The following is a 184590-nucleotide window of genomic DNA, read 5'->3' as shown; positions in this document are numbered from 1 at the left end:
GGGGCGGTTGTCGGGTGCGGGTCGGTTGTGGCTGGCCGCGCAGTTCCCCGCGCCCCTGAAAAGCTGCGCAGTTCCCCGCGCCCCCTGAAAGCCAAAAGACTGCGCCGTTCCCCGCGCCCCTAAAGACGAAAGACTGCGCCGTTCCCCGCGCCCCTGAGGGGGTGGGGCCTCGGGTTGTTCCTCGGGTGCGGGGGCGTTGTGGTTGGCCGCGCCGTTCCTCGCGCCCCTGAGGGCGGAAGGCTGGGGCGCAGCCCTGCCTTTTAGGGGCGCGGGGAACGGCGCGACCGGCCACAGCGGGCCCGCACCCGGCGGGCGGGCCGGCCCGGCCCCAAGACCGCGCCCGAGGGCGCACACCCCCGCTTTCGCCGGGGGTGTGCGCCCCGTAGGGCGTGCGAAGTCTTGACAGTGCCCCCGTGCCCGTCAACTCTGATGCGCAGAGCCGATCGCCCCAGGGAGGCGATGATGCCTGCAGCGCGGGAATCCCTACTGGACGCCGCCTACACGGCACTCGGACGCCGTCCGTGGTCCGCCGTGCGGATGGTCGATGTCGCCGCCGTCGCCGGGGTGTCCCGGCAGACCCTCTACAACGAGTTCGGGAGCAAGGAAGGCCTCGCCCGCGCGCTCGTGAGGCGGGAGGCGGACGCCTATCTCGCCGGGGTGGAGCGGGCCCTGGTGAGCCGCCCCGAGCCCCGGGAACGGCTGGCCGCCGCGGCGGAGTGGACTGCCTCCGCGGCCCGGGGGAACGTGCTGGTGCGCGCGATGCTCACCGGATGCTGGGGGGAGCGGCTGCCCTCACCCACCCTGTCCGCCGTGCCGTCGTCCTCGGCCGTGCCCGCCCAGCGCAGGGCCGACGGGCCGCTGCCCTCGCCCGGCGACTTCGTGGCGCTGGTACGGGACCGGGCCGTCGCCTCGCTCGCCGCGCACGGCGGGTCGAAGACGGAGGCGGCGGAGCTGGCCCGGGCCTGTGAACTCGCCGTGCGGCTGGGGGTGTCGTGCGTGCTCGCCCCGGCGGGCGAGGGGGGCACGGCGGGGCTGGTCCGCAACGCGCTCGCCACCGTGCGCTCCGTGGTCTGAGGTGCCCTCGCACCCGGAACCCGGAGTACTCGGAACCCGGACCACTCGGAACCCGGGCCCGCCGGAAGGGGCCAGGCTCAGTGGGACGAGCCCGACAGCTGCAGGCCGATGACTCCTATGATCACGAGCGAGATCGAGACGATCTTCAGCGTGGACACCAGGTCGTCGAGGAAGATCATGCCGTAGATGGCGGTACCGGCCGCGCCGATGCCCGTCCACACCGCGTAGGCGGGGCCCACGTCGAGCTTCTTCAGGGACAGGGTGAGGAGGCCGAAACTGCCCAGTGCGAAGACGCAGAAGGCGATCGTCGGCCAGAGTCTCGTGAAGCCGTGGGAGAGCTTGAGGCAGACCGCGAAGCCCGTCTCCAGGAAACCCGCCACGACCACCAGCAGCCACGCCATGTGATGCCCTCCCACGCTTCGTGACCGCTTCGTCGCACCTGGATCCAGCTTGGTGCGATTATGCCTTTACCGTCGCGCCAAGGACGCAAACAACACAGAGGTCACGCACACGGGGATCAGTCGCCCTCGCGGCGCTCCCGGGTCGAGAGCAGCCGGCGCAGCGAGTAGAGGCGGGCCGGGTCCGCGTGCCCCTCGGCGACCCACGCGTCCAGCGCGCAGTCCGGCTCGTCGTGGCTGCACGCGCGCGGGCAGCCCTCCGTGCCGGGCTCCAGGTCGGGGAACGCCTTGATGACCTGCGAGGGGTCCACGTGGTGCAGCCCGAAGGACCGCACGCCCGGCGTGTCGACGAGCCAGCCCTCGTCGCCGGGCAGCGGGACCGCGCGCGCCGAGGTCGTGGTGTGCCTGCCGCGTCCCGTGACCGCGTTGACGACGCCCGTGGTGCGCCGCCGTTCCGTCGACACGAGCGCGTTGACCAGTGTCGTCTTGCCCACCCCCGAGTGCCCGACGAACGCCGTGATCTTGCCGTCCAGCTGCTTGCGTACGCGGTCGACGGCCTCGCCGCTCTCCAGTTCCTCCCGGCTCGTGACGACGTACGGGACGCCCAGTGCCCCGTACAGCTCCAGGAGTTCGTCGGGGGGCGCCAGGTCCGACTTGGTGAGGACGAGGAGCGGGTCGAGGCCGCCCGCGTACGCCGCGACCAGGCAGCGGTCGATCAGCCGGGGGCGCGGCTCCGGGTCGGCGAGGGCCGTGACGATGGCCAGCTGGTCGGCGTTGGCGACGACCACGCGCTCGTACGGATCGTCGTCGTCGGCGGTGCGGCGCAGGACCGAGGTCCGCGGCTCGATGCGGACGATCCGGGCGAGGGTGTCCTTCTTGCCGGTCAGGTCGCCGACGATGGCCACCCGGTCGCCGACGACGGCCGCCTTGCGGCCCAGTTCGCGTGCCTTCATGGCGAAGACCACGCGGTCGTCCACGAGGCAGGTCAGCCGGCCGCGGTCGACGGTGAGGACCATGCCCTCGGCCGCGTCCTCGTGCTTGGGCCGGATGTTCGTCCGGGGGCGGTTGCCCTTGCGGTTCGGACGCGAGGGGATGTCGTCCTCGTCGGTGTGCTTGCCGTAGCGGCGCATGATCCCGGTCCGCCCGTCAGTTCCCGAGCATTCCGGTCCACAGCGCGGGAAAGTCCGGCAGGGTCTTCGCCGTCGTCGCCACGTTCTCGATCTGTACGCCCTCCACGGCGAGGCCGATGATCGCGCCCGCGGTCGCCATGCGGTGGTCGTCGTACGTGTGGAAGACGCCGCCGTGCAGCGGGCGCGGGCGGATGTGGAGGCCGTCGGCGGTCTCGGTGACGTCGCCGCCGAGTTCGTTGATCTCCTTGGTGAGCGCGGCCAGCCGGTCCGTCTCGTGCAGCCGCAGGTGGGCCACGCCGGTGAGGGTCGAGGGGGAGTCGGCCAGCGCGGCGACCGCCGCGATGCCCGGGGTCAGTTCGCCGACCTCGCCCAGGTCCACGTCGATGCCGTGGATCGAGCCGGAGCCGGTGAACTCAAGGCCCCGTTCGGTCAGTTCGCAGGAACCGCCCATCTCGGTGAAGATCTCGCGCAGCCTGTCACCCGGCTGGGTGGTGCGGGCGGGCCAGTCGGGGATGACGACCGTGCCGCCGGTGACCAGCGCGGCGGCCAGGAACGGCTGGGCGTTCGACAGGTCCGGCTCGACCGTCAGATCGCGGCCCAGCAGCGCGCCCGGGGTGACCCGCCAGACGTTCGGCTCGCCGCCCGACTCGGGGGTGTCCACCTGGGCGCCGATCGAGCGCAGCATGTCGACGGTCATCCGGATGTGCGGCATGGACGGCAGCGTCGAGCCCGTGTGCCGTACCTCCACGCCCTGGTTGAAACGCGGTCCTGACAGCAGCAGCGCCGACACGAACTGCGAGGACGAGGACGCGTCGATCTCCACGGGGCCGCCCTCCAGCGCCCCGCCGCCCTGCACGGTCAGCGGCAGCGCGCCCCGGCTGTCGTCGTCGATACGGGCCCCGAGGGCGCGCAGCCCGTCGATCACGCCGTGCAGCGGTCGCTCGTACGAACGGGGGTCGCCGTCGAAGCGGACGGGGCCGTCGGCGAGTGCGGCGACCGGCGGCAGGAAGCGCATCACGGTGCCGGCGTTGCCCACGTCGACCGTGGTCGGGCCCTGCAGACCCGAGGGGATGACTCGCCATGCCTCGCCGGAGCCGTCGGGGCCCACGCCCTCCTCGATCCCGACGCCCATCGCCCGCAGGGCGCCGGCCATCAGGAGAGTGTCGCGGGAACGCAGCGGGCGGCGGAGCCAGCCGGGCTCGGCCGCGAGTGCCGCGAGGACGAGCGCGCGGTTGGTGACCGACTTGGACCCGGGCACGTGGACCGTCGCGTCGACGGCTCCGCTCGCGTGCGGGGCGGGCCAGAGGGCGGTGAGTGCGGGGTTAACGGGCATGCCCTCACTTTAGTGGGGGTTGGCTGCCCTGGGTTTGGCAGGGAAAGGGGGTTGTACGTTGACGGCGGGCGCGTTGTAGCTGGTCGCGCAGTTCCCCGCGCCCCTGAGAGGGGCTGCGCCCCGTCCAGGGATTGCGCGCCTCACAGATTCAGGAGCCAGTTCGCGCCTGCCAGCAGTGAGCAGAGGGAGACCGCGTGGAAGAGGAACAGCCACAGGCCCGCCGGTATGTGCGTCAGGCGTGACAGCTGGTCCGCGTCCGAGTCGCCCGCTCCGCCGCGTGAGCGCTTGGCCTGGAGTTCGAAGGCCGGGCGGACCCCGCCGAGCAGCAGGAACCAGACGACGGCGTACGCGAACGCCGCCTGGACCTGGGGACCGGCCAGCCAGGACACCGCCACGAACGTGCCGCCGGTGACGAGGACCGTGAGGGCGCCGTACGCGTTGCGGATCATCACCAGCATCACCACGAGCAGCAGGGTGGCCAGCCAGAGCAGGGCGGTGATGTGACCGGCCGCCAGCAGCGCGGCGCCGCCCAGGCCGAGCAGCGGGGGAGCCGTGTAGCCCGAGGCCGCGGTGAGGATCATGCCGAGGCCCGTCGGCTTGCCCCGGCTGACGGTGAGACCGCTGGTGTCGGAGTGCAGCCGGATGCCGCTGAGGCTGCGGCCCGTGAGCAGCGCGACCAGACCGTGGCCGCCCTCGTGGGCGATGGTGATGGCGTTGCGGGAGAGCCGCCACACCGGGTGCGGCACGATCACGGCCAGCGCGGCCACCATCGTGGCGACGACGACCCAGGTGTCGGGGTCGGGCTGGCTCCCGAAGACCTCGTCCCAGACGGTCGCCAGCGAGGTGGCTGCGGTGCTGTCCATGGGTGGCTCGGGCTCCCTCGGGGCGCTGTCGGCAGGGGTTTGCGCGTGGGCGACGCAGTCTGACATGTATGAGCGGACGGTATGTGAGACGCGGGAGAAGCGGGGATCGTTCCTGACGGCCAAGACGCAGGTCACAGCGGTCGAGTCCCGGAATGGTCCGGGACGCCTGCTCTACCCTTGTCTGCTGTGCGCAGGACGATGACTGCGACGGTGCAGGTACACGAATGCGTCAGGTCGGAGGGGTGGTTCCAGATGTGCGGACGGTACGCGGCCAGCCGGGGGCCCGAAGATCTCGCGGGGGTCTTCGAGATCGAGAAGTGGGAGCAGGAGGACGCTCCGGACCCCGATTTCAACGTCGCTCCGACCAAAGAGGTCTACGTGGTCCTGGACCGCCCCCTCAAGGGCGCCGACGACCCCGCGCCGGTCCGCCAGTTGCGCCGCCTCAAGTGGGGCCTGATCCCCTCCTGGTCGAAGACGCCCGAGGGCGGGGCCCGGATGATCAACGCGCGTGCCGAGACCGTCCACGAGAAGCCCTCGTTCCGGCGCGCCTTCACCTCCCGCCGCTGCGTCATACCGGCCGACGGCTACTACGAGTGGGTCACCGGCACCGGCGAGCGCGACCTGGAGGTGGAGGGCAAGAAGAAGCGGCCCCGCAAGCAGCCGTACTTCGTGCTCCCCGCCGACGGCTCCGTCTTCGCGATGGCCGGGCTGTACGAGTTCTGGCGGGACAAGACCCTGCCCGACGACCATCCCCGCGCCTGGTGGGCGACCTGCTCCGTCATCACCACGGAGGCGGAGACCTCCCCGCTCGCGGTCGGTCCCGAGGAGGGTCCGCGTTCGCTCGCCGACATCCACCCGCGGATGCCGCTGATGCTCACCCCGGACCGCTGGGACGCCTGGCTCGACCCCTCCCGCACGGACGTCGAGGACCTGCGCTCCCTGCTCGCGCCGCCGCCGGAGGGACTGATGCGGGCGTATCCCGTCTCCACGGCGGTGAGCAACGTCCGCAACAACGGCCCGGAGCTGCTGAAGGAGCTGGAGGGGCCCGAGGAGGGCACACTCTTCTGACGTGACACATGTGACGGAGACGGTCGAGACGGTCGAGACGGACGCGGGCACGGCCCGGATCACCTGGCACCACGCCGGGAAGGCCGGGAAGGCCAGGAAGGCCGAGCGGGCCGAGCGGGCCGGGAAGGCCGGCGAAGCCGGGACGGCGGCGCGGCTGGTGCTGGCCGTCAGCCATGGCGCCGGTGGCGGGATCGAGGCGCGCGACCTCCGCGCGCTCGCCGCCGTACTGCCCGCCCACGGCGTGACCGTGGCCCTCGTCGAACAGCCCTGGCGGGTCGCGGGCAAGAAGCTCGCGCCCGCGCCGAAGACGCTAAACGTGGGCTGGCGGGGCCTGTGGCCGGCGCTCGCCGCGCCGGGGCTCCCCGTCGTCGCGGGCGGCCGCAGCGCCGGAGCCCGTGTCGCCTGCCGCACGGCCACCGAGCTGGGTGCCCACGCCGTGCTCGCCCTCAGCTTCCCCCTGCACCCGCCGGGCCGGCCGGAGAAGTCCCGCGCGGACGAACTGCTCGGCGCCGGGGTGCCCACGCTCGTCGTCCAGGGCGGCAACGACCCGTTCGGACGCCCCGAGGAGTTCCCGCAACAGATCCCGCCGGGCTCGTACGAACTCGTCGAGGTGCCGTACGGCGATCATGGCTTCGCGGTCCCGAAGCGCGCCCCGGTCGACCAGGAGCAGGCGCTGACGGTCATCACGGACGGCGTTCTGAAGTGGGTTTCGTCACTCCCGTAGCCCCGGGAATGTTGCGCCCCGGACCACTGTTGTGCGGATCAGACAGCACGGAAGGTGTGCTGGGAGACGTCGTACGAGAGGGAGTCCGCCGCATGGGTTCGACCATCTGCCCGAGCCGTGGCAGCCGCACAGACCTGGAGTGGTCGGTGCTGCACGCGGCGAAGACCGCCCCTGTTCGGGTGCCGGGCGGACCGGATCGGCAAGCCGCCGCGACCGCCGGTCGTCTATTCTCCGATTCAGGTGGGACCGGTTTCGGCCCCGCCCAGACTCTGGAGGAGGTGGGTCCGGTCACAGGGACCGACGCAGGGACCGAAAACGGCCAGGCGGAGCAGCCCGAGGACACGGGCAGCAGCGAGTCCACCGCCGAGCGCAATGTGCGCTTCGAGCGGGACGCGCTGGAGTTCCTCGACCAGATGTACTCGGCCGCGCTGCGCATGACGCGGAACCCGGCCGACGCCGAGGACCTGGTGCAGGAGACGTACGCGAAGGCGTACGCGTCCTTCCACCAGTTCCGTGAGGGCACCAACCTCAAGGCGTGGCTGTACAGGATCCTCACCAACACCTTCATCAACTCGTACCGCAAGAAGCAGCGCGAGCCCCAGCGGTCCGCCGCCGAGGAGATCGAGGACTGGCAGCTGGCGCGTGCCGAGTCGCACATGTCGACCGGTCTGCGTTCCGCCGAGTCGCAGGCGCTCGACCACCTGCCCGACTCGGACGTGAAGTCGGCGCTGCAGGCGATCCCCGAGGAGTTCCGCATCGCCGTCTATCTCGCGGACGTCGAGGGCTTTGCGTACAAGGAGATCGCGGACATCATGGGGACACCCATCGGTACGGTGATGTCCCGCCTGCACAGGGGCCGCCGTCAGTTGCGCGGCATGCTGGAGGACTACGCCAAGGACCGCGGCCTGGTCCCGGCGGGCGCCGGAGAGTCGGACGGAACGAAAGGCTCGGGCTCATGAGCTGCGGAGAGCCGCACGAGACGGACTGCAGTGAAGTACTCGATCATCTCTACGAGTTTCTCGACCACGAGATGCCCGATGCCGACTGCACCAAGTTCGAGGTGCACTTCGAGGAGTGCTCACCGTGCCTTGAGAAGTACGGACTTGAGCAGGCCGTGAAGAAGCTCGTCAAGCGGTGCTGCGGTCAGGACGACGTGCCGACCGATCTGCGGGCGAAGGTCATGGGCCGTATCGAGCTGATCCGCTCCGGGGAGACGGTGCCCGAGCACGAGGTGACGACCGCGGACGCCCGCGGCGCCGCCGCCGAGGGCTGAGCGACTTCCGAGCCCCCTGTAGACACACCCGACGCCGGACCGGTTCAGCCGGTCCGGCTTCTGGGCTTCACGGGTGAGACGGGCGTCGCGGCTGTGACGGGCGTGGCGGGCCCGGCGTCAGACCTCCAGTGCCGTCTCGATCCGCTTCAGGCTGTGCCGGGCCAGCGCCAGGTTGCTGCGGCCGCGGTCGAGGGCGAGATACAGGAAGAGCGTGCCGCCGCTGGCGGTGAGCGGGCGTATCAGGTGGTACTGCTTGCCCAGCGTGATCAGGATGTCCTCGATGGTGTCGTCCATGGCCAGCGAGGACAGCGTCCGCAGCTTCGAGCGCATCACCTCGGTGTTGCCCGCCGACGCGAGTTCCAGGTCGAGCGTCGGTCCGCCGCCGAGCGTGCCGAGCGCCATGCCGCTCTCGTAGTCCACGAGGGAGACGCCGATGGCACCCTCCACGGACATGGCTTCCTTGAGCGCGGTCTCGATGTTCATGCTGCTGCCCCAATTCCTCGGTGACGCTGTCCGGTCGTTGCCTGTACAACTACGATCGAACACAAGCGACTAGTGCGCCACAAAATACAAAATATGACGTCTGTTGCGTAAGTTGAAGCTCAAAGTAGTGTGCGACGTCAAGACGTGAAGGGGGAACGGGGTAATGACGACGGCCGTTGATGCCTCCCTGGTCCGGCTTCTCGACTCCCCCGGGGTCACCGGCGTCGCCCTGGTCGACGCGGTCACCGGCCTCACCTACGGGGTGGCCGGGAACGCGGAAGAGGCGGGGGACGGCGCCGAGTGCGCCGAACTCGCGGCCCTCATCGCCGAACGACTGGGGCGGGCGGGCGCCGAGGGGGAGTTGGAGAGTGTGATCATGACCAGCACGCGGCGCCATCAGGTGCTGCTCGCCGTCGCGCGACCGGTCGGCGACCCGCTGCTGCTGACCGCGGGGATGGACCGGGAACGGGCCAACCTGGCGCTCGCCACGCGGAGTCTGGCCGACCGGGCCGCCGAGGTGCTCGCATGACGACAGCCGAGGCGCGCAATCTGCCCGCGCTGTTGCAGGGATTGCACGAAGAGGGTCACAGCGGGACCGTACGGGTCTCCGGTTCACCAGGCGGAACGATTCACCTCAGGGGCGGGCTGATCGTCGCGGTCGAGACGCCGGGTGCGCCGGCCGCCACCTCGGTGCTGCTCACACCGGGCCGTATCGACGACGAGACCTGGCTGGCCGCCTGTGCGGCGGAGCCCGACACGGACCGGTTGGGCGGGTACCTGGTGTCCGCCGGGCTGATCGGCGCCGCCGAACTGGAGGTCGTGTGCACCGCGTCGGTGTTCGACGCGGCCTTCGCCATGGCGATCGGGCCGCCCGGCGGCTGGACGCTGGACGATCCGGAACCCGTCCTGCACGCCGGGGCCGGTGTGGAGCCGCGGCGGCTGACCGAGGAGACCACCCGGCGCATCGTGCGGCTCTCCGGGGCGTGGGGGGCGCCGGGCGAACTCGCCCGGATACGGCCCGCGGCGGTACCGGACGCCGGCCTGCGCCGTGGCCTCCCGGACCGGCACCGGTCCGTACTGAGCACGGTCAACGGCCGCCGCACCGCACGGGACATGGCCTTCACGCTCGGGCGCGGGCTGTACGCGATCATGCTGGACCTGACCCGTCTTGAGGCGCAGGACCTGATCCGCTGGGAGACGGGCGGCCCGGCCGAGGGCCGGCCCAGCACCGCACCGCGTGTGCTGCCCGGACGCGGCGCCCCGGACGCGCCGGCGTCGAGCGCCCCGCAGGCCGAGCCGGCCACGAAGGCCGCGCCGCTGCCGAGGCGTACGCGGGGTGGCGGCTCGTGGCCGGGGGGATCCCGGACGCGCGAGAACCAGTCCCGCGAAGGCCAGTCACCTGCGGCCCAGGTCGGTGCGGGCCAGATCGGTGCGGGCCGGCCGCACGACGCCCTCGTACGGGACGGGCAGGGGCGCGAGGACCACATGCGTGCGGCCCAGGTGCCGGACGGGCAGGCGCGGGAAGGCCCGCCGGGGGAGGCGTCCGCCGAGGAAAGCGACGCTCTGCCCGCGGGGACGACCGGGGGGCACGGGGGCTAGTGAGTTTCAGCAGACGTCGGGCGGCGAAGCGTCTTCGACGGGGGACGGGCGCGGAAGCCCGGCGCACCGCGCACCGCTGGACCCGGGGCCCGGACATCGCGCCGGGCCCGGACGGCACGGGGGCACGCGACACCACGACGGCACGGGACGACGTAACCGGGCCGGACACCCGACCTGCGCCGGACGGCGTACCGGGGGCGGGCGCCGCGCCGGTGCCGGTCGGCGGATCGGGGTCGGACGCGGACGCGGACCTGGGACCGGACACCCGACCGGGATCGGAGGGCGCGTCAGGGCCGGGCGCCTCGCCCGCACGGGACGGCGTGCCGGGACCGGACGGCGGTTCAGGGCCGGACGCTTCGTCGGTGCCGGACGGTGTGCCGGGATCGGACGCCGCGCCGGTGCCGGTCGGCGGATCGGGGTCGGACGCAGGCCCGGGACCGGACACCCGACCGGGAGCGGACGCCGGGCCGGGATCGGGCGGTGCGTCAGGGGCGGGCGTTGCGCCGGTGCCGGATGCCCGGCCGGGAGCCGGCGGCGGGGTTCCGGACGGGGTGGCGGTGGCTCGGCCGGAGGACGCCCGTGGAGCGGGCCCGGGGGCGGGCAGCCCGTCGTCGGCGGACGGGGACAGGCCGCCGCCGTTGCCGGTGCGGGGGGCCGCCTCGGCGGGCTCGGCGCCGCCGTTCGCGCTGCCCCCGCTGTCGCCCGAGCAACTGGCCGCCGATCAGCCCTCTCTCGACATGCTCCGCCGGGTCCGCCGGGGCCTGGGCGCACTTCCGGAAGCCGACTGACACCGCTCCGACCGCACCACGACCAGACATGCACGCAGCTAGGAGCGCCATGAGCGACACATCGCAGCCCAATCCCCTCACCGAGATCCTGACCTCTCTGCGCGACCGGGTGATGGGGGTCTCCGAAAGTGTCCTGTCCACGGCGGACGGACTCCTCGTGGTCGCCGACACGGACTCGTCCCACGCCGAGTCCGTCGCCGCGCTCGCCGCCGCGACCCTGGGTGTGGCCCGCCGGATGGCCGACCAGACGGGCGTCGGCGCCCTGCGCGAGGTCGTGGCGCGGTGCGGCTCGGGACACGTCATCGTGATGGCCGTGGGCGACCGGGCCCTGCTGACCGTGATGGGCGACGACGGCCTCGACCTCGCCGCGCTCCAGCGGGAGTCGCCCGCCACGGTGGAGCAGTTGACCCAGGCGCTCGCGGCCGACGTGGCGCGCTGAACCGCCCGCCCGGAGAGCGATCCGGGCGCCTGCGGACCCGGGCGTCCACGGACCCGGGCGCCGACGGACTCGTACAGATGTCCGGTCGTGGCCGGGTGTGAGCCCTCGTACGAACGCGCGGCTCACTCGAACGGGCGAATCTGCTCCTGTCGGCCCGTGAATCGGCCCATGCCTCCCCCGCGCCCCACCCGACCGCCCTATCGTCCATGTCCCGTAGGCCTGTACGCGGCCTGGCCTGTGCGAGGTGGTTCGAGCGGGAGCGGGAGGGGGGCTGCGCCATGCGGTCGGTCCCGCCCTGGGCACGTGTCTACGTCGTCTGCACCGCGCTCGCCGCGGCCTTCTGCGCCGTGCCGGTTCCGGACACCCGCGCCCCCTGGCCGGCGGTGGCGCTGTTCGCGGTGCTCTGCGCGGCCTGCGAACTGCTCGCCGCGAGCCGCTTCGCGGGCGACGGCGGCCCCGAGGGCGCGGGCGCGTCCGGCGAGCCCGGGGCCTCCCTCAGATGGCACACGCCGGTCATGCTCGCCGCCGCCTTCCTGCTGCCACCGCCCGCCGCCGCGCTCGTACCGCTGCCGGGGGCGCTGCTGGCCCGGGTCGAGCAGCGGCCGCGCCGGCTGCGGCGGGTGTGGCGGGCCGCGCAGCTCGCGCTCAGCACCTGGGCGGCGTCGAAGGTCCACTGGTCGCTGGGCGGCCGGGACGCCGTCGTCACGTCCGACTTCCCCTACGCCCTGGTGGCCGCCGGCGCGGCGGTGGTGGCGTTCTGCCTGGTACTGACCGTGCTCGACGGCGGGATCCTGGCGCTCGCCGAGCGGGTGCCGGTACGGGCCGCCTGGCGCGGACTCTTCCTGCGCTCGCTCGCGCCCGTCGCCGTGCACGGGCTGGCCGGGCTGATGATGGCGGTGCTCTGGCGCAGCCCGTACGGGCCGGCCGCCGCGCTGCTCGTGCTGCTGCCGATGTACGTGTCGTGGTGGGTGTTCGCCCAGTACCACCGGGAGCGGGCCGCCCACCGGGCCACCATCCGGGCGCTGGTGCAGGCCGTCGACATCAAGGACGGCTACACCCGCGGGCACAGCGAACGGGTGGGGCAGGCGTCGATGATGATCGCCCGTGAACTGGGCATGGACGACGAACGGGCCGAGGTCCTCAGGTTCGCCGGCATCCTGCACGACGTCGGCAAACTCGGGGTCCCCACCCGGCTGCTGCGCAAGGACGGGCCGCTGACGCCCGAGGAACGCCGGGTGATCGAACTGCATCCCGAGTACGGGCACGAGATGGTCCGCGGGATCGGGTTCCTCGGCGAGGCCAGGTCGGCGATCCTGCACCACCACGAACGGCTCGACGGGAGCGGCTACCCGTACGGGCTGAAGGGGGGCCAGATCCCCGAGTTCGCCCGGGTGGTGGCGGTGGCGGACGCGTTCGACGCGATGACGTCGACCCGCTCCTACCGGCGGGCGCGGCCGGTCCCGGTGGCTCTGGAGGAACTGGAGCGGTGCGCCGGGGCCCAGTTCGACCCGCGGATGGTGGAGGCCTTCGTACGGGCGCTCGTGAGGCAGGGATGGCATCCCGCGGTGACGGCGGACGAGACGCCGCCGCACGCCGAGCCCCACCACCCACCGGCTCCGCGCGTGCCCACCGACCCGGACTCCGGTCGCAGGACCGACCGGGCGGCCGGCCCGGACCCCCGCCGCGGAACCGTCGGCGGGAGCGGGTCCGGCCCATGAGCACGCTCAGCAGGGAACCGCTCCCGCCCGCCGCGGGCCCCACCGGACCGCTCCCGCCGGCCGGCGCGGACCCTCCGCGCGTCCCGCTCGCCCTCACGGCCGTGCGGGCCGTCGCCGCGCTCGTCGCCGTGGCCGCTCTCGCCGTCACCCTCTGGGGCGGGATCGACGAGCGGGGGGCCGCACTCGCCTTCGCCGTGCTCATCGGGGTGGGGGAGCTGGCCCGGTGGAGCGGTGCCGAGGAACGTGAGTCGGCGCCGCTGGCCGCCGCCGGGGCCCTCGCCTACGCGCTGCTCGGCGAGAACGCCGGCCACCCCACCCACGACGGGGTCCCGCAGATCGTCGCCGTGGTCACGGCCGCCTCCCTGCTGGGCTGCGTGCCGCACGTGGCGAAGGGCCGCGGGCCCACCGCCGACCATCTCACCCGGCGCGTCCTGACCGTCGCCTTCGCCGCGGTGTGCTTCCAGCCCCTCTACAACGAGGGCAGGCTGACGGAGTGGGCCGGGACCGGACCCGCGTACGCGGCGCTCGTCGTCGCGCTGCTCCTGCTCACCGCGCTGTGGGACGCCGTGCTGGCCGCGGCCATGGCGCACGCACGGACCCGCTGGCCCTTCGGACCGCTGCTGCGGGACGAACTGCGCGGCACCCTCGGCATCGGGTCGGCGGTCTGCGCGACCGGGGCCGTGATGGCGCTCGCGGTCGCCGTCGCCGGCCTGTGGGCGCTGCCCGTCCTATGTCTGCCGCTGCTGCTCACCCAGCTGTCCTTCCGGCGGTACGCGGCCGTGCGGACCACCTACCGCCAGACCATCGCCTCCCTCGCCCGCGCCACCGAGATAGCCGGCTACACCCCGGCGGGGCACGCCCGGCGCGTGGCGGCGCTCAGCCGGGCCGTCGGCCGTGAGCTGGGCCTCTCGGGGCCCGAGCTGACGATCCTGGAGTACGCGGCCCTGATGCACGACATCGGCCAGCTCTCGCTCGTCGACCCCGTACCCGGCGGTGCCACGGCCGCCCTGGCCCCCGCCGAACAGCGGCGCATCGCGCTGCTCGGCGGTGCGGTGGTGCGCCAGACGGGGGTGGCCGCCGAGGTCGCCGTCGTGGTGGAGCGGCAGGCGGACCCGTACCGCGAACAACCGGTCAGCGCGTCGATCGTGCGGGCCGTGAACGCGTACGAGGAGACAGCCGGGGAAGCAGGCCCCGGTGGGCCGTTCAGGGCGCTGGAGGAGCTGCGGCTGGGCACCGCGCGCGACTACCGGCCCGAGGTCGTCGAGTCGCTGGCCAGGGTGCTGGCGAGAGACGGTCTTACCTTGCCTCTGGTTGGGTAACCCATGGGTAATGAGCGCCCCTCCGCGCGTCCGTGGTTGGATGCGAGGAAGAGGACATCAGGGGGCACAGTCCAGCCCGAGGCTGCACGCTCTTCAACGAACTGGCAGGCGGGAATCGTGAGGATCTTCGGCAAGGGACGGCACCGGCCCTCCGCCTCATGGCGGCAGGCCACCGACCGTGCGTTCACCCTCATCGGCGACGGCCGGTACGAGGACGCGGGGGCGCTGCTGACACGTGCGGCGGACCTGGAACCCTGGCTTTCCGAGTCCTGGTTCAACCTCGCGCTGCTGCACAAGTTCCGGCACGACTGGGAGCAGGCGCGCGCGGCCGGTCTGCGGGCCGTGGCCCTGCTCGACCGGGAGGCCGGGGCCCCCGATTGGTGGAACGTCGGCATCGCGGCGACCGCCCTGCAGGACTGGCCGCTGGCCCGACGGGCCTGGCAGGCGTACGGCCTGCGGGTGCCCGGTGGTGCCTCGCGGCCGAGGCCCGGCGCGGGCGCCGGCGCCTCCGGTGAGCCGGTCGGCATGGACCTCGGCAGCGCGGCCGTGCGGCTGTCGCCCGAGGGCGAGGCCGAGGTCGTGTGGGGGCGGCGGCTCGACCCCGCCCGTATCGAGGTTCTCTCCATCCCGCTGCCGTCCTCCGGGCGGCGCTGGGGCGAGGTCGTCCTGCACGACGGCGTTCCCCACGGGGAGCGGACGACCGCGGCGGGGCACGCGTATCCCGTCTTCGACGAGATCGAGCTGTGGGCGCCCTCACCGGTGCCCACCTGGGTCGTGCTCCTGGAGGCGGAGACCGAGGACGACCGGGACGCCCTTGAGCGGCTCGCGGCCGACGCGGGGTTCGCGGCGGAGGACTGGTCGTCGTCCGTGCGGCTGCTGTGCCGGATGTGTTCCGAGTCGCGGATGCCGTCCGACGAGGGGGACGGGGAGCATCTCGATCCGCACGATCACAGTGAGCCGGGGCATCCCGGGCCGCTCGGGCACCGGACCGACGGGCAGTTGTGGGTGCCCGAGCGGGAATGTGGCCTCGCGGCTCCTGCTTCGCTTGTCCGGGGGCTGCTGGACGGGTGGGTCGCCGACAGTCCCGATTCGCGGGACTGGCGTGACCTCGAAGAGGTCTGTTAGTCCCTTAGTCCCTTAGTCCCTGGGCGCGGATGCGGGGCCTGCGGCCTGCGGGGCCCGCGGGGGTCGTCCTTCGGGTGCGGGTCCGGCTGTGGCCGGTCGCGCAGTTCCCCGCGCCCCTGAGGGGCGGGGCGCCCCCGTACCCTGTATCCGCATCGCAACCCTGTTTTCCGAGGAAGGCTTACGTCGGTCATGGCGCAGCAGGACACTGAGCAGCAGCACTCCGGAGTGCTCCCCGTGGACGACGAGGGCTTCGTCATCGACACCGGGAACCCGGAGGAGCGCGAGGCGGCCTACCGCGGGCGCGGGACCTCCCGGCCCATCACGGTCGTCGGGAACCCGGTGCTTCACAAGGAGTGCAGGGACGTCACGGATTTCGGGGACGACCTCGCCCGGCTGGTGGACGACATGTTCGCCAGCCAGCACACCGCCGAGGGCGTGGGCCTGGCCGCGAACCAGGTCGGTGTCGACCTCAAGGTCTTCGTCTACGACTGCCCGGACGACGAGGGCAAGCGGCACACGGGCGTGATCTGCAACCCCGTGCTCGTCGAGCTGCCCGCCGAGCGGCGCCAGCTGGACGAGAGCAACGAGGGCTGCCTGTCGGTGCCGACCGCGTACGCGCCGCTGGCCCGTCCCGACTACGCCGAGGTCACCGGGCGGGACGAGAAGGGCAACCCGATCAAGGTGCGGGGAACGGGGTACTTCGCGCGCTGCCTGCAGCACGAGACGGACCACCTGTACGGGTACCTCTACATCGACCGGCTCTCCAAGCGCGAGCGCAAGGACGCGCTGCGGCAGATGGCCGAGAACGAACCGCGCTACCCCGTCGTCGCGAACGACTGAGAACCGGGGCGCGAGCGTCCCACAGCGGCGCCTGGTCGGATTCCCCTCCGACCAGGCGCCGTTCGTCTGTGCGTAGCACGTTCGATCCCTTGTGCGCCTGTAATGATCCATATTCAGTCACACATAGGGAGATTCTCGGCATCGTGGGGTAGTGAGCGAAGCAAATCCGTTCCCAGAACGGTCAGTTGTGGTGCTGAATGGGAAGTGCGGGGATACGCAACGGCGCACGCCCGGCACAGCGGGAGGGGCGTGTCGTCAACAGGCGGCTGAGAGGGGATTTTTCGTGCCTGCTTTCTCACAGAGCACCTCAACGACGTACACCTCGGCCCTCGTTCCACCGGCGCTCTCTCTTCCGGTGATCGAGGCCGAGTTTCCCCGTCAACTCCATCCGTATTGGCCCAGGCTGCAGGAGAACACCAGGGTCTGGCTCCTGGAAATGCGCCTCATGTCGGCGGCGAAGGTGGAGGCATATGCCGATGGGCTTTGCTACACGGACCTCATGGCGGGCTTCTACATTGGCGCGCCCGACGAGGTCCTCCAGGCGATAGCGGACTACAGCGCGTGGTTCTTCGTCTGGGACGACCGTCACGACCGTGATGTCATCCACGGCCGGCCGGTGGCCTGGCAGCTGCTCAGGACGCGGCTGCACGCGGCTCTCGACTCCCCCAAGGAGCATCTGTACCACCAGGACCCCCTGGTGGCGGGGTTCGCGGACAGCGTGGTCCGGCTGTACTCGTTCCTGGGTGAGGGGTGGAACGCGCGGTTCGCCGAGCATTTCCACACCGTCATCGAGGCGTACGACCAGGAATTCCGCAACCGCGTGTCGGGCATTGTCCCGACCGTCGAGGAATACCTCGAACTGCGCCGGAACACTTTCGCGCACTGGATCTGGCTCGACCTGCTCGAACCGAGTGCGGAGTACGAACTGCCCATCGCCGTGCGGGAGAACCCCGCGTATCGGAGGGCTGCTCTGCTGTGCCAGGATTTCGCCGCCTGGTACAACGATCTGTGTTCTCTGCCCAAAGAAATCGCGGGCGACGAGGTGCACAATCTCGGCATCAGTCTCATTCATCACGAGGGAATGCGACTTGAGGAATCGGTCAAGGAAGTCAGGCGGCGGGTCGAGGAATGCGTCACTGAATTCCTCGACGCCGAGAAGGAGGTATTGAGGTACGCGGAAAGGATAGACAACGGGTCCGCTCGCGGCGCCGAACTAGCGGCTGCCGTACGGGCGTGCCTGTTCAACATGCGGAATTGGTTCAGCTCCGTGTACTGGTTCCACCACGAGTCGGGACGGTACATGGTCGACAGCTGGGACGACCGCACCACACCCCCGTACGTCAACAACGAAGCGGCAGGTGAGAAATGACCGTCGAGTCGGTACGGTCCGCTGCACACCAAGCGGCAGAACTGTCCACCCCGCCCCTCGCCGGAGGCGGCGTCCCCGGCCTCGGACACGGCCTGAAACTGGTCCGCGACCCGCTGGGCTTCCTCGCCCGGCTGCGCGAACAGGGCGATGTCGTCCGGCTGAAGCTGGGCCCCAAGACGGTGTACGCCGTCACCACGCCGGCCCTCACCGGGGAGCTGGCGCTGAGCCCCGACTTCAAGATCGACGGCCCCCTGTGGGAGTCCCTGGAAGGCCTGCTCGGCAAGGAGGGAGTGGCGACCGCCAACGGCTCGCGGCACCGGCGTCAGCGCCGGACGATCCAGCCCGCCTTCCGGCTGGACGCCATCCCCGGCTACGGGCCGATCATGGAGGAGGAGGCGCACGCCCTCGCGGAGCGCTGGCGGCCCGGCGAGACGATCGACTGCACCGCGGAGTCGTTCCGCGTCGCCGTCCGCATCGCGGCCCGCTGCCTGTTGCGCGGCGACTTCATGGACGAGCGTGCCGAGCGGCTGAGCATCGCCCTCGCCACCGTCTTCCGCGGCATGTACCGCCGTATGGTCGTTCCCGCGGGAGTGCTCTACCGGCTTCCGCTTCCGGCCAATCGTAAATTCGACCGGGCATTGGCCGATTTACACCTCCTGGTCGACGAGATCGTGGCCGAGCGCCGAGCATCTGGTCAAAAGCCGGACGATTTGCTGACAGCATTGCTGGAAGCGAAGGACGAGAATGGCGAGCCCATCGGGGAACAGGAGATCCACGACCAGGTGGTCGCGATACTCACCCCCGGAAGCGAAACGGTCGCTTCCACGATCATGTGGCTTCTGCAGGTCCTCGCAGAACACCCGGAACACGCGGACCGCGTACGCGAAGAGGTCGAATCGGTCACTGACGGCCGTCCTGTCGCATTCGCGGACGTGCGGAAGCTGTCCCACACGAACAATGTCGTCGTCGAGGCCATGCGGTTGCGTCCCGCCGTATGGATATTGACGCGCCGGGCCGTGACCGAAACCGCCCTCGGCGGGTATCGCATTCCGGCCGGGGCCGACATCGTCTACAGCCCGTACGCGATACAGCGCGACGCGCGTTCGTACGGCGGGCATCTGGAGTTCGACCCCGATCGCTGGCTTCCGGAACGTGCCAAGGACGTGCCGAAGTACGCGATGAGCCCGTTCAGTGTGGGCAACCGGAAGTGCCCGAGCGACCACTTCTCGATGGCCCAGCTCGGGCTCGTCACGGCGGCGGTGGCCTCACGCTGGCGCCTTGAACAGGTGTCCGAGTCGAACGACACCACCCGCGTCGGCATCACCCTGCGACCGCACCGGCTGCTGCTGAGGGCCGTGCCGAGGTGAGTGCGGCTCGTGCCGAGGTGAGCGCCGTCGTACCGCGCTGACCACTCCCGCGCACGTTCAGGCGGCCTGCGGGCCCCTGAACGTGCGCCGGTACGCGTTCGGTGTCGTCCCCAGCGCGCGGACGAACTGATGGCGCAGCGCGGCCGCGGTCCCGAACCCCGTACGGTCCGCGATGAAGTCCATCGTCTCGTCCGTGGCCTCCAGCAACTCCTGCGCCAGCAGCACCCTCTGGCGCAGCAGCCAGCGGTACGGGGTGGTGCCCGTCTCCTGCTGGAAGCGCCTGGCGAAGGTGCGCGGCGACATGAGCGCGCGGGCGGCGAGCTGTTCGACGGTCACCTCTTCGCCGAGATGGGCCTCCATCCAGACGAGCACCGCACCGACGGTGTCGCACTGCGAGCGCGGCAGCGGCCGCTCGATGTACTGGGCCTGGCCGCCGTCGCGGTGCGGCGGCACCACCATGCGGCGCGCGATGCTGTTGGCGACCTCCGGGCCCTGCTCCTTGCGGACGATGTGCAGACAGGCGTCGATGCCGGAGGCGGTGCCCGCCGAGGTGATCACCGGGTCCTCGTCCACGTACAGCACGTCCGGTTCGACCTTCGCCAGGGGATGGCGGGCGGCCAGTGTGTCGGCGTGCCGCCAGTGGACCGCGCAGCGCCGGCCGTCGAGCAGTCCGGCCGCGCCGAGCACGAAGACGCCGGAGCAGACGCTGAGCACCTTGGTGCCGCGGTCGGCGGCCCGGACCAGGGCGTCGAGCAGCGCGGGCGGGTAGGTGCGCCCGATGTAGTGGCTCCCGGCGGGCACGACGATGAGGTCGGCCTCCTCCAGCCGGTCGAGCCCGTACGGGGTGGAGAGGGTGAGCCCCGGGACATGGGTGGCGAGGTTGGGCCCCTCGGCGGTGGCGACCGCGAAGTCGTACACCGGAAGTCCCTCGTCGCTGCGGTCGAGGCCGAACACCTCGCACACGACGCCGAGTTCGAAGGGATGCGCACCGTTCAGCAGGACGGCGGCCACGTTGGTCAGCATGCTGCCAGTGTGCACCCGATCTGGCAGGAAATCGAGGGTGTGCGGCAGTCCTGCCACTCACGGTAAGGAGTATTCGGCGCGACAGTGGTGTCCCTGAATACGACACAGCTGGAAGGCCTGATCGGAATGCTCTTCGTCCTCGGAATCCTCGCCCTGCTCGTCCTCCCTTCGGTGTTCGGCATCGTGCGCGACCGGCGCATCGACCGTCAGCTCAGGGAGGCCGAGCAGGGCCCCGCGAACGAGCGGGGCCCCTCGGAGAATCAGAAGTCCTCGTCGAGGTCGACCGTCCCCTCCACCGCCACCTGGTACGCCGAGGGCCGGCGCTCGAAGAAGTTGGTCAGCTCCTGAACCCCCTGCAGCTCCATGAAGGAGAAGGGGTTCTCGGAGCCGTACACCGGGGCGAGGCCCAGGCGCTGCAGCCGCTGGTCGGCGACGCACTCCAGGTACTGCCGCATCGACTCGGTGTTCATACCCGGCAGGCCCTCACCGCACAGGTCGCGCCCGAACTGCAGCTCGGCCTCGACGGCCTCGCGCATCATGTCGGTCACCTGCTGCCGGAGCTCCTCGTCGAAGAGCTCCGGCTCCTCCTTGCGGACGGTGTCCACGACCTCGAAGGCGAAGCTCATGTGCATCGTCTCGTCGCGGAACACCCAGTTGGTGCCGGTCGCCAGGCCGTGCAGCAGGCCCCGGCTGCGGAACCAGTAGACGTACGCGAAGGCCCCGTAGAAGAACAGGCCCTCGATGCACGCGGCGAAGCAGATGAGGTTCAGCAGGAAGCGGCGGCGGTCGGCCTTCGTCTCCAGCCGGTCCAGCTTCTCCACCGAGTCCATCCACTTGAAGCAGAACTCGGCCTTCTCCCGGATGGACGGGATGTTCTCGACGGCGTCGAAGGCCGCCGCCCGGTCCGCCGGATCGGGCAGATAGGTGTCGAGCAGCGTCAGATAGAACTGGACGTGCACGGCCTCCTCGAAGAGCTGACGGCTCAGATACAGCCGCGCCTCCGGGGAGTTGATGTGCTTGTACAGCGTCAGCACCAGGTTGTTCGACACGATCGAGTCGCCCGTCGCGAAGAACGCGACCAGCCGGCCGATCATGTGCTGCTCGCCCGGTGACAGCTTCGCGAGGTCGGAGACGTCCGAGTGGAGGTCGACCTCCTCGACGGTCCAGGTGTTCTTGATCGCGTCCCGGTAGCGCTCGTAGAAGTCCGGGTAGCGCATGGGGCGCAGGGTCAGCTCGAAGCCGGGGTCGAGCAGGTTCTTCTCGGCCTTCTCGGTCCTCTCGGCCTGCTGGGCCTTCTCCGGTGCGTCAGGTGCGGTGGTCATTACTGGCAGGCCTCGCAGGACTCGGGGTTCTCAAGGGAGCAGGCGACCGCGTCGGGGTCGGCGGCCTGCTGGACGGGGATGGTCTTCTCGGGCCGCGCCTCGGGCACGCTCTGCGCCTGGGCGGCGCGGGCGATGCGGGTCGCCGGGCGCGAGCGCAGGTAGTACGTCGTCTTCAGCCCCGACTTCCAGGCGTACGCGTACATCGAGGAGAGCTTGCCGATGGTCGGCGTCTCCAGGAACAGGTTCAGCGACTGGGCCTGGTCCAGGAACGGCGTCCGGGCGGCGGCCATGTCGATGAGGCCGCGCTGCGGGATCTCCCACGCCGTGCGGTACAGCTCGCGCACGTCCGCGGGGACCCAGGTGAAGCCCTGCACCGAGCCGTTGGACTCGCGCAGCGCCTCCCGGGTCTGCGCGTCCCACACGCCGAGCTTCTTCAGCTCGGCCACCAGGTAGGAGTTGACCTGGAGGAACTCGCCGGACAGCGTCTCGCGCTTGAACAGGTTGGAGACCTGCGGCTCGATGCACTCGTACACGCCCGCGATGGACGCGATGGTGGCGGTCGGCGCGATGGCCAGCAGCAGCGAGTTGCGCATGCCCACCGCGGCGATCCGCTCCCGCAGGGCCGCCCAGCGCTCCGGCCAGTTCAGCTCGACGTCGTAGTGGTCCGGGTGCAGCACACCCTGGGCCGTACGGGTCTTCTCCCAGGCGGGCAGCGGGCCGTTGCGCTCGGCGAGGTCCGCGGACGCCTCGTACGAGGCGAGCATGATCCGCTCGGCGATCCGGGTGGACAGGGCGCGCGCCTGCGGCGAGTCGAACGGCAGCCGCAGCTTGAAGAAGACGTCCTGCAGCCCCATCGCGCCGAGGCCCACCGGACGCCACTTGGCGTTGGAACGGCCCGCCTGCTCGGTCGGGTAGAAGTTGATGTCGACGACCCGGTCGAGGAAGGTGACGGCGGTACGGACGGTCTCGTCCAGCCGCTCCCAGTCGATGTCCTGCGCGTCCGCGTCCACGAAGGAACCGAGGTTGACCGAGCCGAGGTTGCAGACCGCGGTCTCCCCGTCGTCCGTGACCTCCAGGATCTCGGTGCACAGGTTGGAGGAGTGGACCGTGTGGCCGGGCAGCGCCGTCTGGTTGGCGGTGCGGTTGGCGGCGTCCTTGAAGGTCATCCAGCCGTTGCCGGTCTGCGCGAGGGTACGCATCATGCGGCCGTACAGATCACGGGCCGGAATGGTCTTCTTGGCGAGCCCGGCGGCCTCCGCCCTGCGGTACGCGGCCTCGAAGTCGGCGCCCCACAGGTCGACCAGCTCGGGCACGTCCGAGGGGGAGAACAGCGACCAGTCGCGGTCCTCGTTCACCCGGCGCATGAACTCGTCCGGGATCCAATGCGCAAGGTTCAGGTTGTGCGTACGCCGGGCGTCCTCGCCGGTGTTGTCGCGCAGCTCCAGGAACTCCTCGATGTCGGAGTGCCAGGTCTCCAGGTAGACCGCGGCGGCGCCCTTGCGCCGGCCGCCCTGGTTCACCGCGGCGACCGAGGCGTCGAGGGTCTTCAGGAACGGGACGATGCCGTTCGAGTGCCCGTTCGTGCCGCGGATCAGCGAACCGCGCGAACGGATCCGCGAGTACGAGAGCCCGATGCCGCCCGCGTGCTTCGAGAGGCGGGCCACCTGGTGGTAGCGGTCGTAGATGGAGTCCAGCTCGTCCAGCGGGGAGTCGAGGAGGTAGCAGGACGACATCTGCGGGTGGCGCGTACCGGAGTTGAAGAGCGTGGGGGAGGAGGGCAGGTAGTCGAGGCGGCTCATCAGCCGGTACAGCGAGGCGACTTCGTCGACCGACCTGGCCGTGTCGTCCTCGGCCAGCCCGCTCGCCACGCGCAGCATGAAGTGCTGCGGCGTCTCGATGACGGACCGCGTGATCGGGTGCCGCAGCAGGTACCGGCTGTGCAGCGTGCGCAGCCCGAAGTAGCCGAAGCGGTCGTCGCCCGCGAGATCGATCAGTGTGTCGAGCCGGGCCGCGTGAAGGCCTACGAACGCGGCCGTGCGGTCGGCGATCAGACCCTCGCGGTGGCCGACGGCGACCGACTCCGAGAAGGAGCGCACGCCCTGCGAGGCGGCCTCCGCGGCGATGGTGACGGTCAGCAGCCGGGCGGCCAGCTTCGAGTAGACCGGGTCCTCGGAGATGAGACCGGCGGCCGACTCCGTGGCCAGCTCACGCAGCTCCGCCGTGTCCGCGGCGGCGGACCGGCCGCGCAGCGCGGCGGCGGCGACCCGGCCGGGGTCGGCACCGGGGAGGTCGGCGGTGAAGTCGGTCAGGATCCGCAGCAACGCGGTTCCCGGTCCGTCGGCCTCGGCCCTGTCCTGCTGGTCCCGGGTCGCTGTCGCGGAGACCGGATCGGCTGGCGCGATGGTCACGTGGGGCTCTCCCTCGCTCGGCACGGGGGCCTCGGCGAGAGGGTTCGGGGCACACGGGGGTACGCGCCCTGGGCAGCGGTACGCCGCGTCCACCGGCCCACTCCACGAGGCCCGGACGTCATGCACCCGGACCGGTCGGTCTGGGCGCGCTGTCGGCAGGTCCTCGGACTGACTCCCGTACGCGACAGGCGGGCATGCGGACATCTGATGTCAGACATCAGGCATCAGACATCTGGGCATGCGGGTATATCACGTACAAGTACACCGTTGCGGGACAGTTCCGGATTCGCACCGGATTCCCCTGCGACGACAGCGAGCATGAGCATACATCTTGTGTCGGGCTCCGGAAGCACCCCCACATGTTGTGTCGTGTCGGCTCCGGACGGTGTAGCGGAGCGTGTCAGAGCGTCAACTCGTAGGTGAGGAGCACGACGTCGTCCAGGTGCGGCACGGGGTTCCAGTCGCGGACGGGGGTACGGGTGAAGCCGAGGCGCTCGTAGACGCGGTGGGCGCTGTGCATGGTGCGCTGGGTGGACAGCACAACGGTTCCGCAGCCGGCCGTGGCGCGGGCCCGGTCGACGCAGGCGCGCACGAGCAGGGTCCCCACACCCCGGCCGCGGGCCTCCTTCGCGACCGCCAGCATCCGCAGCTCGGCCTCGCCCGCCCGCGCGATGTCGGCCATGGGCCCGCCGGACGGCACGAAGGTCACCCCGCCGAGCAGTCGGCTCCGGGCCCCCGCCCCGGTGCCCTCCACGGCCACCAGCACGTCGGCGGCGGCGGCGCGCCTCGCCACGTCCCGCAGTTCACCGAGGTAGGCGTCGCTCTCCCCGAAGTCGAGCAGCCCGTCCCCGAGATAGGCCCGCGCGGTGATCTCACCCAGCGCGGTGTACTCCCCGGGCTCCGCCCGTCTGATCACGATGTCCATGCTGTGCAGTGTGCAGTGTGCCGGTGGCTCGGGGCGTCTCAGCCCACGGTCGGCCACAACTGCAGGGTCGTGACGAAGTCCTTCGTGAAGTCGCGTGGGCCCGCGCCGAGGGCTACCCGGCCGGTGAGACGGGCCCGCGCGGTCAGCGCGGGCGACTCCGGGTAGTAGATCCGCCCGGCGGCCGAGGGCACGAACACGGTCTGGCCGCGCGTGAGTTCGGCGGCCGACTCGACGATGACCGCCCCCTCCGCGAGCGTCACGAACGACTCGTCCGCGCACACGCCCACGGCGAGCGGATCGTGCAGCGGACAGGTGCCGTCCCCGCCGCTGCCGCGGTACGCCTCCATGTAGACCCGCAGCAGCCGGGCGGCGAGCGCGGTGCCCGGGCCCGCCGCCTCCAGGGCCGCGAGGTCGGCGGGCCTGAACAGCCAGCGGTGCGAGGCGTCCAGATCGACCATGGTGAACGGGATGCCGGACGACAGGACCAGCTCGGCGGCGTCCGGGTCGGCCCACATGTTGAACTCGGCGACCGGCGTGATGTTCCCGGGCACGCGGGCCGCGCCGCCCATGAACACGAACTTCTTCACGCGCCGGGCGAAGCCGGGGTCCTCCAGGAGCGCGATCGCCACATTGGTGAGGGGGCCCGTCGCGCACACCGTCAGCTCGCCCTCGTACTCCCGGGAGAGCCGCAGCAGCGTCTGCGCGGACGACTCCGCCGGGTGCGCGGCCGTCGAGTCGGGCAGCTTCTCGTCGCCCAGCCCCGCGGGGCCGTGGAAGTCGGCGGCGACACGGTACGGGAGGCGGGTGAGGGGGCGGCCCGCGCCGCGGTGGACGGGGACGTCGGTGTCGATGCGCATCGCCCGCGCGAGGGCGCGGGCGTTGAGGTAGGTCTGCTCGGCGGGGAGGTTGCCGCCCACGGAGGTGTAGGCCTTCAGGTCCCACAGGCCGGTACCGAGCAGGTACTGGAGGGCTACGGCGTCGTCGATGCCGGGGTCACTGTCGAGGACGATGGGTGCGCGCGGGGTCACGGGCCCAGATTATCCGCCCCCGCCGCCCTTACCCGTTCCCGTCCACGCAGGGGGGCTGCGCCCCCTCGCCCCCTTTGTCCTCAAACGCCGGACGGGCTGGAAATCCAGCCCGTCCGGCGTTTGAGGACCGGGGGTTCGGGGGCAGCGCCCCCGAGTCAGTGACGGGAAGGGTAGGGGCGGCGGGGGCGAAAAACCCCTAGTGCCCGGCCCCCGCCGTCGCCGGCGGCAGGTCCACCTGGACTCCCTTGTCGCCGGCGTCAGCCGTGTAGTCCTCGGCAGAGGTCTCGTCGACCCCGTCCGGCGCCTTGACCGCCCGAAGGACGAACGTGAGCACCACCGTCACCACCAGGTTCAGCACGAACGCGGTGAGCCCGATGTACCCGATCTCCCCGATCCCGGGAATCTCCTTCGAGGACCCGCCGAAGTGCTTCTGCGTCGGCGAGGCCACCCCGTACGCGGCGACCGTCCCGTACAGCATCCCGACCGCCCATCCCGCGAGCAGCGCCCACCGGTGGAACCAGCGGGTGAACAGTCCGCCGACGAGCGCCGGGAAGGTCTGCAGGATCCAGATGCCGCCGAGGAGCTGGAAGTTGATGGCGACGGTCTTGTCCATGGTCAGGACGAAGACGAGCGCGCCGACCTTCACGAGCAGCGAGACCAGCTTGGAGACCTTGGTCTCCTGGGCGGGTGTCGCGTCGGGTTTGATGAAGTCCTTGTAGATGTTGCGGGTGAAGAGGTTCGCCGCCGCGATGGACATGATGGCGGCCGGCACGAGCGCGCCGATGCCGATCGCCGCGAAGGCGACGCCCGCGAACCAGTCCGGGAACATGGTCTCGAAGAGCTGCGGGATCGCCAGCTGCCCGTTGTCGACCTTGATCCCGGCCGCGATCGCCATGAAGCCGAGCAGCGCGAGCAGGCCCAGCATCAGCGAGTACAGCGGCAGGATCGTGGTGTTGCGCCGGATCACCTCGCGGCTGCGCGAGGAGAGCGTCGCCGTGATCGAGTGCGGGTACATGAAGAGGGCCAGTGCCGAGCCGAGCGCGAGCGTCGCGTACGTCCACTGGCCCGCCTCGCCCGGTACCAGGGAGCCGCGTGGCGCGCCGGTCGCCGGGTTGGTCTGGTTGTACGCCTCGCCCGCCTTGGCGAAGATCTCGTCGAAGCCGCCCAGCTTGATCGGGATGTAGATGATCGCGACCGCGATGACGATGTAGATCAGCGTGTCCTTGACGAACGCGATCAGGGCGGGCGCGCGCAGCCCGGACGAGTACGTGTACGCGGCCAGCACGCCGAAGGCGATGAGCAGCGGCAGGTCCTTGACGAACCAGTTGGTGTCCTCGCCGCCGCCGACGCCCATCACGTCGAGGACGGCCTGGATGCCGACCAGCTGCAGCGCGATGTACGGCATCGTCGCGAGGATGCCGGTGACGGCGACCGCGAGCGACAGTCCCTTCGAGCCGAACCGTCCGCGCACGAAGTCGGACGTCGTCACGTACCCGTGTTTGTGCGAGACCGACCACAGGCGCGGCAGGAAGGTGAAGATCAGCGGATAGACGAGGATCGTGTACGGGACGGCGAAGAAGCCGGCGGCGCCCGCCGCGTAGATCGCCGCCGGGACCGCCACGAACGTATACGCCGTGTAGAGGTCGCCGCCGAGCAGGAACCAGGTCACCCAGGTGCCGAACGACCGTCCGCCCAGGCCCCATTCGTCGAGCGTCTGCTCGCCGTCGGCCCGGCGCCAGCGCGAGGCAAGGAAGCCCATGACCGTGACGGCCACGAAGAAGAAGATGAAGACGGCGAGTGCCACGCCGTTCACGCCGTCCTTCATGCGGACGCGCCCCCGTTCTGCGACTGGCGGGCGGCCTTGCGGGCGCGCTGCTCACGGTTCCACAGCGTGAACGCCGTCATCGTGAGCGCGGTCGAGATGAGCACCCACAGCATCTGGTACCAGTAGAAGAACGGGATGCCGATGAAGGTCGGGTCGACCTTCGCGTACGACCCCACCCAGAGCATCGCCACGAACGGCGCGATCAGGCAGACGGCGATCACCACACGGACCGGTGTCACCACCGGTGGTTCCCCTTCGGGCGCTCTTGGCACATCCGGTGTTTCCGACATACGGCGGCTCCGTCCCCTCACTGATCACCTGTGCAACGCGCAGGAAATCTAAGGGACGGTTCCGCTTTATGGAACCCCCGTCCGCATAACGGATGCACCGTGTCGTCCGGCGACCGCGCACCCACTCGCACCCACACCGCACGGCGTCAGCAGCAGCGGAAGCCCTGCCGCGGATCCGCCTCCTGACGGTCCGTGCGCATCCGCTCGAACTCCCGCCGCGAGGGCACGTCCGCGTCGGCCCGCTCCGCGCGCAGATGCGCCACGTACCGGTCGTACGCGGACTCGTCGGTCAGCTCCCGTACGTACCAACGCACGCCCCTGGCCGCCCTAACCGCGTGGTTCAGCGCCGACCGCATCGCGTACCTCCTCCTTCTCCTCCTTGGTCGGGATCAGCCCGGCCGGAGCGACGATCTGGGACTCGACGTAGGGCGCCTCGCTGAGTGTGGAGAGCGCGGGACGGCGTACGTGCCGGATGCACACCCTCGTCGCGTCCGCGATCACCACGACGATGAGCAGGGCGAGCACCGCGGTGAGGACACCGTCGACCGTGGAGTTCGTGACGATCGTGTGCATGTCGTCCATGCTCTTCGCGGGTGCGACGAGCTCGCCCCGGTCGATGCCGTCCTGGTAGATCGAGCGCTGCTTGAAGAAGCCGACGCGCGGATCGCTGGAGAAGACCTTCTGCCAGCTCGCGGTGAGCGTGACCGTGGCGTCCCAGACGAGCGGGATCCCGGTGATCCAGGCCCATTTGAGGCGCCCGGACTTCACCAGCAGGGTCGTGCAGACGGCCAGGGCGACCGCGGCGAGCAGCTGGTTGGAGATGCCGAAGATCGGGAAGAGCTGGTTGATCCCGCCGAGCGGTTCATGGACGCCGACCCACAGGAAGTAGCCCCACAGTCCGCAGACGATGCCGCTCGTGATGATCAGACCGGGCTTCCAGCTCACATCCTTGAAGGGTTTGTAGAGATTGCCCAGCGTGTCCTGGAGCATGAAGCGGCCCACCCGGGTGCCCGCGTCGAGCGCGGTCAGGATGAACAGCGCCTCGAACATGATCGCGAAGTGGTACCAGAACGCGCGCAGACCGTCCCCGGTGACCTTGGAGAAGATCTCCGAGACGCCGACCGCGAGGGTGGGCGCGCCACCGGTCCGCGACAGCAGGGACGCCTCCTCGACGTCCTTCGCCGCGTCGGCCAGCTCCTTGGGGGAGATCTGGTAGCCCCAACTGCCCACCACCTGGGAGGCGTTCTGGACCGTGTCGCCGATGACACCGGCCGGCGCGTTCATCGCGAAGTACAGGCCCGGGTCGATGACGGACGCCGCGATCAGCGCCATCACCGCCACGGACGACTCCATGAGCATGGAGCCGTAACCGATCATCCGGACCTGCGTCTCCTTCTGGATCATCTTCGGCGTGGTGCCGGAGGAGATCAGGGAGTGGAAGCCGGAGAGCGCCCCGCAGGCGATGGTGATGAAGACGAACGGGAAGAGAGCGCCCGCGAAGACCGGCCCGTCGCCCCGCGAGGCGAAGTCCGTCACCGGGTCCATCCTCAGCGTCGGCAGCGAGACGACGACCCCGACCGCGAGCAGCCCGATCGTGCCGATCTTCATGAACGTGGAGAGGTAGTCGCGGGGCGCGAGGAGCATCCACACGGGCAGGATCGACGCGATGAACCCGTACGCCACCAGCCAGATGACCAGGGTCGAGGGGGCGAGCGTGAACGTGTCGGCCCAGGACGACTCGGCGACCCAGCGGCCCGCGACCAGCGCGAACAGCAGCAGCGCCACACCGATCAGCGACACCTCGGCGACCCGGCCGGGCCGCAGGACCCGCAGGTAGAAGCCCATCAGCAGGGCGATCGGGACCGTCATCGCGATGGAGAAGGTGCCCCACGGGGACTGGGCGAGCGCGTTGACGACGACCAGCGCGAGCACCCCGAGCAGGATGATCATGATGGCGAAGGCGGCGATCAGGGCCGCCGCGCCGCCGAACGGGCCGATCTCCTCGCGCGCCATCTGCCCCAGCGACCTGCCGTCGCGCCGGGTGGAGAAGAACAGTACGACCATGTCCTGGACCGCGCCCGCGAAGATCACGCCGACGATGATCCAGATGGTGCCGGGCAGATACCCCATCTGCGCGGCCAGCACCGGCCCCACCAGCGGACCGGCGCCCGCGATCGCCGCGAAGTGGTGACCGAGGAGCACGCGCCGGTCGGTGGGATGGAAGTCGATGCCGTTGTTGAGCCGCTCGGCCGGGGTGGCCCGGTTCTTGTCGACCCTCAGCACCTTGTACGCGATGAACTTCGCGTAGAAGCGATAGGCGATGGCGTACGAGCCGAGGGCGGCGGCCACCATCCAGGCGGCCGAGACCTCCTCGCCCCGCGAGAGAGCGAGCACGGACCAGCCGGCCGCGGCGATCAGCGCGACGAGGGTCCAGATGACGATGTTGCGGGGACGTGCCTTGCGGGGGCTGTCGGTGCGCACGGGTCGTCCTCCCGTCCATGAGTGACGGGAGGACGGTAGAACAGGATCCCCCTCAGCGCTACACCACGTACATCACCCAACCCCCACCAGCCCAACTAACCGCTGTCCAGCGGAGCTTGGAGCAACCCCCTCAGGGGCGCGGGGAACGGCGCAGTCTTTTGTCTTTAGGCGCGCGGGGAACGGCGCAGTCCTTTGCCTTTAGGGGCGCGGGGAACTGCGCGACCAGCCACAACGCACCCGCACCCGACAACGCACCCCAGCCCACCCCGCCCCACCCCGCCCCTCTTCAGTCCGTAGGCCTCTTCAACCGCGCAACGAACTTGTACCGATCCCCCCGATAAACGGACCGCACCCACTCCACCGGCTGCTGATCCTGATCGATCGAGTGCCGCGACAGCATCAGCATCGGCAACCCCACATCCGTACCGAGCAACCCCGCCTCCCGGGGAGTGGCCAGCGACGTCTCGATCGTCTCCTCCGCCTCCGCCAGACGCACGTCGTACACCTCGGCCAACGCCGTGTACAGAGACGTGTACTTGACCAGCGACCGCCGCAACGCGGGAAACCGCTTCGCGGACAGATGCGTCGTCTCGATCGCCATCGGCTCCCCGCTGGCGAGCCGCAGCCGCTCGATCCGCAGCACCCGCCCCCCGGCACTGATGTCGAGCAGCTCGGCGAGCGTGTCGTCGGCGGTGATGTACCCGATGTCCAGCAGCTGCGAGGTCGGTTCGAGCCCCTGCGCCCGCATGTCCTCCGTATAGGAGGTGAGTTGCAGCGCCTGTGACACCTTCGGCTTCGCGACGAACGTGCCCTTGCCCTGGATGCGTTCGAGCCGCCCTTCGACGACCAGCTCCTGGAGCGCCTGACGCACGGTCGTGCGCGAGGTGTCGAACTCGGCCGCGAGCGTGCGCTCGGGAGGTACCGGCGTACCGGGCGGCAGCGTGTCCGTGATGTCGAGCAGATGCTTCTTCAGGCGGTAGTACTTGGGCACGCGCGCGGTACGGATGGGGGCGCCACCCTCGTTCTCCGCACTGCTGACGTCGGTGCTCATACTCTGCCTTCCCGGCTTCGAGTGCCGATGCGGCCGACGTACGCGCCGGCCACGGCTCACATCGTGGCACGCCCAACCGTGCGAGTGTCCTCCCGCACGCTGCGTGATCTCCTCTATATACCGTCGGGGTCCCTTTTGGTCTAGTCCATAGTGTGCGCGGGGCGGCCCGGAGGGGCTGTCGCGACCTGCGTGGGCGCCCGTCCGATCTGTCACCCGTGTAGTGAAAGGTCCCTGCATATGTAGGTCGCGTAACGGACGGTCTGGAGCGGCTTTTTCACCCTTGACACCTCTCTAGGTCTAGTCCAAGCTCCCCGTACTGGTCTAAACCATTGAGGACCAGGTCCCAGCCCCACGGGCAGTACTCGTCGTAAGTCACGCGGTGGGCAGGGGGGTTGCTGGCATCCCTGAGGAGGATGACGTGAATCGCAAGCTCATCGCGGCCGTCGGTGTCGCGGGCATGTTGATGTCGATCGCTGCCTGTGGCGGCGACGACGGTGACGACGGCGGCAAGGCGGGGGCCGACGGCTACAAGGGCCAGACCCTGACCGTCTGGGCCATGGACGGCTCCACGCCGGAGGGCTGGACCAAGGACCTCACGGCCGCCTTCGAGAAGAAGACGAAGGCCAAGCTGAAGTTCGAGACGCAGCAGTGGAACGGCATCCAGCAGAAGATCACCACCTCGCTCTCCGAGGACAACCCGCCGGACGTCCTTGAGGTCGGCAACACCCAGACGCCCGCCTACGCGGCCACCGGCGGTCTCGCCGACCTGAGTGACCTCAAGGAGGAGATCGGCGGCGACTGGACGAAGGCCCTCAACGAGTCCTCGGTCTTCGACGGCAAGCAGTACGCCGCCCCCTGGTACTTCGCCAACCGCGTCGTCATCTACAACAAGAAGGTCTGGGCCGACGCCGGCATCACGGACGCCCCCAAGACGCGCGCCGAGTTCTTCGACGCCCTGAAGACCATCGACAAGAAGACCGACGCCGAGCCGATCTACCTGCCCGGCCAGAACTGGTACTTCTTCGACGGCCTGACGATCGGCCAGGGCGCCGACCTGGTGAAGAAGGAAGGCGACAAGTACGTCTCCAACCTCGCGGACCCGAAGGTCGGCAAGGCCATGGAGATCTACAAGGAGTACCAGTCCTACTCCAAGGCCCCCAAGGACAAGGACGAGGCGACCCCGCAGCAGGCCGAGGTCTTCGCCAAGGGCAACGTCGGCGCCTTCATCGGCATGGGCTGGGAGGCCGGCACGGCCATCGCGGCCAACAAGAAGATAGAGAAGGACATCGGCTACTTCACCATCCCCGGTGAGACGGCCGACTCGCCCGAGGGTGTCTTCCTCGGCGGTTCCAACTTCGCGGTCGCCGCGGGCAGCAAGAAGCAGGAGCTCGCCAAGGAGTTCCTGAAGCTCGCCCTGTCCGACAAGTTCGAGGGCGCGCTCGCCAAGGAGAACGGCGTCATCCCGAACAAGGAGGCGCTGCAGATCCACCTCGCGGGCAACGGCGCCGCCGAGGCCGCCGCTCCGGCCGCGGCCGGCGGTGGTACCACGCCGCTGATCCCCGAGTGGGCCGCCGTGGAGAACGACCCCAACCCGATCAAGGCCTACATGACCGCGGTCCTGAAGGGGAAGTCGCCCGCCGCAGCCGCCAAGCAGGTCGAGGCGGAGATCAACAAGCGGCTCGCGCAGAGCAGCTGATCACCCCCGTGCCGGGGACGGTTCCCTCCGTCCCCGGCACGCCGGCGCATTCAACTGCGAACCCCGATGGTGGAAGAGATGGCGAGCATGTCAGTGCAGACCGACCGCACGGACACAGGCACGGCCGCCGCGCCCGGTGTCCGTAAGACCGACGTACCCCCGCCCGACGACACAGGCATACGCAAGGGCAAGGGCGGGCGCCCGGCCGGAAGCCGCGGGGGCGCGTCCGCCCCGTACGCGCTTCTGCTGCCCGCCCTGCTCGCCACGGTGATCCTGCTGGGCTGGCCGCTGATCAAGAACGGCATGCTGTCGTTCCAGAACCTCAATCCGCGCCAGCTGATCCTCCACCTCACCGAGTGGAGAGGGTTCGACAACTACACGGACGTCCTGAGCAGCGCGGACTTCTGGAAGGTCGTCCAGCGCACGGTCGTCTTCACCGCCGTGAACGTCGTCCTCACCATGGTGTTCGGCACGCTCGTCGGCCTGCTCCTCGCCCGGCTGGGCAAGCGTATGCGGCTGGTCCTGCTGCTCGGCGTGGTGCTGGCCTGGGCGATGCCGGTGATCGCCGCGACCACGGTCTACCAGTGGCTGTTCGCCCAGCGCTTCGGCGTCGTCAACTGGCTGCTGGCCAAGGCCGGCTGGACGTCGATGGCCGACTACAACTGGTTCGGCACCCAGCTCTCCACCTTCTCCGTGATCACCCTGCTGATCGTCTGGCAGTCGATCCCCTTCGTGGCGATCAACCTGTACGCCGCCACGACGACCATCCCCAAAGAGCTGTACGAGGCCGCCTCCATCGACGGCGCCGGCACCTGGAAGAGCTTCACCTCCGTGACCTTCCCGTTCATCCGGCCGTTCCTGTGGGCGACGACCTTCCTCGAAGTCATCTGGATCTTCAAGGCGTTCCCGCAGATCTTCGCGATGAACAAGGGCGGCCCGGACCGGCTCACCGAGACCCTGCCGATCTACGCGTTCGTCGAAGGGCCGGGCAACCAGCACTACGGGATGGGAGCGGCGATCTCGTTCCTGACGATCCTCATCCTGCTCGCCCTGACGGCCTACTACCTGCGTACCGTTCTCAAGCAAGAGGAGGACGAGCTGTGAAGCGCTCCCTGATGGCCCGGCTGTGGCCCAACGCGACGGCCCTCGTCCTCTTCGTGGTCTTCACGTTCCCCGTCTACTGGATGTTCGCGACGGCGCTGAAGCCGACCGGCGACATCATCGCGGACACCCCGGTCTTCGTCCCGACGGACATCACGTTCGACCACTTCCAGAAGGCGCTCGACGCCGACCACTTCTGGACGCTCGTCGGCAACTCCCTGACGGTGACCGTCCTCGCGGTGGTCTTCTCCCTCGTCATCGGGCTGCTCGCGTCCTTCGCGCTGGCCCGGATGCGGTTCAAGGGCCGCCGCCACTTCCTGCTGACCTTCATGATCGCGCAGATGGCCCCCTGGGAGGTCATGGTCATCGCGATCTACATGATCGTGCGCGACGCGGACCTCCTGAACAGCCTCATACCGCTCACGGCCTTCTACATGATCATGGTGCTGCCCTTCACGATCCTGACACTGCGGGGATACGTCGCCGCCGTGCCGAAGGAGCTGGAGGAGTCGGCCATGGTGGACGGCTGCACCCGCAGGCAGGCCTTCGTGAAGGTCATCTTCCCGCTGCTCGCCCCGGGTCTCATGGCGACCTCGCTCTTCGGCTTCATCACGGCGTGGAACGAGTTCCCGCTGGTCCTGATCCTCAACAAGGACGCCGAGAAGCAGACGCTCCCGCTGTGGCTCTCCAGCTTCGAGACGACGTTCGGCGACGACTGGGGGGCCACCATGGCCGCGGCATCGCTCTTCGCCATCCCGATCCTGCTGCTGTTCGTCTACCTCCAGCGCAAGGCCGTCAGCGGACTCACCTCCGGCGCCGTGAAGGGATAACGCCACCCGATGACCACCATTGCCTCCGGCACCGGCACGCTGACCCGTGACGCCCTCGCCGTCCTGCAGCCCGGCTTCACCGGGACCTCCGCACCCTCCTGGCTGCTCCGGCGGCTCGGCGAGGGACTCACCTCCGTCGGCCTCTTCGGCCGCAACATCGCCTCTCCCGACCAGCTCGCCGCCCTCACCGCCCAACTGCGCGCGGAACGCGACGACGTCCTGGTCGCCATCGACGAGGAAGGCGGTGACGTCACGCGCCTTGAGGTGCGTACGGGATCGTCGTTCCCCGGCAACCACGCGCTCGGCGCGGTCGACGACGTGGCACTGACCGAGGCCGTCGCCCGCGAGCTGGGCCGCCGGCTGGCCGACTGCGGGGTCAACCTCAACTGGGCCCCGTCCGCGGACATCAACTCCAACCCCGCCAACCCCGTCATCGGCGTACGCTCCTTCGGCGCCGACACCGCGCTGGTGGCCCGGCACACCGCCGCGTACGTCTCCGGGCTGCAGTCCGCCGGGGTCGCCGCCTGCACCAAGCACTTCCCCGGCCACGGCGACACGGCCGTCGACTCCCACCACGCGCTGCCGCGCATCGACGCCGACCTGTCGGTGCTCCACTCGCGCGAGCTGGCCCCCTTCCGCGCGGCGATCGCCGCCGGCTCCCGGGCCGTGATGAGCGCGCACATCCTGGTACCGGCCCTCGACCCGGACCGTCCCGCGACCCTCTCCCGCCGCGTCCTCACCGGACTGCTGCGCGAGGAACTCGGCTTCGACGGGCTGATCGTCACCGACGGCATGGAGATGCAGGCCATCTCCGCGACCTACGGCATCGAGCGGGGCAGCGTCCTCGCGATCGCCGCGGGCGCCGACGCGATCTGCGTGGGCGGCGGACTCGCCGACGAAGCGACGGTCCTGCGACTGCGGGACGCGCTGGTCACGGCGGTCCGCACGGGCGAACTCCCCGAGGAACGCCTGGCGGACGCGGCGGCCCGGGTCCGCGCCCTGGCCTCCTGGACGACGTCGGCCAAGAACACGCCCGCGCCCCTGACCACCGCAGCCCCCGACATCGGGCTGGTGGCGGCCCGCCGGGCGCTGACGGTCACCCGCGGCAGCGACTGCACACCCCTCACCGAGGCCCCGTACGTCGCCGCTCTCACCCCCGTCGCGAACATCGCCGTCGGGGACGAGACCCCCTGGGGCGTCGCCGCCGAACTGCGACGCGTGCTGCCGGACACGGAGACCGGCAGTTTCACGGGGGAGGGGGCTGGGGCGGAGGTACTCGCGGCCGCCGGGTCGCGCCGCGTGGTCGCCGTGGTCCGCGACGCCCACCGCCACGCCTGGATGGCAAAGGCCCTCGACACCCTGATCGCGTCCCGCCCGGACACGATCGTGATCGAAATGGGCGTCCCCCAGGCCCCACCCCGAGGCACCCTGCACATCGCCACACACGGAGCGGCCCGAGTCTGCGGCCTGGCAGCAGCGGAATCTCTCACAACGCCCTGAGCCGCAACGGCCGCTTGTAGGGGCGCGGGGAACGGCGCGCCCAGCCACTACGCTCCCGCACCCGGCAACGGGCCTTTTAAGGGGCGCGGGGAACTGCGCGGCCAGCCACATCGAACCCGCATCCGACAACGCACCATCGCCCGCAGGGCACAAGAAGGGTCCGGGTTCACCACGGGGGAACCCGGACCCTTCGTATCCGCCCGGCTACCGCAGGTGCGTCGTCGGCTACAGGAACGTCGAGGCTGGCCGCGCAGTTCCCCGCGCCCCTAAAAGCCCGTGGCCGGCCACACAGCACCCCGCGCCCCTTACGGGCCTAGATGCCCTGCCAAGCCGGCTTGTTGGAGTAGGTATGCCGGAAGTATTCCGCCAACTTCAGCTTGGACGCGGCACCCTCATCCACCACAACCGTCGCATGCGGATGCAGTTGGAGCGCCGAGGCCGGACACACCGCAGCCACAGGCCCCTCCACGGTCGCCGCCACCGCGTCGGCCTTGCCCTCACCCGTGGCCAGCAGCACGAGATGCCGCGCCTCCAGGATCGTCCCGATCCCCTGCGTGATCACGTGATGCGGCACCTGCTCGATGTCGCCCTCGAAGAACCGCGCGTTGTCCACCCGTGTCTGCTCGGTCAGCGTCTTGATCCGCGTACGGGAGGCGAGTGAGGAGCACGGTTCGTTGAACCCGATGTGCCCGTCGGTCCCGATCCCGAGCAGCTGGAGGTCGACCCCGCCCGCCTCGGCGAGCGCCCGGTCGTACGCCTCGCACGCGGCCCGCACATCCTCCGCGGTCCCGTCGGGCCCCATGAACGCGTCCAGGTCGAGCCCCAGCGGCTCCAGCACCTCGCGCCGCAGCACGGACCGGTACGACTCGGGGTGCTCGGCCGGCAGCCCCACGTACTCGTCGAGCTGCGCGACCCGCGCCCGCGAGACGTCCACGCCGCCGGCGTCGACCGTCGCCGCCAGCGCCTGGTAGATGGGCAGCGGCGTCGAACCGGTGGCCACCCCGAGCAGGGCGTCGGGCTTGCGCCGGAGCAGCTCCGCCATGGCTCCGGCAATGAGCTCGCCACCCGCCTTGGCGTCCGAAACGATGACAACTTCCACGTTGGGCCTGCCGTTCTGAAGGGGGAACTCACCTGCGTATGTGGTATAGACCAATCTAGCAGAGCGCTCCTCTTCAGTCGCGTCTTCGCGGACGGCTCTCTGTGCGACCGGGAATCGCCGAAGGCCGCGTAGAGGCTGGAGGCGCCGGCGCAACTCGCCATGCGCATCCGGCCCCGCCCGTGAACCGGCCGGGGTTAGGCTGCGTGGTGCAGGTAGGACGTGAGTTGTTGGATTAGTGGACAACAACAAACATCCGACAACGCATGGACAGCCGTAGTGGTCTAGTCCAGAATCATAGGCAAAGCCCACATGCGCAGCTGAATGACCAAGCCTCCGCCTTCCCCGCACAGGAAGGCGGATCGAGGAGCCGGCGCTCTCTGCCCTGACTGCACCGGGTCCTCATCCTCGGCCGATCGGGACCGCACACCCCGCGGCCGATGTTGCTCCGGGCTGCGGTGCCGGGAGGGTTGAGGGTCCCTCTCAGGCGCCGCGGCCCGCGGGTGTCTCCGGGACCCTTACGGGTGGCTGATTTCGGGTCTTGTCGTACCTGACGGGTACGCTCGCACATGTGCCCTCCATGAACGACCTCGTACGCCAGCACACCGCACTCGGTGACTCCGACCTTGAGTGGCTGCATCTGCTGGTCTCGGAGTGGCAGCTGCTCTCCGACCTCTCCTTCGCCGACCTCGTCCTGTGGGTCCCGACCCGCGACGGCACCCGCTATGTCTCGGTCGCCCAGATGAGGCCCAACACCGGCCCCACCTCGTACCAGGACGACATGGTCGGCCACCTCGTCCCGCGCGGCCGGCGTCCCATGCTGGACGCGGCCCTGGACGAGGGCCGGATCGTGCGCGAGGGCGACCCGGAATGGCGCGAGGAGGTCCCCGTACGGGTGGAGTCCATCCCCGTACGAAGGGAGGGCCGCGTCCTCGGGGTCATCGCCCGCAACACCAACCTGCTCACGGTCCGCACGCCCTCCCGGCTCGAACTGACCTATCTGCAGAGCGCGTCCGACCTCGCCCAGATGATCGCGGCGGGCTCCTTCCCGTTCCCGAACCAGCAGGTCGACATGGACGCCTCGCCGCGCGTGGGTGACGGCCTGATCCGGGTGGACGCGGACGGCGTCGTCCAGTACGCGTCACCGAACGCGCTGTCGGCGTACCACCGGCTCGGTCTCGCCGCCGACCTGGTCGGCCATCACCTCGGCCAGACCACCGCCGAACTCGCGCCATCCCGGGGGCCCGTGGACGAGGCGCTGGAGAAGGTCGCCAGCGGCTGGGCGCCCCGCGAGTTCGAGATCGAGAGCAACGACGGCGTGATCCAGTTGCGCGCGATCCCGCTGAAACCGAAGGGCACGCGCGTCGGTTCCCTGGTCCTGCTGCGCGATGTGACCGAACTGCGCCGCCGCGAGCGCGAGTTGATCACCAAGGACGCGACCATCCGGGAGATCCACCACCGGGTGAAGAACAACCTCCAGACGGTCGCGGCCCTGCTGCGCCTCCAGGCCCGCCGTATCGAGTCCGACCGGGGCCGTGAAGCCCTCGAAGAGGCGGTGCGCCGGGTCGGCTCCATCGCCATCGTGCACGAGACGCTGTCCCAGAATCTGGACGAGCGTGTGGAGTTCGACGAGATCGCCGACCGGGTGCTCGCCATGGTCGCCGAGATCTCGCCGGGCAAGGTCGTCGGCCGGCGCACGGGCCGCTTCGGCATACTCGACGCCGAGGTCGCGACCCCGCTCTCCATGGTCCTCACCGAGATCCTGCAGAACGCACTGGAGCACGGCTTCCGTGAGGGCGAGCGGGGCACGGTCGAGGTGTCCGCGGTCCGCGGCGGCACCTCGAAGGAGAACCGCCTGCTGGTCACGGTCCAAGACGACGGGGTGGGTCTGCCCGAGGGCTTCGACCCGCACCGCTCCGGCAATCTCGGCCTGCAGATCGTACGGACCCTCGTGGAGGGCGAGCTGGGCGGCACCTTCGACATGGTCCCGGCCCCGGAGCGCGGCACCCAGGTCGTCCTGGACCTTCCGGTACGAACCCCGAAGTAGCCCGAGCCTCCCGCCGACCCCTCCCGCCAGCCCCTCCCGTACCACTGGCACCTTCCGCACCACTACTTCACGAACACGCTGCGTAACCTTCACCGGAATGAGCGCGCGATGAGCAGGCGATGAGGGCGCGGTGCGGGTGCGGTGAGCACAGCGATGAGCCCCGGACCACTGAGTGGTCCGGGGCTCAAAGTGTCATTCGATTGCGCATCGGGGGTACTGCGCGCTGCGGCTCGGGGGCGGGAGATGCGTACACGCTGTACGCGCCGCCAAGCTCAGGCTGTTGCGGGGTGGGTTGTCAGGCGGAAGCCTGACGGGCCCGGTTGCGGGCGGCGCGGCGCTTCATTGCGCGGCGCTCGTCCTCGCTGAGACCACCCCAGACGCCGGAGTCCTGGCCGGACTCAAGCGCCCACTGCAGACACTGCTCCATGACGGGGCAGCGACGGCAAACGGCCTTGGCTTCCTCGATCTGCAGCAGCGCAGGACCGGTGTTGCCGATGGGGAAGAAGAGCTCGGGGTCTTCCTCGCGGCAAACGGCGTTGTGACGCCAGTCCATGGCTGCTACCTCTCCTTGGTATTACATGCACGTTGCTTGTGAATGTGAACGCTTTCACGAATCCCTCAACAAGTGAAGGGCCGACTACCAGACGGACTGGTGTGGTCCTTTGAAGTGAGGAGGGGTTCCGGCGCTCTGTGGGGGCGATGTTGCGGCCCGTCCCGAGCGCCACGTAGAGACTCGCAAACCTCAGCGGCGGATACAACCCCTACCGGAAAGTTTTTTTTGATTCCTCGGTGTCGACTAGGTCACAGCCGTACTTCCATGGGGTGGATCCTGGCCTAAACGTTCGAGTGGAAGGACTTTAGCCCGTTCCGCTCACACAATCACACGCAGTGCACGGCGAACGCCTGTGAACGCGACGCTCGTACGCAGTCCAAGGTGGTCGCCGTCCATCTGGAGGGGGAGTGGGACCTTCGAATGCAAGGTGAAGTCCGTCAGATCGTGCAGGGACACCGCGTGCTTGCCATGGGGGCCGCGCTCGGGGGACGAAGTGAGCAACTGGGTGCCATACCGGGCAACCGCGGTCGTCGACATCCGGCTGAGACCGAGTACGTCGAGCCCGGTATCGAACGAGGCCTTAGGTGACGCGTACACCGGGCGATTACCCAGATACGTCCACGGGGAGGTGTTGCAGACTATCGACAGCACCAGATCGGTCACCGGGTCGCTGCCCGGCCGCTCCAGCGTGATCGTGCCGCGGCGTCGATGGGTCTCACCGAAGAACTGGCGCATCGCCTGACGCAGATAGAGCGAGTGCGTGGAGCGTTTGCCGCGTTCGCGGTGCTGTTCGACCCGGCCGACCACGCCGGCGTCGAAGCCGAGTCCCGCGTTGAAGGTGAACCAGCGGGAGGGGACACCCTCGTCCTCGCTGCCCGGTGTGCCCGCGGCGAGGCCGAGGCCCACCGTGCGCTCCCGGCCCTCGCGCAGGGCGTCCAGCAGGGCGCCCGTCGCCTCGACGGCGTCGTTGGGCAGGCCCAGGGCGCGGGCGAAGACATTGGTGGAGCCGCCGGGGACGACGGCGAGGCCGGGCAGCCGGTCGGGGTCGGGGCCGCTGTGCAGCAGACCGTTCACGACCTCGTTGACCGTGCCGTCGCCGCCGAGGGCCACGACCAGTTCTATGTCCTTGCTCTCCGCGGCCTGCCTGCCGAGGTCTCTCGCGTGACCGCGGTACTCGGTGGTGACCGCTTCGAGTTTCATCTCGCTCGCCAGCGCGTGGATCAGGACGTCACGCGTGCGTGCGCTGGTGGTGGTAGCTGCCGGATTGACCACAAGAAGTGCACGCATGCGATGCAGCGTACCTACCGCGCGGTACTCGTCCCATACCGAGGTGAGGATCAGGTGAGAGCGGGACGGCTCGCCGGGTGCCCTGCTGGACGCGCCCCCGAACGCCCGGGGGCACACGGCGGCCGTGGGCGGCCGGCGGGCGAGGGCTACCCTGCAGGGGTGAGTCCTGAGCAGAATCCCACCCCGGAAAACGTCGGCGCCGAACCCCGCCCCGGACGGCTGACCATGGCCGCCGCGCTCGTCGCGCTGGAGGGGGTCGCCCTCGTCGCCGGGGGTGTCTACCTGCTGGTGATGGGCCTCACCGGCCATCCGGACGACCGGAGCCAGGCGGTCACCGGGGGTGTGACGCTGATCGCGCTCGCCCTGCTGCCCCTGCTGGCCGCTCGGGGGCTGCTGCTGCGACGCAGTTGGAGCCGGGGGCCCACGATCATCACGCAGATCATGGCGCTGCCCGTCGCGTACAACCTGCTCCAGGCCGACAGTCTCGCGATCCCCGGGGGGATCGCCCTGGCGGTGGTGGCGGTCGCGACGCTCGTACTGATCCTGAACCCGGAGACGACGCGGGCCCTGGGAATCACCGGGCCCGGCGCGGCGAGGGAGTAGAGCGAACGGTGGTCCGCCGCGCCCCTGACGGGGCGCGAGCCGTGTGACGTGCCGCCTACTCCTCCACCAGCAGCTTCTCGCGGAGCTGGGCCAGGGTCCGGGCCAGCAGCCGGGAGACGTGCATCTGGGAGATGCCGACCTCCTGGGCGATCTGCGACTGGGTCATGTTCGCGAAGAAACGCAGCAGCAGAATGCGCTTCTCGCGCGGGGGCAGGTCCTCCAGGAGCGGCTTGAGGGACTCCCGGTACTCGACGCCCTCCAGGGCCTCGTCCTCGGAGCCCAGCGTGTCCGCGACGGCCGGGGACTCGTCGTCCGTGTCGGGGACGTCCAGGGACAGCGTGGAGTAGGCGTTGGCCGACTCCAGGCCCTCCAGGACCTCCTCCTCCGAGATGCCCAGTTTCTCGGCCAGCTCGTGCACGGTTGGGGAGCGGCCGTGCTGCTGCGAGAGTTCCGCGGTCGCCGTGGTCAGCGCCAGCCGCAGCTCCTGCAGCCGGCGCGGAACCCGTACCGCCCAGCCCTTGTCCCTGAAGTGCCGCTTGATCTCACCGACGACCGTGGGGGTCGCGTACGTCGAGAACTCGACGCCGCGCTCCGGGTCGAACCGGTCGACCGACTTGATCAGCCCGATGGTCGCGACCTGCGTGAGGTCGTCCAGCGGCTCGCCGCGGTTGCGGAAACGGCGGGCGAGGTGCTCCACGAGCGGCAGATGCATACGGACCAGCTGATTGCGCAGCTCCGCGTACTCCGCGCTGGTGCCGTCCAGTTCACGCAGCTCGATGAACTTGGCCCGCGCCCCGCTCCTGTTGTGGGGGTCGTGGTGTGATCCCGACGCGCCGTTGTCGGCGTTCCGCTCGTGTTCGTGCTGCTCGCTCATGATCCCGCCCGTCACCCGCCGCCGCCCTTCCAAGGACGTCCCCCCAGACTCCGTCCGGGGGGACCCCCACTGCGCGGCAACGTCTGGATCCTGTCGCCCGTCACTGCCGGAAAGCGCCTCGCGCTCGTCCTGGTCGACCGGCTCTCCCCGAGCCGTCCCGGCCGCCGGGGAACTGCCGTCCTCCGGGTGCGGCCGGGCCTGCTGCTCGGGGATGCCGTCGACGCCTTCCGCCAGACGCCGGGGCCCGCCCGGGTCGCCTTCGCCCCCGGCGGACAGTTCCCGTGTGCCGCGCTCTTCGTCCCGCACCGGCCCGTCCCCGTTCCTCACGCCGGCCCGGGTCCCGCGCCGCGCTGTTTGTAGAGGCTGATCGAAACGGTTTTGTCATCGGCCACCGAGGAGGACACCTTGCCTGCGAGGGCCGACAGCACGGTCCAGGCAAAGGTGTCCCGCGCGGGGGCGTGGCCGTCGGTGGTCGGGGCCGAGACAGTCACCTCAAGCGAGTCGTCGATCAGGCGGAAGACACAGCTGAGCACGGAGCCCGGCACCGCCTGTTGCAGAAGGATCGCGCACGCCTCGTCCACGGCGATACGCAAATCCTCGATCTCGTCGAGGGTGAAGTCCAAGCGCGCCGCGAGGCCGGCCGTGGCCGTACGCAGCACCGACAGGTAGGCACCCGCAGCCGGCAGCCGGACTTCCACGAAGTCCTGGGTCGCGGGCTCGCCTGCGATCTGGGACACCCTCACCTCCAAGGTGGTACAAGCTCTTTCGGGGGCCGAGGGTCGCCCCCCGGGGTAACGCGCTACGTGTTTCAGCGGTGACGCTATCGCGCTCTCAGGTTTCCTGTCCCCGGGACCCCAACCCCTTGCTGTCACTCATAGTAAACCTATGTATACGCACAGTGGCTAGGGGTCTGCGGGCCCAATTGGGAAGAGGGCGCGCCGGATTGACGTACCCAGACGTCAGAGCATCGAACCGTCCGGAACCCACGTCACACCAGCACGTGGTCGACGAAGCACCAGCGCCAGCTCTCGCCGGGCTCGAAGGTCCGCATGATCGGATGCCCCGTCTCTTTGAAATGCTCTGTGGCGTGCCGCATCGGCGAAGAGTCGCAGCAGCCCACGTGACCGCAGTCCAGGCACAGCCGTAGCTGTACCGGGTGCGAGCCCGCCGCCAGGCATTCGAGGCAGGTGTCGCTCAGCGGCGCGGGTTCCGGCTGCGGCAGCGCGTCGGCGTGCGTGCACTGTTTCATGATTGCCAGATTACGTCGGGTGTGCGGAAATCCGCGCGGAAATGAAAGCGGGCCGATACCGATGCATGTGATGCCCCTGCTCCTGCTGATCGCGGGCAGCGCCGCGGTGGCGGGCGCCGCGCGCCGTACTCCGGTGCCCGCGCCCCTGCTCCTTGTGGCGGCGGGCCTGATCGTCTCGTACGTGCCGGGAGTGCCCGACTACACCCTCGACCCCCACATCGTCCTGCCACTGCTGCTGCCCCCGCTGCTCTACACGGCCGCCACGGACAGCTCGTACCTCGACCTGCGGGCGCAGCTCCGCCCGGTCGCGCTGCTGTCGGTCGGGTACGTGCTGTTCGCGACGTTCGCCGTCGGCTGGGCCGCGTACGTGATCGTTCCTGACCTGTCGCTCACCGCCGCGCTGGTGCTCGGCGCGGTCGTGGCGCCGCCGGACGCGGTCGCCGCCACCGCGGTCGCGCGCCGGGTCGGGCTGCCGTCCCGGGTCACCACGATCCTGCAGGGCGAGTCGCTGGTGAACGACGCGACCGCGATCACCGCCTACAAGGTGGCGCTGGCCGCCGCCGTCGGCGAGGGCGCGACCTGGGCGGGCGGCATCGGAGAGTTCCTGCTCGCGGCGCTGGGCGGCATCGGCGTCGGACTCGTCCTGATGGTGCCGATCCACTGGATGCGCACGCACCTGAAGGAAGCCCTGCTGCAGAACTCCCTGTCGCTGCTGACGCCGTTCTTCGCGTACGCCGTCGCCGAGCAGGTGCACGCCTCCGGAGTGCTCGCCGTGGTCGTCGTCGCGCTCTACCTGGGCCACCGCAACTGGGAGGTCGACTTCGCGACCAGACTCCAGGAGGAGGCCGTCTGGAAGATGGTCGCGTTCATCCTGGAGTCGGCGGTCTTCGCCCTCATCGGCCTGCAGCTCCCGGTGATCCTCAAGGGCCTCGGCGAGTACGAGGGGGCGAGCGCGGCCTGGTACGCGGTGGCCCTCTTCGTGATCGTCGTCGCGACCCGCTTCGCCTGGGTGTACCCCGCGACCTACCTGCCGCGCCTGCTGTCCGCGCGGATCAGGAAACGGGAGGAGAACCCCACCTGGAAGGGGTCCTTCGTCATCAGCTGGGCCGGCATGAGAGGCGTCGTCTCGCTCGCCATCGCCTTCTCGATCCCGCTCACCGCGGAGGGCGGCGAGGACTTCCCCGGCCGCAACATGATCCTCTTCCTGACCTTCACGACGGTGATCGGAACGCTCGTCGTGCAGGGACTGTCGCTGCCGCCGCTCATCCGCCTGCTGAAACTCCCCGGGCGCGACCAGCAGGCCGAGACCCTCGCCGAGGCGAACGCCCAGGCGCAGGCCTCCCGGGCCGCCGAGCGGCGCCTGGAGGAACTCCTCTCCGACGAGCGCAACGCCCTGCCGACACCCCTCGCGGACCGGCTGCGGACGGTCCTGGAACGCCGCCGCAACGCCGTCTGGGAACGCCTCGGCCAAGTCAACACCGTCACCGGCGAGACCGCGGACGACACGTACCGGCGGCTGTCCCGGGAGATGATCGGCGCCGAGCGCGCGGTGTTCGTGAAGCTGCGGGACGGCCGCTTCATCGACGACGAGATGCTGCGCACCCTGCTGCGCCGCCTGGACCTGGAGGAAGCCGCCGCGTTCCGCGAGGGGACCTAGGTCCCGTCCGGGCGGCCCGTGATCACGGCCGCGACCGTCGTCCCGCGCGGGAACGCGCCCTCCGCCGCGAGCGTCATGAGTCCGTACAGCGACTTGGCGACATAGAGACGTTCGACGGGCAGGCCGTGGCGCTGCTCGAAGTCGTCCGCGAACGCGTCGAGTACGGGAGTCGTACGGGCGTAGCCGCCGAAGTGGAACCGGTCGTCGAGGGACCAGTCGCCGCGCGGACCACCGAACGCCTCCTCCTGGAGGGCACGTATTCCGGCGCCCAGGAAGCCGCCCTTCAGGACCGGTATGCCCAGCGCGCGTCTGCCGGGAGGCAGGCCCCCGGCCAGGCCCGCCAGGGTGCCGCCGGTACCGCAGGCCAGCGCGACGACGTCGGCGTGACCGCCCAGCTCCTCGCCCAGCGCCGTGCAGCCGCGCACGGCGAGGGCGTTGCTGCCGCCTTCCGGGATCACGTACGCGTCCTCGCAGGCGGCCGAGCGCAGGAGCGCGGCCAGGGTCTGCGGCTCGCTCTTGCGCCGGTACGTCGATCTGTCGACGAAATGGAGCCGCATGCCGTCGGCCGCGCACCGGGCGAGGGACGCGTTCAGCGGACGGTCGGCGAGCTCCTGGCCGCGGACCACACCGACGGTGGGCAGCCCGAGGAGACGCCCGGCCGCCGCGGTGGCCAGCAGATGGTTCGAGTACGCGCCGCCGAACGTGAGCACCCTGCGGCCGGCCGCCGCCCGCAGGTTCGGGGCCAGCTTGCGCCACTTGTTGCCGATCAGCTCCGGGTGGATCAGATCGTCCCGCTTGAGCAGCAGCCGCACACCGTGGCGCGCGAAGCGCTCGTCCGCGGCCTCCCGCAGCGGTGACGGCAGCCGCGGCCGCAGGACGCCGAGGCCGAAGTCGGGATCGACTGCTTCAGGGGTGTCGGGGCCGGTCACACCCCCATTGTCGGACACCCCTCACTGCAGGAGGGCGCGGACCCGGGCCCGCATGGCGGCCATCGTGAAGCCGCGCGGATCGATCTTGCCCGGCTGCCATTCCAGGTGGCCTATCACCGAGCGTTCCGTCCAGCCGTGGTGACGGCAGATCGCCGCGGCGGCCCGCGCGGCGGCGTCCAGCTGGGCCTCGGGCCACGGATCCTCGCCGTCGCCGAGGTTCTCGCACTCGAAGCCGTAGAAGTGGCGGTTGCCGTCGGTGTTCGCCTCGTTGTCCGACGGCAGGGCCGTCTCGGCGACGACCGCGCGCAGGACGTCGTCGTCACCGAGGCCGGCGTGATTGGAGCGGCCGTGACCGACGAGGTGGACGCGGCCGTCCTTGGTGATGACACCGTGGCACAACGGGCCCGGTAACCCGCTGTAGCCGTCACGGCAGATCTCGACGGTGCGCTGACTGCCCGAGGTCACCGTGTGGTGGATCATCACCCCGTGGACCGGGCCCCACGGCCCCTTGTGGTTGCGGTTGTGATGCTCCCAGTCGCCGACCTCGACGACAGTGATCTCCTCCGCCTTGAGCCGGCTCAGAAAGCTGCCCGCGGACATGGGTGAGGCCACGGCCGCCTCCTCACGGGGCGCGACGGCCACCCGCCGTGGCCGCCTCGTACCGCTGCTTGTACCCGCAACTCCCGTGAAGCGACCACCTGTTCGCCCGGCGAGGTGCCGGAGGCCAGGTGCCGGGCGGCAGAGCCTAGGCGCGCAGGAAGCCGTCCCCGTGGGTCGCGATGTGGCTCTCCACCGCCTGGAGCGCCTGCTGCGTGGCCTCGGGAGAACCGCTGCCGCGCCGCTCCGCGAGGTAGGCCGCGCCGAGCGTCTTCAGCAGATCACCGCCGGTCCGCTGTGCCTGGACCTCGTCGATCTTCTGCTTGCCCTGTGTGAGGCCGCGCTGTGCTTGTTCTCTCGCGCGGTCCAGGAAGCCTGCCATGGCCGTCTCCTCCGTCGTCGTGCGTCGTGCCTGTTCAACGGGCCGCCCGATCTTGGAGTTCCCCGTCGAAAGGCCCGCGGACCCCTCGGTCCGGGCTGCCCGGCCTGACCGGGCGCCCGCAGTATGCCCCGCTTCGCGAAGATCCATTCCCGCTCTTTCGTGTAATAGCACCAACACGGTCCGTGATGGAAGTGTGGGCGCCGCAGCCCATTGCACGATCGGGAGGACATTTCATGTCGGTAGGCGAAGAGATCCGCGCGGACCAGGATCAGCCGCAGAAGAGTCTCGGCACATCCGCGGCGCGGAACCTGGCCACGACCACCAAGTCCGCACCGCAGATGCAGGAGATCAGCTCACGATGGCTGCTGCGCATGCTGCCGTGGGTGAACGTGCAGGGCGGCACGTACCGGGTGAACCGCAGGCTCAGCTACTCCGTGGGAGACGGCCGCGTCACCTTCGTCAAGACCGGTGACCGCGTCCAGGTCATCCCGGCGGAGCTCGGCGAACTGCCGGCGCTGCGCACCTACGACGACCAGGAGGTGCTCACCGAGCTGGCCGCGCGCTGCGAACAGCGGGAGTTCGAGCCGGGAGGCGTGCTCGCCTCCTTCGGCAGCCCGGCCGACGAGGTGTTCCTGCTGGCCCACGGCAGGGTCGAGAAGATCGGCACGGGTCCGTACGGGGACGACGCCGAGCTCGGCACGCTCGCGGACGGCGCCTACTTCGGCGACCAGGCGATCCTCGACCCCGATGCCATCTGGGAGTACACGGCCCGCGCGACCACCGCGTGCACGGTCCTCGCGCTTCCCCGCACGCACTTCGACACGATCGCGGAGCGCTCCGAGTCCCTGCGCGAGCACCTCGCGCAACTGCGGGCGATCCCGCACCAGCGCGCCAACACATACGGCGAGAAGGAGATCGACCTCGCGGCCGGCCACACGGGAGAGCCCGCCATCCCGGGGACGTTCGTCGACTACGACGCGGCGCCACGGGAGTACGAACTCAGCGTCGCCCAGACCGTGCTGCGCATCCACACCCGCGTGGCCGACCTCTACAACCAGCCGATGAACCAGACCGAGCAGCAGTTGCGGCTCACGGTGGAGGCGCTGAAGGAGCGCCAGGAGCACGAGCTCATCAACAACCGCGAGTTCGGGCTGCTCAACAACTGCGAGTACGACCAGCGGCTCCAGCCGCACGACGGCGTACCGAGCCCGGACGACCTGGACGAACTGCTCACCAGGCGGCGCGGCACGAAAATGCTGCTCGCCCACCCCCGGGCGATCGCCGCTTTCGGCCGTGAGCTCAACAAGCGGGGCCTCGTCCCGGAGACCCTTGACGTGGCGGGGAACCGCATCCCCACCTGGCGCGGAGTGCCGATCTACCCGTGCAACAAGATCCCGGTGACCGAGGCCAGGACGACGTCGATCATCGCCATGCGTACGGGCGAGGCGGAGCAGGGGGTCGTCGGACTCCAGCAGGCGGGCATCCCGGACGAGATCGAACCGAGCCTGTCCGTGCGGTTCATGGGCATCAGCGAGCAGGCGATCATGTCGTACCTGGTGACGACGTACTACTCGGCCGCGGTCCTGGTGCCGGACGCGCTCGGTGTCCTGGAGAACGTCGAGATCGGCCGTTGGCGGTGACCTCCGAGTCCTGTGGCACGCCGCATGCCGTGTCCCCGTCCGCCGGACCGGGTAGACCTCAGGGGTATGTCCGCGTGTCCCGGGAGGCGGACCCATGGGTGAGTTCATGACGGAGACGCGCACGGAAGGACGAACGGAGCGGCGGCGGAGCCCGTCGTCAGCGGCAGGAGGGACCGTCCCCGAGCAGGGGCCGGCCCCTGCCGGGCCGCACGGCTCGTCCGACGCACAGGAGGCGGCCGCCATCCTCGACAGGGCCCGGGTCTCGGTCGAACCGGAACTGCGCCGGGCCGTCGAGTCACTGCCCGGCCCGTTGCGCCGGGTCGCTCTCTACCACTTCGGATGGGAGAACGCGGACGGCACTCCGACGGCGGGGAACGCGGGCAAGGCCATCAGGCCCGCGCTCGTACTGGCCGCGACCGGAGCACTCGGCGGGCACCGGACGACAGCCGTCCGGGCGGCCGCCGCCGTGGAGCTGGTGCACAACTTCACGCTGCTGCACGACGACGTGATGGACCGGGACACCACCCGCAGACACCGGCCCACCGCCTGGGCCGTGTTCGGTGACGCCGACGCGGTCCTCGCGGGGGACTCCTTGCAGGCGCTGGCGCACCGGCTGCTCGCCGAGGACCCGCATCCGGCGTCCGCGGCGGCTGCCGCACGGCTCGCCCGCTGCGTCGTCGAACTCTGCGCGGGACAGCAGGCCGACACCGCGATGGAGCGTCGTGCTCCCGACGACATCACGCTCGACGAGGTACTGGCCATGGCCGAGGCCAAGACCGGTGCGCTCCTGGGGTGCGCGTGTGCGCTGGGGGCGCTGTACGCCGGCGCGGACGACGCGGATGTCGCGGCGCTGGACGCGTTCGGGCGCGAGGCCGGGCTCGCCTTCCAGCTCATCGACGACGTGATCGGTATCTGGGGGGACCCGGGGCGCACCGGCAAGCCGGCCGGGGCGGACCTCATGGCCCGCAAGAAGTCCCTCCCGGTGGTCGCGGCGCTCGCCTCCGGCACCCCGGCCGCGGCCGAACTCGCCGAGCTGTACCGGGCGCCCTACCGGAACGGCGATCTGGAGCGCACGGTCCTCGCCGTCGAGCGGGCGGGCGGTCGCGACTGGGCCCAGATGCAGGCGGCCGACCGGATGGCGCGGGCCCTGGGCCATCTCTCCCGTGCGGTCCCGGACCCGGAGGCGGCGGAAGGCCTGCTGTCGCTGGCGGAGTTCGTGACCCGGCGGACCTCATGAGGAGGGCCGTCTGAGACGCCGGAGTTCTCTGTCGCGTGCGGCACCTGACGGCGCGGCGGGGCGGAGAGGTTCCGGTTCCGGCGGGCCCCGCGCATCCCCACGGTGCGCGGGACCCGCCACCCCTCGCCCGGGTGATCACCTAGGCTGCAACGGCCGTATGGACACGGGCCGTTGAGGCAAAGGGGCGGGACATGGGCGTGGCGATCCGCAGAGCGGGCGAGGCCGACCGGGAGGACGTGACGCGGCTCCTGGACGAGGCCTTCCAGGACGACCCGGTGAGCAGCTGGGTCTTTCCCGACGAGGACCACCGGCGGCGTACGCATCCTCTGCTGATGGGGGCCTTCCTCGACCTCGTGCTCGACGCGGGACATGTGGACGTCACGGAGGACGGCTCGGCCTGCGCGCTGTGGCTGTCGATACCGGCGGGGGCGCACGAGGAGGACGAGGAGGGGCCGGCCCGGCTGCGTGAGGCCGTCGATCCCGGCAACGAGCGGGTCGAGCTGATCGCGCGGTTGACCGCGGAGGTGCATCCGGCGGGCGCGGCCCACGAGTATCTGTGGATGATCGCCGTCAGGCCGGGGCGGCAGGGGGAGGGGCTGGGGACGGCGCTCATCCAGCATGTGCTCGAACGGTGTGACGGGGAGGGCCGCGCCGCGTATCTGGAGGCGAGCGGGGAGCGGAGCCGGGGGTTGTACGAGCGGCTCGGGTTCGGCTTCACGGGGCGGGCGGTCGCGTTGCCTGCGGGGCCGTTGATGTGGCCGATGTGGCGCGAACCGGTGCGCCGGCCGCTGGGGGAACTGTCCGACGGGGCTTAGGGCAGGCTTAGGGGATTCTTCGGGTGCGGCGGCGTGGGGGCTGGTCGCGCAGTTCCCCGCCGCCCCTGAAAGCGTCGGCCTCGGCGCCGTTGCAGAAGGCGCCGCGGCCCCTGAGAGCGTCGGCCTCGGCGCTGTTGCGGAAGGCGTCCTCCCCGTGCCGCTAAGCGCGGGGGACGATCGTGTCGACGATGCGTTCCACCAGGTCGTCCGGGACGCTCACGCCCGGTAGGACGCCGTTCAGTACTCCCGGCAGGGTCAGGTGTTCAAGGATCAGGCCGAGCATGGCCAGGTAGAGGATCGTCACGGTTTCGGCGCCGCCCGGGAGGCCCGCGGCGCGGTGGAACTCCATGCCGTACTCAAGGTCGGCACGGACGGTCTTCGTGTACGAGGCCCGCAGTTCGGGGCGGCGCGTGGCCTCCAGACGCATCTCCATGAGGCCCAGATAGCCCGTGCGGTCGCGTTGGGCGCGGGCCATGAGGTCGTGCATGAAGGCCGTGACCAGCGCACGGTCCCGCGGAGCCGTCAGCAGCTCGGCCATCATCTCCGGGTCCGGGGCCAGCCGCTCGTGCAGCCGGGCGTCGATCTGCCGGAGCAGGTCGTCGCGGTCGGTGAAGTAGTTCGAGGCGGTGCCCACCGGCACCCCGGCCTCGGCGTCCACCGCTCGGAAGGTCAGCCCGCGGGCCCCCTCGCGCGCCAGGACCTCCACTGCGGCGTCGACCAGTGCGGCTCGGCGCCGCGGGTTGCTCACCATCCGGAATCCTTTCTCCCACTTCGGTCCCGTACGGGACGCGGTCGGTAATCGCCTTGCAACCACTACAAATGAAGCACTATGAATGGAGTGGTTACGTCACCCTACGGAAAGAGACCGGCTTGCGAAAGCTCACGTATTTCATCGCCTGCTCGATCGACGGCTTCATCGGAGATCCGGGCGGCGACGGGTCGATGATGATCCCGTTCGTGGACGAGGAGTTCTTCGAGTTCCTCAAGACCGAGTATCCGGAGACGCTGCCCACCCACGGCCGCCGCGCGCTGGGCATCGACGACCTGCCGAACCAGAAGTACGACACGGTCGTACAGGGCCGCGCCAGCTACGACCTGGCGCTGCAGATCGACGTCACCAGCCCCTACGCCCATCTGCGCGAGTACGTCGCCTCACGCACGCTGAAGGAGTCGCCCGACCCGAACGTCGAGATCGTCGCCGACGACCTTGTCGGCAAGGTCCGTGCGCTCAAGGCGGAGGACGGCGACTTCGGTGTCTACCTGTGCGGCGGCTCGCAGATCGCGGGCGAACTGCTCGACGAGATCGACGAGCTGGTCGTCAAGACGTACCCCATCGTGCTGGGCACCGGCATGCCGATGTTCGGCTCCGGCTTCGCGATCAGCGAGTTCACGCTCGGCGAGGTGCGTACGTTCAAGAACGGGGCGGTCGTGCGGACGTACCGCAGGAAGCGCTGATTCCGGGGCTGCCGCTCGGCTGTCGGCCCGACTCCTCCCGCAATATTCTGGAGGCATGGCCAGCGATGAGTCCCTCTGTCCGGTCTGCGAGCAGTCCGTCGACACGGTCGTGCGCCGGCACAAGACCCTCGGTGTCTTCGTGCCCGTCTGGGGCCCTGGCCCCTGCCGCAACCCCCGCTGCGCGAGCTACGAGGCGGGGGAGGAGCCCGCGCTCATGACCGAGCCGGGCCTGCCGCCCGAGGAGTCCCGCCCCGGCGCGGAACGGGAATCCTGACCGGCGACACCCGGCCCGACGACACCTGACACCCGACACCCGGCGCCGACGAGCGGTGGCCGGATGCGTCACTTGCGCTGCGTGAAGCGCAACAGGTTGCCCGCGGGGTCGCGGACCGCGCAGTCCCGTACCCCGTACGGCTGGTCCATCGGTTCCTGGATGATGTCGGCGTCCGCGGCCAGCAGCCGTTCGTACGTCGCGTCGCAGTTCTCCGTGGTGAAGATGACGCCGCGGAGCAGCCCCTTGGCCAGCAGTTCGGCCACGGCCTGCCGGTCCGCCGCCGGTGCGTTCGGGTCGGCCAGGGGCGGTTCCAGGACGATCTCCACGTCCGGCTGGAGCGGGGGGCCGACGGTGACCCAGCGCATGCCCTCGAAACCGACGTCGTTACGGACCTCCAGGCCCAGCACGTCGCGGTAGAAGGCGAGCGCCCGGTCGTGGTCGTCGACCGAGATGAAGCACTGCGCGATTTTGAGGTCCATGGCCTCACGCTAGGGGTTTGGCCGCCGCCCGGCGCACCGGTCGCGTGTACATCTTGGCCACGCAGGCCGGGATCGCCGCTCCCGGCTCGTGCGACCGCGCCCGGTACGCGCTCGGCGTCTGGCCGACCAGCTCCGTGAAGCGGGAGCTGAACGAGCCGAGCGACGTACATCCCACCGCGAAGCAGACCTCCGTGACGCTCAGGTCGCCGCGTCTCAGCGGCGCCTTCGCGCGCTCGATGCGGCGCGTCATGAGATAGCCGTACGGAGTCTCGCCGAAGGCGGCGCGGAAGCTGCGCTGGAAGTGGCCCGGGGACATCAGCGCGGTGCGCGCGAGCATGGGCACGTCCAGCGGCTCGGCGTACTCGCGGTCCATGCGGTCGCGTGCCTTGCGCAGCCGGACCAAGTCCTCCGTGGTCATGCCCTCAGCATCCCACGGCCCACTGACAGTGCCCCGGGATCAGTCCGCCCGGAGCAATCCGCGGAACCAGCCGCCGGAACAGTCCGCAGGAACCAGTTGCCGGAACAGTCGGCAGGGTCAGTCGGCGGAAGAGTCGGCAGGATCAGTCGCCGGATCAGTCGGCGGGCTCGGAGAGTGAGAGTTCCCCGGTGCCGTCCAGGACGTCCCGGGCCACGGCCGAGATGCGGCGCCGCCGGGAGCGGGCGTGGTCGCGCAGCAGCGCGAAGGCCTCGTCCACGGTGATCCGGCGCTGCTGGGCGAGGGCCCCCTTGGCCTGTTCGACGAGGATGCGCGACTCCAGCGCGGTCTCCAGCTGCTCGGTGAGCCGCATCTGCCGGCGCAGTTCCCGCTGCTGCAGTATCGGGATGGCGGCGAAGTCGGCGAGGGCCCGGCCCAGTCGGAGCTGCCCGGGGTCCGGTGTGCCGGGCCTGTCGAGGAAGAGGCTGAGGGCGCCGACCACCTCGTCGCGTACACGCAAGGGCGTCGCGGCGACCGAGTGGAACCCCAGCCGGCGGGCCCTGAGGGTGAAGCGGGGCCAGGCCGCGTTCGCGTCGGGGTGGTCGAGGGCGATCCCCTCGACGGGGTTCCCGGTGCGCAGACAGTCCTGGCACGGACCCTCGCCCCAGTCGACGCCGTTGCGTTCCAGGCTGCGGATGCGGGCATCGGATCCGGTGACCTCCGCCCGGCCTTCCGCCCGGCTGTTCCTGGGCGCGGCCAGGGCGACCCCCGCGGCCGCGATGTCCAGCAGATCGACGCAGCGTTCGGACAGGGTGCGCAGGAAGTGGATGTCGTCGAAGTCGCCCGCCAGGGTGGTGGCGAGCTCCACGAAAGCGGCGGCCAACCGCTCCTCGCGCGGCTGCTCGGGCATTCCGGCTCCCTCCCCTTCCCCTGCCGTGCCTCTCTCTGTCAGTACGTCCCTCCGGATCACACCGAGTCGGATCACACCGAGTCGGATCACACCGAGTCGGATCACACCGGGTCGGATCACGCCGGGTCGCATCGACTTGCTTCGGTTCGCTCCGCCGGCCCTGTTCGGCTCCGGCTCCCGGTCGGCGGGCGGCTTCAAGCCTACGACTGCGGTGGCCCGGGTTCGATGGCAATCACGCGAAGAGTCGGGCCCGTTGGAAGACTCCCGCCGCACGCCGGTCAGCCGGAGCGGGCCCGTCGCTCCGGTGACCGCGGCGGGTCCGAGGGCCGTCAGGGGGTTTGGTGCCGGCGCGGAAAAAACGAGGTGCCGGACGGGTCGCCGACGATCAGGGCGGCCAGGTCGATGAGCTTCATCCGCTGCGCGCGGGCATGGCCGCGCAGGTGCTCGAACGCCTCCTGGAGGTCGCAGTCGAGGCGCTCGGCGAGCATGCCCTTGGCCTGCTCGATGAGGACGCGGCTGTTCAGGGCGTTCTGCAGCTGATCGCCCCGCACGAGCGCGTCGCGCAGCACCTCGCGATGGGCCAGACCGACGGCCGCGGCGTCGGCGAGGAGCCGGGCCCACCGGATGGCCGACGGCCCGAGCCGGCCGTGCTGGTGGTAGAGATCGAGCGCGCCCAGGGGCCGGTCCTGATGGGCCAGCGGCAGGGCCGTGACGGCGGTGAAGCCCTCGGACAGGGCACGGCTGGTGAAGCGGGGCCAGCGGGTGCGGCTGTGCGGGTGGGACATGGGAATGTTCGCCAGGGGCCCCTTGCCGCGGGCGATGTCGAGGCAGGGGCCCACCCGCGACTCGGCCTGCAGACACTCCAGCCGGCGAGTGCGTTCGTCCGTCGCTGCCATGCGCCGGGGAGTGCCCTCCGGGCCGATCAGACTGCACGCGGCCGCCTCCACACCGGGCACCAGCGCCGTGACCCGCGCAAGCCGGCGCAGGAGATGTTCCTCGCTCTCGCCCCGGGCCGGAGCGTCGACCAGGGCGAGCAGGTTCGCGGCCAGTTCCTGCGACCGGGTGGTGTTGAGCGGTTCGATGCTCATCTCTTGGTTCCTGACGGCTGGGTGGGGCTGCCGAGCCGGAGCGGACGGCCCCCGGGTGCCCGGGCGACGCCGCCGGACAGAGGGGGTGTGGTTCGTTCCACACAACAGCCAAGCACATGGCGCCATCGCGCGACTACGGTGAGTCGGTGGCAGTGGTATCTTCCGGCCCGCGCCCCCTCGGGGGTGCAAAGCTTTACGCGCCGTTGACCCTCTCGCGCCGCCGGGGCGCACGAGTGGGTACGGAAGGGTGTCCGAGCCGGCCCGTCGGTGCCAGGACCTCGCTGTCCGGGGCCGGTTGTTCGGGTGTCCCGGGACGGATGTCCGGGCGTCGCGATAACCGGGCCCGTACGCGGACGACGTGAGGGCACGTCATGCGCCGCTGCTCATGACGGGCCGTACCGTGGACGTCTCCTCCCGAGCCGGTCGGCCCGGGTTCATGACTTCTTCGTCTTTTCGCCGCCGTCCCGCGGAGTGCGTCGGCCCTCGTTCTCCCGCTCGGGGGCGCTCCGGTCCCTGTTCCGTGGCGTGCCGTGATTCCTGGACGCGTCGGCGCGCAGCCCGCGGGACAGCTCCGCCACGAACGCCTCCCACAGCCGGCCCGTGGGCGGGAACCCCGGTTCGTCAGCCGCCAAGGGGTGCCTCCCGCCCGGCCGTCGTCCGTCCGCGCCCGGCCCGTTCGACCCGTTCGACCTGGGCCGACTCCCGGCCGGTCCGCCCGCGACGCCCCCGGTAACGGATCGGCGACCGGAGTCCGGGCCGTCGAGGTGGCTCCGCGCCGTGCCGCCGGATCCGGTGTCGAGCCGTGGGCGGCCCGCCCACGCCGAACAGCCGCTCCGGGCGCGTGCCCGGGGTGTCGCGACGACGGCCTACGAAGTCCGCCGCCCGGGGCGGCCGGGCATCGGGGCGCGGCACGCCGCCGAAAGCGGGAGTTCCGTGCTCGAACACCGTCCGTGGCGGACAGAGTTCCGCGACGGCCGCCGTGCGGCCGGCCCCGGCCGGTCCAACCGTGCGATGTTCGACGGGAGTCCGGCTCGATCCGTGCACCCTGGCGTAGCCGACCAGGATCCTCATGGGACCGGGTCACTCCTTCTTCGACGTAGGGAATGTGGTGGGGGCCGCTTCCGGCACAGACGGTTCGGTCGGTCCTCGCCGGGCTGGGACGGGAGGGGGCCCAGGGAGAGCAGGGGCTCGACCGGCACGTGGGACGGCGGACGTACGCGTCGGGCGCGGGGCGGCGGCCGGACGGCGTACGGCGGAGGGGTACGGTCCGCACCGCGGAGCCGGTCACCGCGTGCCGGTGCCCCAGGGCGCGCGACCGCCTTCGCAAGACCCTCACCTCGGCTTCCGCTCATGGGTCGCTGATGTACGCGGTGCTTCGCCGGGGTCCTGGGCTCCGATCACCCTAGGCCGGGCCGCCCGTGCGGAACAGAGGGTGATCGGCCACTCACGGACGGCGCACCGAGGGGGTGGGAGGTCGTGAGTCGGCACCTCGTGGGAGTCCCGCGGTACGGACGGAGGGGCCTCGTGGCCGAAACCGTACGATTCCCGGGCCGGTGGGCGACCGGACCGCCACGAGTCCGAACCGGTACGAGCCGTAAGCGGGCGCAAGGACGAGACTGGGGGTACGGGTGTCGTGGCGTGACAGGGCGCGACGGCGGGTGGTTGCCCTCCGGGGCCGTCGGCGTGGGCGATACTTGGCGGATCATGCTGCTGGCCGTGCGACCGGGCGGAGGTGAAGCCGATGCGGCACGAGAACCGTGGCGGCGACAACGAGATGCCCGACCGCATACAGCCCTTTGATGTGGAGGACCGTCGACGGGTCACCGAGGCCTTCACCGCCCTGGCCTCCTCCAGCGAGGTGCAGCGGGTGCCCGAGCTGCTCTGCGCGGCCTGCGTGGACCTGCTGCCCGTCACCGGCGCCTCGATCTCGATCACCGGCAGCAGGACCGCGCGGGCGCTGTGGTGCGCCAGTGACGACACGGCCGCGCGCCTCGCCGAGGCGCAGTACACGCTGGGCGACGGGCCCTGCCAGAGCGCCCTCGACCGGGCAGCCCCCGTGCTCGCGCCGGATCTCACCCAGGGGCCGGACGCCCGCCGCTGGCCGGTCTTCGCCCATCAGGCGGTCGAGCTGGGCGTCCGGGCTGTCTTCTCGCTGCCCCTCGGCGCCGGCGCGCTCGCGATCGGCACCCTCGACCTCTACCGGGACACCGCCGGCGCCCTGTCGCCGCGCGACCTGCGCATCGCGCTGCTGGCAAGGGACGCGGTCACGTTCGCAGTACTGAATCTCGAAGCAGCCTCCGACGGCTTCGTATCCGGGGACGAAGCAGGAGTAGCGTCATGGGTGGACGCCGCGGAAGCCGACCACGTCGAGGTTCATCAGGCCGTTGGCATGGTCATGGTCCAAATTGGGGTCGATCCCGAGCAGGCACTGGACCGGTTGCGGGCGCACGCCTTCTCGGAAGGGCGGACGGTCACCGAGGTGGCACAGGAGATTCTCGCCCGAACGCTGCGTTTCCAGCCGGAAGCGGACGACAATCAGCGGAAGGGCCGCGGTCGGCTCGGCGACGAAGGAGACGGTGACCGGTCATGACCCGTGAAGAGCAGCTCGCCGAGGCGTTCGTCGGGCTGGCCGACACCCTCGCCGACGGGTTCGACCCGGTGGTCCTCCTGGACCGTCTGGCCGGGCACTGCGTCGGCATCGTGGGCGCCGACACGGTCAGCGTCATGATGGCCACGGTCCGCGGCGACCTTCGAACGATGTCGGTCTCCGCCCACGCGACCTCGGCCGAACTGGTCCAGACGCAGACCAGGGAAGGCCCCGGCCGGGACTGCTACCGGACCCGGCTGCCGGTGGACGCCACCCATCTCGACGACCTCGACGGCCGGTGGCCGCGGTTCACGGCCCAGGCCCAGGAAGCCGGTTACGGCGCCGCGCACGCGCTGCCGCTGCGGGTCAACCACCAGACCATCGGGTCCGTGAGCCTCCTGCTCACCGCGCCCGCCGGCCTCCGGCCGGGCGATCTGCGCCTCGCCCAGGCGCTCGCCGACGTGGCCGCCGTCGCGCTGGTCCACTGGAGCCCGGACCCCGCCAGGCCCATGGACATCCTCACCCACGTCCAGGCGGCCGTCGCGGCCAAGGCCACCGTCGAGATGGCGCAGGGCATGCTGGCCGAGCACGGCCAGCTCGAACCCGCACGGGCCATGGAGGCCCTGCTCGCCTACAGCGGCCGCAACGGCAACCGCCTCACCTCGACCGCCCAGGCGCTGGTCCGCCGCACGCTGGAACCGTCCCAGGTGCTCGCCGCCCTGGGGTGAACCCAGGCCGTACGAGCAGTCGCGCACGCCCCCTGCGCCACGGCGTGCGCAGGGGCGCCCGATCCATGCAAGTACCACCAAGAAGCACCCCGTCCACGGCGTACGACCGCGTTTGACCGGGCACGATGGTGAGTATCACTTCGGTGCCGCCCAAGACCCTGGTGGCATCCGCCGCGCGTCCCCCCAGCCGCGCCCTCGCGTTTGCCGTCATTCCTGGAGAGAACACTGAGGTGGGCCATGGGCACCCATCACGTCACCTTCGGCCTGCGCCACCGGACGATGGGAGACACGCTGTTACTCCTGCCCCGCGGCGAGCTGGACGCCTGGGCCGACCAGGAACTGTTCCCGCGGATCGCCGACCTCCTCGACCGTCCCGGTGACCCGGCCCTGTCCGGTGTCGTCGTGGACCTCGGCGCGGTGACCTTCCTGGACGCCGGCGGTCTGCGCCTGCTGGTCCGCCTCAGGAACCGGACGTGCCTGAGCGGCACCGAACTGCGGCTCGCCCGCACCCCCGCCAAGGTCCGTCGAGTACTGCGTCTCTCCCGGCTCGAACGCACATTCACGTTCCTCGACGAACCCAGATCACCGTGCGACAAGGCCTCCGGGCGCGGTGTGCCCGCCTGACCGGACAGCGCCTTGCCCGGGCTCCTTCGCCGTACGAGAGTGGGAACGCGCTCCCGCGCCGGGTCCACCCGGTCCGGGGGCGCCGGCCCAGGACCCCGGCAGGCACCCCCACATCGGACGCGGTCCGAGTGCGCCCACGCGGGCGTGCGCGGGCGCCGGCGGAGGGCCGAAGCGTGGACGAACGTCAAGGGAGCGGGCCGGAGCACCGGGCCGGGCCGACCGAGCGGGCCCACCGGACCCGGCCGGCCGAACAGGACCACCGGACCCGGCTGACCGAGCAGGAGTGCCGGGAGGTCCTGGCCCGCACACCGGCCGCCCGGCTGGCCGTCACCCGACGTGGTCTGCCCCGTATCGAACTGGTCGGGCTGGTCCACTTCGACGGCGAACCGGTGGCGCTCCTGCCCGAGGACAGTCCCGTCGCCCGTGCGCTGTCCGAGGTGATCTCCCCGCGCAGGCTCGTCGCGCTGCAGACCGACGACCTGACCGACTCCCGGCGCGAGGTGCACAGCGTCACCGCCGTCGCGCGGCCCCGCTGGATCGTCGGCTTCGACGACGTGCGCGAGTGCCGGCGCATAGCCGAGGCCCGGGGGCTGGACGTCAGGTCCGACACCTGGTTCCTGGCCATGACCCACCCCGTGCTTGCGGGACGGCGGGTCTCTCTGCGCAGTGTGGGCCAGGTGCCGCAGGACCACGCCCGGAGGTGAGTCCGACCTGGTCCTGTCTTAAGTGCGGTCCAGGAAATCTGTAAACTGGCTTGCAGGTTTGTGCCAGGCCGGATGTCTGACAGGCCGCAACGGGGGGATGGTCGTGCCGACGCTGCCGATCGACGACGAGAACGCGGCGCTCTACACCATCGGCCAGGTCGCCGACATGCTCGGCGTGCAACTCGCCTTCCTGCGCCGGCTGGACGAGCGGAGCGTGATCGTTCCCGTGCGGTCGGCCGGCGGCCAGCGGCGCTACACCCGCAGGGAGATCGGCCTGGTGACCGAGGCGCTCGCGCTGATAGAGGAGGGCGTCACCCTGGCCGGCGTACGGCATGTCCTGACGCTCCGGCACCGGGTCGCCCAACTGGAGTCCGATCTGGCCGAGTTGCGGCAGGAGCGGCGCCTCGACAGCGGCCGCGTCGGGAGGGGCTGACAGGCGTCGCCCGTCAGGGTGCGGCGCCCTGGGGGTCGCCGGCCGCCGACAGCATCGGCGCGCTGTGCCGCTCCGGCCGGTGGCCGCCGGCGTCGGGGACCGGGCTGCGGGGCGAGCCGGGCATGCCGGGCAGCGGCACCGGGCGGCGAGCCGCGAGACGGCCCGCCCGGCGACGGCCGCAGTGGCCGCAGCAGGGCGCGCCCTCCAGGGTGTAGGGCGACGGAACACTGCGGTTGTCGCAGGAGAAGTACTCCCACTCGTGACCGCGGCCGTCCATGAAACGCTGCACGTCGTAGTCGACGGTCCAGCGGTCCTGGCACTGGCCGCAGGTGAACTCGACCCGCTCCACAGCCAGTTCGGTGATCATGCCGTCACCCCTCCCGCGTCATCGTTCTCTATACTCTGCGGACCACGGGATTGACAACGATCAGCTCAACTTCTTTTCCCTCCCATGGGGAGGTTCTCTGTACGCGCGGGGTACGGAAAACGACCGCACCCGGACCGCGACGGACGCCGGGTTCGGCGGCCTGCGGACCGGGTGCGGTCGGGAAGGCGCTGCGGTCAGGATCAACCACAGGTCGGAAAGCGTGACGCGAGGTCAGGCCTTCTTGGTCTCCCAGAAGATCTTGTCGATCTGGGCGATGTAGTCGAGAGCCTTCTGGCCCGTCGCCGGGTCGGTCGAGGCCTTCGCGGCCGAAAGGGCCTTGAGGGCGTCGTTGACCAGCTGGTGCAGCTCCGGGTACTTCTCGAAGTGCGGGGGCTTGAAGTAGTCGCTCCACAGCACCGAGACGTGATGCTTGGCGAGCTCGGCGCGCTGCTCCTTGATGACGGTGGCGCGGGCCTGGAAGTGCGGGTCGTCGTTGGCGGCCATCTTGTCCTGGACGGCCTTCACCGACTCCGCCTCGATGCGGGCCTGGGCGGGGTCGTACACACCACAGGGCAGGTCGCAGTGTGCGCTGACCTTGACCTTGGGGGCAAACAGGCGGGAAAGCATTGAGCTGTCCTTCCTCGTGATCGTCTTCTCAGGTGGGACATTACTCCGTGAGGGACGGGTTTTCGCGAGTGCCCCCATGGGCTTAGGACAAAAGTCCAGGGTCAGACTGGGACTCGTGGAGGATAGGACCGGGGAGGTGCCGGGATGCCGGAGCTGTCGCAGGAGACCGAGCGCGGGAGGGGCGTCCTGCCGTTCGGGGCCGCCGAGGTGACGGGGCCGTCCATGACGCCCACGCTGCTGCACGGGGATCAGCTCCTCGTGCAGTACGGGGCCAGGGTCAAACCCGGTGACGTCGTCGTCCTGCGCCATCCGTTCCAGCAGGACCTGCTGGTCGTCAAGCGCGCGGCCGAGCGGCGCGAGGGCGGCTGGTGGGTGCTCGGCGACAACGCGTTCGCCGGCGGGGACAGCAGGGACTACGGAACCGTGCCCGAGGATCTCGTCCTAGGGAAGGTGCGGTTCCGCTACCGGCCGCCGGAGAAGGGCCGGCGCTCGCCGCTCGCGGTCGTGCGCTGGGCCTGGTCGGCCGCCCGGCCGGTGCTCTCCGGCCGGTCCTCCGCCTCCAGGCGCTTGCGGGCGCGGTAGGCGGCGACGTTCGCCCGGGTCGCGCAGCGGTCCGAGCAGTAGCGCCGGGAGCGGTTCGTCGAGGTGTCGAGGTAGGCGTTGCGGCACGGCGGTGCCTCGCACAGGCCCAGGCGGTCCACGCCGTACTCGGTGAGGTGGAAGGCCAGGCCCATCGCGGCGATCGCGGCGTAACCGGCGGTCGCGTTCGACGGGTGGTCCGCGAGGTGCATGTGCCACAGCGGGCGGCCGTCGTCGTCCCGGAAGTCGTGGCCCGAGATCTGCGGGCTGACCGGGAACTCCAGCAGCAGCGAGTTCAGCAGGTCCACGGCGAGCGTCTCGTCACCGCCGTCGGCCGCCTCGAAGACCGCCCGGAGCCGGGCCCGTACACCGCGGAAGCGGGTCACGTCCGAGTCGTTGGCGCGGCGGGCCGCCGACGAGTTGCCCCCGAAGAGGTCACGGACGGCCTCGACCGACGTGAGCGTGTCCTTGCCCCGGGCCGGTTCCTCGCTGTTGACGAGACGGACGGCGTAATCCGAGTAATAGGCCAGTTCCACTTGTAGTCCTTACGAGGGCGCTCTATGGTCGTGGTGCGGGCACGTAATGGCTGATGGTGCTTCCAGGGTATTACATCCTGGGGTCGAAAGGGGTTTTCATGACGACCACCCTCGGGTCCGACTGGCAGGCCTGGCAGGAGAGCTGGGACCGGCAGCAGGAGTGGTACCTCCCGGACCGCGAGGAGCGCTTCCGGGTCATGCTCGACATGGTCGAGGCACTGGTGGGCCCCGAGCCACGGGTCCTGGACCTCGCGTGCGGTACGGGAAGTATCACGGCCAGGCTCCTCGAAAGGTTCCCGAAGGCGGTCAGTACCGGAGTCGATCTCGACCCCGCGCTCCTGACCATCGCCGAGGGCACGTTCGCGGGCGACGACCGGGTCGCGTTCGTCACGGCGGACCTCAAGGACCCCGAGTGGGCCTCACTGCTGCCGTACGACTCGTACGACGCGGTCCTTACCGCGACCGCGCTGCACTGGCTGCACAGTGAGCCGCTGGCGGTGCTGTACGGGCAGGTCGCCGGGGTCGTCCGGGAGGGCGGCGTGTTCATGAACGCGGACCACATGGTCGATGAGACGACTCCGCTGATCAACGCGGCGGACCGGGCGCAGCGGCATGCGCGGATGGAGACGGCCAAGGCCGCCGGTGTTCTCGACTGGGCGTCGTGGTGGGCGCTGGCCGCGGCCGATCCCGTGCTCGCCGAGCCGACGGCTCGGCGGTTCGAGATCTACGGGGAGCATGCGGACGGGGATACTCCGTCCGCCTCTTGGCATGCGGGGGCCCTGCGGGCGGCGGGGTTCGCGGAGGCGCGGGAGGTGTGGCGGTCGCCGTCCGACGCGCTGGTCCTGGCCGTCCGGTAGCCGACTTTCCCTCGCCCCCGCCGCCCTTTCCCTTTCCCGTCCACGCATGGGGGCTGCGCCCCCTCGCCCCCTTTTGTCCTCAAACGCCGGACGGGCTGAAAAGCAGCGGACGGGCTGAGGTACCTAGGGGTGCGGGGAACTGCGCAATCTTTTGGGCCCGCCCCCACCGGCCCGCAGCCGACGAACGCGTTGGGGGCGGTACGGGAAACCCGTACCGCCCCCAACGCGTATCCGCCCGACCGCCGGACGGCTAAAGCACCTTTGACAGGAACGACTGGGTCCGTTCGTGCTGCGGGTTCGTCAGGACCTCCCGCGGGTGGCCGGACTCGACCACCACGCCCTCGTCCATGAAGACCAGCGAATCGCCGACCTCCCGGGCGAAGCCCATCTCATGGGTGACGACGATCATCGTCATACCGGACTCCGCGAGGTCGCGCATGACGTCGAGGACGTCACCGACCAGCTCCGGGTCCAGGGCCGACGTCGGCTCGTCGAACAGCATCAGCTTCGGCTCCATCGCGAGCGCCCGCGCGATCGCGACCCGCTGCTGCTGCCCGCCGGAGAGCTGCGAGGGGTAGTTGCCCGCCTTGTCGGCGAGCCCCACCCGCTCCAGGAGCTGACCCGCGCGCTCCCGCGCCTGCGCCTTGCTCACGCCCCTGACCTGCACCGGCGCCTCCATGACGTTCTCCAGCGCCGTCATGTGCGGGAACAGGTTGAAGCGCTGGAACACCATGCCGATGTCCCGCCGCTTCAGCGCGACCTCGCTGTCCTTGAGCTCGTACAGCTTGTCGCCCTTCTGGCGGTAGCCGACCAGCTCCCCGTCGACGTACAGCCGCCCGGAGTTGACCTTCTCCAGATGGTTGATGCACCGCAGGAACGTCGACTTGCCGGAGCCGGACGGGCCGATCAGGCAGAAGACCTCGCTGGGCCTCACTTCGAGGTCGATGCCCTTGAGGACCTCGACCGGGCCGAAGGACTTGTGGACGCCCTCGGCCTTCACCATCGCCGTGCCGGAGCCCGCCCCGGTCGCGTCCTTGGTCACGTTCGCGTCGGCGCTCATGCCGTGGCACCTCCGCCCGAGCGGTTCGACAGGGACAGCATGTTCGCCTTGATCTTCTGGAACGGGGTGGCCGGCAGCGCACGGCTCGAACCGCGGGCGTAGTACCGCTCGATGTAGTACTGCCCGACGCTGAGCACCGAAGTCATGATCAGGTACCAGGCGGCGGCCAGGAACAGCATCTCGACCGTGGCGCCGGAGGTGGTGCCGATGTCCTGGGAGAACCGTAGGAGTTCGGGGTACTGCACCGCCGCGACCAGCGAGGTCGTCTTCAGCATGTTGATGACCTCGTTGCCCGTGGGGGGCACGATCACGCGCATCGCCTGCGGGATCACGATCCGCCGCAGGGTCTTGCCGTGGCTCATGCCCAGGGCGTGCGAGGCCTCGGACTGGCCCTCGTCGACCGAGAGCAGACCCGCGCGGCAGATCTCCGCCATGTACGCGGCCTCGTTCAGACCCAGCCCGAGCAGCGCCGTGAGGAACGGCGTCATGAAGTCGGACCACTGGTCCTTGTAGATCGGCCCGAGGTTGACGTACTCGAAGACGAAACCGAGGTTGAACCAGACGAACAGCTGGACCAGGACCGGAGTGCCGCGGAAGAACCAGATGTAGAACCAGGCGATCGACGAGGTCACCGGGTTCTTCGAGAGGCGCATCACGGCCAGCACCACGCCGCCGACGATGCCGATGAGCATCGACAGGAACGTCAGCACCAGGGTTTCGCGGACACCCTTGAGGATGCGGTCGTTGAAGAAGTAGTCGGGGATGGCACCCCAGTTGATGTCGCCGTTGGCGAAGGCCCAGACGAGCAGGCCGAAGATGCCGAGGGCGACGACGGCGGCGACGTACCGGCCCCAGTGCCGGACCGGGACGGCTCTGATCGCCTCCGGTCCGGCCGGTGGAGTGTCCGCCGACGAGTCTGTCTTCTTGAAGTCAGTCACGGGTGATGCCTTTCAGCGACGTGTCGAGGAGCGAGACACGGTCACTTTCCGCCGTTGATCGCGGCCGCTTCGACAGCGCCCGCCTCGACGCCCCACTTCTCGATGATCTTCTTGTACTCGCCGTTCGCGATGATCGCGTCCAGCGCGGCCTTGACGGCGTCGCGCACCTCGGTGTTGGACTTGGCGACCGCGATGCCGTACGGGGCGGCCTCGACCTGCTCACCGACGAGCTGGAAGTCCTTGCCGCCGCCAGAGGTCTTCACCGCGTACGCCGCGACCGGGAAGTCGGACGAGCCGGCGTCCGCGCCGCCGGAACGCAACCGGGTCTGGGCCTGCTGGTCGTTGTCGAAGGCCTCGATGGAGATGGCCTTGCCCTTGGCACACTTCTTGGCCTCGGACTTGGCCAGGTCGTGCGAGACGGTGCCGCGCTGGACGACCAGCTTCTTGCCGCACAGGTCGGACCAGGTCTTGATGCCCTGGTCCGCGCCCTTCTTGGTGTAGATCGAGACACCCGCGGTGAAGTAGTCGACGAAGTCGACGCCCTCGCCGACCTTCTTGCCGGTGTCGGCGTCGACGCCGTCCTGGCGGTTCTTCGTGTCCGTCATCGCGGACATCGCGATGTCGTACCGCTTGGAACGCAGGCCGCCGAGCAGCGTGTCGAACGTGCCGTTCTCGAACTCGAACTTCACGCCGAGCTGCTTGCCCATGGCGTCGGCGAGATCGGGGTCGATGCCCACCGTCTTGCCGGAGTCGTCCTTGAACTCGACCGGCGCGTACGCGATGTCCGAGCCGACCTTGATGACGCCCTTGTCGCGGACGGCCTGGGGCAGCTTGTCGGCCAGCGGGGCCGCGCTGGAGTCGGCGGTGTCGGAGCTGCCGCTGTCCTTGTCCTTGGTCTGGTCACCGCAGCCGGTGAGCAGCAGGGCGCCTGCGACCGCGATCGCACCGACCGCGGCTATCCGGGACTGCGCGGCGGTCGTACGACGGGTGGAGCGTGCGGTCATGGTGGGTTCCTCCGGCGGGTGGGTGGAGTTGCCGATGGGTCGGCAGTAGCCGATGGGTCGACGAGAACACACACCTTCGGGTGTCGCGACCTCGTGTGATTAGGGCATCTTGCCATTCGGACTCGCTCCTTCAGGGTGCCCGCCATGTCAAAATCGGATAACGGGTGACCCCCTAACCGGACCATGGCGGTCCGGCTCGACCGGATCTTGTGCGGAAAACCTCCGCGAGGGCCGGAGGATCTTCTGCGGATCCCGCGATACGGGCAGCCGCTTCTGCGTATTTGCGACACCTCGGCGCCTATCGGCGGATTGTTCGCGAAGTGGGCTTGTTCGATGTATTCGGTCATGAGTCATGTCACCGGTATGTGACCTTCGCGCTCCGGTATACGGGCCCGGCCTCCGCGATGCGGGGGCCCCGGCCCTCCGGTGCGCGAGCTTCGGCCGCCCGCGTGTGACCTTCGCTCCATCGACTCGTCCGCGATGCGGTCCGTCCGGTAAGAAGGTTCCTTACACCCCTCATCCGGGGCTCAGGGCGCGTGTGCGGCGCGCCCGTCGCGTATGTCCGTACTTATCAGTACTTAACAGTCATCAGCGACATGCGCGGTGCCCGCCCGCTCCTCACCCGGAGCGGCAACCCTCAACCAAGAAGACTTAAGGGGTAAAACAAAGTGGCAGCGGAGATCGTCAATCCTCGCAGCGACAGCAGTACGGATCAGGACGGCGGGGCCGAGCCCCTCGATTCCTTCGACCCGGCGTTCGCGCTGCACCGTGGCGGGAAGATGGCCGTGCAGGCCACCGTGCCCGTCCGTGACAAGGACGACCTGTCCCTCGCGTACACGCCCGGCGTCGCGAAGGTCTGCATGGCCATCGCGGAGCAGCCGGAACTCGTCCACGACTACACGTGGAAGTCGTCCGTGGTCGCCGTCGTGACGGACGGGACCGCCGTGCTCGGTCTCGGTGACATCGGGCCCGAGGCCTCGCTCCCCGTCATGGAGGGCAAGGCGATCCTGTTCAAGCAGTTCGGCGGGGTCGACGCCGTGCCGATCGCGCTGGACTGCACGGGCGTCGACGAGATCGTCGAGACCGTCGTGCGGCTCGCGCCGTCCTTCGGCGGCGTGAACCTGGAGGACATCTCGGCGCCCCGGTGCTTCGAGATCGAACGCCGGCTGCAGGAACGGCTGGACATTCCGGTCTTCCACGACGACCAGCACGGTACGGCCGTCGTCACGCTGGCCGCCCTGCGGAACGCTGCGCGGCTGACCGGGCGCTCGCTCGGGCAGCTGCGGGCCGTGATCTCGGGCGCCGGCGCGGCCGGGGTGGCCATCGCCAAGTTCCTCCTTGAGGCGGGGCTCGGGGATGTCGCCGTCGCGGACCGCAAGGGGATCGTGTCCGTCGACCGGGACGATCTGACCCCGGTCAAGCGGGACCTCGCGGTCATGACCAACAAGGCGGGTCTCTCCGGCTCCCTGGAGTCCGCGCTCGCGGGCGCCGACGTCTTCATCGGCGTCTCCGGCGGTACGGTGCCGGAGCCGGCCGTGGCCTCCATGGCCGAGGGCGCGTTCGTCTTCGCCATGGCGAACCCGAACCCCGAGGTGCACCCCGACGTCGCCCACAAGTACGCGGCGGTCGTCGCCACCGGGCGCTCGGACTACCCGAACCAGATCAACAACGTGCTGGCGTTCCCCGGAATCTTCGCGGGGGCGCTGCAGGTGCGGGCCTCCCGGATCACCGAGGGGATGAAGATCGCCGCGGCGGAGGCGCTGGCCGCGGTCGTCGGGGACGACCTTGCCGCGGACTATGTGATTCCTTCGCCGTTCGATGAGCGGGTGGCTCCGGCGGTCACCGCGGCGGTTGCCGCGGCGGCGCGGGCGGAGGGTGTGGCTCGGCGGTAGCCGCGTCTTCTTCTGGCCGCCGCCAGTCGGCTCCGGGTCCCGTCCTGATGGGCGGGGCCCGGTTGCGTTTGCCGGAAGGTTTTTCCGGGGGTTCGGCCGGGCGGCTGCCGGGGTGGTCGGGTGCGGGCCGGTGGGGGTTGCTCGCGCAGTTCCCCGCGCCCCCAAGAAGGCAAGCCGGGGCGCAGCCCCGCTTGTTCGGGGGCGCGGGGAACTGCGCGGCCAGCCACGACGGTGGGAGAGCCGAAGGCGTTTTTCAGGGGCGCGGGGAACTGCGCGAGCAGCCACGACGGCGGGAGTGTCGACGACGTTCGCAGGGGCCCGGGGAACCGCGTGGGTGTGTGGGGGCGAGGGTGCGTGGGGTCACGTCCCGTGAGGGATGTGGGTCACAGGCGGACCCCGTTCCGTCCGGCGCACCCGCCACCTAAGGTCGGCACATGTTCGCTGCCTACGCCGCCCGTATCGACCGCGACCACCCCCTGAACGGCCTTGAGCTGGGCGACCGCCCCGCTCCCGCGCCCCGCCCCGGCTGGACGACCGTGAACGTCAGGGCCGCCTCCCTGAACCATCACGACCTCTGGTCGCTGCGCGGGGTCGGCCTCGTCGAGGACAAGCTGCCGATGATCCTCGGATGCGACGCCGCGGGGATCGACGAGGACGGCAACGAAGTCGTCCTGCACTCCGTCATTGGCCAGACCGGCCACGGGGTCGGCCCGAAGGAGCCCCGCTCCATCCTCACCGAGCGCTACCAGGGAACCTTCGCCGAGCAGGTCTCGGTCCCCACCTGGAACGTCCTGCCCAAACCCGCCGAGCTCTCCTTCGAGGAGGCCGCCTGCCTGCCCACCGCCTGGCTCACGGCGTACCGCATGCTCTTCACCAACGCGGGTGTACGACCCGGTGACTCGGTTCTCGTCCAGGGAGCCGGCGGCGGTGTCGCCACGGCCGCGATCGCACTCGGCAAGGCCGCGGGGCTGCGCGTCTTCGCCACCAGCCGGGACGAGGCGAAGCGCAAGCGCGCCCTGGAACTCGGTGCCGTCGAAGCCGTGGAGTCCGGCGCCCGCCTGCCGCAGCGCGTGGACGCCGTCATCGAGACCGTCGGCGCCGCCACCTGGTCCCACTCGGTCAAGTCCCTGAAGCCGGGCGGCACCCTGGTCATCTCGGGCGCCACGAGCGGTGACCGGCCCCCGCACGCCGAACTGACCCGCATCTTCTTCCTCGAACTCAAGGTCGTCGGCTCCACGATGGGCACCAAGTACGAGCTGGAGGACCTGCTGTCCTTCTGCGCCGCCACCGGCGTACGCCCCGTCATCGACGAGGTCCTCCCGTTGGACCGCGCCCGCGAGGGTTTCGAGCGCATGGAGTCCGGCGAGCTCTTCGGCAAGGTCGTGCTGACCACCGCCTCCTGAGATCGGCTCCCGACATCTACTCCTTCCGAGTTGTCAACTGGCGTTGACATTCTCCGGCATGTCAATCTAAGTTGACACCGTGACCGAAGCAACGGATCTCGCCGAGCGCGCGGGCGACCGCGATCCGCGGATCGGGCTGCGGGCCGTCACCGCGTTGCGGCGGCTCCTGGAGCAGCTCGAAGCGGTGCAGGTGCGCAGCGCGCGCAATCAGGGCTGGTCGTGGCAGGAGATCGCCGCGGAACTGGGTGTCAGCAGGCAGGCCGTGCACAAGAAGTACGGGAGGCAGTGATGTTCGAACGGTTCACCAAGGACGCCCGCGCGGTGGTCCTCGGCGCGGTCGGCCATGCCGAACGCCTGGACGCGGAGACGGTCGAGGAACAGCACCTGCTGCTGGCACTCCTCGACCGAGAGGCCAGCCGGGCGTCGTTCGCCCTGACGTCGCTGGGACTCGGGGGGCGCAGGGAGTCCGTCCGGGCGGCTCTGGCCGAGGCACGCCGCCGCGGCGGCCTCTCCCGCGCCGACACCGACGCCCTCTCGGGGCTGGGCATCGACGTCTCGGCGATCGTCTCCCGCGTCGAGGAGGCCCATGGCGAGGGCGCCCTGGAAACCGCCCGCGGGAACGCGAAGGACGACGGCAACGACAGTGGGCGTGGCAAGGGGTGGTGGGCCGGCTTCGTCGGTCAGCGGCGCCCCTTCGCGCGAGGTGCCAAGGACGTCCTCACCGAGTCCCTGCGCGTGGCCCTCGCCCAGCAGGACCGCCACATCGGCGACGAGCACCTCCTGCTTGCCCTCGCCGCCCGCCCCGGCGTGCCCTCAGAGGTCCTGGCCGACCACGGCGTCACCTATGTGGCCCTGCGGCGCGTGCTGTACGGCGGGGGAGAGGCGAAGGCGGGCTGAGGGGAGGGCGGGCTGAGGGGAGGGTGGGTGAGGGCTGAGGGGGAGGGCGGGTGAGGGGGGTCCGCTTCCGGACCGCCTCACCGCCTTGCCCGTCGCCCATGCCCGTCGCTCAGCCCTTGGGCGTCCGCAGTACCGCGCCTATGTGCGCCGCCGCCGTCGACAGGTGCCGGCGGGCATCCCGCAGTTGTTCCTCAGTGACCCCGTGATCGCGGGCCGCGTCGCGGATGTCGTCGCGGAAGCGGTCCAGCAGGCGGTCCAGGTCCCGGGCGGGCTCGCCCGTGGAGTCCTCATGGGCCCAGGAGGGCTCGTAACCGGCGGGGAAGTCCTCCGGAGTGTCCGTGTACTCGGGGCGCTTGGGGTGATCGGGCTTCCTCGTCCCCGCCCCGGCACCCGCTCCTGTTCCCGTCCCCGGCCGGCCGAAGCCGAAGTCCTTCCCGAACTCCTTGCCGAAGTCCTTGCCAAAATCGCCGAACTCCTTGGCGAGTTCGGTGAGGCCCTCCCGGACCCCCGTCGGCCAGTCGCCCCGGGTGAAGTGGTCCTGCACCTGGTCCTGGACGCGCTTGGCGATGCGCTGGAGTTCCTCCTGCGCCTGCGCCCGGACCCGCTCCTGGGCCTCCTTGGCCTGGTGCCGGGCCCGCGTGGCCTCCTCACGGGCCCGCCGGCTCTCGTCCTTGGCGCGCCGGGCCTGCTCCTTCCACTCCTGCTTGACGCGACGCATCTCCTCCTTGGCGGCGCGCCAGGCCTCCTTGTCCCCGAGGTCCGTGAAGTCGCCGGCCGAGCCCGCGCGTTCACCGTGCGCCTTGGCACCGGCTCCCGTGGAACCCCGCCGGGCCTCGCTGGCCGCGGCCCTCATCTCGCGGCGCAGATCCCCCGCGGCGCCGCGCACGTCGGCACGGATCTCCGCGGCCAGCTCGGCGACCGACTCGCGGATCTCCAGCTCCAGGTCGGCCAGCTCGCCGCTGCGGTCGGCCAGCTCGGCACGGCCGGCGTCCGTGATCGCGTACACCTTCCGGCCGCCCTCGGTGGTGTGGGTGACCAGGCCCTCGGCCTCCAGCTTGGCCAGCCGGGGGTAGACGGTGCCCGCCGACGGCGCGTACAGCCCCTGGAAGCGCTCCTCCAGGAGGCGGATCACCTCGTAACCGTGGCGTGGTGCCTCGTCGAGCAGCTTGAGCAGGTAGAGCCGCAGGCGGCCATGGGCAAAGACGGGAGCCATGTCAGAGCCCCTTCTCGTGGGTCGGGCCGTCGGGTGATCCGTCGAGGGCGGTAGGGGCGTCGGCGTCGGAGGCGTCGGCGCTGGGGGTGGAGACGGTGGCGGGGGTGGAGGTGGTGGCTGACGCGGGCGTCTCGGAGGTGGGTCCCGTTCCGGGTGGGGCAGGAGCCGTGTCCCGTGAGTCATCCTCTCCGATGTCTGCCTTCTTCCTGAAATCCACTTCCTCGTCCCACGGTTCGTCCTCCGCCGGGGGCCTGCGCAACAGTGCGATCGAACCGGAGACCGTGGTCGCCTTCAGGCGGCCGTTCCCCGCGCCCAGCCTGCCGGTGATCTTCTTGGCGCCCCACTGGCCGTCGATCCGCAGATCCTCGAAGGCGCTGGAGACCGTGCCGCTCGCCGAGTCCACCTCGACCTCCGCGTCCGCCGGATGCGGCAGGCGGACGGCGATCTCCCCCGAGATGCTGGTCAGCCGGATGTCGCTGGACCGGCCGGCCGGGTCCAGATCGACGATCACGGAGCCGCTGATCGAGTCGACCCGCACGGAAGGGCTGGAGCCCTCGATGACGGTCAGGTCGCCGGAGACGGAGTTGAGCCGGAGGTCGCCGGTGAGGGCCTGGACCTCCACGTTCCCCGACACCGTGTCCGCGCGGACCGGGCCCGTAAGACCCACGAGTGTGGTGTCGCCCGAGATGCCCTTCACCACCGCGCGGCCGTTTATGCCGGAGACCACTGCGGTGGCGCTGATCACGCCCACCTCCACACGTGTCTGTGCGGGCACGGCCAGGGAGACCACCGCGCTGCGGCGCCAGGCCTTGCGGTCGAGCCACTTGAGGAAGCCCTTCCAGGGCAGGTCCTCGTACGCGACCGTCAAGGTGCCGTTCTCCTGCGTGACCATCAAGGGCGGGCCCTCTATCGCGGAGACTTCGAGGTGGGCGGGGCCCTCGTCGATCGCCACCACGTTCACCGTGCCGTTGGCGATGCGTACGTGGAGGGCCGTCACCGGGTCGTCGAATGTGAGCTTCCTTGGCTCTGCGACGGGCCACTCGGGCATGGGGTTGACCTCCTCGGACGGGGCGGACACAGGGACGCGCCATATCGCGTCTTCTGGTGAACACGATATATCGCGGATTCGGGAAGTCAAGGTGCTCGTTCTAGTGAACCGGGCGCTGTAATCGTGTTAAATATGGATAATTTGACCTCGCGTGGTGTGGTGGGGCGTCCCGGCATATCGCGACCGGGTGGGTTTCGCCCCCGCCGCCCCTTCCCGTTCCCGTCCACACATGGGGGCTGCGCCCCCTCGCCGCCCCGCAATCGCGCTTCGCGCTCGTCCTCAAACGCCGGACGGGCTGGCGGGGCTCCGGACAGGCTGATAGGGCGCGGGCGGGCTAGGAGGGTGCGGCCGTCCTGGGACGGTGGGGCGTTTACTCGTCCTCGTCCTCGTCGTCCAGGCGGGCCAGCCATGTTGCCAGGCGTTCTACCGGGACCTCGAAGTCCGGGTTGAGGTCCACGAATGTGCGCAGTTGCTCGGCGAGCCACTCGAAGGTGACCTCTTCCTCGCCGCGTCGCTTCTCAAGTTCCTCGATGCCGCGGTCGGTGAAGTACATGCGTGGTGCTCCGTCGTTATCGCTGAAAGGCTGTGCTTAAGGCTGTACAGCAGGATAGGGCGCCTTGCGTCGGCCCCACGGCCCCCGTGCCGTGCACCCGTTCGACGTACTTGTGCGACGACCGGCACGCCGCCGGGTGCGCAGGCACGTCGATGGCGGGGTATGTCCTACGGGACGGTGGGCCCGTACACGACCCGTGGGCCGGTGGAACGGCCGGAGCCGGTTGCGGATGCGGGGTCGGGCGGAGGGAGGGAGTCGGAGGATGGGCGCAGAGGACGATGAGCAGACGGCCGCGGAGCCGCTGCCGGATCTTCTCGCACTGGGGCTCGCGGAGTTGAGGACGATCGAGCACCCGGTGCTGGCCGAGGTCCTGGCCGAGCTCAGGGAGAGGGCGGAGCAGCCGAGCGAGATGCTGTGGGGGTTCAACAACGCGTTCTGAGCCGTACGGGCTGCCGGTTCAGGCCGGTCCGCCGGTTGAATCGGACAGCTTCGGCCGGTGGGCGTTTGCGACCGGGAAAGCGCTGGTAATGGCGCTGCGGACGGTCAGTGCACGGGGTGGGGGTCCGCCTGGAGGTGTTCCTCGACCCTGTGCGGAACTCGACGGCTGGGGGTGCCGGGTGGACGGCCTGCATGGATCCGCGTCGGCGTCGGTCGCGCCTGCACCTTTTCGCCAGTTCATCGTCAAGGTGCACGGCAGATGCAACCTGGCGTGCACGTACTGCTATCTGTACGAGGGCCCGGACCGCTCCTGGCTCGACCGCCCCGCCGGCGCTCCCTTCGAGGTGCTGGAACGTACGGCGGACCGTATCGCCGAACACGCGAGGACCCACGGGCTGGGCGCGCTGTCCCTGGTGCTGCACGGTGGCGAGCCCCTCCTGGCGGGAGCCGACACGCTGGCCCGTTTCACCGGGAGCGTGCGCGACCGGGTTCCGCGCTCCTGCGCGGTGCACGCCGTCGTGCAGACCAACGCCACCCTTCTGAACGCACGCCGCCTCATGGTCCTCGCCCGCCAGGACATCCGCGTCGGCATCAGCCTCGACGGCGGCCTGCCCTCGCACAACACGCTCCGTGTGACACGCGGGGGCCGCCCCTCCTGGCCCGCCGCGGCGCGCGGCGCCCGGCTGCTCGCCGACGGCTTCCCGGACTCGTACGCCGGGATTCTCACCGTCGTGGACCCGGTCACGCCACCGGTCGAGTTCTACGAGTCCCTGCTCGCCCTGCGCCCGCCGGCCCTCGATCTCCTGCTCCCGCACGGGAACTGGTCGGCGCCGCCGCCGCACCTCACGCCGGAACCAGAGGAGGCGGACGCCCCGCGGGACGCCCTCACGCCGTACGGGGACTGGCTCTGTGCCGTGTTCGACCGCTGGTGGCAGGGGCCGAGAAGGGAGATGCGGGTGCGTCTCTTCGAGGAGTGCATGGCTCTGCTCATGGGGCTCCCCGCCGTCACGGAGGCCCTGGGGCTCGCCCCGTTCGACGCCGTCGTCGTGGAGACCGACGGCTCCATCGAGCAGGTGGACTCCCTCAAGTCGGCGTACGCCGGAGCGGCGTGGACCGGTCTCGACGTGCACCGGCACAGTTTCGACGAGGCACTGGGCCATCCCGGTGTCATGGCCCGGCAGGCGGGGGTCGCGGCGCTGGCGGCCCGTTGCCGGGGCTGCCCCTTGCTCACCGTCTGCGGCGGTGGCCACTACGCGCACCGCTACCGCGCCGGACGCGGTTTCGCCCACCCTTCCGTCTACTGTGCCGACCTGCAGCGGTTCATCCGGCACGTATCCCTCCGGCTCGCCGCCGCGACGCCGGGACGGTCATCCGCGGGGCTCACCGCCACCGGAGGAGACATCCCTTGATCCGAGGAGACACCTCTTGATCCCGTCGCCGCTGCCGGAGCAGGCGTTGAGCGAACTGGGCCGTACCGAAGGCGGTCCGGACACCCTGGCCTTCCTCGTGAGGGATCAGCACGTACGGCGCCTGCTTCTCCTGCGTGCGGTCCTGGACGCCGTGGAGGAAGCCGACGCGGAGGTCTGCCCACCGGCGCTGCGCGAGCGGTTCCGGGCGGACTGGACGCTGCTGGAGCAGGCCGACCGGGCAGGTGTCGCGCGGGCGCCGGCCGACCGCGACGACGACGTCCGCGGTACTCCGGCCCGTGACACGCTGCTGTACCCCCTTGTAGGGCCGCTGGCCCGCAGCTGTCTGCGAGCCCTGGGCGCCGAAACGATTCCACCCACGGCGCGACAGCTGCGGTCCCGCACCCTGCGCTGCGAACTGAGCCGCTTCGGCGCGCTCGCCGTCGCGGCGGCGGTACGGGCAGGAGTGTCGTTCTCGGTGCGGCTGGACGCATACGACGGTCTGCTCGTCCTGCCCTCCCTGGGCGCGTTGCGTACGTCCCCCGACGTGAGCGTGCACGTCGTGGGCGGCGACGGCCGTATGACTTTTCGGCGGCGTGGTGAGGCTGATGTCGTGGTTTATGTGGCGGGCCGCGACATCGTCACGGGTTCCGGACTCGCGTCCAGGGGTGGTTTCGCGACCCGGTCCGACGCGGTCTCGTGGAGTCCTGTGTACATGCTGCCGGGCCTGGTTCCCGGTTCGGTTCCCGTTCCCCTCGACGACATCGATCCGCACCGCACGGTGAGCGACGGTCCGCGCCACCGTGAACTGAGCGGCCCGGCCGAGCTCGACCGGAGGCAACGGGAGCGCTGGCAGCTGTCCTGGGCGGGGGTGCGCTCGGTCCTGCAACTCGGCGGTGGACAGCGGGTGGCCGAGGTCGCCGGGCTCCTGCGCTGTCTCGTGCCCCTGGCCGCCCCTGTGGGCCCCGGCGTGCACGGCCGGGCGACGGGAAGCTGCAGCGGAACCCGGAGGGAGGCTTTCGGTGCCGTGCTCAGCAGTACGCCGCCGACCCCTGCCACCTTGGCGGCGACCCTCGTGCACGAGATGCAGCACTCGAAGCTGGCCGCTCTCAGTGATCTCGTCGTGTTGCACCGGGAGGGGCCTCAGGAGCGGTTCTTCGCACCGTGGCGACCGGATCCCAGACCCTATGACGGGCTGCTGCAGGGGGTGTACAGCCATGTGGCGCTCGCTGACTTCTATCAACGGTGTGCGCTCGACGCCGACGCCCGGCCCGGACAACGGCACGCCGCGTGGAGGGAACACGCGCGTTACCGGGCGCAGACGAAAATCACGTTGCCGGTGCTCGCGGCGTCCGAAAGTCTCACGGAAACGGGGCGCGCGCTGGTGGATCAGTTGCTTGTGGAATGTGAGCGCATGGGGGAGGCGCCTCCTCCCGCAGGCGTGCGGATCGATGCCGAGGAGCGCGTCCGTGACGCCTATGCGCGCTGGGTTCGCTGTTACGTGCCCACCGAATGAGTGAAAGATGGTGTGTCCCCACCGTAAGCAGCCCATTTCGCGGGGGAGGATCGCGAGGCAATATCCAACATATCGGCGTAAATGGGATGGTCGGCTCGTCGGCGAGTGGTGAGAAGGGCTGGATCTGTCAACTGGCCCTGGAAGGCGCTCTGTTGATTGCTCCCGTGCGCGTCTAGACTCACGCGCGGAAACGCGGGGGAGGCTGCTGCATGTCTGGACGCCGTTCGCCGGTCGGGCCGGCCGACAAGCATGGCCAAAAGCCGACCATCACGATCAGTTTTGCGGGTTACAACCGGGCCTGGGCGACCTGGATCGGTCACGTGCTGGAACGCCGCGGACAATGTGTCATGTACCGACGGTGGGAGGGCCCGTCTGAAGTTCCGCTCACGGAACAACTGCGGGAGTTGAAAAGGGCTTCGGGACGCATTCTCATCGTCGTCAGTGAGTGGTACTTCCAGCTCGGGCCCCGGACGTACGAGGAATGGAACTCGGCCCTCCGGGAGGTGGTGGCCCCGGATGCCGAGCGGTTCGCCGGCGTCCTGGTGACCAGCAGCCCGGTACCGACGGCCACCGCCGTGCTCGCGGCGACGGACCTGACGCTCCCCGGTGCCGAAGAGGCCGAGCGGCGCGTCCTCGACCGGCTGGACCTGCTCGGTGAGCCCCTGGTGGAGGCCAGCGGGAGCACGCGGCGGGCACCGCTGTTCCCGACCGCCACCCCGGAGGTCTGGGACCCGACGGTGCCCGACCGGAACCCCCGTTTCACCGGGCGGGAAGAGCTGATGAGCGACGCGTACCGACTGCTGCGGGAAGCGCAGCCGGGAGCGGGCGTGGTGACCTTCCACGGCATGCCGGGAGTGGGCAAGACACAACTGGCCGCCGAATTCGTCTACCGGTTCCGTCTTGAGTACGACGTGGTCTGGTGGGTGCGTGCGGAGAAGCGCGCCGGGTGCCGGCGGGCTCTGGCGGAACTCGCACCCAAACTGGGGCTCACCACGGGCGCCGAGTACGGCGAACGGCTTCGGGCGGTACGTGCCTCGCTGCGCCGGGGCGAGCCCTACGCGAAGTGGTTGCTCATCCTGGACGGCGCCGACGAGCCGCAGGAGATCTCGGACCTGGTGCCGACGGGCACCGGCCACGTGCTGATCACCTCCCGCAATCCGCAGTGGCGGGAGCACGGCAGCCAGTTGCTGGAGGTGCCGGTCTACGACCGGACCGAATCGGTGGCCTTCATCCGCCGTCGTGCTCCGAGGCTGACCCGGACCGAGGCCGCGCAGCTGGCGGAAGGTCTGGAGGATCTGCCTCTGGCACTCGACCAGACCGCAGGCTGGCTCGGTGACTCCGATCTGTCGGTGGCGCACTACATCGATTTGCTGGAAGGCAGTATCGAGCGGAGCGAGGTCAGGGTTTCTCCCGACTTCCCCATGTCTTTCCAGCAGTCCTGGTCGATACTGCTCGGCAAACTCCGGGAGACCGCACCGGATTCCGTCGACCTCCTGCGGTTGTGCACCTTCTTCGCGCCGGGTCCGATTCCCGTGGATCTCCTGAGAAGAACGCCGGACGTGCATGTGCCGGCCCGCATCGCCGACCTGTTGCACGATGCGCGGGCATGGCAGGACGCGGTGACGCAATTACGGCGCTATTCCGTCATCACCGAGGGCCTACAGGCCGCGGACCCCGACGAGAACATCGCCTCGGAAGAACCTTTTTACCTGCACCGGATGGTGCATCAGATCGTCCGCCAGAACATGCCGGACCAGGACCGTCAGGAATTTATCGACGTGGTGCGGCAAGCTCTTGTGGCGGCGAACCCCGGGGACCCGGGCGACATCCGCTCCTGGGCTGTGTACGCCCAGTTGGTGCCACACCTCAAATATGCGGACGTACTGGGGAGCGAGGACCGCGGAGTCCAGAACCTCATTCTCAAAAGTCTTCGTTACATGTATCTCTCCGGTGATCACGCGGCGGGCATCAAGCTCGGTGAACGAGCGCTGGAAGTCTGGCGCGCCACTCTGGGTGAGAACAACCCGCGAGTGTGGGAGGTCGCCCACCACCTCGCCAACCTGTTGCGCAAGGTGGGCGAGTACCAGCGCTCGGAGGCCATCACGCGTTCAGCCATCGAGCATCTGCGGGAAGCGCAGGGGGTCGAGTCGCTGGCGCACCTGCGTGCCGTCAACGGCCTCGCTGCCGACCTGCGCGCGCTCGCTCGATATGAGGAGTCCCGGGAACTGTGCGAATGGCTGGTCCCGACCTGCCGTGACGCCCTGAGCGCGAATTCCCGGACGACCATGCGCTCGGAGAACAATCTGGCGCTCTCCCTGCGGCTTCTGGGCCGGTACGAAGCGGCACGTGACCAGGACCGGCGCACGTTGGAGGACCGGCGAAGGATTCTGGGAGCGACGAGCCCGGAAACGCTCTCGTCGCAGCGGTCCTACTCCCTCGACCTCCGGCTGCTGGGCGAGTACAAGGTGGCGGGCTCGATCCAGCGGGAGAACGTGCGCGAAATGCGCAAGGCCGTGGGACCGGACCACGAGGACACACTGCTCGCGGAGTACTACCTCGCGCTGTGCCAGTACCGCGCCAGTGGCAGCAGCGACGAACGCGACCGCACATGGGATCTGATCGTCGAGCTGCGGACGCGCTGCGAACGCGTGCTCGACCTGACGCATCCGCACACACTGATCGTCACCTCCGCCCTCAGCTGTCTCGCCCGTCGTCGCGGGCTCGTCGACGAGGCGAACGCCGTGAGTGAATCCGTCATCGCCAGGTACGAGGTGATGCTCTCCGACGGGCACCCGTACATCGTCGGTTCCCGTGCCAACCACGCTCTGGTCCTCTATGACGCGGGGGAGCGCGAGCAGGCCCACGCACTGACCGAGCGGGCCCTGGCCGACATGACGACGGCGGTGGGCGACACGCATCCATGGACGCTGGGCTGTGCCCTGAACTCCTCCGTCATGCGCAAACTCGTGGGCGACTTCGAAGCGGCCACCGACCTCAGCAAGGACACCGTCTCCAAGGCCACCGCCACGCTGGGGAGCAGCCATCCGCTGACGCTCTTCGCCCGGGTCGCTCTCGCGGACGACCTGCGCGGGCTGAGGAGCGTACAGCAGGCGGAGAAGATCGAGCAGGAGGCGCTGTCCGACCTGGCCTCCGCGTTCGGCCCTCAGCACCTCTACACCGTCCGGGCCCGCCGTCGTGAGCGTCCCGTCTGGGACTTCGAGCCCCTGACCACGTGAGAGGAGCGACCACGCGTCCATGGGCATAACCCTTGGAAGACCGGGGAAAGACCCAGTCTTCACCTTCAACTGCCGCGTCTGAAAGCCAAGTTGACTAGGGGGACACGTGGTGATTCTGATGGGCCCCGTTCCGGCGGGCGCGGACGGGCCCATCCCCGTCCAGATCGAGGTCGACCTCGGTCCGGACGCGGAGGACGGCTCCGACGGCGGTCTCGCGGCCGTCTACGGGGACGAGGAGATCAGGGGGCGGGCCGCCCAGCGTGTCGTGGAGGTGGCGCACGACGCCTACACAGACGGGCTGGAGCTGGCCCGGAGGTGCGCCGCGCAAGCCGTCAGCCGGTTCGGCGAGCTCTCCGACGGTCTGCGGCCCGACGAGATCGAGATGCAGTTGTCGATAAAGGTCGACGCGGGAATGGCGGCGCTGGTCACCAGCAAGGCCGAAGCACAGCTGCAGGTCACGTTCCGGTGGCGGACCGCCGCCCCGACAGAGGCGTTACCGGGCAGCGGAGGGGGAACCGACTCGTGAGCCGTACGACCGGAGCCATACGCATCCTTCCCTACAGTCGTGTGGTGGGGCAGAACGACCTCAAGCTGGCGCTCGAACTGAACTACGTGGCACCGCGTATCGGCGGTGTCCTGATGGCCGGGGCGCGTGGCACCGCCAAGTCCACGATCGTGCGGGCCTTCGCACTGATGGCGCACGCGGAACTGCCCGTCACCCTCCCCATCAACGCCACCGACGACCGGGTGGTCGGCGGCTGGGAGCTGGAGGCGCTGATGAGGGGAGAGGCCCGCCCGCAGCCGGGACTGCTCGAAGAGGCGGCCGGAAAAGGACTGCTGTACATCGACGAGGTCAACCTGCTCGACGACCACCTCGTCAACGTCATCCTCGATGTCGTCTCCACGGGCGTGCTGTCCGTCCAGCGGGAGGGCCTGGCCAACGCCAAGCACGTCTCCTTCGGCCTGGTGGGCACGATGAACCCCGAAGAGGGCTGGCTGCGGCCGCAGTTGCTCGACCGGTTCGGGCTCATGGTCGCCGCACAGCAGCAGGACTCAGACACCCGGCACCGGACGATAAAGACCGTGCTGGCCTTCGAGGAGGAGCACCAGAAGGACGAGTCGCCCTGGCTGGAGGAGGCCGCGCGGGACAACGCCGTCACCCGGGAACGGCTGGAGGGTGCCAGGAGCCGGGTGGACACGATGCCGGTCCCGGACGAGGTGGTCAGGCTCTGTGCCCAGGTGGCTCAGAGAGTCGACGCCGTCGGACAGCGCGGCGAGATCGTCGCGACCAGGGCTGCCCGCGCGCTGGCCGCCCTGGAGGAGGCGGACGGAGTGGAGCCGGGCCACCTGCTCAGGGTGCTGCCCATGGCGTTCCGCCACCGCAGGCCGGAGGCCGCCCACGGCGGCACGTTCGACTGGGCTCCCGACGACGAGGCCCGTGTCAAGGACCTCTTCGACGCGGGCTGAGACCGACGATGTCCACCGAGCCGCCGCGCGACGCGGACCGACGAGCCGGCACCGGCACCCCTGTCGGCACAGGCACTGGTACTGGCACCGGCACCGAGCCGGAGCGCCGAGCACGGTACGAGCAGGAACAGCAGCCGGACGATCTCGCGCTGCGCCTGTGCCGGGCTCTTGTCTGCGCCGCCGTCGACCCCGCGCTCTGCAGCGTGCTGCTGTTCGACCTGGAACCCCGGCTGCTCGACCCGGTGGCCCGCCTCTTCCGCCGGATCCTGGCGGGCGTGGGGCAGCCGGAGGCGCCGCTGGTCATGCTCGGCACCACCAGCCGGGACGAAGACCTGTGGGCCAGGACCGTACTGCGCCAGGAGACGGGCGGCATCGCCTTCCGCCTGGAGCCCGGCCCGCTGATCCAGGCGGACGACCGCCCCGGGGCGCTGCCGCCCGTGGTCGCCGTGCCCGACCTGTGCCGCCTGAGCGTCGCCGGGATGCGCGCAGCCGTCCAACTGCTCGGTGCGGACGTGGCGGTGGTCGAGCACGTGGGTCTGAGCCGGACCGCCCGGCCCCGGGCCCGCTGGCTGGCGGCCTGCGGCTCGGCCGACGCCGGCCGGGTCAGCAGCCACCTGCTCGACCGGTTCGCCATCCGGCTGCCCGCCGCCGATCTGCGGCTTCCCGACGTCGAGCGGCTGCTGGTCTCCCTGCCGCCGGCCTGGCTGGAGCGTGCGGCCCGGGCGGCCGGCGGGAACGACGCGCCGGCCGTCACCGTGACCGACGAGGCGATCACCCGGGTCGGCCGTCTGCTCGGTCCGGACACCGGCGTGCGCAGGCAACTCGCCCTCGCCAGGCTCGCCCGGGCGCTCGCCGCCCTGGAGGGGGAACCCACGGCAGCGGTCGCGCACTGCGACGAGGCGGCCCGGCTCATGGGCCTGGCCGTCACCGAGCCGCCCCAGCCTCCCGAACCGGCGGCCGGTCCGGCGCATCCCACGCCGCATCCGCCCCGCCCCGTACCGCGGCCGCGCGGCGACACCGTACGGCGCGGACAGACCGACCACGCCGAGCGCCGCTGGGCCGAATCCGGAGGGACCCTGCTGGAGACCGAACCGGCCGAAGGCGTCGGCAGCGCCCCCGGCGGTACTCCGGCCGTCTTCGCCACGCCCTACCCCGAGGACCGCGCGGACGTCCTGCGCGACTTCGCCCCACTGCGCAGCCCGTGGCAGCGGACGGCCGGCACGGATCCCCGGCGCGGAGTGGTCATCGGCTCACGGCGGGCCCGGGACCTGAACGACCTCGCCTATGTGCGCAGTGTGCGTGAGGCCGCGGTGCACCAACGCGTCCGCCGCACCGAGGGCTTCACCGTGTCCCCCGCCGACCTGCACAGCCACGTGCGCGCCGGCGCGCCGGAACGCCTCCTCGTGCTGGTGCTCGACCACACGTGCCGCGTCGACTGGGACTGGCAGGACACCCTGACCCCGTATCTCCAGTGGGCCTACACCATGCGCGCCGCCGTCCACGTCGTGGAGGTCGGCGGCGCGCGGGCGGCGGACGAGCTGAAAGCGGAGTCCTTCGCCCTGCGCAGCGTGCTCGACCCGCGGCTCCTCGCCGCCCTCTACCGGCCGCCGGGCCGCGCGAGCCCGCTCGCCCACGGCATCGAACAGGCTGCGCGGGCCCTTCGCCGAGCCTTCCGCCAGCACGGCAGCGGTCTCGCCGAGGCCTGGCTCGTCGTGGTCACGGACGGGCGGGGCAACGTCCCGCTGAGGGCCAGTCACACAGGACGGGTGAGCGGCCCGGTGGGCGCGGAAGGGGTGGAGGACGCGTTGAACGCCGCGGCGGACGTCAGAAGCATGGACCGCACCCGCCTGCAGACGGTCGTGGTCGACGCGGGGCGCGAACCGTACGGAAACCTGCCGCTCAACCTGGCGGACACACTGGGCGGCATCATCGTCGAAGGACGCGGCGAGGGCCCGGACACCGGCCGGGGAGGGGACGCCGGTGAGTGGTGAGCCGCCGCGTGGTCCCCGCTGGCTGACGGGCGCGGGCAACGCGATCCGCCGGACGCCGCTGAGCCGCCCCGTGGACACCGTGCGCCGTGAGCTCCCGGCGCTGCTCCACCTGCGGCATCCGCCGGAGGCTCCGCTGGGCATGGGCAGTGTCGACGCCCGGCTCAACGAGCGGCTGGAGGACGGGTACGCGGTGCTCCGGGTCATCCGTGCCGCGGGCGCGGACGGGCGGGACGGCTATCGGTTCCGCGGCTGGTGCGGCGACCTCTCGGTCACCTGCGCGCCAGGACCGACCCGCCTGACCGCTCCGGCCGTCGGCCTGGGCAACCTGACGCAGCGTGGCCTGTACCCCTCCGAGATCCTGCGCGGCATCCAGCACTGGTCGGGCAACCAGGGCGAACTGGCCTCCTGGATCAACAGCGTCCGCGCCAGGCACGGCGACGCACTGCGCCTCATCGTGTGGGACGACACCGGCTACGAGCTGCCGTGGGAGGCGTTCTGGGTGCCATCTGACGAGGAACACGGCCTGCCCGGGGGTCTGCTCGGAGCCCTGCTCGTCCTGACCCGCTGGACCACCGTGCACGACGGCAGCCAGGGCCCGCCGCGCCCCACCGGCGAGTGCCACGGCAGTGTCCTTGCCTACCTCCACCGGGACATGGTCGACGACTCCCATGTCTTCGCGCCGTACCTGCACCGGACGCACCCCGAGATGACCGCCTTCCTGGGGGCGCTCGACGCCACGGACCGGAAGGATCCCACCGGACTGGTCTACATGGGCTGCCACGGCACCTACGGCGACGCCGTCATGAGTCTCACGCTCGCGGACCGCACCTGGGCCGAATACAACGGCGAGACCATGGAGGTCCTGGGCAGGGACCGCTCCCTGGTGTGCCTGAACGCCTGCCATTCGGGACGTTTCGTCAACAACTTCGGGCAGGGTGAGAACGCGCTGCGCGGCTTCGCCGAGCTCTTCCTGCGCAAGGGGGCGGGCGGCTGCATCGTCACCGCCGGAGAGGTCGGGGACCTGGAGGCGCGCGTGCTGATCCAGCGGTTGGTACGCGAGGTCGCCGGCCGACCGGACCTTCCCGTCCCGGAGACGCTGCGTGCCTTCAGAGCCGGTGCCGTGAGGGACTTCGGCAGCCTGGCGGCCATCCCGACAACGCGCAACGATGACGGTCATGTGGACGCCGTCGGCCAGAAGCGGGTCATGCGGCTGCTGTACGCCTTCACCTTCCAGTACTACGGTCATCCGCTCACCACACTGCGACTCGTCACCGAGAAAGGGCACAGCGCCTGGGGAGAGGGTTCGTGATGAACCTCGACGACCACACCCTCCTGATCGAGCCCGTCGTGGCCTGGCCGCGGGAGGCCGAGACGCAGTGCGAGTACCTGGTCACCGTCGACCTGCGGGGCCCGCTGACCGAAGACGGGGGAACCGGCCGCTGGCCCTACCCCGACGAGGAGTTCACCTTCACCGTCGCCCTCGACGGCTCGCCGTACTTCGTCTGCACCGCCCTCGACGAGCCGAGCGTCGTCCTGCACCGGTTCGGCGGTACCTACGGACCGGTCCGCTTCCGGGTCTCCACCGGACGCGCCGCCGGACACGCCTCGCTGTGGCTGACGGTCGACAACCAGTGGGGCGTGCCGGTCCGCAAGGCCGAACTGCTGTCGGAGATCCGGGAGCGCGTGCCCGGCAGCGCGCCCGCCGCCCGGCTGGCGGAGGTCATGCGCGAACGGACGGCCGCGGCAGGCCCCCTGCCGGCCCCCAGGTCCACGGAACGGTCCGGTGACCCCTCCGGGGGCGGACACGGGACGGACGGCGGCCACCACCGTGTGACCGACCGGCGGGGCGCACCCGACAGCCTCCCGGAACTCCTGCCGCGGGGCCGGCCGCGACGGCTGCGGACCGGACGCCAGACCGTCACGCTCAGCTTCTCAGGCGTCCACCGGTTCTGGGCCGACTGGATCGGACACCGCCTGGAGCGCCGCGGCCACCGGGTCGTGCATCAGAGGTGGGGACCGCCGCCCGGCGTGTCCGTCGAGGACTCGCTGCGCGACCTCCTGCTGGCCCCCGGGCCCGTCCTGCTGCTCCTGAGCGATCAGTTCTTCAAACTGGGCACCCGTACGGCCCAGGAATGGGACCTGGCCCTTCGCGAGGTCGCCGTACCGAACGCACAGCGCATCGCAGCAGTGACCGTGGCTCCCTCGGCCCCGCCCGCGGGAGCGGTCGTGCTCGACGCGGTCACCCTCCACGACGTGAGCGCCGAAGAAGCCGAGCGGCGCGTCCTGGACCGGCTCGACCTGCCCTCCGATCCGCTCCCCGAGTCGCCGCGGGACACCCGTCCCGGCCCGCCCTTCCCGGTCCACACGCTCCGCGTATGGGGCCGCGTTCCCGAGCGCAACGACCGGTTCACCGGCCGGGTGCCGCTGCTGAACACGGTGTACGAGGCGCTGCAGCGCGAGAGCCGAGTGACCCTGCACGGCCTGTCGGGCGTCGGCAAGACCCAGCTGGCAGCCGAGTACGCCTACCGCTTCTCCTCCGGCTACCACGTGGTGTGGTGGGTGCACGCGGGCAACCGGGCCGCGTTCCGGCAGGGTCTCGCCGATCTGGCTCCCGAGCTGGGACTGCCGACCGGCGCCGAGTACGGCGAGCGGTTGCGCGCGGTACGGGACGCACTGGGCCGCGGCGATCCGTATCCGCGCTGGCTGCTCATCCTGGACGGCGCCGACGAACCGGACGACATCAGCGACCTTGTACCGGCCGGCACCGGACATGTGCTCCTCACCTCCTGCAATCCCGACTGGGGCACGCGTGCCGGCGCCATGGTGGAGGTCACCGGGTACGACCGCGAGGAGTCCGTGGCGTTCATCAGGAGGCGCGCACCACGCCTGACGGAGCTGGACTCCCACCAGTTGGCCGAGGCCCTGGGGGACCTGCCGCTGGTCCTCGACCAGACCGCGGGCTGGCTGGAGGAGTCCGGCATGCCGGTGGCGGAGTACCTTGAGCAACTCCTGGCCGGAGACACGGACCGGGACACCCTGGTCCAGGTGTCGGCCGACTTCCCGATGACCTTCCGTGCCGCCTGGGCGTTCCTGCTCGACAAGTTCCGTGAGACGTCACCGGATTCCGTGCAACTGCTGCGGCTGTGCACGTTCTTCGCCCCCGACGCGGTGCCGGTGGGTCTCCTGCGCGGGACACCGGCCGCCGGACTCCCGCCGGCCGTGGCGAGGCTCCTGACGGACGACGCCCGCTGGGACGGCGCCGTCGAACAGCTGCGGAAGTACTCGGTGGTCCGGGTGGAGCACCCACCGCAGGACCTGTCGAACGAGTTCCTCACCGTGCACCGGATGGTCCACCGCACGGTCCGGCACGACATGTCCGAGCAGGAGTACGTCGACTGCGCCGAAGTGGCCCGGCGCGTACTGGTCGGATCGGACCCGGACGACCCCGACAGGACCGAACTGTGGCACCGGTACGCCGAACTCGTACCCCACCTGGAACACGCCGACCTGCTGTCGCGCACCGATCCGGACGTCCAGGAGTTCGTTCTTCACTGCCTTCGCTACCTGTACCTCTCAGGCGAGTACGACACGGGCACCAGGTTCGCCGAACAGGCGCTGGAAGCCTGGCAGGGGGACCAGGACGAGCACTCCGAACGGCTGTGGGACCTGGGCCACCACTACGCCAATCTGCTGCGGTCCATGGGCGCGTACCGGAACAGCGAGACCGTGAACCGGGCGGCGGTCGAGGAGCACCGGGCGACAGGCGGAGTACGGGAGTGGCGGTATCTGCGTGCGGTGGGCAGCCTCGCCGCCGATCTGCGGGCACTCGGCCGCTACGCGGAGTCGCTGCACCTGTCGGAGGAGGTCTGTGAGGGCTACACGCAGCTGTTCGGCGAGGGCGCCCCGCCCACGCTCGGGGCGGAGAACAACAGGGCGGTCTCGCTGCGGCTGCTCGGCCGCTACGCGGAGGCCCTGGAGATCGACCGGCGGGTGTTCGGTCTGCGCTGCGATGTGCTGGGTCCGCACCACTTCCTCAGTCTGAACAGCGAGTTCTGGTGCGCGATCGACCTCCGCCTGCTGGGCCGCTACCGAGAGGCCCTGGAGACGCAGCGGGAGAACACGATCCGGCACCGGGAGGTCCTGGGCGACGACAATCCGCAGACGCTGTGGGCCGTCTACAACCTGGCCCAGTGCACGTACCGCACCGACGACCTGGACGCGGCGGAAGAGTATTTCGCCGCCGCGCGCGCCAAGAGTGAACGGGTCCACGGCAAGCGGCACTCGGTCACCCTGGTCTTCGCGACCGCCCACAGCTGCTTCATGCGCGAGCACGGAGACATCGATCAGGCACGCATGCTCAGCGAGCGTGTGGTCGCCCGGTACAGGCGTCTGCTCGGGCCGGACCATCTGTTCGTCGCCGGTGCCCGCAGCAACCAGGCCCTCATCCACCGGGCCGTCGGTGAACGGACGCAGGCCCGCGACCTCGCCGAACATGCGCTGGCCGACATGCGGAACGCCGTCGGACCCGACCACCCCTGGGCCCTCGGCTGCGCGGTCAACGCCGCGATGACGCTGCATCTCACCGACCGTGTCGAGGACGCCGCAGAGCTGGGCCGCGACACGGTGGAACGGGCCGGCCGGATCCTGGGCCCGGGCCATCCCCTGACCCGGGTCGCCCGTCGCGCGCTCGACGCCGACCTGCGGGCCTCGCACGATCAGGAGACGGCCGGTTCGGGGGACCGGGCACGGCTGTACTGGAACTTCGAACCCTTGAACATCTGACAAGCGCGTCGTGCCGCCCACGACCCAAGGGCCCGCCCCCGAGCCGAAGCTCAGGACCGGGCCCTCCGTTCCTACGGTCAGGTCAGTACACGCAGTGACCGGTCAGGCGTCGAACACCTCGCGCACCAGCTGCTCCTGCTCCGCCTGGTGGCGCTTCGCCGAGCCGACCGCCGGGGACGAGCCCGCCGGGCGGGAGATGCGGCGCAGGCGCTCCCCGTGGGGGACGTCCGCGCCGACCGCCAGGTCCAGGTGGTCGATGAGGTTGAGGGCGATGAACGGCCACGCGCCCTGGTTCGCCGGCTCCTCCTGGGCCCACAGGTACTTCTCGGCGTTCGGGTACTTGGCGATCTCCGCCTGGAGCTCCGCACCCGGGAGGGGGTACAGGCGCTCGATGCGGATGACGGCCGTGTCCGTGATGCCGCGCTTCTTACGCTCGGCGTCGAGGTCGTAGTACACCTTGCCCGCGGTGAAGACGACCTTCTTGACGGCCGCCGGGTCCACCGACGAGTCGCCGATGACGGGGCGGAAGCCGCCCGTCGTGAACTCCTCCGCCTTCGACGCGGCGGCCTTGAGGCGCAGCATCGACTTCGGGGTGAAGACCACCAGCGGCTTGTGGTGCGGGTTGTGCACCTGCCACCGCAGGAGGTGGAAGTAGTTCGACGGGAGCGTCGGCATGGCGACCGTCATGTTGTTCTGCGCGCACATCTGGAGGAAGCGCTCCGGGCGCGCGGACGAGTGGTCCGGGCCCTGGCCCTCGTAGCCGTGCGGGAGGAGCAGGGTGACGCCGGACGTCTGGCCCCACTTCTGCTCCGCCGACGAGATGAACTCGTCCACGACCGTCTGGGCGCCGTTGACGAAGTCGCCGAACTGCGCCTCCCACATCACGAGGGACTCGGGACGGGCCAGCGAGTAGCCGTACTCGAAGCCCATCGCCGCGTACTCGGAGAGGAGCGAGTCGTAGCAGTTGTAGCGGGCCTGGTCCTCGGAGAGGTACTGGAGAGGGGTGAAGTCCTCGGCGGTCTCCCGGTCGATCAGGACCGCGTGGCGCTGGCCGAACGTGCCGCGGCGGGAGTCCTGGCCCGAGAGGCGCACCGGGGTGCCCTCCAGGAGCAGGGAGCCGATCGCGAGCGTCTCGCCCATGCCCCAGTCGATCGTGCCGTCCTCGACCATCGCCGCGCGGCGCTGCAGCTGGGGCAGCAGACGCGGGTGGACGGTGACGCGCTCGGGGATGTTGACCTGGGACTCGGCGATCCGCTTGACGACCTCCTGGGAGATCGCCGTGGTGACCGCCACCGGGAACTCGGGCTTCACGTCGGGGGCGTGCGCCTCGCCCGGCGCGGACGCGGCCTCGCGGACCTCCGTGAAGACCTTCTCCAGCTGGCCCTGGTAGTCCTGCAGCGCCTGCTCGGCCTCTTCCAGCGTGATGTCGCCGCGACCGATGAGGGACTCGGTGTAGAGCTTGCGCACCGAGCGCTTCTTGTCGATCAGGTCGTACATCAGCGGCTGCGTGAACGCCGGGTTGTCCGACTCGTTGTGACCGCGGCGGCGGTAGCAGATGAGGTCGATGACGACGTCCTTGTTGAACGCCTGCCGGAACTCGAAGGCCAGCCGCGCGACACGGACGACGGCCTCGGGGTCGTCGCCGTTCACGTGGAAGATCGGGGCCTCGATCATGCGGGCCACGTCCGTGGCGTACATGGACGAACGCGACGACTCCGGGGCGGCGGTGAAGCCGACCTGGTTGTTGATGACCACGTGGACCGTGCCGCCGGTGCGGTAGCCGCGCAGCTGCGACATGTTCAGCGTCTCGGCCACGACACCCTGGCCGGCGAAGGCCGCGTCACCGTGCAGGGCGACGGGCAGGACGGTGAAGTCCGTGCCGCCCTTGTTGATGATGTCCTGCTTGGCGCGGGCGATGCCCTCCAGGATCGGGTCGACCGCCTCCAGGTGCGAGGGGTTGGCGGCCAGCGAGACCCTGATCTGCTCGCCGTCGAGGCCCGTGAAGACCCCTTCGGCGCCCAGGTGGTACTTGACGTCGCCGGAGCCGTGCATCGACTTCGGGTCGAGGTTGCCCTCGAACTCCCGGAAGATCTGCGCGTACGACTTGCCGACGATGTTCGCGAGGACGTTCAGGCGGCCGCGGTGGGCCATGCCGATGACGACCTCGTCCAGACGCGACTCGGCGGCGGAGTCGAGCACCGCGTCGAGCAGCGGGATGACGGACTCGCCGCCCTCCAGGGAGAAGCGCTTCTGGCCGACGTACTTCGTCTGCAGGAAGGTCTCGAACGCTTCCGCCGCGTTCAGCCGGCGCAGGATGCGCAGCTGCTCCTCGCGCTCCGGCTTGGAGTGCGGGCGCTCGATACGGTCCTGGATCCACCGGCGCTGCTTCGGGTCCTGGATGTGCATGAACTCGACGCCCGTGGTGCGGCAGTACGAGTCGCGCAGCACGCCGAGGATGTCGCGCAGCTTCATCAGGGACTTGCCCGCGAAACCGCCGACCGCGAACTCGCGCTCCAGGTCCCACAGGGTGAGCCCGTGCTCGGTGATGTCCAGGTCGGGGTGCTTGCGCTGGCGGTACTCCAGCGGGTCGGTGTCGGCCATGACGTGGCCGCGGACCCGGTAGGAGTGGATCAGCTCGAAGACGCGGGCGGCCTTCGTGACGTCGTCGTCGTGCGAGGCGTCGATGTCCTTGAGCCAGCGGACCGGCTCGTACGGAATGCGCAGGGCCTCGAAGATCTCGTCGTAGAAGCCCTGCTCGCCGAGCAGGTAGTTCGCGACGACGCGCAGGAACTCGCCGGACGCGGCGCCCTGGATGACCCGGTGGTCGTAGGTCGACGTGAGCGTCATGACCTTGGCGATGCCGAGCTTGTTCAGGGTGTCCTGGGAGGTGCCCTGGAACTCCGCCGGGTAGTCCATCGAGCCGACGCCCATGATGACCGACTGTCCGGGCATCAGACGCGGGACCGAGTGGACGGTGCCGAGGCCGCCGGGGTTGGTCAGCGAGACCGTGACACCGGTGAAGTCGTCCATCGTCAGCTTGCCGTCACGGGCCCGGCGGACGATGTCCTCGTAGGCCTGCCAGAACTCGAAGAAGTTCAGCGTCTCGGCCTTCTTGATGCCCGCGACGACCAGCTGGCGGTCGCCGTTGGGCTTCACCAGGTCGATGGCGAGGCCGAAGTTCACGTGCTCCGGCTTGACCAGGGTCGGCTTGCCGTCCTTCTCCGTGAAGGAGTAGTTCATCGACGGCATGGCCTTGATGGCCTGCACCATCGCGTAGCCGATGAGGTGGGTGAAGGAGATCTTCCCGCCCCGGGCACGCTTCAGGTGGTTGTTGATGACGATGCGGTTGTCGAAGAGCAGCTTCACCGGGACCGCGCGCACGGACGTCGCCGTGGGGACCTCGACGGAAGCGTTCATGTTCTTCGCGACCGCGGCGCTCGGGCCGCGCAGCGTCACGTATTCCGGCCCCGCCGGAGACTCGGTGGCCTCCGAGGCGGGCGCGGCCTTCGCCGCGGCCGGCTTGGCCGCTGCGGGCTTCGCCGGTGCGGCAGCCGGAGCCGCCGCCTTCGCCGGTGCGGCAGCCGCGGGCTTCGCGGCAGCCGGTGCGGCCTGGGCCTGGGCCTGGGCGGCCGGGGCCGGAGCCTTGGCGGGCGCGGCCTGAGCCGGAGCCTGTGCCTGGGCCGGAGGGGCCTGGGGCTGGGGCGCGGCAGGAGCGGCCGGAGCCGCCTTGGGCGCGGTGGTGGTTCCCGCGGCCCCCGCGGCCGCGGTACCCGCCGGAGCCGAGGCGGCCGCGCCGCCGGGCTTGTAGTCGGCGAAGAAGTCCCACCAGGCTCGGTCTACCGAATTCGGGTCCTGGAGGTACTGCTGATAGATCTCGTCGACGAGCCACTCGTTCGGCCCGAAAGCAGCCGCGGGGTTCTTCCCGGGCTGGTCCTCGGTCGAGACGCTCGATGAGTTACTGGGGGACTGTGGCGACACGGCGGCAACCGCCCTCTTCCGCTTCACAAGGTGATGGACAGCGGGAATAAAGGCTACGCCCCCCGGACCGGCTAGGTCAGTCCGGGCCTGGTCATCGTCGCGTAAGTCACATCGAAAAGCGTGTTTCGGCGTTCGAAATGGCGGGAAACAAGCGAGGTTCCGATGTGAAATGGGCGCGCCCGCTCAGAGCTGCGACCTCGGAAGGCCGAACCTCCGTGCCAGGAACGCACGATGACACGTGTCCTGCTGCCCCATCACGTGGATCTTGGGCTCTCGCTTCGAACCCTACGTCAACCTGTCCGGCGAGGGCACTCCCGGAAGAGTGACCTGGATCCGGCAACCGCGCTCGGATTCGGCCACGCCGATCCGGCCACCGTGCAGATCGACCGCCCAGCGGGCGATCGCCAGCCCCAGACCCGTACCGCCGTCGCTGCCCGGCCCGTGCGGCGCGACGACCCCGCCGCGGTTGAACCGCTCGAAGACCCGGTGCCACTCCGAGCGCGGGATACCGGGACCCTCGTCCAGGACTTCGAGGGCCAGCGACTCGGGGCCGTCGCCGCGCCGGGCCTTCACCGTGACGCGGCCGTGCGGCGGACTGTGCTTGACCGCGTTGTCGATGAGGTTGGCGACCACCTGGTGGATCCGCTCCGGGTCCGCGTGCGCGGCCAGCTCGGGCGGCGACACGTCGAGGTGCAGATGGACGTCCGTACGCGTGTGGCTCCCGGAGCCGGACGCGATGCCCGCGCGCGCGGAGGCCACCATGTTGGCCTCCTTGAGCACGCCCGACAGGTACGGCCACACCTCGAAGCGGCGCTTGCGCAGCGGTACGACGCCGTTGTCCAGGCGGGAGAGGTCGAGCAGCGTCTCCACCAGCCGGCCGAGGCGCTCCGTCTGCTTCAGCGCGGTGCGCATCGTCTCGGGGTCGGCGGCGGAGACACCGTCCACCACGTTCTCCAGGACCGCCCGCAGGCCCGCGATGGGCGTACGCAGCTCGTGCGAGACGTTCGCCACGAGCTCCTTGCGCTGGCGTTCCTGGGCCTCCAGGTCGTCGGCCATGCGGTTGATCGTCTGGGCCAGGTCGCCCAGCTCGTCGCGGCGGTCGGCGCCCCTGACCCGGCGGGTGTAGTCGCCGTGCGAGATGCCCCGCGCGACGGTGTTCATCTCGTCCAGCGGGGCGGTGATCGAGTGCGCCACGAACTGGGTGATCAGCAGGGTCGCGATCATCGAGAAGACCGTAATGAAGCGCAGTTCCGTCTCGGTGCGCACCGCGATCATCAGCAGACCGGTGGTGATGAAGACGGCGACGACGACCAGCGTGCCGAGCTTGGTCTTGATGGAGAAGGGGCGCATGTCACCCCACGATCCCGAACCCGAGCCGGATCCGGTACCCGGGGCGGCATTCGGGCCGACGCCCGCGCTCGTGCCGGACGTGGTGCCGGATGTCGCGCCGCCGGAGGTCGTGCCGGACGTTCCGCCGGCGTCCGGCGCGGAACCCGGCGCGGAACCCGGCGCGGAACCCGGTGCCGGGCGCGTCGCTGCGAAGCCGCCCGCGCCCGTGCCGGCAGCGGGACCGGGGCCCAGCGCCGGACTCGCGCCGGAAACGGCGTCGGCGTAGGGACCGGGGCCGGCATGGGGGCCGGGGCCGGCATGGGGCCCGGCATCGGCACCGGACGTGCCACCGGACTGCGTGCCGGAAACAGGCCCTGCGCCAGGTTCCGGACCAGGCCCCGCCCCGGGGCCCGCTCCGGCGGCCGGTACGGAACCAGAGCCGGAACCCGTGCCGGAGATCAGGCCCGTGCCCGCCTTGGCGCGCTTGCGCAGTACGCCGAGACCCCTCATCACATACGCCCCCTCGGTCAGGGTGCCCGACTCTAGGGTGTCGGGGTCTCCAGCGCGTAGCCCACACCGTGCACCGTACGGATCCGCTCCGCGCCGATCTTCCGGCGCAGCGCCTTGATGTGGCTGTCCACGGTCCGCGTGCCGGAGGCGTCCGCCCAGTCCCAGACCTCGGCCAGCAGCTGCTCGCGCGAGAGGACAGCGCGGGGCGTGTTCGCCAGGCAGACCAGCAGGTCGAACTCGGTGGGTGTCAGGTGCACGTCGTCGGCGCGCACCCGGACCCGGCGCTGGGCGTGGTCGATCTCCAGCTCGCCGAGGCGCAGGATGCCGGAGCGCGGAGTGGACGCGGCCAGGGCGGCCCGCTCCACGCGGCGCAACAGTACGTGCACGCGCGCGGCCAGCTCACGCATCGAGAACGGCTTCGTCATGTAGTCGTCGGCGCCCACGCCGAGGCCGACCAGCATGTCCGTCTCGTCGTCGCGGGCGGTGAGCATCATCACCGGTACCGGACGGGCCGCCTGGACGCGGCGGCAGACCTCCAGGCCGTCGAAGCCCGGCAGCATGATGTCGAGGATCAGCAGGTCGGGCTGCCATGCCTCGGCCGTGTCGACGGCGGCCGGTCCGTCACCCGCTGTTTGCACGAGGAATCCCTCGGCGCGAAGCCGGGCGGCGATGGCGTCGACGATCGTCGGATCGTCCTCGACCACCAGCACCCGGCGCTGAGCGCCCGGCGTGGCCGCCGTGCCGTTGTGCGAGGTGTGTGTCTGCTCCATCGCCCGCCCCTGAGTGTGCTTTCCGGAACCAGTGGGGTGATTCCATGACTGCGCTTGACGCTTGAATGATCGGCGTCAGAGCAGCAGGGTACGGGCAGTGACCGTCGCTCGGCTATCCAGGTCTTACCGCGAGATGCACCACGTCCGGAACGCCCCGGGCAACGGGGATCTCTTCGGTACGCACGTGTCGGAACCCGGCATTCCGCAAGGTTCTTGCGAAATCAGGCGAAGGTTTGGCCGACCAAACAGCGAGTACCCCGTCTTTCCTCAACACCCTTGCACACGCGGCGAGTCCGGCCCGTGAGTACAGGCTCTCGTTGCCCTCAGTGACGGTCCACTCGGGTCCGTTGTCGATGTCGAGGCACAGTACGTCGTACGTGTCGGATGTCTCATTGACGTGCGCGACGAGGTCGACCTCGATGATCTCGGTACGCGGGTCCGCGAGCGCGGAGGCCGACAGCTCCGCGAGCGGGCCGGCGCGGTGCCAGTCGATGATGGCCCGTTCCCGTTCGGCGACGGCGATACGGCCCCAGCGGGGGGCTGCCGCCGCGTGGGCGAGGGAGAAGCCCACGCCGAGGCCGCCGATCAGGATCTCCGGCGCGGGGCGCCCGTCCAGTGCGCCGAGTGCGGCGTCCACCAGCAGCCTCTCCGAGCGGCCGTCCGAGGTGTCCATGAGGAAGCAGCCGTTGGCGATGATCTGCAGCAGGTCGCCGTGACGGCGCAGCACGACCTCGCCGTACGGTCCGTCGCGGCGGTCGATGACTTCGGGGCTGCCGTGCGGGGTGTCGTACGCGGTCATGCCCCCATCCTGGCAAGCCGCGCCTGCCCGGGCAGCGGATTTTCGCCGCGCCGCGGCGGTCCATGTGAAGGGCGCCGCGAGCGCGGGGGGTCTGTAGGGCTGTAGGGCCGTCGGGCCGTGGCTGGTTCGGGTGCGTGTTCGGTGGGGGTTGGGCGCGCCGTTCCCCGCGCCCCTTGCGGGGTTGGGGGTGCGGGGGGTTTGAAGGGTCGTCGGGGCGTGGCGGGTGCGGGTTCGGTGGGGGTTGGGCGCGCCGTTCCCCGCGCCCCTTGGGGGGCTGGGGTGGTCGTATATCTGTGGGCCCGGGTGCCGTTAGGGGCGCGGGGAACTGCGCGGCCAGCCCCCACCGGGCCCGCACTCGAATAAGACCCCCCGGGGAGGGGCTTCGGTACGGGTGCCGGGATTCGTCGTTCAGCTCCAGGACGGTGCCAGGGAGCCCGGCGGCGCGGCGTAGGGCACGGGCCTGCCCGTGAACGCGTCGAGGAGCATGCGGTCGCCGACCGGCCGGTCGAGCCGCACCGTCACCTTCTTCGACCGCATCTCGGACGTGCACGGGCCGTCCGACCGGTCACGGACCCCGGCGGAGAACACCACGTTGTCCGCGGTCTCCAGGACGGCCACCTGCGGACCCTTGTCGCAGGAACCGTGCTGGGCCCGCAGCGTGACGGCGGCCTCGTCCCGCGACACCGGCCCAATCCCGGAGAGCGGAAGCAGGAAGTCCGAGGTCTGCTCGTCCGAGGTCTGCTCAACGGGCCCGACCGGCGGCCGGGGGAGTTCGGAGGGCGCGACCGCGACCCGCTTGAGCGGGGTGTCGTACCCCCTGACCGTGAAGAGCCACGCGGGCACGGCCGCCGGCCCCCGGCTGGTGGACAGGGTCATCGTTCCGAGCCGCGCGCCCGTCACGACGAGGGAGGGGCCGGAGTTCCGGCCCCGGGCGAGCTTCTCGTAGGCCGCCCGCGCCGAGGAGACGGGCAGGGCGAGCGTGCCGCCGCCACGCCAGCGGACCTCACCCTCCTTCGGCGAGCGGGAGGGGAGCGGGCCGCCGAGTTCGAAGTTCTGGGTGGCGTACGCGCGCTCGTCGGCCTCGTTGCGGAAGGCACCCGCGGGAAGCTGGACGGCGGCGTCCATCGGGAAGTACCGCTCGCGCCAGATCCGCGCCGCCTTCGAACCGGACCAGGCCTCGGAGACGTCACGGGCGCGTTGGGTGCTTCCTTCCGGGCCGTGGGTCGAACCGCCCCCGACGCCGGAGCCGCCGGCACCGCCGTCCCCGGCGCTCCCTTGACCGCACCCGGCGGCTCCGGCGAGCAGGCCCCCCGCGACGAGCAGCCGCAACAGCAAGTTGATCCGCATGACGCTCCCCGGCGTTGTATCGACGTGTCGACGACGTTCCTGCGACGCCGGAAGCCGCCCGGACGTTCGGCCGTGGGGCCCGTAATCAGCCCGTCCAGCAGGCGATCGCTCACAGCGAACAGCGGAAAGGGAACAATCGGAGGCTCACGTGCATTGAGTCGGCATAGCTCAACTTGAATGCCGAAGGGGAGATCATGACTTTGACGTCCGAACCGCTCACTCTGCCCGTGCTGCCGCTCGACGACGAGGTCGTGCTGCCCGGCATGGTGGTGCCCCTGGACCTGAACGACGCCGATGTACGCGCCGCGGTGGAGGCCGCGCAGGCAGCAGCCCGTTCCACCGGTGCCAGCAAGCCGCGGGTGCTTCTTGTTCCGCGGATCGACGGCACGTACGCGAACACGGGGGTGCTCGGCACGGTCGAGCAGGTCGGGCGCCTCGCCGACGGTGACCCCGGTGCCCTGATCCGCGGTCGCGGACGGGTGCGTGTGGGCGCCGGTACGACCGGGCCGGGAGCGGCCCTGTGGGTGGAGGGCACGCAGGTCGAGGAGACCGTGCCGGACCCGCTGCCCGGTTCCGTGACCGAGCTGGTCAAGGAGTACAAGGCGCTGGCCACGAACTGGCTGAAGAAGCGGGCCGCCTGGCAGGTAGTGGACCGCGTCCAGCAGATCGACGACGTGTCCGCGCTCGCCGACAACTCCGGTTACTCGCCGTTCCTGACGACCGCCCAGAAGGTCGAGCTCCTGGAGACCTCCGACCCGGTGGCCCGGCTGAAGCTCGCCACCGAGCAGCTGCGTGAGCACCTCGCCGAGCAGGATGTCGCCGAGTCCATCGCCAAGGACGTACAGGAGGGTGTGGACAAGCAGCAGCGGGAGTTCCTGCTGCGGCGGCAGCTGGAGGCCGTGCGCAAGGAGCTGCGCGAGCTGAACGGCGAGGCCGAGGGCGAGGAGTCCGACGACTACCGGGCCCGCGTCGAGGCCGCCGACCTCCCCGAGAAGGTCCGCGAGGCCGCGCTCAAGGAGGTCGAGAAGCTGGAGCGCTCCAGCGACCAGTCGCCCGAGGGCTCCTGGATCCGCACCTGGCTCGACACCGTGCTCGAACTGCCGTGGAACGAGCGCACACAGGACGAGTACGACATCCAGGGCGCCAAGACGGTCCTGGACGCCGAGCACGCCGGTCTGGACGACGTGAAGGAGCGGATCACCGAGTACCTGGCGGTCCGCAAGCGCCGTAACGACCGGGGTCTCGGGGTCGTGGGCGGCCGGCGCGGCGGTGCCGTGCTCGCGCTCGTCGGACCTCCCGGCGTCGGCAAGACGAGCCTTGGTGAGTCGGTCGCGCACGCCATGGGGCGCAAGTTCGTCCGGGTCGCCCTCGGTGGCGTACGGGACGAGGCGGAGATCCGCGGGCACCGGCGTACGTACGTCGGCGCGCTGCCCGGCCGGATCGTACGGGCGATCAAGGAGGCCGGGTCCATGAACCCGGTGGTCCTGCTCGACGAGATCGACAAGGTGGGCTCCGACTTCCGGGGCGACCCGGCGGCGGCCCTCCTCGAAGTCCTCGACCCGGCCCAGAACCACACCTTCCGGGACCACTACCTGGAGGTCGAGCTGGACCTGAGCGACGTCGTCTTCCTCGCCACGGCCAACGTGCTGGAGGCCATCCCGGAGGCCCTGCTCGACCGCATGGAACTGGTGCGGCTCGACGGGTACACCGAGGACGAGAAGGTCGTCATCGCCCGCGACCACCTGCTCCCGCGCCAGCTGGAGCGGGCGGGACTGGAGAAGGCGGAGGTCACCCTCGACGAGAGCGCGCTGCGCAGGCTGGCGGGCGAGTACACCCGCGAGGCGGGCGTACGGAACCTGGAGCGGTCCGTCGCACGGCTGCTCCGCAAGATCGCGGCGCAGCACGAACTCGGCGAGCGGAAGCTGCCGTTCACGGTCGGCGCGGACGATCTGCGCGCGCTGATCGGCAGGCCGCACCACGTGCCCGAGTCCGCCCAGGACCCGGCCGAGCGCCGCACGGCGGTGCCCGGTGTGGCGACCGGCCTCGCGGTCACCGGCGCCGGTGGTGACGTCCTCTTCGTCGAGGCGTCGCTCGCCGACCCGGAGACGGGCGCGGCGGGACTGACCCTCACCGGTCAGCTGGGCGACGTGATGAAGGAGTCGGCGCAGATCGCGCTCTCCTTCCTGCGCTCGCACGGCGCCGAACTGGAACTGCCTGTCGCCGACCTCAAGGACCGGGGCGTGCACATCCACTTCCCGGCGGGCGCGGTGCCGAAGGACGGCCCGAGCGCGGGTGTCACGATGACGACCGCACTGGCCTCGCTGCTCTCCGGCCGCCTGGTCCGTACCGACGTGGCCATGACGGGTGAGGTCTCGCTCACCGGGCGGGTGCTGCCGATCGGCGGCGTCAAGCAGAAGCTGCTCGCCGCGCACCGGGCGGGTGTCACCACGGTGATCATCCCGAAGCGCAACGAGGCCGACCTGGACGATGTACCGGCCGAGGTCCTGGAGAAGCTCGACGTCCACGCGGTGACGGACGTCCGCCAGGTCCTGGAACTTGCGCTGGCGCCGGCGACGAACGGCGCGGCGACGGAGGTTCCGCTGGCGGCGTGAGCCGTGCGGCCCGTGTGAGCCGCGTGGCACGGACTCCGGTGGCGCAGTGACGGACGCCATCGGTCGGGTAGGGCCCGGGCCCCTCTTCGTGAGGGGTCCGGGCCTTCCGCGTACGTACGGGTACGTACGGGCGATGCGGATCAGCCGTTGGCGAGTGCCACCACGCGGTCGAGGGCGCCGTTGAACTTGTTGTGGTCGCCGACCGTTGGGCCGGAGGACGTGTACTGCCACATCGTGTAGTAGCTCCAGCCCGCCGGGAGCGTGCCCACCGCCGAGGCGTAGCGGGCGATCCAGAGCGGGTTGGCGGAGGCGAAACCGGAGTAGTTCCCGGTGCACTGGGTCCACCAGCTGGTGGCCGAGTAGATGACGGCGTCACGGCCGGTGCGGGCCTTGTACTGGTTCAGGAAGTCGCGGATCCAGGTGACCATCGCGCTCTGCGTCTTGCCGTAGCAGGCCGCCCCGTACGGGTTCCACTCGATGTCGAGCGCGCCCGGCAGCGTCTTGCCGTCCTTCGACCAGCCGCCGCCGTTGTTCACGAAGTAGTTGGCCTGGGCGGCGCCGCTCGTCGTGTCGGGGGTCGCGAAGTGGTACGCGCCGCGGATCATGCCGACGTTGTACGAGCCGTTGTACTGCTGGGTGAAGTAGGGGTTCGTGTAGTACGTCCCCTCGGTGGCCTTCACATAGGCCCATTTGACCCCGCTGCTCCACAGGGTCGACCAGGCGACGTTGCCCTGGTGGCTGCTGACGTCGACGCCCTCTGTCTGGGTGGCGTCGCCGGGGGTCGGCAGGCCGTCCTGGCCGTCGTGCGGGATGACGCCCATGCCCATGTACGCGGAGCCGCGGGCCGGGACGTCGGCCGCGTGGGCGGGACGGGCGATGAGGGCGGAGAGGGACAGGGAGAGGGACAGGAGCAGGATGCCCATCGCGCCGAGGCGCGTTCTGAGGTGGACGCGTGCGCGCGAGCGGTGGGCCGTTCCGGATGTGTGCACGGACATGTTCGTGCCTCCGAAGGCTCGGTGGTGCCCGGGTGAGGGTGGTCCATGACGTGGCGTGGGCATGCCATGCGGGTACTTGTTGAAGAAGCTACGCACGCGGGCGAGCGGCGGAAAGAGGGCTCGGCGGCTGCCGTTGGTCTAATCCTGCGAAATACTGGCCGAGCTGCGGCAATGGCGGTCTTTGGCGGAAACTTTCAGGATCGGGAAACCGGGTCATGGGTGCTGACGTGCACGAGGGCGGTATGGGCGAGGGGCATCGGGCGGGATCCGGCGTTCCGGGGAGTGGTGTGGACCACGGTCCTGTGGGCCACGGTCCTGTGGATCAGGGTCCTGCGGACCACGGACCTGCGGACCAGGAGTTCCTGGCGCTGGAGCGTGAGCTGACCGTGCTGCTGAGGCGGGCACGGGCGTCCTCCGGGGAGATGGTGCGCGAGGTGCATCCCGATCTGGAGTCCTCCGCATACGGGCTGCTCGTGCGGCTGGAGGAGCGGGGGCGGCAGCGGGCGACGGAGCTTGCCGCGTACATCGGGGTCGGCAAGGCCACGATGTCTCGGCAGCTGCGGGCGCTGGAGGAGTTGGGGCTGGTCGCCCGGGAGCCTGATCCCGCGGACGGGCGGGCCTGGCTCGTGCATCTCACTGACGTGGGGCGGGAGCGGTTCGGGACGGTGCGGGACGCTCGACGGGCTCGGTACGTGCGCGAGTTGGCGAACTGGGACCGGGGGGAAGTGGCTGAGCTGGCGCGGTTGTTGCACCGGCTCAACAGGGGGGTCGAGCGGGGCTGAAGGGTTGGGGGGTTGGGGGTTGAGGGTCGGCTGCGGGTCCGTTGTGGCCGGTCGCGCAGTTCCCCGCGCCCCTGAAAGACGGGTCGTGTGTCGGGTGCGGGGGCGGTGGGGGCCGGTCGCGCAGTTCCCCGCGCCCCTCGGGGAGGGGCTGCGCCCCGTCCCGCTCAGGGGCGCGGGGAACGGCGCAGTCTTTTGGGTTTTCAGGGGCGCGGGGAACTGCGCGACCAGCCACGGCGCACCCGCACCCGACCACGGGTCCACGCCACGCCACGCCACGCCGTGGCGCGGAGCGGCGTGATCACAGCTCCGCGTACACCACCGTCGCGTCGTCGTGGGGCTTGGACCGGCCCAGGTAGGTGGCGGCAGTTTCCGCGCGTTCCAGGGTGCGGACCCGGTCGATGAGGGAGCGGCCGCCCTCCTTGCGGATCAGGGTGAACAGGTCCGTCCAGTCGCCCTCGCCGAACTTCTCCACCCAGCGCGTCGCGCCGTCCGTGAGCGCCGTGAGGGCGCGCACCTCGGAGCGGGGGAGCGTGCCCGTGACGGCGCGGGACGCCACGGAGGGATCCGCCGCGGCCGTGAAGAAGCCGCCCTCCTTGTTGCGCAGGATCGCGTCCGTCGCCGCGGCCGACCTCAGCGTGGCGTGCGGGACCCGCGAGAGGCGGTCGTCGAGGACGGGGATGACCGCGCCCGCCGGCGACTCGATGAGCAGCGCCGAGTCGGAGAGCACCAGGTACTCGACCAACGCCTCTGACCAGCGCGCCAGCACCACCGTTGCCTGCGGGGTGCGCGGGTGAGAAAGGTCACAGGTTGCCCGATGTGCGTCGGCGGTACGGGCGATGGCGTGTCCCAAGACCTCAGCGAGTGTCAGATCTCGTCGTGAAACGGACAGTTCATGCAACGCGCCACCGAGCCGGGCGGTGAACCAGGGGACGGAATGCAGACAGCCCTGGTCCGTCGCGGGAGGCGTCACACCGTCGAGGACGACGATCGAACCGCCTTGTCCGGAGGCGGGAAGCCCGACCGATGCGTAGTCCTCGTCGGGGCGGGTGGGGTCACCGGGTACCGAGATCAGTTCCGAGCGCATCCGGCCAGTCTGCACGACCCCTTCACGAGCTTCACCAAAGGCTGGCAACCGTCGGTCAAATGGTCCGGACAAGCAGGTCAGGCGCCTGTTTTGCGACGGATTCACCGACTCCGGCGAAGCGTGGCGGCGCATCCTGCCATCGGTTGCCGTGGACGTCCAACCGGCCTGCCCCGCAGGGGTGTCGCACGCGCCAGGGGAACTTGCCGGGCCGCTCCCCGGCGATGTTCACTCCTTCGTGTGGCGGGTCAGGCGATGCGCGACCACTGCCCACCGGCACTGGGAAGGTCGGGAGCCGAACCGGGACGACACGCGAGTTGACGGATCGTCACCCGGGCCCATGGGGACACGAGTCAAGAATGCGAGCACCGGTGCAGAAAATGCGGCCTCGGCGCAAAGGCAGGCAGCCGGCCTCGGGTGGAGCCTCAGGGCACACCCCGAACTCACCGGCACCGCAGGACACTCCGGACCCCGCGGGACGAGGTCGGCCCGCTCACGTACGCAGTCGGCTGATCGTCGCCGTCGCCGTCGTGGCCGCCGCGATCGCCGGAGCGGGTGCTCCGTCCGTGATCGCCGCCTCCGGGGAACTGAACGACTCCCAGAACCTGGTGACGTCGGCCGAGCGGACCCAGGACGCCCTGGCCCTCGCACACTCGCTCGCCGACGAACGCGACGAGGTCACCGCGTACCTCGCGGCCGGCCGGCCCAAGGGCGAGGCCCCCTCGGAGCGCCGCAGCGCCCGCGTGGACCGCCAGGCCGACGAGCTGCGCGTCGCCGCCGTCGAGGCGGACGCCCCCGCGTCCTTCCTCAAGACGCTCGACGCGATCGCCGCCGTCCGCAGGTCGGCGCTCACCGGGGAGAGCAGCGCCCTCGAAGCGCACCAGGCGTACTCGACGGCCCTCACCGAACTCCACGCTCTCGCCGAGGACCTCGCCGAGAAGATTCCGCCCCGCGCGGGCTCCGGCGCGCACGCCCTCGCCGACCTCGACACCGCCGTCCAGCAGGCGGCCTCCACCCGTGGTCTGCTGCTCGCCGCGCTGAGCGTGCCCACCAGCAAGCAGACCACCACCGACCCCATCACGGGTCTGCCCACCACGACCACCACGTCGTCGGCCGCCGCGACGAAGCAGCGCGACGCGCTCACCGCCGCGGCCCAGCAGGCCAACGTCCGTGAGCAGGCCGCCCTCGCCGACTTCGCCGGCACGGCACCCAAGGCGGACCGGACCTCGTACGACTCCACGGTCAACGGGCCGGATGTCGCGTCCGCCGAGAAGTATCTGGCGGGCCTTGCGGACCAGCCCACGCTCTCCGACGACGAACTGGCCACCAGCACCAAGAAGCTGGACGCGGCGCTCTCCTCCCGCGTCGAGCTGATGCGCGGGGTCGAGGCGTCCCTCAACACCCAGCGCGCCGAGGAACTCGCCCAGCTGCGCGACGACGACGTCACCGCGCTGGAGATCCGCGTCGCGATCCTCGGCGCGCTCATGCTGCTCGCCGTCGGCGTCTCCACCGGCATGGCCCGGTCGCTCACGCGCCCGCTGTCCGTGCTGCGCCGCGGTTCGGCCCGGCTGGCCGCCGAGCCCGGCACCGGCGACCCGGTCAAGTTCACCGGCCGCAACGACGAGTTCGCGCAGGTCGTGCGCTCCGTCAACACGCTCCACACGCACGCCCTCGCACTCCAGGAACGCCTCGGCACGCTGGAGGGCGACCGCAAGCACCTCATCGGCCAGCGCCAGAAGATGGCCGACGAACGCGACAGGTTCCGTACCGAACTCGCCGAGGCCACCGCCCGTCTGGAGCAGGTCCGGCAGAACATCCACGGCACCTACGTCAGCCTGGCCCTGCGCACCCTGGGCCTGGTCGAACGGCAGCTCGGTGTCATCGAGGGGCTCGAAGAGCGCGAGCAGGACCCCGAGCGCCTCGCCACGCTCTTCAAGCTCGACCACTTCGCCACCGTCATGCGCCGCCACAGCGAGAACCTGCTGGTCCTCGCGGGCGCGGAGCACGGCCACCAGCACCCCGGCCCCGTCCCGCTGGTCGACGTCGTCCGCGCCGCCGTCAGCGAGGTCGAACGCTACGAGCGCGTCCGGATCTCCGCGCTGCCGCCGCACGCGCACCTCGCCGGGTTCGCGGCGGACGACATCAGCCACCTGGTGGCCGAACTCCTGGAGAACGCCTCCTCGTTCTCGCCGCCCGACATCCCCGTCGAGGTGTCCGGCTGGCTCCTGGAGAGCGGCGAGGTCATGCTCTCCGTCCAGGACGAGGGCATCGGCATGACCGGCGAACGCCTGGAGCGGCTCAACACGCGCCTCGCGGCCTTCGACGCCGAGGACCCGTACGACGAGGAGAGCGGCGAGGGCCTCGGGCTCGGCCTGTACGTGGTGGCCCGGCTCGCCCACCGGCACGGTGTACGCGTCCAGTTGCGCGAGCAGAAGCAGGGCGGCATCACGGCCGTCGTGGTCCTGCCCAAGGCGCTGCTCGCCGCCGCGCCGACCGTGGCCGTCCCCCAGGCGACCACCGCCCGCACGCCCGGGGGCGCCGCCGCGATGTCCCTGCCGGGAGCGGACGCCGAGGTCAACTCCAACGTCCTGTACGGCCGCCAGGGCCGCGACCCGCTGATCGCGGCAGCGGAGGACACCCTGCGCGAGACGGACGGCCCGGCGGGTACGACCACTCCGGACGGGGCGGCGGATACGGCCACCACGGACGGGGCGGCTGCCACGCCCGGGTCGACCGCCACGCCCGACCCGGCTGCCGCGCCCGATCTGACCGCCACGCCCGACCCGGCTGCCGCGCCCGAGCCGACCACCACGCCCGAGCCGACTGTCGTCGGCGAGTCCGCGGCTCCCGCCGAGCCTGCGGCCACCGCCGAGCCCGCCGTCCCGGAGGCGGCTGATTCCGTCGTGCCGGAGCCGGATCAGCCCGCCGGTCCCGAGACCACCATGGTCCTCATGGCCCCGGTGCCTGCCGTGCCTGCCGTGTCTCCTGTGCCTCCCGTGTCTCCCGAGCACGCCGTGTCTCCGGCGGACGAGGCCGCCGGGTCCGGCACGGCGGACGAGTCCGCTGAGCGCGGCGTCGCGTCGCCGGCGGACGCCCCGGCGGTCCGGCTTCCGGCCCAGGCCACCAAGGACCACCGCGCCGGAGGCAACCGCGCCCCCGACCCGTACGCCATCGGTCCCGATTCCCACGAGCGTGCCCCGGACGACGTACAGACGTCGCCGGAGTCGGCGGAGCCGATCACCGACAAGGGGCTGCCCAAGCGGACCCCGCGGATCGCCGCGCCCGCGCCGGTCGCCGGCCCGCGCCGCGCGCCTGTCGACGCCGAGGCACTGCGCCGCCGTCTCGGCGGGTTCCACCAGGGCGCCAGTGAGGGCCGCCGCGATGTCGAAGCGGAGATCGCCGAACAGACGTCGGAGCTGCAGACGCCCGCCGCACATGCCGTAGAAACCAAGGGGGACACCGTCGAGGAGGCAAGCAGTTGACCGCGTCCAGCACCTTCGGACTGAGCCATGAAGCCCGCAACCTGCACTGGCTGCTGACGAACCTCGTCGAGGAGGTGCCGGGCCTCCTGTCGGTCGCGGTGGTCTCCTCCGACGGCCTGCTGCTCCTCTCCTCCGACCCCGGGAGAAACGCGCAGGCGCGGCAGGACGAGGGGAGACCCTCGGGTCCCCGAGGGTCCGCGGCGGACCTGGCCACCATCGTCTCCGGCATCGGCAGCCTCGCCATCGGCGCCGCGAAGCTGATGGACGGCGGCACGGTCAAGCAGACGATGGTCGCGATGGAGGAGGGCGGACTCTTCGTCATGTCGATCAGCGACGGTTCGCTGCTCGGCGTGCACGGCGCCCCCGACTGCGACATGAGCGTCGTCGCGTACCACATGGCGCTCTTCGTGGGCCGCGCCGGACACGTCCTGACTCCCGAACTCCGCAGCGAGCTGCGCCAGTCGCTTGAGGCCACGACGATGGAGACGGCCAAGTGAGCGACGCGAACGCGCACGGCACGCCCAAACTGCCGGTCCGCGGCGGCGACCGCAAACCCGCCCGCGTACGCCCCTATTCGCTCACCGGCGGCCGTACGCGCTTCGGGCACGTGCTGCTCGTCGAGACGTTCGTGGCCGCACTGGAGGCCCCGGATGAGCGGCGTGAACTGGAGAATGGTTCACTCTCCACCCGGGTGATGCCGGAGATGAGGGCCATCGTCGAACTCTGCCGCCGGATGCGTACGGTGGCCGAGGTCGCGGCCCTTCTGAAGATGCCGCTCGGTGTGGTCCGGGTGCTCCTCAGCGACCTGGCGGACCAGGGCAAGATCCGTGTGTACGGAACAGGTCACGGCCCGGGACAGCCGGACCGTGCTCTGCTGGAAAGGGTGCTGAGTGGACTCCGTCGTCTCTGACGTCTCCCGCGTCTCGGATGTCTCCCGATCGTCCGGCCTCCCCGAAGTCGTGGAGCCCGACGAGGAGTTGAAAGCCTGGCAGAAGGATCGGACCCGCGCGCCGATCGCCACGAAGATCGTGGTGGCGGGTGGCTTCGGGGTGGGCAAGACCACCCTCGTCACCGCCGTCTCCGAGATCACGCCTCTCCAGACGGAGGCGCTGATGACACAGGCGAGCGAGGGCACCGACGACCTCAGCTCGACCCCGGAGAAGACCACCACGACGGTGGCCATGGACTTCGGCCGCATCACGCTCGACGACGACCTGGTGCTGTATCTGTTCGGTACGCCCGGACAGCAGCGGTTCTGGTTCATGTGGGACGACCTGGTGCGCGGGGCGATAGGCGCCGTGGTCCTCGCCGACACCCGCCGTCTCAAGGACTGCTGGCCGGCGCTGGACTACTTCGAGAGCTGCGGACTGCCGTACGTCGTCGCCGTCAACCACTTCGACGGCAGTGAGCGGTTCGACCCCGACGACGTGCGGGAGGCGCTCACGATCCCCCGGCACATACCTGTCATGATCATGGACGCGCGCCGCAGGATCTCGGTCGTCGAGAGCCTGCTGGCACTGGTGGGCCACGCGCTCGACGTCAGCCCCGAATAAGGCGTAACAAGGCGTACGCGTACGACAAGGCGTACGCGTACGCAGAGTGCAGAGTGAGGACCCGCATGCGGAAGATACTCGTCGTCGGAGCCGGCCAGTCCGGACTCCAGCTCGCCCTCGGACTCCAGTCGAACGGGTACGAGGTCACCCTGATGTCCAACCGGACGGCGGACGAGATCCGTACCGGGCGCGTCATGTCCACCCAGTGCATGTTCCACACGGCACTGGAGAACGAGCGCGCTCTCCAGCTGAACTTCTGGGAGTCCCAGGCTCCGAAGATCGAAGGACTCGGCGTCTCGGTCGCGGCCCCCGGCTCCTTCGACCCGGGCCCCTCGCAGCGCGCCATCGACTGGGTCGGCAGGCTCGACGGATACGCGCAGTCGGTCGACCAGCGCGTGAAGATGGCCGGCTGGATGGAGACGTTCGCGCAGCGCGGCGGCCAGCTCGTCATCCACGGCGCCGCGGTCTCCGACCTCGACTACTTCGCCCGTACGTACGACCTGGTCCTCGTCTCGGCGGGCAAGGGCGAACTGGTGTCGATGTTCGGCCGGGACGCCTCCCGCTCCCCGTACGCGGAGCCGCAGCGCGCGCTGGCCGTCGCGTACGTGCACGGGCTGGGCCCGCGCCCCGAGCACCCCGAGTTCGACGCGGTCCGCTGCAACCTCGTGCCCGGCGTCGGCGAGCTCTTCGTGATGCCGACGTTCACCACCTCCGGCCGCGCGGACATCCTCTTCTGGGAGGGCATACCCGGCGGCCCGCTGGACGCCTTCCAGGGTGTGAAGGACCCGGCCGAACACCTCTCCCTGACCCTGGAACTCATGGAGCGGTTCACGCCGTGGGAGTACGCCAGGGCCACCAAGGTCGAACTCACCGACGCGGGCGGCACGCTGGCCGGCCGCTACGCGCCCACCGTCCGCAACCCCGTCGGCCGGCTGCCCGGCGGCGGCCTGGTCCTCGGCGTCGCCGACGTGGTCGTGGCGAACGACCCGATCACCGGCCAGGGCTCCAACTCGGCCTCCAAGTGCGCCGCCTCGTACCTCGACTCGATCCTCGGCCACGGGGACAAGGAGTTCGACGAGGAGTGGATGCGCGCCACGTTCGAGCGCTACTGGGACACGGCCCAGCACGTCACGAAGTGGACGAACGCGATGCTCGGCCCGCCCCCGGAGCACGTCCTGAACCTGATAGGCGCGGCAGGTCAGCTGCCGCCCGTCGCGGACCGCTTCGCCAACGGCTTCAACGACCCCTCGGACTTCGAGAACTTCTTCTACGAGCCGGAGAGGACGGGGGCGTATCTGGCCTCTGTGACCGGCGCCTGAGAACCTCCCCTGTGCCGGGTCGGCCCCCAGTCCTGACGGGCTGGGGGCCGACCCCTTTCGGTGTAGCGCACGTCGGCGGCGAACGGGCCGATACGTCATATGGCCTGGCGTCGGGTCCGGCAACCCGGTAGGGATGTTTTATGGCGCCCTTGGAAGTGGGCTGCCTGAACGTCTGTTGGCAGCGGGGGGCATGATGAATTGGTGGCAGTTTGGTGTATTCGGAGCTGCCGGGGGCCTGAGTGTCGAACTGCTGGCCGTTTTTCGTGGATGCGCCGAATGGCAGGCGGCGCGCCGTACGGCAAGCGGTCGTCTTCGCGCCAAGCCACCCGCACTGCGTGCGTACTTGGACGCGACGGCTCATATCTGCCTCGCAGTACTGCGCTCTGCCATCGGAGCCGGTGCGGCATTACTCTTCGGAACCAGTGGGCAGATCAGTGGAGCCTATGCGGCGGTGGCGCTGGGGGTCTGCGCTCCGGCCATGCTCGCTCAACTCGGCTCTTCCCCTCAGATCGCTCGTCTCGTGGCCGGCCCAGCGACGCCCACGCCCGCGAGCGGTGGCGCCGCATCGAGTGGGACCGCTCTGGAGGCAACGGCTCCCGGGGGCGGCCAGTGAAAGCGAAACTGGAGCACCGAGTGCTGATGCGTCTCCTCGGAGTCTCCGGAGACGATTACCGTCCGCCCGCTCCCGTGGGGCAGTTCGAGCGGATCCCTTTGTACCGCCGTGTGGCAGCGGGTCTCTTCGGCGTCGACCTTGAGCGCCCTTTTGTCCGAGGGGAGATCGGCCCACGTGCCGGGACCGAGACTGAATCCTCTGTGGAACCGAAAGGAACCCTGACCAGGGACCGGTCGACCCGGGCTTCGGATACGTTCCTCCCGTTCTCGAAGGGCACTCCGGAGGAATCCGAATATCGTGAACCTCCTCTGGTGCCGGAAATTCTCGGGACCTCGTCCTCCGAGATATCGGAGGACGGTGGGTACAGCGGTCCCGAGATCGTGGGGCCCACACGCGCCCTGTTCCCTTTCCCTTTTGGTCATGCCGCCGTCTGGCAGGCTGCGGCGGCCTGCGTGTTCGTACTGGTCCTGACACTCGGAGGAATCTCGATCACCCTCTCGCGCCAGCCGTCGGGCGAGGTGAAACCGTATGGGCCGGGCCTCTCTGTCGATACGCCCCTCGCGAAGGGCGACTGCGTCAGCGTCAGGTGGCCGGGCGCCCCCTTCGACGGCGAACCCGAACTCAGGCTCGTGAATTGCCTCGGACAGGAGGTCTACGGACAGGTGATGGGGACGGTCTCGGCCGCAACCGCCACGGAGGCGCGACTGACCGGCCGTGGGCGGTGCGAGCAGTTGACCGAGGAGACCCGTAAGAAGCTCGCGGACGTACGCTCCTACGCCGCTGTCCCGACCAGGGCCGGCTTCGAGGCAGCCGGACGGCGTACCGCCTGTCTGCTCCTCGACGCGCGTGGCAAACCGTTGTTCGGTCCGATCGGGGAGCACCGCCCCCTTGGCATGCGATTTTCCGACACGGCCACCATGCAGAAGCGGGACTGTCTCGACAGGGTCTCCGACAACGAAGCCGAGCTGGTCTCGTGTTCGGGCCCACACCGTGAGCAGGTGCTCGGATTTCACCGGATGAGCCCGGGCACGACCCTCGCCGAGGCGCGAGGGCGGGCGACCGAGGCCTGCCAGAAGCACGAGCCGCCCAGCGACTACGGGTACGACCCGAAGCTCTACACAAGTTCGTCCTGGGTGGGCAACAGCGCGTGGTCCTCCGGCACGCATTCGGTGGTCTGTACGGCAGTGCGCAAGGACGGGGGCACCATGGGGGAGGGCGAACCGTAGGAGACGGGAACGGCCGTGGACGCCGGTGTTTCTACGGGGTGTCCGCCCTGTAGCCCTCGTCCGAGCCGTCCGTCGCGCCCTCCGGGAGCCTCGGTGGTGTGTACTGCTGCAGAGGTCTCCCCGACGGGTCCGGGCGGACTGCGCCCAGGATCGGGTTTGCTGCCAGGGGGGAGACCTTGATCTTTGAGCCTGGTCTCGGGGCCTGGATCACCAGGCCGTCGCCCAGGTACATCGCCACGTGGGTGGCCTCGGGGAAGTAGACGACCAGGTCGCCGGGGCGCAGGTCGGGCAGGGGGACGCGGGGGAGTTCGGCCCACTGTTCCTGGCTGGTGCGGGGGATGGGGCGGCCCGCGTCGGTCCAGGCCTGTGAGGTGAGGCCCGAGCAGTCGTACGAGTCCGGGCCCTCGGCGCCCCACTCGTACGGCTTGCCGATCTGGGCCACGGCGTAGCGCAGCGCCTCGCCTCCCTGCGAGGTGGGCCGGCGGGTGCTGCTGAGCGCGCCCGACGCCACCAGTTCGTCCTGGGCCTTCGCCACCCCGGACCTCTCCAGTTCGGCCACCCGTGCGAGTTGCTCCTCGGTGAGCGAGGCCAGCAGCTCCTCCACGTCCTTCAGCCGCTCGCGTACGAGGTCGCGGTCCTTTCTCTGCTGGTCGGCGAGGGCGAGCCTGTTGTCGAGGGCTGTGCGGGCCCGGCGTGCCAGGTCGTCCGTCCGCCGTTCGTCCCCCGCCAGCCGTTCCATCGTCCCGGCCCGCTCCTGCGACACCTGCCGGATGACGTGGCCCTGGTCGAGCGCGTGCTGCGGGTCGCGGGCGAGCAGCAGTTGTACGTACGAGGAGATCTCGCTCCTGCCCTGGTACTGCTGCCGGGCGAGCCGTCCCGCCGCGCCGCGGCTGCCGTGCAGGGCGCGGCGGGCCGCGGTGAGCCGGCCGGTGAGCTTCGCGACCTCGGCCCGTTGCCGCTTCAGCCGCTCCTCGGTCGCGTTGTACGTCTCGGTGGCCTTCTCGGCCTCCCGGTACAGCCGCTGAAGGTCCGTCAGCAGTTCTGCCACGGGGCGTTCGGCCACGGGGGAGCGGTCGTCCTGCGGATCGGGTGCGGCCGAAGCCTGTACCGGTGCGGCCGAAGCCTGTACGGGGGCTGGCACCAGTACCGCGCCCGCCACGATCGCCGCTGTGCAGGCCAGTCGCAGAAGCCTTCCTGACATGGCGTCACCTCCGGTGCGGGGCGGTATCTCCGCTCCTCCGCACCGTGAGCATCAGACGCCCGCGCGAGCCGCGCGCGCCGACCGTGGGCGGACCGGCCCAACGAGGTCACCCGTGGGTGTCCTCCGGCTTGCCGTCCGGCGTGGCGTCTGGCGTGGCGTCCGGCACCGGACCGGGAGCGGGGGCGGGGTCCGGGTCCGGGTCCGGCTTCGACCACGGCCACTTGAGTTTGCCGGCGCGGCCCGTGGGGTCGTACTCGTACTTCCATCCCTGGTGCAGGCCGAGGCGGCTGCTCGCGGCGGCCTGTACGCGGCGGTAGACCAGGAGGGTGGGCGCGCCGCCGTCGTTCGACGGCACCGGGACGCGGTACACCTTCGGCGGGTGGCCGGTCGGGCCGAGCAGGACCGGCAGCACCCGGCCGTCCAGGGGGCCGCCCTCGAAGGGGGTGTCTTCGCTCTTCACCGGGCCAGTGTCACAGCAGGTGCGCCGCGTCGCCCACCACGGGCAGCACGCGGCGGGCCAGCGAGCCCATCGGTCCGTCCGCCGACTCCAGCGTCAGCGCGGCCCGTACGACCGCGGCGGTCTGTTCGTCGCGGGCGGCCGTCGCCACCAGGCAGGCCACGAACTGCTCGACGAGCCAGTCCCGCAGCTCGTCCAGCGGGGGCTCCTTCTCCTCGTCCAGCCAGATCAGCGAGGCCGCCTCGACGGCCGTGATCCACATCCGGACGGTCATGCGGAGCCGGTTGCCCGGCGCCTCGACCGCCAGGTGGCTGAGGATGTGCTCGGCGGCGGCCCGTCGTACGCCGTCCACGATGGCCGTCGTCCGCGACGTCTCGACCACGCTGCCGCCCTGCAGCAGGGCGCTGAAACCGGCGTCGTGCTGGTCGACGAAGGCGAGGTAGCGGTCCAGGGCGTTGGCGAGGCGGCGGGTGAGGGGGCCGTCCGGCGGTTCGGCGAAGCAGTGCTCCAGCTCTTCCGCGGCGGAGCGGAGGGCTGCCTCGTACAGCTGCTGCTTGCCGCCGGGGAAGTAGCGGTAGACCAGTGGGCGGGAGACGCCCGCGGCTTCCGCCACGTCGTCCAGGGAGATGTCCTCGGGGGCCCTTGTCGCGAACAGGGACAGCGCGGCTTCGAGGAGCTGGCTGCGGCGTTCCTCGACGCTGAGGCGTCGGTATGCGCGGGTGGGGGCCTGCGAGGTCATGTCTCGCAGGGTAGCCCGTCCCGGGGGGGTGCGGAGTGGGGTGGGAGGTGGGTGGGGGTTCGGGGGTGGGTGCGGGCCGGTGGGTGCTTGTCGCGCAGTCTCTCGCGCCCTTACAGGGACGGGCCCGTGCCGTTCAGGCCAGCAGGCCCGATGACTTCCACAGGCGGCGGCCCGTGCCTCGTAGGACTCCTATGTCGTCCAGGAAGTCCGTCAGGCGTTTCGAACCCGTCTGCATGATGTCGCGGCGGTGGGCGCTCGCCCTCACCTGGGCCTGGGCCTTCCGGCTGTCGAGGCCGACGTTCGTGTAGACCTCCGGGTTGACGAAGGCGACCGAGAAGACGCGGGCGAACTCGCCCGAGGTGATCCGGGTGAACTCCTGCGACCAGCGCGGCGCGGTCATCATCTGGCGGCGCAGTTCCTCACGGGCGTACCGGACGTGGCGCGCCTCCTCCACCACGTGGATCCGCGTCACCCCGCGCACCAGCGGCTGCACCCGCTCGTCCGGGAACGTCAGCCGCTGCATCCAGTCGAGCACCTCCTCGCCCAGCAGCGTGGCCGTGAACGAACCGGGGGTCGTGGACACCGTCTTGAAGAGCCGGCCCAGGTTCTGGTGCACCCGGCTCACCGGGTAGTGCGGGGTCCCGCCCCGGGTGATCAGCCGCGCGAACATCTTCGAGTGGCGGCACTCGTCCTCGATCTCGGTCAGCGCGTACCGCACGTGCGCGCTCGTCGCCGCCTTGTCGTAGATGTGCCGGACCAGCAGCTGCATGAGGATGATCTCGAACCAGATCCCCAGCGAGGCCAGCGCCGCCGCCTCGTGCCGGGAGAGCAGGATCCGCTGCTCCTCGCTCATCCGCTGCCACATCGGGGTGCCGTAGAGCGACACCAGTTCCGGCGGCCAGAACCACTTGCCGTCCTCGAACGGCGCGTCCCAGTCCAGCTCCTCGTCCGGGTCGTAGGAGTGCTTCGCGGAAGACGCGAGCAGCCGCTCGGCCACCTGTTCACGGTCCTTGAGCAGGCCGAGCGCGTCGCGCAGCTTCGCGATCCCGGTGTCCTCGGGGTCCTCCGTCGTCACGGTCGTCATGGCTGTGCCCACCTCGCCGTACGTCGTCATAGCTGGTGCGTGTGTGCGTGTGTGCGTGTGTGCGTGTGTGCGTGCTTGCGTGGGTCGTCGTGCCCTGAGGCACCCTGGTTACCGCCGGTCACGTCTTATGAGACTGCTTGTCAGCAAGCCCGTCAATCCCTCCTGCGCAACTTGTTGACCCGCCGTCTACCACGTGTGAGCCTGCGAGACATGCCGACCTACGACCTGTACGCCAAGGACCCCGGAGCTCCCCTCTGGCAGGTGCCCGCGACCGGCGCGGCACGGTTCAGCTGGGAGTACGACGAAGGGCGCGACCGCCTGCTGGCCCTCTACCAGAAGGGCAAGGACAAGCAGTGGGACGGGCAGAAGCGGATCGACTGGGACCTGGAGGTCGACCCGCACGACCCCATCGGCACCCCCGACGAGTCGATCTCCATCTACGGCACGCCGTACTGGGAGAAGATGAACGACCGCGACCGGGGTGAACTCCGCAAGCACGTCGCCTCCTGGCAGTTCAGCCAGTTCCTGCACGGCGAGCAGGGCGCCATGGTCTGCGCGGCCCGCATCGTCGAGTCCGTGCCCGACCTGGACGCCAAGTTCTACTCGGCGACCCAGACGATGGACGAGGCGCGGCACGCGGAGATCTACGCCCGCTTCCTCCACGAGAAGGTCGGGATGGTCTACCCGATCGACGACAACCTCCAGTCGCTGCTCGGCGACACCCTGCGCGACTCGCGCTGGGACATGCCCTACCTCGGGATGCAGGTACTCATCGAAGGGCTCGCCCTCGCCGCGTTCGGCCTGATCAGGGACACCACCGACAAGCCGCTGCCCAAGCAGATCCTCGCGTACGTCATGCAGGACGAGGCCCGTCACGTGGCCTTCGGCCGGATGGCGCTGCGCGACTACTACCAGCAGCTCTCCGACGCCGAACTGCGCGAACGCGAGGAGTTCGTCATCGAGGGCTGCTATCTGATGCGGGACCGCCTGCGCGGTACGGAGGTTCTGGAGAACTTCGGTGTTCCCAGGGCGGAGGCCGAGGAGTACACCGAGCGGTCGGAGTTCCTGGCCCTCTTCCGCCGGCTGCTGTTCTCCCGCATCGTGCCCTGCGTGCGCGACATAGGACTGTGGGGCAAACGCCTCCAGCAGGCCTACGTCGACATGGGCGTCTTCGACATGGGCAACTCCAACCTCGACCTCCTCATGTCCCAGGACGAGGAACTGGCGGAGAAGCTCGACGCGGACCGCTTCGCCGCGGAGGAACAGGCGCGGGTGACGGAGGTGGGTGACGCGATCCGGGCGGGGGAGGAGGCCTCCTAGCGCTCAGCAGCCCTGGCGCTCGGCAGCCTTGGAGCTCAGGAAGCCCCCTGGCCCTCAAGAAGTCCCCTGGCGCTCAGAAGCCCTGGCGCTCAGGAACCCCCTGGGGCTCAAGAAGCGGTCGGGCCTCCCCGGGCGGGAACGACGTCCGCAGGGTGAACGCGTACGCCGTGGCCCCGTGCGCCCGCAGATGCAGCAGACGCTCCTCCGCCTCGGCCACCGTCGGCCGGTGCCCGGCGGGCACCCACCACAGGGCCGTCATCGCCTCCCGGATCCGCTCGAACCATTCGTTCCGCCGGGTGAGAAGTTCGCGGTGCTGCCCCTGGTACATGAAGGCGGTGAGGGCGTCGCTGTCCCGCCACACCGTCAGATTGATGATCAGCCAGTCCTCGCCGAAGACGGACACGTCCGTCGCGTTGCCGTCGTCGCTCTGCAGCCGCCAGACGAATCCGTCGGCGGCGTCCGCGACCGCGTTCACCGGGTCGAGGGCGTCGACGAAGTCCTTCAACTGCGGGGAGTCCAGCGGGGCTTGTAGTCGGGAGATGTTCACCTGGGCGAGTTCGTACGCGGCTGCGGGTGACGTCATGACCGAACGTTAGGTCGGGCCGCGACCGTGCCACCACCCCCGTCTCACCGGTCGAGCACCGCCTCCATCACCGCGCGGGCGATCGGCGCCGCGTCCCCGCCGCCGCTGATGTCGCCCCGGTCGGCCGCCGCGTCCTCGACGACGACCGCGACGGCGACCGCCGGTTCCATGGAGTCGTCGTCCTGCGCCCAGGAGATGAACCAGGCGTACGGCGTACCGGAGTTGTGGACGCCGTGCTGGGCAGTGCCGGACTTGCCGCCGACCGTGGCGCCGGGGATCGCCGCGTTCGTGCCGGTGCCCTTCTCCACCACGTCCGTCATCAGCTCGCGCAGCCGTACGGCCGTCGAGGGGTTCATGGCCCGGCCCAGGGTGTGCTGCCCGGTGGCGGACACCGTGTCGCCGTCGTCCGTGGTCGTCCGCTCCACCAGGTGCGGGGTGCGCACCGAGCCGTAGTTGGCGACGGCCGCGGCCACCATCGCCATCTGCAGCGGCGTGGCACGGGTGTTGTACTGGCCGATGGACGACAGCGCGAGCTGCGCCTTGTCCACCCGGGTGTCGAAGGTGCTGGGGGAGACCCGGAAGGGGATGCCGAGCTTGCGGTCGTTGAAGCCGAAGCCGGCTGCCGTCGTGCGCATCGCGTCCCGGCCCGCCTCCACACCCAGCCCGGCGAAGACCGTGTTGCACGACCACTGGAAGGCGTACCGCAGCGACGCGTCCGCGCACCCCTCGACCTCGTTGGTCAGCCGCGCCGAACTGCCCGGCAGCCGGTACGGGTCCGGGGAGTCGGTGGGCGCGTCCAGGTCACGCACCACACCCGAGTCCAGCGCCGCCGCCGCGGTGACGACCTTGAAGGTCGAGCCCGGCGGATACGTCTGCCGCACCGCCCGGTTGAGCATCGGCTTGTCCGCCGCGCCGTTCAGCCGCGCCCACGCCCCGGCCACGGCGGAGCCCGTCCCGGAGAGTTCCCCGGGGTCGTAGGAGGGGGTGGAGACCAGGGCCAGGATCCGGCCGGTGGACGGTTCGAGGGCGGCCACCGCGCCCCGCCGCGCACCGAGACCGGCGTACGCCGCCTGCTGCGCCGCCGCGTCGAGCGTCGTGACCACCCGGCCGCCGGGGTCACGGGCCCGTGCGAGGTCGTTCCACAGGGGGAGCAGCGAGAGCGCCGGGTCGGTGCCCGCCAGTACGCCGTCGGCGGCCCCCTCCAGCAGGGAGGTCCCGTACACCTGGGAGGCGAAGCCGGTGACCGGGGCGTACAACGGGCCGTTCTTGTACGTGCGTTCGTAGCGGAACTGCTCCCCGGAGTCCCGGGACCCGGTGACCGCACGCCCGCCGACGAGGATGTCTCCGCGCGGCTGCCCGTAGCGGGCGATCGTGTGGCGGCGGTTGGCCGGATTCTCGTCGTACGTACGGGCTTGGACGAGCTGCACACGGGTGGCGTTGACGAGCAGGGCGAGCAGCAGGAGCGCGCAGAAGGCGGCGGCGTGCCGGATGTACCGGGTCATGGGCCGCCCGTTGCCCGTCACGGCGCGACCTCCCCGCCCTGCTGTGTCCCCGCACCCTGCGGCTTCCCCTCGCCCGGCCGTTTCTCCTCGCCCAGCCGTTTCTCCTCGCCCAGCCGTTTCTCCTCGTCCTGCTGTTTCTCCTCGGACCGGCCGCGTGCGGAGTCGCTGAGGCGCATCAGCAGGGCCACGATGATCCAGTTGGTGACGACCGACGAACCGCCCTGCGCGAGGAACGGCATCGCCATCCCGGTCAGCGGGATCAGCCCCGTCACCCCGCCCGCGATCACGAAGACCTGCAGCGCCACGATCGACGCCAGCCCGACCGCGAGCAGCCGGCCGAAGGGGTCGGCCAGGGCGAGGCCCGCCCGGATACCGCGCTCGACCAGCAGCCCGTACAGGATGAAGATCGCGGAGAGGCCGGCCAGGCCCAGTTCCTCGCCCGCCGTGGCCAGGATGAAGTCCGACTTCACGGCGAAGCCGATGAGGATCGAGTGGCCGGCGCCGAGGCCCGTGCCGAGGAACCCGCCGGCGGCGAACGCGAAGAGCGACTGGGCGAGTTGGTTCGGGCCCAGGCCCGCCTCGATCGACGCGAAGGGGTGCAGCCAGTCCTCGACCCTGCTGTGCACATGCGGTTCCAGCCAGCCGACGGCGAAGGCCCCGCAGGCCGCGAGCAGCAGGCCCACCGCGATCCAGCCGGTGCGGCCCGTGGCCACGTACAGCAGGATCACGAAGAGGCCGAAGAAGAGCAGAGAGGTGCCGAGGTCGCGTTCGAGGACCAGGACGCCCACGCTCAGCAGCCAGACCGCGAGGATCGGGCCCAGTACGCGTCCGGTGGGCAGTTGGAGCAGCCAGATACGGCGGCCCGTGTACGCGAGGGCGTTGCGGTTGGCGGCGAGGTAGCCGGCGAAGAACAGCGCGAGCATGACCTTCGCGAACTCGCCCGGCTGGATGGAGAACCCGGCGATCCTGATCCAGATCCGGGCGCCGTTCACCGAGGGGAAGAAGATCGGCAGGACGAGCAGGGCCAGTGCGGTGACGACGGACACGTACGTGTAGCGCTGGAGCACCCGGTGGTCGCGCAGCAGCACCACCACCGCGATGAACAGGGCCACGCCCAGGGTCGACCAGACGAGTTGCGTGGGCGCCGCCCGGTCGGCGGGGGTCTCCAGGTCGAGCCGGTAGATCAGGACCAGGCCCAGGCCGTTGAGCAGGACGGCGATCGGGAGCAGCAGCGGGTCGGCGCAGGGGGCGCGCAGACGCACCGCGAGATGCGCGAGGAGCGCGAGCACGCCCAGCCCGGCGCCGTATCCGGCGGCGCCGGGCGGGACGGCTCCGGTGCGTGCGAGCCCGACGCCGCAGTAGCCGTACACGGAGAGCAGGACGGCCATGACGAGGAGGGTGAACTCGATGCCACGGCGCCGGGGGAGGCGTACAACGGGAGCCGGCGGGTCCGCCTGCGCTGTCGTTCCGGGCGAGAGCATGTCCGGAAGTTAGCAAGCCGGTCGCCCGATGTCCTGTTATGTCGCGACAGAGGGGCTGTGCCGGTGTGCCTCGGGCGGTACGGGGGACGCGCTCAGCACCAGCGGGGCGAGGCGCCGATGTTGTCGATGTAGCGGGCGGCGCCCCAGGCCCAGGTGCCGTCGGCGAGGAGGTACCAGAGGGTGTTGCCCTGGACGCTCTGGCCGGGCGTCTTGCAGAAGATGGAGACGACCTCGCCGTACTCCGCGAAGCCGATGACGGAGCTGCTGCGGGTCGGCTTGTCCCGCAGGTTCAGCCCGCCGGGCGCGCTGATACGGCCCTTGTAGTAACGGGCGTGACTGCTGTCGTGGCTGCTGTCATGGTTGCCGTGGTGGTCGTCCCAGTCGTCACCGGCGAGGGCGGGGCTCGCGCCCCCGACGACGAGTCCGCCACAGGCGGCGGCTATCCCGAGACGACGGACGAAAGCGGTACGCAGAGACATGGCGGACTCCTCCGAAATGGTGACCAAGCCTGACTAACCGCCACATTAGAATCCCCTCCCCGCGACCGCGCGCCACACTGAGCCATCGGGGCACAGCCACGGGGGCGCACCCCCTAAGGGGCGCGGGGAACGGCGCAATCTTTTGTCTTTGGGGGGCCGCACCCCCTAAGGGGCGTGGGGAACGGCGCAATCTTTCGTCTTTGAGGGGCGCAGCCCCCAAGGGGCGCGGGGAACGGCGCAGTCCTTTGTCTTCAGGGGCGCGGGGAACGGCGCGACCAGCCACGACGGACCCGCACCCGACAACCGACCGCCCCTCAGGAACCGGCCAACGTCAACACGGCAACCGCACCCCCACCCACCCCGTTGGCAAACACAAGCCGCGCCCCCAACACCCCCGCCTGCCCCACGGCAATGGTCAACCCCAACCCATGCCCCCGAGCACCCCCCTCCGTCCGGAACCGCTGCGGCCCATGCCCCAGCAGATACTCCGGATACCCGTCCCCGTGATCCCGCACGGTGATGACACCCCCGTCGACCGTCAACGTCACCGGCCCCCGCCCATGCCGATGGGCGTTGGCCACAAGATTCCCCAGCACCCGCTCCAACCGCCGCTGATCGGTCTCCACGACGGCATCCCGCACCACCCGCACCTCGGTACGCAAGCCCGTACCCGAGTCCGCGGCCCGCACCACCCGCTCGGCCACAGCCCCCAGCCGCACCGCGTCCACCTCCGCCCGTTCGCTGCGCGCGTCCAGCCGGGAGATCTCCAGCAGATCCTCGGTGAGCGTGCGCAGTGCGGCGACCCGGTCCCGGACGAGTTCGGTGGGGCGGCCGGGCGGCAGCAGTTCGGCCGCCGCGTGCAGCCCCGTCAGCGGAGTCCGCAGCTCGTGCGCCACATCCGCGGTGAACCGCTGCTCGCTCAGCAGTTTGTTCTGCAGCGAGGACGCCATCGTGTCCAGCGCCCCGGCCACCGCGGCCACCTCGTCCTGAGGACCCGCCCGGCCCCGGGTCGACGTACCCCCGGCCCGCGCACCCTCGATCGGCGTACCCCCGGCCCGGGGATCCCCCACCCGCGCGTCCAGATCGCCGGCGCTGATCCGCCGCGCCACCTGGGCCGTCGAGTGCAGCCGCCGCGTCACGCGCGTCACCGCGAACGCGCCCACCAGCAGCGTCACGCCGATCGCCAGCGCCGAGGAGCCGAGGATCGCCCGGTCGAGCCCCTCGATCGTGCGGACCCCCTGCGCGTAGTCGACCCGCACGGCGAGCGTCCGTCCGCCGCTCACGGGCCCGGCCGCCCACATCGTGGGGTACGGGTCACCGGTCCCGACCATCGTGCCGCGCTGCCCGCCCGCCGCGAGCGTACGCAACTCGGCGGGCAGCCCCGCCAGATCCACGCCCGCGCCCGGTGGCAGCCGGTCGCCCGCCTCGAACGCCTCCGTGGTCTCCGCCAGCCGGTCGAGCGCGTGGTCGCGGGCCTCGCCGACGGTCTGGTCGGTCACCGAGACGTGCACGAGGATGCCGAGGAGCGCGGCGAGCCCGCAGCACATCACCGTGATGAAGACGGCTGCCTTCCAGGTGAGGCCGGCGGTCCGCCGGCGCAACCGCCCGATGCGGCCGGCCTCGGGGGGCGCCCCTGGGAGCGGTCGGGGAGGAGGTCCGGGGCGCGGCCCCTCCGGTGGACGGTTCACCGGGGCGCGGCCGAGGCGGCGGGGGTGCGGGCGGGCGCGCGTCCGGAGGGCGTGGCCGTGGCCCCGACCCGCAGGATCTCGTCCTTGGCCGCGAGCATCGCCCGCTGCCGCCGGTCCCACGACCACACCGTGCGGTACTCGTAGCCCGCCAGTGTCGACGGCGAGCGGATGATCACGTCCCGGCCCGCGATCTCCACGCCGAGCGTGCTGTCGGTCGTCGCCATGACCTCCGTCAGCCGGTGCCCGATGACGGTGTAAGCGCGCACGCCCAGCTGGTGGTCGGGCATCCGCACGCCGAGCACCATGTCGTCGCGGCCGTCACCCGTGAGATCGCGGTAGTAGGCCCGCAGGACCGGGCACGTCCGGCCGCGCGCGCTCTTCCCGCCGCACCCTGCGACCTGCCGGGCCGTCTCCGCGTAACGCCCCTTGCCGGTGTAGAGGTCCGGGTGGGCGGCGATCTCCGCGCGGAAGACGGTGACCGGGTCGGCCTTGCGGATGTCGTCGCCCGGGACCGGGACGCCTTCGACCGTCTCGGTGTCCGCCTCGCCGTAGTCGACGGCTGGCGAGGCGGCGGGCGGGACCTGCGGCCACAGCCGGGTCGGCCCGACGGCGGTGGACGTCGGACCGGCGCCGCGCAGGTCGCCCGGGTCGCCGCAGCCCGCCAGCAGCGGACCGGCGAGCGCCAGCGCGACGAGCAGTGCGACTGGCTGCGCGACTGGCTGCGTGACCGGCTGCGCGACCGGCTGGGTGAGGGCCGCGGGGCGGTTGTGGATCACTGCGCTCCTGCGTCGGGGCCGGACGGGGTCAGGGAGCATGGCTGAACGACCCTGCTGTCCGGGACACCTTATTCGTACGGAAGTCCCTTTTGTTCACCGAGTGGACCGAGTGGTCCGGGCGAGCCGGGCGAGCCGGGCGAGCCGAGTGGTCCGGGCGGGCGGGGCTGTCGGCGCCGCCCGCCCGGTTACTCGGCCTACTCGGCCAGCTCCTCCAGAAGGCGGGCCGTGGCAAGACCGGTCCGCAGGTACTCCACGAAGAGTTCGTTGTGCAGGGCCCACGGGGAGCGGCGGGAGCGGATCAGCCGGATCGCCTCGTCGGTCGTACGGCCCGCGAGGATCAGGGCGTGCGCGACGACGAGCCCCGAGCGGTTGTAGCCGTGGAAGCAGCGGACCAGGACGCGCCTGCCCTCGTCCAGTGCCTCGGTCGCGGTCCGGGCGAGCCGCATCACGCCGGCCAGCTGGGTGCCGTCCAGCGGCCCGTCCGGGATGTCCCACACATGGTGCTCGACACCCGGCTCCGGGCCGTGGCCGGGTAGTCGCAGCAGGGTCAGCACCAGATCGAACTCGTCGTGCACGACGGCGAACTCCGGTTCGCCCGACCGGCCCGTGTACTGGTGCCCGCCCATCCACAGACCGGGCACTATCTCGCTCCACGGGCTGTCCGGGACCGGCACATCGGGTTGCCTTCTGCGAGCCCGCAACGGCGCCTCCCCCTCCAACTACTGCCAAAGGTAGCTGCCTTCTTGCCCCTGGAGCACCCCGCCTGTTCCCATGGTCGAGGGGTGATGATGCATGAACGCACTGCGCGTCATACCGACTTGGCGGCACGGTCAGGAACGGCTCTACGTCTGCCGCACGGACGGCAGGAACGTCGCCTGGTACGACAGGGAGGCCGCCCGGGTCAATCTGCTCAGCGAGGAGCGGCGCGAGGACGTGCTCGATGTGCTCGGACCGTTCCTGACCGGAACGGTGACGATCGGACCGCCACCGGTGCCGACCCCCGCCGAACTCGCCCGGCTGTCCCTGCACCCGGACGACGACCTCGCGCCGAACCGGCCCGGCGAGGCCCTGCAGACCGTGCTCGACCACGAGCCGGGCCCGCAGCGGCGGATGCGGCCGGATCCCAGGCGGCACGCCCTGGCGGCGGAACTCGCGGTCGGTGAGGCGCTGGACCGGCTGAAGGGGGCAGGGTGGCGCACCCTGCACTCGGTGCCGCTGCCCGGCGGGGACCGCGTCCATCACCTGGTGATCGGCCCGGGAGGCCTGTTCGCCGTGCACACGGTGTACGCCCGCAAGCAGCGCGTCCTCGTCGCCGATCCGATGGTGACGGTGGGGCGCCGGGAGGCCCGGCCCCTGCTGCGCGCGGTCCGCGCCGACGCGGACCGCGCCTCGTACGCCCTGACCGCCGAGGTGCGCCCCGTACTGGCTCTCTTCGCCCCCCGGGACGTCTCGGTGACGGTCCCGCTGCGCGACCTACGCATCCTGCTGGACACGGACGCGACATCCCTGGCCCGCTCGGGAGGCGTCCTCAAACCGGCGGACGTGGAGGCCCTGCACGCGATGGCCCGCGACCGGGGGACGTGGGTACAGCTCTGAATCCCGGCGCCCGGCGCCCCGAAGGGGCGCCTCGAAGGGGCGCGGGGAACGGCGCGGCTGGCCCCCACCGGCCCGCGGTCGAGTGTCCGGGCGGTGTTCCGGGTCTCGGTTCCGCAGGCCGCACCGAAACGCGCCCCGAAAGGGGCGCGGGGAACGGCGCGGCCGGCCCCAACCGGCCCGCGGTCGAGTGTCCGGGCGGTGTTCCGGGTCTCGGTTCCGCAGGCCGCACGGAAACGCGCCCCGAAGGGGGCGCGGGGAACGGCGCGACCGGCCCCCACCGGCCCGCAGCCGAGCGTCACGGCAGTGATCCCGCCAGGCCCGCGTCCAGCAACGGCCCCAGCAGATCGCCGAGGCGATCGAGACGGGGCGCGATGTCCTCGGCCCCGAAGGCCAGTTCGGAAGGAGCGCCGCAGGACTCGACCTCGTCCCACGTGACAGGCGTGGAGACCGTGGGGGCCGCCCGGGCCCGGAGCGTGTACGGGGCGGCGGTGGTCTTACGGGCCGCGTTCTGGCTGAAGTCGACGAAGACCTTGGAAGGCCGCAGACTGCGCGTCATCCGGTGGACGACCAGTCCGGGCAGGTCGCCCTCCGCCTCCACCGCGAGCGCCTTGGCGTAGGCGGAGACCTCGGCGGACGGGGTCGGCTGCAGGGCAGCCAGCAGATGCAGCCCCTTGGACCCGGACGTCTTCGCGTACGCCGTCAGCCCGTCCGCCGCCAACCGGTCGCGCAGCCATACCGCGACCCGGCAGCACTCCACGATCGTGGCCGGTGCGCCGGGATCCAGGTCGAGGACCAGCCGGTCGGCGACATCAGGGGTCCGCGCCGACCACTGCGGGGTGTGGAACTCGGTGACCAGGTTCGCGGCCCACATCAGGGAGGGCAGGTCCTGGACCAGGACCATCCGGGCCGGCCCCTCCGAACGGGGGACCTCCGTGGTGGCGACCCAGTCGGGCGTACCTGGCGGGACGTTCTTGGTGAAGAAGACCTGGCCGTCCGGGCCGTCCGGATAGCGCAGCAGGGAGACCGGGCGGTCGCGGAGATGGGGGAGGAACGCCTCCGCCGCCGTCGCGTAGTAGTGCAGCAGCTCGCCCTTGGTGAAGCCCGTCGCCGGGTGGAGCACCTTGTCGAGGTTGCTCAGGGTCACCTTTCGCCCGGCCACCTCAGTGATTGGCGTCATAGGATGACAATCCCACGCATTCGCAAGAAAACGGATGCACGGGGGACAGGGGACAGGACAGGACGGGACGGGACGGACGACAGCGACCTGAAGGGTGTCGAACGTGAGATCCATTTGGAACGGTGCCATCTCCTTCGGCCTGGTCAGCATCCCGATCAAGCTGGTGAACGCCACGGAGAACCACTCGATCTCCTTCCGCCAGATCCACACCGAGGACGGCGGACGCATCCGCTACCGCAAGGTGTGCGAGAGGGAGGACCGCGAGGTGGCGTCGTCGGAGATCGGCAAGGCGTACGAGGACGCGGACGGCACGATGATCCCCATCACGGACGAGGATCTGGCCGCCCTGCCGCTCCCGACCGCCCGGACGATCGAGATCCTGGCCTTCGTGCCGGCCGACCGGATCGACCCGCTCCAGATGGACACGGCGTACTACCTGTCGGCGAACGGGGTGCCGGCGGCCAAGCCGTACACCCTGCTGCGGGAAGCACTGAAGCGCAGCCAGAAGGTCGCCGTCGCGAAGTTCGCGCTGCGCGGGCGGGAACGGCTGGGCATGCTGCGGGTCGTCGACGACGTCATCGCCATGCACGGGCTGCTGTGGCCGGACGAGATCCGGGCGCCCGAGAACGTCGCCCCGGACGCGGGTGTCACCGTCCGGGACAAGGAACTGGACCTTGCCGACGCGCTGATGGACACGCTGGGGGAGGTCGATCTCGCGGAACTGCACGACGGCTACCGCGAGGCGGTGGAGGAACTGATCGCGGCGAAGGCGTCCGGGGAGGTGGCGCCGTCGGCGCCCTCCGCCGGGAAGTCCGAGGGCAAGGTCATCGACCTGATGGCCGCGCTGGAGAACAGCGTGCGGCAGGCTCGGGGTGCTCGGGGTGAGGATGCGGAGGTGAAGCCTCTTCGCAAGGGGGCGGCGAAGAAGACGGCTGCGAGCTCTTCGAAGCCGCCGTCGGGCAAGAAGAAGTCTTCGACGAAGAAGACGACCGCGAAGACGACCACGAAGTCGGCGGCGAAGAAGTCGTCGGACACTCCCCCACCCAAAAAGTCTCCCCCCAGAAAAAAAGCTACGGCCTGACCGTCTTCATCCACCTGCGGGCTGTCGGTGGCTGGCCGGGCAGTTCGGCGTGGATTCGTGATCGGGTGCGGGCCGTTTGTGGCTGGGCGCGCAGTTCCCCGCGCCCCTGAAAGACGCGCCTGCCGCTGCGTGTGGGGGCGGGGGCGCTCCGGGACATGTGGTCGGTGCTCCCGAGCCGACAGGTGTACGCACCTTGCCGCACCGCCCACACATCCCGAACCACCCCCTCAGCACGATCGAGCGCCCGCACGCCGGAGGGTCTGACCGCCCCACCCCCCGAGGGGCGCGGGGAACGGCGCACTCAACCACGCACGACCCGCACACACAAACACCGGGCCCGCCCCCACCCCTTCAGGGGCGCGGGGAACGGCGCGCTCAGCCACGTACGACCCGCACGCACAAACACCGGGCCCGCCCCACCCCTCCAGGGGCGCGGGGAACGGCGCGCTCAGCCACGTACGACCCGCACGCACAAACACCGGGCCCGCCCCCACCCCCTCAGGGGCGCGGGGAACTGCGCAACAAGCCCCACCGGTCGAAGCCGGAGCAGAGACCCGGACATGCGCGAGCTGTTCCGGATGCGTGAGCAGTGCGTGGATCGCGTTGTCGATGAGGTTGACCGTGGTCTCGTGCCCCGCGCTGATCATCAGCACCAACGTGTCGAGGAGCTCCTGCTCACTCAGCCGCGTACCTCCCTCGTCGTCACGCGCGGAGATGAGCGCGGAGGTCAGATCGTCCCCGGGCGACGCCCGTTTCGCGGCGACGAGTTCACCGAGTGCCGCGTACAGCCGCGTGTAGATGTCGGTCACCTCCTCCGGCGTGGCCGCGGTGTTGAAGACGCCGTCCACGACGGCCTGCATCTCCGCGCCTTTCTCCTCGGGCAGCCCGAACAGCTCACTGATCACTTGGATGGGGAGGGGGTAGCAGAACTCCTCGCGCAGGTCGACGACTTCGGACCGCCGTCCGGCGTCTTCGATCCGGTCGAGCAGTTGCTCGGTGATCTCTTCGATACGAGGTCGCAGCGCGGCGGTACGGCGTGCGGTGAATGCCTTCGAGACCAGCGCCCGCAGCCGTTTGTGTTCCCCGCCGTAGGCCGTGAACATGTTCTGTACGGCGACCCAGGTGAACAGTGGCCACTCGGGGGAGATCTCCCCGTTGATCCACAGCGGCCAGTGCTGCCGTGGATCCTTGGACACCCGCGGGTCCGTGATCCGGCTGCTCCGGCCGTTTTAACCGCTCTGCCTGGTCTGACATGGGAGCCTCCGGGTACGCACACTCGAACCCCTGCAACGGACAGGACGCCGAATGACGTTACGGGGCTGCGGCGCACGTCGGCGAGAGCGCGCGGGACCCACTGCGTACTTCGGCAAGTTCCCTACGTGTAATGGCAAGTTGAGGTTGTCCCTCCGTTCTATTCTCATGATCCCCGGTGAATGTTCCCCGGTGAGAGGTGGAGGCAGCCCAACCATGCCGAGCAGTGACGCGCCGAGGTGGCTGCGACCGTTGGGTCCGGAGGTGCGGACCCTCCCGGCCGGTCAGTGGTGGGACGCGGTCCGGGTCCCCCTGGCCACGGGCCTGCGCATCCTCGAACAGCTGGGCTCGCGGACGGGAGCGGTGATCGAGGACGGCTACGGCGGCGTCCTGTACTGGCTCGTCCCGCCGGGCGAGGCCGCCACCTGGGACGTGCCCCCGGCCCGCGTTCTCGGTGCCGGGTCGCACGTGGCCGTCCCGCCCCGGCACCGTACGTACGCGCCCGGTCTGCACTGGCGCGTACCGCCGACCAGGACCCGGCACTGGACTGACCCGGTCCACCTCCACGCCGCCCTGCGCCGCGCCCTCTCCTGACCGGGGGCGCGAGCGGCGAATTTCCGTCTCGCAGCCTTCTGGCGCGGAGATCTTGACGGCTTTGAGTTACCGGTAACATCATGGTTGCCGTAGCGCCGCCGCCGACGCCCCGGTCGGCTCGTCGCCCGCGGAAGCGCGGGCCGCAAACCGCCGACTGGAGTCCGCGTGAGTGACCGAGTGAGTGACCGCGTGAGTGACGACGCGCGGGCGGGCGTCAGCCGTGACGGCGTCACCGGCCCCGCCCGGGGTGCTTCCACCGCGGGCGCGCCGGCCGGGCGTGACTCGGCCGCGCCACCGGTCACGGGTGTCGTGCAGGTCGCGCCACCGGTCACAGGCGTCGGGCAGGCCGCGCCCGTGTTCAGTACCGCCGCGGTCGTCGCCTCCTGCGGCGGGTTCGTGCTCATCGGTGTGCTCCAGGCGCTGTACGGGCCCTCGATCCCCGCCCTCCGGAGGGAGTTCGGGCTGTCGCCCTCGGCCGCCGGGCTCGCGCTGAGCGCGCACTTCGTCGGTGGCGTCGCCGGAGTGCTGCTCTTCGACCGGCTGTACGGCCGGCTCGGCAACCGGCAGATCCTCGGGGCCTCGTACCTGCTGATGGCTCTTGGTGCGGCGGGCTTCGCACTCGCGCCGAACTGGTCCGTCGCGCTGGCCTCGGCCCTGCTCGCCGGGCTCGGTTTCGGCGGTATCGACTACGGGCTCAACCAGCTGTTCGCCGTCGGCTTCGGCCACCGTTCGACCGCCATGCTCAACATCCTCAACGCGCACTTCGGTATCGGCGCGATCCTCGGACCGGCCGTGATCGGTGTCGTCGGCGCCGAGCACTATCCGGTGGTCTTCCTTGTCTTCGCCGGCGTCAATCTGCCGCTGTTGCTGTGCCTCAGGGGTGTGCGGGAGCACGCGCCGCAGCCGGGGGAGGGGGAGCAGGCGGCCGGTGGTACGTCCGTTCTCGGTCGCAGTCTGGGGTCGGTGCTCGCCATGTTCGTCACCCTGTACGTGCTCCACGTGGGTATCGAGGCGGGCGTCGGCGGCTGGGAGCCCACCCATCTGGAGGCGGTCGGGTACGGCGCCGGGGCCGCGGCCACCGCCACCTCCGTGTACTGGCTGATGATGACCGTCGGCCGCTTCCTCGCGGCACCGCTCGCGCTGCGCCACTCCGCCCAGTCGATCGTCACCGTCTCGTGCGCCGGCATGACGGTCTGCCTGCTGCTGGCCACGATCCCGGGCCTCGCCCCCTACGCGTACGCGGGAGTCGGCCTGTTCATCGCGCCGATCTTCCCCACCGGCCTGCCCTGGCTCAACCGCGCCGCCCCGAGGGCCCGCCGAGCCGGCGCGGTGGTCATCGCCGCGTCGATGGTCGGCGGAGTCGTCGCCGGACCCGCGCTCGGCAAGGCCATCGAGTGGTCCGGGGTGCGTGCCGTCCCGCTCCTGCTGGGCGTGGGCTCGGCGCTGTGCCTGGCCGTCACGCTCCGGCTGGTCCGTGCCACGCGCCCGGTGGCGGCCCGGCACGGCAGACCTCACCGCGTCGACCGCTGACGCGGTCCCCGCACCGATCCCCTGTCCGAGCTGAAGGGAAGCAGCATCCTGATGACTGTTCTGAGTACGTCCTCCGACGGATTCCGGCTCCATGGAGAGCCGTTCCGGATCATCTCCGGTGCGATGCACTACTTCCGCGTCCACCCCGACCAGTGGGCCGACCGGCTCCGCAAGGCCCGGCTGATGGGCCTCAACACGGTGGAGACGTATGTCCCCTGGAATCTTCACCAGCCCGAACCCGGCACGCTGGTCCTGGACGGCATCCTCGATCTGCCCCGCTATCTGCGGCTGGCCCAGGCCGAGGGTCTGCACGTTCTGCTGCGTCCGGGCCCGTACATCTGCGCCGAGTGGGACGGCGGCGGCCTGCCCTCCTGGCTCACCACGGACACCGACATCCGGCTGCGCACCAGCGACCCCCGTTTCACCGACGCGCTCGACCGCTATTTCGACCTCTTGCTGCCCCAGCTCGTGCCCCAACTGGCCGCGAACGGCGGGCCGGTGATCGCCGTGCAGGTGGAGAACGAGTACGGGGCGTACGGCGACGACCGCGCCTATCTGGAACACCTCGCCGAGTCCTTTCGCGCCCGGGGTGTGGACGAGTTTCTGTTCACCTGTGACCAGGCCGACCCGGCGCACCTCGCGGCCGGCAGCCTCCCCGGCGTCCTCACGACCGGCACCTTCGGCAGCAGGATCACCGAGTCGCTCGATCGGTTGCGGGCCCATCAGCCCGAAGGGCCGCTGATGTGCGCGGAGTTCTGGATCGGCTGGTTCGACCACTGGGGCGAACCGCACCACGTGCGTGACGCGGCCGACGCCGCCGCCGACCTCGACCGGCTCCTCACCGCGGGCGCCTCGGTCAACATCTACATGTTCCACGGCGGCACCAACTTCGGCTTCACGAACGGCGCCAACCACGACCACGCGTACGCGCCCATCGTGACCTCGTACGACTACGACGCGGCCCTAACCGAGTCCGGTGACCCGGGGCCCAAGTACCACGCCTTCCGCGAGGTCATCGCCCGTCACGCCCCGGTACCCGATGAGGCCGCCCCCGCACCGAGTCCCAAACTGCCCGTCACCGTGGTGGAGTTGGGCGAGCGTGCGCCGCTGCTCCCGCATGCGGGCGTCCTCGCCGAGCCGGTACGTGTCGACGCCGGTCCGGTGACCATGGAGGAGCTGGGACTGCGGGCCGGGTACGCCCTCTACCGCACCACGGTTCCCGTCTCCGGCGACGGTGTCCTGCACTTCGCGGGCGGGGTCGGCGACCGCGCGTAGGTCTTCGTGGACGGCGCCCCCGTCGGCGTACTGGAACGGGAACGGCACGAGGAAGCCCTGTCCGTGCGTGTGCCGCGGGCCGGTGCCACGCTGGACGTGCTCGTCGAGAACATGGGCGGGGTCAACTACGGGCCGCGTATCGGCGCACCCAAGGGACTGCTCGGCCCCGTCACCTTCGACGGCACCGCCCTGCACGGCTGGGACTGTCACCCCCTGGCCCTGGAGGGTGCGGGAGCGGTTCCCTTCGCTCCGGCCGCCGACTCGCCGTCCGACGCCGGGCCCGCCTTGCACCGCGGCACCTTCGAGGTCGGGACGCCCGCCGACACCTTCCTCTCCCTGCCCGGCTGGACCAAGGGCCAGGCCTGGATCAACGGCTTCCACCTCGGCCGTTACTGGAACCGCGGCCCGCAGCGCACGCTGTACGTGCCCGCGCCCGTCCTGCGCCCCGGCACCAACGACGTCGTCCTGCTGGAGTTGCAGGCCACGACCGAACCGCGCGTCCAGCTCACCGACACCCCCGACCTCGGCCCGGTGAACCCGTGATGCCGCCGCTTCGCCTGAAGGTGTCCACACCGGCCGCGCCACCCCTCACCGGCCACCTCCCCTTCTCCGACGCCCCCGGCGTCCCCGACCCGATCGAGGTCACCAGCCGTCACCTCACCCGCGGCGGGCGCCCCTGGTTCCCGGTCTCCGGCGAGTTCCACTACACCCGTTACCCGGCGGGGGAGTGGGAGGAGGAGCTGCTGAAGATGAAGGCGGGCGGGGTGACGGCCGTCGCCAGTTACGTCATCTGGATCCACCACGAGGAGGTCGAGGGCCGGATCCGCTTCGACGGCGACCGGGACCTGCGGCGCTTCGCCGGACTCTGCGCCCGCCACGGCCTGGACTTCGTCCCGCGCATCGGCCCCTGGTCGCACGCCGAGGTCCGCAACGGCGGCTTACCCGACTGGCTCCTGACCCGGGCCTGCACCCCGCGCACCGACGATCCCGCGTACCTGGCACCCGTACGCACCTGGTACGAGGCGATCGCGGCGCAGCTGAGCGGGCTCGACCGCGCACACGGCGGCCCGATCGTCGCGATCCAGATCGAGAACGAGCTGTACGACCAGCCCGGTCACCTGCTGACGCTGAAACGCATGGCCCAGGCGGCCGGCCTGAGCGCCCCGCTGTGGACGTCGACGGCGTGGGGAGGTGTCGAACTCCCGCCCGACGAACTGCTTCCGCTGTACGGCGGCTACCCCGAGACCTTCTGGACCGAGGCCGACGGCGGCTGGCCCGACACCTGCCGCACCCACTTCTTCTTCACCCACCAGCGCGACGACGAGGGCATCGGCGCCGACCTGCGCCCGACGACGGTACGCGGTACCGACCCGACGGCCACCGAGGAGCGATTCCCCTGGGCCACCTGCGAGTTGGGCGGTGGCATGGCGGTCTCGTACCACCGCCGCCCCCGGGTCGAGGCGGCCGACGTCGGCGCGCTCGGCCTCACGAAGATCGGCTGCGGCTCGGTGTGGCAGGGCTACTACATGTTCCACGGCGGTACGAATCCGGTGGGCGAGCGGACGACCCTCCAGGAGTCCCACGCGACGGGCTACCCCAACGACCTCCCCGTCCGCACGTACGACTTCCAGGCCCCGCTGGGCGAGTACGGCCAGTACCGCCCCTCGTACGACGAACTGCGCCTGCAACACCTGCTGTTGGCGGACTTCGGCCGGCTGATCGCGCCGATGGAATCCTTCCTCCCGGTACGGCGGCCGTCGGGGCAGGACGACCGGGACACCCTGCGCTGGGCGGTCCGGGCCTCGGCGGACTCCGGCTTCCTCTTCGTCAACAACCACCAGCCGCACGAGGAGCTGCCGGACCACCCGGACACCTCGTTCACGGTCGAGTTCCCGGCGGGCCCCGCACTCACCTTCCCGAGCACACCGGTCACGGTCCCGACAGGCGCGTACTTCTGCTGGCCGCTGCGCCTGGAGGTGGGGAGTCTGCGTCTGGACTGGGCCACCGCCCAGCCCGTCTGCACGATCGCCGACGACGACGGCCGCACGGTCCTGGTACTGGCGGCGACGGACGGCGTCCCGGTCGAACTGGCCCTGGATTCGCGTACGTTGCGGTCGGTCCGGGTGTCCTCCGGGCAGAGCGCCACACTCGACGACCGTGTCCTGGTCACGGGGTTGCGGCCCGGTACCGACGCCCTGGTCGAGGTGGACACGGCGGACGGCGACCGCGTCGGCCTCCTGGTCCTGGACGCGAAGACGGCCCGTACCGCCTACAAGGGTGTCGCCTGGGGAGCGGAACGGCTGGTGCTCGCCGACTCCGACTCCGGTAGCGGCGCCGGGGTCGGAGTCGTCTTCGACGAGCACGCGCGGGGCGGGCAGGGGGAGGTACGGGTGCACAGCCCGGCCGGTGAGACCTCGATCGCCGTGCTGCCCGCGCCGCGGCGGCCTCCGGCCGTGACGGGCGGGAGCGTGCGGGAGTCGCGGGACGGGGTGTTCACGCGCTACCACCTGACGGGGGACGGCTGGGACCCGCGGTTCGGGGCAGAGGGCGGGGGAGGGCGATCGCGCGTCGGAGAGGCTGAACCGGTGCGTGCCGCCGGACCGGCGCCCGAACCCGTGACGGGCGTGCAGGGCCGGGCGAGCGCCCCCGCCGACGAGCACTACGACACGACCGCCGCCGAGTACGCCGTCACCGTCCCCGACGGACTCCCGCTCACCGGAACCCTCCTGCGCGTCCGCTGGACCGGTGACGTGGCCCGCGCGTACGTGGGCGACAGGCTCGTGGCGGACCAGTTCCACTCGGGACGGGTCTGGGACATCGCCCTGGACCGGCTCCCGGCGTTCGCCCTCCGGGGGGAGGGACTGCGGCTGAGGGTGCTGCCGAGGGCGGCGGAGGCGCGGGTGTACGTGGCGGACGTGTCCGCAGAGGAGGCGGCCGCGGCGGCGGTCGGACGGATCGAGTGGGTGATGACCCGTAGGTGGGCGATCGGTGAGGCGGGGGAGGTGAGGGAGGCCGGGTAAGGCGGGTGGCCGGGTAGGGCGGGGCTGCCGCGCCGCCTTCCCGCCCGGCGGCCTATTCTGGGCCGACCGGGCGGGCTCCGCCCGACGGACGAACCCGCACCCCCGTCCCCGTACCTCGAAGGGCATCACCCGCCATGACCCCACGTGCCGGTGACGGCGACGGTGTGCCGCCCGGTCTCCCCAAGGGGCGCAGCCGGCGCAACTTCGCGGGCGCGCGGCCGGTGATGGACGACGTGGCGCGGCTGGCCGGCGTCTCCAAGCAGACCGTGTCGCGGGTCCTGAACGACAATCCGGCCGTCCGCCCCGAGACCCGCGAGGTGGTCCTGACCGCCATGCGCACCCTCGGCTACCGCCCGAGCCGCAGCGCACGCTCGCTGGCCAGCGGCCGGACCCGCATGCTGGGTGTGATCTCCTTCGACGCGGCCCTTTACGGCCCGGCCTCCATCCTGACCGCGATCAACAGCGCGGCCCAGGACGCGGGTTACCTGGTCAGCTCCATCGCGCTCGACACGGCGGACCGGGCCACCGTCGCACGGGCCGTGGACACCCTGTCGGCCGAGGGCGCGGACGGTGTGATCGCCATCGCCCCGCAGCGCTGGGTGGGCAAGGCGCTGGCGGAGGCGCGGCTCGACACCCCGCTGATGGTCCTGGAGAACGACCTCGGCAAGGACGCGTCGTTCGTGACGGCGGACAACTGGGCGGGCGCCCGCATGGTGACCGAGCACCTGCTGGACCTCGGCCACACGACGGTCCGGCACATCGCGGGCCCCACGGGCTGGCTGTCGGCCGACCGCAGGGTGGAGGCCTGGCGGGCCACGCTGAAGGCGTCGGGGGCCGTGGTCCACGAGCCCCTCGTCGGCGACTGGAGTGCCGACTCGGGGTACGAACTGGGCCGCGGACTGGCCGACGACCCGGACGTCACCGCGATCTTCGCCTCCAACGACCAGATGGCGCTCGGCGTCCTCCGCGCCCTGTACGAGTCGGGCCGCCGGGTGCCGGACGACGTGAGCGTGGTCGGTTACGACGACATCCCCGAGGCCGCGCACCTGCTTCCCCCGCTGACCACGGTCCGTACCGACTTCCCCGAGATCGGTACGCGTTCCCTGCGGCTGCTCCTGTCCCAGCTGGACGGGCCGCCGGAACCGGAACTCGGCCGGGTGGTGCCGGTCGAACTGATCGTGCGCAGAAGCACGGGCCCGGTACCGACCCGTTGAGCCATGCGGCCATGCGGCCATGCGGCCTTTGACCCTTTGCACGCTTACACGGGTCACGGACGAGGAAAATCTGTGTGGATCAGGTGAGTGGGCAGGCACTTCGGCGAGATAGAAAGGACACATGCCGGAGCACGAGACCCCTGTCGGAGCCACAGATGACGTCGATGTCACGGAAGACCTGGACGTCATGAACGACGTGGACGTAAGTGAAGCAGCGGCAGCGGCAGCGGAAGTCACGGCCGTCGGCAGCGCGGACGCCGCCGACGTGGGCGTCGACGACGACGTCGACGCGGTGACCCGGGCGGTGCTGACCGCGTCGCGCGTGCTGGTCGCGGTGTCGGCCCGTTCGCTCGCCGAGGTCGAGGAACGGGTGACCCTGCCGCAGGTCCGGATGCTGGTCGTGCTGTCCACGCGCGGCGCCACCAAGCTGGTCACGCTCGCCGAGCTGCTCCAGGTCGCGCCGTCCACGGCCATGCGCATGGTCGACCGGCTCATCACCGCCGGCCTCGCCGACCGGCAGACCAACCCCGGCAACCGCCGCGAGACCCTGCTCCGGCTCACGGAGGAGGGGCGGCGCACGGTCGAGGACGTCACGGCCCGCCGGCGCGCGGAGATCGCCACGATCGTGGAACGCCTCACTCCCGCCCAACGGACGGCGATAGTCGAGGCGTTGACCGCCTTCAACGAGGCGGGCGGCGAGCCACCGGTCCCGGACGTGGACGATGCGGAGGACGGGGTGCCGCACCCGCTGGGCTGGGTGGACCCGCCGACGTCCCACGACGGATAGCCCCCCGTCGCTCATCCCACGGCGGGGGTCGGAGTCGGAGTGGGCGTCGGTGAGGTCGTATTCACATCCAGCCCTTCCGGCCTGTTGAGGACGAGGACCGGTGAGCCGGGCTGCGGGGCGGGCGGGGTCAACTCGGCCTTGGGGAGCTTGGGCGGGGTGGTCTGCTGGAAGTTGACCTGGTCGTAGTTGACCAGGTCGGTCTTCTCCAACACCGTGATGTGGTCGAGGACGGTGTCGTTGGCCAAGTCGGCGAGTTCACGGACCATGGTGTTCTTGGTGTTGGCGCGGATCTTCGCGATGACGGGGAAGATCTGCCCGTGCGTGACGCGCATGATGTTCACGGCGGTCGTGTCGAACTGCTGCCCGGTGCTCCCGTCCACGGTGGCCACGAACTGCTGTTGCTGCGGGCTGGCCTGGTTGGGCAGGGTGATGCCCAGCTCGGGCGCGATCTTCCGGCACATCTCGTCGAGCCCGGAGTGCCCGGCGACGAGATGCTTCCCGGCCTCCTTCATGGCAGGGGTCGTCCCACGCTCCATGGCCATGAGCCCCAGAGGATGCTCCCAGAGCCCCGCGGCCCGCACCTTGACGACGAAATCCCGATCGGCCTCGGTCAGCGGCCCGTACCGGGTGTTGGCGATGATCCGGTCCTGGCTGGTCGTGGTGGTCTCGACCCCGACGAGAGCGGGATACGCGAGCGCAGCCAGCGTCACGCCCAGCCCGCCGATCACGAATACGGTCCCTGCGGTGCGCTGCGTGACACGCATACTGCCTCCTGAGCTGAACGACCCGGTCCACAGGAGGTACGTAAGAGAAGCACAAGGCAATCATTGCGCTGGGTAAATTTTGCACTCGGATGGATGTGGCCTCACCGGACGTCCGGGTACCGCCGGTCCTGCCGATGGTCGTGGCGTCGGTGTCCGACCTCGGTGGGCTCGCGGTCGGCGCGGACGACCGGAAGGCGCAAGGTGTCCTGGGCTCCTACGCGTTGGACCACGAGCTCGTGAAGCCGCCCATGGCACACCGCAATAGACTGGTGGTTACTTCGCGGGCTACCGGGCCGAAGTCGAGTGGCAAGAGACGATCTGCAAGTAGGTTCGCCGTGAGAGTGCTCCGTGAGAGTGCTCCGTGGGTGTGCCGTAGCAGCCGCCGTTCCCGTACTGATTGTCATCGCCCTGTTCTCTCTGCAGGCCTGCGAGGCCGAGAGCGAGATGCTCGATTCCGGGCAGGTCGTCGGAGTCTGGGAAGGCTCCGGCGGTGGACGGGTCCAGTTCCACGAGAACGGCCGGTTCGAGATGTCCGGAATTCCGCGGAACGCCGTCGCCCTTGGCTTCGTCGATCCCGCTCCGGGAGAGGAGAAGATCTCAGGAGAAGGGACCTGGGAGCTGGAGGGAGGGCGTGACCAGGGCGGCAGCATTGAGCTGCCCATCGACAAGGGTGGGTCCTTCTCGGATGACTCCGGGTCCGCGCTGCTGCAGATCCAGCGGGGCGGGGACGAGCCGGAGATGTACTTCGATACCGACCCGGACAAGGAATATGGCTACGAAGTGCGTCGTGCAGCGTCGTAGCTCTGCGAAGGGCAGTTCAATCCTCCTGATGGCCCGCCCGTTCTCCTGACGGGCGTGTTGGATTTCCTGTCCGGCGCCATGGCGGGGCGGATTCGGGTGATCCGGCAACGCGGGGGAGGAACACCCTGTGGTGTGTATCGCAGATAGCGCAGTGCGTAGACGCTGGGAGACAACAGAAAGAGCGGAAGTCAGTGAGACTGACTCCCGCTCTCTCATCTAGGCATCCGCCCAGCTCAGCGCTTGATTCAGGCTGGCTGTGTGGCGAGTGCCCCCGGCAGGATTCGAACCTGCGCACACGGCTCCGGAGGCCGTTGCTCTATCCCCTGAGCTACGGGGGCGTGTCGGCCGCTGTGGTTGCGGCGACGGGTTGAACACTACCAGCTCTCTCCGGGTGTTCATGAACGGATTTCGGGGGTGGGGGAGAGGGTGTCGGACGTTGCCCGGAGGGCGGTTGGATCTTGGGCCGGTGGACACGCCGGGATCCCCCTCACGGGGTGGAAGTAGGGAAAAGCCGGACGCGAACCCGCGCGCCGACCTACTCTCAAGTTGTGCCAGGCGCGTCGGGTCGGGTGCTTGTTGTGGACGACAACAAGGTCATCCGGCAACTGATCAGGGTCAACCTCGAACTGGAGGGTTTCGAGGTCGTGACCGCGGCTGACGGTGTCGAGTGCCTGGACGTCATCCACCAGGTGCGCCCCGATGTCGTCACCCTCGACGTGGTCATGCCCCGGCTCGACGGGCTGCGTACCGCCGCCCGGCTCCGGGCCGATCCGCGCACCCGTGACCTCCCCCTCGCCATCATCAGCGCCTGTACGCAGTACGAGGTCGAGAGCGGCCTCGACGTCGGGGTCGACGCCTTCCTCTCCAAGCCCTTCGAGCCCGCGGACCTGGTCCGGCTCGTACGCCAGTTGCGGGAGCGGCGGGAGCGGCGGGAGCGGCGGGAGACCGCCGACACCGGTGTCGGCGGGGCCTCGGGCAGTGGGGCCGGCGGTGGTGCCGGTTCGTCGTTCGACAGCGCGCAGAGTCTTTACGGGCCCGGCGGGCCCGAGCGCGCCGGCCGTGCCGGTAACTGAAGCGGCACGCGAAGAAGGCAGAAGAAGGCAGAAGAAGGCAGCAGTCCATATGCCGGACCCTTGCCCAAACCCATTGGCCTACCCACCCCCCTCCTCCCCTACGCTTGTCCCGTGACCCCCGTCGAGCTCTCCAGCACCGTACTGCGCGCCGTGCGCCGTGCCGTGGACGACGGTGAGCTGCTCGTGGCCGTGCCGGAGCGCGCGCAGGTCGTGCCGCCCGGGCCCGGCGGGAGTGGCGATTACGCCACCAATGTCGCCCTGCAGCTGGCCCGTCCCGCCGGCCGGCCGCCGAAGGAGGTCGCCGAGATCCTGCGGCCCCACCTGAGCGGCGCGGCGGGCGTCGCGCGCGTCGACATCACCGGGCCCGGGTTTCTCAACATCACCCTCAAGGGCCGGGAGGGCGCCCTCGTCGCCGAGATTCTGCGGCGGCGTGAGCGGTACGGGTACGTCGACGGGCCGACCGGGCAGGTCGTCCAGCTGCGTTACCCGCGCGAAGTGCGCGCCGCCGTCACCGGGCAGGTCCTCGCCCGGATCATGCGGTCCCAGGGCGTCCTTGTCCGTACCTCGTGCGAGACCGCGCTCGACCCCGCCTGGGCCGGGCCCCTCGGCGTCACGGTCGACGCCCACGGCCCGCCGCCCGAAGCCCCCGAGCCGGAGCCGGAGGCCGCGGGCGCGCCCCTCGAAGTCGATCTCCTCCCCGTGCCCGCCGGCCAGGACCCCACCCCCCTCGGCCGTGACGCAGGCCGCTGGGCGCTGCTTCATCCCGCGTCCCACGACCACCCCCGCATCACCGACGAGCACCTCGTCCAGCGGGAGGGCAACCCCCTCTTCCGCGTCCGGTACGCGTACGCCCGCGCGACGGCCCTCAGCCGCAACGCCGCGGCCCTCGGATTCACCGCCGTTCCCGGGGACCACATCAGTGGGCCCAGTCCCCTCCTCGACGCCCTCGACAGCTATCCCCACGTCCTCGCCGCCGCAGCGCGCCACCGCGCGCCCGACCGGGTCGCGCGGCATCTCGTCACCGTCGCCGACGCGCTGCTCGCCTTCCAGCACGCCGTGCTTCCGCTGGGGGACGAGAAACCCTCGGCCGCCCACCGTTCCCGGCTCGCGCTCGCCAAAGCTGCCGGGACGGTGCTGGCCGGCGGCCTGTCCCTGCTCGGCATCGACGCACCGACCCATCTCTGACCATCTCTGAGCTGAGCTGAACAGACCTGAGCGGAATAGACCTGATCCGATCCGATGCGATCTGATTGATTTGATCCCGTCTGATGTGCAGCGAACTGCGAAGCGAACAGAGATCTTCTAGGAAGCCCAAAAGACATGAGCCGATCCGCACACCCCGCCGGGCCCCGTCACGCCGATGTCCTGCCCGAGGGGCACTACACCGCCCCGGCGGCCGACCTCAACGTCCTCGACCCCAAGGTCTGGGCGCAGACCGTGACGCGTACCGCGAGCGGTTCGGTCAGCGTCGGCGGGATCGACGTGGCGACGCTCGCCGAGGAGTTCGGCACGCCCGCCTACTTCGTCGACGAGACCGACTTCCGGGCGCGGGCGCGCGCCTGGCGCACCGCCTTCGGCCACGACGCCGACGTGTTCTACGCCGGGAAGGCGTTCCTCTCGCGTGCCGTCGTGCGCTGGCTGGACGAGGAGGGGCTCAATCTCGACGTGTGTTCCGGGGGTGAGCTGACCACCGCACTGTCCGCCGGGATGCCAGCCGAGCGCATCGCCTTCCACGGCAACAACAAGTCCGTGGAGGAGATCACCAAGGCCATCGAGGTCGGCGTCGGACGTATCGTCCTCGACTCCTTCCAGGAGATCGTGCGCGTCGCGCACATCGCGCAGAGCCTCGGCAAGCGGCAGCGCGTGCAGATCCGTGTCACCGTCGGCGTCGAGGCCCACACGCACGAGTTCATCGCCACCGCGCACGAGGACCAGAAGTTCGGGATCGCCCTCGCGGACGGACAGGCCGCCGAGGCCGTCCGGCGTGCGCTCACCCTCGACGGGCTCGAACTGATCGGCATCCACTCCCACATCGGGTCGCAGATCTTCGACATGGCCGGGTTCGAGGTGGCCGCCCGCCGTGTCGTGTCGCTACTCGCCCAGGTCCGTGACGAGCACGGGGTCGAACTGCCCGAGATCGACCTCGGCGGCGGCCTCGGCATCGCCTACACCAGCGACGACGACCCCCGCGAGCCGCACGAGATCGCCAAGGCGCTCGGCGAGATCGTGACGCGCGAGTGCGAGGCCGCGAAGCTGCGGACCCCCCGGATCTCCGTCGAACCCGGGCGCGCCATCGTCGGGCCGACCGCCTTCACCCTGTACGAGGTCGGCACCGTCAAGCCCCTCGAAGGACTGCGTACGTACGTCTCCGTCGACGGCGGCATGTCCGACAACATCCGTACGGCGCTGTACGACGCCGAGTACAGCGTCGCCCTCGTCTCCCGTACGAGCGATGCCGAGCCCATGCTCGTCCGTGTGGTCGGCAAGCACTGCGAGAGCGGGGACATCGTCGTGAAGGACGCCTTCCTGCCGTCCGACCTCGCGCCCGGCGACCTCATCGCGGTGCCGGCCACCGGCGCGTACTGCCGCTCGATGGCGAGCAACTACAACCACGCCCTGCGTCCGCCCGTCGTCGCGGTCCGCGACGGCGAGGCCAGGGTCATCGTCCGCCGCGAGACCGAGGAGGATCTACTTCGTCTCGATGTCGGCTGACATGAACGGACGAGCCAGGGCGGAAGATCTCCTGTTTTCCGGCCTCGCGTAAATGAAATCGACATCTCACGATCCGGACGAAGGGTAGAAACCCCCGTCCGGTGAGTGAGACTGGTCCCACCGTGACGGTATGAGGAAACGAGGTCGGATGATGCGTACGCGTCCGCTGAAGGTGGCGCTGCTGGGCTGTGGGGTAGTCGGCTCAGAGGTGGCGCGCATCATGACGACGCACGCCGACGACCTCGCCGCGCGCATCGGGGCCCCCGTCGAGCTGGCCGGTGTGGCCGTGCGCCGGCCCTCCAAGGTGCGTGCGGGCATCGACCCCGCCCTGATCACCACCGACGCGACCGCCCTGGTCAAACGGGGTGACATCGACGTGGTCGTCGAGGTCATCGGCGGGATCGAACCGGCCCGCACCCTCATCACCACCGCCTTCGAGCACGGCGCGTCCGTGGTCTCCGCCAACAAGGCGCTCCTCGCGCAGGACGGCGCCGCGCTGCACGCGGCGGCCGACGACCACGACGCGGACCTCTATTACGAGGCCGCCGTCGCCGGTGCCATCCCGCTGATCCGGCCGCTGCGCGAGTCCCTCGCCGGCGACAAGGTCAACCGCGTGCTGGGCATCGTCAACGGCACCACCAACTTCATCCTCGACAAGATGGACTCGACGGGCGCCGGCTACCAGGAGGCCCTGGACGAGGCCACCGCCCTCGGGTACGCGGAAGCCGACCCCACCGCCGACGTCGAGGGCTTCGACGCCGCCGCCAAGGCCGCCATCCTCGCCGGGATCGCCTTCCACACGCGCGTACGCCTCGACGACGTGTACCGCGAGGGCATGATCGAGGTCACCGCCGCCGACTTCGCCTCCGCGAAGGCGATGGGCTGCACCATCAAGCTGCTCGCCATCTGTGAGCGGGCCGCCGACGGGGGGTCCGTGACCGCGCGTGTGCACCCGGCCATGATTCCGCTGACCCATCCGCTGGCCTCCGTGCGCGGCGCGTACAACGCCGTGTTCGTCGAGTCCGACGCCGCCGGGCAGCTCATGTTCTACGGGCCGGGCGCCGGTGGCGCGCCGACCGCGTCCGCCGTCCTCGGGGACCTCGTCGCCGTCTGTCGCAACAAGCTCAGCGGCGCGACGGGGCCCGGCGACTCGGCGTACACCCAGCTGCCGGTGTCGCCGATGGGCGAGGTCGTGACCCGCTACCACATCAGCCTCGATGTGGCCGACAAACCGGGCGTTCTCGCCCAGGTGGCGACCGTGTTCGCCGAACACGGAGTGTCGATCGATACGGTTCGCCAGCAGGGGCGGCAGGACGGAGGCGGCGATGCCTCCCTCGTGGTCGTCACCCATCGCGCGACCGACGCGTCCCTGACGGGGACCGTGGAGGCGCTGCGCAACCTCGACACCGTGCGTGGTGTCGCCAGCATCATGCGGGTTGAAGGAGAGTAACGAGCAATGACCCACCAGTGGCGCGGAATCATCGAGGAGTACCGGGACCGGCTGCCGGTGTCCGACACCACGCAGGTCGTCTCGCTGCGTGAGGGCGGTACGCCGCTCGTGCCCGCGCAGGTGCTCTCCGAGCGCACGGGCTGCGAGGTCCACCTCAAGGTCGAGGGTGCGAACCCCACCGGGTCCTTCAAGGACCGCGGTATGACCATGGCCATCACCCGGGCCAAGGAGGAAGGCGCGAAGGCCGTCATCTGTGCCTCCACGGGCAACACGTCTGCCTCCGCGGCCGCCTACGCCGTACGCGCCGGGATGGTCTGTGCCGTCCTCGTGCCGCAGGGCAAGATCGCGCTCGGCAAGATGGGCCAGGCCCTCGTGCACGGCGCGAAGATCCTCCAGGTCGACGGCAACTTCGACGACTGCCTCACCCTGGCGCGCAACCTCTCCGACAACTACCCGGTGGCGCTGGTCAATTCGGTGAACCCGGTGCGTATCGAGGGGCAGAAGACCGCGGCCTTCGAGATCGTGGACATGCTCGGCGACGCCCCCGACATCCACGTCCTTCCGGTGGGCAACGCGGGCAACATCACCGCGTACTGGAAGGGGTACACCGAGTACGCCGCCGACAAGATCGCCGCACGGACGCCGCGCATGTGGGGCTTCCAGGCCTCCGGGTCCGCGCCCATCGTGCGCGGCGAGATCGTCAAGGACCCCTCGACGATCGCCACCGCGATCCGCATCGGCAACCCGGCCTCGTGGCAGTACGCGCTCGCCGCGCGGGACGAGTCCGGCGGCTTCATCGACGAGGTGACGGACCGTGAGATCCTGCGCGCCTACCGGCTGTTGGCCGCGCAGGAGGGTGTTTTCGTCGAGCCGGCCTCGGCGGCTTCCGTCGCCGGTCTGCTCAAGGCGGCCGAGCAGGGCAAGGTCGACCCGGGGCAGCGCATCGTCTGCACGGTGACCGGAAACGGCCTCAAGGACCCCGACTGGGCCGTCGCGGGCGCCCCGCAGCCCGTCACGGTCCCGGTCGACGCCGCGACGGCAGCCGAGCGGCTCGGGCTCGCGTAGTCCGGGTGGCCGGGGCGGCCCGGGTGAGCTGAGTCGTCCGGGCCGTCCGCACCCGGGTCGGACCACCTGACCGGGGGTGCACGAGGGGCATACGACACGCATCGTGCGCCTCCTGTGCGCCCTATGTCGCCACTGAACCTTCCTTCGATAAGCTGTACCGAACCCGCCCGCCGCATATGCCGCGGTGCCGCGCCGCCCCTGCGGCCTCCGGGTCTTCCGCATTCTCCGTACGTCTCGCAGGATTTCGAAAATCTCGCAGCTCAAGCTCAAGGAGAGTCATCGAGCGATGGCCGGTCCAGCGTTCCGCGCCGCCGCCGTCCGGGTGCGCGTCCCCGCCACCAGTGCCAACCTCGGCCCGGGCTTCGACGCCCTCGGCCTGTCACTGGGGCTGTACGACGACGTGGTCGTCCGCGTGGCCGATTCCGGCCTGCACATCGACATCGCGGGTGAGGGCAGCGAGACGCTGCCGCGCGACGAGCGCCACCTGCTCGTACGGTCCCTGCGCACCGCCTTCGACCTGCTGGGCGGTCAGCCCCGCGGTCTTGAGATCGTGTGCGCCAACCGCATCCCGCACGGCCGGGGCCTCGGCTCCTCGTCCGCCGCGATCTGCGCCGGCATCGTCGCCGCACGCGCGGTGACCATAGGCGGCGACAGCAAGCTCGACGACACCGCGCTCCTTGAGCTCGCCACCGAGATCGAGGGTCACCCCGACAACGTCGCGGCCTGTCTGCTCGGCGGATTCACCTTGTCCTGGCTGGAGAACGGGGCGGCGCGCGCCATCAGGATGGAACCCGCCGATTCCATCGTTCCGGTGGTTTTCGTACCCGGCAAGGCCGTCCTGACGGAGACCGCCCGCGGACTCCTTCCACGTACCGTCCCGCATGTCGACGCCGCTACCAACGCGGGCCGCGCCGCACTGCTCGTCGAGGCCCTCACCAGGCGCCCCGAGCTGCTGCTGCCCGCCACCGAGGACCGACTGCACCAGGAGTACCGCGCGCCGGCCATGCCGGAGAGCGCCGCGCTGGTGGAGCGGCTGCGGGCGGACGGCATTCCCGCGGTCATCTCGGGTGCCGGGCCCACCGTGCTCGCGCTCGCCGACGAGGCCGCGGCCGACAAGGTCGCACAACTGGCGGGAGAGGGCTGGGCGGCCAACCGGCTGGGCCTCGACGCCACCGGGGCGAGCGTGCTGCCGCTTGCTCCGTGACACTCGGTTGCCGGATTTCGAGAGGGGGAATGTTTGTTGGATCCGGTAGTGTTAACCTCAAGTCTGCACCCGACCCCACCATGGCGAGGTGCTTCACGTCCCCGTCCGGGACAATCATTCTTCCGGGAGCCCCCCAAATCGCTTTGTGCCATGCATTGGGTGCTAGGCGCTGAGCGGTGCTGAGTACGCTCCGGAACCGGCGTGACCGAGCCGATGGACACAGAACCTCAAGTCCGCGGCCCCGGGAAACGTCATCCCAGAAATTCCCTCCGCCTTTTGGCGGACCACCGCCCCGGCACGGTCCACACATGACGGACCACTGTCGGACAGCACAACCGGTCGCCGAGCCAGACAGGCCGACGTCCGCTCCAGGGAAGGACCCTTCGTGAGCGACACCACCGATCTGATGGGCGCACGTGTCGAGGAGACCGCTGCCGCGCCCGCCACGGACGCCTCCGCGCCTGCCACCGGTGCCGGCTCCCGTCGGCGCCGCGGTACCGGCCTTGAGGGCATGGTGCTGGCCGAGCTGCAGCAGGTCGCATCCGGCCTCGGCATCAGGGGCACCGCGCGGATGCGCAAGAGCCAGCTGATCGAGGTCATCAAGGAGGCGCAGGGCGGCGGCGGGGGTGCTTCGGCCAAGACCGCGTCCGCCGCCGGGGACGCCACCGAGACGAAGCCCAAGCGCCGGGCCACCTCGAAGGCTCGTACGGGGGACGAGGCCGTCTCTCCCGCCGAGAAGAAGGCGGAGGCCAAGGCCGAGAAGGCCGTGGCTCAGCAGCAGATCGAGATCCCCGGCCAGCCGGCCGGCGGCCCCGCGCGGGCGAGCGAGGGCGGCGAGCGCGGTGGGGACGACGCTCCGGCCGAGCGCCGCCGGCGTCGCGCCACCGCCGAGGCGGGCAGCCCCGAGACGATCACCGCCGAGGCGAAGACCGAGGTCAGGACCGAGGAGTCCGCGCAGTCCCAGGGCGAGGCCAAGGGCGACGGCTCGGACGGCGGGAACGACGGCCGTCAGGGCCGCCGCGACCGTCGCGACCGCGCCGACCGTGGCGACCGCGGTGAGCGCGGCGACCGTGACCGTGGGGGCCGCGACCGCGACCGCCGTGGCGGCAAGGGCGACGAGCAGCAGGGCGGCCAGGGCAATCAGGGCGGCCAGGGCGGTCAGGGCCAGGGCGGCGGCAACCAGCAGCGCCAGGACCGGCAGGACCGTCAGCAGGGCGGCGGCCGTCAGGACCGCCAGGACCGGCAGCGCGACAACGGCCCGCAGGACGACGACGACTTCGAGGGTGGCCGTCGTGGCCGCCGCGGTCGTTACCGCGACCGCCGTGGCCGCCGTGGCCGCGACGAGTTCGGCCCGAACGAGCCGCAGGTCGCCGACGACGACGTCCTGATCCCCGTCGCGGGCATCCTGGACATCCTCGACAACTACGCGTTCATCCGTACGTCGGGCTACCTCCCCGGTCCGAACGACGTGTACGTCTCCCTCGCCCAGGTCCGCAAGAACGGTCTGCGCAAGGGTGACCACGTCACCGGCGCCGTCCGGCAGCCCAAGGACGGCGAGCGCCGCGAGAAGTTCAACGCGCTCGTCCGACTGGACTCGCAGAACGGCATGGCGCCCGAATCGGGGCGCGGACGCCCGGAGTTCAACAAGCTGACGCCGCTGTACCCGCAAGACCGGCTCCGTCTGGAGACCGACCCGGGTGTGCTGACGACCCGCATCATCGACCTCGTCGCGCCCATCGGAAAGGGCCAGCGCGGTCTGATCGTGGCCCCGCCGAAGACCGGCAAGACCATGATCCTGCAGGCGATCGCCAACGCGATCACCGTCAACAACCCCGAGTGCCACCTGATGGTCGTCCTGGTCGACGAGCGTCCGGAAGAGGTCACGGACATGCAGCGGTCGGTGAAGGGCGAGGTCATCTCCTCGACCTTCGACCGTCCCGCCGAGGACCACACCACGGTCGCCGAGCTCGCCATCGAGCGTGCCAAGCGGCTGGTGGAGCTGGGCCACGACGTCGTCGTGCTGCTCGACTCGATCACGCGTCTGGGCCGTGCGTACAACCTCGCCGCCCCGGCCTCCGGCCGCATCCTGTCCGGTGGTGTCGACTCGACCGCGCTGTACCCGCCGAAGCGCTTCTTCGGTGCCGCGCGCAACATCGAGGACGGCGGCTCGCTGACGATCCTGGCCACCGCGCTGGTCGACACCGGCTCGCGCATGGACGAGGTCATCTTCGAGGAGTTCAAGGGCACGGGCAACGCGGAGCTGAAGCTCGACCGCAAGCTCGCCGACAAGCGCATCTTCCCGGCGGTGGACGTCGACGCGTCCGGTACGCGTAAGGAAGAGATCCTGCTCGGCAGCGACGAGCTCGCCATCACCTGGAAGCTGCGTCGCGTGCTGCACGCGCTCGACCAGCAGCAGGCGATCGAGCTGCTGCTCGACAAGATGAAGCAGACGAAGTCGAACGCCGAGTTCCTGCTGCAGATCCAGAAGACGACGCCGATGCCGGGCAACGGCAACGACTAGGGTCTCGGCCGGCGCAGCCGGTACCGCGGAGGGCCGTCCCCGTCACCTCGGGGGCGGCCCTCCGCGTCGTCCCCGCCGTTGCCCTCGCGGGGGCGGTACGGGAGACCTTCGCCACAGATGTGAAGGTCGCCACGGTGACGCGGAAGCAGGGCGTCCGCCCTCGTAAGCGCAGGTGAGCCGCCGACGGCCCACACCGCCGGTCACCCGTTGTGTCCGTGTTCGCACAGTACGGTCACAAAGCGCTGTGCAACCCTTTTTTCGGTTTCACCGTCTGAACAGACGGGTCCTGACAGCGACGTCACGGCACATGACCACGCCTGACCCTGACCGCAGGGGGTAACAGAGCCGACCAGCGAGAACCGAGGAGCACATGTCCGCCGAGAGCACACCCGAACCCGGCCGTCGCCGTAAACCGCGGAGCACGCGTCACAAGGCGCTCGTCATCGCGGCCTGGTCCGCTGCGGGTGTCTTCGTTCTGGGCGGTACGGGTCTGGGGTACGTGTACTTCAACCTGAACGACAACATCAAGAGCGTCGACATCGACCAGGCACTCGGCACCGACCGGCCCCTGGACGTCGACAACGGCTCGCAGGACATCCTCGTACTCGGCTCCGACACCCGTTCCGGCAGCAACAAGGACCTGGGCGGGGGCACCGACGACGGCAGCGCACGCTCGGACACCGCGATGGTCGTGCACGTCTACGAGGGCCACAAGAAGGCCAGCGTGGTCTCCATACCGCGCGACACGCTCGTGCCCCGTCCCGCGTGCACCGACAGCGAGGGCGTGGAGCACGACGCCGCGTCCCTCGCGATGTTCAACTCGGCGTACTCCACCGGTGGCGCCGCCTGCGCGGTCAAGACCGTCGAGTCGATGACCGGTATCCGCATGGACCACTACGTCGAGGTCGACTTCAGCGGCTTCCAGAAGCTCATCGACGAACTCGGCGGTGTCGAGGTCACCACGACCAAGGACATCACCGACAAGGAGAGCCACCTCGACCTCAAGGCCGGCACACACCGGCTGACCGGCGAGCAGTCGCTCGGCCTGGTGCGCACCCGGCACGGGGTGGGCGACGGCTCCGACCTCGGCCGGATCCAGCTCCAGCAGGCGTTCGTCAAGGCGCTGGTCGAGCAGGTCAAGGACGTCGGCGTACTGACCAGCCCGAAGAAGCTGTACGACCTCGCCGACACCGCGACGAAGACGGTGACCACCGACTCCGACCTGGCCTCGGTCAAGGACCTGGCGTCCTTCGCCAACGGGCTCAAGGGCATCAGCTCGTCGAAGATGAACATGGTCACGCTGCCGGTCCAGTACGACCCGGCGGACGGCAACCGCGTCCTGGTCGAGAAGGACAAGGCCGCGCAGGTCTGGGCCGCGCTGAAGAACGACCGCGCGATCCCGAAGTCGGCGACGGAGGGCACGGCGACCGGCGACGCCAAGGGCGTCGTCCAGTAATCGATCGTGCCCCGCCCCGGCCCCGCAAGGGGCGCGGGGAACTGCGCGCCCGGCCATGACGGTCCCGCACCCGCCCACGGCGCCACCCCGGCACCCCGTGCCGCGCCCTGTCGGGCGGCACCAGCCACCCCCTCCAGGGGCCCCGGGGAATACCCCCGGCCATCCCCCGGTTTGGGGAGATGGCACCAGTCCTGGCAGACTGGACAGTCGGCCCCGGTTCACGCCCCCGCAATCCGCGGCAGCGACCCGGCGCCCTCCCGAAACTAGGAGACACCTTGAAGCGCGACATCCACCCCGAGTACGTCGAGACGCAGGTCAGCTGCACCTGTGGCGCGTCGTTCACCACCCGCAGCACGATCTCCAGCGGCACCGTCCGCGCCGAGGTCTGCTCCGAGTGCCACCCGTTCTACACGGGCAAGCAGAAGATCCTCGACACCGGTGGCCGCGTGGCCCGCTTCGAGGCCCGCTTCGGCAAGGCCAAGGCCGCGGCCGACACCAAGTAGCGAGCTCACAGCGCCGGTCTTCGGTGCCTCCGTCCGGGGGCGCTGGGACCGGCGCTTTGCGGTGCAGCCCCCGTCCCTCGCTCTCGAACGCGATCGAGCAGATCGATCGAGCAGTTCGATCTGGCAGTTCGATCGAGCAGGGAACCCCCGTACGAACCCCCATGCCGTACCTACGTCCCCGAGCCCGTGATGGCGGCGGGGGCAGTCCATTGGAGCCGGAGATGTTCGAGGCGGTCGAGGAACTCATCGGCGAGCACGCCGATCTTGAGAAGAAGCTCGCTGACCCGTCGGTCCACGCCGACCAGGCCAACGCGCGCAAGCTCAACAAGCGCTACGCCGAGCTGACCCCGATCATCGCGACGTACCGCTCCTGGAAGCGATCCGGGGACGACATCGAGACGGCGAAGGAGTTCGCCGCGGACGACCCCGACTTCGCCGCCGAGGTCAAGGACCTGGAGAAGCAGCGCGAGGAACTCACCGAGAAGCTCCGCCTGCTCCTCGTCCCGCGCGACCCCAGCGACGACAAGGACGTCATCCTGGAGATCAAGGCGGGCGCGGGCGGCGACGAGTCGGCCCTGTTCGCCGGCGACCTGCTGCGCATGTACCTGCGGTACGCGGAGCGCGTCGGCTGGAAGACCGAGATCATCGACTCCACCGAGTCCGAGCTGGGCGGCTACAAGGACGTCCAGGTCGCCGTGAAGACCAAGGGCGGCAACGGCGCCACCGAGCCCGGCCAGGGCGTGTGGGCGCGGATGAAGTACGAGGGCGGGGTGCACCGCGTGCAGCGGGTGCCCTCGACCGAGTCGCAGGGCCGTATCCACACCTCCGCCGCCGGTGTGCTGGTCACGCCCGAGGCCGAGGAGGTCGACGTCGAGATCCACGCGAACGACCTGCGGATCGACGTCTACCGCTCCTCCGGGCCCGGCGGCCAGTCCGTCAACACCACCGACTCCGCCGTGCGCATCACGCACATTCCCACCGGAGTCGTCGCCTCCTGCCAGAACGAGAAGAGCCAGCTGCAGAACAAGGAGCAGGCGATGCGTATCCTGCGCTCCAGGCTCCTCGCCGCGGCCCAGGAGGAGGCGGAGCGCAACGCGGCGGACGTGCGCCGCAGCCAGGTGCGCACCGTGGACCGCTCCGAGAAGATCCGTACGTACAACTTCCCGGAGAACCGCATCTCGGACCACCGCGTCGGCTTCAAGGCGTACAACTTGGACCAGGTCCTCGACGGCGACCTCGACGCGATGATCCAGGCCTGCGTGGACGCCGACTCGGCGGCCAAGCTCGCCGCGGCCTAGGACGCGTACCCGCACGGCCGCAGTGGACAGTCGCAGTACACATCCGCACGACGGACAACAGCTCAGCCCGGAGGACGCGTGAACCTGCTGCTCGCGGAAGTGGCCCAGGCCACCCAGCGGCTGGCCGACGCCGGCGTGCCCTCGCCGCGCAACGACGCCGAGGAGCTCGCCGCGTTCGTGCACGGTGTGAAGCGCGGCGAGCTGCACACCGTCAAGGACACGGACTTCGACGCCCGGTACTGGGAGGTGATCGCGCGCCGCGAGGCCCGCGAACCGCTCCAGCACATCACCGGTCTTGCCTACTTCCGCTATCTGGAACTCCAGGTCGGGCTGGGCGTGTTCGTGCCCCGGCCCGAGACCGAGTCCGTGGTCGGCTGGGCCATAGACGCCGTCCGCGCGATGGACGTCGTGGAGCCGCTGATCGTGGACCTGTGCACCGGTTCGGGCGCCATCGCGCTCGCCCTCGCACAGGAGGTCCCGCGCTCGCGCGTGCACGCCGTGGAGCTGTCCGAGGACGCCCTGCGGTGGACCCGCAAGAACGTCGAGGGGTCCAGGGTCGACCTGCGCCAGGGCAACGCCCTGGACGCCTTCCCGGACCTCGACGGCCAGGTCGACCTCGTCATCACCAACCCGCCGTACATCCCGCTCACGGAATGGGAGTACGTCGCTCCGGAGGCCCGGGACTACGATCCCGAACTCTCCCTGTTCTCGGGGGAGGACGGCCTCGACCTGATCCGCGGTCTGGAGCGCACCGCGCACCGGCTGCTGCGGCCCGGCGGTGTCGTCGTCGTCGAACACGCCGACACCCAGGGCGGACAGGTGCCGTGGATCTTCACCGAGGAGCGGGGCTGGGCCGACGCGGCCGACCACCCGGACCTCAACAACCGGCCGCGGTTCGCGACCGCCCGCAGGGCGACGCCATGACCACGGCGATGTCCCCTGTGGACGACGTGGAAACCGTTAGATGCGCGGCCACCGGGGTCCGCGTGTGCGAGGAGGCTTGCTGATGGCACGGCGATACGACACCAACGACGCGACCGACCGCTCGACGGGTCTGCGCGAGGCCGCGTCCGCCGTACGCCGGGGCGAGCTCGTCGTGCTGCCGACCGACACCGTGTACGGGGTCGGCGCCGACGCGTTCAGCTCGGAGGCCGTGGCCGATCTGCTGGAGGCCAAGGGCCGTGGCCGCAACATGCCCACGCCCGTCCTCATCGGCTCCCCGAACACGCTGCACGGCCTGGTCACGGACTTCTCCGAGATGGCCTGGGAACTCGTCGACGCCTTCTGGCCGGGCGCGCTGACCCTGGTCGCCAAGCACCAGCCGTCCCTGCAGTGGGACCTCGGCGACACCCGTGGGACCGTCGCCGTGCGCATGCCGCTGCACCCGGTCGCCATCGAACTGCTCACCGAGACCGGCCCGATGGCCGTCTCGTCCGCGAACCTCACCGGACACCCGTCCCCCGAGGACTGCGACGCCGCGCAGGAGATGCTCGGCGACTCCGTCTCCGTGTACCTGGACGGCGGTCCCACCCCCGGCATCGTGCCGTCGTCGATCGTCGACGTGACGGGCAAGGTGCCGGTGCTGCTGCGGGCCGGCGCGCTGTCGGCCGAGGAGCTGCGAAAGGTCGTACCCGACCTTGAGGTGGCGAATTGACAGCCCCTGACGCGGGGCGTGGCATAGGTACGGGGACGGGGTACGCGGGGGCTTACGGCGACGGGGCCTCGGGCGACTCCTCTTTTCGCATCCTCCACGTCAGCACCGGCAACGTGTGCCGCTCGCCGATCACCGAGCGGCTGACCCGCCATGCCCTGGCGGACCGGCTCGGCGACCCCCTGTGGGGCGGCCTGATCGTGGAGAGCGCCGGTACCTGGGGGCACGAGGGCGCGCCCATGGAGGCCAACGCGGAGGCGGTCCTCGCGGACTTCGGCGCGGACGCCTCCGGCTTCGTGGGCCGGGAACTGCTGGACGAGCACGTCATCCGGGCGGACCTGGTCCTCACCGCCACCCGTGACCACCGCGCCCAGGTCATCTCGATGGGCCACTCCGCGGGCCTGCGCACCTTCACCCTGAAGGAGTTCACCCGCCTGGTCCGCGCCATAGACCCCACCACCCTGCCGCCGTTGGACGACGGCATGGTCGAACGCGCCCGTGCCCTGGTCCGCGCCGCGGCGGCTCTACGCGGGTGGCTCCTGGCCCCCACGGCGGAAGCGGACGAGGTCTACGACCCGTACGGCGCCCCCCTCCCGTTCTTCCGCTCGGTGGGCGACGAGATCAACCAGGCACTCGACCCGGTGGTCACGGCGCTCACGGGCGCGCCCGCGCGGGCCTGAGCGGGGCGCCTGCGCGGGCCTGAGCAGGGCGTCTGGGCGGGTCTGAGGCCCTGGGGGCACGTGTCCCTGGGTGGGGCGGCGGGGAGGGCCGTTCGGACGTTGTGCGGGGGGCTCGGGCGTAACGCCGGGCGCGGCAGGGGAGTCGGTTCTACATTGGACATAGCGATCCCCCGCCGAGGTCCGGAGTCCGCCATGCCGGTCACACCCACGCTCGAAGGCCCGCCGTCCGTCGATGTGCTGGGCCGGCAGGATCCGGAGCTGGCCGAGATCCTCCTCGCGGAGCTGACGCGGCAGACCACGACGCTGCAGCTGATCGCCGCCGAGAACTTCACCTCGCCCGCCGTGCTGGCCGCCCTGGGCTCGCCGCTCGCCAACAAGTACGCCGAGGGATACCCCGGCGCCCGCCACCACGGCGGCTGCGAGCTGGTCGACGTCGCCGAGCGGATCGCCGTACAGCGCGCCACGGCCCTGTTCGGCGCCGAACACGCCAACGTGCAGTCCCACTCCGGGAGTTCGGCCGTGCTGGCCGCGTACGCCGCCCTGCTGCGCCCCGGGGACACCGTCCTCGCGATGGGCCTGCCGCACGGCGGGCACCTCACGCACGGGTCACCCGCGAACTTCTCCGGCCGGTGGTTCGACTTCGTCGGCTACGGCGTCGACCCGGACAGCGGGCTCATCGACCACGAGCAGGTCCGGGCGCTGGCCCGCACCCACCGCCCGAAGGCCATCGTGTGCGGGTCCATCTCGTATCCCCGGCACATCGACTACGCGGCCTTCCGTGAGGTGGCGGACGAGGTCGGCGCGTACCTCATCGCCGACGCCGCCCACCCCATCGGCCTCGTCGCCGGGGGAGCGGCGCCCAGCCCGGTCCCGTACGCGGACGTCGTGTGCGCGACCACGCACAAGGTGCTGCGCGGGCCGCGCGGCGGGATGCTGCTGTGCGGGAGCGAGCTGGCCGACCGCGTCGACCGGGCCGTCTTCCCCTTCACGCAGGGCGGCGCGCAGATGCACACCGTCGCCGCGAAGGCCGTCGCGTTCGGCGAGGCGGCAACACCGGCGTTCACGGCGTACGCCCATCAGGTGGTCGCGAACGCGCGCGTGCTGGCACAGGGCCTGGCCGCCGAGGGGCTCGCGGTCGTCACCGGCGGCACCGACACCCATCTGCTGACCGTCGATCCCGCGCCGCTCGGCGTCGACGGCCGCACCGCCCGCGGCCGGCTCGCCGCCGCCGGAATGGTCCTCGACACCTGCGCGCTGCCCCGCCCCGACGTACGGGGACTGCGCCTGGGCACGGCCGCCGTCACCACCCAGGGCATGGGCGAGGCCGAGATGGCCCGGATCGCGGTGCTGTTCGGCGCGGCCCTCAGGGACGAGTCCGCAGGCCGGCGCGTACGTGAAGAAGTGCGGGATCTGACCGGGAGATTTCCGCCCTATCCCGGCTAGCGTGGGGTGGACGGGCGTGGAGCTGCAGCCACTCGTGCAACCATCGGCTCTACCCGGAAGTCCTCAACCGTATGCGCACGAAGCTATGGTGTGGGGCTGAGATGGCCAGCGAGACCTGTGGGGAATGCCCGTGCGTGAATACCTCCTGACGCTCTGCATCACGGCCGCGGTGACGTACCTGCTGACCGGGCCGGTGCGGAAGTTCGCGATCGTGGCCGGAGCGATGCCGGAGATCCGGGCACGTGACGTGCACCGAGAACCCACCCCGCGCCTCGGCGGCATCGCGATGTTCTTCGGACTGTGCGCGGGCCTGCTGGTCGCGGACCATCTGACGAACCTCAGCGTGGTCTTCGAGAACTCCAACGAACCGCGGGCGCTGCTGTCCGGCGCCGCCCTGATCTGGCTGATCGGCGTCCTGGACGACAAGTTCGAGATCGACGCGCTGATCAAGCTGGGTGCCCAGATGATCGCCGCGGGCGTCATGGTCATGCAGGGTCTGACGATCCTGTGGCTGCCCATCCCCGGCGTCGGCTCGGTCTCGCTGACCCAGTGGCAGGGCACGCTGCTGACGGTCGCGCTCGTCGTGATCACCATCAACGCCGTGAACTTCGCCGACGGCCTCGACGGCCTCGCCGCGGGCATGGTCTGCATCGCCGCCGCCGCGTTCTTCATGTACGGCTACCGCATCTGGTACGGGTACGGGCTGGAGTCCGCCGCCCCCGCCACACTCTTCTCCGCGCTGCTGATGGGCATGTGCCTGGGCTTCCTGCCGCACAACATGCATCCCGCGCGGATCTTCATGGGCGACTCGGGTTCGATGCTCATCGGGCTGGTGCTGGCGGCCGGCGCCATCTCGATCACCGGGCAGGTCGACCCGGACGCGATGAACCTGTTCGCGGGGTCCGAGAAGGAGGCAGTGCACCAGACGGTGCCCGTCTACATCCCGCTGCTGCTGCCGCTGACGATCATCGCCGTGCCTGCGGCGGACCTGGTGCTCGCCATCGTGCGGCGCACCTGGCGCGGCCAGTCCCCGTTCGCGGCCGACCGGGGGCACCTGCACCACCGGCTCCTGGAGATCGGGCACTCGCACAGCCGGGCCGTGCTCATCATGTACTTCTGGTCGGCGCTGATCGCCTTCGGAGCTCTCGCCTACTCGGTGAACTCGGGCGCCATGTGGATCGTGCTCGGCATCATGGCGCTCAGCGCGGTGGGCCTGCTGCTGCTTCTGCTGCCGCGGTTCACGCCGCGTGCCCCGCGCTGGGCCGAGAACTTCATCCCGCCGCGCTACCGCCGCCGCAAGGCCGTGGACGTGCCCGCGGAGGGTGGCCCCGCGGTCGCGTACGACGAAGCCGGCGGGGACCGCGCGCAGGGCAGGGACGAGGACGGGGAGCAGGACGAGGAACGTCGTACTCCGGTCGCCGTCGGTGTCTCAGGAGTCAACGGGGCGAGCGCTGTCGGCGCCCGTTCGCGGCTGCTGGACGAGCGAGGGGCCGGGTCGTCGCGCTGACGCCGGGTAAGAGTTTCGCAAGAGCCGTCCGGTGGGCGGCTCCCCGAAAGCGCCCCATTACCAGACAAGTGGGTCGCCCGAGTGCACAGACGTGCATGTTCACCCTCATGTGTGACGCCGAGCACACCAACCAGGTAAAGACCTCATCAAATAGTTTGTGATACGGTTCACGAGAACCCAGGACAGAGCCGAAGGACCGCACTGCGACGGTTCACCGGCGGTGAGGTTCTCTCGCTGTCCGGGACTACGCTCGTCCATGACGACACCTGCCCCCTTGAGCAAAGCGGAGTTGCCGCCATGCCCTCCAATGACGTCCGGATCCTTCTCCAGGCCGCTGTGCCCACAGCTGCCGTCGGCGCGATCGCCGCCGTCGTCAGTGGTGTGGTCGCGGGCGGCAAGGGGGCGGTCGGGGCGCTTGTGGCGACGCTGGTCGTGATCCTCTTCATGGGTGTCGGGCTGTACGTTCTGCAGCGCACCGCCAAATCGCTTCCGCACCTGTTCCAGGCGATGGGTCTGATGCTCTACACGGCACAGATTCTTCTGCTGTTCATCTTCGTCGCCGCGTTCAAGAACACGACGCTGTTCAACCCGAAGGCCTTCGCGATCTCGATCGTCGCCGCCACGCTCGCGTGGATCGGCGCACAGGCGCGTGCCCAGATGAAAGCCAAGATCCTCTACGTCGAACCCGAGTCCTCGAAGGGCGAGAAGCCCGAAAAGACGGGCCACTCGTCGTGAGGGGTAGGGCCGGGATAAGTGCTCGTAGAAGACCCTGCTATCGTCCGGTGCCAACTGCGGCATCGCGGGCGCGGGCATCTGAGCTGACGCCTGCTCAATCGCGAGGCTTGATGCCCCCCAGCCGCCCTCACATCCGTTACACCAGTCCAGTGCCGAACCGCGGCTGCGCGCCGCGCCGACACAACGAGGTTGCCGTACCTATGCGCCACGCTGAAGGAGCCCGCGGTGAGTGCTGACCCGACGCAGGTGCTCGCCTTCGAGACCGACTGCCACATCTTCGACGGCTGTGGATTCCCGGCTCCCGGCCTGCACTCGTTCCTGTTCGAGCCCCTCGTGGGCGATGCGGACAGCAGCGTCTATTTCAACAAGACGATGCTCCTGGCGCTGCTCGGCTCCGTCATCGTCATCGGCTTCTTCTGGGCCGCCTTCCGCAAGCCGAAGGTCGTCCCGGGCAAGCTGCAGATGGTCGCCGAGGCCGGATACGACTTCGTCCGGCGCGGCGTCGTCTACGAGACGATCGGAAAGAAGGAGGGCGAGAAGTACGTACCGCTGATCGTCTCGCTGTTCTTCTTCATCTGGATGATGAACATCTGGTCGATCGTCCCGGTCGCACAGTTCCCGGTCACGTCGATCATCGCGTACCCCGCGGTCCTCGCCGGGATCGTGTACGTCCTGTGGGTCTCGCTGACCTTCAAGCGGCACGGATTCGTCGGTGCGTTCAAGAACTTCTCCGGCTACGACAAGTCGCTGGGCCCGGTTCTGCCGCTGGCCATGGGCATCGAGCTCCTCTCGAACCTGATCGTCCGGCCGTTCACGCACGCGGTGCGACTGTTCGCGAACATGTTCGCGGGCCACACCCTGCTGCTGCTGTTCACGATCGCCAGCTGGTACCTGCTCAACGGCATCGGGATCGCCTACGCGGGCGTCTCGTTCATCATGGTCATCGTGATGACGGCGTTCGAGTTGTTCATCCAGGCCCTGCAGGCATACGTCTTCGTGCTTCTTACCTGCACCTTCATCCAGGGCGCGCTCGCCGAGCACCACTGAGCCACCCCCGGTAAAACCCCCTAAACGTCCGGTGGCCAACCCCCGCCGGTCCGTACAGAGAAGGAAGAATCAGCATGGCTGCCACTGAGACCCTCGCCGCTGTCTCCGGCTCCCTCGGCTCCATCGGCTACGGCCTTGCCGCGATCGGCCCCGGCGTCGGCGTCGGCATCATCTTCGGTAACGGCACCCAGGCCCTTGCCCGTCAGCCCGAGGCTGCCGGCCTGATCCGTGCCAACCAGATTCTCGGCTTCGCCTTCTGTGAGGCGCTCGCCCTCATCGGTCTGGTCATGCCGTTCGTCTACGGCGTCTGACGTCGGATTCACGACAGACCGCCCACTAGACGAAAGGCACTGATATGAGCCAGCTGCTCACTGTCGCGGCCGAGGAGATGGAAAATCCCCTCATCCCGCCGATTCCCGAGCTGGTCATCGGCCTGATCGCCTTCGTCATCGTCTTCGGCTTCCTCGCCAAGAAGCTGCTCCCGAACATCAACAAGGTTCTGGAGCAGCGCCGCGAGGCCATCGAGGGCGGTATCGAGAAGGCCGAGGCCGCTCAGACCGAAGCCCAGAGCGTGCTGGAGCAGTACAAGGCCCAGCTCGCCGAGGCCCGGCACGAGGCCGCGCGTCTGCGCCAGGAGGCGCAGGAGCAGGGTGCCACGCTCATCGCCGAGATGCGCGCGGAAGGCCAGCGGCAGCGTGAGGAAATCATCGCCGCCGGTCACTCGCAGCTCGCCGCCGACCGCAAGGCCGCCGCGTCCGCGCTGCGCCAGGACGTGGGCCAGCTGGCCACCGAACTGGCCGGCAAGCTCGTCGGCGAGTCCCTTGAGGACCACGCCCGGCAGAGCCGCACGATCGACCGGTTCCTCGACGGTCTCGACGAGACCGCTTCGAAGGCCGAGGCCACGCGATGAACGGAGCGAGCCGCGACGCGCTGGCCGCCGCACGTGAGCGTCTCGACGCGCTGACGGACTCCACGTCCGTCGACGCGGCGCAGCTCGCCGGCGAGCTGGCTTCCGTCACCGCGCTGCTCGACCGTGAGGTGTCCCTGCGCCGGGTCCTCACCGACCCGGCGCAGGCCGGCGAGGCGAAGGCCGAGCTGGCCGGGCGGCTCCTCAGCGGTCAGGTCAGCGGCACCACCGCCGACCTGGTGGCCGGTCTGGTGCGTTCCCGCTGGTCGCGTTCGCGTGACCTGGTCGACTCCGTCGAGGAGCTGGCCGACACCGCCGACCTCACGGCGGCGCAGCGGCTGGGCAGGCTGGACGACGTCGAGGACGAGCTGTTCCGGTTCGGCCGGATCGTCGCCTCGGACACCGGTCTGCGTGCGGCGCTGACCGACCGCGGCGCCTCCGCCGCGGCCAAGAGCGAGCTGCTGCGCAGCCTGCTCGGCGGCCGGGCCGACGCCGTCACCGAGCGGCTGGTCACTCGCCTTGTGACCGCGCCCCGGGGACGTAGCCTGGAGTCGGGACTCGAATCCCTGTCCAAGCTCGCGGCCGACCGCCGAAGCCGCATGGTCGCCGTCGTCACCTCGGCGGTTCCGCTGAGCGACGTGCAGAAGCAGCGCCTCGGCGCCGCCCTCGCGAAGCTCTACGGCCACCCCATGCACCTCAACCTCGACGTGGACCCCGAGGTCCTCGGCGGGATCCGGGTGCAGGTCGGAGACGAGATCATCAACGGCTCCATCGCGGACCGGCTGGAAGCAGTCAGCCGCCGCATGGCGAGCTAGCAGCAATTCAATACGCGTACACAAGCAGTACACCGCAGTGCTTACGGCCCTGGTTGGGCCGTGCAGAGGATTCCTGGGGGCCCGCGGCGCAGCCGCTGAGGGAAAAAGCCCCAGACCCCCCAAGAAAACTTCGGGCCCAACAAGGAGAGCAGGGAACCCAGATGGCGGAGCTCACGATCCGGCCGGAGGAGATCCGGGATGCGCTGGAGAACTTTGTCCAGTCGTACAAGCCGGACGCGGCCTCGCGCGAGGAGGTCGGTACGGTCACCCTTGCCGGCGACGGCATCGCGAAGGTCGAGGGCCTGCCCTCGGCCATGGCCAACGAACTGCTGAAGTTCGAGAACGGCACCCTCGGTCTCGCGCTGAACCTGGAAGAGCGCGAGATCGGTGCGGTCGTCCTCGGTGAGTTCAGCGGTATCGAGGAGGGACAGCCGGTCACGCGTACCGGCGAGGTCCTGTCCGTGGCCGTCGGCGAGGGCTACCTCGGCCGCGTTGTCGACCCGCTCGGCGCCCCGATCGACGGTCTCGGCGAGATCGAGACGTCCGGACGCCGCGCGCTCGAACTGCAGGCACCGGGCGTCATGGCCCGTAAGTCGGTCCACGAGCCGATGGAGACCGGCTACAAGGCCGTCGACGCCATGACCCCGATCGGCCGTGGCCAGCGTCAGCTGGTCATCGGTGACCGTCAGACCGGCAAGACCGCGCTGGCCGTCGACACGATCATCAACCAGCGTGACAACTGGCGCACCGGCGACCCGAAGAAGCAGGTCCGCTGCGTCTACGTCGCCATCGGTCAGAAGGGCTCGACCATCGCCTCCGTGCGTGGCGCCCTCGAAGAGGCCGGCGCGCTGGAGTACACGACCATCGTCGCCGCCCCGGCGTCCGACCCGGCCGGCTTCAAGTACCTGGCGCCGTACACCGGCTCGGCCATCGGCCAGCAGTGGATGTACGAGGGCAAGCACGTCCTCATCATCTTCGACGACCTCTCGAAGCAGGCCGACGCCTACCGCGCCGTGTCCCTGCTGCTCCGCCGTCCGCCGGGGCGCGAGGCCTACCCCGGTGACGTCTTCTACCTGCACTCCCGTCTCCTTGAGCGTTGCGCGAAGCTCTCGGACGAGCTGGGCGCGGGCTCGATGACCGGTCTGCCGATCGTCGAGACGAAGGCCAACGACGTCTCGGCGTTCATCCCGACCAACGTCATCTCCATCACCGACGGCCAGTGCTTCCTGGAGTCGGACCTCTTCAACGCCGGTCAGCGCCCCGCGCTGAACGTCGGTATCTCCGTCTCCCGAGTCGGTGGTTCCGCGCAGCACAAGGCGATGAAGCAGGTCTCCGGCCGACTGCGCGTGGACCTCGCCCAGTTCCGTGAGCTGGAGGCGTTCGCCGCCTTCGGTTCCGACCTGGACGCCGCGTCGAAGTCGCAGCTGGACCGCGGTCAGCGGATGGTCGAGCTGCTCAAGCAGGCTCAGTACCAGCCGATGGCCACCGAGGACCAGGTCGTCTCCGTGTGGGCAGGCACCACCGGCAAGATGGACGAGGTTCCGGTCGCCGACATCCGCCGCTTCGAGAAGGAGCTGCTTGAGTACCTGCACCGCAAGGAGCAGGGCCTCATGACCTCCATCAAGGAGGGCGGCAAGATGTCGGACGACACCCTGCAGGCCATCGCCGACGCGATCGCGGACTTCAAGAAGCAGTTCGAGACGTCGGACGGCAAGCTGCTCGGCGAGGACACCCCTGCCGCTGCGGGCAAGTGACGACGGAAGGGACCTGACTCATGGGAGCCCAGCTCCGGGTCTACAAGCGTCGCATCAAATCCGTCACCGCGACCAAGAAGATCACCAAGGCGATGGAGATGATCGCCGCCTCGCGTGTCGTCAAGGCGCAGCGCAAGGTACGGGCCTCCACGCCGTACGCGACCGAGCTCACCCGCGCGGTCACGGCGGTCGGGACCGGTTCGAACACCAAGCACCCGCTGACCACGGAGGCTGAGACGGCGACCCGTGCCGCGGTACTGCTCCTCACGAGCGACCGCGGACTGGCCGGCGCCTTCAACTCCAACGCCATCAAGGCGGCGGAGCAGCTGACCGCCCGTCTGGTGGCCGAGGGCAAGGAGGTCGACACGTACATCGTCGGCCGCCGCGGTCTCGCCCACTACAACTTCCGTGAGCGCAAGGTCTCGGAATCGTGGGCGGGCTTCACCGACGAGCCCTCGTACGCGGACGCGAAGAACGTCGCCGTTCCGCTGATCGAGGCCATCGAGAAGGAGACGGCGGAGGGCGGCGTGGACGAGATCCACATCGTCTACACCGAGTTCGTCTCGATGATGACGCAGACGGCTGTCGACAGCCGTCTGCTGCCGCTCAGCCTCGAAGAGGTTGCGGAGGAGTCGTCCAGCAAGGACGAGATCCTCCCGCTCTACGACTTCGAGCCGTCGGCGGAGGACGTCCTGGACGCCCTTCTGCCGCGGTACGTCGAGAGCCGTATCTACAACGCGCTGCTCCAGTCGGCTGCCTCCAAGCACGCCGCCACCCGCCGCGCGATGAAGTCGGCGACCGACAACGCGGGAGACCTGATCACTTCACTCTCCCGACTTGCCAACGCGGCCCGCCAGGCCGAAATCACCCAGGAAATCAGCGAGATCGTCGGTGGCACCGCAGCGCTGGCCGACGCGACCGCGGGGAGTGACAGGTAAATGACGACGACAGTTGAGACGGCCGTTGCCACGGGCCGCGTCGCCCGGGTCATCGGCCCGGTCGTCGACGTGGAATTCCCCGTCGACGCCATGCCGGAGATCTACAACGCCCTTCACGTCGAGGTGGCCGACCCGGCCAACGCCGGCGAGAAGAAGACGCTGACCCTTGAGGTCGCCCAGCACCTGGGTGACGGTCTGGTCCGCACCATCTCCATGCAGCCCACCGACGGTCTGGTCCGCCAGGCCGCGGTGACCGACACGGGCACGGGCATCTCCGTCCCCGTCGGTGACTTCACCAAGGGCAAGGTGTTCAACACCCTCGGCGAGGTCCTGAACTCCGACGAGGCCTACGAGGGCGACCGGTGGACCATCCACCGCAAGGCTCCCGCGTTCGACCAGCTTGAGTCGAAGACCGAGATGTTCGAGACGGGCCTGAAGGTCGTCGACCTGCTGACCCCGTACGTCAAGGGCGGCAAGATCGGTCTGTTCGGTGGTGCCGGTGTCGGCAAGACCGTGCTGATCCAGGAAATGATCATGCGTGTCGCCAACCTCCACGAGGGCGTCTCCGTCTTCGCGGGTGTCGGTGAGCGCACGCGTGAGGGCAACGACCTCATCGCGGAGATGGAAGAGAGCGGTGTTCTCGACAAGACCGCTCTTGTCTTCGGTCAGATGGACGAGCCCCCGGGCACCCGTCTGCGCGTGGCCCTGGCCGGTCTGACCATGGCGGAGTACTTCCGCGATGTGCAGAAGCAGGACGTGCTGTTCTTCATCGACAACATCTTCCGCTTCACGCAGGCCGGTTCCGAGGTCTCCACCCTGCTCGGCCGTATGCCGTCCGCGGTGGGTTACCAGCCGAACCTGGCCGACGAGATGGGTCAGCTGCAGGAGCGCATCACCTCGACGCGTGGTCACTCGATCACGTCGATGCAGGCGATCTACGTTCCCGCGGACGACCTGACCGACCCGGCCCCGGCCACCACGTTCGCCCACCTCGACGCGACGACGGTGCTCTCCCGTCCGATCTCCGAGAAGGGCATCTACCCGGCCGTGGACCCGCTGGACTCCACGTCCCGCATCCTGGACCCGCGCTACATCGCGCAGGACCACTACGACGCCGCCATGCGCGTCAAGACGGTCCTGCAGAAGTACAAGGACCTCCAGGACATCATCGCGATCCTCGGTATCGACGAACTGGGCGAGGAGGACAAGCTCGTCGTCCACCGTGCCCGTCGTGTGGAGCGCTTCCTGTCCCAGAACACCCACGCCGCCAAGCAGTTCACCGGTGTGGACGGGTCGGACGTTCCGCTGGAGGAGTCCATCGCGGCGTTCAACTCGATCATCGACGGGGAGTACGACCACTTCCCGGAGCAGGCGTTCTTCATGTGCGGTGGCATCGAGGACCTGAAGGCCAACGCCAAGGAACTCGGCGTCAGCTGAACCTCGCGTTCTGAGTGACAGGGGCGGGGCCGTGCCTCGCGGGGCGGGTCCCGCCCCTCTCACTACGCCCATTAGACTTTGACCCAACACCCGGCAGCGAACGCCGGGTGGTGACCCGAGGAGCCCACCTTGGCTGCTGAGCTGCATGTCGAGCTCGTCGCCGCGGACCGCAGTGTCTGGTCCGGCGAGGCCACCCTGGTCGTCGCGCGTACCACGTCCGGCGACATCGGCGTCATGCCCGGTCACCAGCCGCTGCTCGGTGTGCTGGAGTCGGGCCCGGTGACCATCCGTACGAGTGATGGTGGAACGGTCGTCGCCGCGGTGCACGGCGGTTTCATCTCTTTCGCGGACAACAAGCTGTCGCTGCTGGCCGAGATCGCCGAGCTGTCGGACGAGATCGACGTCCAGCGTGCGGAGCGGGCGTTCGAGCGCGCCAAGTCGGACGCCGACGCGTCCGCCGAGCGTCGCGCGGACGTCCGACTGCGGGCGGTGTCTGCGCACTGAGACCAGCGCGCAGAAGGAAGTGACTCAGCCGCGGCCAGGACCGGAGCTTTTCCGGACCGGGTCGCGGCTGAGGCGATGCGGGTGCTTTTTTCCTTTCCGTTACCTAGGAGACGAGGAGGTCGGTGTCGATGGTCCTCGCTCTGACTGTGGTCGGGTCGGTAGTAGTACTGGTGGCCCTCGGACTCTTCGTCTTCGGCCTGCGTCGCAGAGTGATCCAGCGGTCGGGCGGCACCTTCGACTGCAGCCTCCGGTGGGACGTCCCGGAGAAGACCGACACGAGCGGCAAGGGCTGGGGTTATGGCATCGCCCGCTACAGCGGTGACCGGATCGAGTGGTTCCGCGTCTTCTCGTACGCGCTTCGGCCGCGGCGGGTTCTCGAACGCTCGGCGATCGAGGTCGCGGGGCGGCGGGCGCCTGAGGGCGAGGAAGAGCTTGCGTTGCTGTCCGACGCGATCATCTTGACCTGCGTTCATCGTGGGACGCGGCTTGAACTCGCCATGAGCGAGGATGCGTTGACCGGGTTCTTGGCTTGGCTTGAAGCCGCGCCGCCCGGGCAGCGGGTGAATGTGGCTTAACCATTCACTTGCTGCCCGGGCGGTTTTGGCTTACGCCGCGGGGGTCGGGGGGTTGTCTGCGGGCCGGTGGGGGCTGGCCGCGCAGTTCCCCGCGCCCCTTAAGGGGCCTGCGGTCCCTGCGGCCTTCAAGGGGGCGCGCACCCGCGCCCCCTTACGGGGTTGTTAGTTGAGGCCGTTGTTGATGGCTGTCACCAGTTCGCCGTTCGTGGTGTCGCCGCTGAACTCCCAGAAGAACGCGCCGCCCAGGCCCTGGTTCTTGGCCCAGGTCATCTTGGAGCCTATGGTGGCCGGGGTGTCGTAGCTCCACCAGTTGTTGCCGCAGTAGGCGTAGGCCGTGCCGGCGATCGTGCCGGTGGCGGGGCAGGAGCTCTTGAGGATCTTGTAGTCCTCGATGCCCGCCTCGTACGTGCCGGGTGCCGCGCCGGTCGCCGCACCGCCGGGGGCGGCCTGGGTGACGCCGGTCCAGCCGCGCCCGTAGAAGCCGATGCCGAGCAGCAGCTTCTTCGCGGGTACGCCCTTGCTCTTGAGCTTGGCGATGGCGTCGGCCGAGTTGAAGCCGGCCGCCGGGATGCCGCTGTACGAGGTCAGCGGCGAGTGCGGGGCGGTCGGACCGTCCGCGTCGAAGGCGCCGAAGTAGTCGTACGTCATCACGTTGTACCAGTCGAGGCTCGCGCTGGCGCCGCCGTAGTCGGCCGCGTCGATCTTGCCGCCGGACGAGCCGTCCGCCGTGATGGCCGCGGTGACCAGGTAGTTGGAGCCGAACTCGGTGCGCAGCGCCTGGCTGAGGGTCTTGAAGGAGCTGAAGCCGGACGTGTCGCAGCTCAGGCCACAGGCGTTCGGGTACTCCCAGTCGATGTCGATGCCGTCGAAGACGTCGGCCCAGCGCGGGTCCTCGACGACGGCCTTGCAGGACTTGGCGAACGCGGCCGGGTTCTGCGCGGCCTGGCCGAAGCCGCCGGAGTAGGTCCAGCCGCCGAAGGAGTACAGCACCTTGATGTGCGGGTACTTGGCCTTCAGCTGGCGCAGCTGGTTGAAGTTGCCGCGCAGCGGCTGGTCCCAGCTGTCGGCGGTGCCGCTGACGGACTGGTCGGCGGTGTAGGCCTTGTCGTACGCGGCGTAGGTGTCGTCGACGGTGCACTGCCCGTTCTTGACGTTGCCGAACGCGTAGTTGATGTGGGTGATCTTGGCGGCCGAGCCCGACGTCACCAGGTTCTTGACGTGGTAGTTGCGCCCGTAGACGCCCCACTCGGTGAAGTAGCCGAGCTTGACCTTGTCGCCGGTGGGCGGCGGGTCGGTGGTGCCGCCCGTGGTGCGCACGGCGGTCGCGCCGCTGACCGGACCGGTCTGGTCGGCCGTGTCACGCGCCTGCACGGTGTACGAGTAGTCGGTGCCGGCGGTCAGACCGGAGTCGCTGTACGAGGTCCCGGTCACCGTGGCGACCTTGGCGCCGTCGCGCAGGACGTCGTAGTTCTTGATGCCCTTGTCGTCGGTGGCCGCGCTCCAGGCGAGCTTCACCGAGGTGTTGGTGACGTCGGAGGCGGTCGGCTTGCCCGGGGCGGAGGGCGCGTTGTCGCCGGGGACGGTCGGTCCGCCGTCACAACTGCCGCCGTTGAGCTTGCAGTTGGCGGGGGAGCCGGTGCCCGAGCCGTTGAAGCCGAAGGAGAGGGAGGCGCCCGGTGCGAGGGTGCCGTTCCAGGACTTGTTCTTGGCGGTCCAGTGGGTGCCGGAGCTGGTGACGTCGGCGTCCCAGGCGGAGGTGACCGAGGTGCCCGAGGGGAAGTCCCACTCGACGGTCCAGGAGCTGAGGGCCGTCGTGCCGGTGTTCTTGACGGTCCACTTGCCCTCGAAGCCGGAGCCCCAGTCCTGGGTCTTGGCGTAGGTGGCGGTCGCCGACGTGGCGGCGGAGGCGGGGCTCGCGAGCCCGACCAGGGCGGCGAACGGCAGCAGCAGGGTGGTGAATCCCGCTATGGCTCTGTGTCCGAGTCTGCGTCTGAGGCGCATCCGCGTCTCCTTGGGGGAGTTTTATGAGGTGCGCAGGACAATAGAAAGGTCTGGACCATAGGTCAATAGGTCCAGACCACTGTGAGGGCGCGGTGCGACCAGTTGTTACACGCCCAACTCCTGTGCCAGCACGGCCGCCTGCACCCGGCTGCGCAGTCCCAGCTTTCCCAGGAGGCGGCTGACGTGTGTCTTCACCGTCGCCTCCGCCATGTCGAGGCGCACCCCGACCTCCGCATTGGACAGGCCCTCGCCCAGGCAGGAGAGGACCTCCCGTTCGCGCCGGGTCAGCGCGTCCAGGACCGAGGGGTCCGCCGACGGTTCGCGGACGGGGCGTGCGGCGAACTCGGCGATCAGCCGACGGGTGACCGCGGGCGAGATCAGTCCCTCGCCGCCCGCCACCGTGCGGACCGCCTCGATGAGTTGGCGGGCCTCGGTGTTCTTCAGCAGAAAGCCGGCGGCGCCCGCGCGCAGCGCGCCGAACACGTACGCGTCGAGGTCGAACGTGGTCAGTACGAGGACGTCGGCGAGGCCTTCCCCGACGACCTGGCGGGTGGCGGCGACACCGTCCAGGCGCGGCATCTGGACGTCCATCAGGACCAGGTCGGGGCGCAGCTCCCTGGCCATGGCCACCGCCTGCTCGCCGTCCGCGGCCTCGCCGACCACCTCGATGTCGGGGGCGCTGCCCAGGATGAGGACGAGACCGGCGCGTACGGCGGACTGGTCCTCGGCGACGAGCACGCGGATCACGCGGGTCACGCGGGTCATGCGGTTTCTCCTACGGTGATCGGGAAGGTGGCGCGGACGGCCCAGCTCCTGCCGCCGGCCGCGCCCTCCCGTCCGGCGCCCCGTGCGACTTCGGGTCCTGCCTCGGGTCCGACTTCGGGTCCTGCTTCGAACGTGCCCTGCAGCAGGGCGACCCGCTCGCGCATCCCGATCAGGCCCGCGCCCGAGCCGGGGGCGCGCGGGCCGTCGTCCCGGGCGCCGCCGAACGGGCTGGTCACGCACACGTCCAGAGCATTGTCCCGCTGGACGAGCGAGACGGTGACCGGGCCCGCGGAGGCGTGCTTGAGTGCGTTGGTCAGGGACTCCTGCACGATGCGGTAGGCGGCCAGCTCGACCGGGGTCGGCAGCGCGGTGTGCCTGCGGTCGAGGGTGACGTCGAGGCCGTTGGCGCGGGCGTGGTCGACGAGGGAGCCGAGCCCGTCCAGGGTGGGCGCGGCGGCCGGCTCGGTGTCCCCGCTGCTGTCGCGCAGGATGCCGATGAGACGGCGCATCTCGGCGAGCCCCTCGACACTGTTCTCGCGGATCACGCCGAGCGCCTGCTTCGAGGTGTCCGGGTCGTCGAGGGAGAGCGCGGCCGTGGAGTGGATGGCGATCGCCGACAGGTGGTTGGCCACCATGTCGTGCAGCTCCCGCGCCATCCGGGCACGTTCGGCGGTGACGGCCTGGACGCGGTCGATCTCGGCGAGCAGGGCGGTCTGCTCGGCGCGCAGCCGGGCGGACTCGGCGGCGTCGCGGTGGTTGCGCACGACCCAGCCGGTGGCACCGGGCATGAACGCCACGACCCCGATGACCACCCCGATCAGCAGTGCCTCCGGCTCCCGCCAGAGGGCGACCGGCACCACCGTGCCGAGCACCGTGAGCAGGCCGCTGATCCACAGGACGCGGCGGGCGGTGGCGGGCGGCCCGTACAGCACGGCGGCGTAGACGAGGTCCGTGAACATCACGACGGTTGCCAGGTTGCCCCGGGTGACGCTGTCGAGGGTCATGGCCGCGACGCCGATCAGCAGAACTGTGCGCGGTCGGGTGCGCCGCAGCAGCTCGCAGGCCACCGTCGCGGCCAGCGGCAGGAGGATCACCCAGTGACCCGGCCAGAGCACGATCGGCTCGGTGGCGGGGCGTGTGTGGACGCCGGTGCTCCACAGGACGAGTCCGCCGAGCAGTCCCGCGAGGGCGATGCGTACGTCGTCGCGGTGCGGGCGGAAGCGGCGTACGGGCATGACTCCATCCAACACGTAGTGCCTGCGCCGCGCCTGATGCCGCAGGACGGTCCGCGAGTACATCGAAGGATGCAGCGCGACTTCGTCACTGCCGATGACGATCGAGGACGCCTCTCCCGCGAGCCTTGAAGGGTGAACGAGAGGAGTTCGTCGTGGTCGTCACGCTGATCGTCGTGTGCGAGGTCGGCTTCTGGGTGCTGCTGGCCGGGGGGCTCGCCTTCCGCTATCTGCTGAGGATGCCCCGCACGGGCCTCGCGCTGCTGCTGTGCGAGCCGCTGCTTGAGGTCGTACTGCTCGTGGTCACCGCGCTGGATCTCAAGGCCGGGGCCGAGCCGAACTGGACGCACGGGCTGGCCGCGCTGTACATCGGGTACACCGTCGGGCACGGGCACCGGACCGTGACGTGGCTCGACGGGCACGCGGCGCATCGGCTCGGCGGGGGGCCTCGGCCGGCCGGGGCGCCGAAGTACGGGATGGCTCGGGCGCGGCATGAGGGGCGGGTGTGGCTCGGGACGGTGGTGGGGGCTGCCGTCGCCACGGCTCTGCTTCAGATCGCGATCTGGTACGTCGGGGATGCGGGGCGGGTGTCTTCGCTGGAGAGCTGGCGGTATGTGGCGTGGCGGGCTGCCGGGATCCACGGGGTGATCGCGTTGACGTATCTGGTGTTTCCGAAGAAGGCGCCGGCGCCGGCGCCTGCGGCGGGCTCGGTGAAGCGGTGAGCTGGGGTGCGTTCTTGGGTGCGGGTCCGGTGGGGGTTGGCCGCGCAGTTCCCCGCGCCCCTTGAGGGCGACAGGATTGCGCCGTTCCCCGCGCCCCTGAAGACGAAAGACGACAAGGCTGCGCCGTTCCCCGCGTCCCTGAAGACGAAAGACGACAGGATTGCGCCGTTTCCCGCGCCCCTGAAGGGCGCGCCTCTAGTCTCGGTCGCCGCCCGGGATCCACAGCACGTCCCCCACCTCCTTGTTCGCCGATCGGGCCAGGATGAAGAGGAGGTCCGAGAGGCGGTTGAGGTAGGTGGCTGTGAGGGGGTTCATCACCTCCGCGTGGGATTCCATGGCCGTCCACGTCGAGCGTTCCGCCCGGCGGACCACCGTGCAGGCCTGGTGGAGCAGGGCCGCTCCGGGCGTGCCGCCGGGGAGGATGAAGGAGCGCAGCTTCTCCAGCCGCTCATTGAAGCGGTCGCAGTCCGCCTCCAGCTTGTCGATGTAGAACTGCTCGACGCGCAGCGGCGGGAACTCGGGGTTCTCGACGACCGGCGTCGACAGGTCCGCCCCCACGTCGAACAGGTCGTTCTGGACGCGGGAGAGGACCTTCACGATCTCCTCGTCGAGGTTGCCGAGGGCGATCGCCGTGCCGAGGGCCGCGTTCGCCTCGTTGGCGTCGGCGTACGCCGAGATCCGCGGATCCGTCTTGGCGGTGCGGCTCATGTCGCCGAGAGCGGTCGTGCCCTGGTCGCCGGTCCTGGTGTAGATGCGCGTCAGATTGACCATGCGGCCAGCGTAGTTATGTCCCGGCCGTTCGGAAGACGCGTGTGCCCACTGTCACGGCGAGTCGGCCGCCGCCGCCCCGGACGGTCCGAAGCCCGGGCCGATCGCCGGACGCGGGCCGGCCGAGGTCTCCCGCGAGGTGCCGGCACCGCCGGACGGCCGGCGGACCTTTTGAGGGAGAAGGTCCTCAACTACGCCGTACGGGCGGCGGAATGAGCCGGCCGGTGTGATGTCCGTCAGATGAGACGTGACGCGCATTACTTAGCGGTCACACGGCACCTCACGAGCGCTATGGTCCGCCGGAGAGGCAACTCGAAGACGTGTTGTTCGGGGCGCTCTCGCGATGTCGAAGCCGGTCGTGAAGCAGCAGGGGAGTCGGACAGTGGCAGGGAAGCTCGCCGTCATCGGAGCCGGACTCATGGGGTCCGGTATCGCCCAGGTCGCCGCGCAGGCGGGCTGGGACGTCGTCCTGCGGGATGTCACCGACGCGGCGCTGACCCGTGGCACCGACGGCATCAAGGCCTCGTACGACAAGTTCGTGAGCAAGGGCAAGCTGGACGCGGGCGCCGCCGAGGAGGCGCTGGGCCGCATCAGCACGACCACCGACCTGGACGCGGTCGCCGACGTCGACATCGTCGTCGAGGCCGTGTTCGAGAAGCTGGAAGTCAAGCACGAGATCTTCCGTACGCTCGACAGGCTGGTGAAGGACGAGACCGTACTCGCCTCCAACACCTCCGCCATCCCGATCACCAAGATCGCGGCGGCCACCGAGCGCCCGGAGCGGGTCGTCGGCGTCCACTTCTTCTCGCCGGTGCCGATGATGCAGCTCTGCGAGCTGGTCCGCGGCTACAAGACCAGCGACGAAGCGCTCGCCACCGCCCGGGAGTTCGCCGAGTCGGTCGGCAAGACCTGCATCGTCGTCAACCGCGACGTGGCCGGCTTCGTCACCACCCGGCTCATCTCGGCACTCGTCGTCGAGGCGGCCAAGCTGTACGAGTCGGGCGTGGCCACCGCCGAGGACATCGACCTGGCCTGCAAACTGGGCTTCGGTCACGCCATGGGACCGCTCGCCACCGCCGACCTCACGGGTGTCGACATCCTGCTGCACGCGGCGAGCAACATCTACACCGAGTCCCAGGACGAGAAGTTCGCCCCGCCGGAACTGATGCGCCGGATGGTTGACGCCGGTGACATCGGACGCAAGAGCGGGCAGGGCTTCTACACGTACTGACACACGTACCGGCTCCGCGTGGTGAACCACGACCCGTCACACCGTCACTCGTCAGGGTGATTTGGGTATCGGTTCGCTCACGGACGGCAACTTCTGCCCTGGTACGGCAGTCAGTCCTGGCAACACCTCGCACCACAGGACAGACGAAGACGCCGAGTACGAAAAACGCACTCTCGGGGAGCGCATATGCACATCAGGGGCGACCACGCCGAGCTGGTCGTCGGGGGCCGCCTCGACGTCCGCAGCGCGGCGGACGCCCGTACGGTCCTGCACACGGCCATCGACGACGGCGTCGGCGACCTGGTGCTCGACCTGTCAGAGCTGGACTCCTGGGACGCCACCGGACTCGGTGTCATCATGGGGGCCCACCGGCGGGCGGGGCGGTGCGGCCGGAGGCTTGTGCTGCGCGGCGTCAAGCCGCAGATGCAGCGCCTGCTGGTGGCCACCCGCCTCCACCGCATCCTGGCGATCGAGGGCGGTATCGGGGTCGAGTCACTGCCCCGGGTGTGAGGCTTCGCGTCACTGCCGCAAACGGCGAAGATCGGATCGGAAGCGGCGTACGAAACCCGTACCTCGCGAACAATCCTCACGAAGCTGTGACGTCTCGGACGGCGCGGTACCCCGTGTGTTCGTAGATACTGTGCGAAGGTTTAGGGTTCGCGTGCCCGCGTGTTGATGAACCCGTCAGTGGGCACCGGACCAGAAGCGACAGCGCAGTGTGCGGCAGGCCGGAGGGGGCTCGCACACGACGCTTTTGGGGGGCTTGGACCTATGGACCCGAACAACCGGGGACCCGAAGACCACGGTCACGACGACGACTCGGCGCCACGACAGCGCCCACCGCGCGAGCCATTGACGCACGCGCTGGGGCAGGGTGGCGTCCAGCACACACCCGCACCCGCCCGCACCGTCCAGCTGGTCGCGGGCGACCATCTGCTCACCGTCAACCCCGTCGACGGCAGCGAGATCGAGCTCTGCCCGCCGGGCGAGCGGCCGCCGCGGCCCACGAAGTTCAGCGCCGCCGAGCGGACCGAGCACACCCGCTCCGCACGGCCGCCCGTCCCGCCCGGGGCACCGGGGCCCGGACTGCCGCTCCTGGAGCGCCAGGAGGAGCGTGAGCGGCTCGTACGGCTGCTCGCGCGCGGCCGGTCCGTACGGCTCACCGGGCCCTCGGGCTCGGGCCGCACCGTTCTGCTGGACGCCGTCGCCGACGACTGCGCGGACCTCGCGCCCGACGGCGTGATCCGTCTCAGCGGCCACCGCCGCACGGCCGACGATCTGCTGCACGAACTCTTCGCCACCGTCTACGACGCCCCGCTGTACCGGCCGGAACAGGACGAACTGCTCGCACTCGTCCACGAGATCGGCGCGGTCGTCGTCCTGGACGACGTGGAGTTCGGCGGCAACGCGCTCGAAGACCTGCTCGACGCCACACCCGAGTGCGCCTTCCTGGTCTCCGCGACGCCCGAGATCGCCGCGCCGGCCGCCGACTCGCTCCTCGAAGAGGTCTTCCTCGGCGGTCTCGGCCGCGCCGGCGGACTCGAACTGCTGGAGCGTGCCGTCGGCCGCGTCCTGACCGAGGAGGAGGCCAACTGGGCGGGCGACCTCTGGTTCGAGTCCGAAGGGCTCCCGCTGCGCTTCGTCCAGGCCGGCGCCCTGCTGCGCCAGCGCGACCAGCTGAGCACCGACCCGGAGGCCTTCGACGACTTCGGCCGCTACTCCGGCGAGTACGACGACGCGCCCTCGGAGACCTACCCGGACGCATCCGTGGACGCCTCCACCGGCGGGTCCGGCACCGAGGACCGGCAGGAGGTGCCGCTGCCCTCGCTCGCCGAGGGCGCCGCGCCCGCCGCACTGCTCGCCTCCCGGCTCAGCGAGTCGGCCCGCGCCACCCTGCGCTTCGCCGTCGCCCTGGGCGGCGAGGTGCCGCACCAGGCGCATCTGCCCGCCATCGTGGGGCACACGCACGCGGACGCCGCGCTCTCGGAGCTCGTCGGCTGCGCGCTCGTCACCCCGGTCGGCTCGCACTACCGGCTCGCGGCCGGGGTGCAGACCCAGCTGGAGAGCGCCGGATACGCCGATGACGCCGAGGGGACCGCCCGCGCCGCCGCCCGGCACTACGCCTGGTGGGCCGGGCACCCGTCCGTCACCCCGGAGCGGGTCTGCGCGGAGGCGGACGCCGTGCTCGCCGCACTGGCCGCCCTGGTACCGCTGACCGTGCCGCCGGCCGAGGACGAGGAGAACGCCACGGCGGTGGAACTGGCCCGGACCGCCGCGCCCGCCTTCGCCGCGGGACTGCACTGGAGCGCCTGGGAGCGCGCGCTGCGCTCCGGGAGCGAGGCCGCCCGGCTCGCCGGGGAGGTCTCGGATCAAGCCTATTTCCACCACGAGTTGGGCATCCTCGCGCTCTGCGGCGGACAACTCGACCGGGCCCGCGCCGAACTGGAGGCCTCGGTCGGCCTGCGCGGCGCTCTCGCCGACAAGCGCGGCACCGTCGCGGGGCGGCGCGCCCTGGCCCTGGTCGCGGACCGCTCGGGCTTCTCCAGCCTCCCGGCCTCGTTCGGGCAGGGGGGACTCCCGGCACTGCCCGCGGGGGTCGGCTCGACGTCCGGCGAGGAGGTGCCCGACGCGCGGTACGAGGAGTCGGCGTCCCCGCCCGGCGGTGTACCGGCCGCGCTCGCGCCGGTCCCCTCGCTGCAGGGACCCGGCGAGCCCGCCACACTGATCACGCACCGCAGCGGGTCCGGCTCCTCGGCGAAGACCGGAACGGGACCGGCGGGCGGGGTGAAGGGCCTGGTCAACGGCACCCGGCGCAATCTGGTGGCCGCCGGGGCGGGCGCCCTGCTCGCGGCCGTGCTCGGCACGGTGGTGACGCTCGGCGCGACCTCCAACCCCGACGACAACACCCCGTCGGAGAAGGTCGGCGTCACCCCGTCGGCCAGCGCGGACGACGACGGCGAAGGGCTCGGCGCGGACCGGCCGAAGAAGGGCAGCAGCGACGTGGAGTCGACCGCCCGGCCGACCGACCCGGGGGAGGACGGCGTCCTCGGGACCTCGGACGACCCGACCCCGACGTCGACCGGCGAGCCGTCGGACGACCCGAGCGGGTCGAAGGAACCGAGCCCGACCAAGTCCACGACGAAGCCGCCGTCGACCACCAGGCCGCCGACTTCGCCGAAGCCGTCGGACACGACGAAGCCGCCGACGAGTTCCACACCCACTCCGACGCCGACCGAGTCCGAGCCCTCCGGGGAGCCCAGCGAGACCCCGCCGTCCACCCCGTCGACCTCCGACTCGGCCAGTGGCCCCGCGTCCAGCCCGGCCACCAGCAGCAGTTCCGCGAGCGGCGGCACGTCCGGGTCGCCGACGGTGATCTGAGGCGGGGAGAGGCGCGGACAGGGCTTCTATACGCAAGCCTCCTAGTCCGCGACGGCACGGCATGACGGTGGGCCGGGACCTGTGAAAGGTCCCGGCCCACCGTCATGCCGTACGAACAGATCCGGCCCGAGTCAGAACAGCCGCAGCTTGTCGTCCTCGATGCCCCGCATCGCGTTGTAGTCGAGGACCGTGCAGCCGATGCCCCGGTCCGTGGCGAGGACGCGGGCCTGCGGCTTGATCTCCTGCGCGGCGAAGATGCCGCGGACCGGCGCGAGATGCGGGTCGCGGTTCAACAGGTCCAGGTAGCGCGTCAGTTGCTCCACGCCGTCGATCTCGCCGCGCCGCTTGATCTCCACGGCGACGGTCTTGCCGTCCGCGTCGCGGCACAGGATGTCGACCGGGCCGATGGCCGTCATGTACTCGCGGCGGATCAGCGAGTAGCCCTCGCCGAGGATCTCGATCCGGTCGGCGAGCAGCTCCTGCAGGTGTGCTTCCACGCCGTCCTTGATCAGGCCGGGGTCGACGCCGAGCTCGTGCGAGGAGTCGTGGAGGACCTCCTCCATGGTGATGATGAGCTTCTCGCCCGCCTTGTTGATGACGGTCCACACGCCCTCGTCGTCCCCCGAACCCTCCTTCAGGGTGCAGGGCGGCGACATCCAGTTGAGGGGCTTGTAGGCCCGGTCGTCCGCGTGGATCGAGACGCTGCCGTCCGCCTTCACGAGGATGAGACGGGGGGCCGACGGGAGATGGGCGGTGAGCCGGCCCGCGTAGTCAACGGAGCAGCGGGCAATGACGAGACGCATGGTCGGCAACGCTACTCGACCGGCACGGGTCGGCGCGATCCGGCCAGGACGCCCGTTGACCGGAGCCTTTCCCGCCGTCTTCCCTGTCGCCCCTGTTTCCCCGTATAAGCCCTGTTCGAAAGTGGCCGGTTGTGTGCACGTTGGGTCTTCGCTGTGTGCTCAATGTCCTGGTGCGGCCACGAACAGTTGCCTACCGTATAAACGGGAGGTCGCGATGCATGTACTCAGCGTGTTCGGTATCGCGGTCCCCTTCCCTGTCCGTCAACCCCCTCTGCCGAGGGGGTGCGAGAGGAGAACCCATGTCGCTGGACGTCTCACCGGCCCTACTCGAAAAGGCCGAGCGAGGCGAGGTCGACGAAGCGGAATTCGTCGACTGCGTCCGGACCTCCCTGCCCTACGCATGGGAGATGATCAGCTCCCTGGTGGCTCAGCTGAAGGTGGACGGCGGCAACTTCGCCGACAACCAGACGCCTCCGCCGGACGAGCAGGCGCGGGGCCAGCTGCTGCGAGCCCTCGCGAGTGACGCGATACGAGGTGCGTTGCAGCGGCACTTCGGGGTGAGGCTGGCCTTCCAGAACTGCCACCGGGTGGCAGTGTTCCCACTGGACGGCTCGGTGGACGACACCCTGACCCGCTTCACGTCGGTGCGCAGTCAGCTGCTGAACCAGTCGCCGGAGTTCCGGGACTGCTGATGCGGTGATGCCACCCTGCTTGCCGCTCCGTACGCGGGAGGTGTTCTGTACGGGAGCGGCAGGCTTCCCGCGGCTCGGGCCTGTCCGGCCCGGGCCACGGGTCCGCGTCGGCGGGGTGCGGTGGTCCCGGTCAGGTGCGCCGGTGTGCTGATCACCGGAGCCGTGGCAGTACCTCGTCCCCCAGCCGCCGTACGTTCTCCTCCGTGGCGGCCAGATCGCCGGAGCCCTCCACGAGGAGCGCGAAGCGGGTGATCCCCGTGCGCTCGGAGGTCGCCGCGAGGCGGTCCGCGCACAGTCGGGGAGTGCCCACCGGGTGCAGCCCGCACAGGAGTTCGGTGTAGGCCGCGGGGTCGCGCATCGAGCGCTTGCGGTCGTCCACCGTCACATGGGCTTCGAGCCCCTGCCGCAGCCAGCCCGGCATGGCCTTCTGCAGCGTCTCGACGGCGTCCGTCCGCCGGTCCGCGATCTGTGCGACACCGGCCGACACATGGGAGGCGCCGGCGACCGCGAGGTCGTCGGGGGAGTGCCCCGCGGCGAGCGCGTACGTACGCCACAGCGCGACCATCTCGGCCTTCTCCTCGTCCCCCACGTGCATGCCGAGGAGCATCGGGAGCCCGCGCTCGGCGGCCATCCTGACGCTCGACGGCGAGGTGCACGCGACGACGACCTCGGGGCTCTCACCGCCCGACAGGGCCTCCGAGGGCCGCGGTACGACCGCGACCTCACGGAAGCCGAAACGCTCGGAGCCGCCCGCCACGGACGGCCGGCGCAGCCAGCTCATCAGCAGATCGAGTGATTCCGGGAACCCGTGTTCGTACGCTTCGAGGCCCGTTCCGAAGACCTCCAGATCGACCCACGGTCCGCCGCGGCCCACCCCGAGCGAGAAACGTCCGCCCGAGGTCACGTGCAGCAGCGCGGCCTGTTCGCCGAGTGCCACCGGGTGCACGGTGGGCAGCACGCTGACCGCCGTGCCGACGCGGATCCGCCGGGTGCGGCCCAGCAGCAGAGCCGCCAGCGTCACGGCCGACGGGCACGTCCCGTACGGCACGAAGTGGTGCTCGGCCAGCCATACCGTGTCGAGCCCGGCCTCCTCGGCGACCTCCGCCGACCGCACCGCACGGTGCAGCGCCTCGCCCTGTCCCTGACCGGGAAACTGGGCCGCCAGAACGAAACTTCCTACGCGCATCGCGCTCCTGCCTCCTTGCGCCGATGAGGCTCCCCCATCCCGCATAACCGTCTGACACGTGCCAAAGACACGGCTTGGCGGGGAGATTGGCGGATTGTCTGGAGAATGAGCCGACCGTGCGGGAGGTCTGTGGGGATTGGTGACGTACGCGTACCCCTGGGAGCTCCGCGTAGGCTGGACGCAGCCCCTGCTCCCTGTATAGCTCCGTGAGGTGTCCTGTGTCCCCGCGTCGCAACCGTCCCCACGTCGGTGGCTCCGGCCGGAACGCGGACGAGGATCCGTCCGACCGGTACGGCGGCTGGCAGTCGGCCGAGAGCTGGCAGGGCGAGTCCTGGAGCGTACGGCACGTGGCGGGCGCGAGCGCGCAGGGCAAGACCTACCGCTGCCCGGGCTGCGACCAGCAGATTCCCTCCGGCGTCCCGCACGTGGTCGCCTGGCCCGAGCACTCCGGGGTGGACGAGCGCCGCCACTGGCACAAGTCGTGCTGGAACGCGAAGGACCGCCGCACCACGAGGGTGCAGCGGTCCCGGAACGCGCCGAGGTTCTAGCACCCCGGCAGGCGCGTCGGCTCTGCGGAGCTCAGACGTCCCGTCGCTCAAGGAGCACGTACGCGCCCGCGATCGCCGCCGCGGTCACCCCGATGAGCAGGACGAGCTGCGAGGTGCCGCCACCGTTCTCGGAGTCGATCTCGAAGATCTTGGCGAGCGCGTTCGGGGCGTTGTAGTCCATCATCTTGTCGCCGACCGTGCGCAGGCTCTCGGACATCATCAGGAACGCCGGCAGGATCGCCGGGACCAGCACCAGGCCGAGCATCGCGGTGATCGCGCCCGCGGAGTGCCGCAGCATGGAGCCCACGGCGAGCGCGAGCACGCCGAGCAGCGACACGTACAGCGCGCCCTTCAGGACGGTCCCGCCCCACTCGTTGTCCGAGGCCCCGCCGTGCATGCCCGAGGTGACCAGGCCGACGAATCCGATGGCCAGCGCCGACACGACGAACGCGACGACGAAGAAGATCAGCAGCTTCGCGGTGAGCACCCGGTGGCGCTGGGGCGAGGCCGTGAACGTCGTACGGATCATGCCCGTGCCGTACTCGGACGAGACCACCAGCACACCCAGGGTGATCAGGCAGATCTGCCCGAGGATCAGCCCGAAGAACGCGGGGATCGTGTAGGGGACGTCCGCGTAGTCGTTGTCGTTCGTCTGGGCGGCGACGAGCAGGCCGATCCCCACGACCAGGAGCAGGAACACGCCGAGCGTCCACATCGTGGAGCGCACCGACTTGATCTTCGTCCACTCCGAGGTGAGCGCGTGCCCGAGATGGGTGCGCGTGACCGGAATCGGCGAGGTGTACGAAGTCCCGGGCGCCGACTGCCAGTTCGGGGCAGGGGCGGCCTGCTGGTGCGTCTGCGGCTGGGGCGTGCTCATCGGGCGTCCTCGGGCTTGGTCAGGTCGGGGGCGGCGGAGGGCTGCGCGGGGGCGGCCGACGGCTGTACGGGAGCGGGCTGCGCGGGAGCGGACTGCGCAGGGGCCGGCTGAGCGGGCTGGGCGTACGGGTTGGGCTCCCCGGCGCCCGGGACGCCCGGAGCGCCGTAGGGGCCCGCGGGCGGCTGTCCCTGGGGCATCGCGAACGGCTGCCCGCCCTGCTGGGGCGGCGGCGGCGCGTACCAGCCCGGCTGGCCCTGCCCCGGCACCGGCATCTGCGGCGGCACGGCCCCCGGCGGCAACTGCTGCTGCAGGCCCGCGCGCTGGTCGGTGGTGGAGCGGTAGTCGACGGCGCCCTGCGTCATCCGCATGTACGCCTCCTCCAGCGAGGCCTGGTGCGGGGAGAGCTCCCACAGCCGTACGTCGGCGTCGTGGGCGAGGTCGCTGATGCGGGGGAGCGGCAGCCCGGTGACGCGCAGCGCGCCGTCCTGCTCGGGCAGCACCTGACCGCCCGCCTCGGTGAGCGCGGCCGTCAGCTTCTCGCGCTGGGCGGGGTCGGTCCCGGGGGTGCGCACCCGTGCGAAGTCGGCCGAGTTGTGCGAGATGAAGTCGCGCACGCTCATGTCGGCCAGCAGCTGGCCGCGGCCGATCACGATGAGATGGTCCGCCGTGACGGCCATCTCGCTCATCAGGTGCGAGGAGACGAAGACGGTCCGGCCCTCCGCGGCCAGCGACTTCATCAGGTTGCGCACCCAGAGGATGCCCTCGGGGTCGAGTCCGTTGACCGGCTCGTCGAAGAGGAGCACCTGCGGGTCGCCGAGCAGCGCGGCCGCGATGCCGAGCCGCTGGCCCATGCCGAGCGAGAAACCCTTGGAGCGCTTTTTCGCCACGTCCTGGAGGCCCACGACGCCGAGCACCTCGTCCACCCGGCGGGCGGGGATGCCCGACAGCTGCGCCAGGCACAGCAGGTGGTTGCGGGCGTGCCGGCCGCCGTGCACGGCCTTGGCGTCGAGCAGCGCGCCGACCTGGCGCGGGGCGTTGGGCAGTTTGCGGTACGAGTAGCCGCCGATCGTCACCTGCCCGGCACTGGGGTTGTCCAGCCCGAGAATCATCCGCATGGTCGTGGACTTGCCCGACCCGTTGGGGCCGAGGAAGCCGGTGACCGAGCCCGGCCTGACCTGGAAGGAAAGGTTGTACACGGCCGTCTTGTCGCCGTAGCGCTTCGTCAGGCCGACTGCCTCGATCATTCTCCGCACCCATCGAAAGGTTCAGGACGTCGGGGCACACGCCCCCGTAAGGGTTAGGAGGATATCGGGGCGCTGACGGTTCCCTTCAAGAGCGGGTAAAAAACCTCAGGCGTCCCGCCTCTTCAGCAGCACGTACCCGCCGATCACCGCGACGACGACCCACAGCACCATGATGCCCAGCCCTCCCCAGGGTCCGTACGGTACGTCGTCGTCGATCGGGGTGACCACCTGCATGATCTTGCTGCCGGCCTGGTCGGGCAGGAACTGGCCGATCTTCTTGGTGGCGGAGACGTTGCCGAGGATCGCGGAGATCAGGAAGAAGAACGGCATCAGGATGCCCAGGGACAGCATCGGGCTGCGGAGCATCGTGGCGACGCCCATCGAGAAGACCGCGATGAGGGTCATGTAGAGGCCGCCGCCGATGACCGCGCGCAGGACGCCCGGGTCGCCGATCGCCGCCTTGTGCGAGCCGAGCATCGCCTGGCCGAGGAAGAACGCGACGAAGCTGGTCACGAGGCCCACGAGGAACGCGAGTCCGGTCGCCACCGCCATCTTGCTGAACAGGAACGTGCCGCGCTGCGGGACGGCGGAGAGCGAGGTGCGGATCATGCCGGTGCTGTACTCGTTGGACACCACCAGCACACCGAACACGATCATCGCCAGCTGACCGAGGCTCATCCCGGCGAAGCTGATGTAGGTGGGGTCGAAGGAGAGCCGGTCCTTCGCGCTCATCTTGTCGAACTCGTTCTTCGACAGCAGCGAGATCAGTACGCCGAGCACGACGGTCACCACGGCGGCGAGGCTCAGCGTCCACAGTGTGGACGCCACCGACCGGATCTTGGTCCACTCGGACCTCAGGACCTGGGTCGCGGCCATGGAATCAGCCCTTCTTCCAGTCGTCGCCCCACTGGGGCCCCGGCACCTGCGGTCCGGGCGTCGGCGGTCCCGGCCGGTCACCGGGCAGGGGCGGCGGCGCGGCGCCGAGCGGGGCGCCGGAGTGCGCGTGGTACTCCACCGACTCCGCCGTGAGCTGCATGAACGCCTCTTCCAGCGAGGCCTGCTGAGGGCTCAGCTCGTGCAGCACGATCCGGTGCTGCGCGGCCAGCTCACCGATGTCCTCGGGCCGGTGCCCGTCCACCTCAAGCGTCCCGCCACCGGTCTCCACGACGACGATCCCGGCCCGGTGCAGCACGTCGAGCAGCAGCTCACGCTGGGGCGACCGGATGCGTACGTACGAGCGGGAGTTCTCCCTGATGAAGTCGGCCATGGACGTGTCGGCGAGCAGCCGGCCCTGGCCGATCACCACGAGATGGTCGGCGGTCAGCGCCATCTCGCTCATCAGGTGCGAGGAGACGAAGACGGTACGGCCCTGGGCGGCGAGGGACTTCATCAGGTTCCGGATCCAGTGGATGCCCTCGGGGTCGAGCCCGTTGACCGGCTCGTCGAACATCAGGATCCGGGGGTCGCCGAGCAGCGCGCCCGCGATGCCGAGCCGCTGGCCCATGCCGAGCGAGAAACCCTTGGCCTTCTTCTTCGCCACCGCGGTGAGCCCGACGGTGTCCAGGACCTCGTGCACCCGGCCGCGCGGGATGCCGTTGCTCTGCGCGAGGCACAGCAGGTGGTTGAAGGCGCTGCGACCGCCGTGCATGGCCTTGGCGTCGAGCAGGGCGCCGATGTACGTCAGCGGGTCCTTGAGCCGGTCGTAGTGCTGCCCGTCGATCCGCACGTCCCCCGCGGTCGGCCGGTCGAGCCCGAGCATCATCCGCATGGTCGTGGACTTCCCGGCCCCGTTCGGCCCGAGAAACCCGGTGACGATCCCGGGCCGCACGGCGAACGTCAGCTGATTCACAGCCATCTTCTCGCCGTACCGCTTGGTCAGCCCCTCAACCTCGATCATCCCCCGAGGCTAAAACGCAACAAAGCCCCCTGCCACTTAAAGGCAGAGGGCTCCGTAGGCGCCCCGTGAGGGGCGCGGGGCTGTATCGATATGCGGCTCCGCCGCGTGGGCGCGACCAGCCACAGCCCCGTAAGGGGCGCGGGGAACTGCGCGACCAGCCACAGCCGGTCCGCAGATCCCCGCAACCTCAACCCGACCCGTACTGAGCCAGGGCCAGCGCCAGCGCCTAGCGGGACTGCTGAGCCGGCACCCCACGAGTGATCGGCTCGTCCTCGGCCGGAGAACCCGCGGCGGCAACAGCCGCCCCCGTGAGCGTCGCCAACATCTCGCGCACATTCGTGAGCTGCGCGTTGATCGAGTCACGCCGGTTCGTGAGCGCCGCAAGCTCCCGCTCGGACTCCGACCGGATCCGGTCGGCCTTCGCGTTCGCGTCGGCCACGATGTCCTCGGCCTGCCGCTGAGCCGTCTCGACGGTCTGACGGGCCCGACGCTCGGCGTCCGTACGCAGCTTCTCGGCTTCGAGCCGCAGCTGCTCCGCGCGGTGCTCGATCTCCGCGAGGCGCTTCTCGGCCTTGGCCTGACGCGAGGCCAGGTCACGCTCGGACTGCTCACGGCGCTTGGCGAGGTTCGTCTCGAAGTCGGCGGCGGCCTGCGCGGCCTTCGCGCGGGTCTCCTCGAAGAGGGCGTCCGCCTCCTCGCGCTTCGACTGCGCGTCCTTCGTCGCCTCCTGACGGAGCTGGGAAGCGTCCGTCTTGGCCTTCTCGACGATCCGGACGCCTTCGTCCTCCGCCTTGGACTTGCGGTCCGCAGCGAACGATTCTGCGTCGTTGCGCACCTGCTGGGCCGCCGACTCGGCGAGCTCGCGGTGCTGCTCCGCCGCGCGACGGGCCTCCTCGCGCAGGTCCTTGGCCTCCTCCTCGGCGAGGCGGAGGATCTTCTCGACGCGGGCACCGAGGCCGGCGTACGACGGCTCGGCGTCGCTTACCTGGGCCTGGGCGTTCTGCGTTTCGAGATGGAGTTCCTCGATGCGCTTTTCGAGAGCAGTGATACGGGCCAGAGCGCTGTCACGGTCGGAGACGAGCTTCGAAATGCGTTCGTCCACCTGAGCGCGGTCGTACCCACGCCGCACAAGCTCGAAGCCGTAGGGGGAAGTGTCGCTCATGGGGTTCCTGTCGAATGAGACCGGTGAGGTGATAGGTGGAATCCTAGGGGCCAAAACGGTGTGTCATCGAGCAGTAGCCCGATTGATATGGAGAATGACACCCTTTTTGGTGGCTAACGGCCGGAACGCTTGCCAGGGAGCTTCACTGAAGCCCCCCCGGCATGCACGGAAGTTGCCCATCTGGCTAGCCCTCGGACGGCTTGCCACCCGAACGGGTCGCACCGGCCGCCGCGCCCGCCTTGACGCCCCCGTCCTTGCCACTCGACGGCGCCTCAAAGGATTCCAACGCCTCCAGGACGTCCTGGACACGGGAGATCTCGGCATTGATGTCCTGCCGACGGCGGACCAGCACCTCCAGCTCGCGCTTGCCCTCCTCGACCGCGGCCCGCGCCTCGCGGACTGCCTCGGATCTGATGCCCTCGGCCTCCGCGATGAGCGCGGCCTTCTTCTGCTCGGCCTCCTTGAGGAGCCCCTCCGCCTTCTTCACCGCGGCGATCCGGACCTTGCTCGCCTCCGAACCGGCCTCCGACACGAGGTCTTTGGCCTTCGCCTCGGCCTCCTTCAGCTGGTCCTCGGCGGCCCTGATCAGCGCGTCGCACCGATCGCCCGCCGCCTTCATCGTCTCGGCGGACTCCCGGCGGGCCCGGTCGTGGAGTTCCTCGATCTCGCCGGTGATCCGGTCGCGCAGCTCCTCGGCGCGCTCCCTTATGGCCGTCGCGTCCCGGCGCGCGCCGATCAGCAGTTCGTCGGCGTCCGTCCTGGCCCGCTCCACCCGGGTGTTGCCCTCGACCGTGGCCTCGGACAGCAGCCGTTCCGCCTCGTTGCGGGCGGCGCCCACCATCGTGTCGGCCTGTGCCTCGGCGTCCGCGGTGGTCTTGTGCGCGGCCTGCTGCGACTCCGAGAGCAGCTTGTCGGCCTCGGCGGTCGTCTCCGTGATCAGCTTGTCGACCTGCTCGGCCGCCTCGGAGCGCCGCTTGTTGGCCTCCTTGCGCGCCTTGTCCAGTGTGTCGTCGGCCTCGTCGCGGGCGTTCGACATGAGGCGGTCGGCCTCCTGGGCGGCCTCGGCCTTGAAACGCTGGGCCTCCGACCGGATCCGCTCGGCGTGCTGCTGCGCGGAGCCGACCGTCTCGGCCGCCTCGGCGCGCAGCCG

Annotated in this window: 166 protein-coding genes, 1 tRNA gene, 3 pseudogenes and 1 riboswitch (1 of these 171 cut by a window edge); of the genes and pseudogenes, 97 read left to right on the top strand and 73 right to left on the bottom strand. The window is 70.4% G+C overall.

Annotation, left to right across the window (positions count from 1 at the left end; genetic code table 11):
- The first annotated feature begins 459 nt into the window (after positions 1 to 459).
- Entirely contained in the window at positions 460 to 1074 is a 615-nt protein-coding gene (locus C6Y14_RS37800; RefSeq protein ID WP_189773682.1) for a TetR/AcrR family transcriptional regulator, read from the top strand.
- 77 nt (positions 1075 to 1151) lie between these two features.
- Here C6Y14_RS37800 and C6Y14_RS37795 read toward each other — a convergent pair whose 3' ends face one another.
- From C6Y14_RS37795 to C6Y14_RS37780, 4 genes are all read right to left on the bottom strand, one after another.
- On the bottom strand, positions 1152 to 1475 hold the full coding sequence (locus C6Y14_RS37795; RefSeq protein ID WP_107021413.1) for a DMT family transporter: 324 nt from the start codon (positions 1473 to 1475) through the stop codon (positions 1152 to 1154).
- A 116-nt stretch (positions 1476 to 1591) separates the two neighbouring features.
- Positions 1592 to 2602 (bottom strand): ribosome small subunit-dependent GTPase A, encoded by a 1011-nt coding sequence (rsgA, locus tag C6Y14_RS37790; protein WP_107021412.1) that lies wholly within the window; start codon positions 2600 to 2602, stop codon positions 1592 to 1594.
- Between the two features lie 16 nt (positions 2603 to 2618).
- Positions 2619 to 3935: a 3-phosphoshikimate 1-carboxyvinyltransferase gene (gene aroA, locus C6Y14_RS37785; RefSeq protein WP_107021411.1), complete on the bottom strand. Its 1317-nt coding sequence runs from the start codon at positions 3933 to 3935 to the stop codon at positions 2619 to 2621.
- A gap of 140 nt (positions 3936 to 4075) precedes the next feature.
- The gene (locus C6Y14_RS37780) at positions 4076 to 4798 is read right to left on the bottom strand and encodes a M50 family metallopeptidase (RefSeq protein WP_107021410.1); all 723 of its coding nucleotides are present in this window, start codon (positions 4796 to 4798) and stop codon (positions 4076 to 4078) included.
- A gap of 252 nt (positions 4799 to 5050) precedes the next feature.
- On the opposite strand from C6Y14_RS37780, the gene C6Y14_RS37775 reads away from it, so the two are divergent.
- The 4 genes from C6Y14_RS37775 to rsrA all read left to right on the top strand — a co-directional run bounded on the left by C6Y14_RS37775 (position 5051) and on the right by rsrA (position 7863).
- A complete protein-coding gene (locus C6Y14_RS37775; protein ID WP_107021439.1) occupies positions 5051 to 5866 on the top strand; it encodes an SOS response-associated peptidase in 816 nt (271 codons plus the stop codon).
- Positions 5867 to 5876: 10 nt separating this feature from the next.
- Positions 5877 to 6590: an alpha/beta hydrolase family protein gene (locus C6Y14_RS37770; protein WP_107021440.1), complete on the top strand. Its 714-nt coding sequence runs from the start codon at positions 5877 to 5879 to the stop codon at positions 6588 to 6590.
- 278 nt (positions 6591 to 6868) lie between these two features.
- Positions 6869 to 7549, top strand: coding sequence for an RNA polymerase sigma factor SigR (gene sigR / locus C6Y14_RS37765; RefSeq protein ID WP_055507026.1), 681 nt, complete (start codon positions 6869 to 6871; stop codon positions 7547 to 7549).
- Positions 7546 to 7863 carry a mycothiol system anti-sigma-R factor gene (gene rsrA, locus C6Y14_RS37760; RefSeq protein ID WP_107021408.1) on the top strand — a complete coding sequence of 106 codons (318 nt, stop codon included), beginning with the start codon at positions 7546 to 7548 and terminating at the stop codon, positions 7861 to 7863. The genes sigR and rsrA overlap by 4 nt, the downstream gene beginning before the upstream one ends.
- A 117-nt stretch (positions 7864 to 7980) precedes the next feature.
- Here rsrA and C6Y14_RS37755 read toward each other — a convergent pair whose 3' ends face one another.
- Positions 7981 to 8346, bottom strand: coding sequence for a hypothetical protein (locus C6Y14_RS37755; RefSeq protein ID WP_107021407.1), 366 nt, complete (start codon positions 8344 to 8346; stop codon positions 7981 to 7983).
- A gap of 163 nt (positions 8347 to 8509) precedes the next feature.
- On the opposite strand from C6Y14_RS37755, the gene C6Y14_RS37750 reads away from it, so the two are divergent.
- The 10 genes from C6Y14_RS37750 (at position 8510) to C6Y14_RS37710 (ending at position 18910) form a co-directional block, all read left to right on the top strand.
- On the top strand, positions 8510 to 8875 hold the full coding sequence (locus C6Y14_RS37750; protein WP_225891471.1) for a hypothetical protein: 366 nt from the start codon (positions 8510 to 8512) through the stop codon (positions 8873 to 8875).
- On the top strand, positions 8872 to 9945 hold the full coding sequence (locus C6Y14_RS37745; protein ID WP_225891470.1) for a DUF4388 domain-containing protein: 1074 nt from the start codon (positions 8872 to 8874) through the stop codon (positions 9943 to 9945). Before C6Y14_RS37750 ends, C6Y14_RS37745 begins: the two co-directional genes overlap by 4 nt.
- A 557-nt stretch (positions 9946 to 10502) precedes the next feature.
- Positions 10503 to 10733 carry a hypothetical protein gene (locus tag C6Y14_RS44345; protein ID WP_159074388.1) on the top strand — a complete coding sequence of 77 codons (231 nt, stop codon included), beginning with the start codon at positions 10503 to 10505 and terminating at the stop codon, positions 10731 to 10733.
- 49 nt (positions 10734 to 10782) lie between these two features.
- Positions 10783 to 11172 (top strand): roadblock/LC7 domain-containing protein, encoded by a 390-nt coding sequence (locus C6Y14_RS37740; protein ID WP_107021406.1) that lies wholly within the window; start codon positions 10783 to 10785, stop codon positions 11170 to 11172.
- 278 nt (positions 11173 to 11450) lie between these two features.
- Positions 11451 to 12890: an HD-GYP domain-containing protein gene (locus C6Y14_RS37735; RefSeq protein WP_107021405.1), complete on the top strand. Its 1440-nt coding sequence runs from the start codon at positions 11451 to 11453 to the stop codon at positions 12888 to 12890.
- Positions 12887 to 14209 carry an HD-GYP domain-containing protein gene (locus C6Y14_RS37730; protein WP_225891469.1) on the top strand — a complete coding sequence of 441 codons (1323 nt, stop codon included), beginning with the start codon at positions 12887 to 12889 and terminating at the stop codon, positions 14207 to 14209. Before C6Y14_RS37735 ends, C6Y14_RS37730 begins: the two co-directional genes overlap by 4 nt.
- A gap of 117 nt (positions 14210 to 14326) precedes the next feature.
- Positions 14327 to 15334, top strand: coding sequence for a tetratricopeptide repeat protein (locus tag C6Y14_RS37725; protein ID WP_107021404.1), 1008 nt, complete (start codon positions 14327 to 14329; stop codon positions 15332 to 15334).
- Positions 15335 to 15523: 189 nt separating this feature from the next.
- Positions 15524 to 16174 (top strand): peptide deformylase, encoded by a 651-nt coding sequence (def, locus tag C6Y14_RS37720; protein ID WP_107021403.1) that lies wholly within the window; start codon positions 15524 to 15526, stop codon positions 16172 to 16174.
- A 283-nt stretch (positions 16175 to 16457) separates the two neighbouring features.
- A complete protein-coding gene (cyc1, locus tag C6Y14_RS37715; RefSeq protein ID WP_107021402.1) occupies positions 16458 to 17543 on the top strand; it encodes an epi-isozizaene synthase in 1086 nt (361 codons plus the stop codon).
- Positions 17540 to 18910, top strand: coding sequence for a bifunctional albaflavenone monooxygenase/terpene synthase (locus C6Y14_RS37710; protein WP_107021401.1), 1371 nt, complete (start codon positions 17540 to 17542; stop codon positions 18908 to 18910). The genes cyc1 and C6Y14_RS37710 overlap by 4 nt, the downstream gene beginning before the upstream one ends.
- A 57-nt stretch (positions 18911 to 18967) precedes the next feature.
- Here the strand turns inward: C6Y14_RS37710 and C6Y14_RS37705 are convergent, their stop codons facing one another.
- The gene (locus tag C6Y14_RS37705; protein WP_107021436.1) at positions 18968 to 19933 is read right to left on the bottom strand and encodes a helix-turn-helix domain-containing protein; all 966 of its coding nucleotides are present in this window, start codon (positions 19931 to 19933) and stop codon (positions 18968 to 18970) included.
- Between the two features lie 84 nt (positions 19934 to 20017).
- Between C6Y14_RS37705 and C6Y14_RS37700 the strand changes: the two genes are divergently transcribed.
- Positions 20018 to 20281, top strand: a complete 264-nt coding sequence (locus C6Y14_RS37700) for a hypothetical protein (RefSeq protein WP_107021400.1) — start codon at positions 20018 to 20020, stop codon at positions 20279 to 20281.
- Here the strand turns inward: C6Y14_RS37700 and C6Y14_RS37695 are convergent.
- The 9 genes from C6Y14_RS37695 to C6Y14_RS37650 all read right to left on the bottom strand — a co-directional run bounded on the left by C6Y14_RS37695 (position 20194) and on the right by C6Y14_RS37650 (position 31263).
- The gene (locus C6Y14_RS37695) at positions 20194 to 21255 is read right to left on the bottom strand and encodes a ribonucleotide-diphosphate reductase subunit beta (RefSeq protein ID WP_107021399.1); all 1062 of its coding nucleotides are present in this window, start codon (positions 21253 to 21255) and stop codon (positions 20194 to 20196) included. The genes C6Y14_RS37700 and C6Y14_RS37695 overlap by 88 nt on opposite strands.
- Complete coding sequence (locus C6Y14_RS37690; protein ID WP_107021398.1) at positions 21255 to 23663, bottom strand: ribonucleoside-diphosphate reductase subunit alpha; 2409 nt, start codon at positions 23661 to 23663, stop codon at positions 21255 to 21257. Before C6Y14_RS37690 ends, C6Y14_RS37695 begins: the two co-directional genes overlap by 1 nt.
- A 137-nt stretch (positions 23664 to 23800) precedes the next feature.
- Positions 23801 to 23989, bottom strand: a riboswitch (cobalamin riboswitch).
- A 74-nt stretch (positions 23990 to 24063) separates the two neighbouring features.
- Entirely contained in the window at positions 24064 to 24588 is a 525-nt protein-coding gene (locus tag C6Y14_RS37685) for a GNAT family N-acetyltransferase (RefSeq protein ID WP_107021435.1), read from the bottom strand.
- Between the two features lie 38 nt (positions 24589 to 24626).
- On the bottom strand, positions 24627 to 25616 hold the full coding sequence (locus tag C6Y14_RS37680) for a nucleoside hydrolase (RefSeq protein WP_107021397.1): 990 nt from the start codon (positions 25614 to 25616) through the stop codon (positions 24627 to 24629).
- A 196-nt stretch (positions 25617 to 25812) separates the two neighbouring features.
- Entirely contained in the window at positions 25813 to 27441 is a 1629-nt protein-coding gene (mctP, locus tag C6Y14_RS37675) for a monocarboxylate uptake permease MctP (RefSeq protein ID WP_107021396.1), read from the bottom strand.
- Positions 27438 to 27731, bottom strand: a complete 294-nt coding sequence (locus C6Y14_RS37670; protein ID WP_107021395.1) for a DUF3311 domain-containing protein — start codon at positions 27729 to 27731, stop codon at positions 27438 to 27440. The genes mctP and C6Y14_RS37670 overlap by 4 nt, the downstream gene beginning before the upstream one ends.
- Before the next feature lie 146 nt (positions 27732 to 27877).
- Complete coding sequence (locus C6Y14_RS37665) at positions 27878 to 28087, bottom strand: YbdD/YjiX family protein (protein WP_107021434.1); 210 nt, start codon at positions 28085 to 28087, stop codon at positions 27878 to 27880.
- On the bottom strand, positions 28059 to 30212 hold the full coding sequence (locus C6Y14_RS37660) for a carbon starvation CstA family protein (RefSeq protein WP_107021394.1): 2154 nt from the start codon (positions 30210 to 30212) through the stop codon (positions 28059 to 28061). The genes C6Y14_RS37665 and C6Y14_RS37660 overlap by 29 nt, the downstream gene beginning before the upstream one ends.
- 286 nt (positions 30213 to 30498) lie before the next feature.
- Positions 30499 to 31263 carry a GntR family transcriptional regulator gene (locus C6Y14_RS37650; protein WP_107021392.1) on the bottom strand — a complete coding sequence of 255 codons (765 nt, stop codon included), beginning with the start codon at positions 31261 to 31263 and terminating at the stop codon, positions 30499 to 30501.
- A 418-nt stretch (positions 31264 to 31681) separates the two neighbouring features.
- Between C6Y14_RS37650 and C6Y14_RS37645 the strand changes: the two genes are divergently transcribed.
- From C6Y14_RS37645 to C6Y14_RS37630, 4 genes are all read left to right on the top strand, one after another.
- Positions 31682 to 32959 carry an extracellular solute-binding protein gene (locus C6Y14_RS37645; RefSeq protein WP_107021391.1) on the top strand — a complete coding sequence of 426 codons (1278 nt, stop codon included), beginning with the start codon at positions 31682 to 31684 and terminating at the stop codon, positions 32957 to 32959.
- 87 nt (positions 32960 to 33046) lie between these two features.
- Complete coding sequence (locus C6Y14_RS37640; RefSeq protein WP_107021433.1) at positions 33047 to 34063, top strand: carbohydrate ABC transporter permease; 1017 nt, start codon at positions 33047 to 33049, stop codon at positions 34061 to 34063.
- Positions 34060 to 34890, top strand: a complete 831-nt coding sequence (locus C6Y14_RS37635) for a carbohydrate ABC transporter permease (protein WP_107021390.1) — start codon at positions 34060 to 34062, stop codon at positions 34888 to 34890. Before C6Y14_RS37640 ends, C6Y14_RS37635 begins: the two co-directional genes overlap by 4 nt.
- Positions 34891 to 34899: 9 nt before the next feature.
- A complete protein-coding gene (locus C6Y14_RS37630; RefSeq protein WP_107021389.1) occupies positions 34900 to 36390 on the top strand; it encodes a glycoside hydrolase family 3 protein in 1491 nt (496 codons plus the stop codon).
- 313 nt (positions 36391 to 36703) lie between these two features.
- Here the strand turns inward: C6Y14_RS37630 and nagB are convergent, their stop codons facing one another.
- Entirely contained in the window at positions 36704 to 37489 is a 786-nt protein-coding gene (gene nagB / locus C6Y14_RS37625; RefSeq protein WP_107021388.1) for a glucosamine-6-phosphate deaminase, read from the bottom strand.
- Positions 37490 to 38057: 568 nt separating this feature from the next.
- On the opposite strand from nagB, the gene C6Y14_RS37620 reads away from it, so the two are divergent.
- The gene (locus C6Y14_RS37620; protein WP_199855001.1) at positions 38058 to 39533 is read left to right on the top strand and encodes a sensor histidine kinase; all 1476 of its coding nucleotides are present in this window, start codon (positions 38058 to 38060) and stop codon (positions 39531 to 39533) included.
- A 295-nt stretch (positions 39534 to 39828) separates the two neighbouring features.
- Here the strand turns inward: C6Y14_RS37620 and C6Y14_RS37615 are convergent, their stop codons facing one another.
- Together C6Y14_RS37615 and C6Y14_RS37610 are read right to left on the bottom strand one after the other, a co-directional pair.
- Positions 39829 to 40086: a WhiB family transcriptional regulator gene (locus C6Y14_RS37615; RefSeq protein WP_016639615.1), complete on the bottom strand. Its 258-nt coding sequence runs from the start codon at positions 40084 to 40086 to the stop codon at positions 39829 to 39831.
- 318 nt (positions 40087 to 40404) lie between these two features.
- Positions 40405 to 41373: a diacylglycerol/lipid kinase family protein gene (locus C6Y14_RS37610; protein WP_107021386.1), complete on the bottom strand. Its 969-nt coding sequence runs from the start codon at positions 41371 to 41373 to the stop codon at positions 40405 to 40407.
- A gap of 159 nt (positions 41374 to 41532) precedes the next feature.
- On the opposite strand from C6Y14_RS37610, the gene C6Y14_RS37605 reads away from it, so the two are divergent.
- Positions 41533 to 41976 (top strand): hypothetical protein, encoded by a 444-nt coding sequence (locus tag C6Y14_RS37605; protein WP_107021385.1) that lies wholly within the window; start codon positions 41533 to 41535, stop codon positions 41974 to 41976.
- A gap of 55 nt (positions 41977 to 42031) precedes the next feature.
- Here C6Y14_RS37605 and C6Y14_RS37600 read toward each other — a convergent pair whose 3' ends face one another.
- From C6Y14_RS37600 to C6Y14_RS37590, 3 genes are all read right to left on the bottom strand, one after another.
- The gene (locus C6Y14_RS37600; protein ID WP_107021384.1) at positions 42032 to 43177 is read right to left on the bottom strand and encodes an RNA polymerase sigma factor SigF; all 1146 of its coding nucleotides are present in this window, start codon (positions 43175 to 43177) and stop codon (positions 42032 to 42034) included.
- Complete coding sequence (locus tag C6Y14_RS37595) at positions 43174 to 43587, bottom strand: ATP-binding protein (protein WP_055512819.1); 414 nt, start codon at positions 43585 to 43587, stop codon at positions 43174 to 43176. Before C6Y14_RS37595 ends, C6Y14_RS37600 begins: the two co-directional genes overlap by 4 nt.
- A gap of 251 nt (positions 43588 to 43838) precedes the next feature.
- Complete coding sequence (locus C6Y14_RS37590; RefSeq protein WP_107021383.1) at positions 43839 to 44099, bottom strand: UBP-type zinc finger domain-containing protein; 261 nt, start codon at positions 44097 to 44099, stop codon at positions 43839 to 43841.
- 61 nt (positions 44100 to 44160) lie between these two features.
- Between C6Y14_RS37590 and C6Y14_RS37585 the strand changes: the two genes are divergently transcribed.
- Positions 44161 to 45756: a Na+/H+ antiporter gene (locus tag C6Y14_RS37585; RefSeq protein WP_107021382.1), complete on the top strand. Its 1596-nt coding sequence runs from the start codon at positions 44161 to 44163 to the stop codon at positions 45754 to 45756.
- On the opposite strand, the gene C6Y14_RS37580 is transcribed toward C6Y14_RS37585, so the two are convergent.
- The 3 genes from C6Y14_RS37580 to C6Y14_RS37570 all read right to left on the bottom strand — a co-directional run bounded on the left by C6Y14_RS37580 (position 45753) and on the right by C6Y14_RS37570 (position 47664).
- Complete coding sequence (locus tag C6Y14_RS37580; RefSeq protein ID WP_225891468.1) at positions 45753 to 46685, bottom strand: 1-aminocyclopropane-1-carboxylate deaminase/D-cysteine desulfhydrase; 933 nt, start codon at positions 46683 to 46685, stop codon at positions 45753 to 45755. The two genes, C6Y14_RS37585 and C6Y14_RS37580, sit on opposite strands and share 4 nt — an antisense overlap.
- A 21-nt stretch (positions 46686 to 46706) precedes the next feature.
- Positions 46707 to 47297: an N-acetylmuramoyl-L-alanine amidase gene (locus C6Y14_RS37575; protein WP_107021431.1), complete on the bottom strand. Its 591-nt coding sequence runs from the start codon at positions 47295 to 47297 to the stop codon at positions 46707 to 46709.
- A gap of 133 nt (positions 47298 to 47430) precedes the next feature.
- Positions 47431 to 47664, bottom strand: a complete 234-nt coding sequence (locus C6Y14_RS37570; protein WP_107021381.1) for a hypothetical protein — start codon at positions 47662 to 47664, stop codon at positions 47431 to 47433.
- A 233-nt stretch (positions 47665 to 47897) separates the two neighbouring features.
- Here C6Y14_RS37570 and C6Y14_RS37565 point away from each other — a divergent pair, with 233 nt between their 5' ends.
- The 3 genes from C6Y14_RS37565 (at position 47898) to C6Y14_RS37555 (ending at position 51356) form a co-directional block, all read left to right on the top strand.
- Positions 47898 to 49304 (top strand): family 2B encapsulin nanocompartment shell protein, encoded by a 1407-nt coding sequence (locus tag C6Y14_RS37565; RefSeq protein ID WP_107021380.1) that lies wholly within the window; start codon positions 47898 to 47900, stop codon positions 49302 to 49304.
- Between the two features lie 94 nt (positions 49305 to 49398).
- Positions 49399 to 50541 (top strand): family 2 encapsulin nanocompartment cargo protein polyprenyl transferase, encoded by a 1143-nt coding sequence (locus C6Y14_RS37560; RefSeq protein ID WP_107021379.1) that lies wholly within the window; start codon positions 49399 to 49401, stop codon positions 50539 to 50541.
- Between the two features lie 191 nt (positions 50542 to 50732).
- Positions 50733 to 51356, top strand: coding sequence for a GNAT family N-acetyltransferase (locus C6Y14_RS37555; RefSeq protein ID WP_107021378.1), 624 nt, complete (start codon positions 50733 to 50735; stop codon positions 51354 to 51356).
- 160 nt (positions 51357 to 51516) lie between these two features.
- Here C6Y14_RS37555 and C6Y14_RS37550 read toward each other — a convergent pair whose 3' ends face one another.
- A complete protein-coding gene (locus C6Y14_RS37550; RefSeq protein ID WP_107021377.1) occupies positions 51517 to 52107 on the bottom strand; it encodes a TetR/AcrR family transcriptional regulator in 591 nt (196 codons plus the stop codon).
- Positions 52108 to 52226: 119 nt separating this feature from the next.
- Here C6Y14_RS37550 and C6Y14_RS37545 point away from each other — a divergent pair, with 119 nt between their 5' ends.
- Positions 52227 to 52811 (top strand): dihydrofolate reductase family protein, encoded by a 585-nt coding sequence (locus tag C6Y14_RS37545; protein ID WP_107021376.1) that lies wholly within the window; start codon positions 52227 to 52229, stop codon positions 52809 to 52811.
- 55 nt (positions 52812 to 52866) lie between these two features.
- Positions 52867 to 53085: a hypothetical protein gene (locus C6Y14_RS37540; RefSeq protein WP_107021375.1), complete on the top strand. Its 219-nt coding sequence runs from the start codon at positions 52867 to 52869 to the stop codon at positions 53083 to 53085.
- A 68-nt stretch (positions 53086 to 53153) separates the two neighbouring features.
- Here the strand turns inward: C6Y14_RS37540 and C6Y14_RS37535 are convergent, their stop codons facing one another.
- The 5 genes from C6Y14_RS37535 to C6Y14_RS37515 form a co-directional block, all read right to left on the bottom strand.
- Positions 53154 to 53564 (bottom strand): VOC family protein, encoded by a 411-nt coding sequence (locus tag C6Y14_RS37535; protein WP_107021374.1) that lies wholly within the window; start codon positions 53562 to 53564, stop codon positions 53154 to 53156.
- 4 nt (positions 53565 to 53568) lie between these two features.
- Entirely contained in the window at positions 53569 to 53982 is a 414-nt protein-coding gene (locus C6Y14_RS37530) for a helix-turn-helix transcriptional regulator (protein ID WP_107021373.1), read from the bottom strand.
- 154 nt (positions 53983 to 54136) lie between these two features.
- A complete protein-coding gene (locus tag C6Y14_RS37525; protein ID WP_107021372.1) occupies positions 54137 to 54889 on the bottom strand; it encodes a GAF and ANTAR domain-containing protein in 753 nt (250 codons plus the stop codon).
- A 329-nt stretch (positions 54890 to 55218) separates the two neighbouring features.
- Entirely contained in the window at positions 55219 to 55977 is a 759-nt protein-coding gene (locus tag C6Y14_RS37520) for a GAF and ANTAR domain-containing protein (RefSeq protein WP_107021371.1), read from the bottom strand.
- 434 nt (positions 55978 to 56411) lie between these two features.
- On the bottom strand, positions 56412 to 56609 hold the full coding sequence (locus C6Y14_RS37515) for a hypothetical protein (RefSeq protein WP_107021370.1): 198 nt from the start codon (positions 56607 to 56609) through the stop codon (positions 56412 to 56414).
- Between the two features lie 1109 nt (positions 56610 to 57718).
- Between C6Y14_RS37515 and C6Y14_RS37510 the strand changes: the two genes are divergently transcribed.
- From C6Y14_RS37510 to C6Y14_RS37490, 5 genes are all read left to right on the top strand, one after another.
- Complete coding sequence (locus C6Y14_RS37510; protein WP_225891467.1) at positions 57719 to 58567, top strand: GAF and ANTAR domain-containing protein; 849 nt, start codon at positions 57719 to 57721, stop codon at positions 58565 to 58567.
- Positions 58564 to 59292, top strand: coding sequence for a GAF domain-containing protein (locus C6Y14_RS37505; RefSeq protein WP_107021369.1), 729 nt, complete (start codon positions 58564 to 58566; stop codon positions 59290 to 59292). The genes C6Y14_RS37510 and C6Y14_RS37505 overlap by 4 nt, the downstream gene beginning before the upstream one ends.
- A gap of 237 nt (positions 59293 to 59529) precedes the next feature.
- Complete coding sequence (locus C6Y14_RS37500) at positions 59530 to 59916, top strand: STAS domain-containing protein (protein ID WP_107021368.1); 387 nt, start codon at positions 59530 to 59532, stop codon at positions 59914 to 59916.
- A 173-nt stretch (positions 59917 to 60089) separates the two neighbouring features.
- Entirely contained in the window at positions 60090 to 60620 is a 531-nt protein-coding gene (locus tag C6Y14_RS37495; RefSeq protein WP_107021367.1) for a hypothetical protein, read from the top strand.
- A 103-nt stretch (positions 60621 to 60723) separates the two neighbouring features.
- Positions 60724 to 61053: a MerR family transcriptional regulator gene (locus tag C6Y14_RS37490; RefSeq protein ID WP_199854999.1), complete on the top strand. Its 330-nt coding sequence runs from the start codon at positions 60724 to 60726 to the stop codon at positions 61051 to 61053.
- Between the two features lie 13 nt (positions 61054 to 61066).
- On the opposite strand, the gene C6Y14_RS37485 is transcribed toward C6Y14_RS37490, so the two are convergent.
- Positions 61067 to 61420, bottom strand: a complete 354-nt coding sequence (locus tag C6Y14_RS37485; protein WP_107021365.1) for a hypothetical protein — start codon at positions 61418 to 61420, stop codon at positions 61067 to 61069.
- Between the two features lie 231 nt (positions 61421 to 61651).
- On the bottom strand, positions 61652 to 62047 hold the full coding sequence (gene sodN / locus C6Y14_RS37480) for a superoxide dismutase, Ni (RefSeq protein ID WP_005480378.1): 396 nt from the start codon (positions 62045 to 62047) through the stop codon (positions 61652 to 61654).
- Positions 62048 to 62191: 144 nt separating this feature from the next.
- Between sodN and sodX the strand changes: the two are divergent.
- Positions 62192 to 62443, top strand: a pseudogene (gene sodX, locus C6Y14_RS45615) (nickel-type superoxide dismutase maturation protease); the annotation flags it as partial.
- 65 nt (positions 62444 to 62508) lie between these two features.
- Here sodX and C6Y14_RS37470 read toward each other — a convergent pair.
- A complete protein-coding gene (locus C6Y14_RS37470) occupies positions 62509 to 63162 on the bottom strand; it encodes a CGNR zinc finger domain-containing protein (RefSeq protein WP_107021363.1) in 654 nt (217 codons plus the stop codon).
- Positions 63163 to 63260: 98 nt separating this feature from the next.
- Between C6Y14_RS37470 and C6Y14_RS37465 the strand changes: the two genes are divergently transcribed.
- Positions 63261 to 64019 (top strand): class I SAM-dependent methyltransferase, encoded by a 759-nt coding sequence (locus C6Y14_RS37465; protein ID WP_107021362.1) that lies wholly within the window; start codon positions 63261 to 63263, stop codon positions 64017 to 64019.
- A gap of 250 nt (positions 64020 to 64269) precedes the next feature.
- Here the strand turns inward: C6Y14_RS37465 and C6Y14_RS37460 are convergent, their stop codons facing one another.
- The 3 genes from C6Y14_RS37460 to C6Y14_RS37450 are packed head-to-tail and all read right to left on the bottom strand — an operon-like array spanning position 64270 to position 67021.
- Positions 64270 to 65022, bottom strand: a complete 753-nt coding sequence (locus tag C6Y14_RS37460) for an amino acid ABC transporter ATP-binding protein (RefSeq protein ID WP_199855003.1) — start codon at positions 65020 to 65022, stop codon at positions 64270 to 64272.
- Positions 65023 to 65075: 53 nt separating this feature from the next.
- On the bottom strand, positions 65076 to 66017 hold the full coding sequence (locus C6Y14_RS37455) for an amino acid ABC transporter permease (RefSeq protein WP_107021360.1): 942 nt from the start codon (positions 66015 to 66017) through the stop codon (positions 65076 to 65078).
- A 41-nt stretch (positions 66018 to 66058) separates the two neighbouring features.
- Positions 66059 to 67021 (bottom strand): ABC transporter substrate-binding protein, encoded by a 963-nt coding sequence (locus C6Y14_RS37450; RefSeq protein ID WP_107021359.1) that lies wholly within the window; start codon positions 67019 to 67021, stop codon positions 66059 to 66061.
- 668 nt (positions 67022 to 67689) lie between these two features.
- Here C6Y14_RS37450 and C6Y14_RS37445 point away from each other — a divergent pair.
- The 4 genes from C6Y14_RS37445 (at position 67690) to C6Y14_RS37430 (ending at position 71213) form a co-directional block, all read left to right on the top strand.
- Positions 67690 to 68913, top strand: a complete 1224-nt coding sequence (locus C6Y14_RS37445) for an NAD(P)-dependent malic enzyme (protein ID WP_107021358.1) — start codon at positions 67690 to 67692, stop codon at positions 68911 to 68913.
- A gap of 434 nt (positions 68914 to 69347) precedes the next feature.
- The gene (locus C6Y14_RS37440) at positions 69348 to 70316 is read left to right on the top strand and encodes a zinc-binding dehydrogenase (RefSeq protein ID WP_107021357.1); all 969 of its coding nucleotides are present in this window, start codon (positions 69348 to 69350) and stop codon (positions 70314 to 70316) included.
- 79 nt (positions 70317 to 70395) lie between these two features.
- Entirely contained in the window at positions 70396 to 70605 is a 210-nt protein-coding gene (locus tag C6Y14_RS37435) for a helix-turn-helix domain-containing protein (protein ID WP_107021356.1), read from the top strand.
- Positions 70605 to 71213: a Clp protease N-terminal domain-containing protein gene (locus C6Y14_RS37430; RefSeq protein WP_107021355.1), complete on the top strand. Its 609-nt coding sequence runs from the start codon at positions 70605 to 70607 to the stop codon at positions 71211 to 71213. Before C6Y14_RS37435 ends, C6Y14_RS37430 begins: the two co-directional genes overlap by 1 nt.
- Before the next feature lie 109 nt (positions 71214 to 71322).
- Here C6Y14_RS37430 and C6Y14_RS37425 read toward each other — a convergent pair whose 3' ends face one another.
- The 3 genes from C6Y14_RS37425 to C6Y14_RS37410 all read right to left on the bottom strand — a co-directional run bounded on the left by C6Y14_RS37425 (position 71323) and on the right by C6Y14_RS37410 (position 74027).
- The gene (locus tag C6Y14_RS37425; RefSeq protein ID WP_107021354.1) at positions 71323 to 72426 is read right to left on the bottom strand and encodes a PadR family transcriptional regulator; all 1104 of its coding nucleotides are present in this window, start codon (positions 72424 to 72426) and stop codon (positions 71323 to 71325) included.
- A gap of 1 nt (position 72427) precedes the next feature.
- Positions 72428 to 73474, bottom strand: coding sequence for a DUF4097 family beta strand repeat-containing protein (locus C6Y14_RS37420; protein WP_107021353.1), 1047 nt, complete (start codon positions 73472 to 73474; stop codon positions 72428 to 72430).
- 370 nt (positions 73475 to 73844) lie between these two features.
- Positions 73845 to 74027, bottom strand: a complete 183-nt coding sequence (locus C6Y14_RS37410) for a DUF6104 family protein (RefSeq protein WP_003961784.1) — start codon at positions 74025 to 74027, stop codon at positions 73845 to 73847.
- Between the two features lie 262 nt (positions 74028 to 74289).
- On the opposite strand from C6Y14_RS37410, the gene fxsA reads away from it, so the two are divergent.
- The 9 genes from fxsA (at position 74290) to fxsT (C6Y14_RS37365) (ending at position 88863) form a co-directional block, all read left to right on the top strand.
- Complete coding sequence (gene fxsA, locus C6Y14_RS37405; protein WP_107021351.1) at positions 74290 to 74466, top strand: FxSxx-COOH cyclophane-containing RiPP peptide; 177 nt, start codon at positions 74290 to 74292, stop codon at positions 74464 to 74466.
- 88 nt (positions 74467 to 74554) lie between these two features.
- Complete coding sequence (locus tag C6Y14_RS37400; RefSeq protein ID WP_107021350.1) at positions 74555 to 75874, top strand: FxsB family cyclophane-forming radical SAM/SPASM peptide maturase; 1320 nt, start codon at positions 74555 to 74557, stop codon at positions 75872 to 75874.
- A gap of 16 nt (positions 75875 to 75890) precedes the next feature.
- Positions 75891 to 77387 (top strand): aKG-HExxH-type peptide beta-hydroxylase, encoded by a 1497-nt coding sequence (locus tag C6Y14_RS37395; protein WP_225891466.1) that lies wholly within the window; start codon positions 75891 to 75893, stop codon positions 77385 to 77387.
- Positions 77388 to 77596: 209 nt separating this feature from the next.
- A complete protein-coding gene (fxsT, locus tag C6Y14_RS37390) occupies positions 77597 to 80623 on the top strand; it encodes an FxSxx-COOH system tetratricopeptide repeat protein (RefSeq protein WP_107021349.1) in 3027 nt (1008 codons plus the stop codon).
- Positions 80624 to 80729: 106 nt separating this feature from the next.
- Complete coding sequence (locus C6Y14_RS37385; protein ID WP_225891465.1) at positions 80730 to 81149, top strand: CU044_2847 family protein; 420 nt, start codon at positions 80730 to 80732, stop codon at positions 81147 to 81149.
- Positions 81150 to 81193: 44 nt separating this feature from the next.
- Positions 81194 to 82090 carry an AAA family ATPase gene (locus C6Y14_RS37380; RefSeq protein WP_225891464.1) on the top strand — a complete coding sequence of 299 codons (897 nt, stop codon included), beginning with the start codon at positions 81194 to 81196 and terminating at the stop codon, positions 82088 to 82090.
- Positions 82091 to 82098: 8 nt separating this feature from the next.
- Positions 82099 to 84081 carry a magnesium chelatase gene (locus C6Y14_RS37375; protein WP_107021346.1) on the top strand — a complete coding sequence of 661 codons (1983 nt, stop codon included), beginning with the start codon at positions 82099 to 82101 and terminating at the stop codon, positions 84079 to 84081.
- Positions 84071 to 85390 carry a CHAT domain-containing protein gene (locus tag C6Y14_RS37370; RefSeq protein ID WP_225891463.1) on the top strand — a complete coding sequence of 440 codons (1320 nt, stop codon included), beginning with the start codon at positions 84071 to 84073 and terminating at the stop codon, positions 85388 to 85390. Before C6Y14_RS37375 ends, C6Y14_RS37370 begins: the two co-directional genes overlap by 11 nt.
- Positions 85390 to 88863 (top strand): FxSxx-COOH system tetratricopeptide repeat protein, encoded by a 3474-nt coding sequence (gene fxsT / locus C6Y14_RS37365; protein WP_107021345.1) that lies wholly within the window; start codon positions 85390 to 85392, stop codon positions 88861 to 88863. Before C6Y14_RS37370 ends, fxsT (C6Y14_RS37365) begins: the two co-directional genes overlap by 1 nt.
- A gap of 102 nt (positions 88864 to 88965) precedes the next feature.
- On the opposite strand, the gene C6Y14_RS37360 is transcribed toward fxsT (C6Y14_RS37365), so the two are convergent.
- From C6Y14_RS37360 to C6Y14_RS37335, 5 genes are all read right to left on the bottom strand, one after another.
- A complete protein-coding gene (locus C6Y14_RS37360; protein WP_159074387.1) occupies positions 88966 to 92841 on the bottom strand; it encodes a multifunctional oxoglutarate decarboxylase/oxoglutarate dehydrogenase thiamine pyrophosphate-binding subunit/dihydrolipoyllysine-residue succinyltransferase subunit in 3876 nt (1291 codons plus the stop codon).
- Positions 92842 to 93126: 285 nt separating this feature from the next.
- Entirely contained in the window at positions 93127 to 94191 is a 1065-nt protein-coding gene (locus C6Y14_RS37355; protein WP_107021343.1) for a HAMP domain-containing sensor histidine kinase, read from the bottom strand.
- 521 nt (positions 94192 to 94712) lie between these two features.
- Positions 94713 to 95450: a response regulator transcription factor gene (locus C6Y14_RS37345; RefSeq protein ID WP_107021341.1), complete on the bottom strand. Its 738-nt coding sequence runs from the start codon at positions 95448 to 95450 to the stop codon at positions 94713 to 94715.
- Positions 95451 to 95562: 112 nt separating this feature from the next.
- Positions 95563 to 96249: a spermine/spermidine synthase domain-containing protein gene (locus tag C6Y14_RS37340; protein WP_107021340.1), complete on the bottom strand. Its 687-nt coding sequence runs from the start codon at positions 96247 to 96249 to the stop codon at positions 95563 to 95565.
- 408 nt (positions 96250 to 96657) lie between these two features.
- Positions 96658 to 97596: a hypothetical protein gene (locus tag C6Y14_RS37335; protein WP_107021339.1), complete on the bottom strand. Its 939-nt coding sequence runs from the start codon at positions 97594 to 97596 to the stop codon at positions 96658 to 96660.
- 194 nt (positions 97597 to 97790) lie between these two features.
- Here C6Y14_RS37335 and lon point away from each other — a divergent pair, with 194 nt between their 5' ends.
- A complete protein-coding gene (gene lon, locus C6Y14_RS37330; RefSeq protein ID WP_107021338.1) occupies positions 97791 to 100208 on the top strand; it encodes an endopeptidase La in 2418 nt (805 codons plus the stop codon).
- 140 nt (positions 100209 to 100348) lie between these two features.
- Here lon and C6Y14_RS37325 read toward each other — a convergent pair whose 3' ends face one another.
- On the bottom strand, positions 100349 to 101203 hold the full coding sequence (locus C6Y14_RS37325; RefSeq protein ID WP_107021337.1) for a lysozyme: 855 nt from the start codon (positions 101201 to 101203) through the stop codon (positions 100349 to 100351).
- 242 nt (positions 101204 to 101445) lie between these two features.
- Here C6Y14_RS37325 and C6Y14_RS37320 point away from each other — a divergent pair, with 242 nt between their 5' ends.
- A complete protein-coding gene (locus C6Y14_RS37320; RefSeq protein ID WP_107021427.1) occupies positions 101446 to 101985 on the top strand; it encodes a MarR family winged helix-turn-helix transcriptional regulator in 540 nt (179 codons plus the stop codon).
- 298 nt (positions 101986 to 102283) lie between these two features.
- Here C6Y14_RS37320 and C6Y14_RS37310 read toward each other — a convergent pair whose 3' ends face one another.
- Entirely contained in the window at positions 102284 to 103069 is a 786-nt protein-coding gene (locus tag C6Y14_RS37310; RefSeq protein WP_107021335.1) for a hypothetical protein, read from the bottom strand.
- A gap of 356 nt (positions 103070 to 103425) precedes the next feature.
- On the opposite strand from C6Y14_RS37310, the gene C6Y14_RS37305 reads away from it, so the two are divergent.
- From C6Y14_RS37305 to C6Y14_RS45360, 6 genes are all read left to right on the top strand, one after another.
- Entirely contained in the window at positions 103426 to 106548 is a 3123-nt protein-coding gene (locus C6Y14_RS37305) for a sensor histidine kinase (protein ID WP_107021334.1), read from the top strand.
- Positions 106545 to 107045: a roadblock/LC7 domain-containing protein gene (locus C6Y14_RS37300; protein WP_107021333.1), complete on the top strand. Its 501-nt coding sequence runs from the start codon at positions 106545 to 106547 to the stop codon at positions 107043 to 107045. The genes C6Y14_RS37305 and C6Y14_RS37300 overlap by 4 nt, the downstream gene beginning before the upstream one ends.
- The gene (locus C6Y14_RS37295; protein ID WP_107021332.1) at positions 107042 to 107458 is read left to right on the top strand and encodes a DUF742 domain-containing protein; all 417 of its coding nucleotides are present in this window, start codon (positions 107042 to 107044) and stop codon (positions 107456 to 107458) included. The genes C6Y14_RS37300 and C6Y14_RS37295 overlap by 4 nt, the downstream gene beginning before the upstream one ends.
- Positions 107439 to 108101: a GTP-binding protein gene (locus C6Y14_RS37290; RefSeq protein WP_107021331.1), complete on the top strand. Its 663-nt coding sequence runs from the start codon at positions 107439 to 107441 to the stop codon at positions 108099 to 108101. Before C6Y14_RS37295 ends, C6Y14_RS37290 begins: the two co-directional genes overlap by 20 nt.
- A 65-nt stretch (positions 108102 to 108166) precedes the next feature.
- Positions 108167 to 109420 (top strand): styrene monooxygenase/indole monooxygenase family protein, encoded by a 1254-nt coding sequence (locus tag C6Y14_RS37285; protein ID WP_107021330.1) that lies wholly within the window; start codon positions 108167 to 108169, stop codon positions 109418 to 109420.
- A gap of 1278 nt (positions 109421 to 110698) precedes the next feature.
- Positions 110699 to 111259 carry a septum formation family protein gene (locus C6Y14_RS45360; protein ID WP_225891461.1) on the top strand — a complete coding sequence of 187 codons (561 nt, stop codon included), beginning with the start codon at positions 110699 to 110701 and terminating at the stop codon, positions 111257 to 111259.
- A 31-nt stretch (positions 111260 to 111290) separates the two neighbouring features.
- Here the strand turns inward: C6Y14_RS45360 and C6Y14_RS37275 are convergent, their stop codons facing one another.
- From C6Y14_RS37275 to C6Y14_RS37260, 4 genes are all read right to left on the bottom strand, one after another.
- Positions 111291 to 112460: a C40 family peptidase gene (locus C6Y14_RS37275; protein WP_107021329.1), complete on the bottom strand. Its 1170-nt coding sequence runs from the start codon at positions 112458 to 112460 to the stop codon at positions 111291 to 111293.
- 106 nt (positions 112461 to 112566) lie between these two features.
- Complete coding sequence (locus tag C6Y14_RS37270; RefSeq protein WP_107021328.1) at positions 112567 to 112920, bottom strand: hypothetical protein; 354 nt, start codon at positions 112918 to 112920, stop codon at positions 112567 to 112569.
- Between the two features lie 10 nt (positions 112921 to 112930).
- Positions 112931 to 113656 (bottom strand): TetR/AcrR family transcriptional regulator, encoded by a 726-nt coding sequence (locus C6Y14_RS37265; RefSeq protein ID WP_107021327.1) that lies wholly within the window; start codon positions 113654 to 113656, stop codon positions 112931 to 112933.
- Positions 113657 to 113789: 133 nt separating this feature from the next.
- Positions 113790 to 114740 (bottom strand): AurF N-oxygenase family protein, encoded by a 951-nt coding sequence (locus C6Y14_RS37260; RefSeq protein WP_107021326.1) that lies wholly within the window; start codon positions 114738 to 114740, stop codon positions 113790 to 113792.
- A gap of 210 nt (positions 114741 to 114950) precedes the next feature.
- Between C6Y14_RS37260 and C6Y14_RS37255 the strand changes: the two genes are divergently transcribed.
- A complete protein-coding gene (locus C6Y14_RS37255) occupies positions 114951 to 116060 on the top strand; it encodes a ferritin-like domain-containing protein (protein WP_107021325.1) in 1110 nt (369 codons plus the stop codon).
- A gap of 73 nt (positions 116061 to 116133) precedes the next feature.
- On the opposite strand, the gene C6Y14_RS37250 is transcribed toward C6Y14_RS37255, so the two are convergent.
- The 7 genes from C6Y14_RS37250 to C6Y14_RS37215 form a co-directional block, all read right to left on the bottom strand.
- Positions 116134 to 116643: a DUF3291 domain-containing protein gene (locus tag C6Y14_RS37250; protein WP_107021324.1), complete on the bottom strand. Its 510-nt coding sequence runs from the start codon at positions 116641 to 116643 to the stop codon at positions 116134 to 116136.
- 44 nt (positions 116644 to 116687) lie between these two features.
- Positions 116688 to 118145, bottom strand: coding sequence for a penicillin-binding transpeptidase domain-containing protein (locus C6Y14_RS37245; protein ID WP_107021323.1), 1458 nt, complete (start codon positions 118143 to 118145; stop codon positions 116688 to 116690).
- Positions 118146 to 118162: 17 nt separating this feature from the next.
- Positions 118163 to 119626, bottom strand: coding sequence for an FtsW/RodA/SpoVE family cell cycle protein (locus C6Y14_RS37240; protein ID WP_199854998.1), 1464 nt, complete (start codon positions 119624 to 119626; stop codon positions 118163 to 118165).
- A gap of 92 nt (positions 119627 to 119718) precedes the next feature.
- Positions 119719 to 120105: an SH3 domain-containing protein gene (locus C6Y14_RS37235; protein WP_107021322.1), complete on the bottom strand. Its 387-nt coding sequence runs from the start codon at positions 120103 to 120105 to the stop codon at positions 119719 to 119721.
- Between the two features lie 314 nt (positions 120106 to 120419).
- Positions 120420 to 121652 (bottom strand): sensor histidine kinase, encoded by a 1233-nt coding sequence (locus C6Y14_RS37230; RefSeq protein WP_107021425.1) that lies wholly within the window; start codon positions 121650 to 121652, stop codon positions 120420 to 120422.
- A 137-nt stretch (positions 121653 to 121789) separates the two neighbouring features.
- Complete coding sequence (locus C6Y14_RS37225; RefSeq protein WP_318658081.1) at positions 121790 to 122569, bottom strand: hypothetical protein; 780 nt, start codon at positions 122567 to 122569, stop codon at positions 121790 to 121792.
- A gap of 194 nt (positions 122570 to 122763) precedes the next feature.
- On the bottom strand, positions 122764 to 123270 hold the full coding sequence (locus C6Y14_RS37215; protein WP_107021321.1) for a protein-tyrosine phosphatase family protein: 507 nt from the start codon (positions 123268 to 123270) through the stop codon (positions 122764 to 122766).
- Positions 123271 to 123361: 91 nt separating this feature from the next.
- On the opposite strand from C6Y14_RS37215, the gene C6Y14_RS37210 reads away from it, so the two are divergent.
- Entirely contained in the window at positions 123362 to 124165 is an 804-nt protein-coding gene (locus C6Y14_RS37210) for a nuclease-related domain-containing protein (protein WP_107021320.1), read from the top strand.
- Positions 124166 to 124460: 295 nt separating this feature from the next.
- Here C6Y14_RS37210 and ligD read toward each other — a convergent pair whose 3' ends face one another.
- Positions 124461 to 125342 carry a non-homologous end-joining DNA ligase gene (gene ligD, locus C6Y14_RS37205; RefSeq protein WP_107021319.1) on the bottom strand — a complete coding sequence of 294 codons (882 nt, stop codon included), beginning with the start codon at positions 125340 to 125342 and terminating at the stop codon, positions 124461 to 124463.
- 103 nt (positions 125343 to 125445) lie between these two features.
- Between ligD and ku the strand changes: the two genes are divergently transcribed.
- Positions 125446 to 126423 carry a non-homologous end joining protein Ku gene (ku, locus tag C6Y14_RS37200; protein ID WP_450152399.1) on the top strand — a complete coding sequence of 326 codons (978 nt, stop codon included), beginning with the start codon at positions 125446 to 125448 and terminating at the stop codon, positions 126421 to 126423.
- Positions 126424 to 126977: 554 nt separating this feature from the next.
- On the opposite strand, the pseudogene C6Y14_RS37195 reads toward ku, so the two are convergent.
- Positions 126978 to 127634: pseudogene (locus tag C6Y14_RS37195) on the bottom strand (cytochrome P450); the annotation flags it as partial.
- 256 nt (positions 127635 to 127890) lie between these two features.
- Between C6Y14_RS37195 and C6Y14_RS37190 the strand changes: the two are divergent.
- From C6Y14_RS37190 to C6Y14_RS37165, 6 genes and pseudogenes are all read left to right on the top strand, one after another.
- On the top strand, positions 127891 to 128268 hold the full coding sequence (locus tag C6Y14_RS37190; RefSeq protein ID WP_107021317.1) for a hypothetical protein: 378 nt from the start codon (positions 127891 to 127893) through the stop codon (positions 128266 to 128268).
- Between the two features lie 354 nt (positions 128269 to 128622).
- Complete coding sequence (locus tag C6Y14_RS37185; RefSeq protein WP_107021423.1) at positions 128623 to 129798, top strand: MFS transporter; 1176 nt, start codon at positions 128623 to 128625, stop codon at positions 129796 to 129798.
- A gap of 51 nt (positions 129799 to 129849) precedes the next feature.
- Positions 129850 to 131616 (top strand): annotated as a pseudogene (locus tag C6Y14_RS37180) (glycoside hydrolase family 35 protein).
- The gene (locus tag C6Y14_RS37175; RefSeq protein ID WP_199854997.1) at positions 131616 to 134093 is read left to right on the top strand and encodes a beta-galactosidase; all 2478 of its coding nucleotides are present in this window, start codon (positions 131616 to 131618) and stop codon (positions 134091 to 134093) included. Before C6Y14_RS37180 ends, C6Y14_RS37175 begins: the two are co-directional and overlap by 1 nt.
- A 134-nt stretch (positions 134094 to 134227) precedes the next feature.
- Positions 134228 to 135307, top strand: a complete 1080-nt coding sequence (locus tag C6Y14_RS37170) for a LacI family DNA-binding transcriptional regulator (protein WP_107021315.1) — start codon at positions 134228 to 134230, stop codon at positions 135305 to 135307.
- Positions 135308 to 135572: 265 nt separating this feature from the next.
- Positions 135573 to 136094 carry a MarR family winged helix-turn-helix transcriptional regulator gene (locus C6Y14_RS37165; protein ID WP_225891477.1) on the top strand — a complete coding sequence of 174 codons (522 nt, stop codon included), beginning with the start codon at positions 135573 to 135575 and terminating at the stop codon, positions 136092 to 136094.
- 11 nt (positions 136095 to 136105) lie between these two features.
- Here the strand turns inward: C6Y14_RS37165 and C6Y14_RS37160 are convergent, their stop codons facing one another.
- Positions 136106 to 136858, bottom strand: a complete 753-nt coding sequence (locus tag C6Y14_RS37160; protein ID WP_107021314.1) for a DUF4142 domain-containing protein — start codon at positions 136856 to 136858, stop codon at positions 136106 to 136108.
- Between the two features lie 348 nt (positions 136859 to 137206).
- Between C6Y14_RS37160 and C6Y14_RS37155 the strand changes: the two genes are divergently transcribed.
- Entirely contained in the window at positions 137207 to 137659 is a 453-nt protein-coding gene (locus C6Y14_RS37155) for a hypothetical protein (protein WP_159074386.1), read from the top strand.
- A gap of 266 nt (positions 137660 to 137925) precedes the next feature.
- Here C6Y14_RS37155 and C6Y14_RS37150 read toward each other — a convergent pair.
- Positions 137926 to 137997: transfer RNA gene (locus tag C6Y14_RS37150), tRNA-Arg, on the bottom strand.
- Positions 137998 to 138228: 231 nt separating this feature from the next.
- Between C6Y14_RS37150 and C6Y14_RS37145 the strand changes: the two genes are divergently transcribed.
- The 25 genes from C6Y14_RS37145 (at position 138229) to C6Y14_RS37025 (ending at position 164934) form a co-directional block, all read left to right on the top strand.
- Entirely contained in the window at positions 138229 to 138732 is a 504-nt protein-coding gene (locus C6Y14_RS37145) for a response regulator (protein ID WP_225891476.1), read from the top strand.
- Between the two features lie 111 nt (positions 138733 to 138843).
- The gene (gene nrtL / locus C6Y14_RS37140; protein WP_107021311.1) at positions 138844 to 139917 is read left to right on the top strand and encodes an ArgS-related anticodon-binding protein NrtL; all 1074 of its coding nucleotides are present in this window, start codon (positions 138844 to 138846) and stop codon (positions 139915 to 139917) included.
- Between the two features lie 135 nt (positions 139918 to 140052).
- Positions 140053 to 141444 carry a diaminopimelate decarboxylase gene (lysA, locus tag C6Y14_RS37135; RefSeq protein WP_107021310.1) on the top strand — a complete coding sequence of 464 codons (1392 nt, stop codon included), beginning with the start codon at positions 140053 to 140055 and terminating at the stop codon, positions 141442 to 141444.
- Positions 141445 to 141595: 151 nt separating this feature from the next.
- Positions 141596 to 142894: a homoserine dehydrogenase gene (locus C6Y14_RS37130; RefSeq protein WP_107021421.1), complete on the top strand. Its 1299-nt coding sequence runs from the start codon at positions 141596 to 141598 to the stop codon at positions 142892 to 142894.
- Between the two features lie 6 nt (positions 142895 to 142900).
- Complete coding sequence (thrC, locus tag C6Y14_RS37125; protein WP_107021309.1) at positions 142901 to 143959, top strand: threonine synthase; 1059 nt, start codon at positions 142901 to 142903, stop codon at positions 143957 to 143959.
- 286 nt (positions 143960 to 144245) lie between these two features.
- Positions 144246 to 145163: a homoserine kinase gene (thrB, locus tag C6Y14_RS37120; RefSeq protein WP_107021308.1), complete on the top strand. Its 918-nt coding sequence runs from the start codon at positions 144246 to 144248 to the stop codon at positions 145161 to 145163.
- Between the two features lie 385 nt (positions 145164 to 145548).
- Entirely contained in the window at positions 145549 to 147684 is a 2136-nt protein-coding gene (rho, locus tag C6Y14_RS37115; RefSeq protein WP_107021307.1) for a transcription termination factor Rho, read from the top strand.
- Between the two features lie 370 nt (positions 147685 to 148054).
- Positions 148055 to 149140, top strand: coding sequence for an LCP family protein (locus C6Y14_RS37110; protein WP_107021306.1), 1086 nt, complete (start codon positions 148055 to 148057; stop codon positions 149138 to 149140).
- Positions 149141 to 149415: 275 nt separating this feature from the next.
- Entirely contained in the window at positions 149416 to 149643 is a 228-nt protein-coding gene (gene rpmE, locus C6Y14_RS37105; RefSeq protein ID WP_055510606.1) for a 50S ribosomal protein L31, read from the top strand.
- Between the two features lie 221 nt (positions 149644 to 149864).
- Positions 149865 to 150941, top strand: a complete 1077-nt coding sequence (gene prfA, locus C6Y14_RS37100; protein ID WP_107021305.1) for a peptide chain release factor 1 — start codon at positions 149865 to 149867, stop codon at positions 150939 to 150941.
- A gap of 78 nt (positions 150942 to 151019) precedes the next feature.
- Positions 151020 to 151865: a peptide chain release factor N(5)-glutamine methyltransferase gene (gene prmC, locus C6Y14_RS37095; RefSeq protein WP_107021304.1), complete on the top strand. Its 846-nt coding sequence runs from the start codon at positions 151020 to 151022 to the stop codon at positions 151863 to 151865.
- Positions 151866 to 151947: 82 nt separating this feature from the next.
- On the top strand, positions 151948 to 152595 hold the full coding sequence (locus tag C6Y14_RS37090) for an L-threonylcarbamoyladenylate synthase (RefSeq protein ID WP_107021303.1): 648 nt from the start codon (positions 151948 to 151950) through the stop codon (positions 152593 to 152595).
- Positions 152592 to 153272, top strand: coding sequence for an arsenate reductase/protein-tyrosine-phosphatase family protein (locus tag C6Y14_RS37085; protein WP_404828883.1), 681 nt, complete (start codon positions 152592 to 152594; stop codon positions 153270 to 153272). Before C6Y14_RS37090 ends, C6Y14_RS37085 begins: the two co-directional genes overlap by 4 nt.
- Positions 153273 to 153464: 192 nt before the next feature.
- Positions 153465 to 154715, top strand: a complete 1251-nt coding sequence (locus C6Y14_RS37080; RefSeq protein ID WP_107021302.1) for a serine hydroxymethyltransferase — start codon at positions 153465 to 153467, stop codon at positions 154713 to 154715.
- A gap of 130 nt (positions 154716 to 154845) precedes the next feature.
- Positions 154846 to 156222, top strand: coding sequence for an MraY family glycosyltransferase (locus C6Y14_RS37075; protein ID WP_107021419.1), 1377 nt, complete (start codon positions 154846 to 154848; stop codon positions 156220 to 156222).
- Positions 156223 to 156519: 297 nt separating this feature from the next.
- The gene (locus C6Y14_RS37070; protein ID WP_107021301.1) at positions 156520 to 156957 is read left to right on the top strand and encodes a hypothetical protein; all 438 of its coding nucleotides are present in this window, start codon (positions 156520 to 156522) and stop codon (positions 156955 to 156957) included.
- A gap of 210 nt (positions 156958 to 157167) precedes the next feature.
- Positions 157168 to 158004 (top strand): F0F1 ATP synthase subunit A, encoded by an 837-nt coding sequence (atpB, locus tag C6Y14_RS37065; RefSeq protein WP_199855002.1) that lies wholly within the window; start codon positions 157168 to 157170, stop codon positions 158002 to 158004.
- 74 nt (positions 158005 to 158078) lie between these two features.
- Positions 158079 to 158315, top strand: coding sequence for an ATP synthase subunit c family protein (locus C6Y14_RS37060; protein WP_067273352.1), 237 nt, complete (start codon positions 158079 to 158081; stop codon positions 158313 to 158315).
- Positions 158316 to 158359: 44 nt separating this feature from the next.
- Positions 158360 to 158914 (top strand): F0F1 ATP synthase subunit B, encoded by a 555-nt coding sequence (locus C6Y14_RS37055; protein WP_107021299.1) that lies wholly within the window; start codon positions 158360 to 158362, stop codon positions 158912 to 158914.
- Positions 158911 to 159726 carry a F0F1 ATP synthase subunit delta gene (locus C6Y14_RS37050; protein ID WP_107021298.1) on the top strand — a complete coding sequence of 272 codons (816 nt, stop codon included), beginning with the start codon at positions 158911 to 158913 and terminating at the stop codon, positions 159724 to 159726. Before C6Y14_RS37055 ends, C6Y14_RS37050 begins: the two co-directional genes overlap by 4 nt.
- 161 nt (positions 159727 to 159887) lie before the next feature.
- Positions 159888 to 161480, top strand: coding sequence for a F0F1 ATP synthase subunit alpha (atpA, locus tag C6Y14_RS37045; RefSeq protein WP_107021297.1), 1593 nt, complete (start codon positions 159888 to 159890; stop codon positions 161478 to 161480).
- A 20-nt stretch (positions 161481 to 161500) separates the two neighbouring features.
- Positions 161501 to 162418, top strand: coding sequence for a F0F1 ATP synthase subunit gamma (locus C6Y14_RS37040; protein WP_107021296.1), 918 nt, complete (start codon positions 161501 to 161503; stop codon positions 162416 to 162418).
- The gene (gene atpD / locus C6Y14_RS37035; RefSeq protein WP_107021295.1) at positions 162419 to 163855 is read left to right on the top strand and encodes a F0F1 ATP synthase subunit beta; all 1437 of its coding nucleotides are present in this window, start codon (positions 162419 to 162421) and stop codon (positions 163853 to 163855) included.
- Positions 163856 to 163984: 129 nt separating this feature from the next.
- Positions 163985 to 164359 carry a F0F1 ATP synthase subunit epsilon gene (locus C6Y14_RS37030; RefSeq protein ID WP_107021294.1) on the top strand — a complete coding sequence of 125 codons (375 nt, stop codon included), beginning with the start codon at positions 163985 to 163987 and terminating at the stop codon, positions 164357 to 164359.
- Between the two features lie 128 nt (positions 164360 to 164487).
- Entirely contained in the window at positions 164488 to 164934 is a 447-nt protein-coding gene (locus C6Y14_RS37025; RefSeq protein ID WP_107021293.1) for a DUF2550 domain-containing protein, read from the top strand.
- A 162-nt stretch (positions 164935 to 165096) separates the two neighbouring features.
- Here C6Y14_RS37025 and C6Y14_RS37020 read toward each other — a convergent pair whose 3' ends face one another.
- From C6Y14_RS37020 to C6Y14_RS37010, 3 genes are all read right to left on the bottom strand, one after another.
- Positions 165097 to 166935 (bottom strand): glycoside hydrolase family 18 chitinase, encoded by a 1839-nt coding sequence (locus C6Y14_RS37020; RefSeq protein WP_107021292.1) that lies wholly within the window; start codon positions 166933 to 166935, stop codon positions 165097 to 165099.
- A 105-nt stretch (positions 166936 to 167040) separates the two neighbouring features.
- Entirely contained in the window at positions 167041 to 167682 is a 642-nt protein-coding gene (locus tag C6Y14_RS37015) for a response regulator (RefSeq protein WP_107021418.1), read from the bottom strand.
- 14 nt (positions 167683 to 167696) lie between these two features.
- Positions 167697 to 168935, bottom strand: a complete 1239-nt coding sequence (locus C6Y14_RS37010) for a sensor histidine kinase (protein WP_107021291.1) — start codon at positions 168933 to 168935, stop codon at positions 167697 to 167699.
- 152 nt (positions 168936 to 169087) lie between these two features.
- Here C6Y14_RS37010 and C6Y14_RS37005 point away from each other — a divergent pair, with 152 nt between their 5' ends.
- The gene (locus tag C6Y14_RS37005; RefSeq protein ID WP_107021290.1) at positions 169088 to 169654 is read left to right on the top strand and encodes a hypothetical protein; all 567 of its coding nucleotides are present in this window, start codon (positions 169088 to 169090) and stop codon (positions 169652 to 169654) included.
- Positions 169655 to 169849: 195 nt separating this feature from the next.
- On the opposite strand, the gene C6Y14_RS37000 is transcribed toward C6Y14_RS37005, so the two are convergent.
- Positions 169850 to 170425 carry a cob(I)yrinic acid a,c-diamide adenosyltransferase gene (locus C6Y14_RS37000; RefSeq protein ID WP_107021289.1) on the bottom strand — a complete coding sequence of 192 codons (576 nt, stop codon included), beginning with the start codon at positions 170423 to 170425 and terminating at the stop codon, positions 169850 to 169852.
- A gap of 379 nt (positions 170426 to 170804) precedes the next feature.
- Between C6Y14_RS37000 and C6Y14_RS36995 the strand changes: the two genes are divergently transcribed.
- The 3 genes from C6Y14_RS36995 to C6Y14_RS36985 all read left to right on the top strand — a co-directional run bounded on the left by C6Y14_RS36995 (position 170805) and on the right by C6Y14_RS36985 (position 175031).
- Positions 170805 to 171653, top strand: a complete 849-nt coding sequence (locus C6Y14_RS36995) for a 3-hydroxyacyl-CoA dehydrogenase family protein (RefSeq protein ID WP_107021288.1) — start codon at positions 170805 to 170807, stop codon at positions 171651 to 171653.
- Positions 171654 to 171839: 186 nt separating this feature from the next.
- On the top strand, positions 171840 to 172163 hold the full coding sequence (locus C6Y14_RS36990; protein WP_107021287.1) for an STAS domain-containing protein: 324 nt from the start codon (positions 171840 to 171842) through the stop codon (positions 172161 to 172163).
- 261 nt (positions 172164 to 172424) lie between these two features.
- Positions 172425 to 175031 (top strand): ATP-binding protein, encoded by a 2607-nt coding sequence (locus tag C6Y14_RS36985; protein ID WP_107021286.1) that lies wholly within the window; start codon positions 172425 to 172427, stop codon positions 175029 to 175031.
- A 131-nt stretch (positions 175032 to 175162) separates the two neighbouring features.
- Here C6Y14_RS36985 and nucS read toward each other — a convergent pair whose 3' ends face one another.
- Positions 175163 to 175834, bottom strand: coding sequence for an endonuclease NucS (gene nucS, locus C6Y14_RS36980; protein ID WP_107021285.1), 672 nt, complete (start codon positions 175832 to 175834; stop codon positions 175163 to 175165).
- A 299-nt stretch (positions 175835 to 176133) separates the two neighbouring features.
- On the opposite strand from nucS, the gene C6Y14_RS36975 reads away from it, so the two are divergent.
- On the top strand, positions 176134 to 176526 hold the full coding sequence (locus C6Y14_RS36975) for an SCO5389 family protein (protein ID WP_107021284.1): 393 nt from the start codon (positions 176134 to 176136) through the stop codon (positions 176524 to 176526).
- A gap of 151 nt (positions 176527 to 176677) precedes the next feature.
- On the opposite strand, the gene C6Y14_RS36970 is transcribed toward C6Y14_RS36975, so the two are convergent.
- Entirely contained in the window at positions 176678 to 177712 is a 1035-nt protein-coding gene (locus C6Y14_RS36970) for an LLM class flavin-dependent oxidoreductase (protein WP_107021283.1), read from the bottom strand.
- A gap of 218 nt (positions 177713 to 177930) precedes the next feature.
- On the opposite strand from C6Y14_RS36970, the gene C6Y14_RS36965 reads away from it, so the two are divergent.
- A complete protein-coding gene (locus C6Y14_RS36965; RefSeq protein WP_107021282.1) occupies positions 177931 to 178260 on the top strand; it encodes an ATP/GTP-binding protein in 330 nt (109 codons plus the stop codon).
- 31 nt (positions 178261 to 178291) lie between these two features.
- Here the strand turns inward: C6Y14_RS36965 and C6Y14_RS36960 are convergent, their stop codons facing one another.
- The 6 genes from C6Y14_RS36960 to scy form a co-directional block, all read right to left on the bottom strand.
- A complete protein-coding gene (locus tag C6Y14_RS36960) occupies positions 178292 to 179137 on the bottom strand; it encodes an ABC transporter permease (RefSeq protein ID WP_107021281.1) in 846 nt (281 codons plus the stop codon).
- The gene (locus C6Y14_RS36955) at positions 179134 to 180381 is read right to left on the bottom strand and encodes an ABC transporter ATP-binding protein (RefSeq protein ID WP_107021280.1); all 1248 of its coding nucleotides are present in this window, start codon (positions 180379 to 180381) and stop codon (positions 179134 to 179136) included. Before C6Y14_RS36955 ends, C6Y14_RS36960 begins: the two co-directional genes overlap by 4 nt.
- 105 nt (positions 180382 to 180486) lie before the next feature.
- Positions 180487 to 181257, bottom strand: a complete 771-nt coding sequence (locus tag C6Y14_RS36950) for an ABC transporter permease (RefSeq protein WP_107021279.1) — start codon at positions 181255 to 181257, stop codon at positions 180487 to 180489.
- Between the two features lie 4 nt (positions 181258 to 181261).
- Positions 181262 to 182278 carry an ABC transporter ATP-binding protein gene (locus C6Y14_RS36945; RefSeq protein ID WP_225891460.1) on the bottom strand — a complete coding sequence of 339 codons (1017 nt, stop codon included), beginning with the start codon at positions 182276 to 182278 and terminating at the stop codon, positions 181262 to 181264.
- 226 nt (positions 182279 to 182504) lie between these two features.
- The gene (locus tag C6Y14_RS36940; protein ID WP_107021278.1) at positions 182505 to 183440 is read right to left on the bottom strand and encodes a coiled-coil domain-containing protein; all 936 of its coding nucleotides are present in this window, start codon (positions 183438 to 183440) and stop codon (positions 182505 to 182507) included.
- A 184-nt stretch (positions 183441 to 183624) separates the two neighbouring features.
- Positions 183625 to 184590 carry the end of a polarized growth protein Scy gene (gene scy, locus C6Y14_RS36935; RefSeq protein WP_107021277.1) on the bottom strand. Its footprint extends 2883 nt past the window's final position, so only the last 966 of its 3849 coding nucleotides appear in the window; its start codon lies beyond the right edge, outside the window — the gene reads right to left on this strand; the stop codon is at positions 183625 to 183627.

It is taken from the genome of Streptomyces dioscori (assembly GCF_003024195.1).
GTDB lineage: Bacteria > Actinomycetota > Actinomycetes > Streptomycetales > Streptomycetaceae > Streptomyces > Streptomyces dioscori.
This window is presented reverse-complemented; position numbering and strand designations above follow the sequence as displayed.

What these genes read in the sequence shown, in the direction of transcription:
- thrB (WP_107021308.1), top strand. Translation starts at nt 144,246, where the DNA reads ATGGCCGGTCCAGCGTTCCGCGCCGCCGCCGTCCGGGTGCGCGTCCCC.
- C6Y14_RS37460 (WP_199855003.1), bottom strand. Translation starts at nt 65,022, where the DNA reads ATGGTGAAGGCCGAGGGCGTCCACAAGTCCTTCGGCCCGGTCGAGGTC.
- C6Y14_RS37190 (WP_107021317.1), top strand. Translation starts at nt 127,891, where the DNA reads ATGCCGAGCAGTGACGCGCCGAGGTGGCTGCGACCGTTGGGTCCGGAG.
- C6Y14_RS37485 (WP_107021365.1), bottom strand. Translation starts at nt 61,420, where the DNA reads ATGATCACCGAACTGGCTGTGGAGCGGGTCGAGTTCACCTGCGGCCAG.
- C6Y14_RS37255 (WP_107021325.1), top strand. Translation starts at nt 114,951, where the DNA reads ATGCCGACCTACGACCTGTACGCCAAGGACCCCGGAGCTCCCCTCTGG.
- rsrA (WP_107021408.1), top strand. Translation starts at nt 7,546, where the DNA reads ATGAGCTGCGGAGAGCCGCACGAGACGGACTGCAGTGAAGTACTCGAT.
- C6Y14_RS37640 (WP_107021433.1), top strand. Translation starts at nt 33,047, where the DNA reads ATGTCAGTGCAGACCGACCGCACGGACACAGGCACGGCCGCCGCGCCC.
- C6Y14_RS37780 (WP_107021410.1), bottom strand. Translation starts at nt 4,798, where the DNA reads ATGGACAGCACCGCAGCCACCTCGCTGGCGACCGTCTGGGACGAGGTC.
- C6Y14_RS37665 (WP_107021434.1), bottom strand. Translation starts at nt 28,087, where the DNA reads ATGCGGTCGGCGCTGAACCACGCGGTTAGGGCGGCCAGGGGCGTGCGT.
- nucS (WP_107021285.1), bottom strand. Translation starts at nt 175,834, where the DNA reads ATGCGTCTCGTCATTGCCCGCTGCTCCGTTGACTACGCGGGCCGGCTC.
- C6Y14_RS36985 (WP_107021286.1), top strand. Translation starts at nt 172,425, where the DNA reads ATGGACCCGAACAACCGGGGACCCGAAGACCACGGTCACGACGACGAC.
- C6Y14_RS37630 (WP_107021389.1), top strand. Translation starts at nt 34,900, where the DNA reads ATGACCACCATTGCCTCCGGCACCGGCACGCTGACCCGTGACGCCCTC.
- C6Y14_RS37775 (WP_107021439.1), top strand. Translation starts at nt 5,051, where the DNA reads ATGTGCGGACGGTACGCGGCCAGCCGGGGGCCCGAAGATCTCGCGGGG.
- C6Y14_RS37080 (WP_107021302.1), top strand. Translation starts at nt 153,465, where the DNA reads ATGCCGGTCACACCCACGCTCGAAGGCCCGCCGTCCGTCGATGTGCTG.
- C6Y14_RS37615 (WP_016639615.1), bottom strand. Translation starts at nt 40,086, where the DNA reads ATGGACTGGCGTCACAACGCCGTTTGCCGCGAGGAAGACCCCGAGCTC.
- C6Y14_RS37520 (WP_107021371.1), bottom strand. Translation starts at nt 55,977, where the DNA reads ATGAGCATCGAACCGCTCAACACCACCCGGTCGCAGGAACTGGCCGCG.
- C6Y14_RS36945 (WP_225891460.1), bottom strand. Translation starts at nt 182,278, where the DNA reads ATGATCGAGGTTGAGGGGCTGACCAAGCGGTACGGCGAGAAGATGGCT.
- C6Y14_RS37525 (WP_107021372.1), bottom strand. Translation starts at nt 54,889, where the DNA reads ATGCCCGAGCAGCCGCGCGAGGAGCGGTTGGCCGCCGCTTTCGTGGAG.
- C6Y14_RS37795 (WP_107021413.1), bottom strand. Translation starts at nt 1,475, where the DNA reads ATGGCGTGGCTGCTGGTGGTCGTGGCGGGTTTCCTGGAGACGGGCTTC.
- C6Y14_RS36970 (WP_107021283.1), bottom strand. Translation starts at nt 177,712, where the DNA reads ATGCGCGTAGGAAGTTTCGTTCTGGCGGCCCAGTTTCCCGGTCAGGGA.
- C6Y14_RS37695 (WP_107021399.1), bottom strand. Translation starts at nt 21,255, where the DNA reads ATGACCACCGCACCTGACGCACCGGAGAAGGCCCAGCAGGCCGAGAGG.
- C6Y14_RS37260 (WP_107021326.1), bottom strand. Translation starts at nt 114,740, where the DNA reads ATGACGACCGTGACGACGGAGGACCCCGAGGACACCGGGATCGCGAAG.
- C6Y14_RS37070 (WP_107021301.1), top strand. Translation starts at nt 156,520, where the DNA reads ATGCCCTCCAATGACGTCCGGATCCTTCTCCAGGCCGCTGTGCCCACA.
- C6Y14_RS37050 (WP_107021298.1), top strand. Translation starts at nt 158,911, where the DNA reads ATGAACGGAGCGAGCCGCGACGCGCTGGCCGCCGCACGTGAGCGTCTC.
- C6Y14_RS37060 (WP_067273352.1), top strand. Translation starts at nt 158,079, where the DNA reads ATGGCTGCCACTGAGACCCTCGCCGCTGTCTCCGGCTCCCTCGGCTCC.
- C6Y14_RS36960 (WP_107021281.1), bottom strand. Translation starts at nt 179,137, where the DNA reads ATGAGCACGCCCCAGCCGCAGACGCACCAGCAGGCCGCCCCTGCCCCG.
- C6Y14_RS37535 (WP_107021374.1), bottom strand. Translation starts at nt 53,564, where the DNA reads ATGGACCTCAAAATCGCGCAGTGCTTCATCTCGGTCGACGACCACGAC.
- lon (WP_107021338.1), top strand. Translation starts at nt 97,791, where the DNA reads ATGACTTTGACGTCCGAACCGCTCACTCTGCCCGTGCTGCCGCTCGAC.
- C6Y14_RS37685 (WP_107021435.1), bottom strand. Translation starts at nt 24,588, where the DNA reads ATGGACATCGTGATCAGACGGGCGGAGCCCGGGGAGTACACCGCGCTG.
- C6Y14_RS37530 (WP_107021373.1), bottom strand. Translation starts at nt 53,982, where the DNA reads ATGACCACGGAGGACTTGGTCCGGCTGCGCAAGGCACGCGACCGCATG.
- C6Y14_RS37540 (WP_107021375.1), top strand. Translation starts at nt 52,867, where the DNA reads ATGGCCAGCGATGAGTCCCTCTGTCCGGTCTGCGAGCAGTCCGTCGAC.
- C6Y14_RS37710 (WP_107021401.1), top strand. Translation starts at nt 17,540, where the DNA reads ATGACCGTCGAGTCGGTACGGTCCGCTGCACACCAAGCGGCAGAACTG.
- C6Y14_RS37340 (WP_107021340.1), bottom strand. Translation starts at nt 96,249, where the DNA reads ATGACCGCGTACGACACCCCGCACGGCAGCCCCGAAGTCATCGACCGC.
- C6Y14_RS37230 (WP_107021425.1), bottom strand. Translation starts at nt 121,652, where the DNA reads ATGTGCTGCGGGCTCGCCGCGCTCCTCGGCATCCTCGTGCACGTCTCG.
- C6Y14_RS37025 (WP_107021293.1), top strand. Translation starts at nt 164,488, where the DNA reads ATGGTCCTCGCTCTGACTGTGGTCGGGTCGGTAGTAGTACTGGTGGCC.
- C6Y14_RS36990 (WP_107021287.1), top strand. Translation starts at nt 171,840, where the DNA reads ATGCACATCAGGGGCGACCACGCCGAGCTGGTCGTCGGGGGCCGCCTC.
- prfA (WP_107021305.1), top strand. Translation starts at nt 149,865, where the DNA reads ATGTTCGAGGCGGTCGAGGAACTCATCGGCGAGCACGCCGATCTTGAG.
- C6Y14_RS37570 (WP_107021381.1), bottom strand. Translation starts at nt 47,664, where the DNA reads ATGGCAGGCTTCCTGGACCGCGCGAGAGAACAAGCACAGCGCGGCCTC.
- C6Y14_RS36940 (WP_107021278.1), bottom strand. Translation starts at nt 183,440, where the DNA reads ATGAGCGACACTTCCCCCTACGGCTTCGAGCTTGTGCGGCGTGGGTAC.
- C6Y14_RS37245 (WP_107021323.1), bottom strand. Translation starts at nt 118,145, where the DNA reads ATGACCCGGTACATCCGGCACGCCGCCGCCTTCTGCGCGCTCCTGCTG.
- C6Y14_RS37320 (WP_107021427.1), top strand. Translation starts at nt 101,446, where the DNA reads ATGGGCGAGGGGCATCGGGCGGGATCCGGCGTTCCGGGGAGTGGTGTG.
- C6Y14_RS37730 (WP_225891469.1), top strand. Translation starts at nt 12,887, where the DNA reads ATGAGCACGCTCAGCAGGGAACCGCTCCCGCCCGCCGCGGGCCCCACC.
- C6Y14_RS37500 (WP_107021368.1), top strand. Translation starts at nt 59,530, where the DNA reads ATGGGCACCCATCACGTCACCTTCGGCCTGCGCCACCGGACGATGGGA.
- C6Y14_RS37410 (WP_003961784.1), bottom strand. Translation starts at nt 74,027, where the DNA reads ATGTACTTCACCGACCGCGGCATCGAGGAACTTGAGAAGCGACGCGGC.
- mctP (WP_107021396.1), bottom strand. Translation starts at nt 27,441, where the DNA reads ATGAAGGACGGCGTGAACGGCGTGGCACTCGCCGTCTTCATCTTCTTC.
- lysA (WP_107021310.1), top strand. Translation starts at nt 140,053, where the DNA reads ATGAGCCGATCCGCACACCCCGCCGGGCCCCGTCACGCCGATGTCCTG.
- C6Y14_RS37240 (WP_199854998.1), bottom strand. Translation starts at nt 119,626, where the DNA reads ATGCTCTCGCCCGGAACGACAGCGCAGGCGGACCCGCCGGCTCCCGTT.
- C6Y14_RS37550 (WP_107021377.1), bottom strand. Translation starts at nt 52,107, where the DNA reads ATGGTGAGCAACCCGCGGCGCCGAGCCGCACTGGTCGACGCCGCAGTG.
- C6Y14_RS37020 (WP_107021292.1), bottom strand. Translation starts at nt 166,935, where the DNA reads ATGCGCCTCAGACGCAGACTCGGACACAGAGCCATAGCGGGATTCACC.
- C6Y14_RS37285 (WP_107021330.1), top strand. Translation starts at nt 108,167, where the DNA reads ATGCGGAAGATACTCGTCGTCGGAGCCGGCCAGTCCGGACTCCAGCTC.
- C6Y14_RS37555 (WP_107021378.1), top strand. Translation starts at nt 50,733, where the DNA reads ATGGGCGTGGCGATCCGCAGAGCGGGCGAGGCCGACCGGGAGGACGTG.
- C6Y14_RS37250 (WP_107021324.1), bottom strand. Translation starts at nt 116,643, where the DNA reads ATGACGTCACCCGCAGCCGCGTACGAACTCGCCCAGGTGAACATCTCC.
- C6Y14_RS37000 (WP_107021289.1), bottom strand. Translation starts at nt 170,425, where the DNA reads ATGGTCAATCTGACGCGCATCTACACCAGGACCGGCGACCAGGGCACG.
- C6Y14_RS36950 (WP_107021279.1), bottom strand. Translation starts at nt 181,257, where the DNA reads ATGGCCGCGACCCAGGTCCTGAGGTCCGAGTGGACCAAGATCCGGTCG.
- C6Y14_RS37670 (WP_107021395.1), bottom strand. Translation starts at nt 27,731, where the DNA reads ATGTCGGAAACACCGGATGTGCCAAGAGCGCCCGAAGGGGAACCACCG.
- C6Y14_RS37235 (WP_107021322.1), bottom strand. Translation starts at nt 120,105, where the DNA reads ATGTCTCTGCGTACCGCTTTCGTCCGTCGTCTCGGGATAGCCGCCGCC.
- C6Y14_RS45360 (WP_225891461.1), top strand. Translation starts at nt 110,699, where the DNA reads ATGGGGACGGTCTCGGCCGCAACCGCCACGGAGGCGCGACTGACCGGC.
- C6Y14_RS37430 (WP_107021355.1), top strand. Translation starts at nt 70,605, where the DNA reads ATGTTCGAACGGTTCACCAAGGACGCCCGCGCGGTGGTCCTCGGCGCG.
- C6Y14_RS37735 (WP_107021405.1), top strand. Translation starts at nt 11,451, where the DNA reads ATGCGGTCGGTCCCGCCCTGGGCACGTGTCTACGTCGTCTGCACCGCG.
- C6Y14_RS37305 (WP_107021334.1), top strand. Translation starts at nt 103,426, where the DNA reads ATGCGAGCACCGGTGCAGAAAATGCGGCCTCGGCGCAAAGGCAGGCAG.
- C6Y14_RS37355 (WP_107021343.1), bottom strand. Translation starts at nt 94,191, where the DNA reads ATGCGCCCCTTCTCCATCAAGACCAAGCTCGGCACGCTGGTCGTCGTC.
- sodN (WP_005480378.1), bottom strand. Translation starts at nt 62,047, where the DNA reads ATGCTTTCCCGCCTGTTTGCCCCCAAGGTCAAGGTCAGCGCACACTGC.
- def (WP_107021403.1), top strand. Translation starts at nt 15,524, where the DNA reads ATGGCGCAGCAGGACACTGAGCAGCAGCACTCCGGAGTGCTCCCCGTG.
- C6Y14_RS37560 (WP_107021379.1), top strand. Translation starts at nt 49,399, where the DNA reads ATGGGTGAGTTCATGACGGAGACGCGCACGGAAGGACGAACGGAGCGG.
- C6Y14_RS37210 (WP_107021320.1), top strand. Translation starts at nt 123,362, where the DNA reads ATGAACGCACTGCGCGTCATACCGACTTGGCGGCACGGTCAGGAACGG.
- C6Y14_RS37585 (WP_107021382.1), top strand. Translation starts at nt 44,161, where the DNA reads ATGCATGTGATGCCCCTGCTCCTGCTGATCGCGGGCAGCGCCGCGGTG.
- C6Y14_RS37425 (WP_107021354.1), bottom strand. Translation starts at nt 72,426, where the DNA reads ATGGCTCCCGTCTTTGCCCATGGCCGCCTGCGGCTCTACCTGCTCAAG.
- C6Y14_RS37345 (WP_107021341.1), bottom strand. Translation starts at nt 95,450, where the DNA reads ATGGAGCAGACACACACCTCGCACAACGGCACGGCGGCCACGCCGGGC.
- C6Y14_RS37510 (WP_225891467.1), top strand. Translation starts at nt 57,719, where the DNA reads ATGCGGCACGAGAACCGTGGCGGCGACAACGAGATGCCCGACCGCATA.
- C6Y14_RS37040 (WP_107021296.1), top strand. Translation starts at nt 161,501, where the DNA reads ATGGGAGCCCAGCTCCGGGTCTACAAGCGTCGCATCAAATCCGTCACC.
- C6Y14_RS37745 (WP_225891470.1), top strand. Translation starts at nt 8,872, where the DNA reads ATGACGACAGCCGAGGCGCGCAATCTGCCCGCGCTGTTGCAGGGATTG.
- C6Y14_RS37110 (WP_107021306.1), top strand. Translation starts at nt 148,055, where the DNA reads ATGTCCGCCGAGAGCACACCCGAACCCGGCCGTCGCCGTAAACCGCGG.
- rsgA (WP_107021412.1), bottom strand. Translation starts at nt 2,602, where the DNA reads ATGCGCCGCTACGGCAAGCACACCGACGAGGACGACATCCCCTCGCGT.
- C6Y14_RS36955 (WP_107021280.1), bottom strand. Translation starts at nt 180,381, where the DNA reads ATGATCGAGGCAGTCGGCCTGACGAAGCGCTACGGCGACAAGACGGCC.
- C6Y14_RS37170 (WP_107021315.1), top strand. Translation starts at nt 134,228, where the DNA reads ATGACCCCACGTGCCGGTGACGGCGACGGTGTGCCGCCCGGTCTCCCC.
- atpD (WP_107021295.1), top strand. Translation starts at nt 162,419, where the DNA reads ATGACGACGACAGTTGAGACGGCCGTTGCCACGGGCCGCGTCGCCCGG.
- C6Y14_RS37265 (WP_107021327.1), bottom strand. Translation starts at nt 113,656, where the DNA reads ATGACCTCGCAGGCCCCCACCCGCGCATACCGACGCCTCAGCGTCGAG.
- C6Y14_RS37465 (WP_107021362.1), top strand. Translation starts at nt 63,261, where the DNA reads ATGACGACCACCCTCGGGTCCGACTGGCAGGCCTGGCAGGAGAGCTGG.
- aroA (WP_107021411.1), bottom strand. Translation starts at nt 3,935, where the DNA reads ATGCCCGTTAACCCCGCACTCACCGCCCTCTGGCCCGCCCCGCACGCG.
- C6Y14_RS37310 (WP_107021335.1), bottom strand. Translation starts at nt 103,069, where the DNA reads ATGCGCTCGGAACTGATCTCGGTACCCGGTGACCCCACCCGCCCCGAC.
- C6Y14_RS37650 (WP_107021392.1), bottom strand. Translation starts at nt 31,263, where the DNA reads ATGAGCACCGACGTCAGCAGTGCGGAGAACGAGGGTGGCGCCCCCATC.
- C6Y14_RS37450 (WP_107021359.1), bottom strand. Translation starts at nt 67,021, where the DNA reads ATGACCGCACGCTCCACCCGTCGTACGACCGCCGCGCAGTCCCGGATA.
- fxsT (WP_107021349.1), top strand. Translation starts at nt 77,597, where the DNA reads ATGTCTGGACGCCGTTCGCCGGTCGGGCCGGCCGACAAGCATGGCCAA.
- C6Y14_RS37400 (WP_107021350.1), top strand. Translation starts at nt 74,555, where the DNA reads ATGGCGCTGCGGACGGTCAGTGCACGGGGTGGGGGTCCGCCTGGAGGT.
- C6Y14_RS37130 (WP_107021421.1), top strand. Translation starts at nt 141,596, where the DNA reads ATGCGTACGCGTCCGCTGAAGGTGGCGCTGCTGGGCTGTGGGGTAGTC.
- C6Y14_RS37610 (WP_107021386.1), bottom strand. Translation starts at nt 41,373, where the DNA reads ATGCGTGCACTTCTTGTGGTCAATCCGGCAGCTACCACCACCAGCGCA.
- C6Y14_RS37705 (WP_107021436.1), bottom strand. Translation starts at nt 19,933, where the DNA reads ATGCTGACCAACGTGGCCGCCGTCCTGCTGAACGGTGCGCATCCCTTC.
- C6Y14_RS37175 (WP_199854997.1), top strand. Translation starts at nt 131,616, where the DNA reads ATGCCGCCGCTTCGCCTGAAGGTGTCCACACCGGCCGCGCCACCCCTC.
- fxsA (WP_107021351.1), top strand. Translation starts at nt 74,290, where the DNA reads ATGGGCGCAGAGGACGATGAGCAGACGGCCGCGGAGCCGCTGCCGGAT.
- C6Y14_RS37740 (WP_107021406.1), top strand. Translation starts at nt 10,783, where the DNA reads ATGAGCGACACATCGCAGCCCAATCCCCTCACCGAGATCCTGACCTCT.
- C6Y14_RS37590 (WP_107021383.1), bottom strand. Translation starts at nt 44,099, where the DNA reads ATGAAACAGTGCACGCACGCCGACGCGCTGCCGCAGCCGGAACCCGCG.
- C6Y14_RS37335 (WP_107021339.1), bottom strand. Translation starts at nt 97,596, where the DNA reads ATGCGGATCAACTTGCTGTTGCGGCTGCTCGTCGCGGGGGGCCTGCTC.
- C6Y14_RS37375 (WP_107021346.1), top strand. Translation starts at nt 82,099, where the DNA reads ATGTCCACCGAGCCGCCGCGCGACGCGGACCGACGAGCCGGCACCGGC.
- C6Y14_RS37055 (WP_107021299.1), top strand. Translation starts at nt 158,360, where the DNA reads ATGAGCCAGCTGCTCACTGTCGCGGCCGAGGAGATGGAAAATCCCCTC.
- C6Y14_RS37750 (WP_225891471.1), top strand. Translation starts at nt 8,510, where the DNA reads ATGACGACGGCCGTTGATGCCTCCCTGGTCCGGCTTCTCGACTCCCCC.
- ligD (WP_107021319.1), bottom strand. Translation starts at nt 125,342, where the DNA reads ATGACGCCAATCACTGAGGTGGCCGGGCGAAAGGTGACCCTGAGCAAC.
- atpA (WP_107021297.1), top strand. Translation starts at nt 159,888, where the DNA reads ATGGCGGAGCTCACGATCCGGCCGGAGGAGATCCGGGATGCGCTGGAG.
- C6Y14_RS37565 (WP_107021380.1), top strand. Translation starts at nt 47,898, where the DNA reads ATGTCGGTAGGCGAAGAGATCCGCGCGGACCAGGATCAGCCGCAGAAG.
- fxsT (WP_107021345.1), top strand. Translation starts at nt 85,390, where the DNA reads ATGAACCTCGACGACCACACCCTCCTGATCGAGCCCGTCGTGGCCTGG.
- C6Y14_RS36975 (WP_107021284.1), top strand. Translation starts at nt 176,134, where the DNA reads ATGTCGCTGGACGTCTCACCGGCCCTACTCGAAAAGGCCGAGCGAGGC.
- C6Y14_RS37505 (WP_107021369.1), top strand. Translation starts at nt 58,564, where the DNA reads ATGACCCGTGAAGAGCAGCTCGCCGAGGCGTTCGTCGGGCTGGCCGAC.
- C6Y14_RS37090 (WP_107021303.1), top strand. Translation starts at nt 151,948, where the DNA reads ATGGCACGGCGATACGACACCAACGACGCGACCGACCGCTCGACGGGT.
- C6Y14_RS37325 (WP_107021337.1), bottom strand. Translation starts at nt 101,203, where the DNA reads ATGTCCGTGCACACATCCGGAACGGCCCACCGCTCGCGCGCACGCGTC.
- C6Y14_RS37800 (WP_189773682.1), top strand. Translation starts at nt 460, where the DNA reads ATGATGCCTGCAGCGCGGGAATCCCTACTGGACGCCGCCTACACGGCA.
- C6Y14_RS37160 (WP_107021314.1), bottom strand. Translation starts at nt 136,858, where the DNA reads ATGCGTGTCACGCAGCGCACCGCAGGGACCGTATTCGTGATCGGCGGG.
- C6Y14_RS37010 (WP_107021291.1), bottom strand. Translation starts at nt 168,935, where the DNA reads ATGCCCGTACGCCGCTTCCGCCCGCACCGCGACGACGTACGCATCGCC.
- C6Y14_RS37275 (WP_107021329.1), bottom strand. Translation starts at nt 112,460, where the DNA reads ATGTCAGGAAGGCTTCTGCGACTGGCCTGCACAGCGGCGATCGTGGCG.
- C6Y14_RS37440 (WP_107021357.1), top strand. Translation starts at nt 69,348, where the DNA reads ATGTTCGCTGCCTACGCCGCCCGTATCGACCGCGACCACCCCCTGAAC.
- C6Y14_RS37420 (WP_107021353.1), bottom strand. Translation starts at nt 73,474, where the DNA reads ATGCCCGAGTGGCCCGTCGCAGAGCCAAGGAAGCTCACATTCGACGAC.
- C6Y14_RS37755 (WP_107021407.1), bottom strand. Translation starts at nt 8,346, where the DNA reads ATGAACATCGAGACCGCGCTCAAGGAAGCCATGTCCGTGGAGGGTGCC.
- thrC (WP_107021309.1), top strand. Translation starts at nt 142,901, where the DNA reads ATGACCCACCAGTGGCGCGGAATCATCGAGGAGTACCGGGACCGGCTG.